The sequence below is a fragment of the Brevibacterium sp. W7.2 genome (assembly GCF_018137945.1).
Classification (GTDB): domain Bacteria; phylum Actinomycetota; class Actinomycetes; order Actinomycetales; family Brevibacteriaceae; genus Brevibacterium; species Brevibacterium sanguinis.
In genome coordinates this window covers 346,030-576,715 of the sequence record NZ_CP073089.1, presented here as the reverse complement: position 1 = coordinate 576,715, position 230,686 = coordinate 346,030, and the positions used below count along the sequence as shown (strand labels likewise).

At 69.0% G+C, this 230,686-nt stretch carries 183 protein-coding genes, 3 tRNA genes, 1 pseudogene and 1 riboswitch (2 of these 188 running past the window's edge); of the genes and pseudogenes, 76 read left to right on the top strand and 111 right to left on the bottom strand.

Annotation, left to right across the window (positions count from 1 at the left end; genetic code table 11):
- The 5 genes from J9315_RS02455 to J9315_RS02435 form a co-directional block, all read right to left on the bottom strand.
- Positions 1–1,049, bottom strand: partial view of an MMPL family transporter gene (locus J9315_RS02455; protein ID WP_198499713.1) — the 5' portion only. It extends 1,225 nt beyond the left edge of the window; only the first 1,049 of its 2,274 coding nucleotides appear in the window; its start codon is at positions 1,047–1,049; the stop codon falls past the left edge of the window.
- Positions 1,050–1,145: 96 nt separating this feature from the next.
- Positions 1,146–1,712 carry an isochorismatase family protein gene (locus J9315_RS02450; protein ID WP_198499714.1) on the bottom strand — a complete coding sequence of 189 codons (567 nt, stop codon included), beginning with the start codon at positions 1,710–1,712 and terminating at the stop codon, positions 1,146–1,148.
- 113 nt (positions 1,713–1,825) lie between these two features.
- Complete coding sequence (locus J9315_RS02445; protein ID WP_232623714.1) at positions 1,826–2,473, bottom strand: GrpB family protein; 648 nt, start codon at positions 2,471–2,473, stop codon at positions 1,826–1,828.
- Positions 2,470–2,967: a DoxX family protein gene (locus J9315_RS02440; protein WP_198499715.1), complete on the bottom strand. Its 498-nt coding sequence runs from the start codon at positions 2,965–2,967 to the stop codon at positions 2,470–2,472. Before J9315_RS02440 ends, J9315_RS02445 begins: the two co-directional genes overlap by 4 nt.
- Before the next feature lie 86 nt (positions 2,968–3,053).
- Positions 3,054–4,409, bottom strand: coding sequence for a CPBP family intramembrane glutamic endopeptidase (locus tag J9315_RS02435; protein WP_232623715.1), 1,356 nt, complete (start codon positions 4,407–4,409; stop codon positions 3,054–3,056).
- Between the two features lie 263 nt (positions 4,410–4,672).
- Between J9315_RS02435 and J9315_RS02430 the strand changes: the two genes are divergently transcribed.
- Positions 4,673–6,226 (top strand): amino acid permease, encoded by a 1,554-nt coding sequence (locus tag J9315_RS02430; protein WP_232623716.1) that lies wholly within the window; start codon positions 4,673–4,675, stop codon positions 6,224–6,226.
- An 803-nt stretch (positions 6,227–7,029) separates the two neighbouring features.
- Positions 7,030–8,451, top strand: a complete 1,422-nt coding sequence (argG, locus tag J9315_RS02425; protein WP_198499716.1) for an argininosuccinate synthase — start codon at positions 7,030–7,032, stop codon at positions 8,449–8,451.
- 195 nt (positions 8,452–8,646) lie between these two features.
- Here the strand turns inward: argG and J9315_RS02420 are convergent, their stop codons facing one another.
- A complete protein-coding gene (locus tag J9315_RS02420) occupies positions 8,647–9,342 on the bottom strand; it encodes an alpha/beta hydrolase (RefSeq protein WP_198499717.1) in 696 nt (231 codons plus the stop codon).
- A 261-nt stretch (positions 9,343–9,603) separates the two neighbouring features.
- Here J9315_RS02420 and J9315_RS02415 point away from each other — a divergent pair, with 261 nt between their 5' ends.
- The 12 genes from J9315_RS02415 (at position 9,604) to J9315_RS02360 (ending at position 23,014) form a co-directional block, all read left to right on the top strand.
- Complete coding sequence (locus J9315_RS02415; protein WP_211978721.1) at positions 9,604–10,779, top strand: Gfo/Idh/MocA family oxidoreductase; 1,176 nt, start codon at positions 9,604–9,606, stop codon at positions 10,777–10,779.
- Positions 10,776–11,768 carry a sugar phosphate isomerase/epimerase gene (locus J9315_RS02410; RefSeq protein WP_211978720.1) on the top strand — a complete coding sequence of 331 codons (993 nt, stop codon included), beginning with the start codon at positions 10,776–10,778 and terminating at the stop codon, positions 11,766–11,768. The genes J9315_RS02415 and J9315_RS02410 overlap by 4 nt, the downstream gene beginning before the upstream one ends.
- Before the next feature lie 82 nt (positions 11,769–11,850).
- Entirely contained in the window at positions 11,851–12,618 is a 768-nt protein-coding gene (locus J9315_RS02405) for a GntR family transcriptional regulator (RefSeq protein WP_198499720.1), read from the top strand.
- Positions 12,619–12,944: 326 nt separating this feature from the next.
- On the top strand, positions 12,945–13,988 hold the full coding sequence (gene iolC / locus J9315_RS02400) for a 5-dehydro-2-deoxygluconokinase (protein WP_249120999.1): 1,044 nt from the start codon (positions 12,945–12,947) through the stop codon (positions 13,986–13,988).
- On the top strand, positions 13,988–14,899 hold the full coding sequence (locus J9315_RS02395; protein ID WP_211978719.1) for a deoxyribose-phosphate aldolase: 912 nt from the start codon (positions 13,988–13,990) through the stop codon (positions 14,897–14,899). The genes iolC and J9315_RS02395 overlap by 1 nt, the downstream gene beginning before the upstream one ends.
- A complete protein-coding gene (iolB, locus tag J9315_RS02390) occupies positions 14,896–15,855 on the top strand; it encodes a 5-deoxy-glucuronate isomerase (protein WP_211978718.1) in 960 nt (319 codons plus the stop codon). The genes J9315_RS02395 and iolB overlap by 4 nt, the downstream gene beginning before the upstream one ends.
- A gap of 1 nt (position 15,856) precedes the next feature.
- Positions 15,857–17,827, top strand: coding sequence for a thiamine pyrophosphate-dependent enzyme (locus tag J9315_RS02385; RefSeq protein ID WP_249120998.1), 1,971 nt, complete (start codon positions 15,857–15,859; stop codon positions 17,825–17,827).
- A gap of 89 nt (positions 17,828–17,916) precedes the next feature.
- Complete coding sequence (locus J9315_RS02380; RefSeq protein WP_211978717.1) at positions 17,917–18,867, top strand: sugar phosphate isomerase/epimerase; 951 nt, start codon at positions 17,917–17,919, stop codon at positions 18,865–18,867.
- Positions 18,868–18,937: 70 nt separating this feature from the next.
- Positions 18,938–19,966: a Gfo/Idh/MocA family oxidoreductase gene (locus J9315_RS02375; RefSeq protein WP_198499724.1), complete on the top strand. Its 1,029-nt coding sequence runs from the start codon at positions 18,938–18,940 to the stop codon at positions 19,964–19,966.
- A 10-nt stretch (positions 19,967–19,976) separates the two neighbouring features.
- The gene (locus tag J9315_RS02370; RefSeq protein ID WP_198499725.1) at positions 19,977–20,861 is read left to right on the top strand and encodes a sugar phosphate isomerase/epimerase family protein; all 885 of its coding nucleotides are present in this window, start codon (positions 19,977–19,979) and stop codon (positions 20,859–20,861) included.
- A 199-nt stretch (positions 20,862–21,060) separates the two neighbouring features.
- Positions 21,061–22,476, top strand: coding sequence for a sugar porter family MFS transporter (locus tag J9315_RS02365; protein ID WP_198499726.1), 1,416 nt, complete (start codon positions 21,061–21,063; stop codon positions 22,474–22,476).
- Positions 22,477–22,642: 166 nt separating this feature from the next.
- A complete protein-coding gene (locus tag J9315_RS02360; RefSeq protein ID WP_198499727.1) occupies positions 22,643–23,014 on the top strand; it encodes a universal stress protein in 372 nt (123 codons plus the stop codon).
- A 16-nt stretch (positions 23,015–23,030) separates the two neighbouring features.
- Here the strand turns inward: J9315_RS02360 and J9315_RS02355 are convergent, their stop codons facing one another.
- Both J9315_RS02355 and J9315_RS02350 read right to left on the bottom strand, forming a co-directional pair.
- Complete coding sequence (locus J9315_RS02355; protein ID WP_198499728.1) at positions 23,031–23,816, bottom strand: aminoglycoside 3'-phosphotransferase; 786 nt, start codon at positions 23,814–23,816, stop codon at positions 23,031–23,033.
- A gap of 202 nt (positions 23,817–24,018) precedes the next feature.
- Positions 24,019–24,094 (bottom strand) — tRNA-Arg (locus J9315_RS02350).
- 509 nt (positions 24,095–24,603) lie between these two features.
- On the opposite strand from J9315_RS02350, the gene J9315_RS02345 reads away from it, so the two are divergent.
- Positions 24,604–26,436: a phosphoenolpyruvate carboxykinase (GTP) gene (locus J9315_RS02345; protein ID WP_198499729.1), complete on the top strand. Its 1,833-nt coding sequence runs from the start codon at positions 24,604–24,606 to the stop codon at positions 26,434–26,436.
- A gap of 683 nt (positions 26,437–27,119) precedes the next feature.
- Here the strand turns inward: J9315_RS02345 and J9315_RS02340 are convergent.
- The 4 genes from J9315_RS02340 to J9315_RS02325 form a co-directional block, all read right to left on the bottom strand.
- Positions 27,120–27,353, bottom strand: coding sequence for a hypothetical protein (locus J9315_RS02340; protein WP_198499730.1), 234 nt, complete (start codon positions 27,351–27,353; stop codon positions 27,120–27,122).
- Entirely contained in the window at positions 27,350–28,825 is a 1,476-nt protein-coding gene (locus tag J9315_RS02335; RefSeq protein WP_198499731.1) for an inorganic phosphate transporter, read from the bottom strand. Before J9315_RS02335 ends, J9315_RS02340 begins: the two co-directional genes overlap by 4 nt.
- 273 nt (positions 28,826–29,098) lie before the next feature.
- Positions 29,099–30,508: an aspartate aminotransferase family protein gene (locus J9315_RS02330; RefSeq protein ID WP_198499732.1), complete on the bottom strand. Its 1,410-nt coding sequence runs from the start codon at positions 30,506–30,508 to the stop codon at positions 29,099–29,101.
- Between the two features lie 13 nt (positions 30,509–30,521).
- Positions 30,522–32,006 (bottom strand): CoA-acylating methylmalonate-semialdehyde dehydrogenase, encoded by a 1,485-nt coding sequence (locus J9315_RS02325; protein ID WP_198499733.1) that lies wholly within the window; start codon positions 32,004–32,006, stop codon positions 30,522–30,524.
- A gap of 116 nt (positions 32,007–32,122) precedes the next feature.
- Here J9315_RS02325 and J9315_RS02320 point away from each other — a divergent pair, with 116 nt between their 5' ends.
- A complete protein-coding gene (locus tag J9315_RS02320; RefSeq protein ID WP_198499734.1) occupies positions 32,123–33,847 on the top strand; it encodes a PucR family transcriptional regulator in 1,725 nt (574 codons plus the stop codon).
- A gap of 37 nt (positions 33,848–33,884) precedes the next feature.
- Here J9315_RS02320 and J9315_RS02315 read toward each other — a convergent pair whose 3' ends face one another.
- Positions 33,885–34,478 carry a short chain dehydrogenase gene (locus J9315_RS02315; RefSeq protein ID WP_198499735.1) on the bottom strand — a complete coding sequence of 198 codons (594 nt, stop codon included), beginning with the start codon at positions 34,476–34,478 and terminating at the stop codon, positions 33,885–33,887.
- Positions 34,479–34,532: 54 nt separating this feature from the next.
- On the bottom strand, positions 34,533–35,300 hold the full coding sequence (locus J9315_RS02310) for a TetR/AcrR family transcriptional regulator C-terminal domain-containing protein (RefSeq protein WP_198499736.1): 768 nt from the start codon (positions 35,298–35,300) through the stop codon (positions 34,533–34,535).
- 45 nt (positions 35,301–35,345) lie between these two features.
- Between J9315_RS02310 and J9315_RS02305 the strand changes: the two genes are divergently transcribed.
- Positions 35,346–36,938 carry an MFS transporter gene (locus tag J9315_RS02305; protein WP_198499737.1) on the top strand — a complete coding sequence of 531 codons (1,593 nt, stop codon included), beginning with the start codon at positions 35,346–35,348 and terminating at the stop codon, positions 36,936–36,938.
- Positions 36,939–37,070: 132 nt separating this feature from the next.
- Here the strand turns inward: J9315_RS02305 and J9315_RS02300 are convergent.
- Positions 37,071–37,159 (bottom strand) — tRNA-Ser (locus J9315_RS02300).
- A 787-nt stretch (positions 37,160–37,946) separates the two neighbouring features.
- Here J9315_RS02300 and J9315_RS02295 point away from each other — a divergent pair.
- Positions 37,947–39,905: an LCP family protein gene (locus tag J9315_RS02295; protein ID WP_198499738.1), complete on the top strand. Its 1,959-nt coding sequence runs from the start codon at positions 37,947–37,949 to the stop codon at positions 39,903–39,905.
- Positions 39,902–42,100, top strand: coding sequence for an FAD/NAD(P)-binding domain-containing protein (locus tag J9315_RS02290; protein WP_198499739.1), 2,199 nt, complete (start codon positions 39,902–39,904; stop codon positions 42,098–42,100). The genes J9315_RS02295 and J9315_RS02290 overlap by 4 nt, the downstream gene beginning before the upstream one ends.
- Before the next feature lie 190 nt (positions 42,101–42,290).
- Here J9315_RS02290 and J9315_RS02285 read toward each other — a convergent pair whose 3' ends face one another.
- A complete protein-coding gene (locus J9315_RS02285; protein ID WP_211978716.1) occupies positions 42,291–44,777 on the bottom strand; it encodes a YhgE/Pip domain-containing protein in 2,487 nt (828 codons plus the stop codon).
- A complete protein-coding gene (locus tag J9315_RS02280; protein WP_211978715.1) occupies positions 44,774–47,641 on the bottom strand; it encodes an MMPL family transporter in 2,868 nt (955 codons plus the stop codon). The genes J9315_RS02285 and J9315_RS02280 overlap by 4 nt, the downstream gene beginning before the upstream one ends.
- A 181-nt stretch (positions 47,642–47,822) precedes the next feature.
- On the opposite strand from J9315_RS02280, the gene J9315_RS02275 reads away from it, so the two are divergent.
- Together J9315_RS02275 and J9315_RS02270 are read left to right on the top strand one after the other, a co-directional pair.
- A complete protein-coding gene (locus tag J9315_RS02275; RefSeq protein ID WP_211978714.1) occupies positions 47,823–48,482 on the top strand; it encodes a TetR/AcrR family transcriptional regulator in 660 nt (219 codons plus the stop codon).
- Between the two features lie 24 nt (positions 48,483–48,506).
- Positions 48,507–49,478, top strand: a complete 972-nt coding sequence (locus J9315_RS02270; RefSeq protein WP_211978713.1) for a hypothetical protein — start codon at positions 48,507–48,509, stop codon at positions 49,476–49,478.
- 153 nt (positions 49,479–49,631) lie between these two features.
- On the opposite strand, the gene J9315_RS02265 is transcribed toward J9315_RS02270, so the two are convergent.
- Positions 49,632–50,876 (bottom strand): C45 family peptidase, encoded by a 1,245-nt coding sequence (locus tag J9315_RS02265; protein WP_249120997.1) that lies wholly within the window; start codon positions 50,874–50,876, stop codon positions 49,632–49,634.
- Between the two features lie 169 nt (positions 50,877–51,045).
- Entirely contained in the window at positions 51,046–52,131 is a 1,086-nt protein-coding gene (locus J9315_RS02260) for an MBL fold metallo-hydrolase (protein ID WP_211978712.1), read from the bottom strand.
- Between the two features lie 317 nt (positions 52,132–52,448).
- Between J9315_RS02260 and J9315_RS02255 the strand changes: the two genes are divergently transcribed.
- Together J9315_RS02255 and J9315_RS02250 are read left to right on the top strand one after the other, a co-directional pair.
- Positions 52,449–53,894, top strand: a complete 1,446-nt coding sequence (locus J9315_RS02255) for an APC family permease (RefSeq protein WP_249120996.1) — start codon at positions 52,449–52,451, stop codon at positions 53,892–53,894.
- Positions 53,895–54,314: 420 nt separating this feature from the next.
- On the top strand, positions 54,315–55,481 hold the full coding sequence (locus J9315_RS02250) for an IS1249 family transposase (protein ID WP_211978711.1): 1,167 nt from the start codon (positions 54,315–54,317) through the stop codon (positions 55,479–55,481).
- 99 nt (positions 55,482–55,580) lie between these two features.
- On the opposite strand, the gene J9315_RS02245 is transcribed toward J9315_RS02250, so the two are convergent.
- Both J9315_RS02245 and J9315_RS02240 read right to left on the bottom strand, forming a co-directional pair.
- A tRNA-Ser gene (locus J9315_RS02245) sits at positions 55,581–55,668 on the bottom strand.
- A gap of 137 nt (positions 55,669–55,805) precedes the next feature.
- Positions 55,806–59,192, bottom strand: a complete 3,387-nt coding sequence (locus J9315_RS02240) for a hypothetical protein (protein ID WP_211978710.1) — start codon at positions 59,190–59,192, stop codon at positions 55,806–55,808.
- A 196-nt stretch (positions 59,193–59,388) separates the two neighbouring features.
- On the opposite strand from J9315_RS02240, the gene ilvA reads away from it, so the two are divergent.
- Positions 59,389–60,672, top strand: coding sequence for a threonine ammonia-lyase IlvA (ilvA, locus tag J9315_RS02235; protein WP_211978709.1), 1,284 nt, complete (start codon positions 59,389–59,391; stop codon positions 60,670–60,672).
- A 59-nt stretch (positions 60,673–60,731) separates the two neighbouring features.
- Here ilvA and J9315_RS02230 read toward each other — a convergent pair whose 3' ends face one another.
- Positions 60,732–61,904, bottom strand: a complete 1,173-nt coding sequence (locus tag J9315_RS02230; protein WP_211978708.1) for an epoxide hydrolase — start codon at positions 61,902–61,904, stop codon at positions 60,732–60,734.
- A gap of 184 nt (positions 61,905–62,088) precedes the next feature.
- Here J9315_RS02230 and J9315_RS02225 point away from each other — a divergent pair, with 184 nt between their 5' ends.
- The 5 genes from J9315_RS02225 to J9315_RS02205 all read left to right on the top strand — a co-directional run bounded on the left by J9315_RS02225 (position 62,089) and on the right by J9315_RS02205 (position 65,925).
- Positions 62,089–62,646: a CGNR zinc finger domain-containing protein gene (locus J9315_RS02225; RefSeq protein ID WP_198499748.1), complete on the top strand. Its 558-nt coding sequence runs from the start codon at positions 62,089–62,091 to the stop codon at positions 62,644–62,646.
- Between the two features lie 75 nt (positions 62,647–62,721).
- Positions 62,722–63,765, top strand: coding sequence for an NAD(P)H-quinone oxidoreductase (locus J9315_RS02220; protein WP_198499749.1), 1,044 nt, complete (start codon positions 62,722–62,724; stop codon positions 63,763–63,765).
- Positions 63,762–64,529, top strand: coding sequence for a proteasome activator (locus tag J9315_RS02215; RefSeq protein WP_198499750.1), 768 nt, complete (start codon positions 63,762–63,764; stop codon positions 64,527–64,529). The genes J9315_RS02220 and J9315_RS02215 overlap by 4 nt, the downstream gene beginning before the upstream one ends.
- Positions 64,526–65,095 carry a hypothetical protein gene (locus J9315_RS02210; RefSeq protein WP_198499751.1) on the top strand — a complete coding sequence of 190 codons (570 nt, stop codon included), beginning with the start codon at positions 64,526–64,528 and terminating at the stop codon, positions 65,093–65,095. Before J9315_RS02215 ends, J9315_RS02210 begins: the two co-directional genes overlap by 4 nt.
- Entirely contained in the window at positions 65,092–65,925 is an 834-nt protein-coding gene (locus J9315_RS02205) for a Cof-type HAD-IIB family hydrolase (protein ID WP_198499752.1), read from the top strand. Before J9315_RS02210 ends, J9315_RS02205 begins: the two co-directional genes overlap by 4 nt.
- A gap of 68 nt (positions 65,926–65,993) precedes the next feature.
- On the opposite strand, the gene J9315_RS02200 is transcribed toward J9315_RS02205, so the two are convergent.
- Both J9315_RS02200 and serS read right to left on the bottom strand, forming a co-directional pair.
- On the bottom strand, positions 65,994–66,842 hold the full coding sequence (locus J9315_RS02200) for an HAD family hydrolase (protein WP_198499753.1): 849 nt from the start codon (positions 66,840–66,842) through the stop codon (positions 65,994–65,996).
- A gap of 29 nt (positions 66,843–66,871) precedes the next feature.
- Positions 66,872–68,152 carry a serine--tRNA ligase gene (serS, locus tag J9315_RS02195; RefSeq protein ID WP_198499754.1) on the bottom strand — a complete coding sequence of 427 codons (1,281 nt, stop codon included), beginning with the start codon at positions 68,150–68,152 and terminating at the stop codon, positions 66,872–66,874.
- A gap of 83 nt (positions 68,153–68,235) precedes the next feature.
- Between serS and J9315_RS02190 the strand changes: the two genes are divergently transcribed.
- The 3 genes from J9315_RS02190 to J9315_RS02180 all read left to right on the top strand — a co-directional run bounded on the left by J9315_RS02190 (position 68,236) and on the right by J9315_RS02180 (position 73,400).
- Positions 68,236–69,357, top strand: a complete 1,122-nt coding sequence (locus tag J9315_RS02190) for a diacylglycerol kinase family protein (protein ID WP_232623722.1) — start codon at positions 68,236–68,238, stop codon at positions 69,355–69,357.
- A gap of 232 nt (positions 69,358–69,589) precedes the next feature.
- A complete protein-coding gene (locus J9315_RS02185; protein WP_211978707.1) occupies positions 69,590–71,737 on the top strand; it encodes a hypothetical protein in 2,148 nt (715 codons plus the stop codon).
- A gap of 250 nt (positions 71,738–71,987) precedes the next feature.
- The gene (locus J9315_RS02180) at positions 71,988–73,400 is read left to right on the top strand and encodes a hypothetical protein (RefSeq protein ID WP_211978706.1); all 1,413 of its coding nucleotides are present in this window, start codon (positions 71,988–71,990) and stop codon (positions 73,398–73,400) included.
- A 157-nt stretch (positions 73,401–73,557) separates the two neighbouring features.
- Here the strand turns inward: J9315_RS02180 and J9315_RS02175 are convergent, their stop codons facing one another.
- Together J9315_RS02175 and J9315_RS02170 are read right to left on the bottom strand one after the other, a co-directional pair.
- A complete protein-coding gene (locus J9315_RS02175) occupies positions 73,558–74,490 on the bottom strand; it encodes a diacylglycerol kinase family protein (RefSeq protein WP_211978705.1) in 933 nt (310 codons plus the stop codon).
- A 141-nt stretch (positions 74,491–74,631) separates the two neighbouring features.
- Positions 74,632–75,504 (bottom strand): DUF1206 domain-containing protein, encoded by an 873-nt coding sequence (locus J9315_RS02170; RefSeq protein WP_198499758.1) that lies wholly within the window; start codon positions 75,502–75,504, stop codon positions 74,632–74,634.
- Between the two features lie 401 nt (positions 75,505–75,905).
- On the opposite strand from J9315_RS02170, the gene J9315_RS02165 reads away from it, so the two are divergent.
- On the top strand, positions 75,906–77,225 hold the full coding sequence (locus tag J9315_RS02165; RefSeq protein ID WP_211978704.1) for an LPXTG cell wall anchor domain-containing protein: 1,320 nt from the start codon (positions 75,906–75,908) through the stop codon (positions 77,223–77,225).
- A 235-nt stretch (positions 77,226–77,460) separates the two neighbouring features.
- Here J9315_RS02165 and J9315_RS02160 read toward each other — a convergent pair whose 3' ends face one another.
- Positions 77,461–77,805, bottom strand: coding sequence for a helix-turn-helix domain-containing protein (locus J9315_RS02160; RefSeq protein WP_211978703.1), 345 nt, complete (start codon positions 77,803–77,805; stop codon positions 77,461–77,463).
- A gap of 146 nt (positions 77,806–77,951) precedes the next feature.
- Between J9315_RS02160 and J9315_RS02155 the strand changes: the two genes are divergently transcribed.
- Positions 77,952–78,770 carry an NAD(P)H-dependent oxidoreductase gene (locus J9315_RS02155; RefSeq protein WP_211978702.1) on the top strand — a complete coding sequence of 273 codons (819 nt, stop codon included), beginning with the start codon at positions 77,952–77,954 and terminating at the stop codon, positions 78,768–78,770.
- Between the two features lie 520 nt (positions 78,771–79,290).
- On the opposite strand, the gene J9315_RS02150 is transcribed toward J9315_RS02155, so the two are convergent.
- The 12 genes from J9315_RS02150 to dnaK all read right to left on the bottom strand — a co-directional run bounded on the left by J9315_RS02150 (position 79,291) and on the right by dnaK (position 91,841).
- Positions 79,291–80,409: a HoxN/HupN/NixA family nickel/cobalt transporter gene (locus tag J9315_RS02150; RefSeq protein WP_211978701.1), complete on the bottom strand. Its 1,119-nt coding sequence runs from the start codon at positions 80,407–80,409 to the stop codon at positions 79,291–79,293.
- 162 nt (positions 80,410–80,571) lie between these two features.
- Positions 80,572–81,291, bottom strand: a complete 720-nt coding sequence (locus J9315_RS02145) for an urease accessory protein UreD (RefSeq protein ID WP_211978700.1) — start codon at positions 81,289–81,291, stop codon at positions 80,572–80,574.
- On the bottom strand, positions 81,288–82,139 hold the full coding sequence (ureG, locus tag J9315_RS02140) for an urease accessory protein UreG (RefSeq protein WP_249120995.1): 852 nt from the start codon (positions 82,137–82,139) through the stop codon (positions 81,288–81,290). The genes J9315_RS02145 and ureG overlap by 4 nt, the downstream gene beginning before the upstream one ends.
- Positions 82,132–82,875 (bottom strand): urease accessory UreF family protein, encoded by a 744-nt coding sequence (locus J9315_RS02135; protein ID WP_211978699.1) that lies wholly within the window; start codon positions 82,873–82,875, stop codon positions 82,132–82,134. The genes ureG and J9315_RS02135 overlap by 8 nt, the downstream gene beginning before the upstream one ends.
- Positions 82,875–84,578 carry an urease subunit alpha gene (locus tag J9315_RS02130; RefSeq protein ID WP_211978698.1) on the bottom strand — a complete coding sequence of 568 codons (1,704 nt, stop codon included), beginning with the start codon at positions 84,576–84,578 and terminating at the stop codon, positions 82,875–82,877. The genes J9315_RS02135 and J9315_RS02130 overlap by 1 nt, the downstream gene beginning before the upstream one ends.
- Positions 84,571–84,906, bottom strand: coding sequence for an urease subunit beta (ureB, locus tag J9315_RS02125; protein ID WP_211978697.1), 336 nt, complete (start codon positions 84,904–84,906; stop codon positions 84,571–84,573). Before ureB ends, J9315_RS02130 begins: the two co-directional genes overlap by 8 nt.
- A gap of 12 nt (positions 84,907–84,918) precedes the next feature.
- Positions 84,919–85,221, bottom strand: a complete 303-nt coding sequence (locus tag J9315_RS02120; RefSeq protein WP_137824520.1) for an urease subunit gamma — start codon at positions 85,219–85,221, stop codon at positions 84,919–84,921.
- Positions 85,221–86,894: a hypothetical protein gene (locus J9315_RS02115; RefSeq protein WP_249121065.1), complete on the bottom strand. Its 1,674-nt coding sequence runs from the start codon at positions 86,892–86,894 to the stop codon at positions 85,221–85,223. Before J9315_RS02115 ends, J9315_RS02120 begins: the two co-directional genes overlap by 1 nt.
- Positions 86,895–87,545: 651 nt before the next feature.
- The gene (locus J9315_RS02110; RefSeq protein ID WP_137824518.1) at positions 87,546–88,013 is read right to left on the bottom strand and encodes a helix-turn-helix transcriptional regulator; all 468 of its coding nucleotides are present in this window, start codon (positions 88,011–88,013) and stop codon (positions 87,546–87,548) included.
- Between the two features lie 14 nt (positions 88,014–88,027).
- Positions 88,028–89,086 carry a DnaJ C-terminal domain-containing protein gene (locus tag J9315_RS02105; RefSeq protein WP_198499768.1) on the bottom strand — a complete coding sequence of 353 codons (1,059 nt, stop codon included), beginning with the start codon at positions 89,084–89,086 and terminating at the stop codon, positions 88,028–88,030.
- Between the two features lie 212 nt (positions 89,087–89,298).
- Complete coding sequence (locus tag J9315_RS02100) at positions 89,299–89,961, bottom strand: nucleotide exchange factor GrpE (protein WP_137824516.1); 663 nt, start codon at positions 89,959–89,961, stop codon at positions 89,299–89,301.
- Positions 89,961–91,841, bottom strand: coding sequence for a molecular chaperone DnaK (gene dnaK, locus J9315_RS02095; RefSeq protein ID WP_198499769.1), 1,881 nt, complete (start codon positions 91,839–91,841; stop codon positions 89,961–89,963). Before dnaK ends, J9315_RS02100 begins: the two co-directional genes overlap by 1 nt.
- 84 nt (positions 91,842–91,925) lie before the next feature.
- Here dnaK and J9315_RS02090 point away from each other — a divergent pair, with 84 nt between their 5' ends.
- Entirely contained in the window at positions 91,926–92,309 is a 384-nt protein-coding gene (locus J9315_RS02090) for a hypothetical protein (protein WP_198499770.1), read from the top strand.
- Here J9315_RS02090 and J9315_RS02085 read toward each other — a convergent pair.
- The gene (locus J9315_RS02085) at positions 92,302–92,763 is read right to left on the bottom strand and encodes a universal stress protein (protein WP_198499771.1); all 462 of its coding nucleotides are present in this window, start codon (positions 92,761–92,763) and stop codon (positions 92,302–92,304) included. The two genes, J9315_RS02090 and J9315_RS02085, sit on opposite strands and share 8 nt — an antisense overlap.
- Before the next feature lie 13 nt (positions 92,764–92,776).
- A complete protein-coding gene (locus J9315_RS02080; RefSeq protein ID WP_198499772.1) occupies positions 92,777–94,273 on the bottom strand; it encodes an SLC13 family permease in 1,497 nt (498 codons plus the stop codon).
- A gap of 163 nt (positions 94,274–94,436) precedes the next feature.
- Here J9315_RS02080 and J9315_RS02075 point away from each other — a divergent pair, with 163 nt between their 5' ends.
- Entirely contained in the window at positions 94,437–96,302 is a 1,866-nt protein-coding gene (locus J9315_RS02075; protein WP_198499773.1) for a sensor histidine kinase, read from the top strand.
- A complete protein-coding gene (locus tag J9315_RS02070; protein WP_198499774.1) occupies positions 96,302–96,958 on the top strand; it encodes a response regulator in 657 nt (218 codons plus the stop codon). The genes J9315_RS02075 and J9315_RS02070 overlap by 1 nt, the downstream gene beginning before the upstream one ends.
- Positions 96,959–97,075: 117 nt before the next feature.
- On the opposite strand, the gene J9315_RS02065 is transcribed toward J9315_RS02070, so the two are convergent.
- The gene (locus tag J9315_RS02065) at positions 97,076–98,341 is read right to left on the bottom strand and encodes an alpha-hydroxy acid oxidase (RefSeq protein WP_198499775.1); all 1,266 of its coding nucleotides are present in this window, start codon (positions 98,339–98,341) and stop codon (positions 97,076–97,078) included.
- A 286-nt stretch (positions 98,342–98,627) separates the two neighbouring features.
- Between J9315_RS02065 and J9315_RS02060 the strand changes: the two genes are divergently transcribed.
- Positions 98,628–99,347, top strand: coding sequence for an FCD domain-containing protein (locus J9315_RS02060; protein ID WP_232623725.1), 720 nt, complete (start codon positions 98,628–98,630; stop codon positions 99,345–99,347).
- 23 nt (positions 99,348–99,370) lie between these two features.
- On the opposite strand, the gene J9315_RS02055 is transcribed toward J9315_RS02060, so the two are convergent.
- Positions 99,371–103,051 (bottom strand): efflux RND transporter permease subunit, encoded by a 3,681-nt coding sequence (locus tag J9315_RS02055; RefSeq protein ID WP_232623726.1) that lies wholly within the window; start codon positions 103,049–103,051, stop codon positions 99,371–99,373.
- A 322-nt stretch (positions 103,052–103,373) separates the two neighbouring features.
- Here J9315_RS02055 and J9315_RS02050 point away from each other — a divergent pair, with 322 nt between their 5' ends.
- Positions 103,374–104,783: a PLP-dependent aminotransferase family protein gene (locus J9315_RS02050; protein WP_198499776.1), complete on the top strand. Its 1,410-nt coding sequence runs from the start codon at positions 103,374–103,376 to the stop codon at positions 104,781–104,783.
- Here the strand turns inward: J9315_RS02050 and J9315_RS02045 are convergent.
- Positions 104,770–105,471, bottom strand: a complete 702-nt coding sequence (locus J9315_RS02045) for a LysE family translocator (RefSeq protein WP_211978695.1) — start codon at positions 105,469–105,471, stop codon at positions 104,770–104,772. The two genes, J9315_RS02050 and J9315_RS02045, sit on opposite strands and share 14 nt — an antisense overlap.
- 188 nt (positions 105,472–105,659) lie before the next feature.
- Positions 105,660–106,256: a molybdenum cofactor guanylyltransferase gene (locus J9315_RS02040; RefSeq protein ID WP_198499778.1), complete on the bottom strand. Its 597-nt coding sequence runs from the start codon at positions 106,254–106,256 to the stop codon at positions 105,660–105,662.
- A 162-nt stretch (positions 106,257–106,418) separates the two neighbouring features.
- Between J9315_RS02040 and J9315_RS02035 the strand changes: the two genes are divergently transcribed.
- The 3 genes from J9315_RS02035 (at position 106,419) to J9315_RS02025 (ending at position 109,969) form a co-directional block, all read left to right on the top strand.
- Positions 106,419–108,143, top strand: coding sequence for an amidase (locus tag J9315_RS02035; RefSeq protein WP_198499779.1), 1,725 nt, complete (start codon positions 106,419–106,421; stop codon positions 108,141–108,143).
- A gap of 129 nt (positions 108,144–108,272) precedes the next feature.
- Entirely contained in the window at positions 108,273–109,046 is a 774-nt protein-coding gene (locus tag J9315_RS02030; RefSeq protein ID WP_211978694.1) for an isocitrate lyase/phosphoenolpyruvate mutase family protein, read from the top strand.
- Between the two features lie 155 nt (positions 109,047–109,201).
- Positions 109,202–109,969 carry a VOC family protein gene (locus J9315_RS02025; RefSeq protein ID WP_198499781.1) on the top strand — a complete coding sequence of 256 codons (768 nt, stop codon included), beginning with the start codon at positions 109,202–109,204 and terminating at the stop codon, positions 109,967–109,969.
- A 15-nt stretch (positions 109,970–109,984) separates the two neighbouring features.
- Here J9315_RS02025 and J9315_RS02020 read toward each other — a convergent pair whose 3' ends face one another.
- The 4 genes from J9315_RS02020 to J9315_RS02005 all read right to left on the bottom strand — a co-directional run bounded on the left by J9315_RS02020 (position 109,985) and on the right by J9315_RS02005 (position 113,457).
- Positions 109,985–112,090 carry a RecQ family ATP-dependent DNA helicase gene (locus tag J9315_RS02020; RefSeq protein WP_211978693.1) on the bottom strand — a complete coding sequence of 702 codons (2,106 nt, stop codon included), beginning with the start codon at positions 112,088–112,090 and terminating at the stop codon, positions 109,985–109,987.
- 163 nt (positions 112,091–112,253) lie between these two features.
- Positions 112,254–112,649, bottom strand: coding sequence for a type II toxin-antitoxin system VapC family toxin (locus tag J9315_RS02015; protein ID WP_198499783.1), 396 nt, complete (start codon positions 112,647–112,649; stop codon positions 112,254–112,256).
- On the bottom strand, positions 112,646–112,927 hold the full coding sequence (locus J9315_RS02010) for a type II toxin-antitoxin system prevent-host-death family antitoxin (protein WP_198499784.1): 282 nt from the start codon (positions 112,925–112,927) through the stop codon (positions 112,646–112,648). The genes J9315_RS02015 and J9315_RS02010 overlap by 4 nt, the downstream gene beginning before the upstream one ends.
- A 56-nt stretch (positions 112,928–112,983) precedes the next feature.
- Complete coding sequence (locus J9315_RS02005; RefSeq protein ID WP_198499785.1) at positions 112,984–113,457, bottom strand: hypothetical protein; 474 nt, start codon at positions 113,455–113,457, stop codon at positions 112,984–112,986.
- Positions 113,458–113,558: 101 nt separating this feature from the next.
- Between J9315_RS02005 and J9315_RS02000 the strand changes: the two genes are divergently transcribed.
- Entirely contained in the window at positions 113,559–114,140 is a 582-nt protein-coding gene (locus J9315_RS02000; RefSeq protein ID WP_198500807.1) for a TetR/AcrR family transcriptional regulator, read from the top strand.
- A 64-nt stretch (positions 114,141–114,204) separates the two neighbouring features.
- Here the strand turns inward: J9315_RS02000 and J9315_RS01995 are convergent, their stop codons facing one another.
- The gene (locus tag J9315_RS01995) at positions 114,205–115,200 is read right to left on the bottom strand and encodes an ArgP/LysG family DNA-binding transcriptional regulator (RefSeq protein ID WP_198499786.1); all 996 of its coding nucleotides are present in this window, start codon (positions 115,198–115,200) and stop codon (positions 114,205–114,207) included.
- A gap of 69 nt (positions 115,201–115,269) precedes the next feature.
- On the opposite strand from J9315_RS01995, the gene J9315_RS01990 reads away from it, so the two are divergent.
- Together J9315_RS01990 and J9315_RS01985 are read left to right on the top strand one after the other, a co-directional pair.
- A complete protein-coding gene (locus tag J9315_RS01990) occupies positions 115,270–115,869 on the top strand; it encodes a LysE/ArgO family amino acid transporter (protein ID WP_198499787.1) in 600 nt (199 codons plus the stop codon).
- 47 nt (positions 115,870–115,916) lie between these two features.
- Positions 115,917–116,639 (top strand): AAA family ATPase, encoded by a 723-nt coding sequence (locus tag J9315_RS01985; RefSeq protein ID WP_198499788.1) that lies wholly within the window; start codon positions 115,917–115,919, stop codon positions 116,637–116,639.
- A 188-nt stretch (positions 116,640–116,827) separates the two neighbouring features.
- Here the strand turns inward: J9315_RS01985 and J9315_RS01980 are convergent, their stop codons facing one another.
- The 5 genes from J9315_RS01980 to J9315_RS01960 form a co-directional block, all read right to left on the bottom strand.
- Positions 116,828–119,005: a YhgE/Pip domain-containing protein gene (locus J9315_RS01980; RefSeq protein WP_198499789.1), complete on the bottom strand. Its 2,178-nt coding sequence runs from the start codon at positions 119,003–119,005 to the stop codon at positions 116,828–116,830.
- Between the two features lie 79 nt (positions 119,006–119,084).
- A complete protein-coding gene (locus J9315_RS01975) occupies positions 119,085–119,924 on the bottom strand; it encodes an ATP-binding cassette domain-containing protein (RefSeq protein WP_198499790.1) in 840 nt (279 codons plus the stop codon).
- A gap of 305 nt (positions 119,925–120,229) precedes the next feature.
- On the bottom strand, positions 120,230–120,802 hold the full coding sequence (locus J9315_RS01970; protein ID WP_198499791.1) for a DUF805 domain-containing protein: 573 nt from the start codon (positions 120,800–120,802) through the stop codon (positions 120,230–120,232).
- Between the two features lie 203 nt (positions 120,803–121,005).
- Positions 121,006–122,310 carry an MFS transporter gene (locus tag J9315_RS01965; protein WP_198499792.1) on the bottom strand — a complete coding sequence of 435 codons (1,305 nt, stop codon included), beginning with the start codon at positions 122,308–122,310 and terminating at the stop codon, positions 121,006–121,008.
- Positions 122,307–122,822 (bottom strand): MarR family transcriptional regulator, encoded by a 516-nt coding sequence (locus J9315_RS01960; RefSeq protein WP_198499793.1) that lies wholly within the window; start codon positions 122,820–122,822, stop codon positions 122,307–122,309. Before J9315_RS01960 ends, J9315_RS01965 begins: the two co-directional genes overlap by 4 nt.
- Positions 122,823–122,958: 136 nt before the next feature.
- Positions 122,959–123,088, top strand: a riboswitch (FMN riboswitch).
- 111 nt (positions 123,089–123,199) lie between these two features.
- Between J9315_RS01960 and ribD the strand changes: the two genes are divergently transcribed.
- The 4 genes from ribD (at position 123,200) to ribH (ending at position 127,061) form a co-directional block, all read left to right on the top strand.
- Positions 123,200–124,234, top strand: coding sequence for a bifunctional diaminohydroxyphosphoribosylaminopyrimidine deaminase/5-amino-6-(5-phosphoribosylamino)uracil reductase RibD (gene ribD, locus J9315_RS01955; RefSeq protein WP_232623728.1), 1,035 nt, complete (start codon positions 123,200–123,202; stop codon positions 124,232–124,234).
- Positions 124,231–125,109 (top strand): riboflavin synthase, encoded by an 879-nt coding sequence (locus J9315_RS01950; protein WP_232623729.1) that lies wholly within the window; start codon positions 124,231–124,233, stop codon positions 125,107–125,109. Before ribD ends, J9315_RS01950 begins: the two co-directional genes overlap by 4 nt.
- Entirely contained in the window at positions 125,102–126,427 is a 1,326-nt protein-coding gene (ribB, locus tag J9315_RS01945; RefSeq protein WP_198499794.1) for a 3,4-dihydroxy-2-butanone-4-phosphate synthase, read from the top strand. Before J9315_RS01950 ends, ribB begins: the two co-directional genes overlap by 8 nt.
- A gap of 166 nt (positions 126,428–126,593) precedes the next feature.
- The gene (ribH, locus tag J9315_RS01940; protein WP_198499795.1) at positions 126,594–127,061 is read left to right on the top strand and encodes a 6,7-dimethyl-8-ribityllumazine synthase; all 468 of its coding nucleotides are present in this window, start codon (positions 126,594–126,596) and stop codon (positions 127,059–127,061) included.
- Between the two features lie 271 nt (positions 127,062–127,332).
- On the opposite strand, the gene poxB is transcribed toward ribH, so the two are convergent.
- The 8 genes from poxB to J9315_RS01900 all read right to left on the bottom strand — a co-directional run bounded on the left by poxB (position 127,333) and on the right by J9315_RS01900 (position 140,009).
- Positions 127,333–129,048 carry a ubiquinone-dependent pyruvate dehydrogenase gene (gene poxB / locus J9315_RS01935; protein WP_198499796.1) on the bottom strand — a complete coding sequence of 572 codons (1,716 nt, stop codon included), beginning with the start codon at positions 129,046–129,048 and terminating at the stop codon, positions 127,333–127,335.
- Positions 129,049–129,432: 384 nt separating this feature from the next.
- Positions 129,433–130,596: an MFS transporter gene (locus tag J9315_RS01930; protein WP_198499797.1), complete on the bottom strand. Its 1,164-nt coding sequence runs from the start codon at positions 130,594–130,596 to the stop codon at positions 129,433–129,435.
- A gap of 7 nt (positions 130,597–130,603) precedes the next feature.
- The gene (locus J9315_RS01925) at positions 130,604–131,032 is read right to left on the bottom strand and encodes an MmcQ/YjbR family DNA-binding protein (protein ID WP_198499798.1); all 429 of its coding nucleotides are present in this window, start codon (positions 131,030–131,032) and stop codon (positions 130,604–130,606) included.
- Positions 131,033–131,142: 110 nt separating this feature from the next.
- On the bottom strand, positions 131,143–132,540 hold the full coding sequence (locus J9315_RS01920) for an MFS transporter (protein ID WP_198499799.1): 1,398 nt from the start codon (positions 132,538–132,540) through the stop codon (positions 131,143–131,145).
- 161 nt (positions 132,541–132,701) lie between these two features.
- On the bottom strand, positions 132,702–134,069 hold the full coding sequence (locus J9315_RS01915) for a DUF3322 and DUF2220 domain-containing protein (RefSeq protein ID WP_198499800.1): 1,368 nt from the start codon (positions 134,067–134,069) through the stop codon (positions 132,702–132,704).
- A 50-nt stretch (positions 134,070–134,119) separates the two neighbouring features.
- Complete coding sequence (locus J9315_RS01910; protein WP_198499801.1) at positions 134,120–137,752, bottom strand: ATP-binding protein; 3,633 nt, start codon at positions 137,750–137,752, stop codon at positions 134,120–134,122.
- Positions 137,749–138,549: a DUF4194 domain-containing protein gene (locus J9315_RS01905; protein WP_232623730.1), complete on the bottom strand. Its 801-nt coding sequence runs from the start codon at positions 138,547–138,549 to the stop codon at positions 137,749–137,751. The genes J9315_RS01910 and J9315_RS01905 overlap by 4 nt, the downstream gene beginning before the upstream one ends.
- Positions 138,546–140,009, bottom strand: a complete 1,464-nt coding sequence (locus J9315_RS01900) for a DUF3375 domain-containing protein (protein ID WP_198499802.1) — start codon at positions 140,007–140,009, stop codon at positions 138,546–138,548. The genes J9315_RS01905 and J9315_RS01900 overlap by 4 nt, the downstream gene beginning before the upstream one ends.
- Positions 140,010–140,164: 155 nt before the next feature.
- Here J9315_RS01900 and J9315_RS01895 point away from each other — a divergent pair, with 155 nt between their 5' ends.
- Positions 140,165–141,151 carry an asparaginase gene (locus tag J9315_RS01895; RefSeq protein WP_198499803.1) on the top strand — a complete coding sequence of 329 codons (987 nt, stop codon included), beginning with the start codon at positions 140,165–140,167 and terminating at the stop codon, positions 141,149–141,151.
- A 37-nt stretch (positions 141,152–141,188) separates the two neighbouring features.
- On the opposite strand, the gene J9315_RS01890 is transcribed toward J9315_RS01895, so the two are convergent.
- Both J9315_RS01890 and J9315_RS01885 read right to left on the bottom strand, forming a co-directional pair.
- Complete coding sequence (locus J9315_RS01890; RefSeq protein ID WP_198499804.1) at positions 141,189–142,211, bottom strand: NADP-dependent oxidoreductase; 1,023 nt, start codon at positions 142,209–142,211, stop codon at positions 141,189–141,191.
- Positions 142,212–142,226: 15 nt separating this feature from the next.
- Entirely contained in the window at positions 142,227–143,174 is a 948-nt protein-coding gene (locus tag J9315_RS01885; protein WP_198499805.1) for a DUF402 domain-containing protein, read from the bottom strand.
- A gap of 173 nt (positions 143,175–143,347) precedes the next feature.
- On the opposite strand from J9315_RS01885, the gene J9315_RS01880 reads away from it, so the two are divergent.
- A complete protein-coding gene (locus J9315_RS01880; protein ID WP_198499806.1) occupies positions 143,348–144,256 on the top strand; it encodes an amidohydrolase family protein in 909 nt (302 codons plus the stop codon).
- Positions 144,257–144,343: 87 nt separating this feature from the next.
- Here the strand turns inward: J9315_RS01880 and J9315_RS01875 are convergent, their stop codons facing one another.
- The 6 genes from J9315_RS01875 to J9315_RS01850 form a co-directional block, all read right to left on the bottom strand.
- The gene (locus J9315_RS01875; RefSeq protein ID WP_198499807.1) at positions 144,344–145,087 is read right to left on the bottom strand and encodes an SDR family oxidoreductase; all 744 of its coding nucleotides are present in this window, start codon (positions 145,085–145,087) and stop codon (positions 144,344–144,346) included.
- Between the two features lie 90 nt (positions 145,088–145,177).
- A complete protein-coding gene (locus tag J9315_RS01870; RefSeq protein WP_198499808.1) occupies positions 145,178–146,158 on the bottom strand; it encodes a DUF4097 family beta strand repeat-containing protein in 981 nt (326 codons plus the stop codon).
- 1 nt (position 146,159) lies between these two features.
- Positions 146,160–146,804, bottom strand: a complete 645-nt coding sequence (locus J9315_RS01865) for a response regulator transcription factor (RefSeq protein WP_137824472.1) — start codon at positions 146,802–146,804, stop codon at positions 146,160–146,162.
- A complete protein-coding gene (locus tag J9315_RS01860; RefSeq protein WP_198499809.1) occupies positions 146,792–148,756 on the bottom strand; it encodes a sensor histidine kinase in 1,965 nt (654 codons plus the stop codon). Before J9315_RS01860 ends, J9315_RS01865 begins: the two co-directional genes overlap by 13 nt.
- 628 nt (positions 148,757–149,384) lie before the next feature.
- A complete protein-coding gene (locus J9315_RS01855) occupies positions 149,385–150,734 on the bottom strand; it encodes a haloacid dehalogenase-like hydrolase (RefSeq protein ID WP_198499810.1) in 1,350 nt (449 codons plus the stop codon).
- A gap of 306 nt (positions 150,735–151,040) precedes the next feature.
- Entirely contained in the window at positions 151,041–152,384 is a 1,344-nt protein-coding gene (locus J9315_RS01850; protein WP_232623731.1) for a PLP-dependent transferase, read from the bottom strand.
- A 236-nt stretch (positions 152,385–152,620) separates the two neighbouring features.
- Between J9315_RS01850 and J9315_RS01845 the strand changes: the two genes are divergently transcribed.
- The gene (locus J9315_RS01845) at positions 152,621–153,127 is read left to right on the top strand and encodes an SRPBCC domain-containing protein (RefSeq protein ID WP_198499811.1); all 507 of its coding nucleotides are present in this window, start codon (positions 152,621–152,623) and stop codon (positions 153,125–153,127) included.
- Here J9315_RS01845 and J9315_RS01840 read toward each other — a convergent pair.
- Positions 153,093–154,526: an acyltransferase gene (locus J9315_RS01840; protein WP_198499812.1), complete on the bottom strand. Its 1,434-nt coding sequence runs from the start codon at positions 154,524–154,526 to the stop codon at positions 153,093–153,095. The two genes, J9315_RS01845 and J9315_RS01840, sit on opposite strands and share 35 nt — an antisense overlap.
- Positions 154,527–154,722: 196 nt before the next feature.
- On the opposite strand from J9315_RS01840, the gene J9315_RS01835 reads away from it, so the two are divergent.
- Positions 154,723–155,754: a nitronate monooxygenase gene (locus J9315_RS01835; RefSeq protein WP_211978692.1), complete on the top strand. Its 1,032-nt coding sequence runs from the start codon at positions 154,723–154,725 to the stop codon at positions 155,752–155,754.
- Positions 155,755–155,768: 14 nt separating this feature from the next.
- Here J9315_RS01835 and J9315_RS01830 read toward each other — a convergent pair whose 3' ends face one another.
- Positions 155,769–156,446 (bottom strand): response regulator transcription factor, encoded by a 678-nt coding sequence (locus J9315_RS01830; protein ID WP_198499814.1) that lies wholly within the window; start codon positions 156,444–156,446, stop codon positions 155,769–155,771.
- 192 nt (positions 156,447–156,638) lie between these two features.
- Here J9315_RS01830 and J9315_RS01825 point away from each other — a divergent pair, with 192 nt between their 5' ends.
- The 3 genes from J9315_RS01825 to J9315_RS01815 all read left to right on the top strand — a co-directional run bounded on the left by J9315_RS01825 (position 156,639) and on the right by J9315_RS01815 (position 160,407).
- Entirely contained in the window at positions 156,639–157,520 is an 882-nt protein-coding gene (locus J9315_RS01825) for a sensor domain-containing protein (RefSeq protein WP_198499815.1), read from the top strand.
- Between the two features lie 68 nt (positions 157,521–157,588).
- Positions 157,589–158,845, top strand: a complete 1,257-nt coding sequence (locus J9315_RS01820; protein ID WP_198499816.1) for a sensor histidine kinase — start codon at positions 157,589–157,591, stop codon at positions 158,843–158,845.
- Positions 158,846–159,009: 164 nt separating this feature from the next.
- On the top strand, positions 159,010–160,407 hold the full coding sequence (locus J9315_RS01815) for a beta-eliminating lyase-related protein (RefSeq protein ID WP_198499817.1): 1,398 nt from the start codon (positions 159,010–159,012) through the stop codon (positions 160,405–160,407).
- Here the strand turns inward: J9315_RS01815 and J9315_RS01810 are convergent.
- Complete coding sequence (locus tag J9315_RS01810; protein ID WP_198499818.1) at positions 160,315–161,574, bottom strand: CPBP family intramembrane glutamic endopeptidase; 1,260 nt, start codon at positions 161,572–161,574, stop codon at positions 160,315–160,317. The genes J9315_RS01815 and J9315_RS01810 overlap by 93 nt on opposite strands.
- A 109-nt stretch (positions 161,575–161,683) precedes the next feature.
- Here J9315_RS01810 and J9315_RS01805 point away from each other — a divergent pair, with 109 nt between their 5' ends.
- The gene (locus J9315_RS01805) at positions 161,684–163,204 is read left to right on the top strand and encodes a histidine kinase (RefSeq protein ID WP_232623732.1); all 1,521 of its coding nucleotides are present in this window, start codon (positions 161,684–161,686) and stop codon (positions 163,202–163,204) included.
- A complete protein-coding gene (locus tag J9315_RS01800; protein WP_198499820.1) occupies positions 163,201–163,929 on the top strand; it encodes a response regulator transcription factor in 729 nt (242 codons plus the stop codon). The genes J9315_RS01805 and J9315_RS01800 overlap by 4 nt, the downstream gene beginning before the upstream one ends.
- Before the next feature lie 7 nt (positions 163,930–163,936).
- Here J9315_RS01800 and J9315_RS01795 read toward each other — a convergent pair whose 3' ends face one another.
- Positions 163,937–164,698, bottom strand: coding sequence for a 3-hydroxyacyl-CoA dehydrogenase (locus J9315_RS01795; RefSeq protein WP_198499821.1), 762 nt, complete (start codon positions 164,696–164,698; stop codon positions 163,937–163,939).
- 244 nt (positions 164,699–164,942) lie between these two features.
- The gene (locus J9315_RS01790) at positions 164,943–165,623 is read right to left on the bottom strand and encodes an NAD(P)H-dependent oxidoreductase (RefSeq protein WP_232623733.1); all 681 of its coding nucleotides are present in this window, start codon (positions 165,621–165,623) and stop codon (positions 164,943–164,945) included.
- Positions 165,624–165,753: 130 nt separating this feature from the next.
- Between J9315_RS01790 and J9315_RS01785 the strand changes: the two genes are divergently transcribed.
- Positions 165,754–166,413: a TetR/AcrR family transcriptional regulator gene (locus tag J9315_RS01785; RefSeq protein ID WP_198499822.1), complete on the top strand. Its 660-nt coding sequence runs from the start codon at positions 165,754–165,756 to the stop codon at positions 166,411–166,413.
- Positions 166,414–166,491: 78 nt separating this feature from the next.
- On the opposite strand, the gene J9315_RS01780 is transcribed toward J9315_RS01785, so the two are convergent.
- From J9315_RS01780 to J9315_RS01765, 4 genes are all read right to left on the bottom strand, one after another.
- On the bottom strand, positions 166,492–168,249 hold the full coding sequence (locus J9315_RS01780) for an ABC transporter ATP-binding protein (protein ID WP_198499823.1): 1,758 nt from the start codon (positions 168,247–168,249) through the stop codon (positions 166,492–166,494).
- Positions 168,246–169,328 (bottom strand): ABC transporter permease, encoded by a 1,083-nt coding sequence (locus tag J9315_RS01775; protein WP_232623734.1) that lies wholly within the window; start codon positions 169,326–169,328, stop codon positions 168,246–168,248. Before J9315_RS01775 ends, J9315_RS01780 begins: the two co-directional genes overlap by 4 nt.
- Positions 169,328–170,413: an ABC transporter permease gene (locus tag J9315_RS01770; protein WP_198499824.1), complete on the bottom strand. Its 1,086-nt coding sequence runs from the start codon at positions 170,411–170,413 to the stop codon at positions 169,328–169,330. The genes J9315_RS01775 and J9315_RS01770 overlap by 1 nt, the downstream gene beginning before the upstream one ends.
- Positions 170,414–170,613: 200 nt before the next feature.
- On the bottom strand, positions 170,614–172,245 hold the full coding sequence (locus J9315_RS01765) for an ABC transporter substrate-binding protein (RefSeq protein ID WP_198499825.1): 1,632 nt from the start codon (positions 172,243–172,245) through the stop codon (positions 170,614–170,616).
- A 315-nt stretch (positions 172,246–172,560) separates the two neighbouring features.
- Between J9315_RS01765 and J9315_RS01760 the strand changes: the two genes are divergently transcribed.
- Positions 172,561–174,099, top strand: a complete 1,539-nt coding sequence (locus J9315_RS01760; RefSeq protein WP_198499826.1) for an alanine/glycine:cation symporter family protein — start codon at positions 172,561–172,563, stop codon at positions 174,097–174,099.
- Positions 174,100–174,274: 175 nt separating this feature from the next.
- Here the strand turns inward: J9315_RS01760 and J9315_RS01755 are convergent, their stop codons facing one another.
- The 3 genes from J9315_RS01755 to J9315_RS01745 are packed head-to-tail and all read right to left on the bottom strand — an operon-like array spanning position 174,275 to position 177,499.
- On the bottom strand, positions 174,275–175,336 hold the full coding sequence (locus J9315_RS01755) for an agmatine deiminase family protein (protein ID WP_232623735.1): 1,062 nt from the start codon (positions 175,334–175,336) through the stop codon (positions 174,275–174,277).
- A 4-nt stretch (positions 175,337–175,340) separates the two neighbouring features.
- On the bottom strand, positions 175,341–175,976 hold the full coding sequence (locus tag J9315_RS01750) for a TetR/AcrR family transcriptional regulator (protein ID WP_198499827.1): 636 nt from the start codon (positions 175,974–175,976) through the stop codon (positions 175,341–175,343).
- 17 nt (positions 175,977–175,993) lie between these two features.
- Positions 175,994–177,499, bottom strand: a complete 1,506-nt coding sequence (locus tag J9315_RS01745) for a cytosine permease (RefSeq protein ID WP_198499828.1) — start codon at positions 177,497–177,499, stop codon at positions 175,994–175,996.
- 103 nt (positions 177,500–177,602) lie between these two features.
- Between J9315_RS01745 and J9315_RS01740 the strand changes: the two genes are divergently transcribed.
- Entirely contained in the window at positions 177,603–179,270 is a 1,668-nt protein-coding gene (locus tag J9315_RS01740) for an amidase (RefSeq protein ID WP_232623736.1), read from the top strand.
- Positions 179,271–179,381: 111 nt separating this feature from the next.
- Positions 179,382–180,131, top strand: coding sequence for a molybdate ABC transporter substrate-binding protein (gene modA / locus J9315_RS01735; RefSeq protein WP_249120994.1), 750 nt, complete (start codon positions 179,382–179,384; stop codon positions 180,129–180,131).
- Positions 180,132–180,399: 268 nt separating this feature from the next.
- Here the strand turns inward: modA and fbaA are convergent, their stop codons facing one another.
- Both fbaA and J9315_RS01725 read right to left on the bottom strand, forming a co-directional pair.
- Positions 180,400–181,422, bottom strand: a complete 1,023-nt coding sequence (gene fbaA, locus J9315_RS01730; protein ID WP_198499831.1) for a class II fructose-bisphosphate aldolase — start codon at positions 181,420–181,422, stop codon at positions 180,400–180,402.
- Between the two features lie 753 nt (positions 181,423–182,175).
- Positions 182,176–184,302 carry a BCCT family transporter gene (locus J9315_RS01725; RefSeq protein WP_232623737.1) on the bottom strand — a complete coding sequence of 709 codons (2,127 nt, stop codon included), beginning with the start codon at positions 184,300–184,302 and terminating at the stop codon, positions 182,176–182,178.
- A gap of 121 nt (positions 184,303–184,423) precedes the next feature.
- Here J9315_RS01725 and J9315_RS01720 point away from each other — a divergent pair, with 121 nt between their 5' ends.
- Positions 184,424–185,743, top strand: coding sequence for an MFS transporter (locus tag J9315_RS01720; RefSeq protein WP_198499832.1), 1,320 nt, complete (start codon positions 184,424–184,426; stop codon positions 185,741–185,743).
- 88 nt (positions 185,744–185,831) lie between these two features.
- Here J9315_RS01720 and J9315_RS01715 read toward each other — a convergent pair whose 3' ends face one another.
- Positions 185,832–186,320, bottom strand: a complete 489-nt coding sequence (locus J9315_RS01715) for an SRPBCC domain-containing protein (RefSeq protein ID WP_198499833.1) — start codon at positions 186,318–186,320, stop codon at positions 185,832–185,834.
- A 26-nt stretch (positions 186,321–186,346) separates the two neighbouring features.
- Positions 186,347–186,715 carry a metalloregulator ArsR/SmtB family transcription factor gene (locus tag J9315_RS01710; protein WP_198499834.1) on the bottom strand — a complete coding sequence of 123 codons (369 nt, stop codon included), beginning with the start codon at positions 186,713–186,715 and terminating at the stop codon, positions 186,347–186,349.
- 296 nt (positions 186,716–187,011) lie between these two features.
- Here J9315_RS01710 and J9315_RS01705 point away from each other — a divergent pair, with 296 nt between their 5' ends.
- The 3 genes from J9315_RS01705 to J9315_RS01695 are packed head-to-tail and all read left to right on the top strand — an operon-like array spanning position 187,012 to position 190,510.
- The gene (locus tag J9315_RS01705; RefSeq protein WP_198499835.1) at positions 187,012–187,812 is read left to right on the top strand and encodes a TetR/AcrR family transcriptional regulator; all 801 of its coding nucleotides are present in this window, start codon (positions 187,012–187,014) and stop codon (positions 187,810–187,812) included.
- Positions 187,809–188,759: an ABC transporter ATP-binding protein gene (locus J9315_RS01700; RefSeq protein ID WP_198499836.1), complete on the top strand. Its 951-nt coding sequence runs from the start codon at positions 187,809–187,811 to the stop codon at positions 188,757–188,759. The genes J9315_RS01705 and J9315_RS01700 overlap by 4 nt, the downstream gene beginning before the upstream one ends.
- Entirely contained in the window at positions 188,759–190,510 is a 1,752-nt protein-coding gene (locus tag J9315_RS01695; protein ID WP_232623738.1) for an ABC transporter permease, read from the top strand. The genes J9315_RS01700 and J9315_RS01695 overlap by 1 nt, the downstream gene beginning before the upstream one ends.
- Before the next feature lie 101 nt (positions 190,511–190,611).
- Here J9315_RS01695 and J9315_RS01690 read toward each other — a convergent pair whose 3' ends face one another.
- A complete protein-coding gene (locus tag J9315_RS01690; protein ID WP_211978691.1) occupies positions 190,612–192,924 on the bottom strand; it encodes a helix-turn-helix transcriptional regulator in 2,313 nt (770 codons plus the stop codon).
- 206 nt (positions 192,925–193,130) lie between these two features.
- Between J9315_RS01690 and J9315_RS01685 the strand changes: the two genes are divergently transcribed.
- Both J9315_RS01685 and J9315_RS01680 read left to right on the top strand, forming a co-directional pair.
- Positions 193,131–194,369, top strand: a complete 1,239-nt coding sequence (locus J9315_RS01685) for a peptidoglycan bridge formation glycyltransferase FemA/FemB family protein (protein ID WP_211978690.1) — start codon at positions 193,131–193,133, stop codon at positions 194,367–194,369.
- A gap of 45 nt (positions 194,370–194,414) precedes the next feature.
- Positions 194,415–195,701, top strand: a complete 1,287-nt coding sequence (locus J9315_RS01680) for a hypothetical protein (RefSeq protein ID WP_211978689.1) — start codon at positions 194,415–194,417, stop codon at positions 195,699–195,701.
- 3 nt (positions 195,702–195,704) lie between these two features.
- Here the strand turns inward: J9315_RS01680 and J9315_RS01675 are convergent, their stop codons facing one another.
- From J9315_RS01675 to J9315_RS01620, 12 genes are all read right to left on the bottom strand, one after another.
- On the bottom strand, positions 195,705–196,799 hold the full coding sequence (locus J9315_RS01675; protein ID WP_211978688.1) for an EpsG family protein: 1,095 nt from the start codon (positions 196,797–196,799) through the stop codon (positions 195,705–195,707).
- A 3-nt stretch (positions 196,800–196,802) separates the two neighbouring features.
- On the bottom strand, positions 196,803–197,405 hold the full coding sequence (locus tag J9315_RS01670) for a low molecular weight phosphatase family protein (RefSeq protein ID WP_211978687.1): 603 nt from the start codon (positions 197,403–197,405) through the stop codon (positions 196,803–196,805).
- Entirely contained in the window at positions 197,402–198,418 is a 1,017-nt protein-coding gene (locus J9315_RS01665) for a glycosyltransferase family A protein (protein ID WP_211978686.1), read from the bottom strand. The genes J9315_RS01670 and J9315_RS01665 overlap by 4 nt, the downstream gene beginning before the upstream one ends.
- A complete protein-coding gene (locus J9315_RS01660) occupies positions 198,415–199,497 on the bottom strand; it encodes a glycosyltransferase (protein WP_211978685.1) in 1,083 nt (360 codons plus the stop codon). The genes J9315_RS01665 and J9315_RS01660 overlap by 4 nt, the downstream gene beginning before the upstream one ends.
- The gene (locus tag J9315_RS01655; RefSeq protein ID WP_211978684.1) at positions 199,494–201,089 is read right to left on the bottom strand and encodes a polysaccharide biosynthesis tyrosine autokinase; all 1,596 of its coding nucleotides are present in this window, start codon (positions 201,087–201,089) and stop codon (positions 199,494–199,496) included. Before J9315_RS01655 ends, J9315_RS01660 begins: the two co-directional genes overlap by 4 nt.
- 136 nt (positions 201,090–201,225) lie before the next feature.
- Positions 201,226–202,410, bottom strand: a complete 1,185-nt coding sequence (locus tag J9315_RS01650; RefSeq protein ID WP_211978683.1) for an aminotransferase class I/II-fold pyridoxal phosphate-dependent enzyme — start codon at positions 202,408–202,410, stop codon at positions 201,226–201,228.
- Positions 202,407–203,444: a sugar transferase gene (locus tag J9315_RS01645; RefSeq protein ID WP_198499846.1), complete on the bottom strand. Its 1,038-nt coding sequence runs from the start codon at positions 203,442–203,444 to the stop codon at positions 202,407–202,409. The genes J9315_RS01650 and J9315_RS01645 overlap by 4 nt, the downstream gene beginning before the upstream one ends.
- A 1-nt stretch (position 203,445) precedes the next feature.
- Complete coding sequence (locus J9315_RS01640) at positions 203,446–204,645, bottom strand: GNAT family N-acetyltransferase (protein ID WP_211978682.1); 1,200 nt, start codon at positions 204,643–204,645, stop codon at positions 203,446–203,448.
- The gene (locus tag J9315_RS01635; RefSeq protein WP_211978681.1) at positions 204,642–206,684 is read right to left on the bottom strand and encodes a nucleoside-diphosphate sugar epimerase/dehydratase; all 2,043 of its coding nucleotides are present in this window, start codon (positions 206,682–206,684) and stop codon (positions 204,642–204,644) included. The genes J9315_RS01640 and J9315_RS01635 overlap by 4 nt, the downstream gene beginning before the upstream one ends.
- A gap of 241 nt (positions 206,685–206,925) precedes the next feature.
- Positions 206,926–209,559, bottom strand: coding sequence for a LuxR family transcriptional regulator (locus tag J9315_RS01630; protein WP_211978680.1), 2,634 nt, complete (start codon positions 209,557–209,559; stop codon positions 206,926–206,928).
- A gap of 253 nt (positions 209,560–209,812) precedes the next feature.
- The gene (locus tag J9315_RS01625; protein ID WP_211978679.1) at positions 209,813–212,377 is read right to left on the bottom strand and encodes a LuxR C-terminal-related transcriptional regulator; all 2,565 of its coding nucleotides are present in this window, start codon (positions 212,375–212,377) and stop codon (positions 209,813–209,815) included.
- Positions 212,374–214,941 carry a LuxR C-terminal-related transcriptional regulator gene (locus tag J9315_RS01620; protein WP_211978678.1) on the bottom strand — a complete coding sequence of 856 codons (2,568 nt, stop codon included), beginning with the start codon at positions 214,939–214,941 and terminating at the stop codon, positions 212,374–212,376. The genes J9315_RS01625 and J9315_RS01620 overlap by 4 nt, the downstream gene beginning before the upstream one ends.
- 316 nt (positions 214,942–215,257) lie before the next feature.
- Between J9315_RS01620 and J9315_RS01615 the strand changes: the two genes are divergently transcribed.
- Together J9315_RS01615 and J9315_RS01610 are read left to right on the top strand one after the other, a co-directional pair.
- On the top strand, positions 215,258–216,451 hold the full coding sequence (locus J9315_RS01615; protein WP_211978677.1) for an acyl-CoA dehydrogenase family protein: 1,194 nt from the start codon (positions 215,258–215,260) through the stop codon (positions 216,449–216,451).
- A 27-nt stretch (positions 216,452–216,478) separates the two neighbouring features.
- On the top strand, positions 216,479–217,624 hold the full coding sequence (locus J9315_RS01610) for an acyl-CoA dehydrogenase family protein (RefSeq protein WP_211978676.1): 1,146 nt from the start codon (positions 216,479–216,481) through the stop codon (positions 217,622–217,624).
- A gap of 466 nt (positions 217,625–218,090) precedes the next feature.
- On the opposite strand, the gene J9315_RS01605 is transcribed toward J9315_RS01610, so the two are convergent.
- From J9315_RS01605 to J9315_RS01575, 7 genes are all read right to left on the bottom strand, one after another.
- Positions 218,091–218,723, bottom strand: coding sequence for a TrmH family RNA methyltransferase (locus J9315_RS01605; protein ID WP_211978675.1), 633 nt, complete (start codon positions 218,721–218,723; stop codon positions 218,091–218,093).
- Positions 218,720–220,516, bottom strand: a complete 1,797-nt coding sequence (locus J9315_RS01600; RefSeq protein ID WP_249120993.1) for a sodium ABC transporter permease — start codon at positions 220,514–220,516, stop codon at positions 218,720–218,722. The genes J9315_RS01605 and J9315_RS01600 overlap by 4 nt, the downstream gene beginning before the upstream one ends.
- The gene (locus J9315_RS01595) at positions 220,516–221,388 is read right to left on the bottom strand and encodes an ATP-binding cassette domain-containing protein (protein WP_211978674.1); all 873 of its coding nucleotides are present in this window, start codon (positions 221,386–221,388) and stop codon (positions 220,516–220,518) included. Before J9315_RS01595 ends, J9315_RS01600 begins: the two co-directional genes overlap by 1 nt.
- Before the next feature lie 150 nt (positions 221,389–221,538).
- Positions 221,539–222,105 carry an orotate phosphoribosyltransferase gene (gene pyrE, locus J9315_RS01590; RefSeq protein WP_198499856.1) on the bottom strand — a complete coding sequence of 189 codons (567 nt, stop codon included), beginning with the start codon at positions 222,103–222,105 and terminating at the stop codon, positions 221,539–221,541.
- Between the two features lie 112 nt (positions 222,106–222,217).
- Positions 222,218–222,910: a hypothetical protein gene (locus J9315_RS01585; RefSeq protein WP_211978673.1), complete on the bottom strand. Its 693-nt coding sequence runs from the start codon at positions 222,908–222,910 to the stop codon at positions 222,218–222,220.
- A gap of 4 nt (positions 222,911–222,914) precedes the next feature.
- The gene (locus J9315_RS01580; RefSeq protein WP_232623739.1) at positions 222,915–223,394 is read right to left on the bottom strand and encodes an alkaline shock response membrane anchor protein AmaP; all 480 of its coding nucleotides are present in this window, start codon (positions 223,392–223,394) and stop codon (positions 222,915–222,917) included.
- A complete protein-coding gene (locus J9315_RS01575) occupies positions 223,391–223,924 on the bottom strand; it encodes an RNA polymerase sigma factor (protein ID WP_232623872.1) in 534 nt (177 codons plus the stop codon). Before J9315_RS01575 ends, J9315_RS01580 begins: the two co-directional genes overlap by 4 nt.
- Positions 223,925–224,228: 304 nt before the next feature.
- Here J9315_RS01575 and J9315_RS01570 point away from each other — a divergent pair, with 304 nt between their 5' ends.
- The 5 genes from J9315_RS01570 to amaP all read left to right on the top strand — a co-directional run bounded on the left by J9315_RS01570 (position 224,229) and on the right by amaP (position 226,516).
- Positions 224,229–224,717, top strand: coding sequence for an Asp23/Gls24 family envelope stress response protein (locus tag J9315_RS01570; RefSeq protein WP_211978672.1), 489 nt, complete (start codon positions 224,229–224,231; stop codon positions 224,715–224,717).
- An 86-nt stretch (positions 224,718–224,803) separates the two neighbouring features.
- Positions 224,804–224,986, top strand: a complete 183-nt coding sequence (locus J9315_RS01565) for a hypothetical protein (protein ID WP_137824419.1) — start codon at positions 224,804–224,806, stop codon at positions 224,984–224,986.
- A 5-nt stretch (positions 224,987–224,991) separates the two neighbouring features.
- Positions 224,992–225,360, top strand: a complete 369-nt coding sequence (locus J9315_RS01560; protein ID WP_232623740.1) for an Asp23/Gls24 family envelope stress response protein — start codon at positions 224,992–224,994, stop codon at positions 225,358–225,360.
- Complete coding sequence (locus J9315_RS01555; protein ID WP_198499859.1) at positions 225,357–225,920, top strand: DUF6286 domain-containing protein; 564 nt, start codon at positions 225,357–225,359, stop codon at positions 225,918–225,920. Before J9315_RS01560 ends, J9315_RS01555 begins: the two co-directional genes overlap by 4 nt.
- A complete protein-coding gene (gene amaP, locus J9315_RS01550; RefSeq protein ID WP_211978671.1) occupies positions 225,920–226,516 on the top strand; it encodes an alkaline shock response membrane anchor protein AmaP in 597 nt (198 codons plus the stop codon). Before J9315_RS01555 ends, amaP begins: the two co-directional genes overlap by 1 nt.
- 217 nt (positions 226,517–226,733) lie before the next feature.
- Here the strand turns inward: amaP and J9315_RS01545 are convergent.
- The 4 genes and pseudogenes from J9315_RS01545 to J9315_RS01530 all read right to left on the bottom strand — a co-directional run.
- Positions 226,734–227,198 (bottom strand): annotated as a pseudogene (locus J9315_RS01545) (zinc-binding dehydrogenase); the annotation flags it as partial.
- Positions 227,199–227,210: 12 nt separating this feature from the next.
- Positions 227,211–227,720, bottom strand: a complete 510-nt coding sequence (locus J9315_RS01540; protein ID WP_211978669.1) for an alcohol dehydrogenase catalytic domain-containing protein — start codon at positions 227,718–227,720, stop codon at positions 227,211–227,213.
- Positions 227,717–228,703, bottom strand: coding sequence for an LLM class flavin-dependent oxidoreductase (locus tag J9315_RS01535; protein ID WP_198499862.1), 987 nt, complete (start codon positions 228,701–228,703; stop codon positions 227,717–227,719). Before J9315_RS01535 ends, J9315_RS01540 begins: the two co-directional genes overlap by 4 nt.
- A complete protein-coding gene (locus tag J9315_RS01530) occupies positions 228,700–229,887 on the bottom strand; it encodes an MFS transporter (RefSeq protein WP_249121098.1) in 1,188 nt (395 codons plus the stop codon). Before J9315_RS01530 ends, J9315_RS01535 begins: the two co-directional genes overlap by 4 nt.
- Before the next feature lie 103 nt (positions 229,888–229,990).
- Between J9315_RS01530 and J9315_RS01525 the strand changes: the two genes are divergently transcribed.
- Positions 229,991–230,686 carry the 5' portion of an NAD-dependent formate dehydrogenase gene (locus J9315_RS01525; protein ID WP_211978667.1) on the top strand. Its footprint extends 465 nt past the window's final position, so the window shows 696 of its 1,161 coding nt (coding positions 1–696); it begins with the start codon at positions 229,991–229,993; its stop codon lies off the right edge, out of view.

Below are 230,686 nucleotides of genomic sequence, written 5' to 3'. Positions count from 1 at the left end.
ACACTGCCGTCGACCGTGGGCACGAACGGCCAGAACACGCGTGTGCCGCAGATCGCGAGCACCGGGGGCAGGGCGATGAGCACGGCGGCAGCGGCGATGAGGAGGCCGGCGGCTGCGGTGATGCCGAGCCCGCGGGTGCCGGGGATGACGGCGACGACGAGGCTTGCCAGGGAGAGGACGACGGTGAGGTTCGAGGCGAGGATCGTGCCGACGGTGTGCCGCCAGGCCGCGGCGAGCGCGACCCGGTGGTCGGCGACGAGGGCGAGCTCCTCGCGGTACCGGGAGATGAGGAGGAGGGCGTAGTTGGCGCCGGCCCCGAAGACGAGGACGCTGATGATGCCGGCATCGAACTGGAGGTCGAAGGCATCGCCGAGTGCTGCGGTCACCGTCGAGGCGAGCCCGTCGGCGGTGCCGATGACGACGAGCGGAAGCAGCCAGAGGATCGGTGAGCGGTAGGTGATGATGAGGAGGAGGGCGACGATGACGACCGTGACGATGAGCAGGGTGAAGTCGGCCCCGTTGAACGCCGAGGCGATGTCCGCCCCGATCGCCGGGCCGCCGGTGACGAGGAGGGAGACACCGGCATCCTCGAGCTGTTGGGCCCCGGAGTCGCCGGCGATCGTCTCCCGCAGCGCGTCGACGGTGTCGGCGGTCTCCGAGTTCGTCAGCCCCACGGTGATCGGCACCATGAGCAGTGCCGCCTCCCCGTCGTCGCTCGTCACCGGACCGCTGACCTCGGCATCCGGCTGGCTGAGGCTGCCGCCCAGGTTCGTCAGGCCCGACTCGTCGGCTGGGCTCAGGGCCTGCCCGTCGGTGCGGGAGGCGACGACCATGACGGTCTGCTCATCGGCCTCGGGGAACTTCGCGAGGGTGTCGGCGACCTGACTCGCCTCCGAATCCGGCGGGGCCGACTCCATGGGGCGGTCCTCCCCGGCCCCGGAGAGGAGCCCGAAGAGGAGGGTGACGAGGACGAGGACGGCGCCGAGGACGATCCACGCGCCGCGTTTCGACACGAGGGCCGTGCCGATGTTCGCAAGGGAATTCTTCATGCATTCAGCACATCAATTTCCCCGTCAGGGCACATCGGAAGAGAGTTGAGACTTCGTCTGCAACTTTCGATGGGGAGGGGAGCGAGGAGCGGCGGTTCAGTCGATGGTCGCCCCGGCGGCCCTCATCTCCGCGAGTGCCGCCGCACTCGACTCGGCGCCGACGCCGGCGATGAGATCGTCGAGCACGCGGACGCGCAGTCCCGCGGCGAGACCGTCGAGGACGGTGGCGCGCACGCAGTGATCGGTGGCGATGCCGACGACGTCGACCTCGGCGACAGCGAGGCGGGTGAGAAGCTCGCCGAGGCTGTCCCCGGTCTCCGTCGTCCCCTCGAAGGCGGAATAGGCGGGCACACCCTGGCCCTTGCGAACGGAGTGGGTGACCGCGCTCGTGTCGAGGAGGGGATCGAACTCGGCACCCGCGGTGCCGGCTACGCAGTGGACGGGCCACGAGTCGACGAAGTCGGGGGTTGAGGCGAAGTGGCCGCCGTTGTCGCCGTCGCCGTCATGCCAGTCCCGGGAGGCGACGACGGCGTCGTAGTCGCCGGCATGCTCGCCGAGGTAGTCGGAGATTCCGGACGCGACGGCATCCCCGCCGGTCACGGCGAGCGCTCCGCCCTCGGTGAAGTCGTTCTGCACGTCGACGATGAGAAGTGCCTTCGCCATGCTTCGAGCATAGGCGCTCTGCGTGAGAATGCCAGGGGTCGGCTCGCACGCGATTCGACGGTCTGGCGTGCGAGCCGGCAGACTCGAGTCGAGGCCGACCGCGGGTGAGAGCCTCAGGTGAGGCCGGCGGCGGCGAACGCTCGGGCGTAGATGTCGCGGATGACCGCCTGTTTGCGGGCGTTGTAGTCCATCATCGTCTCCCCTGCCGCGTTCGCCTCGGCGGCGGCACCGCGTTTGGCCTCGGCATAGAGCTGCCGGTCGGCGGCATCGCGGGTGAGGTGGTCGCGGAAGATCCGGTGCCGGGCGAACTCCGGGCAGTGCGGCCCGAAGACGTGGAGGTTCGAGTGCGGCAGACGCGGTGTGCCGTCGGCGTCCTCGTGGCGGAAGGCCCGGTGCTCGTACCAGCCAGGCTCGCGGACGGCGAGGTCGTAGCCGACGGCGGTGAGCGCCGGGCGGTAGGAGTCCTCGTCGCTCGGGTCGGCGACGAGGATGTCGATGTCGATGACCGGTTTGGCGGCGAGTCCCGGCACCGAGGTCGACCCGACATGCTGAAGCGCGAGCACCCGTTCCCCGAGGGCCTCCCGGATCATCGCCGCCAGACGCTCGAAGTCGTCCGCCCAGGCCTCGTCGTGGTCGACGACGGCGATGTCGGTCCGCAGACTCGGCTTCATCCACAGCTGCGGGTCGTCGATGTCGTTGAAGGTGACGACCGCAGCGGGTGGGACGAAGGCGGGATCAGAGCTGGTCGGCTCTGAGGTCACTTCTGCTTCAGCGCCTCTTTGGCCTCGCGATATCCGCGCTTCTCGCCCTTGCGACCGGCTTTGTCGGCGGCCTTCTCGATCGCCTTGTGCGGATCGTCGGTGCCGGCGATGAGCAGGAGCCCTCCGAGGGCAGCGAGGTTCTTCGCGAACTGCATCTTCTGGGCGGTCGCCTGCGGCTCCTCGTCCTCCCAGAAGGCGTGCCCGGCGATCGTCGTCGGGATGAGGGAGCCGGCGAGGGCGAGCGCGGACAGGCGCGGCTTGATGCCGAGCAGCAGCGTCGTGCCGGCGGCGAGCTGGATGCCGCCGTTGATGCGCACGAGGAGTTCGTTGTCATCGGGCAGGGCGGGGACGTACTCGCGGATCTTATCGAGCGTCGGCGCCGCCATCTCGACCCGACCTCCCGGGTTCGTCAGCGCGGAGTAACCGCCGATGATGAAGATCGGTGCGGTCGCCATGCGTCCCACGGTGCGCAGCAGCGATGATCCAAGTGCCATGGGCTTCTCCCTCTCGTCAGCGGTGATCGGATTCCGAGCCTATAGGAACCCCGGCCCCCGCTCAACGCTGACCGCACCCGGGAGCGTCAGGGGTCGACCACCTCGGCGACCTGGGACTTCACGGGATCATTCCGGCGAGGCGGCTTGATGCCGGGGAACCGCGACTCACGGAACTGCCCGGTGGCGAGGAGGACGATGATGATGACGGCGATGCCGATCCACCCGGCGACCCCGAGGGTCGTGACGAGCGCCGGGTCGGGAGTCGGTGAGTTCGCGTCGATGACGAGACCGAGGAGCATGCCCGCCGAGGCGTTGAGGGCGGCGTGGGCGGTGACCGCGGGCCAGACCGATCCGGTGCGCAGCCGCAGCCAGCCGAGCAGGATGCCGACCATGACGCACCCGACGACCATGAGTCCGAGGCCGAGGAGGTCGGGGCGGGCGAAGTTGTAGCCGAGCAGGATGAGCGGGGCGTGCCACAGCCCCCACACGACGCCGATGATGACGAGCGCCGGCCACGTGCCGAGCGGGCGGAGACTCGTGATGAGCCAGCCGCGCCAGCCGACCTCCTCCCCGAAGGCGAAGAGTGCGGTCGCGCCGGTGTTGACGACGATGATGAGGAGGTAGACGGCCACGGACACGGCGATCGGCAGCGTGCTGATCCCCGGGATCGCCTGCTGCGCCAGCCGGTAGCCCGAGAGCCCGAGCAGGTCGATGTCCATCCAGCCGAATGCCGCGGAGACGAGGTAGCCGGCCATGACGATCGCGTAGATGCCGAGCACGGCGAGACCGCTCATGCCGAGCACCCGACCGACCGGGTAGAGCGGCCAGAGACCAAGGTAGCGCGGGATGCTCGCGAGGCGACCGACTCCGGCTGCGAGGGTGTCGGGGTCCGCGGCTTCGGGGTCCGTTTCGGCGGGGTCCGTGGCTTCGGGGTCCATGCCAGCGGGCGCCTCGGGGTGTGCGCCGGGTGCGGGATGGCGTTCGGCGTTGGGATTGAGTTCGGCGCTCGGGCGAACCAGGGTCTTGGGGTGACGCCGGCGTTGGACGATCAGCGCGGCGATGGTGGCGAGGAGCGGCGTGAACATCATCGCCATCGCACACAGCTGCACAAGGACGGGATCGCTCAGCCCTTTGCCGGAGACCCACAGCGGCAGGCAGACGATCCATGCCAGGACCCCGGCGACGAAAACGAAGACTCCGACGGCCGGCCACGGGACGCGTTGCGGCACGACGTCGAGCGGTCGCCCCCGGTCATCGAGCCGGCGCCCGTCGTCATGCGGGTGTGCATGGTCGTGCGGGTGGGTGTGGTCGTGCGGGTGTCCGTCGTCGTGCGCGGGCCCGTTCTCGCCCGGGGTCGTGGCCTCGGATGTCGATGACTCGTGATGCTCGATCGCTCGACCCATGATCTCCTCCGCTCCGGTGCTCTCGGTGCCGGTTCTCACCGCTCCGGTTCTCTCCAGCACTCTCGGTGCCGTGTAACTCTCGCCGGCGCTCACCGCTCCGGCACTCTGCGTGCTCGTCCCCCCAATGTACGACCGCCCGGACCGCCGGGCCTCCCGCGCGCGGATGATCTCCCCCTCCGTCCCGCGGCCGAGCCGCCTCTCGAATCCACGGCCGACACGTCAGCCCTACCGGTTCGGCTTCGTCCCTGGTCAGCTACGATGAGCTGGTTGAATCACCGTCGATTCGTGCAAAGGTGCACCCCATGTCCGATAGTCCCCAGCAATCCGCCCAACCCGGCCCTGCCGACGGCCCCGGCACCCCCGCCTCGGCGAGCCCCGGCCGACACCTCTCCGATGGCGACCATCTCTCCGTCCTCGGCTACAGCGACTCCTTCGACCGGTCGATGAGCCTGTGGGCGAACTTCGCCCTCGGATTCACGTACCTCTCCCCGCTCGTCGGCGTCTACTCGCTGCTCGCCGTCGCCCTGGCCGCCGGCGGTCCGCCCTCGATCTGGTGGATCGTCATCGTCGCCGCCGGTCAGCTCCTCGTCGCCCTCGTCTTCGGCGAGGTCGTCTCCCAGTTCCCCATCGCCGGCGGCATTTACCCGTGGACCCGTCGGCTCTGGGGCAAGCGGTACGCGTGGATGGCCGCATGGGTCTACATCTGCGCGATGATCGTGACGATCACCTCGGTGGCGGAGTTCGGGGCGGGCTTCGTCGCGAGCCTCTTCGGACTCGAACTCACCCGCAACGTCACCCTCATCCTCGCTCTCGTCCTTCTCGTGCTGGCGCTGGCGATCAACTTCAGCGGCACGAAATGGCTCGCCCGGATCGCCCGCATCGGCCTCTTCGCCGAGCTCATCGGCGTCATCGGGCTCGGCCTCTTCCTCCTCATCTTCGAGCGCAAGCACCCGTTCTCCGTGTTCTTCGACGCAATGGGAGTCGCCGGTGAGGGCAGCTACCTCGCCGCCTTCATGGGTGCTGCCGTCGCCGGTCTCTTCCTCTTCTACGGCTTCGAGGCGTGCGCCGACGTCGCCGAGGAGGTCTCGGACCCCGCCCGCCGCATCCCCAAGGCGATGATCATGACGATCATCGTCGGGGCGGTCTCCGCGCTCTTCTCCTTCGGCGGCTATGTCCTCGCCGCCCCGAACCTCGACGCGATCGTCGCCGGCGAGGTCGCCGACCCGATCCCCTCGATCCTCGAGGGCAGCCTCGGACCGGTCGGCGCGAAGCTCTTCCTCCTCATCGCGATCCTCGCGTTCATCTCCTGCGTGCTCAGCCTCCAGGCCGCCGCCTCGCGCCTCATCTTCAGCTTCGCCCGCGACGGGATGATGCCCGGCCACCGGTGGCTCTCGAAGGTCACCGAGGGCACGAAGGTCCCCCGCAACGCCCTGATCGTCGCGTGCACCGCGCCGGCGCTGATCTGCGTGCTCATCTGGTTCAACGACGGCATCCTCGTCGCCGTCACCTCGTTCGCGATCCTCGGCATCTACCTCGCGTTCCAGATGGTCGTCCTCGCCTCCCTGCGGCAGCGGGCCAAGGGGTGGAAGCCGGCCGGGCCGTGGTCGCTGGGGGCGTGGGGCGCCGTCGTCAACGTCGCCGCCCTCGCGTACGGCGTCTTCGCGATGATCCTCCTCGCGATGCCCGGCGATACGGGCGCGTTCTTCTCCGACTACATCGTCCTCATCGGGCTCGTCGTCGTCCTCGCCGCCGGGTTCCTCTACCTGTTCATCGCGCGACCGGATCGGAAGTCCGATGCGCCGCAGGACGATGCCATCGCCGTCGCCGAGGCGATCCGATCCCACCAGCGCCCCTGACCCGGCCGCGCCGAGCCTTGGCGGCGAAAAGTACGGGTGCGTGGGAATCGCACTTCTGCGGGCGAAAAGTACGGGTGTGTGCGAAACGCACTTCCGTGGGCGAGAAGTCGAGCTGCCAGCGTCAATGCGGGCCAAAAGTCGAATTGCCCCACAACTAGGCGCCGGCGAAACTACTTTTCGCCGACACGAGGAGTGTGTCGCCCGCGCTGCACCGGCCGGAAGGGCGCCGCGCGGAACCTCGGCGGCGAAAAGTGCGGGTGTGTGCGAAACGCACTCCTGCGGGCAAGAAGTCAAACGGCCGGCGACACGAACTTCCGCGGGCAAGAAGTTGAGCCGCCAGCGACAGTGCGGGCCAAAAGTCGAATTGCCCCACAACTAGTCGCCGGCGAAACTACTTTTCGCCGACACGTAGGGCGTGTCGCCCCGCGGTGCACCAGTCGGAGGGGCATCGCAAGCCGTCGCGGCGGCGAAAAGTACGGGTGTGTGCGAAACGTACTTCCGCGGGCAAGAAGACGAACAACCAGCGACATCGCGGGCCAAAAGTGAAATTGCCCCACAACTAGACGCCGGCGAGAGTACTTTTGGCCGACACGAGGGGTGTGTCGCGCCCACCAGCACCGATCGGACGGGTGTCGCACGGCACGGCGTCGGGTTGCACGGCGCCCCGCCCCGACCGCCCTGTGGGGCGAAACGGCAGGCCACGGGCAGCGGAACGGCGGGCCGCCTCGGCGCTGGCACATAAAAATACATAGCTCTGCATAACAATTCGACACGGACGGCGTCGGAGAGATACAGTGATGACCATGTCGAAAGTTCTCTCAACTCTGCCCGTCGGCGAATACGTCGGCATCGCCTTCTCCGGTGGCCTGGACACCTCGTGCGCGGTCGCCTGGATGCGCGACAAGGGCGCGATCCCGTGCACGTACACCGCGGACATCGGCCAGTACGACGAGCCCGACCTCGACGGCGTGACCGCGCGGGCGAAGGAGTACGGGGCGGAGATCGCACGCTTCGTCGACGCCAAGCGCCTCCTCGTCGAAGAGGGCTTCGTCGCCCTCCAGTGCGGTGCGTTCAACGTCCGCTCGGGCGGGAAGACCTACTTCAACACGACGCCGCTGGGGCGGGCCGTGACCGGCACGATGCTCGTGCGCGCCATGAAGGAGGACGGTGTCGACATCTGGGGCGACGGCTCGACCTACAAGGGCAACGACATCGAGCGGTTCTACCGCTACGGCCTCATGGCCAACCCGAAGCTGCGCATCTACAAGCCGTGGCTCGACTCGACGTTCGTCGAGGAGCTCGGCGGGCGGCAGGAGATGAGCGAATGGCTCGTCGCCCACGGCTACCCGTACCGCGACTCCGCGGAGAAGGCATATTCGACGGACGCGAACATCTGGGGCGCGACGCATGAGGCGAAGAGCCTCGAGTTCCTCGACAACGGACTCGACATCGTCGAACCGATCATGGGCGTCGCCGCCTGGCGCGACGACGTCGAGGTCGAGACCGAAGAGGTCTCCGTCCGCTTCGAAGCCGGACGGCCCGTGGCGATCAACGGCGAAGTCTTCGACGACCCGGTCGCCCTGGTCTACAAGGCCAACGAGATCGGCGGCCGGCACGGCCTCGGCGTCTCCGATCAGATCGAGAACCGGATCATCGAGGCGAAGTCACGCGGCATCTACGAAGCCCCGGGCATGGCGCTGCTCCACATCACGTACGAGCGCCTGCTCAACGCGATCCACAACGAGGACACCATCGCCCTCTACCACGAAGAGGGACGCCGTCTCGGCCGCCGGATGTACGAGGGCCGGTGGCTCGACCCGCAGTCGCTCATGCTCCGCGAGTCCATGCAGCGGTGGGTCGCCTCGGCGATCACCGGTGAGGTCACCCTGCGCCTGCGCCGCGGTGACGACTACACGATCGTCAACACCGAGGGCCCCAACCTGTCCTACCACCCGGAGAAGCTGTCGATGGAGCGCGTCGGCGACGCCGCGTTCGGCCCCGAGGACCGGATCGGGCAGATGACGATGCGCAACCTCGACATCGCCGACTCCCGTGCCCGCCTCGAGCAGTACGCGGCGATGGGCATCGTCTCCGGCCCGACCTCGGAGCTCGTCGGCTCGCTCGAAGCCGGAGGCGCCGAGGAGATCGCAAGCTCCCCGGTCGACGTCGATGCCGCGACCGACCGTTCAGGTCTCTCCGCCGCGTTCGACGCCGGCACGGACTGAGGTCACCACGGACTGAGGTCACCGGGCGAGGGCGCCCACACTGACACAGCGACGCCCCCGAGTCGGATCCGACTCGACATCATGACGATTCTCGAGCTCGATTCCCCTCGGGGGCGTCGTGTCAGGCGGCAGATCCCCGCATGCAGGCCGCCGACCTCAGCCGATCACCCGGCGCCAGCGGTGTCTGGAGCGGCCTCACGCCATCATCGTCGTCGCGGCCTCGTCGATGAGGTCGGCGACGGCCTTCGGCTGCGAGGCGAGCGAGGCGTGACTGGCGTCGAGGTCGATCGTCTTCTGCGGCTGCATCCGCTCGGCCATCCGGCGCTCGTTGTCCGGGGCGATCATCCGGTCCTGCGTCGAGACCTGGTACCACGTCGGCTTCGCCTTCCACGCCGGAGCCGTGATCATGTCCTCGAACGTCGAGCCCAGCGGCGCCTTCTGCGTCACCGCCATGACGAGGGCCTGCTCGTCGCCGAGGTCCTGGCAGAAGTTCTCGTGGTACTTGTCCTGGGCGATCCAGAGGTAGCCGTCGGAATCAGGCGCGATGCTCGCGGCACCCTCGGGCGGCATCTCCTGGGTGATCCCGCCGGGGCTCTCCCCGGCGTCGGGGGCGAACGCCGCGATGTAGACGAGGCCGAGGACGTTCGGCTGGTCGCCCATCTCGGTGATGACGGCACCGCCGTAGGAGTGGCCGACGAGGATGACCGGGCCGTCGATCTGGGCGACCATCTTGCGCGTGCGCTCGGCATCGTCGCCGAGCGAGGTGAGGGGGTTCTCGACCGCGTGGAGGTCGGTGTAGCCCATCTTGCTCAGCTCGACGATGACATCGGCCCAGTGGGCGGCACCTCCCCAGAATCCGTGGACCAGGACGACAGCAGGCTTCTCTGACATGTGTACTCCTCGGTTCGGGATAGGCGCTGCTGATCAGCGTCTTCCCACCATTGACGGGACGTGCCGGGCCGACGGCCCACTGTGAGAATACAACGGGACTTGATGCTGTTACCGGGGAGTCTCCTGGGAACCCGAGGCCCGATCGCGTCTCAATCGACCCTCGATTAAATGTCTGGACAAATTAACCGTCCGAAACTCTTTTGACCGGACAAATATCTCGCTATGGTGGAGGTGCCCACCTCGATCTTCGAAGGAGAAGTCATGGTCAACACTCTCGGCGTCGCCGTCATCGGCGCAGGCATGGCCGGTCGCGCACACGCCGCCGCCTGGCGCGCAGCCCCCAGCGAATCCACTCCCCCGGTCCGGCTCGTCTCCGTGTGCGACATGGTCCCCGAGGTCGCCGAGGCGGCCGCCGCCCACTTCGGCTACGAGCGCTACGACACCGATTGGCGCACCATCGTCGACGCCGAGGACATCGACATCGTCAGCGTCGTCGTCGCGAACTCCCTCCACCGCGAGCTCGTCGAGGCCCTGCTCGCCGCCGGCAAGAACGTCCTGTGCGAGAAGCCGCTGACCGACACCATCCCCGACGCCGAGGCGATGGTCGCCGCGGCCGAGGCCGCACCGACGATTGCGCGACTCGGCTTCACCTTCCGCCGCGCACCCGGGATCGCCGCGATCGCCGAACTCGTCGCCGACGGCACCCTGGGCCCCGTCCACCACATCGACGCCCACTATTGGACCGACTACGCGTGCTCACCGCTGGCCCCGATGAGCTGGCGCTACACCGGCGACATGGGCACCGGGGCCCTTGCCGACCTCGGCAGCCACCTCACCGACACCGTCGAATTCATCGCCGGCCCGATCCTCGCGGTCTCCGGCGGCCGGTTCCACACCGCGATCACCGAACGCCCGCTGCCGCTCGGTCACGTCATCGGCCACGACCACGTCGAGGTCAGCGATGAGTACGAGCCGGTGACCAACGACGACTACGCCGGCTTCGGCGTCGAATTCCCCACCGGATCGGGCACGATCCAGGTCTCGCGCATCTCGGCCGGCCACCCGAACACGCTGGCCGTCGAGGTCTTCTGCGAGAACGGCTCGGCCCGCTTCGACATGCGCTCGCCCGGCTCGATCGACCTCGGCACGACGAGCGGCGACCCGCTGCGCGACGGGCTGACGACGGTCCAGCTCGGCCCCGCCCACCCCTACATCGCCGATGGCCTGCCGATGGCGGCCCCCGGCATCGGCATCGGCCAGAACGACGGCTTCGTCTTCCAGGCCCGCTCCTTCCTCCAGGAGGTCGGCGGTCGCCCCGCCGCCGACTCCCTCCCCCGCTGCGCGTCCTTCGGCGAGGGCCTTCACGCCCTGGCGGTGCGCGACGCCGTCATCGCCTCGGCGGCACACGCCGGTGCCCGCGAGGAGGTGACGGCGTGAAGTTCGGCGTCTACACGGCGATCCTCCACGATCGCCCGCTGCCCGAGGCGCTCGCCGTGATCCGCGACCTCGGCCTCGACGCGGCGGAGATCAACGTCGGCGGCTTCCTCCCACCCGTCCACATGCCGACGATCGATGAGATCCTGACCTCCGACACCGCCCGCGACGACTACCTCGGCCTCTTCGCCGAGGCGGGCGTCGAACTCGCGGGCCTCAACGCCAACGGCAATCCCCTCCACCCGGATCCGCGCATCGGCCCGCCCACTCTCGCCGACATCGACCGCGCGATCCGCGTCGCGCACCGACTCGGCCAGACCCGGGTCGTGACGATGTCCGGTCTTCCCGGGGCCGGCGCCGAGGCGGCCGTTCCCACCTGGATCGTCAATCCCTGGGAGTCCTCCCTCCTCGACATCCTCGACGACCAGTGGGCCCGCGCGGTCCCCGTGTGGCGCGACCTCGACCGACTCGCCGCCGACCACGGGGTGAGGATCGCCATCGAGATGCACCCGCACAACCTCGTCTTCAATCCCGCGACCCTCGAACGCCTCATCGATGCCGCGGACGCGGAGAGCATCGGCGCGGAGATGGACCCCTCCCACCTCTTCTGGCAGGGGATCGATCCGATCGCCGCGATCGACCACCTCGGCGAGCGGGTCTATCATGCCGCCGCCAAGGACGTGCGGATCAATCCGGCCGCCGCGATCCACGGCGTCCTCGATGACCGCCACACCCGCTTCACCGGCGACCGGATCACGCGGATCCGCGGGGATGCGGCGATCAGCCGGTGGCCTGCGGAGTCGGCGTGGGATTTCGTCGCCCTCGGCCGCGGCCACGACCAGGCGTTCTGGGACCGGTTCGTCGCGGCCCTCCACGCCGTCGACCCGGACATGGCCGTCCACATCGAACACGAGGACGAGGATCTCGGCCGGATCGAAGGACTCGAAACCGCCGCCGAGGTGCTCCTCACCGCCCGTGGTCACGTGGCGTGAGAACGTCGGAAGGTCCAGTGCGCCGAGGCGGTCGGGCGGGCGTCCGCGCCCGGTAAGCTCGGGGAGAGAACAAGGAGAGAACATGGCGCGTGCACCCGAGATCGAGCTCACCGAGGAGTTCTTCGGTCCCCTCGACCGCGCGAGCGGTGCGACGCCTCTCTACGTCCAGATCGCCCGCCGGCTCGAAGCCGCGATCGCCGCGGGCGATCTCGCCGCCGGCACGAGGCTGGAGAACGAGGTGTCGATGGCCAAGCGCCTCGGCCTGTCCCGGCCGACGATCCGCCAGGCGATCCAGGACCTCGTCGACAAGGGGATGCTCGTGCGCCGCCGCGGCGTCGGCACGCAGGTGCTCCAGCGACCCGTCGCCCGGGCCGTCGATCTCACGAGCCTCAACGAGGACCTCGAGAAGTCGGGCAACAAGCCGGCGACGACGGTGCTCTCCCACCAGGTCATGGCCGCTGACCGCGACACCGCCGACCACCTCGGCGTCGCCGAGGGAGCACCGACGCTGCATCTGCGCCGACTGCGGCTCATCGGGGCGACTCCGCTCGCCCTCCTTCACAACATCCTGCCGGAGCCGTTCACCGACATCACGGCGGGCGAACTCGTCACTACCGGGCTCTACGAGACGCTGCGGGCGCGCGGGGTCGTCTTCTCCGTCGCCCACCAGCGCATCGGCGCACGCGCTGCCGCCTCCGACGAAGCCGATCTCCTCGACACCCCCGCCGAGGCACCGCTGCTGACGATGCAGCGGACCGCACTCGACAACTCCGGCGCGATCGTCGAATGGGGAGACCACTGCTACCGGCCCGATCTCTACTCGTTCGAGACGACCCTCGTCGCCCGGTGACGCGCGGGCGCAGCGATCGGCGGGGTGACCCCGCGGGCAGCTGCGCCGGATCGCCGACTCCGTCGTCGCCCCAGCGATCTGCCACGCCGGGTTCTGGCATGCAGCGATCTGCCCCGCCGGGCCCTCGGCGCGCCGGCCAGATACGCGCCCCCATCCTCAGCATCGCCGAGACGATCCCCGAGACGAAAAAAGGGGGTGACGCAGGCCTCCAAGAGTGATATTGTCATGACAAATAGTTTGTCCTGACAAAGATTGAGCATCCGCTCGGACTGCGTCAGACCACGGACTCACGGCAACGCCGCCGCACGGAAGGAACGGAAACGCCCATGCCCCAGGCACCCTCCTCGGAGCCGCAGACCACCACCGGCTCGACTGCGCCCTTCGACCTCGTCAGCATGGGTCGGATCGGCGTCGACATCTACCCGCTCCAGGACGGTGTCGGCCTCGCCGAGGTTGCGACCTTCGGCAAATACCTCGGCGGTTCGGCCTCGAACGTCGCCGTCGCCGCGGCACGGTACGGGCTCGACTCGGCCGTCATCACCGCGACCGGCGACGATCCCTTCGGGCGCTACCTCAAGGCAGAGCTCACCCGCCTCGGCGTCGACAACCGCTTCGTCGGCACCGATTCCGAGCACAACACGCCGGTGACGTTCTGCGAGATCTTTCCGCCCGATGACTTCCCGCTCTACTTCTACCGCGATCCGATCGCCCCCGACCTCACGATCACTGAGGCCGACCTCGACCTCGCGGCGATCGCGCAGGCGCGGATCTTCTGGGCCACCGTCACCGGGCTGAGCCGCGAACCGAGCCGGACGGCCCACCACGCCGCGTGGCGGGCGCGGGGCCGCGCCGAGCACACGATCCTCGACCTCGACTACCGCCCGATGTTCTGGTCCGATCCGGCCACCGCCACCGCCGAGGTGGGCCGTGCCCTCGAGCATGTCACCGTGGCCGTGGGCAACCGCGAGGAGTGCGAGATCGCCGTCGGCGAGACCGACCCCGACCGTGCCGCCGACGCCCTGCTGGAACGCGGCATCGAACTCGCGATCGTCAAGCAGGGACCCAAGGGGGTGCTCGCGAAGACCGCGACCGAGCGCGTCGAAGTCCCGCCCTACCCCGTCGACGTCGTCAACGGCCTCGGCGCCGGCGACGGCTTCGGCGGTGCGCTGTGTTTCGGGCTGCTCGCCGGCTGGGACCTCGACTACCTCCTGCGCTTCGCCAACGTCGCCGGCGCCATCGTCGCGACCCGCCGCGAATGCTCGACCGCCATGCCCACGACCGCCGAGGTCACCGACGTCGTCGGAACCACCCCGACCGCCTCGGCGAATGACACCACGACCCCCGCCGCCGCGACATCGAAGGACCGCTGATGCCGACCTCCACCCTCTCCCCCGCCGCGCTCGCCCGCCTCCGCGATGCCCGCTTCGACGACCCGGGCGCGATCTCCGCCGCCTGGTCGGCCCGGACGCGGCGTTCGATCGGCGGCAGCGACTCCCGCCTCTTCATCGTCGCCGCCGACCATCCCGCCCGCGGCGCGAACAAGGTCGGCGACGACCCGCTCGCGATGGCCGACCGCGCAGACCTCCTCGAGCGGCTCGCGACCGCACTGGCCCGCCCCGGCGTCGACGGAGTCCTCGCCACCCCCGACATCCTCGACGACCTCGCGTTCCTCGGCTGCCTCGAGAACCGGCTCGCCGTCGGCTCGATGAACCGCGGCGGGCTCGCCGGCTCCGGTTTCGAGATCGACGACCGCTTCACCGGCCACACCGCCGCCGGCATGGCCCGCGACGGCATCGACCTCGCGAAGACCCTCCTGCGCATCAGCCTCGGCGACCCGGCGACCGCCTCGGCGCTCGAGGCCAACGCCCACGCCATCAACGCGTGCGCCGAGCACGACATCCCCGTCATGCTCGAGCCCTTCCTCAGCGAATGGGTCGACGGGAAGGTCCGCAACCTCCTCACCCCCGAGGCCGTCATCACCTCGATCGGCATCGCCCAGGGACTCGGCACCACCTCGGCGCACACGTGGCTGAAGATCCCCGTCGTCGACGACATGGAGCGCGTCCTCGCCGCGACGACCCTGCCGACCCTCCTCCTCGGCGGCGAGCGCTCGAACGACCCGGAGGCGACGTTCCGCAGCTGGGAGGCAGCGCTGGCACTGCCGGGAGTGCGCGGTCTCGTCATCGGCCGCTCGATCGTCTACCCCGCCGACGGCGACGTCGCCGGGGCCGTCGACCGCGCCGCCGCGCTCGTCCACGGATCCGAGAGGGCCACAGCATGACCAACGAATGGTTCCACCCCCGCGGAACGCTCGCCCGTGACGGCTTCGAATCGAACGTCGACGCGACGTTCGAGGGCTGGGCGCACACGGGGCTGAAGATCGCCGACCTCGGCGGTCCGGTCCCCACGGAGACTGACGGCAGCGGGGACCGCGACGGCAGCATCGATCTGCCCGCCGAGGCGGTCGAACGGGTCATCGTTCCGCTGAGCGGGGAGGCGTTCACCGTCGACTACGCCCTGGCCGACGGCACGACCGGAACGCAGGCGCTGACCGGCCGGCCCTCGGTCTTCCACGGTCCCGCGGACTGCCTCTACCTGCCCACGGGCGCCTCGGCGAGCCTGCGCGGGGTCGGTCGCCTTGCGGTCTGCGAGGCCCCGACGACGGAGACCCGCCCGGTCCAGTTCCTCACCGCCGCCGAAGTCCCCGTCGAACTCCGCGGTGCGGGCCGCTCGAGCCGCCAGGTCCACAACTTCGCGACCCCCGCGGGACTCGACTGCGTGAAGATCATCGCGTGCGAGGTCATCACGCCCGCGGAGAACTGGTCGTCCTTCCCGCCCCACAAGCACGACGAGGCGATCGCCGGAGAGGAGTCCCGCCTCGAGGAGATCTACTACTTCGAGACGGCCGTCTCCCGCGGTGTCGACGCCCCCGCGTCCGCCGACCCGTTCGCCCTCTTCACGACGTATTCGTCCCCGGCCGGGGAGATCGAGACCTCGGCGATCGTGCGCACCGGCGACGTCGCCCTCGTCCCCTTCGGCTATCACGGGCCGCTCGCGGCCGCCCCGGGCTATGACAACTACTACCTCAACGTCATGGCCGGCCCCGACCCCGAGCGCGTGTGGCTCATCTCCGATGATCCGGCGCACGGCTGGGTGCGGGAGCAGTGGGAGGGCCAGGAGTTCGACGACCGGCTGCCCTACGGGCGTGAGACTGCAGATGCGACGGAGGAGAACTGAGATGACCACGACGATGACGGTCGCCCAAGCGCTGATGACCTTCCTCTCCCGCCAGTACACCGTCGACGGGGACATCCGGCAGCGGACGATCGCGGGCACCTTCGGGATCTTCGGCCACGGCAATGTCGCCGGCATCGGGCAGGCGCTGCGCCAGCTCGCGCACGACGACCCGGGGGCGATGCCCTACCACCAGGCCCGCAACGAACAGGCGATGGTCCACGAGTCCGTCGGCTTCGCGCGGATGAATCGGCGCCGGTCGACGTTCGCCTCGGCGGCCTCGGTCGGACCGGGGGCGGCGAACATGCTCACGGGCGCGGCTCTGGCGACCGCGAACCGGATGCCCGCCCTCCTCCTGCCCTCCGACACGTTCGCCACTCGGGTGGCCGATCCCGTGCTCCAGCAGCTCGAACACCCCCACGACACATCACTGCAGGTCACCGACGCGTTCCGGCCGTTGTCGCGGTTCTTCGACCGGGTCGACCGGCCCGAGCAGCTCTTCTCGATCGCCCTGGCCGCGATGCGTGTGCTCACCGACCCGGCCGAGACCGGTGCGGTGACGATCGCCCTGCCCGAGGACGTCCAGGCCGAGACCCTCGAGGTCCCCGAGGAGTTCCTCGCCGAACGCGACTGGCATCTGCGCCGGCCGCTGCCGGAGTGGGGGCCGCTCACCCGCGCGGTCGCGGCGATCGAGGAGGCGCAGACCCCGCTCATCATCGCCGGTGGCGGCGTCCTCTACTCCGGTGCCGAGGACGAGCTGCGCACCTTCGCCGAGGCGACGGGCATCCCCGTCGCCACGACCCAGGCCGGCGGCGGGGTGCTCGACTGGAATCATCCCCTCAACCTCGGCGGGATCGGGGCGACGGGGTCGACGGCCGCCAATCGGATCGCCGCCGACGCCGATGTCGTCATCGGCATCGGCACCCGCTACAGCGACTTCACGACGGCCAGCCGCACGGTGTTCGGCCACCCGGACGTCCGCTTCGTCAACCTCAACGTCGCCGGCTTCGACGCGTTCAAGCACGGCAGCCGCTTCCCCATCGTCGCCGATGCCAGGGAGGGCATCCGCGGTCTCCGCGAGCACCTCGGCGATCATCGGGTGAGCACCGAGCTGCGGCGTCGGGTCGAGACCGAACGCGATGCGTGGACGGCGACGGTCGATGCCGCGGTGGCGCCGACGCCGGCCGCGCTGCCGGGCCAGGCGGAGATCATCGGCGCGGTGAATCGCGCCGCCGGCCCTCGCGACGTCGTCATCCAGGCCGCCGGTTCCCTGCCCGGTGACCTGCAGAAACTCTGGCGCACCCGCGATCCCCTCGGCTACCACGTCGAGTACGCCTTCTCATGCATGGGCTACGAGATCGCCGGAGGGCTCGGCGTGCGACGCGCGATCGACGCCGCCGATGCGCTCGTCGCCGCAGAGGGTGACGACGGTTCGACCGTGCCACCCGACGGCAGCGCCGTCGAGGCCGCGGATCGGAACGCGATCGTCATGGTCGGCGACGGCTCCTACCTCATGCTCCACACCGAGCTCGTCACCGCCGTCGCCGAGGGCCTCAAGCTCATCGTCGTCCTCGTCCAGAACCACGGGTACGCGTCGATCGGGCACCTCTCCGAGACCGTGGGCGCGCCCCGGTTCGGGACGTGGTACCGGAAGTACGACGCCGAGGCGACCGATTTCCGCACCGACGAGGTCCTCCCCGTCGATCTCGCCGCCAACGCCCGTTCCTACGGGATCGACGTCGTCGAGATCGCGCCGGGCCCGGACGCGAGCACCCGACTCGCCGAGGCGGTCGCCGCCGCCCGTGAGGCACCGACCTCGACGCTCATCCACATCGACTCCGACCCGCTCGTCTACGCCCCCGACGGCGAGGGCTGGTGGGACGTCCCCGTCGCCGAGACCTCAACGATGTCGGACACGCAGGCCGCCCGCGAGGAGTACGAGATCGCCGTGAAGAAGCAGAGGCCGCTGCTGTGACCGCGCCCGCTGCTGTGACCGCGACCACCGCTGCTGCGGCGATGAGCACGCCGACCACCGACCCGAACCGCACCCGAAGGATCACTGACATGACCACGACGACGCCGACACCGGCCGACACCGCGCCCCGCCCCCAGACCCTGCGCATCGGCACGGCCCCGGACTCGTGGGGCGTGTGGTTCCCCGACCATCCCGGACAGGTGCCGTGGCAGCGCTTCCTCGACGAGGTCGCCGCTGCCGGCTACACGTGGATCGAGCTCGGACCCTACGGCTATCTGCCCACCGACCCCGCCCAGCTGCGCGAGGAACTCGACTCCCGCGGCCTCAAGCTCTCCGGCGGCACCGTCTTCACCGGCTTCCACAAGACCGATGACCAGTGGGGTCGCGCGTGGGCGCAGGTCGAGAAGATCGCGGCGCTGACGCAGGAGCTCGGCGGCGAGCACATCGTCGTCATCCCCGACCTGTGGCGCTCCGACGCCACGAGCGAGGTCCTCGAACCGCGCACCCTCGACGCCGAGGGCTGGACGCGCCTGGCGGCCGGCCACGACCGTCTCGGTCGGGCCCTCGAGGAGGAGTTCGGCCTCCACCAGCAGTTCCACTCCCACGCGGACTCCCACGTCGGCACCCATTCGGAGGTCGAGCGGTTCCTCGAGCTCACCGATGAGGCGTACACGAACCTCTGCCTCGACACCGGGCACTTCTCCTACTACGGCGGGGACAACCTCAAGCTCATCGCCGACCATCCCTCGCGGATCGGCTACCTCCACCTCAAACAGGTCGACCCGGTGAAGATCTTCGATGTCCTCAAGTCCGACACCCCCTTCGCCGAGGCTGTCGCCGACGGGATCATGGTCGAACCGAACCAGGGCATCCCACCGCTCGATCCGATCATCGAGGCGATCGCCGCGCTGGCCCCGGACACCTTCGCCATCGTCGAACAGGACATGTTCGGCTGCAGCGTCGACGCGCCCTTCCCGATCGCCGAGCGCACGCTCTCGACGATCCTCACCTCCACCCCGGCCGCAGTCACCGACCGCTGAGCCGACCCGACCGCCTCGGCGACTCTGCACCGCCGCAGACGACCCGACCGAACTCAAGGAGAACCCCACCATGGCACAGCTGAACCCCACTGCCGACTTCCGCGTCGGAGTCGTCGGCGCCGGAATGATGGGCGCCGACCACATCAAGCGCATCGCCTCGTCGATCAGCGGAGCGACGGTCTCGGCCGTCATCGAACCCGATGAGGGGCGAGCGCAGGCCGCACTCGCCAACGCCCCCGGGGCGCAGGCCTTCTCCCGCGTCGAGGATGCGATCGCCGCCGGTGCCGTCGACGGACTCCTCGTCGCCACCCCCGGGTTCCTCCACGAGGCCGTCCTCCTGCCCGCGATCGAGGCGGGGCTGCCCACCCTGTGCGAGAAGCCGCTGACGCCGGACCCGGAATCCTCGTGGCGCGTCCTCGAAGCCGAGCAGGCGGGCGGAAGGAAGCTCATCCAGGTCGGTTTCATGCGCCGCTTCGATCCCGAGTACCGGCAGCTGCGCGAACTCATCGAGTCCGGCGACGACGGAGAGCTGCTCATGCTCCACTGCGCACACCGGAATGCGAGCGTGCCCGACGACTACGATCAGAACACGCTCATCGACGGGTCCGTGGTCCACGAGTTCGACATCGTGCCGTGGCTTGCGGGCTCACCGATCACGTCGATCGAAGTCAAGGAGACCAGGCGGAATCCGCTCACCCCCGATCGGCTGAGCGAACCGCTGCTCGTGCTCATCGGACTCGAGAACGGTGTCCTCGTCGATGTCGAGATCAATGTGAGCATCCAGTTCGGCTACCAAGTGACGACAGAAGCCGTCTTCTCCGAAGGCATCGCGCGCATCGGCGATCCCACGGGTCTGCAGAACTGGCACAGAGGCCGGTCGTCGATCACCGAGCACGCTGACTTCACCACTCGCTTCGCGACCGCCTACGACGCCCAGGTCCAAGCCTGGGTCGATGCAGCTCGCAACGGGGAGATCGCCGGGCCTTCCGCCTGGGACGGCTACCGTGTCGCCGTGGCCTGCGGCGCGGGAGTCGCCGCAATGCGCGACGGCCAGCTCCACACCGTCGACGTCCCGGAAACGCCCGCGTTCTACGCGTGAGGAGCCGATCATGAAGCTCGCCTACGACCCCACCCCGCTGCACCACACGCACCGGCTGCTCGACTTCGCGGCCGCAACTGCCGACCTCGGCTTCGAGCACATGCAGCTGACCCCGCATCCGGACTTCGCGACGCACTTCCGCTACCCGAAGATGGACCGCGACCTCATCGCCCGGTTCGCCCGCAGCGTCGACGCCGCCGGCATCACCGTGCCCGCCCTGCTGCCGGTGCAGCGGATCGCCTGGCCGGATGAGGCGAAGAGGGAAGCGGCGGTGAGGAACTTCCTCCGGGTCATCGAGATCGCCGTCGACCTCGGAGTGGAGACGATCAACACCGAGTTCAGCGGTCGCCCCGAGTCCTTCGAGGAGTCCGAGGAGTCGTTCTACCGGTCGATGGATGAGATCCTGCCCGTCATCGAGCGGGAGAGGCTCAGGCTCAACTTCGACCCGCATCCCGACGACTTCGTCGAGGACGGGCATGAGGCGTGGCGGGTGCTGCGCGGCCTCGACTCGGAGGCGATCGGCTTCGTCTACGTCGCCCCGCACACCTTCCACTACGGCGACTGCCTCGACACCCTCGTGCCCGAACTCGGCGATCGCCTGCGGGCCGTCTACATCTCCGACGCCTTCGACCACCGGGCCTCGCACGGGCTGCGGTACATCGCGAACCCGCCGACCACCTCGGCGCGGGTGCACCAGCACCTCAAGGTCGGTGACGGGGACGTCGATTTCGATGCCCTCTTCGGCCGCCTCGGCGAGGCGGGGTTCCTCGACCGACCCGATGCGCTCATCGTCTCCAACGTCTTCGGGGAGAACGAGAACAACGACGCGGTCAGCCGGTACCAGAAGACGACGATCGACGACCTCGTCGCCCGGCACGGAGGCGATGCCGACTGACGACTGCACGCACGACCTGATCGCTTCGGGCCGCCTACCGCAGCCTCGGCGCTGACCATCCGACCGCGCACCACCTGACCCCATCAGCCCAGTTCCCTGCGGGACCGCTTCCGCGGTTCCGTCCCCAACCATTGCTCGAATCCAGGCACGGCGCCGCACCGGCGCCGGGACGCACGTCATTCGAAGGAGAGTGATCGCCATGAGCGGACAACAGAAATCCCTGGTGGACCTGCCCCCGGACACGAAGGGGCCGCACACCTCGCGACTGGGCATCATCGCCGTCGTCGCGACGTTCGGCGGCCTGCTCTTCGGCTACGACACGGGCGTCGTCAACGGCGCCCTCGAGCCGCTCACCCAGGATTTCGGACTGACCCCGCGCACCGAGGGACTCGTCGTCAGCTTCCTCACGATCGGCGCGGCCTTCGGCGCGGTCATCGGCGGCAGGCTCTCGGACGCCTACGGACGCCGCTCGAACATCCTCGGACTCTCGCTGTTCTTCATCGTCGGGACGCTGGCGTGCGCGCTCGCACCGAACTGGCAGTTCCTCGCCGGTGCCCGCTTCGTCCTCGGTCTCGCGGTCGGGGCGGCCTCGACGACGGTGCCCGTCTACCTCGCCGAGCTCTCGCCGTTCGAGAAGCGCGGTTCGCTCGTCACCCGCAATGAGGTGATGATCGTGTCGGGTCAGTTCGCGGCCTTCGTCATCAACGCGATCATCTTCAATCTCTGGGGTGAACACGACGGAGTCTGGCGCTACATGCTCGCTGTCGCCGTGCTGCCGGCGATCGCCCTGCTCATCGGCATCCTCTTCCTCCCGGAGAGCCCGCGCTGGCTGATCTCGAAGCACCGCGACGATCAGGCCTTCGACGTCCTCAAGCAGGTGCGGTCGACCGAACGCGCCGAGGCGGAGATGAAGGAGGTCGAACTCCTCGCCGAACAGGAGGAGAAGTCGAAGACCGGTGGCCTCTCCGATCTCGCCTCGAAGTGGGTGCTGCGACTAGTCGTCATCGGCATCGGCATCGGCATCGCCTCACAGCTCTCCGGCATCAACGCGGTCATGTACTACGGCACCCAGCTGCTCACCGATGCCGGCTTCTCCGCCGACGCGGCGATCGTGGCGAACACGCTCAATGGGCTCGCGTCGGTTCTCGGCATCACTGTGGGCATCATGCTCATCAACCGACTGCCGCGGCGGAGAATGCTCATCGGCGGATTCATGCTCACCACGTTCTTCCACATCCTCATCGGTCTCTCCGCCGCTTTCCTCCCGGAAGGCCAGTTCAAGGCCTACGCGATTCTCGTCTTCGTCATTCTCTTCGTCTTCTCGATGCAGGGCACGATCGGTCCGCTGACCTGGCTCATGCTCTCGGAGATCTTCCCGCTGAAGATCCGGTCGTTCGCAATGGGCATCTGCGTCTTCGCACTGTGGATGGCCAACGCGGCCGTCGCACAGTTCTTCCCACCGGTCGTCGCATCGCTGGGCATCTCTGCGACGTTCTTCCTGCTGGCCGGCTGCGGCGTGCTCGCACTCATCTTCCTCATCGCGATGCTGCCGGAGACCCGGGACAAGACACTCGAGGATCTCGAGGAGGAGTTCCGCACGAAGTACGGGCAGTGAGCCGGACCGCCGAAGCCCACAGAGGTATTCGCATCCTCCGCGCGGACGGTTGACCAGGTGCTGTTCCACACCCCATCGGCGAGAATGAACGGTGACCTCCGTTGCCGGCACTCCCCACCCGGCGCACCTACCCCGATCAGACCCACTCCGATCAGAAGGAGAAGCCATGGCCATCATGGTGGCAGTTCCCGACAACCAGACCGCCGAGGCGGCGCTGACGGCAGCGATCAGCGAAGCCCGGCATTTCGACACCGGCCTCATCGTCATCCCGCTCGGCATCCAGTCGACGTTCGACACGACGACGCTCGACGCCTCCGAGGTGCCGTATGAACTCGTCGACCGACGTGGGCGCGGTGACCGCGATCCCGCCGAGGCGGTCCTCGACGAACTCGATGCCCGCTCGGATGTCTCGCGCCTCGTCATCGGCATGAAGCGCCGGTCCCGCGTCGGCAAGGCCCTCATGGGGTCGGTGAGTCAGCGTCTGCTGCTCGACTCCCCGGTGCCGGTGCTCGCCGTGAAGATCGGGGAGGAGAACTGACGGGGATACGACACCCCTACTCCGCGTCCCACAGCTCGCGGTAGTACCGGATCCTCTTCTCGTCAGGGGCGATGCCGTAGGCGTCCCAGAAGACCGCCTCGTCGAAGGAGTCGTAGTTCCAGCCGAACGACATCGTCGCCACCGCGAGGTCGGCCCAGCGGTCGGCGACACCGAGGCGCTGCATGTCGACGTGCCCGACGAAGCGGCCGGCCGCATCGAGCAGGGTGTTCGGGGCACACGGGTCGCCGTGGCAGACGACGAGGCGGTCGATCTCCGGAGTCGGGCTGAGAGTGCTCGCCTGTTCGCTCGTCGCGGCCCGCAGTCGGTCCGCGACGGACCACGTCCACGGGCAGTCGTCGACGGGAAGATCGTGAAGGCGGCGCAGCCCTTCGCCGATGGCGGCGATGGCGGTGTTCGCTCGCGCTCTGTTCTCGGCGGCGACCGCGTTGGCGCCGGGGATCGCTTCGGTGATGAGGAATTCGGCGTCGCCTCGGCGGACATAGTCGATGACGCGCGGGACGGGATGCCGGAGGGTCAGCCACTCGAGCTTCTCCTTTTCGAGTGCGAGATCCTCACTGCTCGGCAGCGGGTTGCGCTTGAGGTACCGGAGACGGGTGCCGTCTCCCGCCGCGTCACCGTCGAAGCGCACCGTCACTCCTCCGGCCTCATTGAGCCAGATCGGTTCGGGGTCCGGGCCGGTGAACTCGAGGATATCGGTCGGCAGCGCGAAGTCGGCGGGGACCGTCGAGGCAAGCGTCACCGGCACGTCCCGCATGGGTTCGCGGTTGTCGGCGTCATCCATGCGGCTCCCGTGAACACATCAAACGTGCCTCCCGACCCGTGCCTGTCAGGTCCCATCTTCGCCTCTCAGGACTCGCCATGACCGCCGAGCGGGCTTCGGCGCTTCCGCCGATCGGGACTCGGAACCACCACTGATCGGGCTTCGGCCGATGCAATCGACGAAGGCCCCTCACCGGATGTTTCACCTGGTGAGAGGCCTTCTGTGGTGCGCCATGAGGGATTCGAACCCCCAACCTTCTGATCCGTAGTCAGATGCTCTATCCGTTGAGCTAATGGCGCATGTCGACCGGGCGTCCGCCCTGCAACTCGAACAACTATACACAGGATGTTCACCCGACCTCAAATCCCCGGCAGTGCCCTTCGCCACAGTTTTCGCGAGGCTCGGGATGCGCAGCCGCGGCAACCCTCAATCCGCGACGCCTGCGTCGAACGCCCCGTGATCATCAGTCGTTCTCCGCGAACCACCCCTGCGGACAATCGTGACCCTCGGGTGACCCGGCCGGCGGGAAACGCCGGACAAACGGGTGGGCGAACAACCTCGGCGAGGTGAACGGTGATGCAATTTTCAACGAAAGTCAGGATCTGCAACTATCCGTCATTGCTGTGAAAAAATACGTCACTCAAATGACGCATTTGCGTCAGCGACCTCGTCTTTGTGGCCCAATGCACATCTTCGGTTGCCGAAAACCGGTGAACTCCGCCTCTGCCGCCACCCTACCGTGGTTGTGTAACCACCGCTCGACATCCTCCCCAATGTCGTCAAACCCCGATCGACCAGGAGACCACTCATGACAGTCCTCGACCATGACGTCGTCGCTGACCAGCTGAAGAACGCACCGACGAAGAACGAGAAGGTGCTCTCGTTCGTCAGCCGGATCGCCCACCTCACGACCCCCGACGACATCGTCTGGATCGACGGCTCCGAAGGCCAGAAGGCCCTCATCACGCAGCAGCTCGTCGACGCCGGGACGCTCGTGGCCCTCACCGGCACGAAGGACTCCTACTACGCAGCGTCGGACCCCGAGGACGTCGCCCGCGTCGAGGACCGCACCTACATCTGCTCGGTCGATGAGAAGGATGCCGGCGCACTCAACAACTGGGTCGCCCCCGCTGAGATGAAGCAGACCCTCAACGGTCTCTTCGAGGGCTCGATGCGCGGACGCACGATGTACGTCATCCCGTTCGTCATGGGCCTCGCCGAGGCGGACCAGCCGATGTTCGGCATCGAGGTCACCGACTCGCCCTACGTCGTGCTCTCCATGCTCATCATGGCTCGCTCGGGCAAGTACGCCCTCGATGCGATCGACGCGCAGAACGCGGACTTCGTCGAGTGCGTCCACTCCGTCGGCGCCCCGCTCGCCGAAGGCGAAGAGGACGTCGCCTGGCCGAACAACTCGACGAAGTACATCACCCACTTCCCGGAGGAGCGCTCGATCTGGTCGTTCGGCTCCGGCTACGGCGGCAACGCGCTGCTCGGCAAGAAGTGCTACGCGCTGCGCATCGCCTCGGCGATCGCCCATGACGAGGGCTGGCTGGCCGAGCACATGCTCATCCTCAAGCTGACGAACCCGCAAGGGCAGGTCAAGTACATCGCCGCGGCGTTCCCGTCGGCCTGCGGCAAGACGAACCTCGCGATGATCGAGCCGACGATTCCCGGCTGGAAGGCCGAGACCCTCGGCGACGACATCGCCTGGATGCGCTTCGGCGACGACGGCCAGCTCTACGCCGTCAACCCCGAGTTCGGCCTCTTCGGCGTGGCGCCGGGCACCGGCTACTCGACGAACCCGACCGCGATGCACGCGATCGAGGCCGGTGGCAACATCTTCACGAACGTGGCGCTCACCGATGACGGCGACGTGTGGTGGGAGGGCAAGACCGACGAGAAGCCCGCGCACCTCACCGACTGGCGCGGCAACGACTGGACTCCGGACTCGGAGACCCCGGCCGCCCACCCGAACTCGCGCTTCTGCACCCCGATCTCGAATGTGCCCACGCTCGCTCCCGAGTGGCAGAACCCCAACGGAGTGCCGATCTCGGCGATCCTCTTCGGCGGACGCCGCAAGACGACGATGCCGCTCGTCACCGAGACGCGCGACTGGAACCACGGTGTGTTCATGGGCTCGGTGCTCTCCTCGGAGACCACCGCCGCCGCCACCGGCGCTGTCGGCGTCGTCCGCCGCGATCCCATGGCGATGCGGCCGTTCATCGGCTACAACGTCGGCGACTACCTCCAGCACTGGCTCAACATCGGCCAGACCGACGGTGCGAAGCTGCCGAAGATCTTCTACGTCAACTGGTTCCGTCGCGACGACGACAACTCGTTCCTGTGGCCCGGATTCTCGGAGAACTCGCGCGTGCTCAAGTGGGTCTTCGAACGCGTCAACGGCACCGTCGACGCCGCTGAGTCCCCGCTCGGCTTCACCCCGACCGAAGACGGCCTCGACACCGAGGGCCTCGACTTCACCGAGGAGCAGCTGCGCAAGGCGCTCGCGATCAAGCCCGAGGAGTGGGAGACCGAGCTCGCCTCGATCGAGGAATGGTACGCCGAACTCGGCGATTCGGTTCCCGCCGAACTCCGCGCCGAGGTCGACAAGCTCCGCACGCACCTGGGCCTCGCCTGAGGCTGAGCGCCTGACGACGTCGGCCGAGCGCTTCGGCCGCACCGTCGGCTGAGGGCTTCGAGCTCGTCGTCTGAGACGACCGATCCCCCGATCACCGCCGAGGTGGTCGGGGGATCGTCGCATTCACCCCGAAGTGCGCTGCGGCGGCGGCGAATGGCCGGGACGGCGACCGGAGCGGGCGCGCACAGTGGCGCAGTGCAGGCCGGATCAGAGTATTGCCGTTCAGAGCGGTTCGGGCGGGGTGTCTGCGGCTCGAAGCTGTCCCGCACCCGGAGCTCGACAAACACCGCCTGCACGGGGAGGATTCAGCGCTCCACCGATGACGTGGCGAGCCACGGGTAGTGCGTGCGGCTCAGGGTAGTGCTTGGGACTGCGCGGTGGAGTTGCGGCTGAGGGTGCGGGATGCCTCCAGCCCGAAACTATCCCGCACCCGGAGCTCGACAAACACCGCGTGCACGGGGAGGTTTCAGCACTCCACCGATGACGTAGCGAGCCACGGGTAGTGCGCGTGGCTGCGGGGTGTGCGTGCGGCCGCGGGTTGTGCGTGGGGCTGCGCGTTGTTTGTGCTGTTGCGAGGCGTGCGAAGGCGAACTGAGCGCAGCTGGCGTCCGGGCGCCCGCTGCCCGCCTACTGTCCGGCGCTGGCGCTGGCGGTCCGGCAGCTGCGCTTCGGCGGCGGTGCGCTCAGCCTCCGTTGAGTGCCGGGACGATGAGGTAGACGCCGTAGAGGACGAGGAGGCCGCAGACCCCGAAGACCGCGCAGTAGCCGAGCTTGAGCAGCGGATTGGGATGGCCCTCCGCGATCTGGTCGATGTGCACGGCGCGCATGCGCACGGCAGTCGAGAACAGCCCGATGACGACGAGCGAGGACACCCACGTCGCGATGGCGACAACGGCGAAGGAGCTCCATTCGATCATTTCGCGTCTCCCTTGTCCTTCGGAGCGTCCGGGCCGACTGCATCAGCCCCGGTCAGATCGGCGGCGTCAGCGCCGTCGGTTCGATCTGAGCCGCGCGCACCGGCATCAGCCACGCCGACACCGGCCCGGTCAGCAGCGGCACCGTCAGCACCAGCGCCCGGACCGACACCAGCACCAGATCCGGCACCGCCACCGTTCCCCGCGGATCCGCGGCGTGCCTGCGCCTTGCGCGCCTGCTTCGCGGCGGTCTTCTGCTCCATCGCCTCGGTGCGGGCCTCACGCTTGGCCGCGGCGCGCTTGCGGTTGCGGTCCTGGCGGAGCTTGCGCTTGCGACCGCGGACGTTGACCGCCTCGCCGACGGTGTCGAAGTTCGAGATCTCGGTCTCCTTCGCCCGCCGCGAGCTGAGGTAGATCCACAGCACGACGGCGACGGCGACGGCCGTGTCGACGAGGACGCCGAAGAGACCGAAGTACGCGACGCCCGCAGCGGCGGCACCGACGATGCCGGCGGCCGGGATCGTCAGCAGCCAGCCCGAGGCGATCCGTCCGGCCGTCGACCAGCGGACGTCGGCGCCCTTGCGTCCGAGCCCGGACCCGAGCACCGACCCGGAGGCGACCTGCGTCGTCGACAGGGCGAAGCCGAGGTGCGAGGAGGCGAGGATCGCTGCGGCCGTCGAGGTCTCGGCGGACAGACCCTGCGCGGGCTTGACGGTGGTGAGCTTCGTGCCGAGCGTGTCGATGATGCGCCAGCCGCCGACGTACGTGCCGAAGGCGATCGCGAACGCACACGTGACGATGACCCAGAACTGCGGGCCGGTGCCGCCCTCCTGCAGGTTCGCGGAGATGAGGACGAGGGTGATGACGCCCATCGTCTTCTGCGCGTCGTTCGTGCCGTGGGCGAGCGCGACGAGCGAAGAGCTGAAGATCTGCCCGTACTTGAACGGCGCCCGGTGCGCAGTCTGGCCGTCACCGTTGCGCCGCGTGATGTAGTAGGCCAGGCGCGTGCACATGTAGGCGCTGGTGCCCGCGATGAGCGGGGCGGCGATCGCCGGGATGACGACCTTGGAGAGGAAGACGCCGAAGTCGACGGAGTTCACGCCCGCGCCGACGATGGCCGCACCGATGAGACCTCCGAAGAGCGCATGCGACGACGAGGACGGCAGACCGAAGCGCCAGGTCGCCATGTTCCAGATGATCGCGCCGATGAGGCCGGCGAGGATGAACTCGGGAGTGATCTGGACTCCCCCATCGCCCTCTTTGATGATCCCGCCGGAGATCGTCTTCGCCACCTCGGTGGAGAGGAAGGCGCCGATGAGGTTGAGGATCGCGGCGAGGGTGACAGCGGCCTTCGGCTTGATCGCACCGGTGGCGATCGGCGTCGCCATCGCATTGGCCGTGTCGTGGAAGCCATTGGTGAAGTCGAAGAAGAGCGCCAGTGCCACGACGAGCACGACAACGAAGAAGATTTCCACTCAGCGACCTTGGACGTAGACACAATGAGGACGGGGAACGGCCGAGCGACAGACTGCGACCTCAACCAGGTGCGAGTCTACAGCGTCCGAAGTCTGAACTTCACCCACTTTTCAGCGCCCGGTCACCCTGTTCACCCTGCGTTCATCTCCCAACTGGACAAACAGCGGGGCAAACGGTCCGACTGTATCAGCTTTCACATCCAGGGAGGTTGTCGCCAGGACCTCGCCGAGGCGGCCGACCGGTGATCTGGTCGGCCGCCTTCCAGCGGCGGCTCAGTCGACGTACCGGTCGGCGATGCTGAGCGCCTCGTCGAGCACCGCGAGGCCCGCGCGCACCTCGGCGTCCGGGGTGTTGAGCGGTGGCACGATGTGGATGCGGTTGAAGTTCGCGAACGGGAGGACCCCGCCGGCCTTGAGCGCGGCGATGACCTCGTTCATCTCCGGCGAGCTGCCGCCGTACGCGGCCAGCGGCTCCTTCGTCTCCCGGTTGCGGACGAGCTCGACCGCCCAGAAGCAGCCCATGCCGCGGACATCGCCGACCGAGGGATGCCGGGACGCGAGTTCCTGCAGGGTCGGTCCGATCACCTCGGCGCCGAGGCGGTCGGCATTCTCCACCATCCCCTCCTCCCGCATCGCTCCGATGGTCGCGACGGCCGCCGCGCACGCGAGCGGATGCCCCGAGTACGTCAGCCCGCCGGGGTAGGCGCGGTCGCGGAAGGTCTCGGCGATCGCGGCGGAGATCGCGACCCCGCCGAGCGGCACATACCCGGAGTTGACCCCCTTCGCGAAGGTGATGAGGTCAGGGGTGACACCCCAGCGGTCGACGGCGAACCAGCGGCCCGTGCGGCCGAATCCGGCCATCACCTCGTCGGCGATGTAGACGATCCCGTGCTTCGCGGTGAGCTCGCGGACTCCCTCGAGGTACCCGGCGGGCGGTCCGTAGATGCCGGCGGTGCCGGGCACGGTCTCGAGGACGAGAGCGGCGATGTTGGCCGGTCCCTCGAGGACGATGAGGTCCTCGAGATGGCGCAGGGCCCGCTCCGTCTCCTCCTCCTCGGTGGTCGCCCCGAAGTACGAACGGTACTGGTAGGCGGGCATGAAGTGGACCACGCCCTCGGCCGAGTAGTCGTTGGGGAACCTCCGCGGGTCGCCGGTGACGTTGACGGCGAGCTGCGTGCCGCCGTGGTAGCTGCGATAGGCCGAGAGCACCTTCGTCCGACCGGTGTGCAGGCGGGCCATGCGGATCGCATGCTCGTTCGCGTCGGCCCCGCCGTTGGTGAAGAACACGTGGTCGAGGTCGCCGGGGGTGAGCTCGGCGATGAGTCGCGCCGCCTCGGAGCGGGCGTCGTTGACGTGCTGCGGGGCGATCGTGCACAGCCGCGCCGCCTGCTCCTGGACGGCGGCGACGACCTTCGGGTGCTGGTGCCCGATGTTCGTGTTGACCAGCTGCGAGGAGAAGTCGAGGAGCTTCCGCCCCTCCCCGTCCCAGACGTGCGAGCCCTCCGCCGCAACGACGGTCATCGGGTCGAAGGCGCCCTGCGCCTGCCACGAGTGGAAGACGTGCCGGCGATCGAGTTCGTACGCGCGGCGTCCGGCGGCGAGCTGATCGGCGGTGACCGCCGAGGTGGGGGCCGCCTCGGCGGGGGTGGCCGGGGTGTCTGCGCTGTCGATGGTCGTCGTCATCGTCGTGTCCTTGTCAGTCGTGGGTCGGGAAGCCGAGGTTGAGTCCGCCGTGGCTGGGATCGAGCCAGCGGGAGGTGACGACCTTGCCGCGGGTGAAGAAGTGGACGCCCTCGTCGCCGTAGGCGTGGGTGTCGCCGAAGAGGGAGTTCTTCCAGCCCCCGAACGAGTAGTAGCCGACGGGGACGGGGATCGGGACGTTGACGCCGACCATCCCGACCTCGACCTCCCGCTCGTAGCGGCGAGCGGCGCCGCCGTCGTTGGTGAAGATCGCGGTGCCGTTGCCGTAGGGGTTGGCGTTGATGAGGTCGAGGCCCTCGTCGTAGCCGGGGACCCGGACGACGGAGAGCACCGGCCCGAAGATCTCGTCGGTGTAGATCGTCATGTCGGCGGTGACGTTGTCGAAGAGAGTCGGATTGAGGAAGAACCCGTCCGCGGGCACGTCATCGCGTCCGTCGAGGACGACGGTGGCCCCCGCCGCGGCGCCGGCATCGATGTACCCGGACACCTTGTCGCGGTGGGCGGCGGTGATGAGCGGGCCCATGTCCGGCTCGTCCCGACCGTCGCCGATGCGCAGGGTGCGGGTGCGTTCGGCGATCTTCGCCACGAGCTCTTCGGCGATCGAGTCGACGGCGACGACGACGGAGATCGCCATGCACCGCTCCCCGGCAGCGCCGTACCCGGCGTTGACGGCGGCGTCGGCGGCGAGGTCGAGGTCGGCGTCGGGGAGGACGAGCATGTGGTTCTTCGCACCGCCGAGCGCCTGCACCCGCTTGCCGGACGCGGTGCCCGTCTCGTAGACGTAGCGCGCGATCGGGGTCGACCCGACGAAGGACACCGAGGCGACGTCCGGGCTGGTCAGGAGCGTGTCCACGGCTTCCTTGTCGCCGTGGAGGACGTTGAACACACCGTCGGGGAGGCCTGCTTCCTGCCAGAGCTCGGCGAGCCAGTTCGCCGCGCTCGGGTCCTTCTCGCTGGGCTTGAGGACGACGGTGTTGCCGGCGGCGATGGCGATGGGGAAGAACCACATCGGCACCATGGCCGGGAAGTTGAACGGCGAGATGATCGCGGCGACGCCGAGCGGCTGACGCAGCGAGTGGACGTCGACGGTCGAGGAGACGTTCTCCGAGAAGCCGCCCTTGAGGAGGCCTGCGATGCCGCACGCGAATTCGACGACCTCCTGGCCGCGGGCGATCTCGCCCATGGCGTCGGAGAGCACCTTCCCGTGTTCGGCGGTGATGATCTCGGCGAGTTCGGCCTTGCGGGAGTTGAGCAGCTCCCGGAAGGCGAAGAGGATCGCGGTGCGCTTCGCCAGAGAGGTGTCGCGCCACGCGGGGAAGGCGGCCGCGGCCGCAGCGATCGCGGCGTCCGCGGTGGCCTTGTCGGCGAGTGCGACCTCACCGGTGACCTGTCCGGTCGCCGGGTTCGTCACCTCGCCGAGGCGGGTGTCCGCCCCGAGGGTCTCGGGGCGGCCGTTGATCCAATGGGCGATGGCGGGCATGAGGGGGTTCCTTCGACGTCGACAGCAGAGGTGCGTCCTCTCATCATCGTCGCCGAGGCGGTGCGCCGTCAGTGTCAGAGTGTCAGCTTCAGTGTGCTTAGATTTACACTGTGTCAATGACGATCGATGACGAGCTGGGCGCGGGGCACACCGCGGTGACGGCTGAGCCCGACCGAGCCGGTGGCCTCGTCGTCGCCGATGTGCTCGGCTTCGGTGAGATCCGTTCCGGCGGCCCCGAGATCCTGTCCGGCAACGAGCGTCTCGACCGCCCGGTCCGGTGGATCCACATCGCCGATGCGCCCGAGGTCGAACGGTTCCTCGAAGGCGGGGAGCTCGTGCTCACCACGGCACAGACGTTCCGTCGGTCGGCACCGGCGATGGCGCAGTTCCTCGATCAGCTCGAGCACGCCGGCGCCGCCGGAGTCGTCGTCGAGCTCGTCAACGACGACTCGACCTCCGATGACGCCGCCGCCACGGTGCTCCGCGCCGCCGCTGCGGACCGGAGCCTGCCCGTCATCTGCCTGCGCCGTCGGGTCAAGTTCGTCCGCATCACCGAGCTCGCGCATCGGGCGTTGCTCGGCCAGCAGCTCGGTCGACTCGAACGCGCCCGGGAGATCCACGAGACGTACACCCAGCTCAGTCTCGAGCGGGCCGAGGTCGGGGTGATCGTCGCGCGCACGGCCGCCCTCCTCGGTGCTCCCGTCATCCTCGAGGACGTCGGTCACCGGGTCCTCGCCCATGCCGGGGACGGGTCGGAGACCCTCGCCGCCCAGTGGAGGGATCTCGTCGTCGAGACCGGCGCCGGACGCGCGGAGACCGGTGACCGCGCGGAGTCCGGTGACCGCCTCGGTGCGAGCTCGTCGGCGCTCGCTGGTCACCTCGGTGTCGACAGGCGATGGCATTCGGTGCCCGTGGGCCTGCGCGCCCGCCGTTGGGGCCGCCTCGTCGTGCCGGGAATCACGCACGCCGCTGTGCCGGATGTCGAACAGATCGTCGAGCGCGCGGCGCAGGCGCTCACGCTCACCAGGATGGCCGAACGCGATGAGCGTGACCTCGTGCTGCAGGCGCAGAGCGGTTTCGTCCGGGAGATCCTCGATGCGCGCCACGTCGACGAGGACGAGGTGCGGGTCCGCGCGCGGTCGCTCGGCTTCGATCCGCCCGCGAGAGCCCGTCTCGTTCCGGTCGTCGTGCGCATCGACCATGACCCGGCGGCCGATCCGACGCGGATTCAGCTGTGGGAGCGCGCTGTCATCGCGGAGGTCACTGAGGCGACCGCTCAGGCCGACATTGCCGCCGTCTCCGCCCAGCTGCAGTCCGGTTCGTTCGGCCTCATCCTCGCGCTGCCCGGCCGTCGTGACGAGACGAAGGTCCTCGACCGCGTGTTCTCCGCGATGCCCGACCTCGATGTCATGTGGACCGTGGGCGTCGGACGCAGCGACGTGTCGCTCATCGCGGCCATCGGCAGGCTGCCCACCGCCGCGCAGGTCGCCGAGGTGGCCTCGACGCTCGAGGTCCGCGAGCAGCTCTTCTACCGTTCTGCCGATGTGCGGCTGCGCGGTCTGCTCGCCGTGCTCGGTGAGGACTCGCGCCTGCGGGCCTTCGCCGAGGGCGAGCTCGGGCCGCTGCTCGACGGGGATGACGAGATGCTCGATTTCCTCGACCTCGTCCTCACCCACGGAGGGAACAAGTCGGCGCTCGCGCGGGCAGGGTTCCTCTCCCGCCCCGCCCTCTACGCGCGGTTGGCGAAACTCGAGGAGCGCCTCGGCGTCTCCCTCGACGATGCCGAGTCACGGACCGCGCTCCACGTCGCCCTGCTGTGGTGGCGGATGCACGCACGGTGAAGCGCGGACGCTCGTTGACGACTCATCTCAGCGAAGCTCAGACCGTGAGGACGCGTCCGGTGATGTTGCCTTCGACGGACCTCACGAACGCGGTAGCGACCTCTTCGTCGGACACCGGCGTCATCCCGGCGAACGCATCGTGGAAGTGCGGAGAGTTGGCCAGGACGTTGGGGCTCACAGCGTTGATCCGGATGCCGCGCGGCAGCTCGGGGGCTGCTGCCATGACGAAGGACTCGATTGCCCCGTTGGCCATCGCCGCCGCAGCGGCCGTCGGGACGGACTCGCGGGACAGGACTCCGGTCGTCAGGGTGATCGATCCCCCGTCGCGCACCGTGTCGACGCCTTGGGTGACGAATTCTAGCTGCCCGAGGACCTTCGAGGTGAAGGCACTGGCGTAGTCGTCTCGCGTGAGTTCGGTGACCGGCTTGAAGGGCACGGATCCGGCTGCCACGACGATGGCGTCGACCGGTCCCACCTCGGCGAGGAACGAACGGATCGATTCCGGATCGGCTGTATCGACTCCGGGGTCAGTGGAGCGGGACGCGGCAATGACCTCATGCCCACGGGCCGCGAGTCCGGCCGCGGCGACCCCGCCGACGTGACCTCCGGCTCCGATGACGATGATCTTCACGATTGACTCTCTCTCAGTTCACGTGCGTGTCCCTCGGTCGCCGGGACCGTCGCCTCACTGGGGCGCCGGCCGACTCCCGTTGGCTGATCGCTCCAGACTAGACCCCGGCACTGACGCGACGATCCCGGCAAGCAGCAGGTCGAGGCCGGCGATGAACTGCTCACGATCATCGTGGTCGCGAAAGTCTGCGGACACGCGGTGGAGGAAGGGATGCGTCCGGTCATCCATCTGCTCCCATTCCGCGGCGCGCTTCTCCAGCCATTCGGCCTGCGACTTCCCTCCGGCCGCGGACCGTGCGTTGCGTGCCATCTGGGCAGCGACCCCGAGGACGTAGTTGAGGATCGCCGTCGCCTGGTAGAACTGCGCGTCTCGGGCCACCCCCGCCTCGTCGAGGAGGGTGCCGATGCGATCGAGGGCCGTGAGCAGACTCGGCGCCGAGGCGGCTCCGGCCAGGATCACCCCGGCCCACGGATGCGCGTCGAGCGCGTCGAAGAGGCTCACCGCGATCCCTCGAACGGCGGCGATAGGCTCCGGGGTCGGTGCCGAGCCGCCCTCGCCTGCCACTCCGGACTCGCCTGCCGAACCGGCCTCCTCCGCGGCGGCGGCGAGCACGGCATCGCACGCGAGCGCGAGCAGACCGCTGCGATCCCCGACGTGCCAGTAGATGGATCCGGGTCCCGTGTGCAGGCGCGCCGCGAGCGCCCGCACGGTCAATCCGGGCTCCCCCGCTTCATCGAGCAGGTCGATGGCGGCGGCGACGATCGCCGAGCGGGTCAGCGAATCGCTCTTCGGACGACGTCCGGACGGTCGAGAGGAATTCATACTCACCATCTTGACACAAATGGATCACCGTTCCACTGTTAGAGAATGGAACAACGATCCAATAAGCAGCGTCCACTCACCCCGCCGCCGACCTCACCGACCTCAGCTCCCAACCAGACCGCAGATCCCGATACGACTGCACATCCACGCCCGCACTCCCTGCGCGGCGCTTGGCTCGCCCTCCTCGGGCTCTCTGCCGTCTTCCTCATCGAAATGCTCGACACCTCGGTACTCAATGTTGCCCTGCCGACGATCGCGACCGACCTCTCCGCGAACGCCTCGCAGCTGCAGTGGGCGTCGGGGGCCTATGCGCTCGTCTTCGGCGGACTCATGCTCGCCTTCGGGGCCATCGCCGACCGGTTCGGTCGCCGCCGCGTCATGCTCATCGGTCTGAGCCTCTTCGGGCTCGCGAGCGCAGCGGTCGTCCTCGTCACCACCCCGATCGGGCTCATCGTCGTGCGCGTGCTCATCGGAGTCGCCGCCGCAATGACGGCCCCCGGCGCGATGGCACTGTCGTTCCGGCTCTTCGACGAGGATGCCTTGCGTGTGCGCGCCACCGCACTGATCTCCACGGTCGGCCTCGTCGGACTCGCCATCGGCCCGACGCTGGGCGGCCTTCTCCTGGCAGTCGCACCGTGGCCGGCCCTGCTGCTCATCAATGTGCCGATCGCCGTGCTCGCGCTCGTCGGGGTCCGCTTCGGCATCGCCGCCGACGATCCCACCGAACTCCATCGCGTCCCCATCGACATCCTCGGCGCGCTTCTTGGCACTGTCGCCGTCATTGCGACCCTGCTCTCGCCCACCCTGTTCGTCGACCTCGGGGCGCAGGATCCGCGGCCGTGGATCATCGCGATCGCAGCACTGCTCGGGATCGGCGCGTTCATCGTCCGCGAACGACACACCAGCCACCCACTCGTCGATCCAGCGCTCATCCGCCGACCCGCGGTCTCGCTGGGCCTGACCTATCAGGCAGCACTCGGGCTGGCCACGGCAGGACTCGGCTACACCGTGACCCTGCAGCTGCAGCTCGCGTGGGGATGGCCGCCGGCCCTGGCCGCGCTCGGCTCACTCCCCCAGGTGCTCACGATGATCCTCATCGGCCCGTTCGTCGACAAGGTCATCCGCCGCGTGGGCATGGAACGGGCCGGGCACCTCGGCGCCGGTGCTGTCGTCATGGGCCTTGTTCTCTACGCGGCCGTCGGGCACGTCCACTACGTGTGGATCGCCGTATCCCTCGTCCTCGTCGCCGCCGGCATGCGGGTGGTGATGATCGCCGCGACGATCAGCGTCATGCGGGGTCTGCCGAAGGACAGGACGTCGATCGGTGCCGCGCTCAACGACACTGCGCAGGAGATCGCCTCGGGCATCGGCATCGCCGTGACCGGCACGGTCATCGCCGCTGCCGTCGCCGGATCGCTCACCGCTTCACGGTGGACCGCGTCTCAGGCGAGCGCTTTCGAGGGCGCAGTGACGATCGGCACTTTTGCGCTCGCAGTCGGCGCAGCCGCCCTCATCGTTTGTGCGAATCTCCGTGTCGCGCGAACAGCGCAGACGAGCACCCCCGAGCACGATACCCCTGAGCAGGAGACCGACAGGGCCCGTGCGGGTTCGCAGCCTGAGGAGCCAGCGGAACGATGACGTGAGACATCGACTGAACGATGACGTGAGACATCAGGTGAAGAACCGGAACGATGTCGTGAGACATACCCGGGTCAGAAAAGAGAAATGTGCCGCGACATCGAGTGAACGATGTCGCGACACATCACAGCGCGGAGCCGGTGGGATTTGAACCCACGGTCCCCAGTTCAAGGGACTTCACCTTAGCAGGGTGACGCTTTCGGCCGCTCAGCCACGACTCCAGATTTCGGCCCGAGATCTCGCGCATTCCGCGAACCTCGGCACCACAGTTCAGACTGCGAGCACCAGCCTATGCGAAAGGAAGCTCCGAGAGCAAAGTTCGCGCGCACGGAGTGGCCTTGATCATACGAGCTGACCTCAGATCGCCCGAGATGCCGCACGTTGAGGCAGTTTCCCAGGTCATCGCTGATCCGAATACCAGCATTCATCAATGTACCGGCGTAAAATCATAGTGATGTGACCCGTGATCTGCGCTTCGACACGCCCCATTCGTTCGCACATCGCTGGGTACGTCTGCGCCGCTGACCAGGCGTCAAGGGCCCGAGATGCGACGTACGAGAAGAGCAACAAGGAGTAGAGAACTTGCCAGAGTTTCCCCCTGACAAGAGAGGACCTCAGGGGAGCGACCCTGATTCCTCCTCCGCCGGTCGCCGTCTCCGTGCCTCGTCCCGTCCCCGTTTCCGCGGTGAAGCCGCCGCCAGCTCGACCGAGAATTCCGGTTCCGCTCCGTCGCCGAACACCCCAGCCTCTCCCCCACAGCCTCCGTCCGCTGCGCACAAGGACGCTCCGAACCTCTCGCTCAATCAGTCGCGACGCAGCAACTCCCCCGCAGATGTCCCCTCCTCCGGCCGCGCCGACGACTCCCGCGGCCGCAGCTCCGAGACACGCGGCAACAATCGCGGGACCGACCGCCACAGCTCAGAATCCCCGCGGAACTCCGACCATCGCGGCGACTCGAAGGCGCCGACCCCGCGCCCCGTCGCCCCTCGCACACGGCGTGAAGCACGGATGCTGCGCGCCGCCGCGGCAAGCGGCGCCAGCGCCGCCGGTGTCGCCGCAGCCGCCCAGCAGACTCCCACCGACCAGCAGTCCCCCGCAGCACACCAGCCGCCTGCCGGTCAGGAGCACTCTTCCGCGCAAGATCAGGCGCACCGCGCCGCCGGCGACGATGACCGTCGCCGCACGGACAGCGACCGCCGCCGCACCGGCGCTGGCGCTGCCGCAGCCGCAGCAGCCGGATCAGTCGGCAGTCCTCGATCACACGCCGCCACCGCCTCGGCGTCGGCACCGAACGCGAACGCCGCGGCCGACGACGCCCAGTCAGGGGACGCGTCCCCGGCCACCCGCGGACCGGCACGGGCCCGCCGTCATTCCTCCCGCCTCGGCGAGGGATTCCCCTCACTCGTCGGATGGACCTCGCTGAGCACGCTCCTGCCCGGTGTCGGCCTGCTGCGGACGAAGTTCCGGCCGCTCGGCCTCATCGTCTTCGGCGGTTTCGTCCTCACGATCCTCGTCGCGATCGGCTACCTCCTCATCAAGGGACCCGTCCACGCGGTCGCCACGATCATCGCCACCCCGACGCTGCTCAACGTCCTCGCGATCGGCGCGGTCCTCGTCGGTCTCATCTGGATCGTCGTCATCGTCATCTCCCACCTCGGCCTGCGCAAGGGCCACCGGTATGCGCCGTGGCAGAACCGGATGTCCGGCCTCCTCGTCGTCTCCCTCGTCCTCATCATCGGCATTCCCTTCGGCATCGGCTCCGTCTACGCCCGCGTCCAGGCCGACACGATCGCCAGCCTCTTCGGCGCGAGCACCGGCAGGACCCTCGACGCGCAGGAGCTGTGGAAGGACAAGCCGTTCATCAACGTCTTCCTCATCGGCCGCGACAACGGCGACGACCGCACCGGCACCCGCCCGGACACGATGCTCGTCGCCTCGATCGACACGAAGACCGGCAACGCCGCGCTCATCTCCGTGCCCCGCAACCTCGCGTTCCCGATCTTCCCCGCGGACAGCCCCGAAGCCCAGGCCTGGCCCGACGGGTTCCGCCCCACCGGCGACTCCTCCGTCGACCTCATCAACGCCGTCTGGCAGTGGGGCGAGGAGAACCCCGACGCTGTCGGCGAGACGAACGGCCTCGAACCCGGCATGACGGCGACGATGGCCGCCGTCGAAGGCTCGCTGGGCCTCAACCTCGACTACTGGGCCTCGGTCGACATGGCCGGCTTCGAAGACGTCGTCGACGCGATCGGCGGAGTCAACATCGACGTCGAACGCCCCATCCCGATGGGCGGCGGCAAATCGATGTCGGGCGTGCCGAACAAGGTCTTCGGCTGGATCGATCCGGGCCCGCAGAACCTCAAGGGCAAGAAGGCCCTCTGGTACGTCCGCTCCCGCGAAGGCAGCGACAACTACGACCGCATGTGCCGTCAGCAGCGGATGCTCAAGACGACCCTCGAGCAGATCGACCCGCAGGAACTCGCCGCGGCCTACCCGAAGCTCGCCGGGTCGGCGACGAAGAACATCGCGACGTCGATCCCGCAGAACGAGATCCCCGCGTTCATCGAACTCGCCGTCGCGATGCAGAAGGGCGACGTCACCACCGTCCAGATCAACAACGACGTCACCCCCACCTACGACCCGGACTTCGACGTCCTCCACCAGTGGATCCAGGGCGAGATCCAGGGTGCCTCCGACGGCGCCGAGACCCCGCAGCCGACGAACGATCCCTCCCAGAACAACGGCTCCGACGCCGGCGAGGACACCACCGATTCCGGGACCACCGACGACTCCCAGGACACGGAGACCGGCACCGAGGCGCCCGCCGGCGACGGCGCGACCGCCGAGCCCACCCCGGAGACCGTGCCGGGCGAACCGAACGCGGCCGGCATGTGCTACCCGCAGGACTACCAGCCGGGCGACCCGTGGCCCGGCTACCCCGGCCCCGGCGCCGGCACGCAGGAGTGACCGCCGACAGCACGGTCGCGATCATCGGAGTCGGCCCCCGCGGGCTGAGCGTCCTCGAGCGGATCGTCGCCCTCGCCGCAGCCCGCTGGCCCGACTCCCGCGACCCCATCGCCGTCCACCTCATCGACCCGTACCCGCCCGGTGCGGGCATCGTCTGGCGCACCGACCAGCCGGCGAGCCTGCTGATGAACACGACGATCGGTGAGCAGACGATCTTTCCCGATGCCAGCTGCTCCTTCCTCGCCGAGGTGGAGGCCGGGTCCGCTGACGACGTCCCCGATCTCGCCGAGGTGGGGGCCACGTCCGCTGCCAGCGCCCCCGATCCCGCCGAGGTGGAGGCCTCGTCCGCGACGGACGACGCTGCCGAGTCCTTCCCGATCGGCCCGACGATGGCGCAGTGGTACCGGGCCCGCGGGGGCACTGAGCCCGTCGACTCGACTTTCCCGAGCCGCACCCTCTACGGCGAGTACCTGCGCGACGCCTACGAGCGGATCCGCGCCGCTGCCCCCGACTTCATCGAGATCATCGAGCACCGCACCACGGTCGAGTCCGTCATCGACCTGCCCGCGGTCGACCTCCCCGGCGACGACTCGGCGGCGGCCGCTCCCCCGCAGCTCGTGCGCTGCGAGGACGGGACGACGATCATCGCCTCGGCGGTCGTCCTCGCCGTCGGCCACATCCCGAGCGCCCAAGCCGACGAACGCGCCCGCCTCGCCGCCTTCGCCCAGCGCAACGGGGGACTCTACATCCCCCAGAGCCTGCCTGCCGAGGCGCCGCTGACCGAGGTGCCCGCCGGCGCCCGCGTCATCGTCCGCGGCATGGGACTCAACTACTTCGACGTCCAGACCCTGCTGACGATCGAGCGGGGCGGACGGTTCACCGCCGACGAGGACGGTGCCGGCGCGCTCAGCTACACCCCGAGCGGGGAGGAACCCCTGCTCTTCCTCGGCTCCCGCCGCGGCATCCCCTACCGCAGCAAGCCGATCAGCCCCGACCATCCGCGCACCACGTGGCCGCTGCGCTACTTCACACGGGACAACGTCGCCCAGCTCGCCGGCCTCGACGACCTCGGGGGCGAGGCCAGGGCCGCCGCGCGCTTCAACGATCAGCTGTGGCCGCTCATCCTCGCCGACCTCCGCTTCGCGTACTACCGGACGCTGGCGCGCACCGCTCCCGACGCCTTCGCCGACGACCCCGGGCGTCTGCGCGAAGCGATCGCCGAGGCGGTCTCCCGCCACCTCACGCGCCGCACCTGGCAGGAGACCCACCCCGATGCCGATGACTCCGCCGAGTCCTCCCGCTCCGGACGCGTCACCCGCGAGGCCTTCGCGTGGGCCGAGATCGAAGAGGAGCTCGTCCCCGACCCGGCGCACCGGCTCTCCCTCCACGACCTCCTCGACCCCCTCGAGGACAAGGAGTTCGCCGGCCGCGAACCGGGCACCGAATCCTCGCTCCACGACTGGATGCTCGACTTCCTCCGCACCGACCTCCGGGATTCCCTCGCCGGTCCCCACGGCAGCCCCGTCAAGTCGCTCTTCATGGTGCTCTGGCAGGCGCGGCTCCTCCTCAAGGAGCTCATCGCCGAGGGCCACATCGACCCGGTGAGCACGGACATGGAGATCCGCGGCTGGTTCGAGAACTTCGTGTCCGGGATCTGCGACGGTCCCCCGCCGAGGCGGATCGCCGAACTCATCGCCCTCGCCGACGCCGGCATCGTCCGCTTCATCGGCCCCGACATGCACATCGCCGAGAACGATCAAACCGCCGAGGCTGGGGCCCTGGCCGGACCGGACCCCGCGGTCACCGATCCGCTGCCGCAGATCTTCACCGTCACCTCGGCGCGGGTGGCGGGCGCGCTCACCGGCAGCGTCGTCATCGATGCGGCCTCACCGACGAACTCCGTGGCCCTGGCCTCCGACGTCCTCATCCACGGCATGGTCGACCGCGGTCAGCTCACCTCGGCGCGTCTGACCTTGGACGACGGCCGCGAGAAGCGGTTGAGCGGGCTCGCGGTGACGCCGCGTCCCTACCGCACGATCGACGCATTCGGCACGGTCCACCCGCGTCGCTTCGCCCTGTCGATCCAGCTCTCGGCGGTGCAGTGGGGCCTGGCGATCGCCGCGAACCCGGACACGGACGCCGCGACCCTGTGCGACTCGCACGCCGCCGCCGAGGCGATCCTCGACCTCATCTGAGACTGGGCCGCGCGCATGGCCGGCCGACGCCGCAGGCAGAGCTGCGCTGGGCTTGTGCGCCCGTTGCCGCGCGCCCGGTCCGCTCTCGATCAAGCGGCAGTGCGGATCCGGTCGCGTGCACGCCCCGCTATCCGGGCTACCCCTTGATCGAGGACCGACTTGATCGAGGCGACCAGCGACCGACGCCGCGCTACGCCATCGCCAGGGCTTCCTCCGGCTTCGTCGTCCGGGCCCGGACGATCGCGAGCAGCGACATGACGAGTCCGATGACCGCCCACGCGAGCAGTCCGCCGTAGGCGGCGCCGAGGCCGCTCGTGCCCGCCGCGATGGCTGAGAACCCGTTCATCGCCGGGGTCAGCGGCAGCAGCGGGGCGACGAACTGGAAGAACTCGGGCACAGCCCCGATCGTGCGCCCGGCGACGGCGAGGACGACGGCGATGACCGAGAGGAATCTCCCGACCCCGCCGAACCACGCGACGAGCGCGAAGTTGAGCACCATGAACACGAGCGCGGAGACGAACGTGAGCACGGCGATGTCGAAGCCCTGGATCGCGTCGATGTCCATGACGGTGACGGCGAGGATCGCGAGGACGAGCGCCTGGACGAGTCCGACGGCGAGCCCCGGCACGAGACCGCGCAGCCACACCGACACCGACGACCGGGTCGAGAGCAGGGTCGAGGAGGGGATCGGCTTGAGCACCGTGTACGTGACGAGTCCCCCGACCCAGAGCGCGAGCATGATGAGCAGGGCGATCGTCGATCCGGTGAGGAGGTTCGTCACCGAATCCGTGTTCGGGGCCTCGATGTTCGCCGAGGCGACCCGGGAGAGCTTGTCCCGGTCCGGTGCCGAGTACGACGGCACTTCGTCCGCACCGTCCTGCACGCCGTCGGCGAACTGTCCGACGCCGTCGGTGTACTCCTCGGATCCGTCGGCGAGCTGGCCGAGCCCGTCGGCGAGGTCGGTCGAACCCGTCGCGGCCTGTGAGACCCCTGTCGTGTACTGGTCGAGGCCGGTCGACAGCTGACCGGCGCCGTCGGAGAGCTGGCTCGCGCCGTCGGAGAGCTGGCTGGCACCGTCGGCGGACTGCGCGATGCCGTCGGTGAGCGCCGGCATGCCGTCGGCGAGCTGCTGGCTGCCGTCAGCGACCTGGGAGGCACCGTCGGACAACTGTGAGCTGCCGTCGGCGAGTTCCGAGGCGCCGTCGCGCAGGCCCTGCGAGGCTTCGAGCAGCTGCGGGGCGTTGTCGGCGATGTCCTGCATGCCGTCGGCGAGGTCGCCGAGACCGTCTTCGAGTCCCTTGACGAACTCGCTCATCCCGGAACTGAGATCATCAGCCCCCGTCGCCAGCGTCTCTGCCCCGCCGAGGAGCGACTGCTCGTCATCGGTCGAACCGAGTCCCTCGATGGCCGAGTTCAGCCCACCCGAGGTGCCGGCGAGCAGACCCTGGGCATACGCCTGCTCCGCGCCCTGGCACGCAGGCTCCGGGGTGCCGGCCGGGCACAGCTGGGCGCGGATCTGGTCGGCCTGACCGCTCGTGAGCAGGCCTGCGCTGACGAGTGAGTCGAGACCGGTGACCGTACCACTCTGGGCGAGCCGGTCCGCGTCGTCGGCGCCGGACTGCAGACCGTCCCGATATTCGCCGAGGCCGTCGGACAGGCCGTTGGCCCCTTCGGCGACGCCCTGCGCTCCCTTGTCGAGCTCCTGCCCGCCGGAGATGAGGTCGTCGAGTCCGCCCTGGCCCGAACCGCTGCCCGAGTCCCCCGACAGGCCCCTGATGATCTCGTCGATCGACGTCGTGTACTCGTCGACGCCGCTCGACAGGTCACCGGCTCCGGTCGAGAGATCGCTCGCTCCGGACGAGAGGTCGCCCGCGCCGTCGGCGAGCTGCTGGGTGTCATCGGGCAGGCTCGCCGTCTCGTCGCGCATCGTGCCGAGCCCGGTCGAGAGCTCCCCGGCACCGGTGGCGAGCTCACCCGCACCCGTGGCGAGGTCGCCGGCTCCCGTGCTCAGCTCCCCGCCGGCGCTGTCGAGCTCTTGCATGCCGCCGGCGAGCTCACCGGCACCGTCGGCGGACTGCCGGGTGCCTTCGGAGAGCTGCTGGGCGCCGTCGTCGAGTTCGCCGGCGGCGTCGCCGAGCTTGCGCATCTGCGTGCCCATGTCGTTGAACCCGACGTAGATGTTGTCGAGGTAGGTCTCCGTCATCTCCGTGTTGAACGTCGTGCGCGCCACCTCGGCGACGGAGCGGGAGAGGAGCTGGTCCGAGGCCGGTGCGACGCCGGAGACGTCGATGTCGAGCTGCGTCTGCGTCGCGGTGTCGGCGTCGGAGACCGAGGTCACGGCCCGCGAGAAGCCGGCGGGGATCGTCAGCCGCGCCGCGTACGTCCCGTCGGCGAGCCCCTTCTCCGCGTCCTCCTCGTCGGTGATGACCCAGTCGACGTTGTTGTCCTTCTCCCCGACGAGCCCACTGGTGAGCTCCCGTCCGATGGGCACGGTCTGACCGTCCACCTCGGCGCCCTCATCGTTGTTGACGATGGCGGCCTCGATCGTGTCGAGCCGGTCCCCGCTCTTCCAGGTGGCGAGGATGAAGCCGGCGGCCACGATGATGGGGATGAGGACGAGACCTGCGAAGGACACCCAGGTCACGGGCTTCTTGGAGTTCGCTCGCTCGAGTCTCACGACTGTACGCCTTCCGTGTGGTTCGTCGCGGCGGCGCCGGTGCGCGCGCCGATGCTGTCGGTGCCCTCGGGTTCTCCCGCGGCGGGACTTCCCGCGGCGGGGTCGATCGTCGCCTGGTCGAGGTCGAGGTGGAGGTAGTCGGCGTGGGGCGGGAGGATCCCGCGCACATCCCCGCTCGGCAGGGCGAGGACGACGGCCGTGCCCTCGGCGGTGAGCTCGGGCAGCGCATCGGCGAGGTACCGGCCCTCGCTGCGGGTCAGCGCCTCGGCGCCGTCGATGACGAGCAGGGCGGGGGCATCCCGGCGGAGGCGGGCGATCTCCGGCACTCCCGGGGGCGGGGTCCCTCCCTCGCCGAGGTCGTAGAACGGGACCGTGCGCCTGACCTTGCCCGCGTGCTCGGGCAGGACCATTGCGCCGATCTTCATCTCCCCGGCCGTGAGCGGGACGCGACCGGTCATCGCGAGCAGGAGCGCGGTGCGGTCGGTGCCGCTGACGACGAGCGTCTGGCCCGGCAGAAGGGAGACGTCGACGTGGGAGAAGCCGCGCCCGTGGGCGCTCACTCCGACGCCGCGGCCGAAGACGCGGTAGGGCGAGTTCGGTTCGGGCCAGTCGCGCAGGGCCACCTCGTGGGCTAGTCCCTCCCCTTCGACGTCGAGGCGGGGCAGGATCGCATCGAGCCATTTCGGCAGCCACCACGCCTTGTCGCCGAGGAGCTGCATGATCGCCGGCACGAGCGACATCCGGACGAGGAACGCGTCGACGAAGATGCCGGCGGCCAGCGCCAGCGCGATCGATTTGATGATCGGCTCCCCGGCGGGCACGAACGCCGCGAACACGGAGAACATGATGACCGCGGCCGCGGAGACGACGCGGGCGGAGGAGAGGAACCCGGCGCGGATCGCCTGCCGGGCGCTCGCCCCGTGGACGTAGGCCTCCCGCATCCCGGAGACGAGGAAGACCTCGTAGTCCATCGCGAGCCCGAAGAGGATGCCCATGAGGATGATCGGGAGGAAGCTGATGACCGGTCCGGTCTGGTCGATGCCGAGGGGCTGGGCGAACAGTCCGTCGTGGAAGACGAGGACGACGGAGCCGAACGACGCGAAGACGGACAGGAGGAAGCCGCCTGTGGCCTTGAGCGGCACGGCGATCGAGCGGAAGACGATCGTGAGGAGGATGATCGAGAGGCCGACGACGAAGATCCCGAAGGGCACGAGCGCCTTGCCGAGCTGATCGGAGACGTCGATCTGGATGGCCGTGGCACCGGTGACGGCGGTGTCGAAGCCGTAGTCGTCCTCGATCTGCGTGCTCAGCTCGCGCAGCCGGTTGACGGTGTCGAGGGTGGCCGGGTCATCCGAGCTCGTCGTCGGGATGATCTGGAAGAGCGCGGTCGTCGCATCCCGGTTCGGGGTCGCGAGCACGACCTGCTCGACGCCGGGGACGTCGGCGATGCGGGCCTCGATGTCGTCGACGTCGCCGAGCGGATCATCGGAAGTGACGATCTCGCTCGTCATGACGAGCGGACCGTTGTACCCGGGACCGAAGTGCTCGTCGATGAGGTCGTACGTCGTCCGGGCCGGTGTCCCCTCCTCCTGCTGACCGGCCGTCGGCAGGGACAGCTGCAGCTGGGTGGCGGGGATCGCGAAGAGGCTCAGACCGCCGACGATGACGACGATCGTGAGGATCGGGAGCTTCGTCACCGCGGTCAGCCAGCCGGAGTAGAAGCGGTCCATGAACGTCTGCGGATAGGGTTCGCCCGCCTCGGCGAGGACGGTCTTGTCCGTGGACGCATCGCGTCCCTCGGCCTCCGCCCGGGCCATGGCCCGGCGGTAGCGGCGGGAGGGCTTCGGGGTGATCTTCGCCTTCGCGAACCCGAGCAGGGCGGGCACCATCGTCAGGGAGATCATCACGGCGACCGCGACGGACCCCGAGGCGCCGATGCCCATGACGGTGAGGAACGGGATGCCTGCCAGCGAGAGGCCGAGCAGGGCGATCATCACGGTGATGCCGGCGAAGACGACGGCAGATCCCGCCGTCGCCACCGCCCGCCCGGCGGCCTCGATGGGTTCGTGGCCCTCGGCCAGCAGCGCTCTGGCGCGGGAGACGATGAAGAGCGCGTAGTCGATGCCGACGGCGAGGCCGAGCATGAGGGCGAGCATGATCGACGAGGAGTTGATCGCCCCGAACGCCGTCGCCCCGACGACGAGGAGGACGGAGATCGCCACGCCGATGAGCGCCGTGATGAGCGGCATGCCGGCGGCGCGGAACGATCCGAGGGTGAGGAGGAGGACGACGAAGGCGATGATGACGCCGATCCCCTCGACCCAGGAGACGTGGACGCCGGTGATCTGGAAGAGCTCACCGCCGGCGTCGACCTCGGCGCCGGGCAGGTCCGCGCGGATTCCGTCGAGCGCGGCGACGAGTTCATCGGCGGCCGCGGGTCCTCCGACCTCCTGGAGGCTGCCGTCGTACTGGACGGAGATCATCGCCGCCTGCGCGTCGTCGCTGATCGCGCCTTCGACCATGTCGTCGAACGGTGAGGTCACGGCGTCGACGTTGGGCAGCTCGCCGAGGTCGTCGACGGCCTGCTCGATCCCGTCCCGGTAGTCGGGGTCGGTGACGGACTGTCCGTCGGGGGCGACGACGATGACCGACGCCGAGGTGCCGGCCGCCTCGGGGAAGGTCGCCTTCATCGCGTCGAGGGCGACCTGTGCCTCGGAGCCCGGGAGCGTGAAGTCGTCATCGAAGTCCTCGGCGAAGGCGGCGACGCCGGCGGCGACGAGGCCGAGGATGACCAGCCAGAGAGCGATGAAGCGCACCGGCTGGCGGAAGGCCCGGCGCCCGAGGGCGTAGAGAAAAGTCGACACGAAGACCTCGATACAAAAGTGTATTGGATACAGTCATGTATTCTTGTGGACAACGCCTCTCGAGCGCAAATCAGTATGAGAGAATCGTGTGATTTCCCATGGGATGCCCAGTTTCGGCCGGGACGTCCCGGCCGGGAGGCGGACCAGCCGGGTGACGAGAGACGGGCGAGACTGACACGCGATGAACACCGAGAACCTCAGCGACCGCAGGCGACGGACCCGGTCCACCCTCGTCGAGGCCGGCGTCTCCGTGTTCGCGGTCAAGGGCATCGAAGGAGCGTCGATCGAGGAGATCTGCGAAGCCGGCGGCCTGACCCGCGGCGCGTTCTACTCGAACTTCTCCAGCCGCGACGACCTCGTCCTCGCGACCCTCGAGATCCGTGCCGCCGAGACCCTCGACCGCCTCGATGCGACGATCCAGCGGTGGAAGGAGCAGCTCGACGACACCGACGCCGCGGAGATCAGACCGCTGCTCACGCAGTTCGTCGAGGAGATCTTCACCGAGAAGCTCCACACCGTCGCCGATGCGATCGCCGAACAGGAGGTCGAACTCTACTGCCTGCGGGTCCCGGAGCTCTACGCGCGCTACCAGGAGCTCGACGCCGGTCGCCGGGAGAGGCTCGCCCGGCTCGTGCGCACGGCGATCGAGAACGTCGGCGCAGTGCCGACGATCCCGCTCGACAGCCTGCTGACGATCCTCATCTCCCTCTTCACCCACCTTTCGCTGCAGTCCGCCGCCGGACGCGACCTGAGCGACCCCGTCGACATCGACCCGGACCTCATCGTCGAGGTTCTCCTCCGGTTCCTCGATTTCACCGACTGCGCGACCCCTGAGGCCTGAGCTCCAGCGGCTAAGGTGGAGGGCGTGACTGAACTTCAGCGTGAATACACGGCCTTCATCAACAACATGGACGTCCGCCTCGGCGCGTTCGTGCTCGCGGACCTCCCCCAGTCCGTCGAACAGGAGGACGGCACCCAGGCGCCCTTCCGCAAGGACATGAGCCCGGAGTCCCTGCCGCTCATCGAGCATTTCGTGCTCTCCCGGTTCGCGAACCCCGACGAGGTCGTCTCTCCCGACAACCACCGCTTCGTCGAGGGGCTCATCCGCTACCTCGGCGAGACGTACCTGCGCGCCGTCGGCGGCGCGTGGGACCACGACGAGACGACGGGCAACGGGATGCCGTTCATCCGCCCCGACAATGCCGACGGTCCGACCAAGGGCGAGCCGATCCCCCTCGTCGCCGTCGTCCTCACCGCCGTCGACCAGCGCACCGGCGGGATCTTCACCGCCGTGCTCGACCGGGCCCGCCAGGAGCTCGGCGGCGACGGCAGCCCGCGGCGGACGTCGACGGGTCTGTCGATCGGGATGCTCACGTCCGAGAACTCCTCCGAAGAGGAGGTCGAGTTCCTCTCCCGCTTCCTCGGCACCGTCGAGCCGGGCATCGCCTCGTGGACGAAGGAGCAGGCCGACCCGCAGTCGTGGGCCCTCGACCGTGACAGTCTCGTCCGGCTCGGCAAGCAGCTGAACGTCCGATACGACTCCCGCGACGAGATGATGGCCGACGACGAGATCGCCTTCGTCGGCGGGGCGATGCGCTTCATCGGCGAGACGATCCGACGCATCGGACTCGGGCAGTGGCGCTACGGGGCCGAGCTCGAAGCCGACGACCCCCGCAGCCAGCAGCCATTCATCCGCTTCGTCATCGGCGACCAGAACCTCGACATCGTCCCGTGGAAGCTCGCACAGGCCGCCCTGGATGACCCCGAGGCGATCGCGAAGGGCCTCGACACGATCATCGAGATGCGCACCGAGGAGGCGGAGAAGTCCGCCGAATGAGGTGACGGCCCGCGCCCGCGAGGCCACGGAGCGGGTTTGCGCGTGTTGAACGCGGATTTGCGCCAGTTGAACCTGAGATGGCCACGACCGGTACTGGCCATCTCAGATTCAGCTGGCGCAAACTCGTCAGGCCCCGGAGCGGCCGGCGCTGGGTCAGAGCTGGAAGCGGCGGTTGCCGTGGAGTCCGTCGGCCGGTGACCCGGGTGCGAGGTCGATCGTCTTTGCGCCCGGGTCGATCTGCACCGTGACGAGGGTCGCCGGCCGGTCTCCGTAGGCGGCGCCGGGCTCCGGCGTGCAGCTCACCGGCGGGTCGCCCGGCCCCGAGGTGAGGAGGGCGACGAGGTCGGCCGTCGTCTCCGGCGGATCCCCGGCGGTGATCGCGGCGGCGGTGCGGGCGGCGAGGAAGTCATAGCGGGGTCGTGAGCTCGAGTCCGCGCGCAGCTCCATCGCTCCGGCCTGCAGATCGGGGTGGAGGAAGTGGTTCGTGTGGAGGAGGACGTCGGCCTCGGCGAGCACCGCCTCGGTGTCGGCAGCTCCCACGTCGCCGTTCGCAACGGGATCCCCGGGGCGGAGTTCGCGCTTGGCCTCCCCGGCGATCTCGACCTGGACGGCCGCCTCGGCGGTGACGACGGTGATGACCGACGACGATGAGGTCGGGGCGGAGCGGATGATCTCCACCGCCTCGGTGAGGGTGTGCGCGGTCGAGAGCACCCGGTCGAGGACGGCGTGGACGGGCACTCCCCCGGCCCGGTCGTCCGCGTGCTTGAGGATGTTGAGGTGGACGCCGACCCCGGCTTCGTTGAGGCCGATCTTGCCGAGCATCCCGTACTCGGCGATGCCGACGTGGCGCAGCTGGCCGGGCACGGCCCCGACGTCGCCGACGTGCCACAGCGTCGAGAAGTCGGCGAGCCAGTCCCAGGTCTGCGCCGAGACCGTCGCCCCCGGCACGACCCGGGTCACCGTCGAGCACTCGGTGGGGGCGGCCTTGGCAAGCGTCATGATCTCGGTGCGGGCGATGACCTCCATGATCTCGGTGACGGTGCGCCCGGAGCCCTCGGCGACCGCGGAGATCTCAGCGGCGGCCTCCGGCGCCCACGCCTGCAGGCGCGCATAGCTGTCGTCGGCGGCATGGCGGGCTTCGACCTCGGTGATGCCGAGGTGGGCGAAGTACCGCTGGTAGCCGGCGATCGCCGCGCCGATCCCGGTGCGCAGTTCGCGGCCGCGCTGCAGCCCGCGCTGGATGTGGTCTCCGGCGCGGGAGACGAAGACCTCCGGACGCACCGCGGCGGCGGACACGAAGTCCGCCGTCATCCTCGCATCGGGCTGTCCTGCATGCTCCGGGGCATCGTGGGACTCGGTCGCCGACGGCGCGGCATGGGCGGGTCGCTGTGTCGTCACGGGAGGCTCCTCCGTTCGGGTTGCCGGTCATCTTCGCGCATCGCGGGAGCAGGTGACCCACGTGCCCACATCGCGGTCTGTTCGCGCTCACGCCGAGGCAGTGGGCAGTGCGGCGCTGCGGTGCCGGTCCGCACGGTCACCGGGGAAAACGATGCCGGCGGGTCCTTCCTCACCGATTCCCGACGAGGGAGCCCGTGCCGACGTCGAGGTCGAGGTAGTGCATGTGCGCGGCGGTCTCGGCGAGCGCGGCGAAGAGGTTGAAGTGGTGGAGCTGGTCGAATCCGCGGGCCCAGTGCAGGCCCTGGGCGATCGAGTAGACGGAATGGTCGTCGGTCTCGCTCATCCGCGCGTCGATCTCGGCGAGGCGCTCGCGGTGATGCTCGACGAGCTCCCGTTGGCGCTCGTGGAGACCGCGGAACCGGAAGCCGTGCGCGGGCAGGACGGCGATGTCGGCAGCGAGCGTGCCCATCTTCTCGAGCGATCCGAGATAGTCGCCGAGGCTGTGCGTGATCGAGCCGCTGTCGAGGCCGATGTTCGGCGTGATCGTCGGCAGGACGTGGTCGCCGGAAAAGAGGAGTTCGCCCTCGCGGACGAAGGCCGTGTGCCCGTAGGTGTGGCCAGGGGTCCACAGAGCGTCGAGGCGTCCGGTCTCGAGCGGCAGGGTCGCCCCGTCCTCGAGGATGCGCAGCGTGTCCGGCAGCTGCGCGAGTTGGAGGGCGAAGGGATCGCGCTCGCGTCCGGGTCCGTCCTCGCGCTTCGCCGGCCGGCTGACCTGCAGCGATTCGACCTCGTGCCAGCGCTCCTCGGGCACCCCGTAGGCGCGGGCGATGTTGAGGTTCGGATCGGTGCCTGTGCCGAGGTCGACGGCCCGTGAGGCGAAGCGCTTGACCGCGCGCAGGTCCTCGCCGTGGAGTGCCACCCACATCGCCGGGTTCTCCTTGATGAGCGCGGGGACGAGTCCGATGTGGTCGCGGTGGTAGTGGGTGATCGCGACACCGTGGATGTCGCGCACGGCGAAGCCGAGGTCGGCCAGCGCCGAGGTGAGCGCGAGGTACTGGTCCCGTCCGTCCCAGCCGGGGTCGATGAGGACGACGCCGTCGCCGTCGGCGAGCGCGTAGCAGTAGGTGTAGACGAGCGGGTTGTTCGGAATCGGCACCGGGATCGCCCACACTCCGTCGGCGGTCTGCTCGACCGGTGGGAGGACCCTGTCCTGCCACGCGCGGGACTGCTGGGGGCTGAGCGTTTCGATCGGCATCGGTGCGGGTCTCTCCTCGTCGAGCAACGGTGATGGCGGTGAGTTCCTCCGCCCAACCTACTCCCAATCCCGGAAAACTGAAAGATCGTTCGACAATTGATTGCACCACTGACCTTGTGACCACTCAAGCCGAATCAGACGCAACGGATTTCGCACCCCTCAAGCGCCGCCTCGGCGATATGAGCTTCTCTATCCGTGGTCACGATTTCGCTTTTCGTTGAAGTGCATTACCATCGGCATGGCGCAGGTCACATCTGCGCCCGCGTGGGGACGCTGCTCAGCGCCGCTCACGGCAAGACTCATCGGGGAGGATTGATATGGCGGCATCAGGATCGCTCAAACGGAACCTGGGACTGTGGTCCATCGTCGGGCTCGGGCTCGGGTACATGACGCCGACGGTCGTCTTCGACACGTTCGGGATCGTCTCGGACGAGACGAACGGGGCGGTGCCGGCGGCCTATCTCACCGCGCTCGTCGTCATGGTGTTCACGGCGTTCAGCTACGGGAAGATGGTCCGGGTCTTCCCCACTGCGGGCTCGGCGTACACGTACACGCGCGAGACGATGACACCGGGGCTCGGGTTCCTCGTCGGGTGGACGTCGCTCATGGACTATCTGCTGCTGCCGATGGTCAACTGCCTCATCATCCGCCTCTACATGGAATCGATGGTGCCCGACGCACCGCCGTGGATCTGGGTCGTCGCCTACACGGTCATCATGACCGGCATCGTCCTGTCGTCGATGCGGGGCACGGCGAACATCAACGCGATCCTCCTCATCTTCTCCCTCGTCCTTATGGTCACCTACTGCGCGCTCGCGATCGCCCAGCTCAATGCCGGTGAGGGAGCGGGCACGGTCTTCAGCCCCGAGCCGTTCATCCACGACGGGGTCGAGTTCACCGCGGTGCTCACCGGGGCGACGGTCGTCTGCTTCTCCTTCATCGGGTTCGATGCGGTGACGATGTATACGAACGAAGCCAAGCACGTCAATCTCATGCCCAAGGCGATCCTCATCACCGTGCTCGCCGGCGGCGGCATCTTCCTCGTCGCGAGCTACATCACGCAGCTGCTCTACCCGGACAACTCGCAGTTCACGATCGTCGACGATCCGCTGCCGGAGATCGGGCTGCTCACCGGCGGGCCGCTGTTCCAGCTCTTCTTCGTCGCCGCCGCGTTCGCGGCGACCGTGGCCTCGGGGCTCGCGTCGCACGCCTCGGTCTCGCGCATGCTGCTCGTCATGGGACGCAACGGGGTGCTGCCGCGCAAGGCGTTCGGCTACATCAACCCGAAGACGCACACGCCGGTGTTCAACATCGTCCTCGTCGGCCTCGTGTGCCTCTTCGCGATGTCGTTCAGCCTCGAGTTCATCTCCGCGCTCATCAACTTCGGGGCGCTCATCGCGTTCACCTTCGTCAATCTCACGGTCATCGCCCACTACGCGTTCCGCACCCGTCAGGTCGTCGACGCCAAGTCGGCGTTCAGCTACGTCGTCATGCCCGCCATCGGGGCGATCCTCACGGGAGTGCTCTGGGTGAGCCTGCATGAGACGGCGCTCATCGGCGGGCTCGTGTGGTTGGCCGTCGGCGTCGTCTACCTCGCGGTCCTCACGCGCGGCTTCAAGCGCACGGTCCGCAGCTTCGACGATCCCGAGGCCGACGCCGACATGTCGGAGCCCGAGGTTCCGGAGGACAGTGCGGCAGCGGAGGCGGGACCTGGCGCAGGGCCCGGTTCGGGATCTGCTCAACCGGGGAAGCCGGTCGACTGACCGGGGCGTCGGACCGCGGACACGCTGGTCCATCGGTCCACGGACGCAGGGGCGTCGGACCGCGGACGCGGGGCGATCGCGCAGGCTCGGAGCGTCGTTGCGCCGCCTCGCGGTGGGGATTGCGCCGGGTCGACGCGGGGGTGCTGCACAGCCTCTGCGCGGGGGCGCAGCGACCAGACCTTCGTAAGGTACCAACGTTCTCGACCGGCCGCCTCACACAAAAGTATGAATTCGGTCCGGTTTCACGTCACATTATGTCGCCGAGGCGGCCGGCCGTGACAGGGCACCGTCCGGTCCCGTGTCGGACCGGTCCGGAACGCAGAAATGGGGTTAATGGTCAAAATGTGTGTACAGGATAGGCCCCTTGCCCAGTAACCAGTAGACCAAGACGGGGTCGAACATGCTCTGGAAGCATGTTCAGTGTCCAATCCCAGAAATCATCCCGTCTGTGGTGTATGTGCCACCAAGCTCGTCAAGAACGGCACAACCAGTGCCGGACGCACCCGGTGGCGATGCAAACACTGCGGGGCCTCCACCACTCGGGCCCGGGACGACATCACCAGGAAATCAGTCTTCGACAAGTTCCTTACCTGGCTACTCGGCACGAGCAGCCTCGCTGACCAGGACCAGTCGATCGCGACGTTTCGTCGCCGCACCCAATGGTGCTGGAACGTGGCACCGACCATCGTTGCAACCGGCGTGGTCTATGACCAGATCATGCTCGATGGCACCTACTTCAACGGATGGTGCGTCCTCATCGCCCACACCGGTACCCACGTCATCGACTGGCAATGGTGCGACCGGGAGAAAACCGCGTCCTGGACGGCACTGCTCGAACGGATCCCGGCCCCGACAGTCGCGATCATCGATGGCAACGCGCCCCTCATCGCGACAGTGAAGAAGCACTGGCCTGACACGCGGATCCAACGCTGCTATTTCCATATTCGTCAGGCCGGCAACAAGCACCTGACCAGGCGTCCACGCCTACCCGCGAACCGGGCCTTGCTCCATCTGTACACAGCTCTGCCGAAGATTCGCACACTCGGCGAGGCCGCTGCCTGGACAGCTGCTTTCGCATCATGGGAAGCGGAATGGGAATCGTTGCTCAAACACCGCACCTATGCGACGTCCGGGGCACCCCGACCGAACTATGTGCGACCGGGGCAGAAATGGTGGTACACCCATATCCGGACCCGGCGGGCGTGGAAGCTCCTGGCTGAACTCATCACTGACGGGCATCTGTTCACGTGGCTGGAGCTGGCTGAGACAGGGTTGGTCGTGGCGCGGGCAACGAGCGCGTTGGAAGGAGGTCCGAATAAGGCGATCAAGGACTTCCTCCGGGCCCACCGCGGCCTGGCGATCGAGCATGCCCGTCGTGGGATCGATTGGCTGCTGTACCTGCGGACCGAGGCGCCGCAGGATCCCTGGGCCTTCGTCACTGCCGACGACTGGGTGCTCGATCGTCAGCGGGCGGTCGTCGTCAAGCCCGAGACGGGCAGGGAAGAGACGAATCGCTTGTATGGGACCGGGTTCAGTGTCGAGGACGGCAACGGTATCCAGAAGGGATGGGGAGGCCGGTCTCGATGACTTCAGTGAGTGTGACACGCCCCTGCTGTACACACATTTTGATCATTAACCCCAGAAATGCGCTGCGACATCCGTCGATGTCGCAGCGCATTTCGTCAGCGGAAGCGGTGGGATTCGAACCCACGGTACGGGGTTGCCGCACAACGGTTTTCAAGACCGTCTCCTTCGGCCGCTCGGACACGCTTCCAGTGATCAACCCGGCCTGCTCAGCGCGGAGCTGAGCCAGAACAGTTTCTCACAGTCGCGCGAACAACTGCCAATCGCCGAGGCTTCCTGTTGATCGGCACCATCCCGCGATCGGTCGGGTCCTGCAATCGAATCCGATCAGTGCTTGTTCTTGCCGTTCTTCGGCTTATTCTCCCCGGGCACCTCACGTGCCGGTCCCCCATCGTGCTTGTGCCGCTCGGTCGGGGCGCGGCCAGTCGAATCCGCATCGGCCGAGGTGGCACCGCGGGCAGCGAACGTCGCAGGAACACGGGAGACGACGAACTCGGACTCTTCCTCGTCGTCGAACTCGTCCTCGTCGGTGGTCACACCGCCCGGCGCGGGACGGCCGGGGCGCTGAGCAGGTCGAACCGGCGCTTCGGCGACACCGGAGTCCTCCGACGAGGCATCCGCGTCAACGGAGTCGGTGACCTCGTCCGCAGTGTCGGTGTCACGGGCCGAAGCCGGAACACTGTCGGCGCTATCCACGCTGTCGGCACCGTCGAAATGGTCGGCAGAGTCTGCGCTGTCGGCGATCGGCTCGTCGTCGGCGGCGGCGACCGCTGACGCAGTCTCGTCTTCGGCCACGCGTGGGGCGTCGGGCAGCATGTCCGGAGCGTACTCCGGCGGTTCGGGCGGCAGCGGCGGGGCATCGGGCATCGGCGCGGTCCGCTCGACCGGCGGCTCTTCGGCCAACGGCGGGGCATCGGCGTCGACGCTCGATTCGGACTCAGAGGCAGGCCGCGATTCGGAATCGGTGTCGGTCGTCGATTCGGACTCAGCGACAGGCCGCGTTTCGTCCGAATCTGCCGGCTCGTCGATCGCTTCGACGTCCGCCTCGACGAGGCCATTGACCTCCGAGTCCCCCGACGCCATTTCGCTGACGATGGGATCGACCTCGGGCACGCGTTCGTCGACCGGTTCGACCGCCTCGGTGGTCACCCCGTCGACGTACGAGCCCTCGGTGGTGAGGTCCGGGCCGGAGGAGCTGCCCTTGGTCGATTCGTGCTGGATGAAGAGCGTCCGCGTCACCGTGGTTCCGCGCACCGAGGTGGTCACCGCCTCGTCTGCAGACGCACTCTCCGCCGTCACCGCGGGGTACGGGTCGGAGGTGCGGCCGCCGGAGCGCTCGGTGCCGGCCTGGGCGTCGGTGGGTGCTTCGACGCTCGGCTCGGTGAAGCCGCCGCCGTCGGCGACCATGTCGGCGATCGATTCGTCTGTGGTCGACACTGCCTCCGCCGACACGGCGTCGACCGGGGTGTCATGAAGACCGACATCGCGCGGGGTCGCGGTCGCGGATTCGGAGCTCGCCGAGGCGGTCGCAACCTCATCCGTGTCCGAGTCATCGGCACCGCCCAAGCCAGTCGCAGCGTCGACGTCGCTCACAGAGCCGGTCTGTCCCGCAGCGTCGACGTCGCTCGCACGATCATTCTGTCCCGCAGAGCTGGTGCCGTCGGCAGAGTCGGCAGCGCGTGATTCCGTGCGCTCGGTGTCGGGCGCATCAGCGTCGGAGCGCTCATCAGCGGATTCCTCCGAGGAGGCCGTCGCTGCGCCGGCGATGCCGGCCGCCCCGACGACTCCTGCGGCACCGGCGACGAAGGCCGCACCGGATCCCGAGGGTCGATCATCATCGCGGGCCGCACCATCACGCACTTCGGCGTCGTCGCGCGGTGCAACGTTGTCACCCGGTGCAACGTCATCACGCAGCTCAGCGTCGTCGGCCTCAGCGTCATTCGTCGTCTCAGGTCGAGCCGTAGCCGATTCGGGCGAGGCCGATCGTTCATCGCCGCTTTCGCCCGTCGCATCACCCGCGCCACCATCACCGGCACTCGCGCCGCTCGCGGGCACACTGAGCTCCGCCTCGGTGGGGTCGCCGGCACCGCGGGCGGGCTTGCCCTTGAGGATGAGCGTGAGGGTCGCCAGCGGCACCGACAGCCAGTTCGGGCGGTTGCGCAGTTCCGTGACGGTCTCGACGAGGAGCCTGTCGATGAGGGCCGCGCGCAGCACCGGATCGCTGAGGCCGATGCTTTCACCGCGCGCCCGCGAGTACCCGCTGAGAAGCGAGTTCTGCACCTGCGAAGCCCACAGGTACTCGGGAGAATCGTAGATCGCCCGCAGCGCTGCGGGCTTGTCGCCGAAGCCGTTGACAACGAGGCTGCCGTCCTCGGCGCTCAGCGCATCCGTGCGCTGGAGCCGGGCGAATCCGGCGGCGTAGTCGACGCTGCGGAGCAGGGCGACGAGGTCGAGGGCGACCGGCCTGGGCTCCGAGTTCGACGCATCGCTGAACTTGACGACTGCGTAGCCGTCGCTCGGCGAGCTGACGACGTGGTCGAGCGTGAGCTCACCGTGGATCTTCTGCAGCTGCCCGATCGTGTCGAGCGAACGCAGCTTGGCCTTATGCTGCTTGAGCTCGGGCACGAGCGCATCGAGCGCCAGCGGTGCCCGGCCGAGAGCCCAGTCGATGCGCTCGACCCACTTGTCGACGAACTCCTTCGTCGGCGCACCCCGGCCCTCGACGATGCCGAACTCAGCGGCCATGTCCGCATGGAGTTCGCCGATCCGCCGGCCCATCTCCGCGGCCTGCGCGTTGTATCCGCCGATCGATCCCGAATCGACGGCGCACACGATGTCGACGGCTTCGCGCCACGCGGGCTCGGCCTCGACATCGGCGCGGGAGAGCAGCGCCATCGGCGCCTCCATCTCCGTGACCTCGAACATGTCGTACCAGCGACCCGAACTCCAGCCGATGACCTCGGGCACGCTGCGCGATCCCGCTTCCGTCAGCAGCACGGGGATCGTCAGCGATGACGGCATCCCGTTCTCGAGCACGCGGAAGAAGATCAGCTCGATCGGCTCGTAGGCGTCGTGGATGACGACGGTCGACTTGTTCGCCCCCGAGTCGGCGACCTCGATCGGGCGGATCTCGACGTCGATCTCGTCCTTGACCTCGGTGAGCGGGGGTGCCGTTTCCGGCTTCGGGGGGACCGCCTCGGCGCTGGAATCCGACGTCGATGCCCCTGCGCTCGCCGAGGCGGCCGACCCCGACGTCGACCCGGTCCGTCCCGCGGTCGGCAGGCTCCCCCGCTCGCGGCTGTGCCGGAGGGATTCGGTGCTCAGCTGGCCGCCGTCGAAGACCTTGCGCTTCGTGATCGCGTCGGCGAGGAGGTTGACGAACACGGGATCGGCGGCCCCGTCGTAGACGAAGACGCGACCGAGGGCGAGGTCGTCGACGGTGCCGATGAGGGCGTGGCGGAGGTGGATGTCCTCGGCCCCGCGCAGGGAGAGGGGGATGTTGAGTCGGCGCAGGGTGGGGCCGTCGCCGACGGAGATCACGGTGACGAGGCCGGAGAATCCGCCGAGCTCCTCGGCGGTGAAGGTGAAGGCGCGAGCGACCGACATCGGCGTGATGTCGGGGTCGGTGCCGAAGTCAGCGGCGAGCTTCGGGAACCACGACTGCCGGGGAATCCAGCTGGCTAACAGTTGTTCCAGCTCACTGCTGATGGCCATGTCGCCTCCTTGAAGGGATTACGGGCATCTACCATCCAACCACGATATCGGCCTCCCGCGACCGAGGGCGCACCCGAAAACCCTGAAGTCAGCGGGGTCGCGAAGCCGCGAAGAGAGGCGCAACAGGCGGACAGCGCGTTTGCCATGCGGGACGGTTTGCCGAATAGCAAGACACAGGGCGCACAATGGAGGAGTGTTGAAACAAGACGAATCACCCCAGAAGCAATCACTCGCGCACGAGGTCGATGCGGCCGCTGCGCGAATTGCCGACTCCGTGATCACGTCACCGCTCCAGATTTCGGAGCGGCTGTCCGCCGCGACCGGTGCCACCGTCTACCTCAAGCGCGAAGACCTCCAGCCGGTGCGCTCGTACAAGATCCGCGGCGCGTTCAACTTCATGCTCCAGCTCGACGACGATGAGCGCGCCCGCGGCGTCGTCTGCGCCTCGGCGGGCAATCATGCGCAGGGCTTCGCACTCGCGTGCCGGCAGCTGGGCATCCAGGGCACGATCTTCGTCCCGAAGACGACGCCGCGGCAGAAGGTCGACCGCATCCGCCACTTCGGCGGTGACCGGGTGACGATCGAGATCTCCGGGTCGACGTACGACGACGCCTCGGCGCTCGCGCACCGCTTCGCCGACCGGAACGCGGCCCTCCTCGTCTCCGCCTTCGACGACCCCCGCACGATCGCCGGGCAGGGCACCGTCGCCGTCGAGATCGCCGAGCAGCTCAACCCGCACCCCGATTACATCATCGTGCCCGTCGGCGGCGGCGGGGTCCTCGCCGGCATCGCCGCCTACGCGGCCGAGCACATGCCGAACACCACGGTCATCGGCGCCGAACCCTCAGGCGCTGCCTCGATGATCGCCGCGCTCAAGGCCGGCCACCCGGTGACGCTGGAGAACATCGACCGGTTCGCCGACGGCACCGCGGTCAAGCGCGCCGGCAACATCACGTACGAGATCATCTCCGACCTCGGCGTCGATGTCCGCCCCGTCCACGAAGGGGCGGTGGCCACGGAGATGCTCGCGATGTACCAGGTCGACGGCATCATCGCCGAACCCTCCGGGGCGCTGGCCTCGGCGGCGATCGGGGCGGCCGGCAGCGGCAAACCCGTCATCGTCGAACCGGGCCCGAGCGTCGTCTGCCTCGTCTCCGGCGGCAACAACGACATCTCCCGCTACCCGGAGATCCTCGAGCGCTCCCTCGTTCACGAGGGCCTCAAGCACTACTTCATCGTCGACTTCCCGCAGGAGCCCGGCGCCCTGCGCCGCTTCCTCAATGAGATCCTCGGCCCCGACGACGACATCGCGATGTTCGAGTACGTCAAGCGCTCCGACCGCGAGACCGGGCCGGCGTTCGTCGGCATCCAGCTCGGCGCCGCGGAGGACCTGCCCAATCTCCTCGAGCGCATGGAGTCCTCCCAGATCGAGATCGAACGCGTGCACCAGAACTCCCCGATGTTCCGGCTCTTCGCGTAGTCAATCGGTCCTCCTTTCGCCGAGGTGGTCGTCCGTGGCCGTGCCGCACGGCCAGCCGGTCACCCGGCGGCGAGCACCGCGGTGAGAGCTGCCCGCAGGTCGTCGACGAAGTGCTCGGGCATCTCGAGGGACGGGAAGTGCCCTCCGCGCACGGGTTCGCGCCAGCGCACGATCCGCCGGTACCGCTGCTCGGCCCACGGTCGGGGACATTTCGACGAGACGTCGGCCGGGTACATCGTGATCGCCGCCGGCACGTCGATCCGCAGAGCCGGATCGAGGGAGTTGTGGCTCTCGGCGTAGATGCGGGCCGCTGAGGCCCCGGTGCCCGTCAGCCAATAGAGGGTGATGTTGTCGAGCACACGGTCCCGCGACATCGTCTCGAACGGACCGTTGTCGGTGTCCGACCATTCGGCGAACTTGTCGAGGATCCACGCCATCTGACCGACCGGGGAGTCGACGAGGGCATACCCGACCGTCTGCGGACTCAACGCCTGCGCCTTCGCATACCCGGCGCGGTTCTGCCAGAAGTCGCGGTGGTCATCGACCCATGCCCGCTCTGCCGCGGTGAGGGTGTCCGGATCCAACCCGGGAGGCGCCTCGGCGAACGTCGAATGGATGCCGAGGACATGGTCCGGGAACCGGCCGCCGAGGATCGTCGTGATCACACCGCCCCAGTCGCCGCCGTGGGCGAGGAAGCGGTCGTAGCCGAGCCGGGCCATCAGCTCGACCCACGCCGCCGCGGTCCTCTCCGTGCCCCAGCCCGTCTCCGCCGGCCGGTCGCTGAAGCCGAAGCCGGGCAGGGAGGGGATGACGACATGGAACGCAGGAGCATCGGGATCCGCCGGGTCGGCGATCTCGTCGACGACGTCGATGAACTCGGCGATGCTGCCGGGCCATCCGTGGGTCATGATGAGCGGCACGGCATCCGGCCGGGAGGACCGGCGGTGGAGGAAGTGGATGACGAGGCCGTCGATCGTCGTGCGGAACTGCCCGATCTCGTCAAGGCGGGTCTCGAACGCCCGCCAGTCGTAGTCGGCGCCCCAGACTTTCGCGAGCGCGACGAGGTCGGCGAGCGGAACGCCCTGCCGCCAGCGATCGGCTCCGACCGCGGTCGGAGGCAGCGGCTCGGGTTCGGGCCATCGGGTCGCGGCCAGCCGGGCGCTGAGGTCACGCAGCTCCGCCTCCGGCACGGTGCTGTGGAACGGGCGGATGGCGCTGTCGTGCAGTGGCATGGGTCCTCCTCGACCGGATGCTCGCCTCGTGCTCCGAGACGTCGAACTCTCTGTCACCGGACGTCGACCGCGCCGGCAGGGGACGGCGACGACAGTTGATGAACCAGCTATGACGGTTCTACCATCGGACACCGGCCCCGCACAAGGGTCCCGCGTACGGGTCGACGGCGTTTAAGGTGAGTCCATGGGTGATGCATTTCCGGAGTTCCGGCTCGGCGCGGTGCTCGCGACGAGCTTCACGGGAACGCTCACCGAACGGCAGGGCGAACGCCGCGAGCGGATCCCCACCCCGGCACGACTCGTCGACTGGCTGGCGGTCGTCGGCCTCGACGTCGCCGGGTGCACGGAGGAAGAACTCGTCCTCGCCCGGCAGCTGCGTGAGGCCATCCACCACGCGGCCACCGCAGCAGCGCTCGGTGAGCCGCTGCCCGCCTCGGCGCTCGACATCATCAACGACGCCAGCCGGCAGGGGTGGGCGGCACCCGTGCTCACCGGCGACGGCGAGCGCCGGTGGCAGCTGAGCAGTCCCGCCGCTGTCGCCGATGCGCTCAGCGTCATCGCCGCCGACGCGATCGACATCATCGCCGGCACCCGCGACGGACGCTTGGCCCTGTGCGCCTCCCCGACGTGCCACGCGGCGTTCTTCGACACCAGCCGCAGCCGTTCCCGGCGCTGGTGCGACATGAACACGTGCGGCAACCGGGAGAAGAAGGCCCGGTTCAACGCGAAGCATCGGTCGTGACCGCTCACCGGTTTCGGATCGGATTCACCGCCGGGCACCCCTGCCGGCCACTGCCCCACGGTCTACAGTGGTCACATGCGCGCTATCACGATTCCCACCCCCGGAGATCCCGAGGCACTGCAGCTCACCGACGTCCCCACCCCTGAGATCGGGCCGGACGAGGTCCTCGTCAGAGTCCACGCCGCCGGAGTGAATCGCGCCGACCTCCTGCAGCGGCAGGGCTTCTACAACCCGCCGCCGGGTGCGACGGAGATCCCCGGCCTCGAGGTCTCGGGCACGATCGTCAAGCTCGGCGCCGATGTGAAGAACTGGAGCGTCGGCGATCGCGTCGCCGCTCTGCTCTCCGGCGGCGGCTACGCCGAGGAGGTCGCCGTGCCCGCCGGTCAGCTCCTCGCGGTGCCCGACACCTTCGACCTCACCGCTGCCGCTGCCCTGCCGGAGGTGCTCGCGACCGTCTACTCGAACGTCGTCGGCCGCGGTCGCGTCCGCATCGGCGAATGGCTGCTCGTCCACGGCGGCGGATCGGGAATCGGCACCGCCGCGATCCAGGTCGCGAACCTCCTCGGGGTGAAGATCGTCGTCACCGTCGGCTCCGCGGAGAAGGCGGAGTTCTGCCGCGAACTCGGCGCCGACGCCGTCATCAACTACCGCGAGGAGGACTTCGTCGCCCGCGTCCACGAGATCTGCACCCACCCGGACGGGGCGACCGGCGCCGATGTCATCCTCGACATCATCGGAGCCAAATACCTCGAGCGCAACATCGCCGCACTCGCCACCGACGGCCGTCTCGTCGTCATCGGCATGCAGGGCGGCACGACCGCCGAACTCGACCTCAGCACGCTCATGCAGGGACGCAAGACGATCACCGCGACGACCCTGCGCGCCCGACCGCCGTCGCAGAAGGCGGAGATCATCTCCGACGTCGGCGAACAGCTGTGGCCGGCGGTGATCTCCGGGGACATCCGCCCGATCATCGACACGACGGTGCCGCTCGCGGACGCCGCGAAGGCGCACCGGATCCTCGAGGACGGAAAGACCATCGGCAAGGTGCTCCTCCGCGTCGACGACGATGACTCAGCCCACGACGACTCAGCACACGACGAAGGAGCGCGCTCATGACCGCAGACGCCACGCCTACCGCGTCCGGTGCCGCTGATCCGCAGAGAGCCCAGGACGGCCTGCAGAATGTCCAGCCCGATGAGCAGGGTGCCCAGCAGAACACCGGCACCGAGGCGACCGGCAGTTCCGCAGACCGCACCGGAGTGCCGGTGTCGTCCGACTCCGAAGCGGACCAGGCCGGTCTCGCCCGCGGCGAGACGCTCACCGATGCCGCCTCGCATCCGGACCCCGCGACCGCGGCGGGCACCGGTGACACGCGCACGGCCGACGCGGCATCTGCATCCGCGTCCGAGTCCGATTCCGAGCCCGAGGCCGAGGCCGATGCCGCGTCCGAGGCCGCCGAGGAAGGCGACATCGCCTCGCCGGGCAAGGTGATGCGCATCGGCACGATGGTCAAGCAGCTGCTCGAGGAGGTCCGCAGCGCCGACCTCGACGAGAAGGGCCGACAGCGGCTCGCAGAGATCCATCGCCGGGCGATCGCCGAACTCGAGGACGGCCTCTCCGCCGAACTCGTCGCCGAGCTCGGCCGCCTCGACCTCCCGTTCGACTCCACCGACGAACCCCCATCGACCTCCGAGCTGCGCATCGCCCAATCGCAGCTCGTCGGCTGGCTCGAAGGCCTCTTCCACGGCATCCAGACGGCGATCATGGCCCAGCAGGCGATGGCGAAGCAGGAGACTCCCCCACCCGGCGGGCTCGTCCCCCAGGGTGGACCGGCGGCCGAGGGCGCCGATGACAAACGCAGGACCGGCAACTATCTGTGAAGAAGCTCTTCTCGTTCCGCAGGCGGCGCGCTGACGGCCCCGACGAACAGTTCGGCACGGGACTGTGGCGCCACAACCACGACCGGTTCCTCCGCGCCGTCGACCGCTACTACACGACCGCGCTCGCGATCCACACCGCCGCCCCGGCTGACGCCGAAGGTGAGGGCTCGTCCCCGACCGACGACGCCGAACACCCGACCGACGAACCCGGCACCACCGCACCCGAGCCGGCGGCCGCCTCGGCGCGGGATGCGATCATGGCCGGCACCCACCGCCTCAACGACCTGGCGACGGAGATCGACGCGATCACCGCGTGGCTGCACACCCACTGCCCCGTCGACGGCCAGGTCGTCCCCGGCCCCGTGCGCCAGGTCGTCGGGGACACCCCCGAACTGCTCACGCGGGCATCGTCGAAGGTCGCCGAGGCGGTCCTCGCGGCCTCGATGGCGCGCGCGGGGACCGCGACGCTGACCTCGACGGCCACCGCCACGGAGCGCTACATCACCGATGCTGCCGAGCTGCTCGCCCAGGTCAAGCGCATCCTCGCGGAGGCGGATGCCCGATGAGCGCGCTCACCTCACCGCCGCCGGATTTCGACCTCGGGCTCGTCGCCAGCGACATCGACGGCACCCTGCTCCTCGACTGGCAGCCGATCTCGCAGGTGACGATCGATGCGATCCACCGCTGCCAGCGGATGGGGATCCCGTTCGTCCTCGTCACCGGGCGCCCGATCCGCTGGCTGGCCGCGATCGCCGAGCAGATCCCCGACCTCGGTCGCGTCGTCTGCCTCAACGGCGCCGTCGTCTACGACATCGCCACGGACACCGTCGTCGATGCGCACCCGCTCGAGCAGGCCGGGGTCGAGGAGATCGTCGCGGCCATCGGCGCCGCCCACCCCGAGGCGCGCTTCGCGTTCGAAACGCTCACCGGGCTCTATGTTCAGGACGGTTTCGCCTCACGCTCCCCGCACGAGGCCACCGTCATCGGCGACCTCGGGGAGCTCGCCGACACCGACGTCGTCAAGATCCTCGTCAGCCTCGGCACGACCGACTCGGAGGCCCTCCACGACCTGCTCGGGCCGATCGTCACCCGCTCGTGCCACGCCTCGTTCTCCGACCCGGACAACGGCCTCGTCGAACTCGCCCCCGCCGGGATCACGAAGGCGAAGACGCTCGAGTCGGTGTGCGACCACCTCGGCGTCGGTCGGGACCGGGTGATGGCGTTCGGCGACATGCCCAACGATCTCGAGATGCTCACGTGGGCGGGCCTGGGGGTCGCGATGGGCAATGCGCTCGATGTCGTCAAGGACACCGCCGACGCCGTCACGGACCCGGTCGACGACGACGGGGTGGCGCACTTCCTCAATGCGGCCCTCGACGCCGTCCCCTCCCGCTGAGGGCGGTCACGCTCGGTCCCACCCGGTGTCGCCGCCTCCGCGACCCGAAGTGTGCTGAGTGCTGAGCGCTACGGGCCGGTGGGCCGGGAGCCTGCGACGTCGAGCACCGCGGGGTCGAGGTCGAAATGGTCGACGAGGGCGACGGCGAGCCCGTCGTCCTCGACGGGGTCGGTGACGACGCTGCCGAGGACCTTGAGCTCGTCCTTCGCCTGGCCCATGACGATCGAGTGGTCAGCCCATTCGATCATCTCGAGGTCGTTGAGGCCGTCACCGGCGGCGACGGTCCGCTCGTGGTCGATGCCGAGCTCCGACTCGACGAGTGCGAGCCCACTGGCCTTCGACACCCCGTCGGGGGCGATGTCGAGCCAGTTGCTCCATCCCACGGAATAGCTGACTTCGTGGAGCCCGAGCCGGTCGACCGCCTCGGCGAACTCCTCCGCCGTGCCGTTGACGTCGCGCATGACGATGCGGGTGGCCTGCTTCGTCAGCAGCTCGTCGAAGCCGACGATGTCGAGGGTGTCGGATTCGGAGAGCTCCCCGGGCGGGAACGCCCCGGACGCCCACCGGTGGAGGTCCGGGTCCTCGACGAGGAAGAGGGCCGTCGGCAGCACAGCGCGCATGCGCTCGAGCGCGGGCCGCGGGTCGAAGGAGACGACGTGGTGCATCTCCCACCCCAGCGGCAGCGCGGGATCGAGCTTGACGACGACAGAGCCGTTCGAGCACACGACGAAACCCTCGGTGAGTCCGAGCGCCCGGACGATCTCGAGGGCTCCCGGCAGCGCGCGACCGGTCGAGATGACGATGTGGTGCCCCGCCTCGGCGAGCTCGATGAGCACCTGCCTCACCGTCTCCGACAGCGTCCCGTCATAGTCGATGATCGTGCCGTCGATGTCGAGGGCGATGAGGTGTGCGGGCACTGCTTCTCCTTGGCCGGCGGTGGGGCTGCTCAGAATCGCGGACCCTCCGGTCCCTGGGCCACCATGCCGCCGAGGTAGGGGCGCAGGGCCACGGGCACCGTGACGGAGCCGTCGGCCTGCTGATGGTTCTCGAGGATGGCGACGAGCCAGCGCGTGTTCGCCATCGTGCCGTTGAGCGTCGCCACCGGACGGGTCGCGCCGTCATGGCGTTCGCGGATCTGCAGGCGCCTGGCCTGGAACGTCGTGCAGTTCGAGGTCGAGGTCAGCTCGCGGTAGGTCTCCTGCGTGGGCACCCAGGCCTCGTTGTCGAACTTCCGCGCCGCGGAGTCGCCGAGGTCGCCGGCGGCGACGTCGATGACCCGGTAGGGCAGTTCGCACAGCTGGAGCATCTTCTCCTGGAGCTCGAGCATGCGGGCGTGCTCGGCCTCGGCGTCCTCGATCGCGACGTAGGAGAACATCTCGACCTTCTGGAACTGGTGGACGCGGATGATGCCGCGGGTGTCCTTGCCGTACGACCCGGCCTCACGGCGGTAGCACGAGGAGATGCCCGCGTACCGCAGCGGTCCGTCGCTGAGGTCGATGATCTCGTCCATGTGGTAGCCGGCCAGCGGCACCTCGGAGGTGCCGACGAGGAAGAGGTCGTCGGCTTCGAGGCGGTAGACCTCGTCGGCGTGCTCGCCGAGGAAGCCCGTGCCCCGCATCACCTCGGGCTTGACGAGGGTCGGGGTGATCGTCGGACTGAACCCGGCCTCCTCGGCGACGTCGCGGGCGAGGTTGAGCAGCGCCATCTCGAGCTTCGCGCCGAACCCGGTGAGGTAGTGGAAGCGCGCTCCCGAGACCTTCGTGCCGCGCGTCGTGTCGATGGCGCCCAGCGTCTCGCCGATCTCGAGGTGGTCACGCGGGGTGAAGCCCTCGGCGGCGAAGTCACGGGGCTGGCCGACGGTCTTGAGCGTCACGAAGTTCTCCTCGCCACCGGCGGGGATGCCGTCGATGATGAGGTTGGGCAGCTTCGAGGCGAGGCTGTCGAACGCGAACGCGGCCTCGTCGGACTCCGCCTGCAGAGCCTTGACCTTGGCGGACTTCTCCTTGCCCTCCGCGATGAGGGCGGGCTTCTCGTCCTTGGGAGCCTTGGCGATCTGGGAGGAGAAGGACTTCTGGTCAGCGCGGGCGTCTTCGAACGCGGTGATGGCCGCCCGCCTCGCGGTGTCGGCTGCGAGCACCTCGTCGACGAGTTCGACGGAGGCTCCGCGAGCCCGCTGCGATGCTCTGAACAGGTCCGGGTTGTCTCTCAACTGCGCTAGATCGATCACCTCCTCAGCTTAACGGGGCGACCTGGGTTTGCGATATTCGGCCGCTGGGCACGCGCTCAGGTGCGTCAGAGTAGATTTGTGCCATGACCTTCGACCTCGATCCCGCCATGATGTGGCTCGTCATCGTCGGTCTCGTCGTCATCGTCTGCGGTGCGTTCCTCCTCGGCAACCGCATCGGCTCGCGCCGCATCCTCAAACGGCTGCGTCGGTACTCCCGTCGTCCCGAACTCGACGACGACGGAGTCGAGGAGTACGCCCCCAACCGCTACCGCGCCGCCCTCATCGTCAATCCGACGAAGGCGAGCGCCGGGCGGATCGCGTCGACCGCCGAGGCGATCTGCCGTTTCGAGGGCTGGAACCCTCCGCTCATCCTCGAGACCACCCCCGAGGACGCCGGGGAGGGACTGGCACGACTCGCCCTCGAGGAAGGGGTCGACGTCGTCATCGCCGCCGGTGGGGACGGCACCATCCGCGCGGTCGCCTCGGCGCTGGCCGGCACGTCGACGCCGATGGGGATCGTCCCGCTGGGCACGGGCAACCTGCTCGCCCGCAACCTCGACCTCGTCCTCGACAAGCCCGAATGGGCGCTGCGGATCGCCCTGTGGGGGCGCAACCGCGCCGTCGACGTCGGCACCGCGCAGATCAGCCGGGGCGGGCCGACGCTCGTCTTCATGGTGATGACCGGGCTCGGCTTCGACGCCGAGGTGATGGCGAAGACGACGGCGAACGCGAAGAGCCGACTCGGCTGGCTGGCGTACCTCGAGGCCGGGTCCCGCACGCTCGTCGGCCGTCCCAGCCACGTGAAGATCACGTACGACGACGACTACCGGGTGACGGCGCGCGTGCGCTCGGTCATCGGCGGCAACTGCGGCAAGCTCCAGGGCGGGATCCAGCTGCTGCCCGAGGCGATCATCGACGACGGGCTCCTCGACGTCCTCGTCGTCAGCCCGAAGAATCTCGGCCAGTGGGTCGGTGTCGTCGCCTCGATCATCGGGCGCCGGACGACGAAGGGCCTGCACACCGACATCCGCAAGTGCCACAACGTCGTCATCGAGTCCAAGGATCCGCTCGAGGTCCAGCTCGACGGTGATCCCCTCGGCACAACCGGGTATCTCGCGATGGCGGTGGACCCCGGTGCGATCACCGTGCGCGTGCCGACGACCGAACAGCGCCGGGAGATCCGCGCCGAGGCGTGGCCGGTGTGAGGCCGGGACGCTGAGCACGGCCGGATTCCGGCGCCGAGGTGGGGCCTATGACCAGGAACAACGTCGCTTCGATGGGGCAAGGTCACGAACAGGTCGCGAAAGCACCCTTGTGTTCACCAAAGCGTTACCGTAATTCCGCTCGACCAAAACGTACAAAAATAGTTCTGAGAATTGCCTGTACCTAGGATGACTTCCAGATGTGCACCCCCTCACACAGATAGAAGGCACTCCAATGAAGAAGCTCATCCTCGCGCCGGCTGTGGCCCTCGCGTTCACCGGACTCGTCGCCGCCCCTGTCGCCGCGGCCGAAACCCCCTCCACCCAGTCGGCTCCGACGAAGGCCGAGAAGGAACAGGCGGAGAAGGAGAAGGCCGAAAAGGAAGCGGCTGAGAAGAAGGCTGCGGAGAAGAAGGCCGCCGAGAAGAAAGCCGCGGAAAAGAAGGCTGCGGACAAGAAGGCTGCGGAAAAGAAAGCGGCCGAGAAGAAAGCAGCGGACAAGAAGGCTGCGGAGAAGAAGGCCGCCGACAAGAAGGCGGCTGAAGACAAGGCCGCGAAGGACAAAGCAGCCAAGGACGCGAAGTCGACACCCAGCCCCTCCCCCAGCGACAAGGGCGCTGAGCAGCCGAAGGATGAGGAGAAGCCCGAGGAGATCAACGCCGATCTCAGCGTCTCCGCCGGCGAGGTGTCGGCCGAGGACCTCGCGAATTCCTCGAAGGGCGTGACGGTCACCGTCACCGGCCTGGAGAAGGGCGACAAGCTCAGCGTCTCCGGCCTCACGGCTCAGGCGGCGACCGCAACGGGCAGCTCGAAGTCGCTCCGCGTCTACTACGCCGGCGATGCCGAGGACCTCAAGTCCGGGGCGAAGTCGTTCTCCGTCAAGGTGCAGCGCGCCGGAGTCTCGAGCGCCACGCTCCAGGAGTCGGTCGACGTGCAGGCGGCGAACGAGAAGGCATCCAACGCGTCGATCGTGGTTCCCTCGGGCGACATTCCCGCCGAGGATCTCGCTGACCCGGCCAAAGGTGTGACGGTCACGGTCACCGGCCTCGAGGAAGGCGACCTGCTCACTCCGCTGAACGGTCTCACGGGAGATCCCGTCACAGCGACCGGCACCTCGGCGACGATGAAGCTCTACTACGACGGAGACCCCGCAGATCTCAAGGACGGTCCGCTTCCGTTCTCGATCGATCTCCAAGGGGCGAGCGGGCTCGACACACTCGAAGCCTCGGTCAATGTGGCCGCAGCCGACGACGGCGAGGTCGAACCGATCGAGTCCGAACTCACGGTCGATCCGAAGGAGATCACCCCTGAGGATCTCTCCGACTCCACCCGGGGCGTCATGGTCACAGTCACCAACCTCAAGGAAGGCGACAAGGTCACCGACTCCCTCACCGGCCGGGAGAGGACCGTTCCCAGCGACGGTGAATTCACCTTCCAGATCTACTACAAGGGCGATCCGGAGGATCTCCAGCCCGGCAAGATTCCGTTCACGGTGGACATCGACCGCGAGGGGACCGAATCAGAAACGCTCAACGGCGACATCACCGTCGTCGAAGATGAGCCGCTCAACCCGATCGAAACCACCCTCAAGGTCGATCCCAAGGAGATCACCGCTGAGGATCTGGCAGATGCGGACAAGGGCGTGGCCGTCACGCTGACCAATCTCGAAGAGAACGACGTCGTCACGGACTCGCTGACCGGTATGGAGAAGACGGTGGGTGCCGACGGTGACTTCACCTTCACCGTGTACTACAAGGGAGATCCAGAGGACCTTGAGCTGGGCAAACTCCCCTTCACCGTGACTGTCCAGCGCGAGAACGCCAATGACGAAACCCTCGACGGCGAGATCACGATCATCGGCGACGAAACGGAAGCCCCGGCCGAGGCCTCGCTCACCGTCTCACCGAAGTCGATCGAAGCCGACGACTTCATCAACGAGAAGAAGGGCGTGACGCTCTCCGTCAAGGACTGCAAGCCCGGTTCGGACGTGCGCTTCATGGTCATGGCGGACGGCAACTCGCGCATCACCGCCTATGACCGCACTGTCCAGGCGGACAAGGACGGCAAGGCCTCGGTGAGCGTCTTCGGCACCTCGTCAGACGCCTCGGCGTACGTCGGCGGGTACTCCGTGACCGCGACCTGCGGCGACGACACGATGAAGGACTCCTTCAAGGTCACCGCCGGAGCGAACGCCGGCGGTGGCGGTGACCACGGCAACGGCGGCGGTGACAACACCGGCGGCGGCAGCGGCAGCGAACTGCCCCGCACCGGTGCTGAACTCGACGGCCTCGCCGCAGGCGCCCTGCTCCTGCTCGTCGGTGGAGCCGCAGTGACGATCACGATGCGCCGCCGGAAGGGCGACTTCTCACCGTCATACGTCTGACACGACTGCACTGAGTCGCTCCCTGCCCCGCCGAGGCGGGACCGGGCAACCAGCCTGAGCTGAGTGAAATGGGCCGGGAATCTCTCCCGGCCCATTTCGCGTGCCCGGACGTCCACGCGTGCGCAGGACCGGACGACCATGCGTGCTAAAAACTGTGATCGGGCCGTGATCAAAACGGGTGGACTCCGCCTATATGCTTCTGTAGTTGCCGATTTCCGGCATCTACCCCTCGAGAGGACCTCATAGCCCCATGCCCAAGAAACTTGCGCTCATTCCCGCGCTGGCTCTGGCCATCGCCGGTCTCGGAGCGACCCCGGCAGTCGCGGCACCCGCCGACGTCGACACCTCGCTCTCCGCGCCCGCTGCGGCGACGACCCCCGACACCGCAGCCGACGAGACCCCCTCGTCCGAAGACGCGGCTCCGGCTGCTCCGGCACCCGAGACCCCCGACGCCGGCGACGCGGACGACTCCGACACCCCGGCACCGGAGACCCCCGAAGCACCGGCACCGGACGATTCCGCGACCGGATCGGACGAACTCGACGACGAGGTCACCGACGATGCGGAACCCACTGAGGCCGCCTCGGCGCCCATCGCGGCCACGGTCGACGTCGAGCCGGGGACGATGACGGAATCGGAGTTCTACTTCGACGGCGTCGTCATCACGGTCTCCGGCCTCGAACCGGGCGACATCGTGACGAACTCGCTCACCGATGACGTGAAGAAGGCCAAGGGCAGCTCGGTCGAGTTCGAGTACTACGACGAGGAGGGCACGATCGAGGGCCCGCAGACCGTTGATTTCACGGTCACCGTCGAGCGCAAGGATCAGGATCCCAGGGATATCCCGGGAAGCTTCGAGATCACCGAGGATGAGGAGATCGAGGAAGGCTCCCTCACTCTCGGCACCGACTCGATGAGCGTCTCCGAGTTCATGAAGAAGGGCATCCCCTTCACCGGTGAGGGCTTCCTCCCCGGTGAGCAGGCGTTCGCCGTGGCCGCGAAGTTCGGAACCGACGAGATCATCTACCTCGACGAGAACGTCGAGGTCTCCGATGAGGGCGTGGTCTCCGGCGTCATCCGCCCGACGGAGACCGACGACGTCAAGCCCGGTGACTACATCGTCTACGCCGGCGGCGAAGAGTTCGGCGCCACCGCCGAGTTCACCCTGACCGCCGACGCCGCACAGTCCGCGTCGCTGACGGTCTCCCCGAAGTCGATCGAAGCCGCTGACTTCGTGAAGAAGGACAAGGGCGTGGTGCTCACAGTCACCGACTGCACCCCCGGCAGCGACGTCCGCTTCGTCGTCAACCCCAAGGGCAACTCGAACGTCACCGCCTTCGACAGCACGGTGACCGTGGACGAGACCGGCACCGCCTCGGTGAACGTGTACGGCACCTCGTCGAACGCCTCTGCCTACGTCGGCGCCTACTCGGTGTCGGCGACCTGCGGCGATGACGTCCTCAAGGGATCCTTCGAGGTCACCTCGGGTGCCGCGGCCGGCGGCTCGGGCGGCAGCGACAGCGGATCCGGCAGCAAGGGTGGCCAGCTCCCGCGCACCGGCGCTGAGCTCAGCGCCCTGGCCGGCGGAGCCGCGCTGCTCCTCGTCGGCGGCGCCGTCGTCGCCCTGACGGTGCGTCGCCGGAAGTCAGCCGAATCGCTCTGATGCGACGCTGAACGTGAAAACGCCTGTGGCCCCGACTTCGGTCGGGGCCACGGGCGTTTTCGGTCATCGCGAGGGAAACGACCGCCTCGGCGGGGTCATCGCACGGGAAGCGCTGCATCGCCGTGGTCGACGCACGCGCGCGACCGCCTCGGCGGGGTCACCGCACGCGCAGCGCCGCGGGTTCGATCGTCACGTCGATCTTCTCGGTCTCGCCGACCTCGTCGCCGTCGACCTCGACGACGCGCGGCTGCTCGAGTTCGATCGTCAGCGACGAGACCCGCTGGTGGATCGCGCTCTCGCTGCTCTGCGCCGAGTCGTCCTTCGACATCATCCGGCGCAGACCGTTGTCCCACACCATGTTCTTCATCGTGTCGAGCCAGCCGGTGACGCCCTCGGCCTTGAGGATGAGGACGTCGAGCTCACCGTCGGAGGGATCGGCGTCGGGAAGCAGGGTGATCCCGCCCTGCAGGGTGCCGCAGTTGCCGACGATGAGGGTGTGCGCCGCCTCGTGGCCGATCCGCTCGCCCTCGCGCGACAGGTTGATCTCCATGACATCGCTGGCCGAGACCGCGCGACCGAGCGATTCGACGTAGGCCAGCCATCCCGCCTTGTCCTTGAGATCGTCGTTGGTCTCGGTGATCATGTGCGCATCGATCCCGAAGCCGGCCATGACGACGAAGGGCTCACGGTTCGTGCCCTGTTCAAGGGTGACCTCGACCCAGCCCATGTCGATGTCGCGGGCCGTGCCGTTGAGTGCGCGATCCATCGCCTCGCCGAGGTTGTTGAGCGGAACGTCGAGGTTGCGGGCCAGGAGGTTGCCCGTTCCCAGCGGCACGATGCCGAGCTCGGCCTCGGAGTCGATCTCCGCGAGGTGACCGGCGACAGCACGGACCGTGCCGTCCCCGCCTGCGGCGATGACCACCTCGGCGCCGGCGTCGAGAGCGGCCTGGGTCGCGGACTTGCCGGGATCGTCCTCCTCGGTCTCATGCCAGGTGATGGTGAAGTCAGGGTTCTCCGGGAGCGCTGCCTCGAGGTCCTCCCTCTCGGTCTTCGACGGATTCCACACGATGCCGACGTGATTGGCTCTCATTTCAGGTCCTTTCGCAGACGGTACTGCTTGGTGGTGCTGCTCGTTCATCGGCCGCAGCGGGCGACCCCAGACCTCACACTAACGCAGTCCTCTGAAGGCCTTCGTGAAGCGCGCCTGTCGGGCGCCTGCGGTACGACGGGATCAATCCATCTTGTCGTATCGAGCGCGGAGGAAGAGGAACACGCCGTAGAGGACGAGTCCGACCCCGACGCCGAGGAGGAGGTAGGTGCCGAAGGGCTGTTCGCGCATGGCCTTGAGGGCGCCGTCGACGCCGGTCGACTTCTCCGGGTCGCCGGTGACGCCGGAGACGATGACGAGGATGCCGACGGCGATGAGCGTGGCGCCCTTGCCGAGGTAGCCGAGGACGCCGGTGATCGTCATCAGCTTCGCCACGGCGCTCGAGCGCGGGGTGCGCACATCGTCCTTCCAGTTGCGCCGGATGCCGTTGACGCAGAACACGATGCCGATGATCGTCACGACCCCGCCGATGACGACGAGGAGAAGGATGCCGCCGGGGGCCTGCGCGAGGGTCGACGAGGCCTGCTGCGACGACTGACCGGAGTCCGAACCCTGGCCGAAGACGAATTTGCCGAAGAGCACCGCCACTGCCGCGTAGGTGATGCCCTGCGCGATCGCGAGGATGAAGTCCTTCCAGCGGTCGCGACCGTGCTCGTCGCGCGGATCGTTCGAGCCGTGTCCGCGCAGGGTGGCCGTGCCGAAGAACGCGTTGGCGAGGTTCCACAGCGCGAGCAGCGCGCAGCCGAGCATGCACAGCCACAGCAGTACCATGCCGAAGGGCTGGGAGGCCATCTGCTGCATCGCGCCGGACTGTTCGGCTTCTCCGCTCTTGCCGAGCGCGAGACCGGCGGCGGTGGCGCCGAGGATGATGTGGACGAGTCCGTTGGCCACGAAGCCGACTCGGGCGACCCGTTCGAACCACTTGCTGTCAGCGGCGTTGACTGCCGCGTCGTCGGCCTTGCTGGCCGCCTTCTTCATCGTTGAGTCTCCAGTCACAGGACATATTGTGGCACTGATTCGCCCAAGTGTCATTGGCTCCAAAGGCACTTTTCAGAGCCGGTGCGAGCGGGGGTGGGGTGGTGGTTGGGGCGGTGGCTCAGCTGGTGGGTGGCGTCGTTAGTGGTGTGGAGAAGCGAGCGGTGTGAGGGGCGGCGGGCACGCTGCCGCAACGGAGATCACGGGACGGCCAAGGTTTCGCAACGACCAGGCGACGGTGAGGGTCTCTGCGTTGTTTCCATGGCGGCATCGCATGCTCGCGCGAGCGCCCCAGCACTGCTCTCCCCAGTGCTGTTCCGAAGAATTCACGTGACCAAAACGTTCTAAACTATGTGCGTCGTGAATGTGTCATTACTGTTACTTTCGGAAGCTCTCCTCCCTCAGCCTCTCGAAGGACAGAAATGAAGAAACTCGCCCTCGCCCCCGTGGTGGCCCTCGCCATCACCGGCCTGGCAGCATCCCCGGTCATCGCCGCCCCGAGCACCGACGCTTTCGGCCAGACGAACGTCCAGGCCCCGAAGAGCGCCGGCCAGCCCGACGCGACCGACGCTCCGACCGCGCCCGCTAAGCTCGCCGCGTCGGTCTCGGTTTCGCCCGAGACGATCTCGCAGACGGATCTCGTCGAGAAGGGCGTCACCGTCACCGTGACGAACCTCCAAGCCGGGGACACCGTCACCGACGACCTCACCGACGAGACAGTCACTGCCGAAGGCGACACAGTCTCATTCGACCTCATCGTCGATGTTGAGAATCCTGCTGATATCCCGACCGGCGACGTGCCGTTCACCGTCACCGTGAAACGTGGCGAACAGTCTCAGACTATCGACGCGAAGTTCACCGTCACCGCAGACGAGACCGAAGAGCCCACCGCTCCAGCCGTCGACCCGAGGGCGAGCCTCGTCGCTGACGAGATCACCGTCTCGGAGTTCGAAGGCGAAGGCCTGAAGTTCTCGGGCGAAGGCTTCACCCCCAACGGCACCGTGAGCGTCGAGGGCCAGGCTCTCCCGGCGCAGGTCGCCAAGCAGGCTGAAGAGCAGCTCAAGGCGGACGAGAACGGCAAGGTCACCGGCACGGTCGTGGCCCCGAAGGACAGCGTCAAGCCCGGCAAGTACACGGTCACGTTCATCGACGACGAGTCGGGTGAGAAGACCGAGCCGCAGGAGTTCACCGTCGTCGAGGATGCCACCGAGACGCCGACCACCCCGGCCGCCGAGGCGAAGCTGACCGTCTCTCCCGAGTCCGTCACCCCGAAGGACTTCGTCCAGAAGGACAAGGGTGTCAAGCTCGTCGTCGAGAACTGCGAGCCCGGCGAAGACGTGCGCTTCGTGGTCAACCCGAAGGGCAACTCCTCGGTGACGGCGTTCGATGAAACGGAGAAGGCCGACGATGAGGGCAACGCCTCCGTCACGGTCTACGGCACCTCGGCGTCGAACCCGAGCGCGTACATCGGCGACTACGACGTGACCGTGACCTGCGGTGACGACGAGCTCACCGGCAAGTTCTCGGTGGAAGAGGACCCGAACGCCGGCGGCAGCGACGGCAATGACGACGGTGGCTCCGATGGCGGCAACGGCGGCGGAAACGGTGGAGGCGACCTGCCCCGCACCGGTATGGAGCTCACCGGCCTCGCAGCCGGTGCCGGCCTCCTCCTCGTCGGCGGCACGGCGATCTTCCTGACGAAGCGCCGCAAGAAGGGTGTTCCCTCGCCCTCGGACATCTGATCCGACCGGCCGGCTCACCTCGCTGAGCTGAGTCCCCGGAAGCCCTGAGGCGCCTGGTCCGACAGTGTCGGACCAGGCGCCTCAGTCAGTTCCAGAACGCGTGCGACTGGGCATGAACGAAGAGACGACGGTCGGAACCCGCTGCGGCTCAGGTTATTTTGAGCGGCTCTGTTCGAAATATGAGCCGCCCATAACAGGCTGAGCCAACCGGGTTCCTGCGGCTGAGGTTGAGCGTTCAGCCTGAGCCCACAGTGATTGCGGCGGCGTAGTCACTTCCCCAACCCTCCATCGCGACGATGACGGGTTGAAGGGCCGCGCCCAATTCGGTCAACCGGTAGTCGACTCGAAGCGGCAGCTCACCGTGATCGGTGCGGATGACGATTCCGTCGGCTTCCAGCTCCGTGAGCTGCCTCGTCAAGGTCTTCCGATTGACCTCCGGCACCCGCCGCTGCAGGTCGCCGAAGCGGATCGGACCGTCCAACATCGCCTTGACCACAGTGATCTTCCACGTGCCGCCGAGGACTGCCACGACAACCTCGGCGGGGCAGGTCTGCAGCGCCACCGCCACTTTCTCACGCATCGCCACCACTCATCTCTCTTGTTGCGCTGAGGACCTCGACGCGTCCCCGGTCGCGGAATCAGAGGTGCCCTCGACATCGCCGCGGTCGGCCAGGGACACGAATGTCCGTACTGTTGCGGGCCGTCACCTGCCTCCACGATAGAGGCATGGATGATTCCGCGTCGGTCCTGTGGGTGAGCGCCCACCCGGAACCGCTGTCTCTCAATGGCTCTCTTCGCCGGTTCGGCATCGAAGCCCTCGAACAACGGGGCCACTCCGTCGAGCTGTCCGACCTCTATGCCATGGATTGGGACCCCGTACTCCGGCGCGAGCAGTTCCTCGGGCCGGAACCGGGCGCCTGCGAGAAGCACTCTGGTCGGGACGGTGCCTGCGGCGCGCGATTCGATGCCACCGGCGATGTTCGCCACGCGTTCATCTCAGGCCGATTGCCTGCAGACGTCGCCCAGGAGCAGGACCGACTTCAGCGCGCGGATGCGCTCATCGTTCAGTTTCCGCTGTGGTGGTACGGCATGCCGGCGATGCTCAAGGGATGGTTCGATCGGGTGTTCACGAGCGGTTTCGCGTTCGGCAAGGAGCCCGAGACCGGGAGGAGGCTCCGGTTCGAGAACGGACCGTTCCGCGGCCGCCGCGCGCTGGTCATCGTCACCGCCGGGGATCGCCCTGGAGCTCTCGGGCCGCGCGGCATCAGCGGCGATCCGGTCGACCTCATGTTCGGGCTTCTCCACGGGACTCTGGCCTACACCGGCTTCGATCCGCTTGCGCCTTTCGTCGTGCCCTCGGCGGACTTCCTCGCCGGAGCTGATTCCGCGGGCATCAAGGCGCAACTGGGCGATCGGCTGTCCCGGCTGTTCACTGACGAACCACTGAGAGCCCGACCGCAGTTCACCGGCGACTACACCGACGACTGGGTTCTCCGCAGTGATGTCGCGCCCGATGCTCACGGCTTCGCCGCCCATTGGCTGTGATGTCGGGGCCCTGTTCGGTGTGGCCACGAGCTTTCTTCGAGGCAGCACCCACCTCAGTCGATCCACCTTGGTCGTGACACTGTATTCCGGGCCCAGGCTCTCGTTCCGCGAGTATCGGATCCTGCGCTCCGCAGGAGTCAGAGTCTCGATCGCCGCTGCGGCTCAGGTTGGTTCGAGCGGCTCTGTTCGAAATGTGAGCCGCCGAAAACAGGCTGAGCCGAAACGGCGTTCGGGCGGCTGGGCGGGGTTACACAAGTCGAGCGGGCCGGCGGCGCCCACGAGACACACGTCCTTCCCACGCGCGGCGCTCACGGAATCCGAGTCGGGGCCCGGTTTGCGCCAGTTGAGACTGAGATGGCCAAGGCCGCCTTGGCCATCTCAGAGCAAACTGGCCCAAACCTGAACTGGCCACAACTCGATCCGGCCGCGACGGCGAGACCGGTCTGACGGCGTGCTCCCATGATCCGAAGGCGAGGCCGACCAGAACATTGAGGCGACCACCGCCGCCGAGCATCACCCGTCACTCGCCGCGGGACCCGTCAGCCACCTCGGCGCCCAGATCTTGCCCCTCGTCCCTGCGTTCAGCGGTTGCCGTCCGTCGACGCGCTGTGAGAAGTGCCGCGACGGCGATGAGCACGAACAAGCCGGTGGCGACGAACCCGGCATACTCCGTATCCGGGGCGGGAAGGGTGAACGTCGCGGTCTCCGCCCCCGCCTCGGCGACACCGGCGATGACGACGATGGCCGCGATGAGCACTGAGAGTCCGGTGACGATGAGGTTGTAGCGGTGGAACCGCCCGCCGTCACCGGCGGCCCAGCGATAGAGTCTTGCCATCATCACGCTGTCCCCGGTGTCGCACGCCGCCATACCTGCGGCGAAGAGCAGCGGAAGCGACAGAGCGAGCAGCGGCGACGTGCTCGCGGCCGTTGCACCGGCCGCGATCATCAGTCCGATCGTCGCCGCGGTGTCGAACCCGAGCCCGAAGAGGAGCCCGATGGGATACATCCGCGCCGGTCGATCGACGGTGCCGATGAGCCGGGAGAAGACTGTCGTGAGAGGTCCACGGGGCGCAGCACCGGCTCCGCTGTCACCATTCTGATCCGTCGCGGGTGCACCATCGGTGCGACGGTCGCGCAGAAGGCGGATGAACGCGACGAGGTTGACGATCCCGACGACCCCCACGACGCAGGTCGCGAACAGCAGTCCCCACATCCCGAGACCGGCACGCAGATCGGAGTCCTCACTCACGACGAGGCTGCGAGCCGCGGCGGCACCGGCGGTGACGAGGGCGGCGGTGATGATGACGACGCTCGAGTGCCCGAGCGCGAACCAGAATCCGACGGCACCGCCGCGAAGCCGGGACTGGTCAGCGGTCGCAAGTCGCCGGGTGACGTTGTCGATGACGGCGACGTGGTCGGCGTCGAAGGCATGGCGAGCGCCGAGGAGCACCGCTGTTGCCGCCAGACCCCAGGCCGCGGCGTGGCCGATCTCGTTCGTCGAGGCGAGGACCAGGCTGAACCCTGCGATCGCGAGCCCCGCGATGACGATCAGCGGGGTCCGCATCCGCCACCAGTCCGCATCGAATCGGGTGCCGTCCACCCGTCCCGTTCCCGGCCGTCCCGCTGTCGTGGTATCCATTGTCGGTATCCTCGTTTCCATCTTCGGTGTGCCTGTATGCATTGCGTCCCTCACTTGTTCACCTTCCCGGTCAGGTGTGACACCCCGGGGTCCGGGGATCGTTTGCCGCGCCTCCGCAGCTCACCGTGAGCAGTCGCCGCATGCTCACTCGGCCGGTCGGGTCTACCGCTGCCACACGGAGTCGACATGTGATTCGTGAGCAGCGGCACCGATCGCTCTCGCGATCGTCCCGGGCCGTGAGAGCTCGAGCATTCGCACTGTCGTGGAGTCGCCCACGTCGTCACCCGCCGTCGGACCGGCGGCGTCGTCTCTCCTGCCGAAGAGCATCGCCGTATCGAGCACCGAGGCGGATCCGAGGACTCCCGGCAGCGGATCGGTCCCGTCGACATCGAGGTCCTCGACGAAATACGGCCTCCCCGCGCAGTCGCGCACATCGGTGCGGCTCCGCAGAGCCCCGCCGACCTCGCCCGAGCGCCCGAGCACGATCGTCTCCCGGAGACGCACCGTCACCTCGGCGCCGACGCGCACCCGCGTCGACCGGCGCACCCGCGCCCCCGACGCGACGACGAACGGGAACGTCTCCCAGATGAGACTGCCGGCCGCGCCCACCTCGATGTCGACGTCCCACCGTGACTCCGCCCCATCGGTCGGGTAGGCGACCGTGCCGCCGACGTCTTCGATGACGAGGCGGCATCCCTGCCCGACCCGGATGCCGATCGTCACCGCATCCCCGCCGAGGAGCGCCGCACCTCCGGCGACGATCGCCACATGCGCGCGCCCTCCGGCCGCGCGGGAGATCAGCCGCGGCTGCATGAGACCGGGAGTCAGACGCACCTGCGGAAGCTCGCGCCCGGCGACCAGGTCGACGGCGATGTGCGTCATCCCCGGCCATCTGCGGACACTCGATCCGCTGGGGTCCGGATGCTGGCGTCTGCGTGATCGAGAGGACCGGGGCCGGCACCGTCGCGGCCGGCACCGTCGTGGCCGGGGTCGTCTGCGTGCCCGTGGCCCTCGCCGTCGGCGTGCGAGTGCATGTATCCCCCGTCCTCATCGGCGTGGAAATGCGGTGCCATCGGACCCGGATCCTGCGGTTCGTGCGCCCCGGACCGATGCGTCTCGAGCAGGGCGAGCAGCCATGACCGCAGGCGCGCGACGGACTCCTCGTCGGTGCGGGAGAGCCCGAGCACCGGGCCCTGTTCGCGTGCCGCCTCGGCGTCGGAGATCATCTGCTCGACGTCGACGCCCACGTACGGCGCGAGATCGGTCTTGTTGACGACGAGGAGATCCGCGCGCCCGATGCCGGGCCCGCCCTTGCGCGCCACATCGCCACCGCCGGCGACGTCGAGGACGAAGATCTGGGCGTCGATGAGCGCCGGCGAGAACGTCGCAGTGAGATTGTCCCCGCCGGACTCGACGAGCACGAGATCGAGCGGATCGAAATCGGCTTCGAGCTCCTCGACTCCCGCGAGGTTGGCCGTGACGTCGTCGCGGATCGCCGTGTGAGGGCAGGCCCCGGTCTCGATGGCGCGGATCCGGTCGGGGTCGAGGACCCCGGCGGCCCTGAGCAGCCGGGCATCCTCGTCGGTGTAGATGTCGTTGGTGATCACCCCGATGCGGATCTCGTTCGCCAGGGTGCGGCAGATCATCGCGATGAGCGAACTCTTGCCGGTGCCCACGGGGCCGGCGACTCCGAGTCGCAGGGAACGGTGCGGGGTGGGGATCTCAGGCACGGAACAGCCTCCTCGGCAGTGCGGACTGGGCCTCTGCCCAGTCCTCGATGAGCGGTGCCCCGGCAGCGGGAATCGCTGCGGGGTCGGTGAGCGTCGCCAGATCGGCGACACAGGGCTCGAAGGCGGTGCACGCCTCGAGCACCCAACCGGTGGCCGCAAGCGGATCCATCGGTTCGAGTTTGAGCATCGCAGCGGCGACCGTCTGCGCATCGTCGTAGGCGACGAGGCGCACGAGGTCGGTCGCTGGAATCCCGGCGGCTGCGGCGATGGCGCCGAGCACCACGGGACGCGGAAGTCCACGCCGCGGCAGCACCGGGTCCAATTGGGGCCACAGCGTGACCGCCACGCGACGCAGTCCCGCACCGAGCACCTCGGCGATCTCCCGCAGTGCCAGGCTGGGAGTGCGCGCTGCCCATTCGTCGCCGATGTCGGCGAGGATCACGCCGGGCTCCCGGTCATTCCCGCCGCCGCGGTCGACCTCATCGTCGTCGACGACGCGAGCGCCGATCAGGGCATGGCGGGTGACGACGGCGGTGCCGGCCTCCACACGGACGACGGTGCGCATCCGCGCGCGCATGTAGGCTGCGACCTCCCTCGGCGCGAGCCCGCGGCGCAGTCCGGCTTCGACGCCGTTCGAGGTCACGTGCGCCCCCGCGGGCAGGCGGGCGTCGGCGAGGAGCATGATGATCGCCGAGGCGGCCCCCGGCCCCAGCGCGTCGAGCGTCACCGTGACCATCAGAACATCTGGTAGAGCTGGGCGAGCGGCAGCGCATGTGCGGGTGCCGCGGTGACGAGGTCGCCGTCGATGGCGATCTGGAACGTGTCCGGGTCGATGTCGATGGCGGGACGGACGTCGTTGTTGCGCATGTCCGCCTTCCCGATCCCCCGCGTCGGCGCGACGGCACGCAGCTCCCGGTGCAGGCCCAAGCGCTCCCGCAGCCCGCTGTCGACGGCGGCCGGAGCGACGAACGACACCGAGGTCGTCGCCCCGAGGGCATCCCCGAACGCCGGCCGCATGAGCACCGGCTGCGGCGTCGGGATCGACGCGTTCGGATCGCCGAGGCCGGCCCAGGCGATCGTCCCGCCCTTGATGACGAGGTCGGGGCGGACACCGAAGAAGCGCGGATCCCACAGCACGAGATCGGCCATCTTCCCGACTTCGACGGAACCGAGGTGCGCATCGACCCCATGGGCGATCGCCGGATTGATCGTGTACTTCGCCACGTACCGGCGTGCCCGCTCATTGTCTGCCGGCATCGTCTCGCCGAGGCGCCCCCGCCGCAGCTTCATCGTGTGGGCAACCTGCCAGGTCCGGGTGATGACCTCGCCGATGCGGCCCATCGCCTGAGCGTCCGAGGAGGTGATCGACAGGGCGCCGAGGTCGTGGAGGACGTCCTCGGCGGCGATCGTCGTCGCCCGGATGCGCGATTCGGCGAAGGCGAGGTCCTCGGGCACGCTGGGGTTGAGGTGGTGGCAGACCATGAGCATGTCGAGGTGCTCGGCGACGGTGTTGACGGTGTGGGGAAGAGTCGGATTGGTCGAACCGGGGATGATGTTCTCCAGCGCGGCGATCGAGAGGATGTCGGGGGCATGGCCGCCGCCGGCACCTTCGACGTGGAAGGCGTGGATGCTGCGCCCGGCGATCGCGGCGATCGTCGACTCGACGAAGCCCGACTCGTTGAGCGAGTCCGAGTGGAGTGCGACCTGCAGACCGTGATCGTCGGCGGCGCGGAGCGCAGCGTCGATCGCGGCCGGTGTCGCGCCCCAGTCCTCATGGATCTTGTACCCTGCCGCCCCGCCGAGGGCCTGTTCGGCCAGCCCCGCGGCGGAGACGGTGTTGCCCTTGCCGAGGAGCAGGACGTTGACCGGCAGTGCGTCGAGTGCCCGCAGCATCATCCCCAGATGCCACGCCCCGGGCGTCACCGTCGTCGCCTTGCTCCCCTCCGACGGACCCGTTCCGCCACCGACCACGGTGGTGATTCCGGTGGCGAGCGCCTCATGGATCTGCGACGGCGACAGCAGGTGGACGTGCGAGTCGATCCCACCGGCGGTGAGGATCCGGCCCTCGCCGGAGATGACGTCGGTCGACGGGCCGATCTGCAGACCCGGATCGACCCCGTCGGCGACGTCGCGGTTGCCCGCCCGGCCCAGAGCCGTGATCACGCCGTCGCGGATGCCGACATCGGCACGGATGATCCCCCACCAATCGACGACGATGACATTCGTGATCACGGTGTCCGGTGCACCGTCGACGCGCGTCGTCGTGCCCTGGAGCATCGATTCGCGAATCGACTTGCCCCCGCCGAAGACCGCTTCGTCACCGCCGAATGTCCGATCGCCCTCGATCTCGATCCACAGGTCGGTGTCGCCGAGGCGGACCTGGTCCCCTGTCGTCGGTCCGTAGAGGGAGGCGTAGCGCTGAGCGGAGATCTCAGCCATCAGAGCCGCCCGTGGGAATCTGCAGTCCGGGCACCCGGGCACGACCGCCGAGGCGGACGATCGGCACGGTCCGCGACGCCCCCGGTTCGAACCGGATCGAGGTCCCTGCCGGAATGTCGAGCCGGCAGCCCTCGGCCCGAGCCCGGTCGAACGCCAATGCGGCGTTGACATCGGGCAGGTGGAAGTGCGATCCGATCTGCACCGGACGATCTCCCGTGTTCTCGATGGTGATGCTGCCGGTGTCCGCCTCGGCGGCGCGTGCGTTGAGGAGGCGGGTGCCCTCGCGCACCCGCACGGCTCCCGGCCCGTGGTCTCTCGTGCCTGCCATGACGCGGTCCTGTCAGTCGATGGGATTGTGGATGGTGACGAGCTTGCGCCCGTCGGGGAACGTGGCCTCGACCTGGACGTCGTGGAGCATCGGCGCCACATCGTCCATGACATCGTCGCGACTGAGGACCTCCCGCCCGGTGACCATGAGCTCCTCGACCGCGGCCCCCTCACGCGCCCGCTCGATCACCCACGTGCTCAGCAGCGCAACGGATTCGGGATAGTTGAGCGGAACCCCCCGCGACAGGCGATCGCGGGCGACCATGCCGGCGACGGAGAGCAGCAGCTTCTCCGTGTCCCCCGGTGTGAAATGCATCAGCGCTCCCGGACAGGGTCGGCCGGCAGGACATGTTCGCCGAGGCGGTCGGTCGACAGTGCCAGCGAGCTGAGATAGAGCGTCTCCCCGTTCGGTCCGGTCTTCGCCGAGGCGATCATGTCGGGACGCTCGAACTCCATCTCCGTGACGTGGCACCACAGGGTCGCATCCGTGGGGTTGCCGTGGTCGTCATACATCGGCACGTCGATGCCGTCGTCCTGTCGACGCAGGTAGAAGCGCCCCCGGGTGATGATCGCCATGAGCGGTGTGGCGACGATGGCGATGCCGACGGCGAAGAGCGGGGAGAACGGCTGGACCGCGGCCCCGAAGGCACCGAAGTAGATGGCGATGGACACCCCACCGGAGAGCACGAGGGAGACGACGCCGACCGGGTTCCAGTCGTAGAGCATGCCGCGCCTGAACTCCGGGGTCTTCGGTGAGAGTCCCAGCACGTACTTGTTGATGGCGATGTCCGCGGCGACGACGCAGATCCACGGCATCGCGAGGTTGGCGTAGAAGCTGAGGATCGCGTTGAGGAAGTCGAACATGTTGAGCTCCATGAGCGCCAGAGCGAAGAGCAGGTTGACGACGAGGAAGGTGATCCGCCCGGGGTAGCGCTTGGTGATCCGGGTGTATGCGTTCGTCCACGCCAGTGACCCGGAGTAGGCGTTCGTCACGTTGATCTTCACCTGGGAGATGACGACGAGGACGACGGCGAGCAGCAGGGCGAGCCATTGCGGCATCATCTGCTCGTAGGTGGCGAGCAGCTGCTGGACCGGCTCGGTCGCGAATCCGGTGGCCCCGGGCACGTTGGCGATGAGGTAGACGGCGAGGAACATGCCGATGATCTGCTTGATCGCACCGAAGATCACCCAGCCCGGACCGGCGAGGATCACCGCCGTCCACCAGCTGCGACGGTTGGCCGGAGTGCGCGGGGGCATGAATCGCAGGTAGTCGATCTGCTCGGCGATCTGGGCAATGAGCGAGAGGCAGACTCCGGCGGCGAGCATGGCCGAGGCGAAGTTCGCGCTCTCGCCGCTCTCGCCCTGGTACGCGAAGAAGGTGCTCACGGATTCCGGTTGGAAGGCGATGAGGTAGCCGACGGGGACGACCATGAGGACGAGCCAGAGCGGTGTCGTCGAGACCTGCAGTCGGGCCAGCGCCTTCATGCCGAAGATGACGAGCGGGAAGATGATGACGGTGGAGAGGAGGTAGCCGAGCGGGCGCGGGATGCCGAGTCCCAAATAGAGCCCTTGGGCCATGATCGATCCCTCGAGGGCGAAGAAGATGAACGTGAAGGTGGCGAAGATGATGTTCGTGATCACAGAGCCGTAGTACCCGAACCCTGCGCCGCGGGTGATGAGATCGAGGTCGAGGTTGTAGCGCGCGGCGTAGAAGGCCAGGGGCCAGCCGGTGAGGAAGATGATGATGGCCGCCGTGAGGATGCCGAGGATGCCGTTGGCTGTGCCGTGAGCCAGGCCGATGCTCGCGCCGATCGAGAAGTCAGCGAGATACGCGATGCCGCCCAGTGCACTCGTCGCCACCACGGCCGGTGCCCACGTGCGGTAGGAGCGCGGCGCGAATCTCAGAGTGTAGTCCTCGAGACTCTCGCGCGCTGCGGCCTTCGCCTCGCGGCTCGTCCCCGGTGGCGCCGTCGACTTGTCTGCAGACATCGTCATGGTGGTCTCCTCGGTCGCTCGTCGATCTCAACAGCGCCCATCCTGACAGTCGATTGTTTCGTCCCGTGGCGAGCAACGTTTCGCCTGTGTTTCGACAGCGGACAGTGCCGCGCACCAGGTGCCCTGGTAGGCGCAGTGCGCTCACACGACTCTGGCCGCCGGACGGTTGCCTGTCGTGAGTTCTCGCAACCCATGACTCGCGCCCTCTGAGGCTCCCACCCTCGCAGCCTCACGTTGCGGCTCATCCTGGTTCGAGCGGCTCTGTTCAAAACGTGAGCCGCCCAAAACAGGATGAGCCAAAGCGACGTTCGGGTGGTTCGGCGGGGTTACACAGGTCGAGCGATGTCGGCGAAACGGGCGTGTGCCGGACATGCCGCGCAGTCGGTTCCCTGTCGCGGACGTGCGACCCGCAATCGACCACGGTCGCGCCGAGACCAGCGCTCTCCCGAGTAGCGGCGCCCGTGGAATCCGGGTCCAGCGACCCGGTTTGCGCCAGTTCGCTCTGAGATGGCCAAGGCTGCCTTGGCCATCTCAGAGCGAACTGGCCACAACCCGATCCGGGCATGAGAAAGGGGCGGATCGCTCCGCCCCTGGAAATGATGTTCCGCCCCTGGTCACAGCCACCCGGTACCGCTCGGATTGCCCTCACGCCTTCGCCGGGCCGCGCACCCTTCGAGTGGTGAAATCGTCGTAGAGCACGACGGCACCGGCCTCCGATTCGGCGGTGACCTTCGGTCGTCGGCCGCGCGCGATCGAGACGACGTCGCCGCCGGAACCGGCAGCGAAGACACGCGAATCGCGTTCGCGTGCCGCCGCCTCGGCGAGGACCTCCTCCTCGAGCTCCCGGTTCCGGCTGCGCAGGGCGTCGATCTGGTTCTGCATCTCCATGATCTTCTTGATCCCGACGAGGTTGACCCCCTCGTCCTTCGAGAGATGCTGGATCAGGCGCAGCTTGGCGATGTCCCGCCCCGAGTAACGTCGGCCCTTGCCGGCCGTGCGCTGCGGGGTGACGAGACCCATCCGGTCATACTGCCGCAGGGTCTGCGGGTGCATCCCCGCCAATTCCGCCGCCACCGAGATGACGTAGAGCGCTGCGCTCTGAGAGAACTGCATCCTGCCTCACTGCCTCAGCTTGCCTTGGCCCGATCGAGCAGGCCGGCACGCGGGTCGTCGGATTCCGTCGCCGCCTTGTAGGCTTCGACGGCTTCCTTCGCTTCCTTCGAGAGGTTCTTCGGGGCGACGATCTCGACGGTGACGAGCAGATCGCCCGTGCCCTTCTTCGTCTTCACACCCTTGCCGCGCACCCGCAGGGTCCGACCCGAGGGCGTGCCCGCGGGAATCTTCACCTTGACCGGCTGCCCGCCGAGCGTGGGCACCTTGACCTCGGCGCCGAGCGCCGCCTCGTCGAAGCTCACCGGCAGGTCCATCCGCAGGTTGTCGCCGTCGCGGGTGAACACCGGGTGGGGCTTGACGTGGACGGTGAGGATGACGTCACCGGGATCGCCGCCGTTCGGGCTCTGCTTGCCCTTGCCGGCCAGCCGGATCTTCTGTCCGTCCTTGACCCCGATCGGGGTGCGCACGGTCAGCGGCTTGCCGCCGGGCATCTGCAGCTTCACGGATGCGCCGTTGGCCGCCTCGGTGAAGCTGAGGTTCGTCGAGGACTTGATGTCCCCGCCCTTGACCGGTGGCGAATATCCGCCGCCGAAGCCCGTGTCATAACCGCCGCCGTAGCTGCCGTACGACCCGCCGCCGAAGCCGTTGAGCAAGTCGGCGAGATCCGGGGGCACGTCGCCGTAGCCGCTGCCGCCGCCGAACCCGCCGCCGCTGTATGTCGTCCGGGTCCGGGTGCGCCCGCCGCCTCCGAAGAGGTCGGAGAACACGTCGTCGAAGCCGCCGCCGGCTCCCCCGGCACCACCGGCGCCGGCGCTGAACCTGGCACCGCTGCCCATGGCGCGGACCTGGTCGTACTGTTCGCGCGATTCCTTGTTCGACAGCACCTGGTGGGCCTGTCCGATCTCCTTGAACTTGGCCTCCGCCTCGGCGTTCCCCGGATTCGCGTCCGGATGGTACTTCCGCGCGAGCTTGCGGTAGGCCTTCTTGATCTCGGAGTCCGACGCGTCCTTGGAGACGCCGAGGGTCTTGTAGAAGTCCTTCTCGAACCAGTCGTTCTGCGGTCCGGTACTCATCTGGCACCTCCCTTCTTCTCAGTCCTGTTGTGCCTGCCGGTGCGTGTCCGCCCCGGCTCTGTCATTCGTCCGTTCATCTGTCTGCTCACAATCCGCAATCCCCGCGAAGGCTTCCCTCCCGGTGATTCCGGACCGTCGCCGAGGCGGTCCCCGCTCCCAGCGTCCGTGGCCGGACGCTGGGGTGGCGGGTCACCTCGGCGAAGGTGGAACGGTCAGTCCTCTGGCTGCTGCACGCCGACGCGGGCCGCGCGGATGATGCGATCACCCATGCGGTAGCCCGGCTGCATGACCATGAACACCGTCGGCACCTCGACTTCGTCCGACGGCTGCTGCATGAGAGCCTCATGCAGGTGCGGATCGAACTCGTCGCCGACTGCGCCGTACTGCTCGACGCCGACCTTGGCCAGCGCGTCAATCAGCTTGTTGACGTGGGCCTCGAAGGGCCCGGAGACGTCGCCGTTCTCCTGCGCCAGACGCACCTCGTCGAGGACGGGAACCAAGGCCTCGACGACCTTGACGGTTCCGCCCACCGACGCCCGCTCGCGTTCGCGATCGGCGCGCATCCGGTAGGCCGCGTACTCGGCGTTGATGCGCTTGAGGTCGGCGAGGTGGGCCGCGGCCTCGGAGCCGGGAGCGGGTTCGCTGCCGGCCGCCTCGGTGTCGTTGAGCGATGAGGCGTCGGCCGGGATCTCGACACCGAGGTCGCTGGCGTCGGCCAGCACCTCCTCGGTGTCGGCTCCCTCACCGGACTCCCCCGAAGCCGACTGCGGGTCGGCTTCGGGACGGAGCTCACCGGTCTCGGGATCGACCCGACGCTTGTCATGGAAGGTGAAGCCTGGCTCCTCGGACGACGGATCGTTGCCCTCGGTCGTCATTACTTCTTCCCCTCGTCCTCATCATCATCCACGACCTCGGCGTCGACGACATCGTCGTCGGCACCGGTGCCTGCGTCGCTGCTGCCCTGCTCGGCACCACCGGCAGCGCCACCGGCCGCGCCGGACTCCTGCTGCTGGTAGATGGCCTCGCCGATCTTCTGCTGCTTCTCGGTGAGCGTGTCGAACGCCTTCTTCACGGCGTCGTCGTCTTCGCCCTTGAGAGCTTCCTTGACAGCATCGACGTCGCCCTGGAGCTCGGTCTTGATGTCCTCGGGCAGCTTGTCGGCGTTGTCGTCGAGCAGCTTCTGCGTCTGGTAGGCGAGGTTCTCCGCGTTGTTGCGGACGTCAGCGGCCTCACGGCGCTTCTTGTCCTCTTCCGCGTGCTCCTCGGCCTCACGCACCATGCGCTCGATGTCCTCCTTGGGGAGGGCCGAGCCGCCGGTGATCGTCATCGACTGCTCCTTGCCGGTTCCCTTGTCGGTGGCCGATACATGGACGATGCCGTTGGCGTCGATGTCGAACGCGACCTCGATCTGCGGCACACCGCGCGGAGCCGGCGCGATGCCGGTCAGCTCGAAGGTGCCGAGGTTCTTGTTGTCGCGCGTGAACTCGCGCTCACCCTGGAAGACCTGGATCGACACCGACGGCTGGTTGTCCTCAGCCGTGGTGAACGTCTCCGAGCGCTTCGTCGGGATCGGGGTGTTGCGCTCGATGAGCTTCGTCATCACGCCGCCCTTGGTCTCGAGTCCGAGCGAGAGCGGGGTGACGTCGATGAGCAGGACGTCCTTGCGTTCGCCCATGAGCACACCGGCCTGGACGGCAGCGCCGATCGCGACGACCTCATCGGGGTTGACGCCCTTGTTGGGCTCCTTGCCTCCGGTGAGCTCGGTGACGACCTGGGTGACGCCGGGCATGCGGGTCGAACCGCCGACGAGGACGACGTGGTCGATGTCCTTGACGGACACGCCGGCATCCTTCATCACCGCGTGGAACGGCGCCTTCGTGCGCTCGAGGAGGTCCTTGGTCAGATCCTCGAACTTCGCCCGGGTGAGGGTTTCGTCGAGGTGGATCGGACCGTTCTCGCTCATCGAGAGGTACTGCAGGGAGATGTTGGTGCTCGTCGCGGACGAGAGCTCCTTCTTCGCCTGCTCAGCGGCTTCCTTGAGGCGCTGCATCGCCGTCGAGTCCTTCGTCAGGTCGACGCCGTAGTTGTTCTTGACCTGCTCGACCAGCCAATCGACGATCCGCTGATCCCAGTCGTCACCGCCGAGGCGGTTGTCACCGGAGGTCGCACGGACCTGAATGGTCGAGAAGCCGTCATCGTCCTTGCCGACTTCGAGCAGCGAGACGTCGAACGTACCGCCACCGAGGTCGAAGACGAGGATGAGCTCGTCTTCCTTGCCGCGCTCGAGGCCGTAGGCCAGAGCAGCAGCGGTGGGCTCGTTGATGATGCGCAGGACGTTGAGGCCGGCGATCTCACCGGCGTCCTTCGTGGCCTGGCGCTCTGCGTCGTTGAAGTAGGCCGGCACGGTGATGACCGCGTCGGTGACCTTCTCCTGCAGGTACTCCTCAGCGTCGTGCTTGAGCTTCTGGAGGATGCGGGCGGAGACCTCGGGAGCGGTCAGCGTCTTGCCGCCGATCTCGGTGTTCCAGTCGGTGCCCATGTGGCGCTTGACGGACGCCACGGTGTTCTTCACGTTGGTGACAGCCTGGCGCTTGGCGATCTCGCCGACCAGGGAGTCTCCGTTCTTGTTGACTGCGACAACGGACGGGGTCGTGCGACCGCCTTCCATGTTCGCGATGACCTTGGGGTCGCCGCCCTCGAGGACAGCGACGACGGAGTTCGTGGTTCCGAGGTCGATTCCAACTGCACGTGCCATATCGTTTCTCCTTAACTCTCAGAGTCGTCTCGGGCTGAATGCGAGCGGCCGAACCGGAGGGTCCGATCGCGCACATTGAGTCTGATGGACTCAAGTATTCTCTTCCCGGCTGAGATCGTCAATCCCCGCCTCATCAAAGTTGCGTACACTAGACTCAACTTTGTGGAGCGCTGGGTTATTCCACATGTGGAGAATTTTTCTCAGATTTTCTTCGCCGAGGCGGCTGAGGCGCGTTCGGGCCAGCCAGCACTGGGCAGAGGGCAGGATTCGCGGAAGGTTCATGGCGAAATCGGCTCCGAAATCGCCATCAAGCTGGCGCAGAAGCACCGCGAATATGGCGCAGAAGCACATCGCGCCCGCCTGCGTGGGCCGAGTGGCCTCTCGCAGACGAGCGCGATGGAGTGGAGCGGGTCGGACAACAGGGTCAAACAGCCTGGGCGGCGAAACCCCTGCTCGATCCCTACTTGACGACGAGCACCGGGCAGTCGGCCTCGAGGATGACGCGCTGGATGCTCGACCCGAGCAGCAGCTTCATCATCGTCGACCGCCGCCGGGTGGAGAGGACGATGAGCTCGGCCGCCCACTCCTCGGCGAGGTCGAGGATCTGGGAAGCGACGTCGGAGTCCGCGCGCTGGATCTCGAAGGGCACGGCCGCCTCGGCGAGGATCCCGGCCAGCTCCTCCGTCTCCGCGGGATCGTTGTCCATCGGACCGGCGGGACTGTCGGTGGAGAAGACGACGATCCGCAGCGCCGCCTCCTCCCGTCGCGCCGCGGCGATCGCCTGCGTGAGCACGGCCGCGGGAGCATCGCTGCGGTAGGCGACGACAACGGTCCTGGCGATGTCGTCGACGTCGGCCGAGCCGGCGATGCGCAGCGACGGCACGGGCCGGTGCCCGGTCGGAGTCGAGTAGAAGTCGGTCATGAGCAGCGGTCCCCTATCCGATCGCGATGACGCCGATGAGCACGCCGACGGCGAGCATGACGAGCGAGACGACGAGCGCCCTCCACAGCACCTTCTTGTGGTGATCGCCGAGGTCGACGCCGGCGAGCGAGACGAGCAGGAGGATCGCGGGCACGAGCGGCGACTGCATGTGCACCGGCTGACCGGTGATCGAGGCACGGGCCATGTCCGCGGCCGAGATCCCGTAGTGCGCGGCGGTCTCGGTGAGGACGGGCAGGATGCCGAAGTAGAACGCGTCATTGCTCATGAAGAACGTCGCCGGGATCGACAGGAGACCGGTGATGACGGCCATGTACGGTCCCATCGCCTCCGGGATGACGTCGACGAGCCACGCGGCCATCGCATCGACCATGCCCGTGCCGCTCATGATTCCGGTGAGCACACCGGCGGCCATGACCATCGCGACGACGGCGATGATCGCCGAGGCGTGCGAGGCGAGCTCCTCCTGCTGATCCTTGATCTTCGGGAAGTTGACCATGAGCGCGATGACCATGGCAATCATGAACAGGTACGGCAGCGGCAGGATGTCGAGGACGAGGGTGACCATGACGGCCACCGTGAGCGCGAGGTTGAACCAGAAGAGATGCGGGCGCAGGGTCGCGCGGTTGGGATCGAGTGCGGTGTTGGCGAGGGAGGAGTTCCCACTCGCCGAGGCGGTCGCATCGGTCGCATCGGTCGCATCGGCCCCATCGTCGGGTCCGCCGACCGAGGCGCCCGTGCCGGTCGTGGTGGCGCTTCCCGAACCGGTGCCGGCCGAACCGGAGCCCGCGGCGGCGCGGGCCGCGGCGCCGACGAGCTCGGACTTCCGCGACGCGGGACGACCGGGGCCGAGTCCGGTGATCCAGGTGACGCCGTTCTTCGCGAGGCGGCGGCGCTCGGAGAGTCCGAGGAAGTAGGCGAAGACGAAGCAGACGAGAAGACCGACGAGGAGCGAGGGCACCATCGGGGTGAAGATCTCGTTGGCGTCGATCTGCAGCGCCGAGGCGGCACGCGCCGTCGGTCCGCCCCACGGCACGATGTTGAGCGTGCCGTTGATGAGACCGGCCACACACGTGAGGACGACCGGCGACATCTCGAGCCGCTGGTAGATCGGCAGCATCGCGGCGGTGACGACGATGAACGTCGTCGACCCGTCGCCGTCGAGGGAGACGGCACCGGTGAGCAGCGCCGTGCCGAGGACGACCTTGACCGGGTCGTTGCCGGCGATCTTGAGGATGAACTCGACGAGCTTGTCGAAGAGCCCGACATCGATCATGATGCCGAAGTAGATGATGGCGAACAGCAGCAGCGCCGCCGTCGACGACATCGATGCGATCGCTTCCATGACCATCTCGCCGATTCCCAGACCGGCGCCGGCGAAGAGACCGAAGATGGTCGGGACGATGATGAGCGCCAGGATCGGCGAGAGGCGTTTGGTCATGATCAGCGTCATGAAGACGATGATCATGGCGAAGCCGAGGATGACGAGCACGGACTTCTCCTTCGAAGACGTTTGTGAACCGCCTGTGGATTTTGTGAGGCGCGATACACGCTAGGGCCGACCGACCGGACGGCGCGCGTTTAAGTGCACTGATCGCGTTCTGCCCGTTCTGTCCCTTTTGCGCATTCTGCTCAGCACTGGCTACTGTGGAGGAGTGCCACGCTCCTCCCGAGCCTTCTCGCGCCGTGTCCTGCTCAGCCAGCTCGCGGTCATCATCGCGACCCTCGCGCTGGTCACCGGTGTGTTCTCCTGGATGGCCGCCCAGGCGGTGACCGATGTCAGCGAGACCGAGGCACTCGCCACCGCCCGCACGCTGGCCTCGGCGACGGCAGTCCGGGAGGGCGCGACCCGCGCCTCGGCGACGGAGGAACCGGCGTCGGCGGAGATCACGGACCCGCTCGGCGAGATCGCCCGCGACGTCCGCACCCGGTCGGGCATCGAATTCGTCGTCATCACCGACGACCACGGCCTGCGCCTGACTCACCCCAACCAGGACCTCATCGGCCAGCGCGTCTCGACCTCGCCCGAGGAGGCGCTGGCCGGACGCGAAGAGGTCACGCAGGAGGCGGGCACGCTCGGCAGCACGGTGCGGGCCAAGGTCCCGATCTACTCGAGCACCGAGGACGGCACCGTCGTCGGCGAGGTGTCGGTGGGCATCCACACCTCCGTCCTCAACGCCGACCTGCGCCGGGAGTTCATCGCCCTCGGCTCGGTCACCGTGCTGGCGCTGGGCATCGGCATCTTCGCCTCCTTCGCCCTCGGCCGCCGACTGCGCCGGGAGACCCTCGGCGTCGGCCCCGAGGAGCTCGCCGAGATGGCCCGCGATCAGGGTGCGGTCCTGCGCGGCCTCGATGACGGTGTGCTCGGCTTCGACTCCGACAACGAGCTCACCCTGAGCAATGCCGCGGCCCGTGACCTCCTCGCCGGCGACGCCGCCATCGACGACGAGCGCCGCCGCACGATCGACGACGTCCCCCAGGCGATCCGGACGATGATGGCCGAGGCTCCCGAACGCGGAGCGCTGCGCCGGCGGGTCAGCGTCGGGGACAAGATCCTGCTGGCCACCGCCGTGCGCGTGCGCCGCGACGGCGTCGAGGTCGGCGGTGTCGTCACCCTCCGCGATGAGACGACGATGCTGACGATGGCCCGGCAGCTCGAATCGGTCACCGCGATGGCCGAGGCGCTGCGCGCCCAGCGCCACGAGTTCGCCAACAGGCTCCACACCGTCCTCGGCCTCGTCGACACCGGCGCCACCGACGAGGCCCGCAGCTACCTCGAGTCGATCCTCGGCACCGGCCCCCTGACCACCCCGGTCGAGGGGATCGAGACGATCACCGACCCGTACCTGCGCGCCGTGCTCGAGGCGAAGGGCACGACCGCCGCCGAGGCGGGGGTGAGTGTGCGCGTGGCCCCCGACTCCCTCGTCGTCGGGCAGGTCACCGACCCCGAGGATGTCACCCTCGTCCTCGGCAACCTCATCGACAACGCGGTGCGCGCGGTCGTGCGCAGCCGGTCCGCCGACCCGGTGCGCGACGCCGCGGCCGCCGCCGACCCAGCCAGCGGAACCGCCGCCCCAACCGCCGACACGACCGCCGACACGACGGAGCCGGGAACCGCCTCGGCGCGGGGGCCCTTCGAGGGCAGGGACCCGGCCACGGCGAAGCTGCCGACCGGCAACGGCGACCAGGTCGTCGAGGTCCAGCTGCTCAGCGCCGACGGGGAGCTGCACGGTCTCGTCACCGACACCGGGATCGGCATCGACCCAGCCGACGCCGAGCGCATCTTCGACGAGGGCGTCAGCGGTGACCGCGAATCCCAGCAGGCCGCCGGCGGTGACGGCGTCGAGGCCGCGCACGGGCACGGACTCGGACTGGCGCTGTGCCGCCGGGTGGCGAAACGACATGGAGGGCGGGTGTGGCTCGTCGACGGCCACGACCCGGTGATGGGCGGCGCGAGCTTCGGCGTCATCCTGCCCGACGTCCTCGTCGGCGATGCGGACGATGTGCAAGGAGTGAGCTGATGGTCAATGTTCTCGTGCTCGACGACGACTTCTACGTGGGGAAGATCCACTGCCAGTACGTCAACGACGTCGCGGGCTTCCGCGCGCTCGATCCGGTCCAGGATCTGCGCACGGCGCGCAAGGTCCTCGCCGAGGAGGAGGTCGGCCTGCTCCTCGTCGACTACGTCCTGCCCGAGGGCACCGGCGTCGACCTCATCCGCGAGACCGACGTCGACGCGGCCGTGCTCTCCGCCGTCGCCGACCCGCAGATCGTCCGCGCGGCCCTGCGCGCGGGTGCCCTGACCTACATCGTCAAGCCGTTCGCCGCCGATCATCTCCACGGCTTCCTCCGCCGCTACGCCCGTTACCAGCGGTTCTGGGAGCGGGAGAAGGTCGCGCAGTCCGACCTCGACCGGCTGCTTCGCAGTCTCCACGACACCTCGGCGCCGGGGTCGACGTCGTCACCGGGCACGAAGTCGTCGACGACGGGGCGGATCCTCGATGCCCTCGAGGCGACGAAGCGGCCGATGACGGCCATGGAGATCGCCGAGGCGGTCGGCGCGTCCCGCGCGACTGCGCAGCGGCATCTCGCGAAGCTCGCCGAATCCCGGGCGGTCACCGTCACCCTGCAGTACGGCAGCACCGGCCGCCCGGAGCATCTCTACCAGACGGGCTGAGTCGCGGCCCCGCGGTCGTGGCGGATGGCACTGAGCGCTCCCGCGGTGGATCCAGCTCGATGATTCCGCGAATTTCGAGCTGGATCCACCTCGCTGAGGCCGGAGGCGACCCCGCGGTCAGCCGAGGTCGCGCTCGACCTCGTCGATGGCCTGCCGGTCGTCGCGGCTGAAGCGCTTGAGCTGCGTGACGTGGCGCGGTTCGAGTTCGGCGATCGTCGAGACCTGGAGGAGCTTCATCGTCCGCTCGATCTGCTCGCGGAGGATCGCGATCGTGCGGTCGACGCCCTGCCGGCCACCGGCCATGAGCCCGTAGAGGTACGCGCGGCCGATGAGCGTGAAGTCCGCGCCGAGGGCGAGCGAGGCGACGATGTCGGCGCCGTTGCGGATGCCTGTGTCGAGCATGATCTCGATGTCGTCGCCGACCTCGCGCACGACCTCGGGGAGGAGTTCGAAGGGCACCGGTGCGCGGTCGAGCTGCCGGCCTCCGTGGTTGGACAGGACGATCGCGTCGACGCCGAGGTCGGCGAGCTTCTTCGCATCGGCGAGCGTCTGGACGCCCTTGACGGCGAACCGGCCCGGCCACATCTCACGGATCGTGGCGAGGTCGTCGAAGTCGATCGTCGGGTCCATCGCGGAGTTGATGAGTTCGCCGACGGTGCCCCCGGTCTCCGACAGGGACGCGAATTCGAGCTTCTCCGTCGTCAGGAAGTCCCACCACCACCAGGGGCGGGGAATCGCGTTGAGGACGACCTGCGGGGTCAGCTGCGGCGGGATCGAGAACCCGTTGCGGCTGTCGCGCAGACGGGCCCCGCCGACGGGGGTGTCGACGGTGAAGAAGAGGGTGTCGAAGCCGGCTGCGGCGGCGCGTTCGACGAGGCCGTAGGAGATCTCGCGCTCGCGCATGACGTAGAGCTGGAACCAGTTGCGGCCGTACGGGTTGGCGGCCCTGACGTTCTCGATCGAGGTCGTGCCGAGCGTCGAGAGCGTGAACGGGATGCCCGCGGCACCGGCGGCCGAGGCTCCCGCGATCTCCCCCTCGGTCTGCATGAGCCGCGTGAATCCGGTGGGAGCGATCCCGAACGGCATCGCCGAGCTGCCGCCGAGGATCTGGGTCGTCGTGTCGACGTGGGAGACGTCGTTGAGGATCGCGGGATGGAACTCGATGTCCTCGAAGGCCTGCATCGAGCGCTGCATCGAGATCTCGCCCTCGGCGGCCCCGTCGGTGTAGTCGAACGCCGCGGCAGGGGTGCGTCGCTTCGCGATCTTCCGCAGATCCTCGATCGTCAGTGCCGCATCGAGCCGACGCTTCCGACCGTCGAGTTCGAACTTCTTGAACTTCATCAGTTCGAAGATCTCCGCGGGCTTGGGGATCTGCCGCTTCATGGGTGGGCTCCTTCGCGTCGTCGAATGCGTATGACATTTATGAGGTCAGACCATTAATCTGAGCATAGGACCGTGGTCGGGAACGCGTCAAGAGCGTCCCGGCACCGAGGTGGTGGCCGACGAAGGGAAGGGACGCGGAGTGAGCACGTCGAGCGAGAGCATTAACGGCAGGTCGTCTGCGTCCGGCGATCCCGCGGCCGGGCCGGCTTCTGACCGGACGCCTGAGCCAGCGCCCGAGCCGACACCGGACAGCGTTGCGGGTCCGTCACCGGCGTGGAGGCCGGTCGTGCGCCCGAGCACGCATGAGCTCGTCATCGATGCGATCGAGGAGCAGATCATGGCCGGGTCCCTCTCCGTCGGGGACCCGCTTCCGGCCGAACGCGAGCTCGCCTCCCAGCTCGGGGTGAGCCGGGCGAGCGTCCGCGAGGCCCTGCGCGTGCTCGAGAGCCTCGGGGTGGTGCGCTCGAGCGGAGGATCCGGACGCGGGGCGGGCACGTTCATCGCCTCGCTGCCCCGGGAGGCCCTCACCCGGTTCCTCCGCCTCCACGTCGCGCTGACGAACTTCAGCGTCGACGAGGTCATCGAGACCCGGATCCAGCTCGAGCGCTCGAGCGCCGCACTCGCCTCGGCGGCCGCCGACGACGACGCGCTGGCCCGGATGAACGCACCGCTGGCGATCATGGACACCCCGGGGGTCAGCCTCGAGGTGTTCAACGACGCCGACACCGCCTTCCACGTCGCGATCGCCCAGGCCACCGGCAATCAGCTCTTCTCCGACCTCACCGGCGCGATCCGCAGCTCGCTGCGGCGACCGATCCTCGCGGCGTTCCAGGCGGTCGATGACCCGGCCGCGCTCATGGACTCACTCCAGGAGCAGCACCACGCGATCATGGCGGCGATCGTCGCCCACGACGCCGAGCGCGCGGCGCAGCTGACCGAGGAGCACATCCTCACCGCGGCCGCCGCTCTGCCGGCCCTCGCGGACCCCCGCGGCTCCGGCACCTGATCACCGGAGCCGCGCATCGGAGGTCACTCGGCTGCGTGACGGCCGGTCACCTCGGCGGTCTCCTCCTCGACCCGCAGCCGTTCGGCAGCGCGCTTCGCCTCGTCCTTCTCCGCCCTGCGCGCCGCTCGGCGCTCCTTGCGCCTCTCGACGAGGAGATAAAGGGCGGGGACGAGGATGAGCGTGAGGACCGTCGACGAGGTGAGCCCGCCGATGACGACGATCGCCAGCGGCTGGGAGATGAACACTCCCCCGCCGGTCAGCCCCAGTGACATCGGCACGAGCGCGAACACCGTGGCCGCCGCCGTCATGAGGATCGGGCGCAGGCGCAGACGGGTGCCGTGGACGATCGCATCCTCGAGCCCCATGCCGTGCTCGCGGAGCTTGTTGATGAGGTCGATGAGCACGATCGCATTGGTCACGACGATGCCGATGAGCATGAGCAGGCCGATGAGCGAGGGGATGCCCAGCGGCGTGCCCGTGAGCAGCAGGAGGAGCACGGCACCGGTCGCGGCGAACGGGATCGACACGAGAAGGATGAGCGGCTGGATGAAGCTGCGGAACGTCGCGATCATGACGAGGAAGACGAGCGCGATCGCCACGAGCATCGCGAAGCCGAGCTGACTGAACGACTCCGCCTGCTCCTGGCTGGCACCGCCGACGTCGAAGCTCACTCCGGCGGGCAGGTCCATCGTCGTCGACACCTGCCCGGCTGCGGCGGTGACGGCGTTGAGCTGACCGTCGGCGGGCGTGGCGAACACCGTGACCTGGCGGTCGCCGTCCTCGCGGGCGATCGTCGCCGGCGTCGTCGTCTCCGTCACCTCGGCGATGTCGTCGACGGTGATGGGATCGCCCTTGATGTCGGGGATCGCCTCCTGTTCGTCGGCGAGGCGCTCGTCGGCGGCCTGGGACTCGCGGGCCTCGGCCTGGCCGTCGATGATGTCGTCGATCGCCTGGTTGGCATCGCGCAGACCCTGCTCCGCCTGATCGACGCCCTTCTGCGCCTGGTCGATCTGGTCCTGGCGCATCTCGTCCGGGCTCTGCGGCGGCGGTGGATTCTGCACGTCGCGCAGCGCCTGCCGGGCCTCTTCGAGGGCGTCGGCGGCGTTGTCGCGGGCTTCGCGGGCGGACTCGAGCTGCTCGGCCGAATCGTCCTCGGCCTTGCGCTGGGCCTCATCGGCCCGCCGGTCGGTCTCCTCCTTGACGCGGTCGGTCGCATCCTCCTGGGCGTTCTTCGTCTGCACCTCGGTGACGGGCAGCTCGAGGGCGCGGATCTCATCCGGTGAGGCATCGGGATGCGTGGGCGCGATGACGATGTCGCGCTCCTTGCCCTCGAGGGTGAGCGTTCCGGCCTGCGCTCCCTGGAGTGCTGCGGACACGGCCTGCCCGACCTCGGCCTGGCTGAAGCCGAAGTCCGCCGCCTTCTCCCGGTCGACATCGACTGAGATGATCGGCTGATCGGCGGCGAGGTCGTTGCGGGCGTTCGACACACCCGGCGTCTCGGCCATCCGCTTGGTCACGGCGTCCGCGGCCTCGCCGAGGGCACCGAGGTCGGAGCCGGAGAGCTTGATCTCGACGTCCTCGTTCGCCCCGCCGCCGGCGCTCTGGACGTTGATGTCCCCGGCGTCCTCGCCGAGGCCCTCGAGCTGGCTGCGGATCCGGTCGGTCGCCGCCTGCGCGTCGGAGTCCTCGGCGAGCGTGATGTTGAAGGTGTTCTCGGCGCCGGTCTCGGGCCCGTTGATCGTCGTCGAGTACGCCTCGACGTCGCCGTCTCCGGCGAGGACGTCCTCGACCTGCTTCGCAGCGGTGTCGCTGGCCTCGAGGGAGGCGCCGGCGGGCAGGGTCTGGGTGACGGCGAGGGAGTTCTGTCCGGCCGAGCCGAGCAGGTCGGTCTTGAGGAAGGAGGCGAGGACCATCGTGACGAGGAAGATGACGACGGAGAAGGCGATCGTCCGACCCGGGTGGCGGAGGGCGGCGAGGATCGCCGGCAGGCCCCGCTGCTGGAGCCGGTCGATCCGGTCGGAAGCCTCCCCGTCGCCGGGGACGGGACGGACCGTGGCCACGGGCACGGCGGCCGGCAGCGGCTCCCGGCCCTTGGCGGCGCGCTTCTCGTTCCGCTTGTCGATCTTCGCCTGCCGGCGCTCGGCGCGCTTGAGCGACTTCTCGTCCTGGCGCTGCGCCCATTTCTCATAGCGCTCGTCGGCAGCGGCCTGGCGCTGCGGCGAGAGCGGTTTGGGGCTGCGACGCAGCACCCAGTAGCTGAAGACGGGCACGATCGTCAGGGCCACGAGCAGGGAGGCGAGCAGCGCGAGGGTGACGGTGACGGAGAACGGGCGGAAGAGCTGGCCGGCGATCCCGTCGACGAAGGCGATGGGCAGGAACACGGCGACCGTCGTCAGGGTCGAGGCGGTGATGGCCCCGGCGACCTGTTTGACGGAGGCGACGATGTCCGCGATCGTCAGGTCGGACGTGCCCTGGCGCCGCCGGATGTTCTCGATGACGACGATCGAGTCGTCGACGACGCGACCGACGGCGATCGTCAGGGCGCCGAGGGTGAGGATGTTGAGCGTGTAGTCGCCGACCATGAGCCCGATCATCGCGATGAGCAGCGACATCGGGATGGAGATCGCGGCGACGATCGTCGACCGGAACGATCCGAGGAACGCGAGGATGACGAGGATCGCGAAGAGGAGGCCGAGGCCGCCCTCGACGGAGAGGTCCTTGATCGACTTCTCGATCTCGGGGGCCTGGTCGAAGATCGTCGTGAATTCGACGTCGGAGCCGAGCTTCGGCCCGACGGTCTCCAGGACCTCGCCGACCCGGTTCGAGACCTCGACGACGTTGTCGTCCTGCCCCTTCGTCACGGCGACGGTGACGGCATCCTTGCCGCCGGCGCGGGAGAGCGAGGTCTTCTCGACCGAGTCGAGGGTGACATCGGCGACGTCCCCCAGCAGCACTGTGCCATCGGCCGTGCGGATGGGGGTGTTGCCGATCTGGTCGACGGCGTCCATCTGGGTGCCGACCTCGACGGCGAGCGATCGGTCGCCCTGCCCGCTCTGACCGGCGGGCACGACGGTGCTCGCCCCGGTGAGCTCATCGGGCACCGAGGCGGTGACGACGCCCTTGTCGTTGACGTCGTCCGGGCGGAAGGTGATGTCGACCCGCTGTTCGGCCTGGCCGGTGACCTCGACGCCGGCGACGCCGGCGACGGCCTGCAGCTCGGGGACGAGGTCCGTCTCGAGGCGGTCCCCCAGGGCCTGCGCGTCCCCACCGCCGGAGACGGCGAACATCACGACGGGGAAATCGTCGATCTGCTGGGACAGGACCTCGACCTCGGCGTCGTCGGGGAGATTCGACTTCGCCGCATCGACGGCGGAGCGGACGGAATCCGTCATCTTCTCGGAGTCCTTGCCGAAGGGCCAGGTCACCGAGGCGGTCATCATTCCCGACGATGACGTCGTCTGCACGGAGTCGAGGTCGCCGACGGCCTCGAGTGCCGTCTCCAGCGGCTTCGTCACGGTCTCCTCGACCACCTCGGGAGAGGCGCCGGGGACCGTGGCCTGCACTGTGGTGCCGGGCAGGTCGATCGAGGGCATCGTCTCCTGGTTGAGCGAGGTCGTCGCGACGACGCCGAATACGGCGATGACGAGGGTGAGCAGTCCGATGATGAGGCGATTCTTCAGGCTCATCCTGGTCAGCTGGGACACGGGTTCCTCCGGGTCGTAACGGTTTTCGGGCGCGCGGCAGCGCCGAGCGTCAGGCGGGAAGTGCGCGGCGGCGGGCGGTGGCCCGGCTCGCCGTCAATCAGTCTTTCATTCGGGTGGGGACGTGCGCGTCACCCGAAAGTTGCCAATCGCCTCCACCCATCGGGGGATATTCGACGCAGCGTTCAGCAGTCTCACGGGGGATGCTCATGATTCGAGCATAGGGTCGCGCCGATCACGCCACAGGGGTGTTATCCCCCGTCTTCGACCTGCGGAAACGCCCATCCCATCGCCGCCCACCGGACCTGTCTGCGATGATGCGGTCATGGGCGGTTCGGATTTCCTCAGCCTCGATCCCACCTCGGCGCCGGAGCGCGGGCGGACGGGATGGCTCACGGACCGGCTCCGGGAGGCGATTGCCGAGGCGACTCTGCGGCCGGGGACCCGTCTGCCGGCCACCCGTGAGCTCGCTGCCGAACTCGGGTTCTCCCGGGGAACCGTCGTCGAATCCTATCGACGGCTGACCGAGGAGGGTCTCCTCGAGACGAACCGCGGCGCCGGCACCGTCGTCGCCAGTCGGCCGGGTCCGCCTCCGGCCGCCCCAGGTTCCCGCGTCGACGAGAGGGGCCGGAGCCGTGCGGTCGACGAGACCCGGCCCGCAGTCGTCGACATCTCCAAAGGCGCACCCGACCTCAGCGCGTTCCCGCGTGCGGCGTGGTTGCGGGCCGAACGCGAAGTGCTCGCCACCGCCTCGAGCGACGACCTCGGCTACGCGGATCCGCAGGGCGTGCCCGCCCTGCGGGAGGCACTCGCCGCGTGGCTGGCCCGCAGCCGCGGCATGACCGTGGGCGCCGAGCGCATCATCGTCACCTCCGGGGTCACCGGGGCGATCAGCTTGCTCTGCCAGGTGCTCAGGGACCGCGGGCTCACCGAATGCGCCCTGGAGGACCCCGGCGCCGACGGCAACCGCCGCATCCTCGACTACTGGCTCGACCGCCTCCACCCGATCCGCGTCGACGGCGAGGGCATCGACGTCGACGCCCTCGCCCGGTCCGGTGCGCGGGCGGTGCTCGTCACCCCCGCCCACCAGTTCCCCACCGGGGTCGTCCTGTCGCCGAGGCGGCGGCGGGAACTCACCGCCTGGGCGGAGGAGTCGGACGGGCTGATCGTCGAAGACGACTACGACTCCGAGTATCGGTACGACCGGTCGCCGGTGCGCGCGCTGCACCCTGCAGCGGCCGAGCGGATCGTCCACGTCTCCAGTCTGTCCAAGGTCATCGCTCCCGCTCTCCGGCTCGGCTGGATGGTCGCGCCGACCCACCTGCACGAGGACCTCGTCCGCCGGCGCTGGGCGACCGACCTCGGCTCGCCGGTGCTCCCCCAGCTCGTCCTCGCCAACCTCATCTCCTCCGGTGTCCTCGAGCGTCAGCTTCGCAGCCTGCGCCGCCGGCACCGGGAGCGCCGGGACACCGCAGTCGCTGCGATCGAGGAGCACTTGCCCGGATGTCCGATCGAGGGCATCGCCGCGGAACTGCACCTCGTCGTCACCCTGCCCGAGGGCATCGATGATGCGGCGGTGGCCGCTCACGCTCGGCAGGAGGGGATCGCGGTCCAGGCGATGTCGGGCCTGCGCGTCGCCGCGGGACCGCCCGGCCTGATCATCGGCTACGGTCCGCATTCGCCTGCCCGCCTCGGCGAGTCGATCAGAACCCTGGGTCGTCTCATCGCTGAGTGAGCGCGAGCATGACGGCGAGCCCGACGAAGGTCAGGGCGAATCCGATGTCAAGGGCCCGCATCACGGCGGTACGCCCGATGACGAAGCGACGCAGCCATGCCGCGACGAAGCCGTACAAGGCGAAGATCCCGAACGTCAGCGCCATGAAGATGAGCCCGAGACCCGCCATGGCTCCCAGAGCATCTGGGGGCGTGGGGTCGACGAAGATGGGCAGGAATACGAAGAAGAAGAGCGTGAGCTTCGGGTTGAGAAGATTGACTAGGATGGCGCTGCGGATCACCCGCCCCGGCGACGGTGAGGCCGGGGCGCGGACCGGTCCCGCGGGGCCGGTGTCGGGTGCGACCGTGTCGCTGTCGGGTGCGGTTGCGCCGCTGCTGGGTGCGGCCGTGTCGCTGTCGGGTGGAGAAGCGAGCACCCCGGAGCCGCGCCACATCCCCACCGCGATGTAGACGAGGTAGGCGACGCCGAGCCATTTGAGGACCTGAAAGGCCACCGGGCTCGCCGCGAGCACGGCCGCGGCACCGGTGAGCGCGAGCACGAGGTGCGGCACGATGCCGAGCGCGCATCCGAAGGCGGCGATGACTCCTGCGCGCGATCCACGGGAGAGCGCTGCGGCGATGGTGAAGAGGGCTCCGGTTCCCGGTGTTGCGGTGACGATCACTGACGTCACCCAGAATTCCATGCTCATATGCCCAGCGTGGATGCCTCTTGGACTCGGCATAAGAGCCAAGTCGGGTGCGAATACGTGGACCAAGTATCGTGACTCCGGATCCGGTCGGCGGCGTCCGGGTCGCCGGGAGGCCGACGGCACACACCTAGGCGACGCGCGGGCCGCTGCACCGAACGCGCACCGTCGGCCGTTCAGCCGTGCCCAACTCAGCCGCGGTCGATCTGACTGCGGATCCGCGCGAGTTCGTCTGCCGTGTCGAAGTCGACGACGACCTCGGGGTCGACGTCGATGACGCGCGGTTCGCCGTCGTCGAAGAGCAGCCGGACGGCCTTGTCCTCTGGGTCGCCGATCCGCGCGAGGCGCTGCCGCAGCAGGGAGTGCGGCCACGCCGCGCAGAGGAACTGCGCCTTCCCGCGGTCGTCGGTGCCGGTCACCGGACCGCCCGAGGACTCACTGAGGGAGACGATCTCGCCGAGGTGGGCCGCCGTGACCAGCGGCATGTCTCCGGCGATGATGAGGGTCGTGCCCTCGCTCGCACCCATCTGCTGCGCGGCTGCGGCGATTCCGGCGAGCGGACCTGCGAATTCCGGATCCTCGCGCACGGCGCTCACCGTCTCCGCCTCGGCGTCGCTCAGTCCCGCGGTCGGACCGGCCACCCACACCTCGGCGTCGGCGTCGAGCGCGCGCACCGCTGCGAGGATGCGGGAGATCACGGTCCGTCCGCCGAGGTCGACGCCCGGTTTGTGGACGCCGCCGAACCGACTCGACCGGCCGCCGCTGAGGATGATCGCGCTCACTGCCATGGCTCGATCCTACGGTGCGCGACCACCCGGCGACCCCGCCAGGCGGCAATCGATCTTGTCCTCGCAGCGCCGTCTCCGACGGAAATCGAAGCCCTGCCTCGGCGAGTCTGGGCGATACTGGTGGGGCACCCCCAGCACTGACCCACCGAAGGAGCAGCGAGAATGACGAAGTTCGACGTGGTCGAGGCCTCCATTGCGACTCTGCGCGCGGCGCTCGAGTCCGGGGAGACCACCTCGGCGGACCTGGTCGATGCCTACCTCGAGCGCATCGCCGCGTTCGACGGCCCGGACACCGAGACCAAGCTCAACTCCGTCATCGTCGCCAACCCCGAGGCCCGCGCCGAGGCGGTCGCCGCCGATGAGCGCCGCGCTCGGGGTGAGACGCTCGGTCCGCTCGACGGTATTCCCTATACGGCGAAGGACAGCTACATGGTCGCCGGGCTCACCGTCGCCTCGGGGTCGCCGGCCTTCGCCGATCTCATCGCCCAGAAGGACGCCTTCACGATCGAGCGCCTGCGGGCGGGCGGGGCGATCTGCCTGGGCCTGACGAACATGCCGCCGATGGCCAACGGCGGCATGCAGCGCGGGCTCTACGGCCGTGCCGAGAGCCCCTACAACGAGGAGTGGCTGACCAGCGCGTTCGCCTCGGGGTCGTCGAACGGCTCGGGAACGGCGACGACGGCGAGCTTCGCGGCGTTCGGCCTCGGCGAGGAGACCTGGTCATCGGGCCGCGCCCCGGCCTCGCACAACGCGCTCATCGCCTACACCCCCTCGCGCGGTGTCATCTCCGTGCGCGGGAACTGGCCGCTCGTGCCGACGATGGACGTCGTCGTCCCCCACACCCGGTCGATGGCCGACCTCGCCGAGGTCCTCGATGTCATCGTCGCCGACGACGCCGAGACCCGCGGTGACTTCTGGCGCGTCCAGCCGTGGGTCGAGATCCCCGCCGCCTCCGAGGTCAGGCCCGACTCGTATGCCGCCCTGCTGCCGGCCGACCGCGCCGCCGCGCAGGACGTGCTCGCGGGCAAGCGCCTCGGCGTGCCGCGGATGTACATCAACGCCGATGATGAGGCCGGCACCAACCCCGACGGCGGGATCGGCGGCCCCACCGGTCAGCGCGTCGAGACCCGCGCCTCGGTCATCGACCTGTGGGAGGCCGCCCGCCGCGACCTCGAGGCCGCCGGGGCCGAGGTCGTCGAGACCGACTTCCCCGTCGTGAGCAACTACGAGGGCGACCGTCCCGGTGCGCCGACGATCCGGACCCGTGGCTTCGTCTCACCCGAGTACCTCGATCGGGAGATCGTCGACCTCTCCGCGTGGGCGTGGGACGACTTCCTCCGCGGCAACGGCGATCCGCACCTCAGCACGCTGACCGAGGTCGACGGTGCCGACATCTTCCCGCACCCGGCCGGTGCCCTGCCCGACCGCTACACGGGCTTCGACGACGACATCGCCGAATACCCGGAGCACGTGCGGACGCATCCCTATGCTGCGATGACCGACATTCCGCTGCTCGAAGAGGGCGTGCACGGCCTCGAGCTCACGCGCCGCATCGATCTTGAGGCGTGGATGGACGAGAACGACCTCGACGCCGTGATCTTCCCGGCGATGGCCGACGTCGGCCCCGCCGACATGGACGTCAACGAGGCCTCGGCCGATCTCGGCTGGCGCAACGGCACGTGGGTCGCCAACGGCAACCTCGTGCCCCGCCACCTCGGGATCCCCTCGGTGACGGTGCCGATGGGCACGATGGCCGACACCGGGATCCCGGTGGGCCTGACGATCGCCGGACGCGGCTGGGATGACTCGGCGCTCATCGAGCTCGCCGCCGCCTTCGAGGCCACCGGCGACCGCCGCGACGCACCTCCGCGGACCCCGCGCCTCTGAGGTCGCGCCGCAGTCTCGCCCGCGCCCGCCCGAGTCAGCGCTCGTGCGCGGGAGCGCCGCCGCGGCGGTTTCTGAGACCTTCGGGGGAACACTGGCGCGGCAGGCCGATGTGATGGAACAGTGGGCACCATGACTGACTTCACTGTGCTCGCCGAACGCGCCTCCGCCCTCCTCGACGCCCATCACCAGGCCAAACCCGTCGTCCTGCCGACCGTCTGGGATGCCTGGTCGGCGGGGGCGATAGTCGAGGCCGGGTTCACCGCCCTGACGATCGGGTCGCACCCGCTCGCCGACTCCCTCGGCTACGCCGATGGGGAGAACATGCCCCTCGAGGAGGCTCTCGACGGCATCGCACGGATCACCTCGTCTGTCGACGTGCCCGTCAGCGCCGACCTCGAATCCGGCTACGACACCGATGCCCCCGATCTCATCGCCGGTCTCCTCGAAGCCGGTGCCGTGGGCCTCAACATCGAGGACACCGTCCACAGCGCCGGCCGGCTGCGCAGTGCCGAGGAGCATGCCGAGTACATCGGCGACCTGCGCCGCGCCGCCGACGCCCAGCGCGTCCACGTCGTCATCAACGCCCGCACCGACGTCTTCAAATCGCCCGAGGGTTTCCCCGATCCGACCGCCGAGGTGATCCGTCGTCTCAATCTCTGCGCCGAGGCGGGCGCCGACTCCGTCTACCCCGTGGCGATGCCTGACACGGAGACCCTCAAGCGGGTCGTGTCCGAGGTGCCGCTGCCGCTCAACGTCACCGCGCGTCCCCTCGAGGGCGCGATTCCCGATGGGCTCGGCCTCGTGCAGCTCACCGAGATCGGCGTCAAGCGCGTGTCCTTCGGTCCTCTCCTTCAGGCGACCCTGCGTCCGCAGTTCGCCGAGGTGACCCGCGCCTGGCGCTGACGATACCGGGTCGCGACCGCATCGGCCGGCCGCGCTGCCGGACCGCGACCGCTTCCCCGGATCGTGCCCGCAGACCTCTCCCACCAGCTACGATCATTCCAACAGACGACCCCCGTCTGCACAGCCACCAGGAAGCATCACGAAGAGGAGTTGCCATGCCTGATAATCCCCGTCAAGGACAGCCCGTCTGGATCGACTACGTCTGCCAGGACTTCGATGCCATGAAGAACTTCTACTCCGAGGTCTTCGGGTGGGAGATCGTCGATCAGGGACCCGATTTCGGTCACTACCACCAGGCGTACAAGGACGGTGCGCCCGTCGGCGGGTTCATGCGGGCGATGACGATGGACGGGAACCCGGATCCGACGATGCCGACCGCGTGGTCGACGTACCTCTACACCAGCGACATCGACGGCACGTTTGCGAAAGCCACCAAAGACGGCGCCGCTCCCGTCGTCGGTCCGATGGCGGTCGGCCCGCTGGGCTCGATGGCCGTCGTCGTCGATCCCACCGGCGCCCCGATCGGCATGTGGCAGTCCGACGAGTTCACCGGGTTCGAGCTGCCGCTCGTCCCGGGCACCCCGGTGTGGTTCGAGCTGATGACGACGAACTACGACACTGCGTGCGAGTTCTACGTCGACGCCTTCGACTTCCAACTCGTCGAGGTCGAGGGCCAGGAGATCAAGTACGCGACCTACGGGGCCAACGAGACGGCGGTCGCCGGCATCTGCGATGCGAGCCAGTGGACCCCGAACTCGTACTGGCGCACCTATTTCAACGTCGCCGATGTCGACGCCGCTGCGGCGAAGGTCGTCGAACTCGGCGGCTCCGTGCTCGACGGTCCCATGGATTCGGAGTTCGGCCGCGTTGCCACGGTCGCCGACCCCGAGGGAGCGACGTTCCAGCTGCACCAGGATCTCTGAGTCGGCTGCTCCCGTTCACGCCCGCAGCGCGAGCGCGAACGGGAGCACCGCGGTCGCTCCGGCCTGCCGCAGCGCGCGGGCGGCGATCGCCATCGTCCACCGGGAGACGATCTCGTCGTCGACGAGGAGGACGGACTTTCCGGCAACCGCCTCGGCGACCTCCGGAGGAACGACGAACGCATCGTGGAGGTCCTTGACGCGGAAGGCGCTGTTGACGTCGGGCGTCCCGTGGTCGTGGACCTGGAGCAGCTCACCGCCGTCGATGAGGCGTCCCGCTGAGGCGAGGTTCGCCGCAAGCGAGCGGATCGTCACCGGCCGGCGGGCGCTCGGCAGCGACACGACGACCTCGGGCCGGTCCTCCCAATCCCACTGCCCGAGCACGTCGAGGCACCATCTGCCGATCTGGGCGGGGACCTCGGCGTCGGGCGCATCGGGGGCGAGGAACTCCCGCAGGACCTGCCCCTGACCGAGGTCGGAGAGTCGGGCGATGACGCGTCCTTCGGCGGCAAGCTCCTCGGCGGGGATCCTGCCCTTGAGGGAGACGCCGATGTTCGCCATCCCCGATGGCCACGTGCTCCGCGAATCGATCGGCAGGCCGATCCGGTGGAGGGTTCCCGCGGTCTCGCGCTGCGTCTCCGCGGAGATCTCCGTCGACCACCACACGCCCGCGCAGTTGTCGCAGCGTCCGCAGCGTTGCGGGTCGGGATCGTCGAGCTGCCGGATGAGGAACTCCATCCGGCACTCCCCCGTCGCCTCGTAGTCGAGCATCGCCTGGGCTTCGGCGGTGCGCACCTCGGCGACCTTCTCGTAGCGCTCCCGGTCATACGTCCACCCGCGACCGGTCGAGACGTACCCGCCGCGGACCTTCTCCACGGCCTCCTCGACCTCGAGGGTCTTGAGCAGCAGCTGCAGGCGGGTGCGCTTCGTCCCGACGAGTGTCTCCAGGCGGGCCACGGACAGGGGGCCGTCCGCCTCGGCGAGCGCGGTGAGGACGGCATCGGCATCGGCCTGACTCGGCATCGACGCGGTCGCGAAGTACTCCCAGATCTCGGCGTCCTCGGTCCCCGGAAGGAGGAGGACGTCGGCGGAGTCCGTCGCGCGACCGGCGCGACCGACCTGCTGGTAGTAGGCGACGGCCGAGGACGGCGCCCCGACGTGGACGACGAAGCCGAGGTCCGGCTTGTCGAATCCCATCCCCAGTGCCGAGGTCGCGACCAGCGCCTTGAGCCTGTTGTCCTTGAGCTGCTGCTCGAGGTCGGCGCGCTCCTCGGCGTCGGTGCGGCCGGTGTACGCGCGCACCTCATGCCCCTGGTCGCGGAGGATGCGGGTGATGTCCTCGGCGGCGCTGACCGTGAGCGTGTAGATGATGCCCGATCCCGTGAAGTCGCCGAGGTGGGAGCTCAGCCACGCGATCCGCGCACTGGGATCGAGGCCGGGTTGGACGCCGAGGCGCAGCGAATCGCGGGCGAGTTCGCCGCGCACGACGGTGGTGTCGTCGCCGAGCTGTTCGGCGACGTCGGTGACGACGCGGGAGTTCGCCGTCGCCGTCGTCGCGAGCACCGGGGTATCGGTCGTGAGGTCGGAGAGGATGTGGCCGATCCGACGGTAGTCGGGGCGGAAGTCATGCCCCCAGTCGGAGATGCAGTGGGCCTCGTCGACGACGATGAGTCCGAGGATCTGGAGGAGCTGAGGGAGCACCTCGTCGCGGAACTGCGGGTTGTTGAGCCGTTCCGGGGAGACGAGGAGGACGTCGACGCTCCCGGCGCGCAGATCGGCGAGGACGCCGTCCCATTCGGTGACGTTCGAGGAGTTGAGGGTCGCCGCTCGGACCCCGGCTCGTCCGGCCGCGGCGATCTGATCGCGCATAAGGGCGAGCAGCGGGGAGATGATGAGGCTCGGCCCCGCACCCTGGGCGCGCAGCAGCCGGGTGGCGACGAAGTAGACCGCGGACTTGCCCCACCCGGTGCGCTGGACGACGAGGACGCGTTTGCGACCCTCGACGAGGTCGCTGATCGCTTCGAGCTGACCGTCGCGGAACCGGGCGTCGGGGTTGTTCGTCAGCTCCGCGAGGACGGACTGCGCGCGGGCGTCGAAGTCGGTGAGCTGCGTGGTTTCCGTCATGGGGTCAGTCTAGGTGCCGGCACTGACACGGCCCGCCCGGAGCGGAATCCAGAACTCAGCAGACACCGCTCGCCCTGCCGCACTGGGTCGGCGAAACGGTCAGGTGGGTATAAGGAATTCTCTGACCGTTCTGCCGACCTGAGGGCGTCGCGGAATCATCCCGTCAGCGGGGCGAAATGACCTCGAGGCCCACCGACCGCGCCGCCTCCTCAAGGCGCTTGTCATAGGTCAGAAGGGCATCGACATCCAATCGGAGCGCGGCCTCCAGGTGCAGCGCATCGAGGGTCCGCAGATACGGCATGGGCAGAAGTCCGGCGGAGCGAAACACCGCCCGATCGAGAGCGGCGATGGAGACTCCGTCGAGGAGCACAGAGACTTCTGTCGGCTCGCGCTCCTCTCGCACGGCCATTCGACGCAGTTCGGTTTCGAGCAGGTCGCTCGACACGAGTTCTGCTGAGGTTCCATTCAGCCAGCCGACCAGAGCGTCCGACTCCGGCTGAGCCACCAGAAGAGCCCCGAGTGCAGAGGTGTCAACGTAAACGATCGACGGGTCGCTCACAGACGCTCCTCACGGAGCTCGTCAATGATCTCCGTCATGACGCGGTTGTCGCTCGACGGCCGGCGATCACGCGCAGTCCAGCCACCCACTCTTTTAGCCGGTCGAGCGATCGTCAGCCGAGGAGCAGGAGCGTCCAACGGAACGATGCGCCCAACCGGCACACCCCGATTGGTCAGCACGAACGAATGCCCTTCACTGACCGCGCGAAGGACCCTCCCGGACTCATTGCGCAACTCACGCTGCGAAAGGCTTTCAGCCTGCACTCCCTCTGCATTCATCAGCAAATTGTAGCACCAGTGCTACAGGCTCAGTGAAGGTCCGCCTCGGCGGCCCATCACCGCAGCGCGGCGTTGACGCCGAGGGTCGCGAGCACACCGAAGAGGACGCCCCAGAGGATGATCGAGATGATCTGCCAGAACGCGACGACGTTGCGGTCGGCACCGAAGCTCACCATCGCCATCGACGTGATCTGCGAGGGCAGGACGGTCTGGCCGAGCAGGGAGACGCCGGGGACGCCGAACTTGTCGAACATGCGCTTGAGCCGCTGCCGCCTCGGCGAGGTGGCCTTCTCCCTGTTCTTCGTCGCCCTGTCGCGGATCGCGCCCGCGCCGTAGACGAACGCGAGCATCGAGATGACGTTGCCGATGACGGCGACGAGGATCGCGACGACCGGGCCCAGACCGATGGCGACCCCGATGACCGAGCCGAAGTACGACTCGACGAACGGGATCGCGGAGACGAGCATGACCCCCAGCCATTGCAGCCAGTCGGGGAAGGAATCGGCGAAATTCTGCAGGTTCTCGATCATGGTGCGCTCCGATCTCGGGAGTTCTCAGCTTTCTAGTACAGCGTACTAGTACACTGTACTATATCTGCTGAGTAGAGTGATGCGGGAAGAGAGGAGGGATGGTGTCCCGACGCGATGAGATCATCGAGGCAGCGATCCGTCTCGCGGAGTCCGGCGAATCGCGCAGGACGCCACTGAGTGTGCGCGCGGTCGCGAAGGAGGCGGGGATCGGCGCGTCGACGCTGCGCCACTACTTCCCGACCCAGGCCGATCTCTACATCGAAGTCGCCCGCCGGTCGATGCAGATGCAGATCAGCGATTTCCGGATCGACGACGCGAGCATCCCGCCCCGCGAGCGTCTCTACGAGGTGCTCTCGCAGTTCCTCACGACGCACGAGCACCGCGACGCTCAGCTCGAGCTGTGGCTGGCGATGCACTTCAACGCGCTCGGGCCGAATCCGCGCGAAGGCTCGCAGGCGCTGCTCGAGTACGCCCACGAGATCACGTACGACTGCCTCCACCGCTGGCTCGGAGTCCTCGCCGACGAAGGGCATCTCGATCCCGCCGGGGTGGGGCGCGCCGCGACGATCCTCTTCACCGCGATCGACGGCATGGGCCTCCATTCGATCATCTCCCCGGACCGGATGACCGTCGACGAGATGCACGCGAACATCAAATGGCTCATCGACCGGATCCTCGCCTGAGGCGCTAGCTCCTCCCGAGGAACTGACTTTGCCCGAGGGGCCGACCTTCCCCGAAACGCCGGCGTCAGCGCATCTGCGCGGCGGCGCGGGTGAGCGCCGAGGTGAGGCGGGAGAGCCGATCCGAGGCGAGCTTCCAGTGCTGCCAGTAGAGCGGAACGTCGACGTTCGGGGCGGCGGTGATCGGCACGAGTTCCGTGTCGATCTCGCTCAGCTGCATGACCGGGATCATCCCCCAGCCCACCCCGGAGGCCACGGCGACGGCGAACTCCGCCGAGCTCGGCACCACCGACATCGGCGGCATCGTCGTCACTCCGTGCCGGCGGAGGAAGTCGAGCTGAAGGTCGTCGTCCTTGCCGAAGTTGACCATTGGCAGGGTCGCGAGGTCCACCTCGGCGAAGGAACCGCCGCCTGCGCGCGCCGACGACGGCTTCTTCCCCTGCTTCGCCGCGGGGCTCGTCCCCTGCTTCGACGCGGGACTCGCACCCGTCCACCCGTGCCGTGCGAGCAGGCCGGGGGCCGCCACGGCGAGGTAGCGCATGGTGCCGAGCCGTTCGACGCGGGTGCCGTACGGACTCGACGCCGCCGAGGTGATCGTCCCGAGCACCTCCCCCGACGTCAGCAGCGGCAGGAGTTTGTCCTGGTCGGCGACGACGAGCCGAAGGACGGCATCGTCCCAGGCGGCCGCCTCGGCGAAGAGCGGACGGAACCACGTGGCGAGCGAATCGGCGTTGACTCCGATGCGCAGCACAGTCGGTTCTCGCCGCGCCCCGGCCTCGCCCGTGCCGATGCCGTCAGGAGCGTCGACGGCGATGCCGTGGAGGCGGTCCATCGCCTCGGATTCGAGGAGCTCGACCTGCCGGGCATAGCGGAGGACCGCAGCGCCCGCCTCGGTGACGGTGACGGGGTTGGACCGCCGGAGGAGGACCTGGCCGAGTCGGGATTCGAGGGCGCGGATGCGCTGACTCGCCGCCGAGGCGGTGATGCCGAGGACATACGCGCCGCCTTCGACGGTGCCTTCGTCGACGGCGGCGGCGAGGGCTCTGACGTGCTCGAGGTTCATGAAGCTATTCTGCATCAGATGTAGATTCTTTTGTTTTTCTTCACTCGCCGATCATCCTACTCTGGCGCTATGGTCACTCACGCACTCAGCGGTCTCCTCGCAGGCTGGTCACTCATCATCGCCGTCGGGCCGCAGAACGCACTCGTGCTGCGGCAGGGGATCCGCCGCGAGCACCTCGGCGTCGTCCTGACGATCTGCATCCTCGCCGACATCCTCCTCATCGGGGCGGGGTCGGTGGGGATCGGCGCGATCGTCCTCCTGGCACCGTGGGCGCTCGAGATCCTCCGCTGGCTCGGGGTGGCCTACCTCCTGTGGTTCGCGTGGACGAGCCTGCGATCGGCCCGCGAGGCGACAGGGCTGCGGGCCGATACCGAGCAGCGCGGCCTGCGCTCGATCATCGCGACGACGCTCGCCCTGACGTTCCTCAATCCCGGCGTCTACCTCGACACCGTCGTCATGCTCGGCAACCTCGCCAACCAGCAGGGTCCCGGCGGTGTGCTGCCGTTCGCGCTCGGGGCGATGGTCGGATCGCTCACGTGGTTCCTCGGCATCGGCCTCGGTGCCCGGGCGCTGTCGGGGTGGCTTGCGCGCCCGCGGGTGTGGCAGGTCCTCGACGTCATCATCGCCGTCGTCCTCGTCATCCTCGCCGTGCGGCTCGCGCTCGGCTGATCCTCGCCGAGGCGGTCGTGTCAGGTGTCCGCGCTACCCTCGGTGCCATGGATCCCCGAGTCTCCCTTCCGCTGCGGTCGGTCGCCGCGCACGCGCACTCCCCACCGCAGCTGCCCGACTGGCTGGCCGACATCCCGGCGGTCGGCGATCTGCTCGCGGGGTTCGAGTTCGAGGCGACGACGATCTTCGTCGGCGAGAACGGTGCGGGGAAGTCGACGATCATCGAGGCGATCGCCACCGCGCTCGATCTTCCCCACGGCGGCGGCTCGGCGTGGGAGGTGCGCGAGCACGCCGAGGAGGCACCTGTGCTCACGGAGCACCTGCAGATCATCAAGGGCGCGACGACGAATCGGCAGGGCTTCTTCCTCCGCGCCGAGACGATGCACGAGAGCATGGCGCACCTCATGGAGATCGGCGCGCTGCGCGGCTTCGAACTCTCCCAGCGGTCGCACGGCGAGATGTTCGTCGACACGCTCACGGGCAGATTCCTCGACTTCGGTCTGTGGATCCTCGATGAGCCCGAGAGCGCGTTGTCATTCACGTCCTCGCTCACGCTGCTCCAGCTCATCCGGCAGCGTGAACGGGCCGGACTGCAGACGGTCATGGCCACCCACTCCCCCATCCTCGCGAGCGCCGAGGGCGCCCGACTCGTCGAACTCGGCGAGTGGGGCATACGAGACTCGACCTGGGACGACCTTGAGATGGTCGCGCACTGGCGGCGGTTCCTGGACGACCCGCGCCGGTACACGCGCTACCTCGACGAGGAGTGAGACGCGGCGCGGGGAGGCAGACACGGTTCGAGCGGACGGATGCCGCTCGACGCGCTGGTCGCCGCAGGCCGCGGCCTAGGTTGCCGCGGTCCGGCACACCGCTGTCTGGCGCAAGGCCGTCTAGCGCAGCCCGGTCTGGCGCACTGCGGTCCGGCTCACTGCTGACTGCCTCTCCGTGGTCTGCCGCCTCAGAGCGACAGGCTCGGGTGGAGCTGCGTGAGGGTGACCATCCGCTTGCGGCTGCACACGAGCACGGTCGCGAGCAGGCAGATCCCCGTCATGAGCAGGAGCACGGCGGCTGACTGCACGGCGATGATCATGTCTCCGCCGGCGATGAGGGTGCGCAGACCCGTCACGGCGTAGGTCATCGGCAGGAACGGCGAGATGATCTGGAAGATCTCCGGCGCCGTCTGCACCGGGTAGGTGCCTCCCGCCGAGGCGATCTGGATCATCAGCAGGACGAGCGCGATGAGCCTGCCGACACCGCCGAGCGCTGCCACGCAGAGCTGATGGACGGCGTGGAAGCTCGCCGCGATGAGGATCGAGAACACCAGGGTGCCCAGCCACGCGCCGGCCGAGAAGTCGAGGGCGAACCACAGCACGCCGTAGAGCACGGCGACCTGCGCGATGCCGAAGAGGAGACCCGGGACGTAGCCGGCCCACGCGATGCGGTTCGACTTCGCCGTCGAGGCGAGCGCACGGTACGGAATCGCGTTGAGCACCATGTAGGTGATCATGCCGCCGATCCACAGGGCCAGTGAGATGAAGAACGCGGCCAGTCCCTCGCCGTATGTGCCCACGGCATTGTTCTTCACCTTCTCGGCGTCGACGGGCACAGCGACGACATCGGAGCGCTTCTCGCGATCCTCCTTGTCATACGTCGGGATCTGTTCGGCGCCCTTCGTCAGCTGGTCGGCAAGCTCACCCGAACCGTCGTCGAGCTTGCCCGCGCCCTCATCGAGATCGGTCGCGCCCTTCGCGAGCTGGGACGACCCATCCTTGAGCTGGCCGACGCCGTCCTTCGCCTTCGCCGTCCCGTCCTTGAGTGCGACGGCGCCGTCATGGAGGTCGCCGGCGCCCTTGGCGAGGTCATTGGCACCCTTGTCGAGCTTGACGAGACCGGAATGGAGATCGTCGGCACCGTCGGAGACCTGCTGCGCCCCGTCGTCGAGTTCGCCGATCTTCTTGTCAGCGTCCCGGATCTTCTGCATCACCCCGTCGACGGCATCCTTGACCGGCTTCTCCAGCCCGCGTGCGTCATCGGCGGCCTGCGAGGCCCGCTCATGTGCGGAGTCGAGGTCGTCACCCAAGGTGCCGACCTCCTCGGCGAGCTTCTGGACGTTCGGATCGTCCGGGTAGTCCTTCTCCAGCTGATCGATGCGATCGGCGACGTCACCGCGGACCGAGGTCCGCGCGGTTTCGAAGTCCTTCTCCGCATCGTCGAGCTTCGGTCGAGCGCTCTCGACGAGGTCGTCGGCCTTGCCCTTGAGATCCTCCGCCTTGTCGGTCGCATCGTCGGCGACGCCGCGCAGCTGACTCGTGCCGTCGGCGACCTGACCGGCGCCCTTGGCGAGCTTCTTCGCCCCGGTCTCGGCATCTCCCGTGCCCGTGGCGAGAGTGTCGGCACCGTTCTCGAGGTCCCCGGCACCCTTCGCGAGCTTGCCCGCACCGTCGTCGAGGTCCCCGATCCCCTTCTGGAGATCGCCGACGCCCTTGTCGAGATCGTGCGCGCCCTTCGCGAGCTTTCCCGACCCGTCATGGAGTTCGACGGCGCCGTCATGGAGGTCGGAGGCGCCATCGGCGGCCTTGACCATGGAGGACTGGATGTCGTTGAAGCCGACGTAGACCTGGGAGACGTACTCGGCTGTCGTCGTCTCGTTGAGTCCCGCCTTGATCTGGGAGAGCACCGTGCCCGCGAGCTGCCCGACGATGAAGTTGTGCGCATCATCGGTGCGCAGCTCGAGTCCTGCCTGCTCGGGGTCGTCACCGCCGGTGGAGACGAGGCGCTGCGAGAAGTTCGAGGGGATCTCGAGGATCGCGAAGTACGTGCCGTCGGCGAGGCCCTCATTGGCCTCCTGGAGCGAGGTCTCCTGCCAGTCGAAACCGCCTTCGCCCTTCGGGGTGATCTTGTCGACGAGTTCATCGCCGGCGTTGAGCCTCTCGCCGTCGGAGTCCGGCTTCTCCGCACCGGTGTCCTCGTTGACGACAGCGGCCTGGAGTCGGTCGATGTTGTCCGTCGGCGACCAGTTCGAGGCCAGGTAGAGCCCGCCGTAGATCGCGGGAATGACGGCGACGACGATCATCGCCAGACGCGTGATCGTGTGCCGCTTGAACCGAGTGAGTTCGAGCCAGGGGAGGGAGAACATCGAAGAATCACCTTCACAAGAATCTGTGGTGCCGAAGGTCGAGCGCAGACCGGGATCTGCCAGGCCTGTGGAGCGGAGGTCAGGAGGATTGCGGGGTCAGATTGAGTTCCGTCACCGAGGCGGGATGCACCTGGGTGGAGAGCTGGTCGAAGGCGAGATCGATGTCCGAGGAGTCCTCGCACGTGACGATGAGCGTCAGCGGCTTCTCAGGGTCCCGCTCCCGACGCAGCTCCTGGTAGATGAGCAGAGCGGCCCACGCGCGGGCCCGGTCCTCGCGCTCCCGGAGGAAGTCGATGTTGTCGATGACGATGACGGGCTTCTGCGCCAGGGATGCGAGACCGAACTCGAGGAGGAACTTCTGCAGCTCGCTGAGTTCGGAGACGAAGGTATCGCCGTCGGCGTCGACGAGGAAGTCAGCGCTCTTGGCGTCGCTCGAGGTGAAGGTGTCCTTCGGGAGGCGGCCGATCACCTCGGTGGCGGAGTCGAAGGTCTCCTTGATGACGTCGATGACCTCACGCAGGGACTTCTTCGACACCCACGGCTTGTACCAGGGCTGGAGCATGATGAGGCGTTCGGCGATGTGCTGGGCGACCGTGAAGTCGTTCTCGAGGTCCGTCAGTCCGGCGACGTGCCCGATCGACACGGTTTCGCGGACCGCGCGGGCCTGTCTGCGGATGTTGAGGTCGAAGACGTGGCCTTCGCCCGTGTCGACGCGCATCCGCCCGGCGATCGACAGCAGCAGGGAGGTCTTGCCGGAGCCCGCCGCTCCGCGGATGATCGCCAGCGACCCACTGGCGACGGTGAGATCGATGTCGGAGAACACCGGGCCCTGCTTGCCCGACATCCCCCAGTCGCGCAGGGTCACTGCCGCGCTGTCGACCTCGGTCGGGGCCGCGAGCGTGTGCGAATCGCTCTGCATTGTCCTGCTCCCTCACATGTCTCGCAAGCGTCGTTCGATCATGCCGATGCCAGCGGACCGCGTTGCCTGCTTGTCAGCACACTACGGCAAACATGCGGCCTTGGTTCTATGGCGATTGGTGCGGCGGATGCTGCCGCGGAATGTTACCAGTAAGTAACTATACGACTCGAAGCTGGGAATCGGCCAGATCATGCCGGCAGATGTCTCCAAGGACACACTATGACCGAGACCCGCACAGCGAAGCGGCCGGTCTGCGCAGGAGGGAATCCTGCGCAGACCGGCCGCTCGGCGAAACCGGGTCCGGCTCAGGTGTCGAAGCGTCGACCTTCCGGCTTCGACGGCAGAATCATCAGCACGAGGACGATGAGGCTGCCGACGCTGGGAATCAAGTTGAGGAACCAGAACGGTCCGGCGAGGTTGGCGTCGTGGAGTCGCCGCCAGCTGATCGCCAGGTTGGGGACGAGGAACGCCAGGGCGATGATGAAGAGGAGAATGCCGCCGATCAGGGCCAGCGTGGCGCCCGCCGGATTCGGCTCGGCCGTCGGCGTGCCGTAGGGCGAGTACGAACTGCTCGCCGCCGTCGCAGCCGTCATCGACAGGCCGACGATCCACAGGATTGCCGGAATGAGCATGACGAGAGCCTGGAACAGGTAGGCGAACCAGTACTCGCTGCGGGAGGCTCGGCCCGAGAAGACCGAGAACTTCTTCCAGAAGCGACGGACGGCCTGGCCGAAGGTCGCTCCGTAGAGGGGGCGGGACAGATCGTCGGGGCTCTTGGCGCCATCGAGGTCGGCTCCGAAGGCAGCTCCCGTTCCGTATCCGGCGCCGGGAGCATTCTCCGCACCGGACCCGTAGGCGTTGTTCGCGTCGTCAGTCATGATGGCTTCCTGGTCGAGGGGTGAAGCGCCGCCGCGGTGACGGGCGCCTTGTTCTCACCATTCTTACACCCGGCTGCGATGAATGACGGAGAAATCGTGTTTCGGATCTGCCACAGACAAGCGTCGCCCATCGCCGGAGAGGCGGCGGTGGCCTCTCAGGCGATGGGCGACGACGGCGTGGACCGTCCGGGAACTGCGAGGGGTCAGGCGTCTCCGCCGGTGATGGCGTAGGCCTCATCGACCGGGGATTCGTCGATGTGGCCGTCGATCCGGCGCAGAGCCTTCCATCCGAAGGCGAGGACGAGGATCGAGAGCACGACCGCCGCAGCACCGAAGAGGTAGGGGGCGCCGGCCCCCACCGACTCGGAGACCGCACCGGCGACGATCGGGGCGACCGCACCGCCGAGGAAGCGCACACCCGAGTACGAGCCAGAGGCGACGGGTCGCGGCAGATCACTGACCTCCATCGCCGATTCCGTGAACACCGTGTTGAGCACACCGAGGATGAGCCCGGCGACGATGACGCAGATGATCAGCCCGATGAACGACTCGGCGAGGAACGACATGACGACGAGGAGGACGGCGAGCACGACGAGAGCGGTGATGAGGCTCTTGCGCCTCCGCAGGCGGTGCGTGAGCAGGGGTGCGCCGAACACCGAGGTGATCGCCAGGCAGATGCCCCACCCGAAGAACACGTAGCCGAGGCCCATCGCCCCGAAGTTCTCGATGCCGGCCGCCGCCGCGGCGGCTTCGACCGGGAACGGGCTGTAGGCGAGCAGGATGAAGAAGCCGAAGTTGTAGAGCAGGGCGGCGACGGCGACGACGCCGACACCGGGGTGGGCGAGCGCACGGAAGGTCGCACTCAGGCTGACCGGTTCGGCCGAGGTCCGCAGCGCCTGTCCGCCGGTCTTCGAGTTCGGCAGCAGGACGAGGATGGCGATGAAGCCGATGGCCATGAGCACTGCGGTGCCGAAGAACGGTCCGCGCCAGGAGATTCCGCCGAGGACGCCGCCGAGCAGCGGACCGGTGGCGATGCCGACGCCGAGCGCGGCCTCGTAGAGGATGATCGCCTTGTCCGCACCGCCCGCGGCGGCCCCGACGACGGTGGCCAGGGCGGTGGAGATGAAGAGCGCGTTGCCCAGACCCCATCCGGCGCGGAAGCCGATGATCTGGTCGACGCTGCCGGAGAGCCCGGCGAGCGCGGAGAACGCGACGATGAGGACGAGTCCGATGAGCAGCGTCGTCTTCGCACCGATGCGCGAGGAGATGAAGCTCGTGAAGAACATCATGCCGCCGGTGATGAAGAGGTAGCTCGTGAAGAGCAGCATCGACTGCGCCGGGCTGGCATCGAGTTCACGTGAGATGGCGGGAAGGATCGGGTCGACGAGGCCGATGCCCATGAACGCGATGATGCACGCGAACACCACCGCCCATACTGCTTTCGGTTGGCGCAGGATGGATCCCTGCTTCGCTTCGTCCTGTGTGGTGTCTCCGTCTGCTGCTCTCATCTCTGCGACCGTGTGTCCTTTCCGTTGGTGCTGCCGGTATCGGTTGATGGGGATCCGTCGGGGGCATCGTCGGTGTCGACGGGGTGCTCGTTGTGCAGGTAGTCGCCGACGAGCAGGAGTGCCCGGTGCACGCTGAGCCGGTCCTCCGGAGTCAGGGCCTGGAAGTAGGGCACCATCTGGTCGATCATGATCTCGCGGTTGACCGCGAGTCGGGACCGACCGGCATCCGTGAGCGAGAACTGCGACGCCCGGCGATCGGTGGGACTCGCCTCTCTGACGACGAGCCCGTCGTCCTCGAGCCGAGCGAGGAGCTTCGTCGCCGCCGGCTGCGAGCTGAGGTAGCCCTGCGCGAAGTGACCGACGCGCACCGGCTGATACTGCTCGACGACGGCGAGCGCGCGCAGGGTGACGAGCTCACTCTCATTGCCGATGAGTCTCCTGAACGCCCTGGTCAGGCGCAGGGAGACGACGACGAGACCTTTGACGAGCTCGTCCGGATCCACATCTTCCATAACTCATGTATATACCTAGGTTATATATCTGCGCAAACGCGTCCCGTGCTTGCGGTCCCTCCTGCCGCCCCGCAGGGCCGGGTCCACGTGACGGACGCCATAGGACCACCGGTCGGCGGCGTGCTAGCCTGATCCCAACATGTTCCGGGGACGGTGAAATTCCGTGCCGGCGGTGACAGTCCGCGACCCGAACGCGTCGAACGCGATCGGCTGACTCGGTGAGATTCCGAGACCGACAGTAAGAGTCTGGATGGGAGGAACATGGCGGCCGCGGTCGTCGTGTCAGCGCCGGCAGGCGCACCAGGCAGACGCCCGTGAACCGCGATGGCTGCACCCGCACGCTCCTCCCTCCCGGCATCGGCTCGGGAGGTTTTCTCATGGGCGCACCTGCCCACGATCACGCGGCGATGTCCGCCGCGCTCACCGCTGCCCGCGACGGTCGCCGAGGCGCGAACCCCCTGGTGGGAGCCGCCATCCGCGCCGCTGACGGACAGATCGTCACCGGCCGCCACCTCGGCGCCGGCACCCCGCACGCCGAAGTCGACGCGATCACCGCGGCCCACCGTCACGGCATCGATCTCACCACCTCGACGCTGTTCGTCACGCTCGAACCGTGCGCGCACACCGGTCGGACGGGACCGTGCACGCAGGCGATCCTCGACGCCGGCATCCCCGACGTCGTCTTCGCCCTCTCCGATACGACCGAACCCGCCGGGGGCGGCGGGGCCCTCCTCGCCGAGGCGGGGGTCCGGGTCCGCTCGGGCCTCGGCAGCGAGGAATCGGCCGACCTCAACGCCCGCTGGCGAGCGGCGACGGCGCAGGGGCGTCCGTTCATCACGGCGAAGCTCGCCCAGAGCCTCGACGGGAAGGCCGCCGCCGCGGATCGCACGAGCCGGTGGATCACCTCGGCGGCCTCCCGCATCCATTCGCACAGTCTGCGCACCGAGGTCGACGCGATCCTCGTCGGCACCGGCACGGCGGCCGACGACGATCCGCGGCTGAGCGCCCGCGACGAGGACGGGGAGCTCCTCGACCCGCAGCCGATCCCCGTCGTCATGGGCCTGCGCGACCTCGCATCCGACTCAGCGCTGGCGACCAACCCCGCCACCATCCACGTGCGCACCCGCGAGGTCGACGTCGTGCTCGCCGAGCTCGCCGCCCGCGGGATCCGGCACCTCCTCATCGAGGGCGGGCCGCAGGTGCTCGGTGCATTCTTCTCCGCCGGCGTCGTCGACGAGGTGTACTGCTATCAGGCCCCGCTCATCCTCGGTGAGGGCCTTCCGAGCATCCGCGGTCTCGACATCCCCACCCTCGCCGAGGCGGTCGGCCTCATCCCCGACGACACCGCGGTCCCGGCGGTGTCCGTGCTCGGGCCCGACGTCCTTCTCCACTTCACGACGAGCAGCCCATGAGCGCCCCGCTCGCCGTCCACCACCCGCTGCGACCACAGGAGGAACCCGTGTTCACCGGAATCATCGAGGGCATCGGCACCGTCGTCGACCTCACCACGCACGAGGACTCGGCCGTCCTCACCATCGCCGCCGGTGACGTCGTCGCCGATCTGCCGCCGGGCGGATCGCTCGCCGTCAACGGCGTGTGCCTGACCTCGGTCGTCGAGCCGGCCACCGGGAGCGGGGTCGCCTCCGCCGGGGGCGGCATCGGCTCAGCCGGGGGCGACAACGTGTCCGGGGAGCCCCCCGCCGCAGAACCCTCTGCCTCAGGACAGGGCACCTTCGTCGCCGAGGTGATGGGTGAGACCCTGCGACTGACCGGGCTCGGGTCGCTGACTCCCGGCGACCCGGTCAACCTGGAGCGCTGCACCCCGGCGGCCGGTCGCTTCGACGGGCACATCGTCCAGGGCCACGTCGACGGCCTCGGCGAAGTCATCGCCCGCACCGACCACGCCGAGTGGACGACCCTGCGCATCGGCATCCCCGCCCACCTCGCACCGCTGACGGCGGTCAAGGGCTCGATCGCGCTCAACGGCGTCTCCCTCACTCTCACGGCAGTCTCCGAGGCCGTCCCGCCGCCGGCCGCAGCCCCTGAGGGAATGGTCGCCGAGGGCACCTCGCTCGCCTGGGTCGAGGTCGGTCTCATCCCGGCGACGCTGTCGCACACGACGTTCGGCGGCCTCCGCGTCGGCGACCCTGTCAACGTCGAGGTCGACGTCATCGCGAAGTACACCGCGCGACTCCTCGCCTTCGCCGCCCCTGCCGCCTCGGCGTCGTCAAAGACCATTCCCACCCCTGTCACCACCCCTGCACCACAAGGAGCCGATCATGACTGAGTCCGTTGCACCGCTCGGCGAGTCCCCCGCCGGACTCGACACGATCTCCCGCGCGATCGCCGAGATCGCCGCGGGCCGCCCGATCGTCGTCGTCGATGACGAGGACCGCGAGAACGAAGGCGACCTCATCATCGCCGCGGAGTTCGCCGACGCCGCGACGATGGGCTTCATCGTCCGGCACAGCTCGGGCGTCGTGTGCGCTCCGATGTCGGCCGCGCGGGCGGCCGCGCTCGACCTGCCGCCGATGGTCGCCGCAAACGAGGACCCCAAGGGCACGGCGTACACGATCAGCTGCGACGCCGTCGGAGTGACGACGGGCATCAGCGCGGCCGAACGTGCGCTGACCGGCCGGGTGCTCGCCGCCGAGACCCCCGACCCGGCCGCGATCACCCGCCCCGGTCATGTCTTCCCGCTCGTGGCGAAGGACGGCGGAGTGCGCGAGCGGCCCGGCCACACCGAGGCCGGCGTCGAGTTCGCGCGCCTCGCCGGGGCCCGTCCGGTGTCGATGATCGCCGAGGTGGTCCACGACGACGGCTCGATGATGCGCTTCGACGCCCTGCGCGAGTTCGCCGATGCGCACGGGCTCGTCATGGTCTCGATCGAACAGCTCATCGCCTACCTCGACGAGGATGGTGAGGGCACCGACGGTCCTGCTGCCGCGGCGGCCGAGGTCGGAACTGTGGGGCTCGGGCCGGTCGGACCCGAAACGACAGCGGAGGCCTCCCGAGAGGTTCCGCTGCCGACGCGCTACGGCCGTTTCACGGCACGGGCGTTCACCGTCGATGGGCTCGACCACCTCGGCGTCTACACCGGACTCGACAACGACGACCCTGCAGGTGCGCCGGAGAGCCCCGCTCCCCTCGTGCGCGTCCATTCGGAGTGCCTGACCGGGGATGTCTTCGGATCGCATCGCTGCGACTGCGGTGAGCAGCTCGATCGGGCGCTGCAGACGATCGCCGAGGACGGCGGGGCGGTCATCTACCTCACCGGGCACGAGGGCCGCGGGATCGGACTGCGCAACAAGATCCGCGCCTACGCTCTCCAGGACTCCGGATTCGACACCGTCGATGCGAACCTCGAACTGGGGCTCAGCGACGACGCCCGGGACTACCGGGCGGCTGCGGCGATCCTCACCGAGATGGGGCTGACGCGGATCCGTCTGCTGACGAACAATCCGGCGAAGACGCAGGCGCTGGCCGACCTCGGAATCACCGTCGAGGCGGTCGTGCCGCTCGAGATCCCGGCACGGCCGGAGAACTCGAAGTACCTCGAGACGAAGCGCACCCGCATGCACCACACGCTCCACCTCGCGTGCTGAGCGCCCCCGCATCGGCACCGCACCATCGTCGGCACGGCAGCCGACCGCCGAACGACCACTGACCCGGCTCACGACCAGCCGAGTCATCACCGGCCCGACTCACGACTTTTCGACTCACCACCAGCCGATTCACCACATCGAGACCCACCACTGAGGAGCATCACCCATGGCACATCACGGAGCACCCGACATCACCCTCGGCGCCACCGGCCTCAACGTCGCGATCGTCGCAGCGTCCTGGCACACGGAGGTCATGGACGGGCTCGTCGCCGGCGCCGAGCGCGCGGCCGCGGAGGCACACGCGACGACGACGCTCATCCGCGTCCCCGGCAGCTTCGAACTGCCCGTCGCCGCCGCACGCGTCATCGAGAGCTTCGATGCCGTCGTCGCCCTCGGCGTCGTCATCCGCGGCGGCACCCCGCACTTCGACTACGTGTGCTCGGCGGCGACCGATGGGTTGAACCGGGTCGCCCTCGACTCCCGCAAGCCCGTCGGCTTCGGAGTGCTCACCTGCGACAACGACGAGCAGGCCAGGGACCGCGCGGGCCTCGAGGGCTCTCGCGAGGACAAAGGCCACGAAGCGATGACCGCGGCCCTGGCAACCGCCTCGGCGCTGGCAGCCTACCCGGTCTGACCCGGCGCACCCCGCGGCACACCGCACCTCTGTCGCACCATCCGCGGGGCGGCACACCACCCGCGGAGCGGCACACCACCCCTCGCAGGTCGCGAAAGGCACCCTCAGCGAGAAATCGAGGACGCAGAGTGTCGAAATCCGAATCGGAAATCGACACTCTGCGTCCTCGACTCTGCAGGTCCGCCGCCGGAACGCCGTCGCCGCCGCAACGTCGTCGCCGCCGCTGCTGCCGGCACCGCGCGGTCTCACCGACCTGCGGCGCCTCCGGTCCTCAGAACAGCTGCCGGACGTTCGTGCGTGCGAGGTCGATGAGTTCGTCGCCCTTGCCCGAGAGCACCGTGCGGATGGCGTAGAGCGCGAAGCCCTTCGCCTGCTCGGCGGTGATCGACGGCGGCATCGAGAGCTCCTGGCGCTCGGTCGTGACGTCGAGGACCGCAGCCCCGTCGTGGTTGAGGAACTCGGTGACGACCGAGGGGAGGTCCTTCGACTTCTCGACGCGGAATCCCTTGATGCCGACCGCCTCGGCGATGGTGGCGAAGTTGGGATTCTCCAGGTCGGTGCCGAAGGTGACGAACCCGGCCGCCTTCATCTCGAGTTCGACGAAGTTGAGCGAGGAGTTGTTGTAGACGACGACCTTGACGGGCAGGTCGTTCTGCGTGAGGGTGATGAGCTCGCCGAGCAGCATCGCCAGGCCGCCGTCGCCGGCCAGCGCGATGACCTGACGCCCCGGGTAGGCGGCCTGCGCACCGACGCTCTGGGACAAGGCGTTGGCCATCGACCCGTGGCTGAAGGAGCCGATGAGGCGGCGCTTGCCGTTCATCGTCAGGTACCGGGCCGCCCACACGACGGGTGAGCCGACGTCGGGGATGAACACCGCGTCGTCGGTGGCCGCCTCGTCGAGGAGCTTCGTCAGATATTGCGGATGGATGGTCCGCTTCGACGGCGTGGCGAGTTCGTCGAGATCCTTGCGGGTCTTCGCGTAGTGCTTCGTCGCCGTCTTGAGGAACGAGCTGCTGCGGCCCGTCCTGATCAGCGGCAGCAGGGCATTGACGGTGTCGGCGACAGTGCCCGTGAGCGCGATGTCGACCTTCGTCCGCTTGCCGATCTGCGACCCGCGCACATCGACCTGGATGACGGTCGCCTCGTCGGGGTAGAACTGCTGGTAGGGCAGGTCGGTGCCGAGCATGAGCAGCGTGTCACACGACTTCAGGGCATGGTAGCCGGAGGAGAAGCCGAGCAGACCGGTCATCCCGACGTCGTAGGGATTGTCGTACTCGACGAACTCCTTGCCGCGCATCGTGTGGACGATCGGCGCTTGGAGGGCGTCGGCGATCGCGAGGAGCTCGGGGTGGGCGCCTTCGGTGCCGGCACCGGCGAGGATCGCCACCTTCTTGCTCTGGTTGAGGGCGGCGGCCGCGTCCTCGATGAGCGGTTCGGCCGGAGTGACGTGCGAGGGGAAGAACCTGATCTCCTCGGCTGCGGCGTCGATGTCGGCGAGGCCGACGTCGCCGGGGATGACGAGCACGGCGACGCCGCGCTTCTCGACGGCCTCACGCATCGCGATGCGCAGCAGGCGCGGCATCTGCGAGGGGTGGGCGACGTGTTCGGCGTAGACGCTGCACTCGCGGAAGATCTCCGTCGGGTGGGTCTCCTGGAAGTAGTTCGAGCCGATCTCCTCGCTCGGGATGTGCGCGGCGATCGCGAGGACCGGGACGCGGGAGCGCTGAGCGTCGTAGAGACCGTTGATGAGGTGGAGGTTGCCGGGACCGCAGCTGCCGGCGCACACGGCGAGCTCACCGGTCAGGGCGGCTTCGCCGCTGGCGGCGAACGCCGCGCCCTCCTCGTGGCGGACATGGACCCATTCGAGCTCGGGATTGACGCGCAGAGCGTCGGTGAATCCGTTGAGCGAGTCACCGGGGATTCCGTAGACGCGCTTGACCCCACTCGCGACGAGCGTGTCGACGATGTTTCTGGCGACGGTGGGCATGGTGCTCCTTCCGTGGAAACACGAGCACCGGAGCTCTGGCATCTGCCCCGGTGCGAGGCGTGGACTGCTGGTGTCAGTCTAGACCGGAGCCACAGTCGCGGAACTGTGAGTGTGGCGACAGGAGCGGTTGTGCGTCACACGCGGTGAGGAGGCTTGTCGGCCGCATGCGATCGTCGACCGAGTCACTGGGCTGCTGCCGCCCTGCGTGCCTCCGGCTATGTGTCAAGCGAGTTTCCATGTCAGTGGAACGTGTAAAGATTTCGGCAGTTTTTTTACACGTTTCACGTACGTGGTCGCTGGCTGGTCCGGCACCTCACATATCGCTCCTGCCCCCTCCGTCGTAGGAGCACCGCTTGTTCCGGGGCATGGCACCGCGACGCACGCTCACGTCCGCGCCGACAGGGCGGTGGCGGCGGTGAGGAGTGCCGCCATGGCGATGGCCATGAGCGAATATCCGCCGAGGAGGTCGGCCAGAGCCGGGCCCGCAACGGGGGCGAGCGCCGTGCCCACGGTGATCGGGGCGACGAAGACGCCGTTGACGGCCCCGAAGTTCGCGGTGCCCCACCGGTCGGAGACCGCCGTCGCCTGGAAGAGCGTCATGCAGCCGCGGATGCCGCCGGTGATCATCGCGATGCCGATGATGAGCCAGAGCGGTCCTGGCACGAGTGCGAGCAGCCACAGGCCCACTGCTCCGGCGGCGAAGAGGAGCACGGTGCGGGAGCGTGCGCTCGTGTGCCGTTCGATGCTCGGGTATCCGAAGCGGCCGGCGACCTGTCCGAAGCCGACGAGGCCGAGCGCGATCGCCGCGAGACCGTAGGCGGCGCCGCGTTCGATGAGGACGGGGATGATGTTGATCGTCACCGCGAAGAGGGTGAACGTCGCAAGCGCCACGGCTGTCTGCAGGATGATGAAGCGCGGGCTGCGGGTGACCGTGCGGATCTCGGAACGGGAGGGGCGCTGGTACCGCGCGGCCGCGTCGTCGGTCCACCGTGCGTTGAGGAAGATGAGCTGGACGGGCAGGGCGATGACGACGAGGATGCCCGCGAGGACGACGTAGGTCGGCCGCCATCCGACGGCGCCGATGAGCCACGCGATGATCGGCGCGAACACGGTCGAGGCGAGACCGCCGACGAGCGTGAGCATCGTCAGCGGTTTGACGCGCTGCGCGCCGTACCAGCGGGTGACGACTGCGAACGCCGGCGGGTAGAGCGTCGTCGCCTGAGCGAAGCCCGCGAGCGCCCACGCCAGGTAGAACACCGGCAGGTTCGGTGACACCGCGACGAGCAGGAGTGCCGCGACGCCGATGCCGGTGCCGGTCGCCATGATCGTCCGCGGTCCGTGCGCGTCGAGGAGTCGTCCCACGCGCACCCCGGCGACCGCCGAGACGATGAGGCCGATCGTCAGCGCACCCGTCACCGTCGTCTCGCTCCACCCGGTGTCCGCGGCGATCGGGGTGACCGCAACGGGCAGCGAGTAGTAGAGGAGTCCCCAGCAGACGAGTTCGGCGATGCAGAGCCCGACGAGGCCGCCTCGAGGTCTGTCCGTCACACCTCCCTCACGCTTCTCTGCCGCCGAAGGTCGCCGGGTCGACCGGGCGATCCCTGCGCGGCATCTTGGCGACGACGAGGCAGTACGACTCGAGGACGAGATCGTGGAGGAGGTCCTCATCGAGAGCGGCCCGCGCCGAGGTGGTCCCCGGGTCGGTCCCGGCTCCCCCGTCGGCGCCGCAGACGGTGATCCAATGCCGTTTGTTCATGTGATAACCGGGCGTGATCTCGGCGTAGGCGTCGCGCAGCACCTCACCGTCGAGCGGGTCGATCTTGAGATTCATGCTCGGCACTCCGCGCAGCTCGTACTGCATCATGAACATCCTGCCGCGGACCTTGAACACCGCGTATTCGGGTCCGAAGGGGTGCTCGATGACGACGGACGGATACTGCACCGCCTGGTCGTGGGCGAGTCGAAGCACGGTCACCGAGTCCATGCGTGGATGCTAGCAAAGGGCGATGACACGGGCTCCGTCCTGTCCCGCGAACGAAGACGTGAGAACGACGACGTGGGAACACAGGCACAACCGCGAGGCGACCCGCACGGTCAGCGGCGCTGATGCTCCCGGATCGTGCGCCGTTCGTCCTTGTTGATGATGGCGAGGAAGACCACGGCAATGAGACACAGCGCGATGAGCAGAGCGAAGGTGACATCCCAGCCGAAGTGGTGGACGACGAGGCCGACTCCGCTCGAGGCCATCGTCGCTCCGAGCACGTACCCGAACAGACCCGTGAACCCGGCAGCGGTCCCCGCCACCTGACGCGGAGACAGGTCAAGCGCCTGGAGTCCGATGAGCATGACCGGCCCGTAGATGAGTCCGCCGATGACCGTCACCGTCACCAGCGGAATCCACAGCGGTACACCAGCCGGAGCCAGCCAGTACACAGCGGTCGCGGCAGCCACTCCGATCATGAACACGATGCCGGTGACCGATCTGTTCCCGCGGAACACCCTGTCGGAGAGCCAACCGCACAGAAGCGTTCCGACGATCCCCGCGAGTTCGAAGAGCGAGAACCCGGCAATGCCACCGGTCAGGCTGGCATGTCTGACTTCAGACAGGTAGACGGGGGTCCAGGTGAGAATGCCGTAGCGCAGCGCATAGACGCAGACGTTCGCCAGGGCCAGCAGCACCATCGTGCGGTTGCGGAGCACGTACTTCTCGATCGCCTTCCACGTGCTCAGCGACTCCTGTTCGACGTCGCCCGCGTCCACCTTCGCCGGGTCGTCACGGTACTCCTCGATCGGCGGGAGACCCTGCGACTCAGGAGTGTCGCGGATGAGCAGATAAGCGATGAAGGCGATGATAAGAGCGACGATCGCCGGCAGCCAGAAGACCGAGCGCCAGTCGTCTCCGGTCAGCTGAAGTCCGAGCGCGGCGAGGACTCCGACGAAGAAGCCGCCCACGTTGTGCGCGACGTTCCAGATCGATGTCTTGGTTCCCCGTTCACTGGTGGAGAACCAATGGACGAGGACGCGGCCGCTGGGCGGCCACCCCATGCCCTGCACCCAGCCGTTGACGAACATGACGGTCGCGAACATCGCGATCGAGGACGACAGCACCGGCACACCGGCCAGCAGCAGATTCGCGACAGCCGAGAGTGCCAGCCCGATCGGCAGGAACAGACGCGCGTTCGAACGGTCGGAGACGATCCCGGAGAAGAACTTCGAGAAGCCGTACGCGATGAGGGCGACATTCGCGATGATGCCCAATCCGACGGCGTTCATGCGGCCCTCATCGATGAGCAGGCTGCCCACCAGCGGAACATTGTTGCGAATCAGGTAGAAGCCTGCGTAGCCCACGAAGATTCCGACGAAGACCTGGCCTCGCAGTCGCGGATAGCGTCGGGTGATCGTCTCCTCCGGCAGCCGCGGTGCGGGACCCGGCGCCGCGAGCCACTTCCACCCGGACTTCCGCCGCTCCTGCACTGCCTTGACGTCGCTCATGCCGCTTCTCGTCACCTATCCCAAGTTCACCGACTGTTCTGCTGTGGTTCACCTTGCATTCAGTGAACCCCGGGATACGGTACACGACCTCGCGACGTCAGAATCATTCAGGCAGGGGCCAAGTGAACAACGACCACGGCAGGCAGCACCTCAGCGCCGACTCAGCGCAGCGCCGCGTCGACTGCGGCGAGCGCCGTGTCCCAGGGGATCCGCTCCTGCTCGAGTCGCACATCCCCTTCGCTGCGCAGCCGGTCGAGCGCCCGCCGCTCCGACCCGGTGAGGCCGGACAGACGCCCGCGATGCGGCGTCGGCTCCCGCACCCACAGATCGCGGTAGGCCAGCAGCGTGCCCTCGTCCATGAGCAGCGATTCCACCGCGGGCAGATGCGCCCGCAGGCGGTTGAGGATCGCGAATCCGTGCGAGTCGAGATCGCCCCAGTAGATGACCCTCGCCGAGGCGGCCCATCCCAACCGCGCCACGACTCCGACCGTGTAGCCGGATCCGTGGATCGCGACTGTGCCCGGGCGATCGGGCAGTGCGAGCACCGATTCGAGGTTCTCGACGATGAGCACGGTCCGGGGCCGCAGGTTCAGCTGGGCCAGCTGGTCGACCGGTGCGGCGAGGTCGCGCAGCGGTCCGAGCGCCATCGCCGGGTCGAGGAGGCGCAGGCGCACATTCGCCTCGGCGTCGAGGATGTCGAGCCCACCCGGGGCACCGGCCAGCGAGAGCAGCGCGCGGACGAGCCCCCGGTGCGTGCCGAACCATTTCGAGTCGACGCCGCGGATCGGCAGCTGTCGGGGGCGCATCGTGCCGAGCGGATTCTCCGCAAGCCAGCTGACGACATCGATGACCTGGGCGAACTCGCCGTCACCGAGGTCGAGGAGCCGCTTGGCCAGCGATCTCACGACCGCCGTGAACTCTCCCGCAGACACCGTGAACCCAGACGGATCCCCCGCGCCTCGGTCCGCCACCACACCCGCAGCCGCGACCCGGTCCCGCCCCGCCGTCACCCCGGCGCCCCCGGACGCAGGGTCGCCGTCGCCGCCCGGAACAGTGGAGTGCGCGGTCGCCCTCGGCCACCGCTGTCGGATCTCGCGCACCCGCGCCGAGAGCCGCCGCCAGTCACGCTCTGCACTTCCGCTGACGAACGCCGCGACATCGTCCGGCGTCGGGAACCGCACCCGCACCGGCACGTCCTGTCTGCCCACGGACTTCCACGCGCGGGACTGCCAGTCGAGGTCGAGAGGGAGATCGGCCGCGGCGGCCCGCCACGACCGCACCCACGCTTCGGCGCCGGCGAGGTCGCGCAAGACCTGATTCTCGGTCGGCGGCTTGAGCCCGAGCTCGAACGCCGGTGAGCCGACCTCCGCCTCGGCGGGGCGTCCGCTATGGGCATGGTCGACCTCGGCGGGGCGGACACCAAGGGCACCGTCGGCCTCGGCGAGCATCGCCTGCTCCCCCGCCCACTGGCCCATCCGGGTGCGCAGGCGCTTCTCGGCGAGCCGGCGCGCCTCGGCGACATCGATCATGGCCTCACCCTACCGAGCGCTGTCCGCACCTCACCGCGCGCGGCTCTCCCCTATCGACTGCCGTCCCCGTCGTCTCCGGTCGGGACGGCCTCGGCTGTCGTCATCGCCTCCGCCGTCGAGAGGGCCTCCGCTGCCGCGACAGTCTCCGCAGACTCGCCGGCCTCCGAGCTGCCACCCGATCCCACCGTCGCACCGGACTCGACGAGGACAGGGGCGCCCGCCCCCGCCTCGGCGCCGGAATCAGCACCACCAGAAACATCCGTCCCGGCAGCCCCGTCACCAGCGGCTTTCCCACCAGCACCGTCCCCATCGGTCTCCCACACCATGTTCGCGACGACGGACTTCGCGCGGGTGGGATTGTCGATCGCCGCGGCGGCGCCGACGTAGGGCTCGATCGTCTGGAGGAGCTTCTGCGGGGTGGCGAGCACCATGTGGAAGCCGAACTCGACGAAGATGTTGAGCGCCATCCGCGTGTAGCGCGAATCCGCCTTGTCGAAGGCCTCGTCGAGGATGATCGTGCCGTACTTCGCGACCGGTTCGTCGGGGTCGGCGAGCTGGTAGCGCAGGGCCGCGGCGAGGCAGAAGACGACGAGCTTCTGCTGCTGCCCACCCGACATCGCCGCCCCGGAATCGTACGTCGCCTGCGGGGTGCCGTCGCGGTCGAGCTCCTCGGCGAGGAACGTCACGTGCAGACGCGTGTCGAGGCACTGGGTGCGCCACACGCGGTCGATGTGCTCGCTCGAGGCGAACCGGCGCATGATGTCGGCGAGCAGCTCGTACTTCATCTCCGCCGTCTCGAGGTCCTCATCGCCCCAGCTGCCCTCGGAGATCGTCGCGAGATCGCGCATGAACGCCTTGACCGTCTCGCTCCGCCGGGTCTTGACGCGCAGGTGGAGGAAGCGGTCCGTGTCGAACTCCGACCGCTGCAGCGAGGCGTTGACCGGGTCGACGCGGTCCTGGATCTCCCGCGGCGCCCCGAGGATCTCCCCGCGCAGCTCGCCGATGAGATCCCGCGAGCGCTTCCGCAGCAGGTCGAGGAACCGTCCTTCGTGTTCGGGCAGACCGTGGGCCTGGATCTCGGCGAGCATGTCGAGGAAGCCCTGCCGGTCCTCGACGTCGGAGGTGAGGTTCGCCGAGGCGGACGGCCAGGCCGCTTGGAACTGCGCGGCCAGCCGGGTGACGTCCTGCCCGGCCCCGGTCGCACGGTCCGCGGCGGCGTCCCGTTCGTCCTGCAGCCGGGTCATGACGGCCTGTCCGACGTCGCCGAGGATGTCGCGGGTGATCTTGCGCCTGACCGCGCGGAACCGCTCCTCGAGCGCCGTGCTCACGGCCGCTGACACCTCCGGGTACTCGCCGGCCGCGATCGCCTCCCGCAGGGCCTCGGCCGCAGCGGCGAGACCGTCGCGGGTGGCGCGGGCAGTGCGCAGCCGGAAGCTCACGTCGTCGGCGCGGGCGCGCGCGTCGTCGAGGGCGGTCTCCGCCTCGTCGCGGGCGCGGTTGGCGGCCTGGAGGTCGCTATCGCCGGCCATGAGCTCGTCGAGGCGCGCCTGGAGGGTGTCGATCTCCTTCTGCACTCCGTCGGCGTCGACGTCGCGCCACGTCTGCCGGCGGACTCCGGCGAGGAGGCCCCGGCGTTCGTTCGCCTTCGCGACGTCCGCCTCGGCGGTCTCGACGATCGTGCGCACGGCCTGCAGGTCCGCCTCGGCGGCCTTGAGTTCGTCGATGAGGGCTTCGAGCTTCGCATCCCGGTCCCCGAGCACCCACTGCGAGCGGTCGTCGATGCGGCGCCGGTCGTCCTTCTCGTACCGGGTCCGGGAGGTCTTGATCTGCCCGTTGATCGTCACGGCCTTGACGTGGTCGTCCATTTCGGACAGGTGGTCGACGCATGCGTAGTCGTAGCGCTCCGACAGTGCCCAGCTCACCCACTCGCCAACCCCGGTCTCTGCCACTCGCACCCGGTTGACCAGGGAGATCGCGCTCTTCGCGGGGCGCGGGGAGGCAGCGGTCTGCGGCACTACCTCGAACACGAGGCGGGTCGTGATCCGGTGGGAGTCGACCCAGGACCGGACCGTTCCGAGGTGGTCGGAGCGGACGAGGAGCGTGAGCGCGAGCGGTCGGAGCACGCGTTCGATCGCCCCCGTCCACGCGGCGTGTTCGGGTCTGACCTCGATGAGCTCGGCACCGAAGGGCAGGGCGGATTCGGGCAGGCCGACCGCCTCGGCGAGCATCGTGCGCACCTCGAGGAGATGTCCGGGCACGGTGGTGCCGCTGCGGCGCAGGGCGGTGATCGCGGCTTCGGCGGCGGCGACGCGGGCGCGGGCCTTCGAGAACCGGTCGTGGTCGGCGTGGCTCGGGCCCGCCGGGGCCTCTGATCCGTCGAGGATGCGTGCGATCTCAGCCTGGAGTTCGGCGAACTCGGCCGCGGTCGTCGGGGCGTCGTCGATGCCCGCCTCGCTCAGCTGCGTGCGCAGGGACGCCCAGCGGTTCTTCGCGGTCCGGCGGGTCTCCTCCCCGGCGCGGATCTTCTCGTGGAGGAACGCGGTCTCCGACCCGCCGAGTTCGAGGGCGGCGCGTTCGGCGCGCTTGAGGTCGTCGGCGGCGGCGCGCAGGGTGCGGTCGGCGTCGTCGGCCTCGGCGTCGAGGGTGGCGATGCGCTCGTCGAGGGTCGAGCGCTCGGCGTCGAGGAGGTCGAGCTCCCGTCGCTTCTGGAAGGGGATGACGCTCGCGGCGAGTTCGCGCACCTCGGCGACGGCGGCGTGCGCGGTGTCGTACCTCGTCGCCGCGTCCCGCAGGTCGAGGAGGTGATCGCGCTGGTGGCGGAGCTGGACGACGTGTTCGTGGGCGTCCTTGAGGTCGCCGAACTCGTCGACGGCGGTGTCGGCGAGGGCGAAGGTCGCCGGGGGTTCGAGCATGTGCTCGCGGAAGAGCTGGTCGAGGCTGTCGAGGTGCTTGGCCGACTGCGTCTTGTGGAGGAGCTGGAGCGCGGATTCGTGTTCGATGTCGAAGAGTGAGCGCATCCGGGCGTAGAACCGGCCGTGGGCGCCGTTCGAGGTGATGACGGCATCGGGGTGGGCGGCCTTGAGCGCCCGGGTCTGGATCCCGCCGAGCGCGTATTCCTGCAGGTCAGCCAGGTCGATGCCGGAGCGGTCGAGGAGGCAGAGGTCGGAGACGTCGGAGTTCTTCGTCCCGCTGCCCTTGACGAAGAACAGGCGGGCGAGCGTCACCGGCGGGTCGATCTCGTTCTCGAAGCGCAGGACGATGCCGCTCCACGTCGCATGCGGGCGCAGATAGCGGCTGACGACGCGGTCCTCCTCGGCGTCGGTCATCCGCGTCCACGCCCCGCGGACGTAGCTGATGATGCTCCGCTGCTCGGTCCGGGCGCCCGCGGTCTGGGCGGCGACGTTGAAGCGCAGCCATTTGTCGGGTGTGAGCACCGAGGCGATCGCATCGAGCAGCGACGACTTCCCCGAACCGGAGGGTCCGGTGATGAGCTGGCCCTGCCGGGAGACGGGGATCGTGTGGATCTCCCCGTCGAAGGTGCCCCAGTTCGCGAGCTGGATCCGGCTGAGCCGCCACTGCCCCGACAGCGCGGCGGTGACCTCGGCGTCGGGTTCGGGGACGCCGTCGAAGACGGAGCCGCGGGCGTCCTCGGGCAGGATCGAGAGGAGGTCGGTCTCGTTCATTCCGCATCCTCCTCGGTGGTGGTATCGGTGGGTGTGCGGTCGGGATCCGGCACGTCGCTGTCGGAGTCGGGCCCATCCTCGCCGAGGTTGTCCCCGGTTCCCGTGTCACCGACAAGATCGTCGACCTCGGCATTGTCACCGTCGTCTCCGGCGGCGATGCGCCGGTACGTGGCGGTGAGTTCGCGGACGCGGTCCTCGTCGATGAGGAAGCGGACCATCGGGGAGATCTCGAAGCGCTCGTCACCGACCTTGTGGAGGACGCGCAAACGGTTCGACATCCGCGCCCAGGCGCCGTTGAGGTTGCGGAGGAACGTCGACTCGTCGCCGGTGCGGTAGATCATCAGGGAGTCGTAGACCTCGTCCTTGCCGACGATGACGCGGCGTTCGCCGGGGGCGGCGAGGAGGAGTTGGCGGAGGACGAGGAGCATCGCGGTGTCGATGAAGGTGAGCCGTTCGCTGCGGACCGCGCTGGGGACGTCGATCTCCTCGGTGACGACCTTGCGGGTGAACGCGAATTCGTCGACGGGGTCGATGACGAGGTCGAGGAAGAGTTCGTGGAGGCGTGAGCGCACGCTCGTCTCGTCGGCGATGAGGGCGGCCCACAGGCCGGGGTTCTGGGCGCCGGAGACGTAGGGGCCTTTGAGGAGTTCGAGGAGGACGCGGCGGGTGCGTTCGTGGAGGACACCGGTGTCACCGGACCACAGACCGGTGCCGGCGGACCGGTCATCGAGCGGCTGCTCGTCGGGGTCGAGATCGGCACGAGGCAGATCGTCCTGACGCAGATCGTCCTGGCTCAAACGGGGATCTCCTTCGTGAAGAGGCAGCGGTGGGTGGCCGCGCGGCGGGGCACACCGTCGGTGCCGGTCCAGGTGAGGACGTCGGCGGTGGTGGGGTCGACGGTGCCGTGGGTGGTGGCGAGCGAGAGCAGCCCGACGACGCTCGCCAGACCCTGGCTGGCGGGGAAGCGGTCGAGCACCTCGGCGACGGTGATGTCGGTGGCACCGGCCAGGGCGGTGTTGACGTTGTCGGTGAGTTCGGTGAAGTCGATCTCGGATTCGCGGGCGACGCGGATGAGCTCGCCGAGGTCGACGGTCGATTCGCCGGCGGCGCTCAGGGCGACGCCGGCGTCGAATTCGTCGGGGTCGTGCAGCGTGACCTCGCCGAGCGAGGCGATCGGCACGGTCGAGAGGTCGAGGGCGACCCCGGAGTCCGCATAGGGTTTGCGCTGCTGGGCGGCGGGCACCGCCTCGGCGAGGGCGTCCTGGAGGAGGGTGCGCATGACGCGGTCGCGCTGGAACTCGTGGGAGTGGACGTAGCGGCGCAGGCCGCGGGCGAAGTCGGACAGTGCGCTGTGAACTTCGCGGCTGCCGTCCTTCATATCGCGCATGAGTCCGCGCAGGGTGCGTCGGGTGGCCAGCGGCAGGGCGCGGGCGAAGTCGCGGTCGAGGATCGCCGAGACGTCGTCGTCGAAGGCCGAGGACTGTTCGGGGTCGCGGACGAGCCCGGAGAACGCGGTGAAGGTGCGGCCCTCGTCGGAGGATTCGATGAGGTCGACGCCGCGGAAGATGTCGTCGAGGACGTGGGTCTGGGCGTCCTCGGAGCTGAGGATGCTCGTGCGCAGGTCGTGGTTGAGCTCTTCGAAGCGGGCGCGGACGCGGGCGAAGTCGGCGGGCAGGCCCTGGGCTTGGCCGAGGATGTCGCTGACCCTCTCACCTGCGCGTCTGCGGTCGAGCGTGGTCGACATCGCGTCGCCGCGGCGGACGCGGGCGATCTCGGCGTCGATGCGGTCGCGTTGGGCTTCGAGGGAGCGCAGGCGCCGTGAGGTGTCGGGATCGGTGTCGATGGCGAGCTGTCGGACGGCCTGGGCGAGGGCGACGAGGCGGGATTCGGTGGCCGTGCGGGGCGGGGTGCGCAGCTGTTCGAGGATGCGGATCGCGTCGAACCCGGCCGCGGAGAGTTCGTAGGTCTCACCGCGGGCACCGGTCGCGGGGCGGCGGATGATGATGTCGGCCCGGCGCCAGTCGTCGCAGTAGGCCTTCGCCGTGCGGGTGCCGAGGTCGAAGTGATCGCGCAGCTCCTCGAGGTCGGCGTCGATCGCCTCGTGGACGTCGTCGGTGGACAGACGGCTGCCCGGGCTGCCGAGGAGTCCGCCTAAGGTCGCGGCCATGATCGCGAGGTTGTCGGCCCGCAGCATGCGCAGGGTCGCGTTGTCGTCGATGAGGCGACGGAACGCGAGCGCGGAGGACAGAGCGGACATGGCCTCCATTGTCCCGCGCGGCGCCGAGGCGGGGAAATCGGGGCAGGGTCGCGGTCGCCCTCCCCAGCGCTTCCCCGAGGTGGATCGCGCTCGAGTTTCGCCTCGACATCGAGCGCGATCCACCTCGGGGCGCGTGCCTCGTTAGACTCGGGGGCATGCCTGAGTCTCCTCATCTGCTCGTCGCCGCGCTCGGCGGCACCATCGCCTCGACCGCTGACGGCAGCGGCGGAGTGGCCCCCGCACTCAGCGGTGCGGAGATCGCCGCGGCCGCGGGTCTCGATGAGATCTGGCCGGATCTGCGCACGGATTTCACGCAGGTCGCGCAGGTCTCGAGCGCGAACGTCACCCTGGAGATGCTCCTCGACGTTGCGCACCTCGCCCGGGAGACCGAGGCGCACGGCATCGTCCTCACGCAGGGCACGGACACCCTCGAGGAGAGTGCCTTCGCGCTGTCGCTGCTCAATGACTCAGGGGTGCCGATCGCCGTCACCGGGGCGATGCGCAATCCGACCCTGCCCGGTGCCGATGGTCCCGCGAATGTCCGGTCCGCGGCGCTGACGGCGCTGTCCCCGCAGGCGCGGCACCTGCCGGTGACGCTCGTGTTCAACGACGAGATCCACGATCCCCGGCATGTCCGCAAGGCGCATGTGTCGTCAACGGCGGCGTTCTCGTCCGGTCCGGTGCTCGGCGCGATCGGGTGGATCAGTGAGGACGTCGTCCGCGTCCCCCATGCCCCAGCCGTGCTCACCTCGCCGTTCGCCCGGCGGGAGCGCCCCGAGGCGATCGCCCCGGTCGCGCTCGTCGAGGTGGGGATGGGTGAGCCCGCGGAGACTTTTGCCCACCTCGCCGAGGCGGGGTTCGCCGGCGCGGTCATCGCCGGGGTCGGCGGTGGTCACGTGGCCGAGCATCTCGTGCCCGCGGTCACCCGCCTCGGCGCGCAGATGCCCGTCGTCCTCGCCTCCCGACCGGGGGCGGGGGCGAGCCTCACCCGCACGTACGGCTACGTCGGCGGGGAGATCGGTCTGCTCGAGGCCGGTCTCCTGCCGGCGGGCGTCCTCGATGCGAGGAAGGCCCGGATCGCGCTGACCTTGGCGCTGAGCTTCGGCCTCGATCCCGCCGAGGTGTTCGCGCAGTTCCGGTGAGGTGTTCGCCCGAGCCTGGGCCTCCGACGACGAACCCTTACTCCCGCTCCCCCACCGCGACGACCATCTTGCCGAAGTTGCCGCCGGTGAGGAGTTCGTTGAAGTACTCGGGTGCGCGGTCGAGGCCGGACCGGATGTCCTCGCGGTAGCGGATCCTGCCCTCCTGGATCCACGTGCTCATGTCGTGGAGGAACTGCTCGCCGAGGCGGTCGACGAACTCCGACTGGATGAATCCGCGGAACGTCAGCGACTTCCGGAGGATCGCTCCCATGAGCAGACCCGTGCGGTCGGGGCCCGGCGGGAGCTCGGTGAGGTTGTACGAGGAGACGAGACCGCACACGGGCACACGCGCGAACGGGTTGAGCAGTGGCACGACCGCTTCGAGGACCTTGCCGCCGACGTTCTCGAAGTAGACGTCGATGCCCTGGGGCACCGCCTCGGCGAGCTCCTCCTTGAAGTTCGGGGAACGGTGGTCGAGGACGATGTCGAAGCCGAGCTCCTTGAGGTGGTTGACCTTCGCGGGTCCGCCGGCGATGCCCACCGAGGTGGCCCCGACGATCTTCGCGATCTGCCCGACGACCGACCCGACGGGTCCGGTCGCGGCGGCCACGGCCACGGTCTCGCCGGGTTTCGGCATGCCGATCTCGAGCAGACCCGCATAGGCGGTGAACCCGGGCATGCCGAGCACCCCGAGGGCGGTGCTGATCGGCGCGATCTCAGGGTCGATCCGGCGCAACTGCGACGCCGGTTCGATCGAGTACTCCTGCCATCCACCGTAGCCGAGGACGATGTCACCGGGTTCGAAGTCCGGCGACTGCGACTCGACGACCTCGGAGACCGTCGCCCCGACCATCACCTCGCCGAGCTCGACGGGCTTCGCGTACGACTTCGCATCCGACATCCGTCCGCGCATGTACGGGTCGAGCGAGAGATAGAGGGTCCGCAGCAGCACCTGGCCCTCGCCGGGGGACTCGACCGGCACCTCGTCGTGGAGGAAGTTCTCGGCCGTCGGGGCGCCCACGGGGCGCGAGTTGAGGCGGATGCGGTGGTTCGTCGCCATGTCAGTTCAGTCCTCTCATCGGCTGTTCGGTCTCCTGTAACAACCGCTCGGTATCCGCTGATGTTCCCGCTGACCAGGAGAAATTGTGCTCGCCGAGGCGGTCGACTCCCCAGTTGAGGCAGCTGACTCCCCCGCCTGTTCAGCCGGGTCCACCGCCGAGGCGGTCGGCGCCGGCCCGAGCCGAAGCGTCGCCGGGTGCTCGGTCGGTCCGAATCCGGCGAGGTCGAGCGCGAGATCGGCCCACCGCGGGTCGAAGGCCCACCGGAACTCCTCGAGACGGTCGAGGACGAGTGCGCCGTTGGCCCGGACGATGTCCGACCACTGCGGCGGCCAGTACCCGTAGGCGCCCGCCGCGGCGATCTCGTGGACGTCCTTGAACACCGCGCCCCGCGGGTTGAGGCTGCCGTCGGGCAGGTGGAGCGGTTCGCTCGCGACGGGGAACGTGATGTCGAGGATGAGATCGCACGTATAGACCGCCTCGGCGGTGCGGCGATGCGTCGTCTCGAGGTTGACGTACCACTCGACGCGCGGCGGATTCGGGGCCGATGGCATCGCGGCGGTCGCCTCGGCGGGTTTGACGAGCATCCACACGGAGAAGGGAACGTTCGGCGGCGCGAGCTTGAGCACGCCGTGACCCTGCCAGCGGGCGGGGATCATGATGCGTTCGGGGGCCTGTCCGCGGGGGCGGAAGCGGACGTCGAGCGGGACGTCGTGGGCGCTCATGCCCTCCCAGCCGACGAGACCGGTGTCGACGACCTCGGTGCCGCCGGGCATCCACAGAATCGCACCGTTCGGGCCGTCGTCGATGACGCGCATCGGGCGGCGCACCTCGACATGGTCGAGGTCGTAATCGAAGCGCCGGTACGTCCAGGTCACAGCCTGACCGGGCGTCCAGAACGGAGGTTCGCCGAGGCGCGCGGCCGTGCCGGGGACCGTGATCTCGAACGGGTCGGTGAACTCCATAGCCGCAGTCTAGGGTCGCTCACTGCGCGCATCCTGGGGATGGGATTCGGCCGCCCCCCGCATCGCATCGGTCCCGCCCAGTGTCGGTACCGCACAGTGTCGTCCTCGCATCGTGTCAGTACCGCACAGTGTCGGTCCCGCGCCGTGTCGGTACCGCACAGTAGGGTGGGGGCATGATCGCACCACCCCGCAGCGACGCGGAGATCCCGACCTACGTCGAGGCGCTCGGGCTGCCCGGGCTCGCCGACATCCATGTGCACTTCCTCCCGCAGAACGTCCTCGACAAGGTGTGGTCGTACTTCGACGACGCCGAGGCGAACTACGGCCGGCCGTGGCCGATCCACTACCGCTTCGACTCGGACACCCGCCTGCGGATCCTCCGCGACCTCGGCCTCCACGCGATTCCCGCGCTCACCTACCCGCACCGGCCGGGCATGGCCGCGTGGCTCAACGACTGGAACCGCGACTTCGCCGCCGCCCACCACGACGTCATCCACTGTGCGACTCTCTTCGCCGAGCCCGAATCCGCCGACTACGTCCCCGCCGCGCTCGCATCCGGGGCGCGGCTGTTCAAGGTCCACGTCCAGGTCGGCGGGTTCGCCCCCGATGATCGAGTCCTCGATCCCGCGTGGGCGGCGCTGTCCGAGGCGCAGGTGCCCATCGTCATCCACGCCGGGTCCGAACCGCTGCCGGGAGCCTTCACCGGCCCCGAGGCGATCGCGCGGGTGCTCGAGCGCTTCCCCGCGCTCAACTTCGTCATCGCCCACATGGGCATGCCCGAATACGAGGCGTTCGCGGATCTCGCCGAGGCCTACAGCGGCGTCCACCTCGACACGACGATGTACGTCTCCGGGTTCTTCTCCTCTCCCGCCGAGGTGACCCCCTCCTTCCGGGAGCGCCTGATCTCCCTGCAGGACAAGGTCGTCCTCGGCTCGGACTTCCCGAACATCCCGTATCCGTACGCGGATCAGGTCTCAGGGCTGGCCGGGCTCGACCTCGGCGACGAGTGGATGCGCGCGGTGCTCTGGGACAACGGCGCGCGCCTCCTCGGGCTCACGCAGCGGGTGCCCGGCGAGCGCTGACTCAGCCGTCGCGGGGCACACGGTCGGCGCCGACGACGCCGTGCGGGCCGGGTCAGGCCCGGGATCGCCTCGGCGGGCCGGACGAGTTCACCGCATCGTCAGCCACTCGTCGACGGTCACGGCCGACAGCCTCGGTGCGGGCGGGATGAGTCCGTCACCGGAGCTCGCCCCGGGCACGGGAACGGGGACGACCCGCCGCGGGCGGCGACCGGAGGCGTCGGCGCGGGCGATCTTCGCGGCGATCGCGGCGAGATCGCTGATCTCGGGGCCGGCGACCTCGACCGTGCCGCGCTCTCCGGCCTCGATCGCCTCGGCCATCAGCCGGGCGGCTTCGTCGGCGGCCAGCGCCCGCACCCGCATCTTCGGGGTGAAGATGACGCGACCGACGCTCACCGAGGTCGTCTCCGCGAGCTCGTACCACTGGGCGGAGCGGAACATGAGGAGCTGGTCGGCGGGCACGAGCCGGCGGTACACGCGTTCCTGCAGGTCCTTGCCCTGGTAGTAGGCGAAGAGCTTCGACTCGGCGATCTCGGGGCGGAACGCGATCGACAGGCACACCATCGCCGCGCCGGGGTTCTCGGCGGCGGCCAACGCGATCGAGCGGGCGCTGCGGGAGAAGAAGTCGAGGGCTCGGTGCCGGTTGTTCGTCATGAGGTTGACGGCATCGACGAGGACGTCGCTGCCGACGGCCGCCTCGGTGACGCCCTCACCGGTGTACGTGTCGACGCCGATCCCGCGATGGGCCGCGATCACCGAGTGCCCCTGAGCCCGCAGGCGTGAGACGAGCCGCGACCCGAATGTGCCGGTGGCTCCGTAGACCGTGACCTGCATGTGCCCGTCCTTCCGCCCGAGGCGCTCCCGGCCTCGGGCTTCCTCAGCCCAGTTCCGACAGCCCGGTTCCGGTTGCCCGGTTCCGGCTGTCTAGTTCTGCTCGATCGAGATCGCTCCGGTGTCCGCGGACACCGTGACCGGGATGATCGCCTTGCCCTCGGCATCCGGCGAGTTCTTCGCGGCCTCGTACTTCTCGAGGTCCTTCGCGATGTCGACGCTGCCGTTGTTCGACTTCGCATTGATCCGGTAGAAGAGGTCCTTGACCTCCTCGCCGCCGGATCCCTCGCCGCCGTTCGCAGCCTCGGCGGTCATGTTCTCCTTGACGAGGTCGAGGCGGGGCAGCTGCAGGTCGATCTTGCCCTCTTCCGCATTGAGGCTGATGCCGGCGGTCGGCACCGTCTCGGCGGCGAGCTCAACGTCGATCGCGCCGGTCGTCGTCGTGGCGTCGAGGCGGTCGCGGACCCGCAGGTCGGAGCCGTCGACGGTGCCGACCTCGGACTTCGCCTCGATCGTGCCGTACGTGCCCTTGAACTCCGTCTGACCCCACTCGGTCGACGTCTGCACGCGGTCGAAGGTGCCGTTGAGCTCGATCGATCCGGCGTCGGTGTTCGCCGTGACTTCGTTGAACTCACCGGTGACAGCGACGGTGCCGAGGCCGCCGGCGAAGTCGAGGTTCGTCTCCGGGGACGTCGCGGTCGGCACGGTGAGCACGAGGCGGGCGTTCTCGAACGTCGGCTTGTCGTCGATCGAGATGACGGACTTGCCGTTGATCTCATCGACCTGCAGCTGGGGGACGTTGTCGCGGGGGCCGGTGCCGGTCAGTGCGACCGTCGGCGCTGCCACGTCCTCGGTGCGCACGACGACGGCGGCCCCGGTGTCGAGGTCGAAGCGGACATCGGTGGTCCCGACGGGCAGGTCCTCGCTCGACTCGACCTTCGTGTAGTTGAGCCGGGATGCCCCGTAGGCGACGCTCGCGACGACGGGGATGAGGAGGGCGATGACGGCCGCGATGATGAGGACGGCGCGCAGACCTGTGCGGGCCGAGGGGCTGACGAGGACGGTGGCTGGCATTCTAGGCTCCGAGGAATGTGAGGACGGCGAGGACGCGACGGTTGTCCGAGGTGTCCGCGGTGAGGCCGAACTTGGTGAAGATCGAGCTGATGTGCTTCTCGACGGCGCCGGCGCTGAGGAAGAGGGTGCCGGCGATCGCGGCGTTGGACTTGCCCTCGGCCATGAGCTGGAGGACTTCGAGTTCGCGGGGGCTCAGGGTCGAGAGCCCGTCGGTCTTGCGGGTGCGCACGAGGATCTGGGAGACGACCTCCGGATCGAGGACGGTGCCGCCGGAGGCGACCTCGTCGACGGCGCCGAGGAAGTCCTCGACATCGGCGACCCGGTCCTTGAGCAGGTAGCCGAACCCGCCGGTGTTCTCGGCGATGAGCTCGGAGGCGTACTGCTCTTCGACGTACTGGCTGAAGACGAGGACCTTGACGTCGGGGTTCTGCTTGCGGATGAGCACCGCGGCGCGGATGCCCTCATCGGTGAACGTCGGAGGCATGCGCACGTCGATGACAGCGAGGTCGGGCGGCGTCGTGTTGACGGCGGCGAGGAGTTCGTTCGCATCGGCGACGGCCGCGATGACGTCGTGTCCGGCGTCGACGAGGAGTCGTTCGAGTCCGGCCCTGAGGATGGCTGAGTCTTCGGCGATCACGATGCGCATGGCACCTCCACAACGATGGTAGTCGGCCCACCTGCGGGGCTGGTCAGGTTCAGTGTCCCACGGGCGGCCTCGACCCGGTCGACGAGACCGGCGATGCCCGTGTGCCGACCCGAGCGGTCGACTCGGGCCCCGCCGTGACCGTTGTCGGTGACGACGATCTGGACTCCCGCCTCGGTGGGGGTGATGAGGACCTTCGCCGAGGTGGCTCCCGAGTGCTTGGCGATGTTCGTCAGGCATTCGGCGACGACGAAGTAGGCGACGGCCTCGGCTTCGCGTTCGATCCGCCCGCCCAGCCGGACGTCGACGTCGACGGGGATCGGCGAGCGGCCGGCGAGCGCGGAGACGGCGGCGTCGAGACCGCGGTCGGTGAGCACGGCGGGGTGGATGCCGCGGGCGAGCTGGCGGAGTTCGCCGACGATGCCCTTCGCCTCGGCGTGGGCTTCGGAGATGAGCTCCTTGGCGCGTTCGGGGTCGGAGTCGATCTTCGACTTCGCCAGGCCCAGGGTCATCGTCAGGGCGACGAGGCGGGGCTGCGCGCCGTCGTGGAGGTCGCGTTCGATGCGGAGGCGTTCGGCCGAGGCGGCATCGATCCCGGCCATGCGCGCCCGGTCGAGTTCGGTGACCTCCGCCTGGAGGGCGGCGGTGCGGGCCGGCGGCAGCAGACTGCGGTCGAGCGCCCGGTCGAGGTAGGGGGTGAACCAGAGGATCGCGAGCGAGGAGGCGAGGACGATGAGCGCCCCGATCGTCAGACCGATGCGGCCGAGGCCGCCGGTGGGACCGCCGAGGAAGAAGGTCTCGACTCCGTCGGGGTTGATCGCGGCGAAGACCGCGGTGATCGAGGCGGAGATGCCGGCGAAGGTGCCGCCGATGACGACGAGTCCGAGCAGCATCTTGACGTAGTGGTGGGCGGTCGAGCGCCAGAAGGATCCGGAGGAGACGAGCAGCCAGCGGTTGTGGAGGAAGCGCGTGAACCCGGAGTCGCGGTCGCTGCGGGGGATCTTCGGCACGGGGATGCGGTCCCCGTAGACGAGTTCGGCGCGGTAGCGTTCGAAGACGTTGGCGACCTGTTGGACGAGGACCCATACGACGAGGGCGAGCACACCGAGGCCGAGGGCGAAGATGCCGCCGATGCCGGTGAAGAGGAGGCCGAGCGGGATCCAGGCCCAGATGATCGCCATGACCGCTGACAGGATGACGTTGGCGACTCCGACGACCCCGACGGGGCGCTTGGGCCATTCGACGGGTCCGTCTGCGGGGATCTCCGTGACGTCGGTGCGGGTCAGCGGCATCGAACCGGTGACCGGCACGTACTCGAGCGGCGCGGTGCGGGTCCGCTTCCGCCGAGGCGGCCTCTGGGGCTGCATCGGCTGTTGGGACTGCATCGGCGGCTGTCCTCCCGGCAGCGGCTGCGCATGGTGCGGGTAGCGCACGGCCTGGCGGGGTTCGCGCGGCTGTGGCTGCGGGGTCTGCGACGTTTGGCCCTGCGGATGGTGCGGGGGCTGGGGGCCGACGGCGTGGAGCGGGCTCCCGGAGGCCATCGGCTCGTGGTACGTCTGCGCGGGGGTGCCGTAGACCTGCGTCTGCGGGTACTGGGCCGTCGGCTCCGGAATCGGTCCGGCTGCGCCACCGAGAACCTGTCCCTGCGGGTAGGCACGAGTGTGCGGGTATTCCTGAGTGTGACCGTCCGTCCACCCGTATTGCGCGGTCGGCGCCGCGAAGGGAACGTCGAGGTCGAGCGGGGTGGTGCGGAACTGTCCGGCCTCGGTGGCCAACGGCGCTGCGGTCTGCGCCTCCGCCGGAGGTGCAGTCGGTGCCGGCGGCGGGCCGCTGGCAGGTGTGTGCACCTGTGCGTCATGCGCCGAGGCGCCGTCGCCGCGGGTGCGCTGGTCCTCAGCGCGGTCGGGGCCGGTCGGCTCCGAGTCCTGCGGATGCTCGGGGGTCTTCTCACTCATACCGAATACGCTACGCGTCGCCGATGTCGGGCAACAGCACGTTGACCACCCACCGCACCTCGGGTTTTCCCCCGGGCTCGACCTCACCGTCGGCCGCGGACCCGAGCATCTCCTCCGACCCGCACGGCTCTTATTCTCCCGTCACCAGAGGAATCCCCAGGACGTTCTGGACAGAATCCCGGCGCGAAAATCTGTCCAGAACGACCTGAACTCGGTCGCGGCCAGCCCAGCACGCCCGGCCGCCCCGCGCACTGACGCAGTGGAGCGACAAATACGCGCTGAACCGACACCTACGCGCCGAACCGACGCTTCCGGTGCCCCGCGCCGCCGTTCTCCGGACGCAGAGTGTCGATCATCGAGTCCGAAATCGACACTCTGCGTCCGCGACTCCGGCAGAGGCACTGGGAGACATGTTTCTTGCGGGCGCATCCTGAAGGCATCCAATCGTGCGCTGGAAACCTCAACCCGCCACGGTGATCCTGACCAGAACGACCCGAAGTTCGCCAGCCGGGGCGCGACGGGAGACTCAGACGTTCTCGAGGACCGTCACCGAGGCGCGCGGTGTGCTGAGGTCACCGAGAACACTGCGCAGGGCCCGGATCACCGCAGGGATATCGACCGAGCGCCGTCAGTACACCGAGTCCTTCTGATCCGGTATGACGTTGCCGTCGGCGTCTTTCAGCGGGCCCTGAGTGCCGTCGGTTTCGATGCGCCCCGACGTCGAGCACGGGTAGACGTCCTTCTGCTGCGGCTCGGGAGCGATGAACATCGGATTGACGATCCATTTGCCGTCGACGTTGGCGTACGCGTTGCACATCAGCTCCGTCTTGTTGCGGTTGATCGCCAGACGCAGGCCGGTGGCGTCGCCGACGAAGGTGACGTCGGTGTCCGAGTCTCCGGCGGCGAAGACCTGACGCTGCGCCTCGGGGGCGGGCTCGAATGCCTGGGCTGAGGGGATGCCCAACAGCTGCTCGTTGATGAAGCAGCGCTTGCCCTCGATGTAGGGCATCGCGGCCGCATCACCGCCGCACGAGGCGAGCGTGCTCGTGAGCTTGCCGCCCTCCTCGAGGGTCTGCACCCCGGTGACCTGATCGGCGTCGACCCCGACCTCGGAGGCCCAGATCCTCACGGCCGGCTGCGATGACGCCGAGACGATGCGCACGTCGAAACCGGCGTCCTGCAGGGTGGTGATGAGGTCCTTGATCTGCGGGTAGATGCGCACCCATCCGGTCACCTCGGTGCCGCCGACCTCGTTCATCGTGCCCTCGGCGGCATCGAGGTTCTCCTTCTTCGCCGCGGTGACGTACTCGGTCACCTGCTGCGGCGTCAGGCCTTCGAGCAGCTGCGCGGCGAAGGCGTAGGCCGGTTCGATCCGGCGGGCGTCGAACCCCTCATAGGCAGCGGCCTTGTCCGTCGTCTCTCCCTCGGAGTACACCGAGAGGATCTCCGCGGCGCAGTCCTCGCCGGCCTTCTCGCCGGTCGGCAGCGGGGCGCCCGGGTCGGCGAGGTCACCGCAGACCTCGTTGAGCCTGCCTGTCGCCTCGTCCGTGAGGTAGTCGCTCATCGTCGCCCAGTCCCGGCCCGCAGGCTGGAGCACCTTGCTGTTGCGCAGCATCCAGAACGTCGTCGCATCGCCGATGTCGTTCTTGACCACGGTGTTGTCCCAGTCGAACACCGCCATCGGCCGCACCCCTCCCTCCGGGGTGGCTCCGTCGCACGTGGCGTTCGCGTCGATCATCTCCTGGAGCCGCTGCGCATTGTCCCCGTACCACCCGTCGGCGACCCCCAGCTGCGCGCAGCTGCCGTCGCCGGACTCCTCCGGCGCGCTCCCTGCATCGCCGGCGGCACATGCCGAGGCGCCGAGGAGGAGCGCAGCGAGAAGGACGCCTGCGGCCGCACCCCGCTTCGGTCGGACCGTCCTGCGGTGGCTGTCTCTGACTCCGAGGTGCTTGATCGTCGTGCCCATGTTCATCCCCATCGATTCATTGGATCACTTTCAGACCTTTGGCCGGGGATCAATCTAATGGGGCCGCGACGACAGCGTCAAGGGTGTCGTCGGTCCTCGGGCCGCCCCGCGAAGACCGCACAGCACCGACGAGAGCGCGCCCCGGACTGCCGGAGCCCTGCGACTGCGAGCAGCGGACGCGCTGGTGAGGAGGTGCGTTTCGTCCAGCACGTGTTCGGTTCCGCCCGCAGCTGCACCGGACGGCGGGACTGCCGAGGACTGCGCAATCTCGTCGCTCGCTGTCTCAGCTGGCGGTCATCGTGTCGAGTGCCGGGAGCCTCAGACGTTCTCGAGGACCGTCACCGAGGCGACTCCCGCCTGCGCGTCGGGCGCCGACTTGGACTCGGGGGCCGACTCGATCCCACTCGCTGCCTCCGGGACTGTCTCGTCGACCGCCTCGTCCGCCTCAGTCTCGGCTGCACCGACCACAGAGTTCGTCGCCGCGAGCGCCGCGTCGAGATCGGCGAGGATGTCCGCGATGTCTTCGATGCCGACGGAGAGGCGGATGAAGCGGCCGGAGATGCTCAGCTCGCAGTCGGCGACGGCGAGGTGCGTCATCGTCGCGGGATGGTCGATGAGGGATTCGACGCCGCCGAGCGATTCCGCGAGGGTGATGAGCTTCGTGCTCCGCACCAGGGCCAGCGCTCGCTCCTCGGTGTCGGTGGAGAACGAGACGACTCCCCCGAACCCGCTCATCTGCCGCTTCGCGATCTCGTGCCCGGGATGTGAGGGCAGACCCGGGTAGTAGACCTCGGCGATCTCCGGTCTTGCCTCGAGCCATTCGGCCACGGCCTGCGCATTCGCGCAGTGGGCGGCCATGCGCACCGGCAGCGTCTTGATGCCGCGCCTGGTCAGCCACGCGTCGAACGGGGAGATGCCCAACCCCACGGACGCGAAGTGACTGGTCAGACGGTCGATCACCTCGGCGGCGCGAGGACAGGTCTGCCCATCGCCGGCGAGCACGGCCCCGCCGATGACATCGGAATGGCCGTTGATGAATTTCGTCGTCGAGTGGATGACGAGGTCGGCGCCGAACTCGATCGGACGCTGGAGGTACGGGGTCGCGAACGTCGAATCGACGGCGAGCAGCGCGTTCGCGGAATGGGCGATCCGCGCGGTCTCGGCGATGTCGATGACGTCGAGGCCGGGGTTGCTCGGGGTCTCCGCCCACACGATCGCCGTGCGGTCGGTGATCGCCGCCGCCAGCGCCTGCGAGTCGGTGAGGTCGACGGTGCGGATGACGACACCCCAGCGCGCGTACTCGTTGACGAGCAGACGATACGTCCCGCCGTAGACGTCGCGGGGGATGATGATCTCATCGCCGGGTCCGAGCAGCGCGGAGAACACCGCCACCTCGGCGGAGGTGCCGGAATTGACGGCCGCCGCATAGGACGCGCCCTCGAGATCGCAGAGCACCTCCTCGAGATCGCTGCGGTTCGGGGTGCCCGTGCGGGCGTAGTCGAAGCCGGCCCGAGTCTCACCCGGGACGTCCATCTGGAAGGTCGAGGTCTGGAAGATCGGGGCGACGACGGAACCGGTGTGCGATTCCGGGGCGGCGCCAGCGTGCACCGAGCGGGTCGAGACTCCGCTGCGGCCGGTCGAGCTGCGGTCTGATGCGCTCACGGCGTTTCCTTCCTTCTCATGAGACCCTCGACGTCGATGCCGAAGTCCCACCAGTCTGGGGTCGGATCGCGGCTGCGACGGAGCCGCGCGTCCCGTGGAGTCACCGAGCGTCATCGGACCGTCACGGGGTGTCATGTTTCGTCATCCGGGGCGTCGGGGACGCACCCCAGGCACTTCCCTTCCGCCGCCGGGCATGCGATGTTTGGCATACGCCCGACCACTCATCAGGAGACCCCATGGCCCTCAGCTCCGACTCCGCCCGCGAACCCGATCGCGCCATCGATCCCGACCGGGATCTCCTCATCGAACGCGTCATCCGCGCGCCCCGGGAGGCGATCTGGGAGGCATGGACGAATCCCGCCCAACTCGTCCAGTGGTGGATCCCCAAGCCGCTCGTCCTGCGCGTCGACGCCCTCGACCTGCGTCCCGGCGGCGCGTTCGTCACCCGGATGAGCGAGGACGGCCAGACGTTCGTCCCGCACGTCGACGCCGTCTTCCTCCGCATCGAGGAGAACGACCGACTCGTCTTCACCAATGCCGTCGACAGCACGTGGCATCCGGCGCTGCCCGCTCCCGTCGCGATGACCACGGAGATCATCCTCGGCGACGGGGAGGCCGGCACCGACTACCGCGCGATCGTCCGCCATGCCGATCCGCAGCAGCGGGCCGCCCATGAGGAGCTCGGCTTCTTCGAGGGCTGGGGCACCGTCACCGAGGCGCTCGCGAGGCTCGTCGAAGACTGACGTCTGCGGCCGGAGTGCGATCCGGGTCCGGAGCGACGTCCGCGGCCGGTCGGCCAAGGCCCGCCGCGAGAACGAGCCCGGCGGAGAGCAGTCCTGCCGAGAGGAGCGTCCAGACGAACGGCGCGAGTCCGACGAGCAGGGCGATGCCGATTCCCGCAATGGCGCACCCGATCGCGGACATTGCCCGGACGCGCTCGGAGAGTCTCAGTCCCAGGGCCGATTCGAGCCCTCGCCCGAGTCGTTCCAACCGTGCCGGTGAGGGCAACGAGATCTTCGCAATCCCTGCCGCGAGCCCCGCGGACAGTCCGCCGACGATGAGCACCCACGGCACCCGTGTCAGCCACCACCACGGGGATTCGACGTCGGGCAGCACCGCACTGCCCATCCATGCCCCGGCGCCGGTGCCTGTCCCGGTGAGTGCTCCGGCGACCGCACCGAGGAGGCCGATGAGAACGATGATGACGCTCATGTGCCAAAGGTAGACGTGCATGCCGTTGGCGTTGCCCCACGCGATCACCCGATCCCAGGCCGGGACGCGCTCGAGGGCGGCGGCGAAACGGTCGTGGACCAGCCGCAGCAGACACAGCTGCACGACGCCGAGGAGGACGAGGGCTCCTGTGGGCGGGTTGAGGTTGACGAGCATGTTCGGGCTGTAGGCGCCGCCGGAGACGAGCAGGACGAGAGCGCCGAGCGCCATCGCTGCGATCGCGACGAGCCCGGTCGGTGCCACCGTGCGCCGGCGCAGGTCGTCGTAGACGAACCCCAACTGCTGGATGAGCGGCCAGACGAAGAGAAGATTGAGATATCCCAGCCCGGTCAGCCCTGTCACACCGGCGAGGACGTCGACCATCGCGACGGCACCGGCGAGCCCGACGAGGGTCCGCCTCGGCGCGCGCTCATGGAACCGCGCCATGACCGGCACGAGCGCGGTGAGCCCCACGTAGACGGCGAGGAACCACAGGGGCTGGCCGATGCGCAGGCTCGCCTCGGCGAGGAGGTCGCCTGGCGCGCCGGATTCGGAGGCCAGCGCGAGCCCGGAGCCGGCACCGAGGACGAGCACGAAGACCGGGGCGACGAGCCTGCGGACGCGCACCCGCAGGTAACCGGACCAGGTTCCTCCCCTCGCGGCGGTGCGCCGCCACTGCTGGAGAGCCGCGAAACCGCCGATGACGAAGAAGAGGGGCATGATCTGAAACGCCCATGAGGCGAGCGCGAACCCGGTCGTGCCCGACAGCGCCACCGTCGGGACGATCGCACCGTCGGTGCCGAGCTCGACTCCGCTCATCATCGTGTGGAGGACGACCACGACGATGAGGCAGCCGAGCCGCACGAGATCGAGAACCCGATCGCGGGTGAATGGTCGATCCTCTGTGATGGGCGCGGTTGTGCTGAGGGACATCGTGACTCCTTCTTCGGCGGCGGGTGCCTGGCGGGAGCGACGTTAGGGAACGGGTCCGGGAGTCCGCATCACCTCACAGGTGCGAGCTGGCGATCCGGTGTCATACCTGCGAGGGAGGCGGCGCTGACGGACAGCGTCTCGCGCCACGGTCCCGAGTGCGAGAATGGCACCAGACCCGACGTCAGGAGTGCCGGATATGACCATCGCCTTCGCGACCACCGCCCTGCCGATCATCGGCGCCCCCATGGCCGGTGGGACCACGACCCCAGAGCTCGTCGCCGCCGTCGCCCGCGCGGGCGGGTTCCCCTTCGTCGCCGCCGGCTACCTCACCGCCGAGGCGATGGCCCCGCTCGTCGAGCGCGCGCGGGAGGAGACGGAGACGTTCGGAGTCAACCTCTTCGCTCCCAATGCCGTCGAGCTCGACCGCGAATCCTTCGACGGTTTCGTCACCGCCCTCGAACCGCGGGCCGCCGACCTGGGAGTCGACCTCGATCGCGACCCGGTCAGCGACGACGACCACTACCCGTCGAAGATCGACTGGCTGATCGCGCACCCCGTGCCCCTCGTGTCGATGACCTTCAACCTCCCCACCGCCGAGGTGGTCGACCGCCTCCACGGAGTCGGCACCCAGGTCGCCGCCACGGTGACATCGGTCGACGAAGCCCGCGAGGCAGCCGCTCGCGGCGTCGACGCTCTCATCGTCCAGGGACCGAGCGCCGGCGGCCACACGGGCACCGCCGATCCGACCCGTGAGATCGAGGACCGTCCCACTGTCGATCTCGTCCGGGAGATTCGCGGCGAGGTGGACCTCCCCCTCGCCGCCGGTGGCGGAGTCGACGGTGAGGACGCCGTGGCCGCTCTCCTCGATGCCGGGGCGAGCGCGGTCGTCGTCGGGACGCTCCTGCTCCTCGCCGATGAAGCGGGCACGTCAGCACCGCATCGGGCCGCCCTTCAGGATCCGGCCGTCTATTCGGAGACCCGCCTGACAAGGGCGTTCACCGGTCGACCGGCGCGGGCCCTCGTCAACGACTTCGTCCGCGAGTTCGATCCGGTCGCCCTCGATGCCTATCCGGCGCTGCACCATCTGACGAAAGGACTGCGCGCCGCGGCGAAGCAGGCCGGCGACCCCGACAATCTCCACCTGTGGGCCGGCACCGGCTACCGGGCGGCGGCACCGGGGCCGGCTGAGACGATCGTCAAGGAGCTCGGCAACCGGTTCGCGCGGTAGGGTGCCGGGGCGCGCTACCCTCCTGCGACGACGAGACCGGACTCATAGGCGGCGACGACGATCTGCGTCCGGTCCCGCAGTCCGAGTTTCGCCAGGATCCGTGACACATGGGTCTTCACCGTCTGCTCGGCGAGGAAGAGGTCGGCGGCCACCTCGGCGTTCGTCCTGCCCTTCGCGACCAAGGTCATGACGTCGATCTCGCGTTCGGTGAGCTGACCGAGGACCGCGGTGTCCTTCGCCACCGTCGGGCCGCTGACGTATTCGGCGATGAGGCGGCGCGTCACCGACGGAGCGAGCAGCGACTCACCGGCCGCGACGACGCGGACCGCGGCGACGAGATCATCGGCGGTCGCATCCTTGAGGAGGAACCCGCTGGCCCCGGCGCGCAGGGCGGCGAAGACGTACTCATCGGCGTCGAACGTCGTGAGCATGATGACCTTCGGGTGATCACCGGGCATCGCGAACACCGCCCGGGTGGCGTCGAGCCCGTTGAGCTGGGGCATGCGGATGTCCATGAGGATGACGTCGGGAGCGGTGCGCCGCACGAGGTCGACGACCTGCGCGCCGTCCTCGGCGCTGCCGACGACGCTGACATCGGGCTGTGCGTCGAGGAGCGCTCCGAACCCCTGACGGACCATCGCCTGGTCGTCGACGATCGCGACGCGGATGGGGGTGGGCTGAGAGTCCGGCATGGTCTCACGCTACCCGACTGCAGGCATCCGACGTCACGCACACGGACATCGCCTGACAATGTCGACCGCGAGGTCCACCTCAGCGGATGCCAGGTTCACCCCTGAGTATGATGTGCGACCGCAGACCGCCTCCCTAAAGTGCCTCTCGTCGGCGAGCCCCTCGTCGATCCGAGAGCACACAGGAGCAGCCTGATGAACACCTTCGCCGCGCAGCCACCGCACACTGATGCCGCACCCACATCCGCCGACCGACCACCGAACGCACCGGCAGCGCCACCCCGCAACCACGGTTCAGGGTGGTCGCGCCTGTTCCGCACCCTCGGCGGCGACGCGCGACTCGTCGCTCCGGGCCTGGCCGTCTCGGTCGCGGCCGTCATCATCCTCATCCCTCTCTTCGCCCTGGCCCTCGGCACAGCGGTCATCTGGGTCGGCGTCCTCCTCCTTCCCGTCGTCCTCGTCGTCGCCTCGAGCTTCGCTGATCTCTCCCGCGCTCGTGTCAGGCGGTGGGGTGCCCCGCTCGCCGCAGTGCCTCACCGTCTTCGTGGGCGCGGACTGTCCGGGTGGCTGAGCATCATCGGGGACGGGAGGAGATGGCTCGACCTCCTCTTCGAATCGCTCTTCGCCCTGCCCGTGCGCATCGTCACCTTCAGCGTCGCGGTGTCCTGGTTCTTCGGGGCGTTCGGCGGCCTCACCTACGTGGTGTGGGGCCGCTTCCTCCCCGACGACGGGTCGGGCCTCATCGACCTCATCGTCGCCGGATGGAATCAGACGCCCGTCGTCGATCTCGGCTTCGCTGCCGAGGCAACCTTCCAGTTCGCCGCCGGTCTCGTCCTTCTCCTCACCTTCCCCTTCGTCCTCCACGCCATGGCCCTGCTCGAGGTCGCCGCCGTCACCGCCGGGCTCAACCCGGCCGCGACACCCTCGACCCCGGCGCATGCGCCCGGCACTGCGCCACGGGATGCATCGACTCCTGCGTCTTCATCAAGCGGTGCCCGCTCGACCCCCACTGCCTCGACTGTGTCACACGCCACTGACACGATGGTCGTGGACACCGCCTGGGCGGTGTCACGATGACCACGCTCGTCCGACCGCCGCACCACCCCACACCACAGCGATCACCCGAATCGCAGGAGACCACTGACATGCACACGCCTGCCGCACCGCCTCAGCCCGCTGACACGCAGGAGCCCACCCAACTGCAGGCCTTCATCGGCTCCGACGGCTGGTACTGGCTGACGACGGTCTTCGCCGGCGTCGTGCTCGTGGCCGTCGGCTGGCCCGTCTACGCCTCGGCGTACGGGATGTGGGTCGTCGTCGCCATGCTCATCGCCGTCGGCCAGGCGATCGCCCCCGTCCTCGCGATCCGCCTGCCCACCCTCGCCGTCGTCGTCAGCGCGGTGTCCTCGACCGCCGGCATCGCCGCCACCGCGCACACCTCCGGCCTCGTCTGGCCGTGGGCGGTGACGGCGACGATCGCCCTCGGGCTCACCTGCATCGTCCTCGGTCTCCGTCACCGCTGGCCCCACCTCGTGACTCTCTGGGCGGTGAGCGCGGCGATCGGTGCGGGCAGTCTGCTCCTCCCGCACGCCGGGGACTTCCAGGGAGCGTTCGCGAACGCGATCACGACCGCGGCGGTCACCGCGGGGGTCGGGGGCATCGCCGTCCTGCTGCGCCTGTGGCTGACGGGGCGCCGGCAGTTGGCCGTCGAACGTCGGCTCGGCGCCGAGGAGACCGCCAGGCGCACCGAGCTCGACAACCGCAATCGCATCGCCCAGGAGCTCCACGACGTCGTCGCACACAGCATGTCCGTCATCAGTGTGCAGGCGACGACGGCGCAGTATCGGCTGCCCGACCTCGACGACCGCAGTCGTGAGGAGTTCGACTCGATCGCCGAGGCGGCCCGACAGGCACTCACCGAGATGCGCGGACTCCTCACGATTCTCCGTGGTGGACGCGACGCCGACCTGGCACCGCAGCCGACCGTCGATGACATTCCGGGTCTCGTCTCGGCGACGCGGAGTTCGGGAGCGCACGTCGACATCGAGTTCGCCGTCGACTCCGCCCGAACCGCTCCGACAACCGGACTCACCGCCTTCCGGGTTGTTCAGGAGGGCCTGTCGAACGCGCTCCGTCATGCCTCGGGAGCGCCGATCCGGGTGGACGTCGCACCCGTCGATGACGGGATCGTCGTCTCCGTCCTCAATGGCGCACCGGGCGCGGGGAACCGAACAGCACCCGACGCGGTGAACGGGACCGCACCCGACCCGAAGCCGATGGCCGGTGCGGGTTTCGGTCTCACTGGCATGCGCGAGCGGGTCGAGGCACTCGGCGGCACTCTCACTGTGGGGCCGACGCCGGACGGCGGCTTCGCCATCACCGCGGTCCTGCCGACAACGTGAGCCGGACTGCACCGACGGACCCGCCGCCGATCATTCGATTTCGTGCACAGATACGTTATCGGCATGCTTGTCGATTCCGGAGTCCGCTGCGGGCTGAGGCTCACTAGGATCGAGGACGAACGGTCGCGGCTCACTCGCCCGGCCGAGGACGAAGGAGTCGCACCGTGCACCAGACACCCCACCCGTGGATCCCCGCCGAGAGCCGAGCGCGCATCGAAGAGATCGCCAGCGACCGCCTCGGCGGAGACATGGCCGCCGTCGCATCGACGATCGAGGACCTGCTGGCCGCCTCCGACCGACTCCACGACGAGGAGGCCTTCAACCTCAACCCCGCGTCGAACGTCCTCAACCCGCGGGCAGCGGCGCTCCTGGCGGGCGGTTCGGCGTCGCGGACCTCGCTCGGGTATCCAGGCGCGAAGTACGAGATGGGGCTCGAACACATCGAGCAGGTCGAGGTCATCACCGCCGAGCTCGCCGCGTCTCTCTTCCACGCCGACTTCGCCGAGGTGCGCGTGCCCAGCGGGGCGATGGCCAACCTCTACGCGTTCATGGCCACATGCGCTCCCGGGGACACGATCATCGCCTCACCTGCGACGATCGGCGGTCACGTCACCCACCACGCCGCCGGTGCCGCCGGCCTCTACGGGCTGACCACGGTGGGCGCCCCCGTCGACGCCGCCACGTACTCCTACGACCTCGACGCCCTGGCATCGCTCGCGCGGGAGGTCAGGCCCGCGCTCATCACGATGGGCGGTTCGCTCAACCTCTTCCCGCACCCGGTCGCCGCGGTCCGTGAGATCGCCGACGAGGTCGGCGCCCACCTCCTCTTCGACGCCGCGCACCTGTGCGGGATGATCGCCGGCGGGCAGTGGGCCAACCCGCTCGACGAGGGCGCCCACCTCATGTCGATGAGCACGTACAAGAGCCTCGGCGGCCCGACCCACGGACTGCTGCTGAGCACCGACGACGACCTCTCCGAGCGCATCGACGCGATCGCCTTCCCCGGCATGACGGCGAACTTCAACGCCGCCGCGGTCGCGGCCCTCGGGGTCACCCTGGCCGACTGGATCGAGACCGGCGCCGACTACGCCGCGCAGATGCGCGCATGCGCCGCGGCCCTGGCCGAATCCCTCGCCGAGGCGGGGGTCGAGCCCTTCCGCTGCGCACAGGGGTTCACCGACTCCCACCAGTTCGCCCTGCTCGCCGCCCCGTTCGGCGGCGGCACCGCGGCCGCCCGGGTGCTCGAGCGGGCCGGGTTCCTCACCTCGGGGATCGGCCTGCCCGTCGCGGAGGTCCCCGGCGACCAGAACGGCGTGCGAATCGGCACCCCGGAGATCGTGCGCCGCGGCATGACCGTCGACGACATGCCGCGGCTGGCCGGACTCATCGCCCGGGCGCTCGAGACGGCACGGGTGCCCGGTGGATCAGTGCCCGGTGTGTCTGTCTCGCGCGAAGGATCGGCCTCGTCGTCAGATCCATCCGCCGAGGCTGTCCTCGACGACATCGCGACCGAGGTCGCCGCGTGGCGGAGGGAGTTCACGGGGGTGCGCTTCACGGTGTGAGCGCAGCTCGGGCGCAGGCACTCCCGAGGGGGATCCCGGGCCGAGGTCGCGATGGGCGCGGGCAGGACTCCGCGCACCTGCCGCACCGGCGGCGCTCGCGCCGTCCGTGACCGCCGACCGCGGCACCCGCAGTTCGGGACCGCGACGACGAGCGTCGAGGATGACGACGAGGGCGAAGACGATCGGTGCGGCGGTGCCGACCGCGAGCACCGCCGGAGCCGTGTCCGTCGCATTGAGATCGGTGCCGGTGATGATGCCGAGGCCGAAGGCGAACAGGTTGTTGACCGTGTGGAAGGCGATCGCCGCCTCGAGCCCGTTCGTCAGCAGTGTGATCACCCCCATGACGACGGCGAAGACCCCGACGCTGATGAGACCGGGCACATCAGAGATGTGTCCGGCCACGAAGAGCGGGACGGGAAGGAGGAGTGCCCACGCCGGATGACGCAGCCAGCTGCCGATGACGGTCATCGCAAGCCCGCGGAACACGAGCTCCTCGCTCATCGCCTGGAGAGGGACGAGCAACAGGACGAGGACCAGCAGCAGCGCGAGCCGGTGTCCCCAGGCGGCGCCGTGTTCGATGGCGACCGTTTCGGGCGCGATGATCCCGAGGACGACGAGACCGACCGCCCACACCACCAACGACAGCAGAAGATACCGCCCCAGCAGCCGCCACCGCATTCCACCGGGAACCGAGGCCGGCCGGGCGGGAGCCTGCTGAGCCCTTGGGGCAGCCGCTCCGTCGGCCCTTGCACCAGCCGGGTCCGCCGCCGCACCAGCCCCCGCATCTTCCGGGTCCGTCGCCGCATCGGCCCCAGCGTTGACCCTTGCGTCGGCTGCCGCGCCGCTCTTCCGCACGGAGATGAGCGGGAAGAACCAGCGCTGGTAGACGGTGAGCATCGCCAGTTCGAGGGCCGGCCACATGAGGATGACGGACAGCAGGGTCGTGAGGAGACCCGTCGCCGTGTTCAGATCGTCGATGCCAGCGACGGCAGTGTCGACATCGTCGGCACTCAGCCCCAACCAGACGGCGACAACGACGAGGAGTCCAACGACGAAGACGAGGTAGTAGAGCGCAGCAAGTCCGCCGAGGAGAGCGGGCTTGAACCAGCGGTTGCCCGGCAGGTCGCGGAGCAGACGAAGATACGCGGTGGGGAGTCGGGGCGTCATGCTCTCCACCCTGCTGCCGGATGTCGACGACCGCCATCGACCAGGGGCATGGACATTCTCATCCTTTCGGCTGACCTCGCCGAGGCGACCGCCCGGGTATCGTCGAAGGGTGCCCTTTCGCGCCCGCCACCACCGTTTCTTCCGCGCCGCCCTGTGGACGACGATCAGCTTCGTCATCGGCGCGCTCATCGTTGCCGGTCTCATTGCCGCCAACTGGTCGAACCCGAACGATCCCGCCGTCGACGAATTCAGCCGGAACGCCGAGATCACCATCCACATCGTCTTCGGGGCGATCTCCCTGGCCTGCCTGCCCATCGTCCTCTGGCTCGACGGGCGGACCGTTCCCCGCTCGACGCTGAGGCCCAAAGTCCTGGCGGCCGAGAAGCTCCGGGAATTCCTGTCGACGAGCGGCCGCGGAGGCGAGACGTTCCTCGACCGGGACGGATCGGTCGAATCCCTGCAGCGGCACACCGGAGGGTGGATTCCCGTCACCCTCGGTCTCATCGGCGTCGCCTTCGGAACGATTGGAGTCCTCGGAATCGCGTCGTCGGGGCTGCTGATGATCACGCTGTGCGCGCGGCGGAACTGGCTCCTCACCATCGCGACGCTCCTCGTCTCGATCGCCGCGCTGACCTTCGCCTACGTCATCACCCCCACGGCCCTCGGCGGCTTCCAGCTGCCCGTCTACCTCTTCAATCTCTCGTCCCTGTCGATCATCGTCGTCATCGGCGTCATCCGCGGTGCCCGTGAGCAGGGCTTCATCGACTCCGCCGCCCAGACCCTCCTGCGCGGGCAGTCCCGGCAGGAACGGGCGATCGCCGAGGTGCGCCGGAGCATCGCCCGCGACATGCACGACTCCCTGTCACACCACCTCAGCGTCATCGCGATGTACTCCGGTGCGCTCTCCGTCCGCGAGGACCTCGACCCGGCGTCGGTGCGCGAGAGTGCCCGCCTCATCGCCGACAGCGCCCGCCGCTCCGGCGTCGAACTGCGCGAAGTGCTGACGATGCTGCGCGGTGACGACCAGGGCACCGTCGTCGATCCCGACCTCGAACCCCTCGTCCGCGGCCGCGCCGACAGCGTCGACCTCGTCTACGAACCGCCGCTCACCGCCGCATCGCTCCACAGCCTAGGCGCCCTTGAGCGCACGACGATCTACCGCTTCGTCCAGGAGGCGATGACGAACGCCGTCAAGCACGCGCCCGGCGCGCGGCTGACGATCACAGTCGCCGTCGACGACACCCCGCACTCCCTGCTGCTCACCGCGAGCAACCCGCTGGGACGCGCCAGCGCAAGCGGTGCCGGACGCAGCACCGCGGTGCCGCCGCAGATGTCGCCGATCGCCGGCTCCGGGCTCGGGCTGCTCGGCCTGCGCGAGCGGATGGAGGCGATGGGCGGCGATCTCACGGTGACCGCCGGACCCGATTTCGTCCTCCGTGCGCGGATTCCCGCGCCCGGACTCCGTGCCGAACCGGATTCCGTACCCGCTGACCACAGCGCGGGGCAGACCAGTGACAGCGCGCGCCCGGAGACCGAGGTGCACGGACGGTCGAGTCTCGAACGCGCGGTGCCCGACCGATTGCCCAACGACCGACCCGCCTCTGCCCCGCCGACCGAGGAGACCGCATGAGCCTGAGGATCATCATCGCCGACGACGAGTCGCTCATGCGCTCGGGACTCAGGCTCCTCCTCGGCGTCGCGAAGGACATCGAGATCGTCGCCGAGGCGACCAACGGCGAGGAGGCCGTCGCCCTCTCCCGTGAGCTCTCCCCCGATCTCATCCTCATGGATCTGCGGATGCCGGTCATGGACGGCCTCGCGGCGACCCGCACGCTCATGGCGCAGGCCGAGCGCCCCGAGGTGCTCGTCCTCACCGCGTTCGGCACCGACGAGTTCGTCCACGAGGCGCTGCGCGCCGGGGCAGCCGGCTACATCCTCAAGGACACCCCACCCGATGAGCTCATCAACGCGGTGCGCGCCGCCGCCGGCGGCACTCGCACGCTCTCACCAGGAGTGATGGATTCCCTCCTCGATCAGGCGCGATCGGCTGACGGCCGTGCACCGCAGCGGCAGGACGGGTTCCCGAGCGCAGGCGGTGGCGATGCGTTCCTCGCCGGTGCGCTCGACGGCATGCGAGGTCCTGCTCAGCCGAGTCGCCCCGATCCGCTCGCGACGCTGACCGCGAGGGAGCGCGAAATCGCCGAGGCGGTCGCGAGCGGCATGACGAACGCGCAGGTGGCGCGGTCGCTCTTCGTCTCGACGGCGACCGTGAAGACCCATCTCGCGCGGATCTTCGACAAACTCGAGGTGAGCACTCGCGTCCAGCTCGCCCTGCTCGTCAACGAGTCACGCTGAGCTCAGATCACTTCGGCGCCATGCGGATCGCGCCGTCGAGGCGGATCGTCTCTCCGTTGAGCATCGGGTTCGCAACGATCGACTCGACGAGCTGCGCGTATTCGGCGGGCTTGCCCAGCCGCGCGGGGTGAGGCACGGACTTCCCCAGCGATTCCTGCGCCTCGGCGGGCAGTCCCGCCATCATCGGGGTCTCGAAGATGCCGGGGGCGATCGTCACGACGCGGATGAGGGAGGCGGCGAGTTCGCGCGCCATCGGCAGGGTCACCGCGGCCACGGCGCCCTTCGACGCGGAGTAGGCGATCTGTCCGATCTGGCCGTCGAACGCCGCGACCGAGGCGGTGTTGACGATGACGCCGCGCTCTTCGCCGACCGGCTCCTCCTGCTGCATCGCAGCGGCGGCGAGACGGCAGACGTTGACGGTGCCGACGACGTTGATGGCGAGGACCTTGGTGAACGCGTCGAGGGGCAGCGGGCCCTTCTTCGACACGAGCTTGCCCGGGGTCGCGACACCCGCGCAGTTGACGACGATGCGCAGGGAGCCGAGTCCGGTGGCCGTGTCGACGGCCGCCTGCACCTGAGCTTCGTCGGTGACGTCAGCGGCGACGAAGTGGGCGCGGTCGCCGAGTTCGCGGGCCACCTGCTCCCCCACCTCGGCGTTGAGGTCGACCATGACGACCTGCGCCCCGCCGGCGAGCAGCGCCTCCGTGGTGGCGCGGCCGAGCCCCGAGGCTCCGCCGGTGACCAGGGCGACTGTGTCTGTGATGTCCATGGGATTCCTTCGCGTCGGGGACGGCGGGGATCGCGGCGCCGGGTCCGGCGCTGAGCGATCGTTCACTGATCCGACCCTACCCCAGCGGTGTCGTCCAGATCACAGGGGGTCACTCGCCGAGGCGGTGCCCGGCCTCCGCGGCCACCGGAGTTCCCGGCGCCGAGGTCCGACCGCCTCGGCGAGGTTGCCCGGACACGACACAGCCCGCCTGCCGCGGACATGGCAGGCGGGCTGGGTCATTCGCTCAGACGGCGACGGAGGCGGCGTCCTCGCGGACGCCCTTGAGCGCGCCGCCCCAGGCGACAAGGTCATCGACCATCGAGGTGAACGGTGCGGCGGACACCTCGGTGGGGGTGAAGGTGCCGTCGGTGACATCGGTGAAGATGCTGAAGGAGGCCTGGTCGCGGACGACGGCGACCTTGTAGTTGGCGAGGATGTGGCGCAGGTGCTCGGCCGCGCGCACGCCCTTGTCGGCTCCGTAGTTGACGATGCCGGCGACCTTGTGGTTGAACTCGGCGGCGACGAAGTCGAGTGCGTTCTTCAGCGAGCCGGAGATCGAGTGGTTGTACTCAGGCGTGACGAAGATGAAGGCGTCGAACTCGTCGAGCTTCGCCGCCCAGGCCTTGGTGTGGGCGTTCGCGTACATCTGGGCACCTGCGGGAATGACCTCGTCGAGGAGCGGGAGGTCGAAGTCGGCGAAGTGGACGACCTCGGCGCTGACATCGTCGCGGACGTCGAGCTGGTCCTTGACCCAGGCGACGACCTGCGGATTGAGGGCCTGGGGACGGTTGGTGCCGGGAATGATCGCGACTTTGAGCATGAATGTCCTTCGCTGTCTGTCGATGGTGAGCGGTGGACCGGCGACGTCCGCCGCCGGAACCGGGCCGACGCCGGAGATGACGACGGCTCCAACGACTGGCAACATGCTTGAAACTTTAATCATTCCGAAGTTGCAGGGTGACGGTCCTCACAGTGGGGTTCTGCGGTATTGTCGAGGGGCGAGTGAACCCACTTGAAAGAATGTTCGATCCCCAATGACCGAGGAGCGTGGTCACGTGAGAGCAACGAACGGCCGCAACAACATCCTCCGGTCGGCCCGCGACACCTTCGCGACGAAGGGCTTCGACGGTGCGTCGATCCGCGACATCGCCCAGGCGGCGGGGCTGAGCCTCTCCGCCCTCTACTACTACTTCCCGTCGAAGCAGGAAGCCCTCTACGAACTCGTCCACACCGCGTACACGTGGTACATCGAGCACAGCAGGGCCGTCATCGCCGAGGTGGACGACGATCCCGTCGACCAGCTCGCCGTCTCCGTTCGCTACCTCTCCCGCTACCGCATGGCGAACGTGTCGGTGTCGACGGTGCTGCTGCGCGACACCGAGCGCCTGGGCGGGGAGAACGCCGCCCGGATCAAGACGCTGCAGCGGGAGGCGAGGGACATCCTCGGCGACATCATCCAAGCGGGCATCGACTCGGGTGCGTTCCGGGTCAGCCACGCGCAGCTCGCGACCCGGGCGATCCTCTCGATCTGCAATTCGCTCTCGATCTGGTTCCGGCCCGGCGGTGAGCTCGACTCCGAGCAGATCGAGCGCGAGTTCACGCTCTACGCGCTGCGCATCGTCGGCATCGACGCCGACGAGGCCGAACTCGACCGTCTCCTTGCGCTGCCCGTCAACGAGGCGGGCATGCTCGACTTCATCTCCGACGGCAAGTAGGAGAGTCCGCACGGCCGCCTTCCAGGCGCTGCGTCACCCTGCGCAGGGTGACGCAGCGCCCGGAAGGCAGCTGCTGCGTTACGCCCCGGCGGCGACCCGCAGCTGCCGCGCGAGTTCGCGCCGCTCCTTCTGCTCGACCGGGTCGGGCACCGGCAGGGAGGCGATGAGCCGCTTCGTGTAGTCGTTGCTCGGCGCCCCGAGCACCTTCTCGCCAGTGCCCTCCTCGAGCAGCCGGCCGTGGTAGAGCACGCCGATGCGATCCGAGAGCATGTCGACGACGGCGAGGTCGTGGCTGATGAAGAGCGCCGCGAAGTCGAACCGGTTCTGCAGATCGACGAAGAGCTCGAGCACCTTCGCCTGCACCGACACATCGAGGGCCGAGGTCGGCTCGTCGGCGATGAGCAGCTCGGGGTCGAGGGCGAGGCCGCGTGCCAGCGACGCCCGCTGCCGCTGTCCGCCGGAGAGCTCGTGCGGGTAGCGCCCCGCATACTCCGCCGGCAGCTGCACGGAGTCGAGGAGCTCGAGCACCCGGGACTGCCGGTCGCGTGCGGTCATCTCGCGACGGTGGATCGCGAACGGCTCGGCGATGCACTCCCCGATCGTCAGGTGCGGGTTGAACGACGCCGCCGGGTCCTGGAAGACGAACCCGATGCGCTTGCGGATCGGCCGGAAGCCGCCCTCTCTGAACCCGACCATCTCATGTCCGAGGACGCTGAGGCTCCCGCCGCTGGCCCGCGTCAGACCCGCGATCGCCCGGCCGATCGTCGTCTTGCCCGACCCCGACTCGCCGACGAGGCCGTAGACCTCGCCCGCCCTGATGTCGAAGCTCACCGAGCTCACGGCGTGGAAGTCCGGGCGCCCGATGCCGCCGGGGTAGACGATGTCGAGGTCCTTGGCGACGACGACGGAGTCCCTCGCCGAGGCGGTCGCCCGGTCCCGCTCCTCCCCCGCGGCGGGCGCGGTCGCCGGGTCCCGCTCCTCGACGACGGCAGCTTTCCGACTGCCGGCGGCGGCCTTCCGACTGCCGGCGACGGTCGAGCCGAGCTTCGGCACGGCGGCGAGCAGGTCGCGGGTGTACTGCTCCTTCGGCTCGCTGAAGAGCGTGCCCACCGGGGAGACTTCGATGAGGTCGCCGCGGTACATCACGGCCACCCGGTCGGCGAGGTCGGCGACGACGCCCATGTTGTGGGTGATGAGGACGATCGCGGTGCCCGTGGTGTCCCGCAGGTCGCGGAGCAGATCGAGGATCTCGGCCTGCACCGTGACGTCGAGGGCGGTCGTCGGCTCGTCGGCGACGATGAGCTTGGCCCCGAGCGCCAGCGCCATCGCGATGACGATGCGCTGCTTCTGACCGCCGGAGAACTGGTGCGGGTAGTAGTCGAAGCGGTTGGCGGCATCGGGGATCCCGACCTGCTCCATCGCCGCGATCGCCTTGGCCCTGAGCTCGGAGCGGCTCGCCCGCCGATGGTGGGCCCGCAGCCCCTCGGCGATCTGCCAGCCCACCGTGAACACGGGGTTGAGCGCCGTCGAGGGCTCCTGGAAGACCATGGCGACATCGGAGCCGCGCATCTGCCGCAGCTGTTCGGGCGCGACGCTGAGCACGTTGCTGCCCGAGAGCACGACGGCGCCCGTGCGCTGCGCGGTCTCCGGCAGCAGTCCGAGGATCGACCGGGCGGTCACGGTCTTGCCCGAGCCGGATTCGCCGACGATCGCGAGCACTTCGCCGGGACGCACCTCGAGTGAGAGGTCCTTGACCGCGTGGACCTCACCGGCGTCGGTGGAGAAGGTGACGTCGAGGTGGTCGACGTCGAGGATCGGATTGTCGTTCGCACTCATGCTTCGGCCTTTCGATCGCGTGCACCGGCGGCGCCGGCCTTCGTCTTCGCCTTCCGCCGCACCCGCAGGCGCGGGTCGTTGAGGTCGTTCATCGACTCCCCGACGAGCGTGATGCCGAGCACCGTGAGCACGATCGCCAGACCCGGGTAGACCGAGGTCCACCACACGCCGCTCGTGACGTCGGGCAGCGCCTTGTTGAGGTCGTAGCCCCATTCCGCCGCCGAGGTGGGTTCGATGCCGAATCCGAGGAACCCGAGTCCGGCGAGGGTGAGGATCGCCTCGGACGAGTTGAGGGTGAAGATCAGCGGCAGCGTGCGCGTCGCGTTGCGGAAGATGTGCTTGCCGATGATCCGCGTCTTCGACGCCCCGAGGACGATCGCCGATTCGACGAAGGGCTCGGCTTTGAGCCGCAGGGTCTCGGCGCGGACGACGCGGAAGTACTGCGGGATGAAGACGACGGTGATGGACAGCGCCGCCGCGGCGATGCCGCCCCACGCGCTCGACTGCCCGCCGGAGATCGCGATCGCCATGACGAGCGCGAGCAGCAGGGTCGGGAACGCGTAGACGGCGTCGGCGATGACGACGAGGATCCGGTCGAGCCACCCACCGAGGTAGCCGGAGATCAGGCCGAGGGCGACGCCGAGGAAGAGGGAGGCGACGACGGCGACGACGATGACGGCGACCGCGGTCTGGGCTCCCCAGATGACCCGGGAGAACACGTCGTAGCCGCCGACGGTCGTGCCCCAGATGTGCTCGGCGCTCGGCGGCAGCGTGGCCCCGAAGTTCCCCTCGGAGGTGCCGAGCTGGTTGTACCCGTAGGGGGCGATGAGCGGCGCGAAGACCGCGCAGATGAGGACGAGCCCGCAGAGCACGAGACCCGTGACGAGCATGCCCCGCTGCAGACCGACGGACTGGCGCAGATGGGAGACGATGGGCAGCCGGTTGAACCACGACTTCTTCGCCTTCTCATCGAGGACGACGGCGGGGACACCGGTGCCGGGGGCCGCCTCGGCGAAGGACTCCTGGGCGCTCTCCGGCGCTTCGGTGATCCCGGTCTTCTCCGGGTGGGATGTGGACATCAGTACCTCACTCGGGGGTCGATGAAGGCGGCGATGACGTCGACGAGGAAGTTCGTGAACGCCACGATGACGGCGAGGAACACGACGATGCCCTGGACGGCGACGAAGTCGCGGGCGGTGAGGTACTCGGCGAGCTTGAAGCCGAGGCCCTTCCATTCGAACGTCGTCTCGGTGAGCACGGCGCCGGCGAGCATGAGCGCGATCTGCATGCCCATGACGGTGATGATCGGGATCAGCGCGGGCCGGTAGGCGTGCTTCGTGACGAGGCGGAACTCGGAGATCCCGCGGGAGCGGCCGGAGTCGATGTACTGCTGGCCGAGCGTGCCGATGAGGTTCGTGCGCACGAGGCGGAGGAAGACGCCGGCGGTGAGGATGCCGAGCGCCACGGCCGGGAGGACCGCGTGGGCGAGGACGTCGCCGAGGACCTCGAAGTTGCCGATGCGGATCGCGTCGATGATGTAGAAGCGGGTGGGATCGACGACCCCGGACATGATGTATTCGGTCTCCGTCGTGCCGCGCCCCGCCACCGGGAGGATCGGCCAGAAGACGCCGAAGATGAGCTTGAGGATCATGCCGGCGAAGAACACCGGGGTCGCATAGCCGAGGATCGCGAGGATGCGCAGCACCGCATCGGGGGTCTTGTCGCGCTTGTACGCGGCGATCATGCCGAAGGGGATGCCGATGATGAACGCGACGATGAGCGCGTAGAAGACGAGTTCGACGGTCGCCGCCCCGTACGTGAGGAGCACCTCGGTGACGGGCTGGCCGTCGGAGACGGTGGTCCCGAAGTCACCGCGGAGCAGATTGCCCATGTACTCGAAGTACTGGACGAGGATCGGCCGGTCGTAGCCGGCGGCGGCGACGCGTTCGGCCAGCTGCTCCCGGGTCAGGCGCCCGCCGAGTGCCGCGGTGATCGGGTCGCCGGTGATCCGCATGAGGAAGAACACCAGGGTGGTGAGGATGAAGATGGTCGGGATGATGAGGAGGAAGCGGATGAGGACGTAGCGTCCCAGGCCGCTTCCCGGGGCCTTCTTGACCGCGGCGGTCGGCTCGGCCGCCTCGGGTTGGCTGATGGCTGCAGACATGGTTCCTTCGATGTGTCGTCGTGACAGGATCGCCGTCGTGAACGAGCGGAGTCGCGGATGCGCCGCCGGGCGCACGCGCTACCGAGGTGCAGGCAAGCGGTCGGCTCACCTGCACCTCGGTGGCGACGGTCAGGGATGTGACCGTCGCTGCTCGGTGCCGCCTCGGCGCGGGCCGGGACGGGTCACGAGTCGCGTGGTGCTCACTTGCTCAGCAGCGCCAAGCGGAACTGGAACGCGGGGTCGAGGGTCTCCTCGACGCCCTTGACGTCCTTGCCAGACACGGCGATCTGGTTGCCCTGGAGCAGCGGCAGCGTCGGCAGCTGCTCGGAGAGCTGGTCCTGGATCGTGCCCAGCTCCTTCTCGCGTTCGGCCTTGTCGGCGGTCGACGCCTGATCCGTGAGCTCCTTGTTGATCTGGTCGTCACGGAAGTGGTTGGCGAGGAAGCTCGGCGTCTCATCCGTGTCGTAGAAGAACGGCACGAGGTAGTTGTCGGCGTCCGAGTAGTCGGGGAACCACCCGAGCTGGTACATCGGGTAGACGTCGGAGGTGCGGTCCTCGGAGTACTGGACCCATTCCGTCGACTGGAGGTTGACGTTGAACAGCCCGGTCTTGTCGAGCTGATCCTTGATGAGCGCGTACTCATCGCCCGAGGACGGACCGTAGTGGTCAGGGTTGTACTGGAGGTTGAGGTCGACGGGCGTCTGCACTCCCGCGTCCTCGAGAGCCTTCTTCGCCTTCTCGACGTCCGCTCCGCCCTGGCCGTCGCCGTACGCGGACTTGAGCGCCTCGTTCGCCCCCGGCAGCCCGTCGGGGACGAAGGAGTAGAGCGGGGTGTAGGTGTCCTTGTAGACCTGGCTCGCGATCGCCTGGCGGTCGATCGAGTCGGCCATCGCCTGGCGCACGGCCAGCGCCTTCTTCTCGTCGGGGTCGTCGGTCTTCGCACCGAAGGGCATCGTGTCCATGTTGTAGACGATGTAGCGGATCTCGCCGCCGGGGCCCTTGTGGACGGTGAGGTTCTCGTCCTTGCCGAGGTCCTCGATGTCGGTCGCCGACAGCGAGCGCCAGGCGACGTCGATCGTGCCCTTCTGGACGTCGAGCTTCATGTTGTTCGCGTCCGAGTAGTACCGCATCTGCACGCTGTCGGTCTTCGCCGGCTCGACGTAGCCCTGATAGTCCGGGTACGCCTTGTACGTGATGAGCTCGTTGAACTTGAAGCTGTCGATCGTGTAGGGACCCGAGAACGCCTCGGCGTCGACGATCTCCTGGTCCGGGGTGAGCGCGTCGGGCGAGAAGACGTCCTCGTCGACGATCGGTCCCGCCGCCGAGGCGAGCACGCCCGGCCAGGTCTGGTCGTTCTCCCGCTTGAGGTTGAACACGACCGTCTTGTCGTCGGGGGTCTCCACCGATTCGAGCCCGCCGAGGAGGGACGACGGTCCGTTGGGATCCTGGATCTTGAGCTGGCGGTCGAAGGAGAACTTCACATCAGAGGAGGTGAGGTCGTTGCCGTTGGCGTATTTGAGACCGTCCTTGAGCTTGACCTCGTACTTCGTCGGCTCGGTGAAGTCGGCCGATTCGGCGATCGAGGGGTTGAGCTCGGCGGTGCCGGGCTTGTAGGCGAGGATGAACGGATAGATCTGCTGCTCGACGAGCGAGGAGCCGTTGTCGTACGCTCCGGCCGGGTCGAGTGCGACCACTTTGTCAGTGGTGCCGACTGTCAGCGCGCTGCCGTCGCCGCCGGCGTCGCTGCCGGTGGTCGAGGTCGAGCATGCCGAGAGAAGCAGGGCGCCGGCGGCAGCGAGCGCTGCGGCCTTCACACCAGTTCGACGATTCATTGTGTTCCTGTCTTCCACGTGTGCTCTCCGTGTCGTCTTTGCTCGGAGAGATCCGGGTCACATCTTACGGATACCGTCCCAAATAGTGAACTGCCCCACAGAAAATGGTTGATGTCGAAACCATTTCGCAACCTCGCGATCCGCGGATCGACGGGCCTCACCGGCGAATTTGCGTCCCAGCTCACAATCGGCTTCACTTATGAGGTGGCTCACAGCCTAGCCACATCATTCTCTTGGGTAGGGTCCCTTGCGACGTGGCGCACCTGCTGCCCCCGCCGCCCCGGCACCCTCCGACGAAACAACGATTGGAAGAACGTGTCCGCAGTCATCGAATGGCTCAATGGGATCATCTGGTCATCCGCACTCGTGTACCTCTGCCTCGGTGCCGGTGTCTACTTCACCATCCGGTCCCGCGCCGTCCAGATCCGCAAGATCAAGTCGATCTTCACGCAGATGTTCCGGGGCAGGAGCTCCGAGGACGGCGTCTCGTCGTTCCAGGCGCTGTCGATGTCGCTGGCCGGACGCGTCGGCGTCGGCAACATCGCCGGCGTCGCCACGGCGATCGGCTTCGGCGGACCCGGTGCCGTCGTGTGGATGTGGATCTCCGCCCTCCTCGGCGCCTCGACCTCCTACGTCGAATCGACGCTGGGTCAGACATACAAGGAGAAGGACCCCAAGACCGGCGAGTACCGCGGCGGTCCGGCCTTCTACCTCGAGAAGGCCTACGAGTACACGCGCTTCGGGAAGTTCTTCAAGGTCTACGGCTTCGTCTTCGCCGCCGTCACGGTCCTCGCGATGTCGTTCCTCCTGCCCGGCGTCCAGTCGCGGGCCATCGGCGGTGCGGTGACGAACGCATGGAACCTGCCGACCTGGGTCACGGCGCTCGCCCTCGTCGTCATCATGGCCTTCATCGTCATCGGCGGCGTCAAGCGCATCGCGCACTTCGCGTCACTGGCCGTGCCGTTCATGGCCGTCATCTACATCCTCGCCGCGATCGCGGTGACCTTCCTCAACGCCGACCAGATCGTGCCCGTCATCGAGCTGATCTTCAAGTCCGCGTTCGGCATCGACACGAGCACGCAGGCGGCCTTCGGCGGCATCATGGGCCTCGCCGTCCAGTGGGGTGTCCAGCGCGGCATCTACTCCAACGAGGCCGGTCAGGGCACCGGTCCCCACGCCGCGGCCGCCGCCGAGGTGTCCCACCCGACCAAGCAGGGCCTCGTCCAGGCCGGTTCGGTCTACATCGACACCCTCTTCGTCTGCTCGGCCACGGCCTTCATGATCCTGTCGACCGGCATGTACCGCGTGCTCAGCCCCGAAGGCGAGATCATCGGCTCGGGTCGCGGGCAGCTCGTCGAGTCCCTCGAGACGACACCGGGCGAGGGCTGGCCGCAGTCGGGTCTCGACTCGATCTTCCCGGGCATCGGCGCGAGCTTCATCGCGATCTCGATCTTCCTCTTCGCGCTCACCACGATCGTCGCCTACTACTACATGGCGGAGACGAACCTCGTCTACCTGCTCGGCAAGTTCAAGAACCCCGTGTTCCTCACGATCGGCACCCGCGCCCTGCAGGTGCTCATCCTCATCGCCGTCGCGATCGGCGTGATGAACGACAACCCCGGTGATGCGTGGGCGCTCGGCGACATCGGCGTCGGCGCCATGGCGTGGCTCAACATCGTCGGCATCCTCATCCTCCAGCAGCCGGCCTTCAAGCTGCTGCGGGACTTCGAGCGGCAGCAGAAGCTCGGCCTCGACCCCGAGTTCGACCCCCAGGCCGTCGGCATCAGGAATGCGACGTTCTGGGAGGAGCGCTGGGCGCGGATGAAGGCCGGCGAGCAGGTGCCGCAGGGCTGAGTGCCGCGCGGTTCGGGGCACTGCACCGGCTGAATGCCCTGAACCGTGCGCACCGGCTGCCGGCACGAGACCGTGCGCTCCGGCTGCCGGCGCGAGACAGCCCACCTGTTGCAGGCGCGGCACTGAGACGACGAGGCCCGGGACAATGGCGTCCCGGGCCTCGTGCCGTCTCGACTCAGACGGCGGGCAGGTGCTGGGTGATGCAGTGGATCCCGCCGCCGTAGGCGAAGATGTCCCGCGCATCGACGCCGACGATCTCGCGCCCCGGGTACGCCTCGGCGAGCCGGTCGAGCGCGAGGGCATCGTTGGGGTCGTCGAAGGTGCACGCGATGACCGCCCCGTTGGTGACGAGGTGATTGACGTAGCTGTAGTCGGTCCACCCCTCCTCGTCGCGGACCCGCTCGGGAGCGTCGAGCTCGATCACCCTCCACGGCTGACCGTCACGCGCCGAGGCGGCGGCGAGGACCTCGTCGTAGACAGGACCGAGGTGGTGGTCGGGGTGACGGGGGTCCCGCTGCCGGTGGATGAGCACCGTGTGCTCGTCGGGCAGGGTCGCGACGATGTCGATGTGACCGCGGGTGCCGAAGCGCTGGGAGTCCCGGTGCAGCCCGCGCGGGAACCAGATCGTGCGGTCGACGCCGAGGGTGCGCCGCAGCTCCGCCTCGATCTCATCCCGTGACCAGCTCGGGTTGCGGAAGCGGTCGAGCTGGACGGTGTCGGTGACGAGCACGGTCCCGGCTCCGTCGACGTGGATCCCGCCGCCCTCGTTGACGAGCTCGGAGTCGACCACCTCGGCGCCGGCATGTGCGGCGACGATGCGACCGATCTCCCTGTCCTTGCCCCACCGCGCCCATTCCTGCTGACCCCACCCGTTGAACGTCCAGTCCACCGCGCCGAGGCGGCCGCCGTCGCCGATGACGAAGGTCGGTCCGATGTCACGCATCCACGCGTCGTCGAGCGGTGCGGTGAGCAGCTCGATGTCCGCGGTCAGCATCGCCTCGGCGGCGGCGCGGTCGTCAGGGTCGACGACCATCGTCACGGGCACGAAGTCCTGGGTCGCGTGGGCGACGGCCGTCCACGCCCGGCGGGCGTCCTCGGCATCGCCGAAGGACAGTCCGCGGGACGGGAACGCCATGTAGACGCGGTCGTGCGGGGCGGTCTCGCTCGGCATCCGCCAGCGCGGGCTCGAGTCGGCCGCGGGAGTTCCGGTCGCTGTCGTGGTCTCGGTGTTCGTCATCTCGTCATCCTTGGGGTGTCTGTGGGGTCGCCGTGCTGGTCGGCGGTGGGGTGGTCTCGCGGGTGGTTTTGCGTGCGGTCGCCGCGTCGAGGATGGAGGCGGCGCCGAGGCGGATGAGCCGCTGCGCCTCCGCGGTGTCGAGCTGGTCGCTCAGCCACCGTCCCGAGATCCCCTCGACGAGCACGGTGAGGAGGGTCGCGGTTTCGGCCACGACCGCCTCGGTGAGGCCGAGGGAGCGCAGGAGCGGGCCGAAGCGCTTCTCCCATTCCTCCGTCGTCGCGGCCAGCGGGCCGCGGAGTTCGGCTTCGAAGACGGCGATCGCGCGGATCTCGTTCCAGACGACGGAGTCCCCGCGGAGGCCGGCGGCGTCACCGACCTCGCCGACGAGCTGGTCGATGATGATGTCGACGTCGTCGCCACCGGTCGCCGGGTGGAGCACGCGCTCTTCGACGGCCTGGTTGACGGAGTCGATCGTGGCCGTGAGCAGGCCTGCGCGGTCCTCGAAGTGGTAGTAGACGAGTCCGAGGGAGACGCCGGCCCGTTTCGCGACGTTCTGCACCCGCAGCCCGCGCACTCCGTTCTCAGCGATCTCCTCGCGGGTGGCTTCGAGGATCCGCGCGCTTGCATCCGGTTTCGCCATGGTCGGCCCCGCCTCTCTCATCGGCGCGCCTCCTCGGCGAGCGCCGGTACGTCGTCGTCGACACCAGTCTCCGGCCACACCCGCAGCGCACACAAATAGAGTCCCCCGCCGACGATCATCGAGACCGGCAGGCTGATGTCCACGCCCCCGGCGACGTCGGCCAGCGGTGCCGCATAGAGCTCGTTCTGCACGGTGAGGAGGCCGGCGCTCGCGCCGACGAGGAACGGGATGACCGCCCGCAGGTTCCAGCCGCGGGAGAACCAGTACCGTCCGCCGCTCAGCCCGAACCCGAACCGCTGGAGGGCGACCGGGTCGTAGCGGCCCCGGCGGGCGACGAGGAAGCCGATGCCGTTGATGACGACCCACGTTCCGGCGAACGCGTTGAGCACGACGGTCATCGCGGTGATCGAGGAGATCGCGTCGGCGGCGATGACGCCGAGGTACATGACGACGACGGCGATGCCCGAGGTGATGAGCGTCGTCTGGGTCCGCGTGAGGCGGGGAATGATCGATTCGAGGTCGAGTCCGCTGGCGTAGATGTTGATGACGCCCTGACCGAAGCCGCCGAAGACGGCGAGCACGAGCAGCGGGACGAGGTACCAGGTCGGGGCCGCGGCGACGAGATCGGCGACATAGGACTCCGAGAGCACCGGGAACGTCGAGGCGGTGAACGCGCCGAAGACCGCGGTTGCGAAGAGGCCGGTGAAGATCCCCGCCGAGGCGGCCAGAGCCACCTGCCGGTCGCTGAATCTCCGCGGAGAGATCCGCCGCGTGTAGTCGCCGACCGACGGCGCATAGGAGAGGGGACCGCCGATCGAGATCGTCACCGCGAAGAGCCACGTCGGCCAGAAGTCGCCGAGGAGGTAGTCGGCGGCCGGCGCCGCGGGGTCGAATCCGGGAGCGTAGGCGAGGACACCGAGGCAGAGCAGGATCCCGGCGACGGGGATGATGACCTTCTGCAGGGCGACGATCGTCCCATGTCCGAAGAGGGCGATGAGCACGACCTCGACGGCGATGATCGCGTAGCCGATGAGGAACGCCGTGTCGTTCTGCGCGGTCCCGAAGAGGCGGTGCGCTCCGGCGACGAGCGCCTCCCCGGAGGTCCACACGGCGATCGCCGCATAGGCGATGGCGAAGAGGAGCGTCAGCGTCGACCCGAGCAGGCGCCCGCGCATCCCGAAGTGGGCGCCGCTCGAGACGGGATTGTTCGTGCCCGTACGGGTGCCCAGCAGCGTCATCGGCACCATGAGTCCGAGCCCGATGACGAGACCGACGGCGCTCGAGGCGACCGCCTGCCAGAAGCTGAGCCCGAAGGAGATCGGCAGCCACCCGAAGATCACCACGGACAGGGCGAGGTTGCCGCCGACGAAGACGCGGAAGAGGTTTCCCGGCGTCGATCGGCGCGCCGCGATCGGCACGAAGTCGACGCCTGCGCGTTCGACGCGACCGAACCGGTCCGCCTTCCCTCCCACGTCGCGGGCTGCGCCCGGGGTCTGCGCACGTCGTTGTGCTGAGTTCGCCATCTCACTCCTTTGGAAACGTCGTCGTGTCGGCTATCGTAATACTGACTGAATTTTCAGTCAATGAATAACATCGCCATTGAGACCGGGAGCAATGATGACCCCAGTGCCGCCGACCATCACGATCGCCGAACTCCGCGCACAGCTGACTGCGGGCGCGATCTCCGCCGCAGAGCTGCTGGATGTCCACCTCGCCCGCATCGCGGCCGATCCCGCCCTCAATGCCGTCGTCGTCGACAACCCGGCGGCCCATGCCGCGGCCGCGGAGTCCGACCGCAGGCTCGCCGACGGCACAGCCCGCCCTCTCGAGGGAATCCCCTTCACCGTCAAGGACTCGTTCATGGTCGCCGGCCTCACGGTCGCCGCAGGATCCCCGGCGTTCGCCGACCTCGAAGCCCGGTGGGATGCGTTCTCAGTCGCGCGCCTCCGCGCGGCGGGCGCGGTGCTCATCGGCAAGACGACGATGCCGCCGCTCGCCGACGGGGGCATGCAGCGCGGTCTCTACGGGCGTGCGGAGAGCCCCTTCAACCGGGACTTCCTCGCCGCCGCCTACGCCTCAGGGTCGTCGAACGGCTCGGGCGTCGCCGTGGCCGCCTCACTCTGCCAGTTCGGCCTCGGGGAGGAGACCGTGTCGTCGGGCCGCAGCCCCGCCTCGAACAACGGCATCGTCGCCTACACCCCCTCGCGCGGACTCATCTCCCTGCGCGGGAACTGGCCGCTGTTCCCCACTCGCGACGTCGTCGTCCCGCACACGAAGTCCGTCACCGACCTCCTCGAGGTGCTCAACGTCCTCGTCGCCGACGATCCCGAGACGCGCGGGGACTTCTGGCGACTCCAGACCGCCGTCCCGCTGCCGCGACCGAGCGAGTGGCGCCCCGCGGACTTCCGGGCCATCGGCCGGCCCGGCATGCTCGCCGGGGCGCGGCTCGCGGCCCCTCGCCGCTACCTCGGCGCGGATTCCCTCATCGAGGTCCACCCCGACGTGCGCGCCCTGTGGGAGGACACGCGGGCGCGTCTCGAAGCGGCAGGGGCGACGGTCGTCGAGACCGATTTCCCACTCATCGACGAGTACGAGGGCACGAGTCCGACCCATGAGAGGCTCGCCGAGGCGGCCGACCTCCCCCGCGGCTGGATGGAGCACGAATTCACCACCCTGCCCGCCTTCGGCTGGGACGACTTCCTCCGCGCGAACGGGGATCCGGCACTGGACAGCCTCGTCAAGGCCGACCCCGCCCTGCTCTTCCCGCTGCCGGCCGGTACGCTGCCCGATCGCTATCCGGAGGTCGCCGACAACCTCAATCGCTACGACGACATCGTCGCCGTCGCCCGCGCCCACCCCTCCGGCATCGACGTCACTGCGATCCCCGGGTTCGCCGAGGCGCTCGGGGAGCTCGAGGACCTCCGCGTCCGGCTGCTCGAGGACTGGCTCGACGATGAGGGCTTCGACGCCGTCGTCTTCCCCGCGAACGCGGACGTCGGAGGTGCCGACGCCGATCGCGATCCCGCCTCGGCTGACCTCGCGTGGCGCAACGGAACGCACTACTCGAACGGCAACCTCGCGCTGCGCCATCTCGGGGTGCCCACGGTGACGACGTCGATGGGAACGATGGCGTCGACGGGGATGCCGGTTGGCGTCACGTTCGCCGGCGCCGCCTACACGGATGCGACGCTGCTCGGCCTGGCATGGGACTTCGAGCGGGTGCGGGGTCCGCGCCCGCTGCCGCCGATCGACGAGCACTGGGAGTTCGCCGCCGGAACCGAGCCGACCGCCTGAGTTCCGGAGTTTCGGAAAACCTTTTCCATTTCTATCTCAAATGCTGACGTGTCTGTGTGTTTTCTCCGCATGTGCGGATAGATTGACCCAATGAAGAAGAGACTGATTGCCATGTGCACTGCCGCACTGCTCACCCTCAGCGCCTGCTCGACCGGGGCCTCCGGGTCCGACTCGCAGACCGACTCCGCAGAGCCGACGACGCTCACCGTCTTCGCCGCCGCCTCGCTGACCGAGGTCTTCGACGAGATCGCCGCCGAGTACAAGAAGGCGGAGCCCAACGTCGATGTGACGTTCTCCTTCGCCGGCTCCTCCGATCTCGTCTCGCAGATCACCGAAGGTGCGCCCGCCGATGTCATCGCCACCGCGGATGAGAAGACGATGAACGATCTCGAGAGCGCCGAGCTCCTCGCCGGGACGCCGGAGATCTTCGCGTCGAACACGCTCACGCTCGCCGTGGCCCCCGGCAATCCGAAGAACATCGCGAGCTCGCAGGACTTCGCCGGCAACGACCTCGTCGTCTGCGCACCCCAGGTCCCCTGCGGTGCGGCCACGCAGAAGTGGGCGGATCAGAACGGCGTGACGCTCGATCCCGCCAGTGAGGAGAACTCGGTCACCGACGTCCTCGGCAAGGTGAGCGCGGGTCAGGCCGACGCCGGCATCGTCTACGTCACCGATGTCGCCCGCTCCGACGGTTCGGTCGACCAGGTCGACCTCGACGGTGCGGACAAGGTCGTCAACCAGTACCCCGCGGCCACGGTGAAGGCGAGTGAGAACCAGGAGCAGGCCGACGCCTTCGTCAGGTTCCTCACGTCGGACACGGCTGTCGCGATGCTCAAGGATGCCGGCTTCTCGACCCCGTAGGCCGGTGGCACCCCGGGCCACGCGCACCGCTCGCCTCCCGGCGCGCCGGCTCCCGGCACGCCACCTCCAGCACACCGCTCCCCCAGCACACCGAAGGGCCCCGCTTCGCACAATGACGAAGCGAGGCCCTTCGGTCTGTTGCGGCTAGCGCGTGTGCCGCGGCTGGCGCAGCAGGCGGTCACTCGCGCGATCACTCGACCGCTGAATCGCCGTTGCCCGGCTCCAGCGCCCGGCGCTCAGCGCCGCGCGGGCCCGGCGCCGGGTGTCATCACTTGGCGCTCGTGCCCGCCGAGCCGAGGTTCTCGCACGCTTCGACGACGCGCGCGGCCATGCCCGCCTCGGCGGCCTTGCCGTACGACCGGGGATCGTATTCCTTCTTGTTGCCGACCTCGCCGTCGATCTTGAGCACGCCGTCGTAGTGGCGGAACATGTGATCGGCGACGGGACGGGTGAACGCGTACTGGGTGTCGGTGTCGACGTTCATCTTCACGACTCCGTGGCGGACCGCCTCGGCGATCTCCTCTGCACTCGATCCCGAGCCGCCGTGGAAGACGAGGTCGAAGGGCTTGTCCTTGCCGACCTCCTTGCCGACGGCGGCCTGGATCTCGCCGAGGAGCTCGGGACGGAGCTTGACGTTGCCGGGCTTGTAGACGCCGTGGACGTTGCCGAAGGTGAGCGCCGTGAGGTAGCGGCCCTTCTCCCCCGAGCCGAGCGCGCGCACCGTGGCCAGACCGTCCTCGACGGTGGTGTAGAGCTGCTCGTTGATCTCGTTCTCGACGCCGTCCTCTTCGCCGCCGACGACGCCGACCTCGATCTCGAGGATGACATTGGCGGCCGCCGCCAGGCCGAGCAGCTCCTCGGCGAGGGTGAGGTTCTCATCGAGCGGCACGGCCGATCCGTCCCACATGTGCGACTGGAAGTAGGGCTGGCCACCCGACTTGACGCGTTCGGTCGAGGCTTCGAGGAGGGGCTTGACCCAGGCTTCGACGGCGTCCTTGGGGGCGTGGTCGGTGTGGAGGGCGATGTTGACGTCGTAGCTCTTGGCGACTTCGTTGGCGAACGCGGAGAACGCTATCGCCCCGCGCACGCGGTCCTTGATCGTCGGGCCGGAGATGTACTCCGCACCGCCGGTCGAGAGCTGGATGATGCCGTCGGATCCCGCCTCGGCGAATCCGCGGATCGCCGCGTTGATCGTCTGCGAGGACGTGCAGTTGATCGCCGGATAGGCGAATCCCTGGGCCTTCGCCCGGTCGATCATCTCGGCGTACACATCGGGGCTGGCAATGGGCATGTGGGCTCCTTGGTCGGTCCGGTGGCGGTCGTGTGCCTCCACCCTACTCGGTTCTCCCCAGGCGACTGAAGCACATCCGCCGACCTGCTCGCCGTAGGTCGTGCCCGCCCCCGACCGCCCGATCGCGTCGAGTGGCTCGCCGCCGTGTGGCGCCGGGCGGCTCGCCCCGCATTCGCGCCGGGCGACCGGCCCCCGCAGTGTGCCGAGCACGTTTGCGCCAGTTGAAGCTGAGATGGCCAGTTCCCGTATTGGCCATCTCAGGCTCAACTGGCGCAAACCGGAGTGGAGGCCGGCATCGTGGTCGAGCTCCGCGGGTTACCGGCGCCCGCGGGCCGACGCGGGACGCCTCCTGGCGGTCGGGCGCCCGTCGTCGGCAGACCGTCGTCTCCGCGGAAGCTTCCGCTGCAGCTCACCCTGGTTTCCAGGGCTCACGTCATGACATGAGCCGCCGAAACCAGGGTGAGCCCCACCAGGACCCTCGCCGAGGCGGTCGCCGGGTCGTCCGACTCCTGCCGGTTTCGGATCGTTCGCGCAGACGAGAACGGCGGCCATGTGAGGAATCCACATGGCCGCCGCTGCGGTCCGGTGACCGGGCCGAGGCATCTCGGCAGAACACCGTGTCCGGTGGAGGGCCGAGCCGTTTCGCGCCGGAAGCCCAGCCACTCAACCGGACGCCGAACCCGATGACAGGCCCCGACCACTCAGTCGAGTGCCGGGCCCCGCCGCTCGGGGGTCGGTTCCCGAAACCGGGTTCTACTCGAGGCCGTCGCGTCCGGACTGGTCGCGTTCGGAGCCGTCCCGACCAGGACTGTCCTTGCGCAGGCTGAACTTCCGCCCGGTGTCCTTGCCGGACCCGCCGTCACGTGCCCCACCAGAGCGTGCCCCGCCGTCACGTGCCCCACCAGAGCGCGCCCCACCGGAGCGCGGGTCGTCCTTGCGGACGACCTTCTCGTCCTTGCGCACGACCTTCTCGCGCTGACGCTCGATGAGCCCCTTGCTGCGGGTGATCTGGTAGTCGATGCGCTCATCGACGATGTCGCCGAGGTACTCGTCGAAGTCATCGGCGAGGTGCTCGCCGACGGCCCGGTAGGCCGCCGCGCGCTCGATCGCCGCGGTGCGCTTCGCTTCCTTCCCGAACGCCTTGAGCGTCGAGATGCACACGAGGATGAGGATGATGCTGAACGGCAGCGCTGTGATCAGCGACCCCGCTTGCAGCGCGGTGAGTCCACCGGCGGTGAGCAGCGCGATCGCGAGCGCACCCTCGAGCAGCGCCCAGAGCACACGCGACCAGATCGGCGGGTTCGGGTGACCGCCGGAGGCGAGCATGTCGACGACGAGCGAACCGGAGTCCGAGGACGTGATGAAGAAGATCGCCACGAGGATGATCGCGATGACCGAGAGGATCGAGCCCAGCGGCAGATCGCCGAGGACGTCGAAGAGCACACGCTCGGCGACAACGCCCTCCTCCGGGTCGACGAGGTCACCGGCACCGAAGAGCTGGCGGAAGATGCCGGTGCCGCCCATGACGGAGAACCAGAAGAACCCGACGAGCGAGGGCACGAGGAGGACGCCGGCGATGAACTCGCGCACGGTGCGACCACGCGAGATGCGGGCGATGAAGACACCGACGAACGGCGCCCACGAGATCCACCAGCCCCAGTAGAAGAGGGTCCACGACGCGTTCCACTCGGCACCCTCCTCACCGGTGTAGGCGCCGATGTCGAAGGTCATGCCGAGCACGTTGGCGAGGTAGACGCCGAGGGATTCGACGAAGTTCTGGAAGAGGAAGAGCGTGGGTCCGAACACGAGCACGGTGACGAGCAGGACGCCCGCCATCGTCAGGTTGATGTTCGACAGCCACTTGATGCCCGCGCCCACACCGGAGACCACCGAGGTGGTGGCGAGCAGCGTGATGATGACGATGAGGATGATGAGGAAGAGGTTGTCGTACTCACCGACGACGCCGATGTGCGCGAGTCCCGCCGAGATCTGCTGCACGCCGAGGCCGAGCGAGGTCGCGATGCCGAAGACGGTGCCGAAGATCGCGATGACGTCGATCGTGTCACCGGCCCAGCCCTTGACGTAGCGGCCGAGCAGCGGTTCGAGCGCCCAGCGGATCGACAGCGGGCGACCGCGGCGGTGGATCGCGTAGGCGAGCGCCATGCCGAGCACGGCGTAGAGCGCCCACGGGTGCAGACCCCAGTGGACGAAGGTCTGAGCCATGCCCAGCTGGGCGTTCTCGACCTCGTTGCCGCCCCATCCGGGCTTCGGTCCGGTCGTGGCGTAGGTGAGCGGTTCGGCGACACCGTAGAAGACGAGGCCGATGCCCATGCCGGCGGCGAAGAGCATGGCGAACCAGGAGAGGACGCCGAATTCGGGTTCGTCCTCATCCTTGCCGAGCTTGATCCGGCCGTACTTCGAGACGCCGACGAAGATCGCGAAGGCGACGAAGGCGCCGACGACGAGCATGTAGTACCAGCCGAGGTCGGCGACGATCCAGGCCTGGATGTCGAGGATGACCTGCCCCGCGCTGTCGGGGAAGAGCACCGAGAGCCCGGCGACGGCGACGATGACGATGAGGGCGGGCCAGAAGACGCGCGGGGCGATCATGCCCCGGCCGATCTTCACGCCCTGGCGGCGCAGCTTCTCCGTGATCGCGTCGTCGGAGTCGTCCTCGCCGATGTGGAGTCGATCGGGCAGGTGGAGCCGCACCGGATCGGGGGCTCCGAAGAGGTAGTGAGCCTGCTCTTCGGGCGGGATCGCGGTGCCCTGGGAGTCCGCGCCGGGCGCCGCCTCCGCGTCGTGACGGGCGGTTTCGGCACCGTCTCCGCCTGGCGGATCCCCCGCCGCTGTGGCTTTGTCCGCTTGAGAATCAGTCATGATTTCCTTCGCATCGAGTGCACTTAACCGACTTTCTACCTTGCCGGAATCCTGAGGGAACATCAACCGAACTCTCACCCAATGAACAATCTCGGACCTGGGAATTCAGTACAGTGACGTCATGCACTCACCTCCGCGAACCCCTGTCAGCTCGCGCATCGGCGTCTTCAGCTGGGCGCTGTGGGACTGGGGTTCGGCGTCGTTCAATGCCGTCATCATCACATTCGTCTTCACCCCGTACCTGACGAAGGCGGTGGCGAGCAGCGAGGAGTCCGGCTCCGCGGCGCTCGGCTGGTCGATGGCCGCCGCCGGACTCGTCATCGCCCTCGTCGCCCCGGCCGTCGGCACCCGCGCCGATGCCGGCGGGCGGCACAAGCTCTGGCTCGGCGTCCACACGGGAATCGTCATCGTGACGATGGCCGGTCTCTTCTTCGTCCGCGACTCCCCCGCCTATCTGTGGCTGGGTCTGCTCCTCATCGCCGTGGGCAGCGTCTTCTTCGAATTCGCCGAGGTGGCCTACAACGGCATCATGGTCCGCATCACGACCCCCGACAACGTCGGCAAGGTCTCCGGCTTCGGCTGGGGCATGGGCTATGCGGGAGGGCTCGTGCTCCTCGTCCTCCTCCTCGTCCTCGTCATCCAGCCCGAGGTCGGCCTCTTCGGCGCCACCGACGAGGACGGCCTGCGCTTCCGCATCGTCGCAGTGCTCTCGGCCGTGTGGTTCGCGGTCTTCGCGATCCCGGTCCTCGTCACCGCCCCGGGCGCGAAGGTCACGGGCACCTCGGGCGGCCATCCGATCAGGGCGTTCATCGCCGACTACGCATCCCTCGTCCGCCGCCTCGTGCGGATGTGGAAGCACGAGCATCAGACGCTGCGCTTCTTCATCGCCTCGGCGATCTTCCGCGACGGGCTCGCCGCGATCTTCGCGTTCGCCGGGGTGCTCGCGGCCGGCAGCTACGGCTTCTCGGCCACGCAGATCATCATCCTCGGCGTCGCGGCGAACATTGCGGCCGGCGCCGGAGCGATGATCGCCGGGCTCTTCGACGACCGCTTCGGCCCCAAACCCGTGATCATCACCGGGCTCATCGTCATCATCGCCGGCGGAGTGCCGATCCTTCTCACCGACGACCCGGCCGTGTTCTGGGTGTGCGCGCTCGTCCTCAGCTTCTGCGTCGGCCCCGTCCAGGCCTCGTCGCGGTCGTTCCTCGCCCGCCTCACCCCGCCCGAGCGCGCCGGCGAGAACTTCGGCCTCTACGCGACGACCGGCCGGGCCGTGAGCTTCCTCGGCCCGGCGATGTTCGCGCTCTTCATCTCCCTGCTCGGATATCAGCGTGCGGGCACGCTCGGCATCATCATCGTCCTCATCATCGGCCTCGCCCTCATCATCGCGGTGAAGTCGGACGCGCCGCAGCGGTCGATGGCGGCGATGGCGAAGGAGTGAGTCCCGCCGAGGCGGCTGCCCGTTCCGCACCCGACCGCACCGAGGCGGCTGCCCGTTCCGTACCCGTCCCCGCCGAGGCGGGAGGTCGTCAGCGTTCGGCGAGGAGGTCGTCGATCTGCCCGATCGCCGCCGTGGCACCCTCGACGACACCCATCTCGAGGACCGTCTTCAGGCCTTCGGCGGTGTCGAAGACCGAGGTGTAGACGGCCTTCGTGCCGTCGCCGTCGGCGGTGAACGTGTAGGTGTTCGCGCTGCCGGGCAGGGACTGCGCGATGTCGAAGTTCTCATCGGCGAAGTAGTCGCGGAAGGAGAAGCTCACGGGCGCGTCGACGGCGGTGACCTCCCAGAGGCCGTAGTACTTCTCCCCCTCGGGTCCGGTCATGTAGTAGGTGACCCGACCGCCGGGGACGAGGTCGTGGTCGACGACGGTGGCCGGATGCGTCGGCGGTCCCCACACCTTCTCGAGCTGCCGGGGATCGGCGTAGACTTCCCAGACCCTCTCTGGCGGGGCGGCGAACTGCGCGACCATCGTCAGGGTCTTCGTGTCCTCGTTGTGGCTGGTCTCCGTCACCGGCATGACTGCTCCTTCGTCATTGAATCCGTTTATCCCTCCGCGCCCGGGCGGGGCAGAGGCGTCGTGTCCGCGTCGTCGGCGGCGAGCAGGGCATCGATGCGCTCGACGCGGTCCCGCCATTGGAGTTCGAGATCGCCGAGGAGGTCGCGCACGGTGCGGATCGCGCCGACATCGGCCCGGGTGACCTGGCGACGTCCGCTGCGCTCCTTCGTCACGAGACCCGCCCGCTCGAGCACGGCGACGTGCTTCTGCACGGCGGCGAAGCTCATGTCGTAGTCCTCGGCGAGTTCGGACACGGACAGTCCGTCGACGAGGACACGGCGGACGATGTCGCGCCGCGTCCGATCCGCCAACGCCTGGAACATCGCGTCGACATCGTCGTCGAGTCGGGCTGTCATGCCCACATCCTACAACCGAACGGTTGTACGTCAAGGGGTGTGCGCGCACCGCATCGCTCGATCACCCCGCAAACGATGCCCCCGAGGTGGATCCGGCTCGATTTCAGCGGAATCATCGAGCCGGATCCACCTCGCGGAGGGCGGCGCGGCTGCCCGGCGACCAGGCGCAGCCCGTCGACAGCGGCCCGCCGACGCCCCTCTCCGGAGGCGGACCCGACCGCCGGGCTCACCGCGCTGCAGAAAAATTCACCGTCACCCTGTTGACGCCTCGATTGAACACGCGTTTAATATTAAACATGCGTTCAACCACTCCGCGGGACGAGCCCTCCCGCTCCCCCAACTCCTCACCCGAGACGGCTGAGAGGATCCTCGACGCCGCGGTCGGCGAGTTCGCCGCCCACGGCTTCGCGAAGGCGACCGTGCGCGGCATCGCCGCCGCCGCCGGCGTCTCCCCGGGCCTCGTCATCCACCATTTCGGGTCGAAGGAGGGACTGCGCACCGCGTGCGACGACCACGTCTTCGATCTCATCACCGAGAAGAAGGTCGAGAACGCCGGGTACGCGGTCATGGCCGTGCAGATGATGTTCGACGATCCGGCGATGTCGACGGCCGTCGACTACCTGCTCAAGTCGCTGCTCGATCCGAGTGAGCACGGGCAGCGGTACTTCGACCACTACGTCGACCTCGTCGAGTCCTACATCGTCGAGGGCTTCGCCGGCTACGAATTCCGGCAGAGCGAGGACACCCGCGGGCAGGCCGCGATGCTCGCCGTCATGGCTCTGGCCCCGGCGATGCTCAGCCGGCGCCTCGAGGCGAACCTCGGCACCGCGGACGTCGCCTCGACGATGACGCGGCTCGCCCCGCACCTGCTCGACCTCTACTGGAACGGGGTGCTCGCCTCGGCGCCGGAGCAGAGTCCCGCCCCACCGGGCACCGCACAGGCAGGCACCGACGCGGCGCACGACGGGGCACCGGAAACCCCGCCGGGCACCGCCCCACCGACCGGCACCGCCCCACCGACCGACGACACGCCACCTGAGGCCCCACCCCATACCAGCACCACTTCATCACGCACCCAGGGAGATGACGCATCATGACCGCTGACACGAGCACCGTAGACACGAGCACTGCACACGAGACCACGACCTCGACCGCCTCGGCGGCCATCGAGATGACCGACGTCGTCAAGACCTACGGTCGCGTCCGCGCCCTCGACGGGCTCACCCTCTCCGTCGCCCGCGGGGAGGTCCACGGCTTCCTCGGACCCAACGGCGCGGGCAAGTCGACGACGATCCGGATCCTCCTGGGGATCCTGCGCTCGGATGCGGGACGGATCAGCCTCCTCGGCGACAATCCGTGGTCGCATGCGGTGTCCCTGCACCGGCGGCTCGCCTACGTTCCCGGCGACGTCGAACTGTGGCCGGGGCTGACCGGAGGCGAGGCGATCGACCTGTTCTCCCGGCTGCGCGGCGGGGTCGACACGGCCAAGCGCGACGAGCTCATCGAGCGCTTCGACCTAGACCCGCGGAAGAAGGGACGGACGTACTCGAAGGGCAACCGGCAGAAGGTCGCGCTCATCTCCGCACTCGCCTCGAACGTCGAGCTGCTCCTCCTCGACGAGCCGACGGCCGGGCTCGATCCGCTCATGGAAGCCGTCTTCCAGGAGTGCATCCGCGAGGCGAAGGACCAGGGGCGCACGGTGCTGCTCTCGAGCCACATCCTCGCGCAGGTCGAAGCGCTCGCCGATCGGGTCTCGATCATCCGCGCCGGCAGGATCGTCGAGACCGGGGCGCTCGCCGACCTGCGCCACCTCTCACGGACGACGGTGACCGTCCAGGTCGAAAAGGACATCCCCGAGCTCACGACGATGACCGGGGTCCACGACCTCGTCCGCGAAGGACCGCAGCTGCACTTCAGCGCCGACACCGCGCAGCTGCCGGGGATCATGCGGGCCCTGGGCGACCACGACATCCGGTCGCTGACGGCCACGCCGCCCACCCTCGAACAGCTCCTGCTGCGCCACTACGGATCGGAGAACCGGTGATGAACACGCACACGGCGACAACGGCCCGGACCCGCGACGGCGACACCCGCCTGCTCACCTCGGCGCCTCCCGGCACCCACGGCAGGCATGCGGCAGCAGAGGGACACCGGGACCACCCGGCCCACCGGGCCGAGCGGGGCACGAATCTCACCGGGCTCGGCACCCTGTTGCGCTTCATGCTCCGCCGTGACCGCTGGCGCCTGCCGCTGTGGGTGCTCGGCCTCTCGGCGATGGCCGCGTACTTCTCGAACGCGATCGCCCTCGTCCTCGACGGCAGCTCGCTCGAGGCGATGACGGTCTTCGCGAAGAACCCCGTCATGGGCCTCATCACGGGACCCGGTTACGGCTTCGACGACATCACCGTGCCCCGCTTCATCGTCGGGATGTACGGCGTCTTCCTCATGCTCGGGGCCGCGCTCATGTCGATCCTCACGATCTCCCGCCACACCCGCAGCGAGGAGCAGACCGGCCGGGCCGAACTCGTCCGCGCCGACGTCACCGGACGCCACACGCAGCTCATCGCCGCGCTTGTCCTCACGCTGGGGATGAACGTCCTCGTCGCCCTCGGCACGACGCTCGCATTCTTCTACTCCGAGGCCGCACCCCGCCCGTTCTCCTCCGCCCTGCTCTTCGGGGCGAGCATCGGCGCGGTCGGCTGGGTGTTCGCCGGGGTCGCCGCGGTGACCGCGCAGCTCTCCGCGTTCGCACGCGCCTGCTCGGGCATCGCCGGGGCGATCCTCGCGGTGTTCTTCATCGTCCGCGGGCTCGGCGACATGTCCGCCGTCCAGGGCGGGGACCTCGACTGGCTGTCGTGGCTGTCCCCGCTGGGCTGGGCGCAGCAGACGGCGCCGTTCACGCTCGACCGCTGGTGGCCGCTGCTGCTCGGCGTCGGCCTGCTCTTCGTCCTCGTCCCGGTCGCCCTCGTCCTCCAGTCGCAGCGCGACCTCGCCGCAGGCATCCTGCCCGATCGACTCGGTCGCCCGACCGCCTCGGCGGCCCTGTCCTCCCCGTTCGCCCTCGCCCTGCGCCTCCAGCGCTCGAGCCTGCTCTGGTGGTCGCTCGGCGTCCTCATCATGGGCGTCGTCTTCGGCTCGTTCACCTCGGCGATGGCCGACGGCGCGGACGGCATGCCGCCGGAGATCCTGGCAATCATGGGCGGAGCCGACGGCATCGTCGACGGCTACCTCGGGTTCATGGGCCTCTACTTCGCGATCATCGTCGCCGTCTTCGCGCTCATCTCCGCCGGCGGCCTGCGGGCCGAGGAGCAGGGGTTCCGCACCGAGCCCGTGCTCGCCACCGGGGTCAGCCGGCCGGGCTGGATGCTCGCGTGGGCGAGCGTGTCGTTTCTCGGCGCGCTCCTGCTCATGGCGCTCGGCGGCTTCGGCGAGGGCTTCGGGGCCGCGGCCTCGACCGGCGACTGGGATCTGCTCGGTCCCACCTTCGTCGGCCACCTCGCGCAGACCCCGGCGATCTGGGCGCTGCTCGGCATCGCCTTCCTGACCTACGGCATCGTCCCGCGGGCCATGGGCATCGGGTGGATCGTCTTCGCCGCCTCCGCGGTCCTCGCGTTCTTCGGCACGATGCTCCAGCTCGACGAGGCGATCCTCGACCTGTCCGTGTTCGTCCACATCGGGCAGTACCCGTCGGTCGACCTCGAACCGGCGGCGATCGCGTGGCTGACCGCGGGAGGTGTCGTCCTCACCCTCATCGGTGCGCTGGGCTTCCGCCGCCGCAACCTCATCACCGCATGATTCCCCTCGCCGAGGCGGGACGTCGTCACAGCCTGACGACGTCCCGCCTCGGCGGGCTGTCTCCGCGCGACCTTGGTGCGCGACCGCGGCGCGCGCGGCGGTCACGGCGGGAGGAAGCCGAGCGCCCCAGCCCGGGTGATCGCCTCGGCGCGGCCGGAGACGCCGAACTTGCGGTAGAGGGCCGAGAGCCGGTTCTTCACCGTCCCCGGCACCTGGTGGAGCTCCGCGGAGATCTGGGCGATCGAGCGGTCGGTGGCGAGGAGATCGAGCAGGTGGGCTTCGGCCTTGCTCAGCTGCGGCATCGACACCTCGGACACCGACACGGCACCGACCTCGCGCAGCCGCGTGAGGAGCTGGGCGCGCCCGGTGTCGGCGAACGCTCGGAACACCGGCTCCCACGCCGGGTCGCCGGCGCTGAGGTCGAGGAGTCGGGCGCGGTCGGTCCGGGGCAGCCAGGCCAACGGCAGCAGGGAGCTGACGAGCGCGGTGAGCCCGAGGGCCGTGCGGAACTCGTCGCGCGCCTCGGCGTCGCGGCCCAGCCGAGCCTGCGCCGCCGCGCGGATCGCGGCGAGCTCGGCTCGCCCGGTGGGGGTGAGCATCGGGTGGTAGAACCACGCCTCGACCTGGGCGATCGCGGATTCGCTGCGCCCGGCGACGAGTTCGACGCGCACGCTGCCGACGACGCGGGCGGCGGAGTCCGGCGACATCTGCTCGAGTTCGACCTCGGCCCACCGCAGCTGACCGAGCGCGGTGAAGACGGCGCTGCGACTGCCGGACACGAGGTCGCGGCTGAGCCGGGGCAGCGTGGCGGCGCGGTCGTCGAGGTCGTCGTGGGCGACGTCGTCGTTGGCGATGATGAGGTCGGCTGGGGTGCGGGCGGCGAGCACGGCCAGGCGCCGACCGATGACGGGGATCCAGATCCGCAGGCCCATCCCGTCCGGTGCCCGGTCGACGTCGGCGAGGCAGTCCGCGGCGAGGTCGAGGTCGAGGCGGTCGAGGGCGCGCAGGGCCGTGGCGATGCGCCACGGCGAGCGCACGACGTCGTCGACGAGGGTCGGCCGCGGCGCCGTCCGGGCCAGTCGCGCCAGCAGCGCGTCGGTGCGCTCGTGGTCCCCGGCGACCGCTGAGGCCAGCGCCGACCACGCGACGGCGGCGGGCACGAGGTAGTCGCCGTCGACGTGGCGCGGGGCGGCCTGGACCTCGACGTCGTGGAGGATCGCCCGGGCGCGGGCGACGTCCCCGTCGTGGAAGGCGCAGATCGCGGCCACGAGACGGATGGTCAGCTGGGCGCGTCTGGCACCGGGCCGGATGCGCGCCGACAGGCCGAGGTCGGCGGCCTCGCTGTGGCGTCCGGCGGCGACGAGGGCCGACATGTCCCGCAGCACGGACCCCGGCCCCACCTCGGTGGCGATCGCCGCAGGCTGCGGCGGCGGGGCGGTATCGGGCACGGCGAGGAAGCAGAGCTCGCGGAGTCGGCCGGTCCGCGTCTCCCCGATGAGCGCCTCCTGCAGTCGCTGCCGGTCGAAGTCTCCGCCGAGGAGGTCGATGATGTCCTCGGCGATGCGGGCCATGAGGGCGAGGTCGGGTTCGACCGTCATCGCCTCGGGCGGGAGTCCGCCGTAGGCGGCGCAGGCGGCCTGCGGGGCGAGGAGGAACATCGGCAGTCCGACGGAATCGGCGAGCCGGACGAGCACGTCCCAGTGCCGGGCGCGGCGGGCGAGGTCGAGGACGTCGGCGAGCACCTGCGCATCGATCGCCTCGGCGGTCTCGAGATGGTCGACGAGAGCGGGGACGAGATAGGTGAGGAGGCCGGACGCCTCGCTCCCGGCATCTGCGGCGGCCGCGCTGCGGCGCAGGCTCGCGGCGAGGAGGACGGGCACCCGCAGGAGTCGCCGGCCGCCGTCGGCTCCGGCATCGGCGACGACACCCGACATGCGCAGGCGCATGAGCACGCCCTCGGGGTCAGGGGGACCGGATCCCAAGTCGGCCGGCGGGGGCACGGAGGCGAGCGCGAAGAGGGCAGTCCGTTCGGTGAATGCGCCGAGGTGGGACAGCACCGTCGCGACCCAGAGGTCCTCGGCGGAGAGGCCGAGGTCGAGCGGCGGCGCCTGAGCAGCGACGTAGTCGGCGAAGCTGCGGGAGGTGGGATCGACGGAGTGGTCGACGCGGGCGGCGGCAGCGGCCGCGATCCGCCCGAGCGCGAGGCACCCGGCGCTCGCGGCGAACAGCTCGGCCGCGAACTCGTCAGGATCGAGACCGAGTTCGCGGGCGAAGCCGGCGATCTCGGCCGCCCGGCCCGTCGGCGCGGGCCCGCCGGCCGGGCCGCCGGCCTCGGCGGGGTCGGTACCGGGGACCATCTTCTCCAGACCTCCACCTCGGCGGGGAACCACCGCGCTGAGTTGATCGATGAACATCTCGCAGCCTCTCCTCGATCTGCGTCGCCAGCGGGGAGCTCACCCGTGGGCGGAACCGCTGCTGTGGAACCAGTCTGGGGGACGCGCCCGCCTGAGGCCGCCGTCGCGGGGCCGGCCTGCGGGAAGCCGTCAGGGTTGTGCGGGTCGGCGAAAGAGTCCGCGGGAGCCATGGAGTCGGGCAGCGGGCCTCCCTACGCTTGAGGATCATGCACACGGTTCGCACGATCGCGACAGATGACTACTGGAGATTCCTCGAGCGCACGGGGGACGCCAGCTATCAGCAGACCCCCGAATGGAGTCGCGCCCGCAGCACCGACTGGGAGCACGAGCCCGTGGGCTGGTTCGCCGGCGGTCACAAGCCGGTCGCGGCGGCGGTCATCAGGTACCGGCGGATGCCCGGCAGCCGCCTGCGGTTCGCCTACATCCCCCAGGGCCCGCTCATCGACTGGGCCTCCCCGGAGGTCGACGAGCAGCTCTCCGCGCTGACGACGCACCTGCGCGCCCGCCGCGTCTTCGGTGTGCGCATCACTCCCCCGCTCACCGTGCGGCGGTGGGATTCGGCGACCGTGCGCGCGGGCCTCGCCGATGCCGCGGTCCGCCGCTTCTCCGACCTCCCGCCCGATGCCGTCGACGCGTCGGCCCTGGAGGTGACCGAGCTGCTGGCCCGGCGCGGGTGGCGGCCGATCGTCGGCGACCCCGACACCGAGGCGAGTCAGCCGCGGCTGAACTTCCACCTGCGCTTCGACGACGGCACCGAGGAGACGGCGCTGAAGAAGATGTCGAAGACGTGGCGGAAGAACATCCGCAAGGCCGCGCGCGCCGAGGTGGACGTCCGTCCGGGAGGTCGCGACGACCTCGGCGAGGTCCATCGTCTCTTCGTCGAGACGGCCGAGCGCAACGGCTTCGACCCGCAGCCGCGCGAGTATTTCGAGGCGATCTGGGAGACGATGGGCGAGGCCTTCCCCGGGGAGTTCGCCCTCCATATCGCCCGTCACGACGGGGACGCGGTCGCGGCGAACGCCACCGCGCGGATCGGCGGCCGGGTCCAGGGGGTCCTCGCCGCGACGAGTGCGGTGCGCCCGGAGGCCCGAGGGTCGAACGCGGTGTACTGGGCGATCATCCGCCGGGCCGTGGCTGACGGCGCGCAGCTTCTCGACCTCGGCGGAGTCGAGGACACCCTCGACGCCGGGGACCATGCGTCCGGTCTCATCCGCTTCAAGGCGGAGATGGGCGCCGATGCCCACGAGTACATCGGCGCATGGGACCTGCCGCTGCGGTCCGCCGTCTACCGCGCCTTCACGACGGTGCTGCCGCTGCGCGCCCGCCTGCGGGCGCTCCGGCCGACGACCGCACGCGCACTGACGACCGCACGCGCACTGCGGAGTCCCGCAAAGCCGCTCCGGAGCGAGACCGAGAGGCGGGCATCGCCAGTAGCATCCCGATAAGCGGGGTATGCACCGCCTCCGCCTTCCACCGACAGGACACCCGATATGCCGAAAGCCTCGCTGCTGTTCGTGACTGTCGGCAACATCGCGACGGCCGCCGCGCAGTGGTACCTCGTGTGGCTCTTCGCCCGCCAGGACGGACCCGCCGCGGTCGGCCAGTATTCGACCCTCATCGCCGCCCTCACGCCGGTGTTCATCCTCTCCCAGCTGGGCCTGCGCAACCTCTATCTCACCCTGCAGGCACGGGTGCGCTGGGGCGTCTACCTCGGTGTGCGGATCTGCAGCGCCGCCCTGGCCGCCGGGATCGGCCTCCTCGTGCTCGGACTCGTCGTCTCCGAACTCTCCTGGCCGATGGCGGCCGCCGTGCTCGTCATCAAACTGTGCGACACGATCGCCGACCTCTTCTTCGCCCGCCTGCAGAGGGCCGAACGACTCCGGGCCTTCGGGCTCATCCTCATCGGCAGCGCCGTCGTCACCGCCGTCACCGTCACACTCGTCATGGCTGTCACGGGGTCCGTGGTCAGTGCCCTGTGGGGTGTTGCCGGAACCGCGCTGCTCGTCGCCGTCGTCACCGCCGTCCTCGGGCAGCGCGCCCCGGCCCCCGAACGCGCCGCGGACTCCGGCCCGCCGGCGGACGCCGCATCCACCGGCACCGAGGTGCGCACCCTCCTCACCGCGGGACTGCCGCTGTCGCTCATGCAGGGGATCTACTCGCTGACGTCCTACGCCCCGCTCGGCGTCGTCGCGCTCTTCGGGGCCGCCGACGACGTCGGACGGTACGCCTCGGCGGCGTATCTCGTCGTCTTCGCGAACCTCGTCGGAGCGTCCGTCGAGACCGTGATGCTGCCCGTCTACCGCCGTCTCCACGAGGACCCCGCGGCACCGCCCCTGGTACGGACGTCCCTGGTGCGGGGCGGGATCATCATGGCAGCGCTCAGTCCTCTCATCATCGTCGCCCTCGTCCTCGGCAGTCCGCTGCTCGTTGCCGTCTACGGTGAGGCGTTCGCCCTGTCGGCACCGGCGATCGGCATGCTCGCCCTCGCCGCGGTCATCACCGTGCCCACGTACCTGCTGTCGGCGACGCTGCTCGTGCTCAACCGGTACTGGGCGACGACCTTCGTCGGTGCGTTCTCGGTCGCCGTCGCACTGCTCAGCGGCGGGATCGCCGGAGCCGCCGGAATGCCGGCGGTGGAAGCCGGGTGCCTCGCGCTGCTGTGCGGTTCGGTCGGCCGCTATGCCGGTGAGCTGGTCCTCGCGTGGCGGCCCGCGCGCCCTGCCCGCCGCCTCGACCCGGTCGCGGACCCGGTGCCGAGCCAGGGCGGCAGCCGCTGAGGGTCACCGGTCGACGAGGACGTCGAACGACCCGAAGTACACCGCCCACAGGGTGAACGCGACGAGCAGGCCGAGTCGGACGACGGGGGCGGCCGTCCCGCGGTAGGCGAGGAAGGGGATCGACACGACGGCGGGCACGAGCGACCACGAGTACGCGGCGAGGCGGTCGCTGAAGAAGACGAATCCCATGAGCAGGAAGTACCCGTTGAGGAGGATGAAGGCGTTGAGCAGCTTCGGATACCACTCGGGCAGCACCGTGAGCTTCTTGAAGGCGACATAGGACACGGCCAGCGGGCCCGCGCTGAAGAGCCAGAAGCTCGGACGGTTCGTGCCGCCGGTGTATTCCGCGGCCAGTGAGGGATCGGAGTAGACGTCGACCTGCTCGACGCTCGCGCCGAGCGGCCCGGCCAGGCGCTCGTTCATCCCCGTGAAGTAGGCGGCGGAGAGGATCACCCACGCGCCGAGGAGGATGTCGGTGCGCATGCGGATGAGTCGGATGAGGACGATGATGAGCGCCGCGGGAATGGCCGACCAGTGGAAGAGGAGACCGACCCCGACGAGGAGGATGATCCACACGGCCCTGGCGCCGCGCAGCACGAGGGCCAGGGCGAGGAAGAGGAACGAGATCGACAGCCCCTGCCGGAGCAGGAAGCTCGAATAGTCCATGAAGAAGCCGAAGCAGAAGGTCACGTAGAGTACGACGGCCGTCTGCCACCCGGAGCCGAGGACGAGCCACAGGGTCGCGGCGAGCATGATCCCGCAGAAGGCCGCCGCGACGACGAAGTAGACGCGGGCATCATGGGTGAAGAGACCGACGATCCAGTTGAACAGCAGGTACGCCGGCTCCCTGCCGTCGGCGACGGTGTCAGCGAAGATCTCGTCCGGAGACGCGAAGCTCATCGACTCGAACTCGAGGGCGTACCGGTTCTTGTCGACGACGTCGTAGTTCGCCGCCGAGGCGGCCAGCACCGTGATCGTCACGAGCGAGAGGATCGGGAACAGAGCGTTGCTCCAGTGCCGGAACTTCGAGGCCTCCCCGACGACGCAGAAGCCGACGATCCACAGGGTGGCGAGCACGAACCACGAGACGAGGAACATCGCTCACGCCTCGATTCGGTCGAACTGCTGCTCCCATTTGAGAAGCGTCCGGATCGCCGGCATCATCTCATCGAGCATCGTCTGGTGGACCTCGTCGGTGCCGCCGATCGGGTCGACGACGTCATCGTTGCCCCCGTCGCCGGGAGCCGCGTGGCGGTACCGCTGGGCCAGCGCCGCGAGCGACTGCCACCGCTCCGTCGGCGACGAGCCGTCCTCGGGCGGCACGAGGGGCAGGATGCGGGCGAACTCGCGCAGCGTGAACGTGCGCTTGAGGGCCGCCGGGAGCATCTGCACGACGGCTGCGCGCTGCGCCCGCTCCATCGTGAGGACGAGGTCGGCGGTGCGGATGTGGCCGGGTTCGAGCCGCCGCGAGGCGAACCCGTCGAAGGTGAGCCCGTAGCGTCCGGCGATCTGGGCGATCTCCGGGGTCACCGTGTCGTCGGGGAGTCCCTGCGTCCCGGCGCTGGAGACCGCGAACTGCATGGGCGCCAGCTCATCGAGCCCGTCCTGGAGCACCCGTTCGGCGAGCGGGGACCGGCAGACGTTGCCGGTGCACACGACGAGGATGGCGAACGGTCCCAGGTCGACGTCCCATCCCCCGTTCATCGGCGGCCTCCGACGAGACCGGTGAGGCGGAAGAGCGAGCGGTACCCGAGGAGGTTGTAAGCGGAGCCGAGCATCCGCCGCCCCGGTCCGAGACCGTCCATCCGCACCGAGGGCACCTCGATCCGGTACTCCCTCGCCCGTGCCAGCCGCTGCTCCCTGGGCACGTCGCAGTCGGGGCGGTGGAGGTCGCGCACGCAGGAGAAGACGTTCTTCGCCCTGATGAAGTCGACGGCCGCGACGACTTCGGGCGATCCTGTGCTCTGCGCCCAGTCCGCGAGCCGCGTCCCGACGATCGTGAGATCCGCGAACTTGTCGGGGAGGTAGCGTCCGGTCGCCGAGGCGGTCCCGCCCCGCCGATAGAAGTGACCGCGGATCGGCACCGTGCGCACCACCTCGGCGCGGGAGATGCAGTCGAGGTTGAAGAGAAGGTCCTCACCCATCCGGATGCCCTCGAGGAAGCGGGTGCCCCCCGCGTCGATCAGGGTGCGCCGGTAGGCCTTGTCCCACACCGCGTTCGCGGTCTCGGCGGCGATCATCGTCGCGATCTCCCGGTGGTCGAGGACGACGTCGACCGCCTCGGCGAGCGCCGCCTGCAGCCGCCGGTCGCCATCGCCTCCGGAGTTGCCGATGGCACCCGGGTCGTCGGTGGAGGCGAAGCCGACGATGTCCGCGTCGTCCCCGCCGGCCCGGACGAGCGCCGTGAGGAGCAGCGGGTCGATGAGCAGGTCATCGGCGTCGAGGAAGAGGATCCACTCGCCGTGCGCGGCATCGAGGCCGCGGTTCCGGGCGGCGGAGACACCGCGATTCGGCTGGCGGAGGACGCGGACCCTGGTGTCCGCCGCGGCGAGGTCAGCGAGGAGCGCGGGCGTGGCATCGGTCGAGCCGTCGTCGACGACGATGAGTTCGAGGGCTCGGTGGCGCTGGGCGAGCACCGAGTCGAGCGTCGCCTGCAGGTGCGCCTCGCCGTTGCAGACGGGGACGATGACGGAGACGAGGACCTCGGTGCCGCTCATCGCTCTCCCCGACCGACCGCAGTGCTCGACGCAGGTCGGGACGCGCTGTCGACGAGCGTCTCGAGGAAGACCCTCACCGACTCTGCGGTCTCCGTCGAGTCGAGGCGGGAGCGGTCGTAGGCCAGGGGTGCCGTCATCCTCCCTGTCGACCAGTCCTCGGCGAGCGCGGTGACGAGGGCCGCACTGTCGCGATCGGCCACGAGCCGGGCCTCGGGGATGTCGCGCACGCCTTTGACGTCGAAGGCGTACGAGCGCCGCCCCACGGCGACGGCTTCGAGCATCACCCGCGGCAGTCCCTCCCACGCCGCCGTGTGGAGGAGACCGTGACTGCCGCTCAGGGCATCGACGACCGTGCCGAACCCATGGGCGGTGACGGCATCGGCGAGGTCGAGGCGGCGCACCCGGTCGGTGATCCGGGCTCGCAGCGGCCCGTCGCCGAGCATCCGCAGGCGGACGTCGACTCCCTCCGCCCGGAGACCGGCGACGACGTCGACGGCGAGATCGGGCCGTTTGCGGGGGCTGAACTCGCCGATCCAGACGAGTTCGAGCCGGTTCCCGGCCACCGGGAGCGCCGGTGCCGCAGCGTAGCGCTCGAGGTCGAGTCCGACCCCGGTCTCGAGACGGAGCAGCCGGTCGGCCTCCACGTGGGGCGCGAACCACGCATGGTCGTCGGAGTTGATGGTGATGATCCCGCTCGTGCGTCGCAGCAGCGAGCGCTCCACGGTCTGCCACATCCGGTCGGCCGGCCGGGTGCCGGTGTTCCAGTGCAGTCCGTGGCAGAAGTAGACGACGGGAACGTCGAGCGAGGCAGAGCGCACGAGCCCCGACGCCGTCGCGGAGTTCGTGACGACGACATCGATCCCGGCGTCCCGGACCCAGGACCGCAGCCCGGCCCGGGCCGCGACCATGCCCGGTCCCGGGCGTCGACCGAGGCCGGCGATGACGACGCCGTGACCGTCGGCGGTCGGGGTCCCGGCCGCGGTCGACACCGCGTGCCCCGCAGCCGTCCACGACGCGATGATCTCGGGGAAGAACGAATCGATCATGTGCCCGACGCTGGCGAGCAGGCCGATCCTCATGGCAGTCGTCCCATGCTCTCCCGCCGCGTCTGCCCTCCGGTGCGGGCCAGCCTCCGCGGGCGCAGGTGACGTCCTGCGGTGGCGTCGTCGCTCGTCGTCCAGGTCGGGCTCGCCGCCTCGGCGGTCTGCTCGCTGCCGCGACCGGACCAGGCGTCCTCGGTGCTGCCCGGCCAGGTCCGCGGCACATCGGACGGGGGCACGTCGGAGGGGATCTCGGGTCCCGGCCCCGCGGTCTGCTTCTGCGCCCGGCTCGAGTAGCACTGGTAGTAGCCGTTGGTCTCCGCCGAGGTGCGCGGCACCCGGTTGAGGACGACGTCGACGGGAACATCGAGGACGTCGAGGCTGCGCACCGCCTCCTGGAGGTCGTTCGTGCGCACCTGCCCGACGCTGGCGACGAGGAGGACCCGGCCGACCTGCTTCGACAGCACGAGGCTGTCGGCGACCGGCAGCAGCGGCGGACCGTCGAGGATGACGATGTCGAACTCCCCGGTCAGGCGCTTGATGAGTGTTCCCATCGCTCGCGAGTCGAGCAGTTCGGTGGGATTCGGCGGCATCATCCCGGCGGTGAGGACGTAGAGCTCGTCCTGCCCCCAGGGCTGCATGAGCTCGGAGAGGTCGGCGGACCCGACGAGGGCGGTCGTCAGTCCCACGGAGTTCTCGAGGCCGAGCTTCTCCGCGACCGTCGGCTGCCGGAGATCGACGTCGACGAGGGCGACCCGGCTGCCGGCCTGGGCGAGCGCGATCGCGAGATTGATGCTCGTCGTCGACTTGCCCTCCTGCGCTCCCGCCGAGGTGATGAGGACGGCGGAGTTCGTGTCGTCGACCTGGGCGAAGCCGAGGTTCGTCCGGAGCCGGCGGTAGGCCTCGCCGCGGACGTTGTCGAGCCCCATCTGGGTGAGCAGCGGCTGGTCGGTGATCTTCGGGTCCGTAGGGATCGAGGCGAGCACCGTCGCCGAGGTGATCGCCTCGACGTCCTCCTTCGTCCGCAGCCGGCTGTCGAGGTTCGAGCGCAGCAGGGCGATGCCGAGTCCGATCGCCAGACCGACGGGCAGTCCGAGGCCGATGCACATCCACAGCGGCAGACCGTCCGGGACCGTCGCCGGGACGGCGGGGTTGGCGACCTTGAGTTCGATCTGCCCGGTGTCGGCGCTGCCCGAGTTCTCCATCTCGCCGATGACCGTGACGAGGCTGCCGGCGATGGCGTCGGAGAGCTGCGCGGCCTCGTCGGGGGTGGCCGCCGTGGCTTCGACGGTGATGAGCACCGTGCGCGGGTCGCTGTACGAGTTGACCTGTCCGGCCAGCTCCTCCGGCGTCTCGTCGAGGTTGAGGCGGTCGATGACGGGTTCGAGCACGGGCCGGCTGCTCGCCATGTCGACGTAGGTCTGGATCCGCTCCTGCATGAAGCTCGAGGCCATCTGCAGCTGGTAGGGATCGCCCGAGGTCGACACCGAGGCGAAGAGCTCCGTGCGCGAGGAGTACGTCGTCGGCAGCAGCGCCCAGATCCCGAATCCTGCGGCGCCGCCGAGCACGGTGGCGATGACGAGGAGGGCGACGTTGCGCCGGATGAGGCGCAGATATTCTTTGAGTTTCATGGCTCGTTCCGCTCCGGTGGGCGAGTGCGGGCGATCGGCGCCGCCGCTCGTCGACGAGGTGTTCGTCCTGGTCCCAGGCTATGGGGGTGCCTGAGTGGTCTGATATGCCCCGTGCTCCGGGGTACGGGCGCCCGCATCACCGGTGCGGCCCTCCGCATCGGAACGCCGCGATGGCGGTGAGCACCCGGTCGAGCTGTGCGCTGCTCAGGGCTGACCCGCTCGGCAGCGTCAGCCCGGTCGCGAAGAGCGACTCGGACATCCGCCCGCCGTGCATCGTGCGCCCGCGGTGGACGGGCTGGAGGTGCATCGGCTTCCACAGCGGGCGCGTCTCGATGCTGTGCGCGGCCAGCCACTCGCCGAGCTCACCGGCGGTGAAGCCCGCCGTCTCGGGGTCGACGAGCACCGCGCTCAGCCACGCATTGTCCGCGTGGGGGTTCTCGCGACCGAAGAGCTCGACACCGGCCCAGTCCCCGAAGAGCTCGCAGTAGCGGGCCCGGTTCGCCCGGCGGGCCGCGATCATCGAGTCGAGGCGGAGAAGCTGAGCCCGGCCGAGCGCCGCGAGCAGATTGCTCAGACGGTAGTTGAAGCCGATGTCCGTGTGCTCGTAGTGGGCCACCGGTCGCCGGGCCTGTGTCGAGAGGTAGGCCGCGCGAGCGGCGAGGTCGGAGTCGTCGGTGAGCAGCACCCCACCGCCCGAGGTCGTCATGATCTTGTTGCCGTTGAAGGACACCGCTGCCGCGTGTCCCATGCTCGCGGTGGCCCGGCCGCCGCAGTGCGAGCCCAGGGATTCCGCGGCGTCGACGAGCACCGGCACCCCGAACTCGGCGGCGATCGGCAGGATCCGATCGTAGTCGGCGGGCCTCCCGAGCAGGTCGACGGGGACGACGGCAGCCGGCAGGCGTCCGGCCCGCGCTCCCGCACGCAGCGCCTCGTGGAGGAGCCCGGGATCCATGTTGCCGTCGGCAGTGCAGTCGACGAAGACGGGTTCGGCCCCGCAGTAGATGATCGCGTTCGCGGTCGCCGCGAAGGTCATCGTCGACGTCACCACGGTGTCACCGGCGCCGACGCCGAGACCGAGGAGACCGAGGTGGAGGGCGGCGGTTCCCGAGGCGAGACCGACGGCGTGCCGGACGCCGACCCGCGCGGCGAGTTCGGCTTCGAACGCGGTGAGGTCGGGGCCCGTCGGGGCGATCCATCCGGAGCGGAACGCGCGGATGAGGTACTCCTCCTCGAGCGCTCCGACGTCGGGAGTCGACACCGGGATCGGCTCGAGCTCGGTCGGTGTCGCCGAGGTGGTCGGCTGGGCGTTTGAGATCGTCATGACGCCATCCTCAGGTCGGGGTTCGGTGCAGTCTCGGGCCACAGTGCGCAGCAGAGGAGCTCCCCTCCGGCGGCGACCGCGGCCGGCTGGGGCAGGGCGGTCAGCGGCGGCGCCTCGGTGACCGGGCGGAAGCCGTACGAGAGGTAGAGATCCGCCGCCGCGCCGGCCGTGGCGACGGGGCAGAAGGCGAAGTCCGCATCGGTGCCGCGCGCCCGGTTGAGCAGCAGCCGCAGGACCTCGCGGGTGAGCACCTCGTGCTCGTCGGGGGCGAAGGCGGCATCGACCGGGTGCGGCAGGAACCGGATCAGCCGGGCCGATTCGCCGAGGCTGACCATCTCGCACAGCCCCACCCGCTGACCCGCACGGGTCCTCGCCATCCACTGCGTGAGGTCGCGGGTGCGGGCGATCTGCTCGAACTCGATGAGGTCGGAGCGCAGACTGCCGCCGTAGCTGAACGTCGTCGCCGCACCCGGGTGGCTGACCCCGGTGCGCCGGACGACCGTGCCCACGGTCCGGGCGAGGATGCGCAGATCGGTGCGCAGGCTCATGGTCTTCACGTACTCGAGGTCGAGGTCGAAGCGCTCGTCCCACGACAGCGCGTTGCGGCCGCTGACCTGGGCCAGTCCGCTCAGGCCGCCGCGCACTGCGTGACGACGGGACTGCTCGGGGGTGTAGAGCGCGAGGTAGTCGGTCGTCAGGGGACGCGGGCCGATGAGGCTCATGTCGCCGACGAGGACGTTCCACAGGCTCGGCAGCTCGTCGATGCTCGTCGCCCGCAGGAGGCGGCCGAAGGCGGTGAGCCGCGTGGCATCGCTCGTCCAGCCGCGCGCGGGGTCGAGCGGTCGCATGCTCCGGAACTTCCGCAGCCGGAAGATCCGCCCGCCCTGGGTCACCCGCTCCTGCGCGAAGATCACCGGAGCACCGTGGAAGGCGAGGACGAGGCCGGCGGTGAGCAGCAGGAGCGGGGCGCACACGAGCAGTCCGAGTCCTGCCCCGAGGCAGTCGAACGCACGTTTGATGCGGGAGTAGGGCATCTCAGGACCTCGCCGGCTCTGCCTGCCGGGCAGGTGTCGACTCCTCTGACAGTGCGGCCGGTGCCGACCCGCCGGTCGACGGCGACCCGCCGGCTGACGGCGCTGTCTCGGCGGCCTCCGGTGTCAGGAGTTCGGCGCCGCGGCGGTAGGCCGGGAAGAAGTCGCTGCTCTCGTCGAAGTCGAGACCGCGCGCGGCCAGCCGCTGCCGGTGCGCGGCGAGGAGTGCGTCGTAGGCCGGGGCGGAGATGATGCGCTCCCCGGTGAGGTAGTCGACTCGGCCGTGCGGGGCGAACCCCCGCTTGTACCGGTCGAGGCTGTCATCGGGTGCGGCGGTGACGCCGCCGCCGAGCACATAGCTGCGGCACCCCCGTGCCTTGAGCCAGGTCATCGACTCCATCTTCACGAGGTCGTTGGGGCGCGCGCGGAACGCGGCCGCCTCGGTGCCGCCGAGGAAGTAGTAGCTGGTGTCGGTGCCGAAGAGGAGGAGGTCGGCGGAGACCAGCCGCCCGTCGAGCTCGGCGTAGACATAGGCGAACTGGCCGGCGAGCGCCGCGTGGAGGCCTTCGAAGAACGGGCGTTCGAAGCGGTACCAGTCCGCGCTGTCGCGGCGCTGCATCGTCTCGGTGTAGATCCGGACGAAGTCGTCGACGAACTCCCCGTCGGTGTCGATGACGATGGTCACGCCCTCGCGCCGGGCGCGGCGGACGTTGCTGCGCACCTTCGGTGCGACCTCCCAGCCGAGCTCCTCGACGGAGACGCTGAGGTCCCGCACGTAGTTGTTCTGACGCTTGCGGGTCGCGCCCCGGTACGGCAGCAGCGTCTCCCCGAAGAGGGACAGGCGGGAGAACTCGCTGACCACGGAGTGCTCCAGCGCCCACGCATCGAAGCGGTGCCAGAACACCTCCGCAGTCGCCTCGACGTCGGTGAGCCCCCAGTGCATCGGTCCGCCGTAGCCGTAGGGGGAGACGATGTCCCGCCAGCCGTCGCTGCCGCTGATCTCGCGGAGGAAGAAGGGGTAGAGGACGTGTCCGCCGCCGTGGGACAGGGCGACCGCCATGAGTCGACCCTCGGCCGGACGCAGGAGGGAGCACACATCCGGGTGGGCGAAGGGCTGGCGTTCGTCCGACGCCGCCCACAGGGCGATCCACGCGTCGCGGTCGGCGGGCACCTCGGCGTCCCAGACCTGCCACTGTTCACTCATGCTGACACCTCTGATTTCACGTGCTTGCGCAGACGGGCGATGGTCAGTCCGGAGGCGGCTGCCGCCTCGGCGACGCGCTGCTGGCGCGCCGCCGCCGGCTCGGCCGGGGTGGTGTCGGCGTCGACGGTGTCAGGTCGCGCAGCCTCGGCGCGCACGACCTCGGCGGCCGCCTCGGTCACGGCCCTGGCCTCGGACGACGGAGACGGGACCGCCCGCTTCCGGGCGGGTGCCTCCGGGGTGCAGATCTGCGTGCAGAAGAGGTCGATGACCTCGCGGGAGGCCGACCGGCTCGGCAGCACCCGCGGATCGAGCTCCGGCGCCTCGACCCGGCTGATCTTCTCGTGGATGCGCATCACGGTGCCCTCATCGACGCCGAAGAGCTCCTCGTCGAGCTTCTCGCCCTCGCGCAGGCCCGTGTAGATGATCTCCATCTGCCGGTCCGACATCGCGACGAGGCTGCGCGCGATGTCGTCGATGCGCACGGGCTCTCCCATGTCGAGGACCATGACGTTGCCGTCCTGCCCGATCGCCGCGGCTTCGAGCACGAGCTGGCAGGCCTCGGGGATCGTCATGAAGAAGCGCCGGACCTCGGGATCGGTGACCGTGACCGGACCGCCGCGCCGGATCTGCTCCTGGAACGACAGCAGCACCGAACCGCGGGAGCCGAGGACGTTGCCGAACCTCACCGAGAGATAGGTGCCCGGCGAGCGCGAGGCGAAGCCGCTGACGAGCTGTTCGGCGATGCGCTTGCTGCGGCCCAGTTCGCTCGTCGGCGCCGCCGCCTTGTCGGTGGAGATGTTGACGAACGTGTCGACACCGGCAGCGGCTGCGGCCTCGAGGACGTTGAGCGTGCCGTGGACATTGGTCTTCCACGCCTCCTCGGGGAACCGTTGGAGCATCGGCAGGTGCTTGAGCGCTGCGGCGTGGAAGACGATCTGCGGTCGCGTGGCCGCGAAGATCCGCTCGAGCGCCTCGGGGTCGCGGATATCGGCGAGCACCGTGTTCGGCGAGGTCAGCAGGGCGGAGCCGAAGAGCGTGAGCTCGACGCCGTGGAGGGCTGACTCGTCCCGGTCGAGGAGGATGAGGGACTCCGGTCCGAGCGCTGAGAGCTGGCGGCACAGTTCGCTGCCGATCGACCCGCCGGCCCCGGTGACGAGGACGCGGCTGCCGGCGATGGTCGCGGCGATCTCCGTGAGATCGGTGTGGATGGGACTGCGGCCGATGAGGTCTTCGACCCTGAGGTCGCGGATGTCGGCGATCTCGACCCGGCGGTCGACGAGTTCGGCCAGCGGCGGGATCGTCCGCAGCCAGCGCCCGGTCATCTGCAGGCTGCTGCGGCAGGCCTGCAGGAACTGCGCGTCGGAGTCGGCGATCGCGACGATGACACCGGCGACGTTGAGCGCTTCGACCACCTCGGCGATGTCCTCGCTCGTGCCGCGCACGCGCACGCCCTGGATGCTCAGGTGCCGCTTGCGCGGATCGTCGTCGATGAGTCCGACGGGCAGGTAGGCGCCCGCCGGATCCGAGAGCATCTGGCGGATGAGGGAATCGGCGGCGTCTCCGGCACCGACGACGAGGACCCGCTCACCCTGTGTGGGCCGCGTCGTCATCTGGTGGATGTAGCGGATGACGTACCGGCTGCCCGACATGAGGATGAGGGCGGAGAAGACGAGGAGCAGGACGAACGGGGAGTCACCCGCGGTGACGAGCAGCAGGACCACGGTGACGGCGAGGCTGAGGAGGACGAGACCTCCGTACTCGGAGAAGCTGCCGTAGTGGTAGCGGCTGCGGTAGAGGCCGAGGCTGAGGCCCCCGAGCAGCTGGAGGGCGAGGGCGACGGCAAGCACGAGTCCGATCGTCCACCCGTCGATCCAGCCGAATCCGAGGACGAACCAGGTGAGGCCCGCGGCGAGGACCCACGCGGCGGCGTCGAGCACGATCTGGAGGCGCGCCCGGCGCTCCCAGACCGCCAGCGCCAGTCGTGACGACCGGCTGCCTGCGGTTCCTGGTTCGGCCTCCGGTTGTGCCGATGCTGTCATTGCGATCTCCAATGCTTCAGTGAGACCGGCAGCGCCGTTCTCGGTTCTGCAGACGCCCGGGCCGCCGAGGGGACGGCAGTGACCTGACCGCTGAGGGGGAACGGCAGGGCCGGGCGATTCGCGATTGCTTCCCAAGCTATTTCCGAAGCGGGGGTGTCAGACCCGTGTGCGCCGGTGATCTGCGGTCATCCGCGATCAGTGTGCGGACTGCCGCCACACCGGGCGCACCGGCAGACGAGGCTCAGACGACCGCGAGGCTCGGGTTGCCGGCCAGGCGGGAGATCAGCTCGGTGCGGGACCCGACGCCGAGCTTCCGGTAGGCGGCGGTGAGGCGCAGCTCGACGGTGCGCAGGGACACGAAGACCCGCCGGGCGATCTCCTTGTTCTTCAGCCCCGCCCGCACGAGTTCGACGACCTTGAGCTCCTCGTCGCTGAGCTCGCGCAGCTGCGGCAGCTCGGGCGCGGCGGTCTCGACCGGCGCGGGCGGTGCCGTGTGATGCCGGGCCAGGCCGTCGGCCCCGAGTTCGAGGAAGGTCGCCGAGGCGACGCTCAGCTGCTCCCGGGCGCGAGCCTGGGCGCCGATCCCGCTCAGCCGCCGGCTGAAGGCGAGCTGCGTGAGCGCCTTCTCGTAGAGCGAGTCCTCGGACCGGAACGCCCCCAGGGCGAGCGTGAAGAGCTCGAGGCTCTTCTCTCCGGTGGCGAGCAGCGCCTCGCAGCGACGCAGCGCATGTGCGGCCCAGCGCGAGGGGCAGCGGTCGACGCGGCGGCGCAGCTGCGCGACGAGCATCCCGGCGTGTTCGCGCCGTCCGATCTCGATGAGCGCCTCGATGAGGTCGGCTTCGTGGCGCCGCACGTTCGGGTTGAGCTCATGGGCGGAGAGCTCGTCGCAGCGCCGCAGATGGCGGACGGCCTCGGCCGGGTAGCCCAGACGCAGCAGGCAGCTGCCCTGGAGGGCGTTGAGTTCGGCGAGGAGGCGTCGGTTGTCCGTCGTCGTCGCGAGTGCCGCGAGCTCTGCCTCAACGGGTTCGGCGGCGCAGGCCTCACCGCGCATGAGCAGCTGCCAGCAGCGCAGCTGCAGGATCCGGTCGGGCCTGACCTGGCCCGCGCCGGCGGGCGCGTGGCCGATGTCGTCGATGAGCTCGCTGGCCGCCCGGAGGCTTCCGGCCCGCAGGGCGATCTCCGCCTGCAGCCCCAGCGCCCGCGTGCGCCAGATCGTCGCCCCGTCGACCTCCCCGCGCAGCAGGGCGAGCGCGGCCTGCGCGGACTCGTAGTGCTCGGTGAGCATGAGGCCCGTGGCGACCGCGAGGACGAAATGGGGCTCGCACTCCTCGATCTCACCGGTCCGCAGCGCGGTGAAGCACCGCAGCGCCGTCTCGTCGCGACCGCGGGCGGCCTCGAGCCTGATCGTCGCGGCGTCGAGCAGCTGGTCTTCGGCGTCGCCGAGGTGGTCGCCGGCGTCGCGGGCGGCGGTGAGCAGCTCCTCGGCCTCGGCGTACTCGCCGCGATCGCAGCGGCCGATGCTGAGGAGGAGCTGGAGCCGGGCGACGTCGGCCGGGGCATCGCGGAGCTCCTGCTTCGACCAGCTGTTGACGAGGTGGGGCGGAAGCGTCTGGCGGCGGGTGAACGTGATCTCGACGTCGAGGGTCCGCGCCCGCACGGCGAGCGAGGGCTGCCGGGACCGCGCCGCGAGGTGCCCGTAGCGGGAGGCGAAGACGAACTCGCCGCGGTCGTAGAGATCGCGGGCGACGGCGAGGAGGTCGGCGGCGAGGGCTTCGTCATCGGTGCTCACGCGGATCGCGCGTTCGACGAATTCGATGCCGTCGGCGGTCATCCCCTCGCGGATGAGGAGACGCGCGTCGGCGATGAGGGTCGGCGCCGAGTCCTCCGTCGGCCGCGAGAAGGACGCGTGCCAGTGAGCCAGCCGCGGATCGACGCCCGCGCAGTCCTCGGCGAGCCGGACGTGGCCGGCGATCCGCTCGGTCGCGCTCATCGTCTGGTGGGTCCACGCCCGCACCAGGCCGTTGGTCAGTCGCAGGTGCGCGTCGCGTCGCTCGACGAGGTCGCGCATCTCGAGGTCGTCGACGATCTCCCAGAAGCCGTCGACCCGTGCCGCGAGCGGGCCGCAGGGCGTCGACGGAGCCAGCGCCAGCAGCCTGAGCAGGCTCTGCGTGTCAGCGTCGGGGGTCCCGACGATGTCGCGCACGAGCGCGTCGGCCTGCGCGCCCGGGCGCGGCGGGATCGTCAGCGGGAGTTCGCCGAGGCGTTCACGGCGATTCATCGCATCGAGGATGTGGCGCAGCGCCAGGGGCAGCCCGGACGACGCCGCTGCGGCGACGTGGGCCGCCGCCTCGGAGAGTCCGCCGCCGCATTCCTCCTGGGCGAGCGCGACGAGTTCGCCGTGGTCGAGCTCGCGCAGCTCGACGGTGGGCAGAGGCGCCAGCGGACTGTCGGTGGGCAGGGCGTTGACGGAGATGACCATCCGGGTCCGCCCGGACTGCGATCGTCGCAGCCACTGTCCGAGGACGTCCTGGGAGGGGCGGTCCATCTTGTCGGCGCCGAGGATGACGATGAGGCCGTCGTCGGGCAGCTCGGCCGCCCGCAGTGCGCTCAGCACCGCATCGGGGACGGCGGCCGCGTCCTCGATGCTCGGGGCGCCGAGGGAGGCGAGCAGGACGTCGATGCCGGAATAGTCGGTGCCGGCCTCGGCGCGGTTGTAGTGCACGCGGAAGACCGGGCCCTCCCAGCGCGCTTCGAGGGCTCTGAGGAGTCCGGTCTTGCCGAGGCCGACGCGACCGACGACGGCCGCGGCCGTATGGCGATCGAGCAGGGTCTGGAGATGGTCGGGGTCTGGGGTGGGGATTGTGGGGATGTGCATGAGGTCCATCCTCGTGACCTGCGAGATCGGTCACTAGGTGGTCATTACGGGATGTTCTTCGGTCATTACTCGACTCGGGGCGCACGCGCACGGGCAGTCACTACTCGGTCATCGTGCGATGTCGATTGCGTGACCTTCGGCGACTACTCGAATCACGTGCCTGTCGTTCTCCGCTACTCGCTCGGCGCCGGTCGGCATGCGCGCTGAACTGGGATTTCACCGCGCCCGTCAGCGGCTCGTCGACGGCGGCCGCTCACGCGGGTGCGTCATTGCGCAGTCGTGTGATCGCCTCGGCGACCTCGGACCGGGAGGTGATGTCGAGCTTGCGGTACAGCCGGTAGGTGTGGCCTTCGACGGTGCGCACGGCGACTCCGAGCTCGTCGGCGATCTCGGCGTTCGTCAGGCCCGCGATGATGAGGCGGGAGATCTGCTGCTCGCGACTCGTCAGCTCGACGTCGTGCACGCGGTGGCGGTGGGGCGGCGGGCTCTCCGCCCAGGACTCGGCGAGGGTGAGGCAGCGGTCGACGAGCGCGGGCAGCTGCGGCGACAGCCGCTGAGCGAAGGCGACGAGCGCCTCGGCGTCCTCGGCGCACAGGGCGGCGCCGAGCTCGCCGAGGAGGCGCCCGTCGCGATCACCGCCGTCGAGGGACGCGGCCAGTCGGCACATCGCCTCGACGTCGTAGTCCCCGAAGTGGACGAAGATCTCGATCCGCGCGCAGGCGGCGGCCGCGAGCGCCCCGCGCTCCTCGACGGCCAGCAGCGCCGCATCGAGCTCCTCGCGATACCGCTGCCGGCCGGTGAGCTTGGCGCGGACGACGAGCCGGAGGATCTGCGCGCGACGGGACTCGACGTAGGCGGCACCCGGCGGCAGGTCGAGGTAGCGGGCGTCGAAGTCATCGGCGGCCTCGGCGTTGCCGACCATCATCGCGGCGTACTGGGCCTGGGCGAGGGCGAGCGCGGCGAACTCGTACTGCTGCCAGTACTCGATCGCCTCGGCGGCGGCGCAGGCCCGGCGGAACGCCCGGTCCCAGCGTCCCGCCTCGGCGTGGAGCCGGGTGACGATGAGGTCGCGCGCGCCGCTGCCCGCCGCCCGATACGCGAGGTCGGTGCTGCGGGGCACGGCGAGCACGGCGGCGGCAGCCTCCCGGTCCCCGCTCTGCAGGTGGGCCCACGAGCGCGCGAGGTCGAGGATGATCGTGCCCGAGCCGATGTTCTCCGAGACGCCCTCGATCCGGTCGAGGAGGTCGCCGACGACCTTCCCGTGGCCGCGTTCGAGCTCCTTGGCGGCGACGACCATGGTGATCGCCACCCGCAGGGTCTCGGGGATGCCCTCGGCGCCGAGCCAGGTGAGCACCGAGCCGTCGTCGCCGGGCAGACCCTCCCACGAGCTCTCGCTCACCCGCTCGAGGGTCGCGCGGGCGAGGTCGATGGCGTCGACGGCGTCGTCGAGGCGCCCCGCGGCGGCGGCCTCGGCCTGGATCCGGTCGAGGGCGGCGACGAAGTCGGCCCCCGACAGCGGCGGGGAGATCCGCTCGACATCCCGGAGCACCCAGACGACGAAGGCTTCGACGACGAGGAACGGGTCGTCGGTCTTCCGGATCGCCTGGGCGAGGACGTCGCAGCCGACGGGGATGAGGTTGACGTCGCAGTAGAGGGTGCCGAGGTCGAAGAGCGCGGGGGCGTCCATGACCTCGGAGGGCACCTCGGCGAGGATCCGCAGCGCCCGCTGCCACTCCCCCATGCCGGCGGCGACGCGGGCGGCCTCGACGGAATCTGCGACCGAGACCTTCGCCCCGCAGCTGAGCGCCCAGTCCGCCCGCAGCATCCGCGCGCGCTTCGACGGGGTGCCGGGGTGGGATTCGACGAGGGCGAACATCTGCCGGCTGCGTCCCACGGGGACCGTGTTCCGCACGGTCTCCGTCGAGTAGCTCTCGATGCACGTGTAGATCGGTCGGCCGCGACCGCCGAGGTCGAGGACACCGGCGGCGACGAGCGAGTCGGCGGCTTCCCCGAGTCCCGCGGCGAGCATGAGCTCGACCTCGACCTCACCGGCGAGGACGACGAGTTCGAGCGCTTCGCGCTGCTCGTCGGTGTACCGGGAGAGATCGCTGCTGACGAGGTCGCGGGCCCGCTGATCGTAGTCGATGTCGAGGCCGTCGAGCAGCCACACACCGCGCTGGAGGACCAGACGGCGGCGCCGGCGGGCGTAGCGGAGCAGTTCGATGATGAGGCCCGGGACTCCCGAGGACTGGAAGGCGGCGACGTCGAGGGCGCCGTGGGAGACGATCCCGCCGAGGTGGTGCTCGAGCATCGCGGAGACATCGTCGAGGGTGAGCGGTTCGAGGAGGATGTGGTGGACGACCCCGTCGGCGACGAGTTCGCCGAACGACCCGGTCCGGCCGTCGACGGTCGGGGTCATCGTCGCGACGACCTTGATCTCCCCGTCGCTGGCGAGCTGCCACAGTGCCGAGAGGCTGCTCTCATCGAGGCAGTGGGCGTCGTCGGCGAAGACGACGGGAGTGCCGGGACCCTCCGTCAGCGCTGCGACGACGCGGGCGAGGACCGTCTCGGGTTCGCCGTCGAGGTCGACGAGGAGCCCGAAGGCCCCGAACGGCACCGCCTCGAGCACCCGGTCCCCGCGGATCCAGGTCTCGTGCCCGCCGCGGTCGGCGTGCACCCGCGCCGCGATCCGGGACTTGCCCATTCCGTGCTCGCCCTCGATGACGACCCCGGAGACCTCAGTGCCGCGCAGGGCGGCGTCGATCTCGGCGAGTGCGCGATCACGGCCGAAGATCGCAGTGTCGACGACGTCGCTCACGGATCATCCCCCCACGCGGCGACGACGTCGCGCAGTTCACGGCGGTTGGCCACCTGCAGTCGGCGGTAGATGCGGGTGAGGTGCCATTCGATCGTCCGGGCGGAGAGATGGTGGAGCTCGCCGAGGTCGTGGCTGCTGCGTCCGCCCATGACGCCGTCGACGAGCTTGCGCTCGAACTCGGTGAGCACGGCGTGGAGCTTGGGGCCCGGAGTGGAGAAGCGCACGGTGCGGGTGCTGTTGCCGATGAGGATGCGCGCCTCCCGCGCCGCCGTGCGGTCGCCGTCCTCGACGGCCCGCTTCTGGGCGCGCTTGGCCAGTTCGGCGCACGCGACGACGGCGCCGAACTCAAGGGCGAGGCGGGCGGCGTCGAGCAGGGCGGAGGGATCGCTGCCGCCGATCCCCTCGGCCGTCGCCCGGGCGAGGTCGCCGATGCCGCCGTCGATGCGGTCGGCCACCTCGGCGAGCGCATGGGCGGCCGTCTCATGGCCGAGCCGGGCGGCCTCCATGAGCGCCCCGGCGGCCATCGTCGTCGCCCCGATCTCCGCGGCCTCGACCCCGAGGGCGTGCAGGCGGGCCGCGGCGGGGTCGGGGCGGGTGACGGCGAGGGCCTGAAGGTCGAAGAGCCGTGCCTCGAACTCCGACCACCACGAGTACTGGTCGGGACGGGTCTCGACCGAGGTCGACTCGAGGAGGGCGTCGGGGTTCGACAGGCGACCGAGCTGGGCGTCGACGTAGCGCTTCGCGGCGTGGCCGACCCGCGTGATGTCGATGAGGTCGGTCTCCTGGAAATGGCTGAGCAGCGTGTGCAGGGTCGACTGCGCGCGGGCGGGATGGCCGGTGCGCGCGTCGACGAGGGCGCCGGCGAAGTCGATCATCCGGTCCCCGGTCCGCGCCTGCCGCACCGAGCGGCGGGCACCGGCCCAATCCCCGGCGAGGTACCGCGCGACGAAGATCTGCGGGGCGGCGTCCTCGACCTCGTAGCTCGTCAGCCCGGCGAGGCCGAACATCAGCTCGGCCTGGTCGATGTAGCGCAGGCCGAGGTCGACCTGTCCCCGCGTGACCTGCCCGATGCCGATGATCGCGCAGGCCCGCAGGCGGTGTCGGGTCAGGCACGCGTGATCGCGGTAGACCGCCTCGGCGAGCCGCATCCCCTCCTCGAAGCGGCCGCCCCGCTGTTCGTACCGGGCCCGGGTGACGTCGAGGCGGCCGGTGTCGGCGGGACTCGTCAGCCTCTCCCTGGCCCACTGCACGACGAGGTCCTCCGGCGTCCGGGGATCGGTCAGTCGGATGTCCATGCAGGCCAGGCGCGACAGGTAGCTCGCGTCATCGGCGTCGGAGCCGGTGACGTCCTCCCCCCGCGTGCTCGCTCCGTCGGGACTGCCGTCGGCGAGCCGGGCGACGAGGCGGTCGAAGGTCCGACGCCCCTCGTCGACGTTGCCGCGCTCCTTGTCGGCGCGGACGAGTTCGAGGAGGATGCGGCTCGTCTGCCACCGGGAGGCGGTGATGAGCTCGGCGGCGTCGGAGTACCGGCCCTCCGTGTTCGCGGCACCGACCGCGGTGAAGACCGTGTCCTCGGCCTGGCCGAAGCCGAGGGAGAGCCCCCAGCGCAGGTAGCCGAAGAGCGCGCGGCCGGTCAGGGCGGCGACGTCGACGACGGACTCGTAGACCTTGTAGAGGCTGAGGCTGCGGGCGGGCATGACATGGGCTTTGAGCGTCTCGGCGATGACGCGCTCCGACAGGCGCACCCCGGACCCGCGTCCGCGGTCCATCGTCACGAGTCCCTTGTCGGCGAGATCGTCGAGCTCATCGGCCGAGCAGAGTTCGGCGAGGGCTTCGTAGGGGGCCGCGTCGACCATCGCGATGATCTCGAGGATCGGCCGCAGCTCGGTCGGGATGTTCCACAGGATGCGCTCGTGCGCCCGTGTCTGGTCGAGGCCGAAGACGAGCTGGTTGACCAGCCGCGGATTGCCGCCGGTGTCCCGCAGCACCTCGGTGGTCGACCGGTCGATCGCCCCGGGCGATTCGAGGAGGGCGGCGATCGCCCCCTCGTCGAGGCCGTCGAGGTCGATGCGCACCATCGACCCGCCCAGCCACAGTGTCGCGATGAGATCGACGGGCGGGCGGATCGACTCGGCACCGACGACGAGGCGGATGCGGTGGGCGTCGGCGAGCTGGCAGAGCACGGAGATCGACTCGACGTCGACGAGGTTGGCGTTGTCGAGCTGGACGATCGGCACCCCGGGGCTGCGGCCGACGACGCGGGCGACGACCGAGAGCGCGGCACCCGGTCCGATGTCCCGATTGACGCCCTCCTGCGACAGGAGGATCTCGAGGATGCCGAGCGCGCGGTCGCGCAGCAGCTCGGATCCGCGCAGGCGGAAGATCGCGGCGTCCCGGTCGAGCTGGTCGAGAGCGCGATTCATCACGGTCGTCCGTCCGCTGCCGGCGGGTCCGATGATGAGGCACCCGCTGCGGTCGGGATCGGCCAGGGTCTGGCGAAGTGCGGAGACTTCGTCGGCGTACCCGAATGCACGGCCCTGGGGTGAGGGGACGGTTACCGACATTCGCGCTTCTTTCGATGTCACCGATCCGCTGGTCCGACGAGTTCTCGCTCGCCCGACGCAGCTCTCGGCCGGGTACCTCGCGATCGACTCGGCATCGGCGGCATGGGTGGCCGTGATTCCAGGTCAGGTGTCTGCGGTGGGGTGGACCGTCGACGACCGCGAAGCTGGGGATGTGGGGACACAATAACCGCATATGCCATGGCACGCAATGAGCTTCCCGCATCCCGGGCATCGGGGCGGGCCGCTCCACTTGTGAGTGACCTCACGCGACCGTACTATGGGAGCTAACTTACTGAACGATCTATCAGGAGCTTTCATGGACACCCTTCTGAGCGCAGAAGAGCGCGAATTCGCGCAGCAGATGCGTCAGTTCTACCGCACGGAGATCCCCGAAGAGCTGCGCTTCAAGGTCGCCACCGGGCAGGAGCTGACCAAGGACGACATGGTCACCTCGCAGCGCATCCTCAATGCGAACGGCTATGCGGTGCCCCACTGGCCCGTCGAGTGGGGCGGCCAGGACTGGACCCCCGTGCAGCGCCACATCTGGCTCGAGGAGATGCAGCTGGCGAGCGTGCCCGCGCCCCTGCCGTTCAACGTCTCGATGGTCGGTCCGGTCATCGCGACCTTCGGGTCGCAGGAGGTCAAGGAGCGGTTCCTCCCCGCCACGGCGAACCTCGACATCTGGTGGTCGCAGGGCTTCTCCGAGCCCAACGCCGGGTCCGACCTCGCCTCCCTGACCACCTCGGCGGTGAAGTCGGGTGACAAGTACATCGTCAACGGTCAGAAGACGTGGACGACCCTGGGCCAGTACGGTGACTGGATCTTCATGCTCGTGCGCACCGACCCCGACGTCAAGAAGCAGGCGGGCATCTCGTTCCTCCTCATCGACATGAAGTCCCCCGGCGTGACCGTGCGCCCGATCCAGCTCATCGACGGCGGCCACGAGGTCAATGAGGTCTTCTTCGACAACGTCGAGGTGCCCGTGGAGAACCTCGTCGGCGAGGAGAACAAGGGCTGGACGTACGCGAAGTTCCTCCTCGGCAACGAGCGCACCGGCATCGCGCGCATCGGCGCCTCGAAGGTCAACCTCGCCCGTGCCAAGACCTACGCCGCGGTGACGAAGACGGCGACCGGCACGCTGCTCGACGATCCCCTGTTCTCGGCGCGCCTGACGAGGCTGGAGGCCGAGCTCACGGCACTGGAGATGACGCAGCTGCGCATCCTGTCGACGCAGGCCGCCGGATCCGAGAAGCCGGATCCGCGCTCCTCGGTCCTCAAGCTCAAGGGCTCGCAGCTCCAGGAGGACATCAGTGAGATCCTCGTCGACGTGCTCGGTCCGCAGGGGCTCGACTTCGTCACCGACCGCGTCCAGGGCGACGGTCTGACCGACCTGCCGCTCGGCGCCGTCGACGCGCTGCCCGCCTACTTCAACACCCGCAAGGTCACCATCTACGGCGGTTCGTCCGAGGTGCAGCGGGGAATCATCTCGAAGGCCCTGCTCGGTCTCTGACTCGGTCACTGAAAGGTACGAACACAGATGGATCTTGAACTCAACGACATTCAGCAGGAACTCGCCAGCACGCTGGGGAAGTATCTGCGCACCGAGTACGACACGGCCGCCCGCGAAGCCATCCTTGCCAGCGACGAGGGCATCTCGCGTGAGAAGTGGCAGCAGTTCGCGGAGATGGGCCTGACCGGTCTGACGATCCCCGAATCCTACGGCGGAGCGGAGATGACCTTCGCCGAGGTGGCTGTCGTCCTCGAGGCGTTCGGCCGGGCGCTCGTGCTCGAGCCCTTCGTCGCCACTGCCGTCCTCGGCGCGAACGCCGTGCTGCTCGCCGGCAGCGAGGAGCAGAAGCAGGCGATCCTGCCCGGCGTCGCCGAAGGGCAGACCTTCCTCGCCGTCGCGGCCCTCGAACCGGGACAGCGCTACGCTCTGGCGCAGCCGACGACGACGGCGACAGCGGCCGGTGACGGCGTCACCCTCTCGGGTGAGAAGAACGGCGTGCTCGGCGGCGACGTCGCCGACCACTTCATCGTCACCGCCGTCGAGAACGGGGAGCTCGGGCTCTTCCTCGTCGCCGCCGACGCCGCGGGGCTCACGCGGGTCGCCCACCGCCAGGCCGATGGCCTCGGCAGTGCGAGCGTGCGCTTCGCCGACACTCCGACGCAGCGCCTCAACGCGGCCGATGCCCGTGCCGTGCTCGACGAGGTCTTCGACCTCGGCAACGCCGCGATCATGGCTGAGGCCGTCGGCGCGATGGAGGCCTCGCTGACCATGACGGCCGAATACCTCAAGACGCGCGAGCAGTTCGGGGCGCCGATCGGCGCGAACCAGGCCCTCCAGCACCGGGCCGCCGACCTCTACGCGGATCTCGAGTACGCCCGCAGCATGGCGCTCTTCGCCCGCCTCGCGGTCACCGCCGAGGGCGAGGGCGCGGAGAAGGATCGGCACCGCGACGTCATCGCGGCGAAGATCGTCATCGATTCGACCTCGCGGCACGTCGCGCAGGAGTCGATCCAGATGCACGGCGGCATCGGCATGACGATGGAGTACCCGATCGGGCACTACGCGAAGCGCCTCACGGTGATCTCGCGGACGTTCGACGACGCGGATTCGCTCACCGCCGAGCTCGCACAGATCGGCGGGCTCATCGAACCCCACGCCGCAGACCTGGCCTGAATGGGCGAGGCTGGGCGGGCGGGCGAGCCGCTCGGTCCGGTCGTCCGGCCCGGCCCGCAGAGGTTCGACAGCACGACGGCGCCGGGAGACCAATTGAGTCCCCCGGTGCCTTTGTGTGTCCCGGCCAGGACCGGGCCTGAGCGACGGCGTCGAGTCCCGGACTCGTCTGGGTCTGAGTGACGAGTCAGATACCGGCCGGGGCCGGCTCTGAGAGACGGGGTTGTCGGCCCGGCGTTCGAACGGGAGCCTCGCCGTGTTCGTGTGAGGGCCACGGCGGTCCGGCGAGTCGGGGCTGATCGCTCACCGCCTCCGCCGACTCTGCGCCGCCTCCGAGGTGAATGTGCGCCGCGCCCATGGCGAATCCGGCGCTGATTCCGCCCTCAACCTTCCGCACAATCCGGGCGGTCAGCCTCAACCTACCGCACAACGGCGAGGAGGGCACGCGCCCGGCACGCCCTGCAACTCCCTACCCGACGGGCTGGTCGAAGACGTGGCGGCGCACCCATGCGTGCATCGTGATCGCTGCCGCTGCGGCGGCGTTCATCGACCGGGTCGAGCCGTACTGCGCGATCGAGAGCACCGCCGAGCTCGCCCGGTGCGCCTCCTCGCTCAGCCCCGGCCCTTCCTGACCGAAGAGGAGGAGGCAGCGCTCCGGGAGGTCGTAGGTCTCCAGCGGCACCGAGTCCGGGAAGTTGTCGACCCCGATGAGCGGCACGTCGTTGTCGCTGCACCACTGGAGCAGGTCGTCGACGCTCGGATGGTGGATGACGTGCTGGTATTTGTCGGTGACCATCGCTCCGCGCCGATTCCAGCGCCGACGCCCGACGATGTGGACGGCGGCGGCGTTGAAGGCGTTCGCCGTGCGCACGACCGACCCGATATTGAGGTCGTGCTGCCAGTTCTCGACGCCGACGTGGAATCCGTGCCGCACCGTGTCGAGGTCGGCGACGATCGCGTCGTGCCGCCAGTAGCGGTACTTGTCGACGACGTTGCGCCGGTCACCCTCGGCGAGCAGCTCAGGATCGTAGTGCTCGCCGACAGGCCAGGGGCCGGTCCACGGACCGACCCCCACCTGCTGTGATTCGTGACCGTCGGTCACTTCGCGTCGTCGCTGTCGGCATCCTTCGCGGAGTTCCCTGCGCCTGTTTCCTTGGTCCCCTTCGCCGAGGTGGTCCCCTTGTCCGAGGTGGTCCCCTTCGCCGCGGCGGCGGACTTCGCAGACGCGGTCCCCTTAGACGTGGTGGTGGCGGTGACGGTCTCGGTCTCCTCGACCGTCACCTCGTCGGACGCATCCGCGTCACTGTCGTCAGCGTCCGACTTCTTCGAGACAGCGTCCTTCGAGTCAGACTTCTTAGAATCCGTGCCCTTCGCATCCGCGCCCTTCGCATCCGCGCCCTTCGCGTCGGCGTCCTTGGCCGCAGCGACCTTCTTGGCCCGCTTGCTCATCTTCACGGTCTTGCCGCCGCGTCCGCCGCCGGCGAGCACCGACCGGACGTAGGCGCCACCGGCGAGCGCGTGGATGATGAAGGCGAGCACCGCGGCGATGGCGGCGGCCACGAGACCTTCCCACCATTCCGGCTGGGCGGCGAAGTAGCGGTCGGCGATGCCGATCGGCGAGGTGAACGGAGCCCAGCCGAGCACCCGGCCGACCGTTCCCGAGGCGCCGACGATGACCGGGGCCATCGCACCGCCGACGGTGAGCACGCCGATGATCGCGACCATCGTCTTGCGCGCCTTGTCACCGGTGATCGTCGAGGCCCACACGAGGAGGGCGAAGATCGTCCAGGCGGTGAAGAACAGGGTGAGCGCGAACCAGCCGAGTCCCGGCAGCATCGCAAACGCGAGCGAGGTCTGACCCGAGATCGAGAGACCGAGCTCGAGGACGACGGCGGCCACGAGAAGGTGGATGACGACGAGCGTGAGCATGCCCGTGACCCGCCCCGAGGCGGCGGCGCGCGGCGGAATCGTCGCGGCGATGATCTCCGTGATCCGGTTGCGCTTCTCGAGCCGGAGGTTCTGGTAGAGCGCGGTGCCGAGCGTGGCGATGACGAGGAGTGAGAACACGACCATGCCCCACAGCAGCGGGACCGCCACGTCCTCGGGTACGGCCGGGGTCTGCAGCAGCGTCGCCTCGGTCTGCGGGGCAAGCCGCTCGAGGAGCGCCGTGGGCTGCTTGTCGAGAGCGATGATCGTCGGCTGCGACTGGCCCGAGGGGTCCTGGATGAACGCGGCGTCGACCGTGCCGTCGCGGACGAGCTGCTCGGCAGCCTGCGCATCGGGGGCATCGGTGATCGAGACGCCGAGCTGCTGCTCGTACATCGCGGCCTGCTCGCCGACGCCGACCATCGCCATGCTCGGGGTGCCCGAGTTCGCCTGTGCGTCGCGGACGATCCCGCTGACGATCACCGCGACGATGCCGAGGACGACGACGGCGACGGTGACGAGGAAGAACGGACTGCGCATCGTCGTCGAGCTCTCCCGGTTCGACACGAGCCATGAAGCCTGGCGCTTGCCGACGTCGACGAACTCCGAGACGAGTCCCGTCTCGGGCAGATCCTCGGGGTCGGGGGTGTCCTCGGCGAGTTCGTAGGGAACCTCGTCGAGACCGAGCGTCGAATCCGCGGAATCCTCGCCGAGGCGGTCGTCCGCGTCCGCCGAAGCGGCCTTCCCGTCACCGGCCTTCCCGGCTGCGGCCTTCCCGCCGGCAGCCTTTCCGGCGCCGGCCTTCGCGGCGCTGGCCTTCCCGGCACCCGGCTTCCCAGCCGCTGAGACGTCGCCGGTCACTCCGCCGAGGTCGTCGAGGCTCGTCGGGGCCGTGCCCTTCGACTTCGTCGTCTTCGTCGCGTCGTCGTCGGGCGTCTGCTCGTCCCGCGCATCGTCCTTGCGTGCCATCACAAAGTCTCCTTGAACTGCTCGGCCAACGTCGGGCGCACCCGCTCGAAGCGCTCCACCTTGCGCAGCGTCGCCACCGACGCGGCAGCGGAGCCGGGATCGTCGCTGCGGAAGCGGATGACGGTGTCGATGACCTCGATCTCCGTGATCCCCGCGCGTCCCCGCAACGACGTCGCGGCCGCCTCGGCGTCGGCGAGGGCGACCTCGTAGCGGTGCTCGCCGAGGAGGTCGTCGACGCTGCCGGCGGCGGTGACCTTGCCCTGGCTGAGCACGACGATGTCGTCGGCGAACTTCTCCGCGGCCTCCCAGTCGTCGGTGGCGAGGATGACGGGCACGCCTGAGGCGGCATGGGCCCGCAGCAGGGACATGACGAGTTCGGTCGACTTCGTGTCGAGGCCGTTGAACGCGTCGTCGATGACGACGACGTCGGGGTCGGCGGCCAGGGTCGCCGCGATGTCGACGCGGGCGATCTCGGCGCCGCTGAGGTTCTTCAGCGGGGCGTAGCCGCGGTCGGCGAGTTCGAGCCGGCCGAGCAGGGTCAGGGCATTGCGCTCGGCAGCGCCGAGGGTGATGCCGTGGAGGCGCGCGAGGTAGACGATCTGATCGATGACGCGCATGTTCGGGTAGCCGCCGCGCTCACCGGGCAGGTAGCCGAAGTTCTGCCGGTCGCCGAAGTCGAGTTCGTAGCCCTCGAGTTCGACAGTGCCCTCATCAGCGGTGATGAGGCCCATGATGACGCGCACGAGTTCGGTGCGGCCTGCCGATCGGGTTCCGACGACGGCGGTGATCCGACCCGGCTCGGCGGTGAAGCTCACCTCATCCAGATATGTCCGCTTCCCCTTGCGCAGGGAAATCCCTTTCAGTGTGAGCACACGCGATCCTTACGTTGTCCAACGGGCGCCGTTTGCAGCCACGGCCCTTGAGAGTTTCTCATCTATCGTGGTGAATCGCGCAGGGCGATTCAAACCAGGTCCGGGATTTCAACGGAATTGACAGTCGAGTCCCAGCTGGTGGTCGCGAGCTCAGTCGAGCCCGAGGTCCTTCGTCGTCAGCGCCGTGAGATAGGGGATCCCGGTGGCTTCGACCTTCTCCTTCGCCCCCGTGTCACGGTCCATGACGACGGCCACGGCGACCACCTCGGCGCCGGCCTCCTTGAGAGCGTCGACCGCGGTGAGCACGGAACCGCCCGTCGTCGAGGTGTCCTCGACGGCGATGACGCGCTTGCCGGCGACATCGGGACCCTCGACGCGGCGGGACATCCCGTGCTTCTTCGCCTCCTTGCGGACGACGAACGAGTCGACGGGGGTGCCGCGGACGACGGAGCGGTGCATGACGGCGGTGCCGACGGGATCGGCCCCCATCGTCAGTCCGCCCACGGCGTCGATGGAGTCGAGCAGGCCCTCAGCCTCGAGGAGGTCGAGGACGACGTCGCCGATGAGCGGGGCCGAGCGGTGGTCGAGGGTGACCCGGCGCAGATCGAGGTAGTAGTCGGCCTCGCGGCCCGAGGAGAGGGTGACCCGACCGCGGACGACGGCGAGTTCGTCGATGAGGTCGAGGAGTTGGCGGCGGGAGTCAGCGCTGTCGGTCATGCCCTCAGTCTAGGCGGTGATGGCACGCCGAGGCGGCGGCAGGGTGGGACCCTCCGCGGCGGTCAGGCTTCACCGAGGTGACTCAGTTCCCCGCGGCCGCTCAGCTAACCGCTCAGCTCGCAGCGCCCCGGCTGATGACGCGGAGGTCGATCTCGACCGGTTCCCCGACCTCACGGTCGACGGCGGCGAAGATGTCGTCGACGACGGCGGCCACGGACCGCGAGTCGTCGAAGTGAGCGTCGATGCGCACCCGGTACCCGTCGTCGGACTGCGTGAGGTCGATGCCGGTCGGCTCACCGCCGGCACGCCGCAGCACCTTCGCCGTCGCGCTGACGACGAGGTCCTTCATGCCCGGAGCGAGCGAGGCGACGCCGGGTATGTGGGAGACCGAACGTGACAGCTCCTGCGCGGTGTGGGTGAGCGGGCTGACCACCTGCACGGTGTCTTCGGACGGGGCACCGTCGACAGCCATGTCCCCGGTCAGGGCGGTGTCCCCGGCGACATCAGTGGTCCCGTGGCTGCCGGCCGCGCGGCCGGTGCCGGTCGGCGCGGTTGTCGCGTCCTTCTTCACACGCCCCGAGTCAGGGGCGCCTGACTTCGCCGAGGCATCAGTCGACTTCGCCGCGGCGCCGGTCGACCCAGCCGCGGCACCGGTCGACGTTGTCGCGGCAGACGAATGTGCGGCCGGCAGCGGGGCAGACGGCTGATCCTCGTGGACGAGTTCGGGTTCGAGGACCGACTCGTGGCTGACCTCGAGCGGCGTGGGGGCCTCGGCTTCGGTCTCGCGCTTGTTCTCGGGCGACATGGGCTCATTCGACATAGGCATCCTCGACTTCGATATCGATCCGGGAAGCGGGCACCCCGAGCTCGCGCACGAGCGCCTCGGAGACCGCGGTCCTGATCTCGTCTGCTGACGTGACGAAATGGATGTCCGCGCGCATCGTCACGGTCAGCGCCACCTCGGCGGCGCTGCCGTAGGGCTCCCCGGCGGACACGATCCTCACACTGCGGGAGCGGATGCCGTCGACCGTGTCGACGGCATCGCGGACGATCGCGCGCACAGCCGTCGACGCGATCGAGTACTCATGCCCCTCATCGGTGCGCAGCTTCGTCGACGGCCCCCGGTAGAGGTCGTTGCGGACGAGGTGGAGGATGCGCTCGCGGATGCCCGCGGTCTGTTCGGGGTCGGGAACGAAGTGACCCATGTAATCGTCGATGACGTCGCGCAGCTGCGCGTCGAGGTCAGGTGCGGCGCGCTCACCATCGGCGCGCCGGCGATCATCACTCATGTCCATCCCTTCATCCCTTCGACGATGGCGGCCCGGGCGCGGTGGATGCGACCGCGCACGCTGCCTTCCGTGATGCCCAAGGTGTCAGCGACCTCAGCGTAGCTCAGGCCCTCCATCTGGCAGAGCACCCACGTCACCCGCTGCTCCGACGACAGCGTCGAGAACACCTGGGCGAACCGCTCGAGCGCACTGCGGGCCTCGACGCGCTTCTCGACCGAGGCGCGATCGTCGGCGTGCGCGCCGAAGTCCTCGGGGTCGAACGGGTCGGACGGGCGGCTGACGCGCTTGCGGAGGACATCGGTGCACCGGTTCGAGGCCATGCGGTAGAGCCAGGTCCCGAAGGCTTCGGGCGAGGCGAGTGCGTTGAGCGACTTCCAGGCCTGGACGAACGTGTCCTGCACGACGTCCTCGGCGTCCTGCCGGTCACCGAGGGTGCGCATGCAGAACCGCAGCAGCTTCGTCTCATACCGATCGACGAGGGAGGCGAAGGCATCGACATCGCCTTCACGCGCCCGCACGACGAGTGTCACGATGTCCAATCGATCATCTCCTCTTGCCATGCTCCTGATGATAGGCGAGAGGAGCCGATGGGAACACTCCTTGTCGGATAGTTGCCGCGAAGTTCATCAGATCGAGACTTTCGGGCCGCGTCGGGCACACCCGCCGGCCCTCCTCCGACCCACCCCGCACCGGCCGGCGAAGAGATCCGACCCACCCCGCACCAGCCGGCGAAGAGATCCGGCGAAAGAAATTTCACCAACCTGCGTGAGGATCTCCGAACAGCCCCGTCTGTACCTATGTCAGCACATCCGACACGAAAGGGAATGAACGATCATGCCTGCCAACACCGATTCCTCCACTTCCTCCACCACCTCGGCGTCGACTGCGAACGCTGGCCAGGACATCAACAGCCCCCTCGTCACCGACAAGGGCAACACGACGATCGCTGAGAACGTCGTCGCCAAGCTTGCCGGCATCGCGGCTCGCGAGGTCCCCGGCGTCTTCGGCATGGGCAATGCCGCACGCCGCGCCTTCGACACCCTCACCGATCGGATCCCCGGCTCGCAGACGAACGTCTCCGGCGGAGTCTCCGTCGAGAAGGGCGAGAAGCAGACCGCGATCGACCTGACGATCGTCGTCGAGTACGGCACGTCGATCGTCGATGTCGCCGAGGCGATCCGTCGCAACGTCATCCGCGCCGTCGAGCAGGGCACCGGACTCCAGGTCGTCGAGGTCAACATCGACGTCACCGACGTCCACCTCCCCGATGAGGACAACGATGACGATCAGAAGAAGAGCGACAGCACCAACGAACTCTCCTGACACATCCATTCGTCGCTGATTCCCCGGGGCGCGGCCCCACCCGGCACTCGCCCCGGGGACATCACGACCGCAGCGGAAGGACTGCCATGTCGAAAACACTCATCGGACTGCTTGTCGGACTCACCCTCGGCATCGTCGCGTACTTCGGAGGATTCGTCGCATTCCTCGTCGTCGCGATCTGCGGCGGGCTCGGTCTCACGATCGGCTTGGTCCTCGACGGCCGACTCGACCTCGGAGCCCTGAGCTCTCGTTCGACGACGCGGAGGTGATCGCTGTGGCTGCATCACGCGGTAGCCTCACGATCGCCGACCGAGTCATCGAGAAGACCGCCTCGGAGATCCTCAAGGGCCTCCCCGGGGTCGGCGGGTCGACGTCGGGCTTCCTCGGCATCGGCGGGAACTCGAGTCTCGACACCCGACCGAGCGTCGACGTCACGCTCTCAGGCCGCAGCTGCACCCTCGATGTGAAGCTCGGCCTGGCCTACCCGCTGCCGATCTCGGCGACCACCGAAACCGTTCGGCAGCAGCTGAGCACCGAGGTGGAATCGCTCACGGGCGTGACCGTCCGGCAGGTCGACATCGACGTGACCTGGCTCAAGCCCGAATCGGCGAGCCATCCCAGCGAAGTGAGGAGTCTGGCATGAGCGCTCATCTCCTGCGCGCCCGTCCCGCACGGGTCGTGCCATCAGTCATCGTCGCCGTCGTCTTCCTGCTCGTCGCCGTCGGTCTCGGGTGGGCGGGCATCGCCGCCATCGCCCAGTCCGGCGCCGAGGCAGCGCTGACGACGACGCTGCCGGGTGTCTCCGGCGCCGAGTCCCTCCAATGGGGGATGCCGATCGTCATCGGCGCAGGCATCGTCCTCGGTGTCATCGGACTCATCCTCATCATCCTCGCGATCTCCCCGGGACCCCGACGCATCGTCGGCTTCCGGGCACCGACGAGCGAGTACATCGAACAGTTCGAAGTCGCCCTGCCGACCTCGGCGGTCTCGGACCTCGCGGCAGCCGCCGCGGACTCCGTCGACGGGGTCTCCCGCGTCCGCGCGGCCTCGAACGCGCGGTCGACGATCGTCACCGTCGCGACCCCGGTGCGCGACACCGCTGCGATCCGCAGCGATGTCGGCCAGGCCGTGACGGACCGTCTCTCGGCGATCGGCTTCGACAGGCAACCGAGCGTGCGCGTGCACGCCCAGAGGAGGCAGTGATGAGAAGAATGGCCGCAGGTGCCAATCGCACCCTGCTCTTCATCGTCGGACTCGTGTGCCTCATCGTCGGCGCCGGTGCCGCGGCCGCAGGCTTCGGCTTCCTGTCGGCGATCGTCGCCGGACTCGAACCGTCTGGCACCCTCGGCGTCCTCGCGGTGCCGTTCACGTGGTCGTTCTCGGCCCTCGTCGCGGTGCTCATCGCGGTCGTGCTCGCGATCATCGGGATCTGGTGGCTGTCGCTGCAGATCCCGCGCAAGGACGCGGCGAAGCCGCTGCGTCTGCAGCAGGATGCGCGCACCGGCCTGACCACGGTGACGGCCAATGTCATCGCCGAGGCGGTCTCCGACGACCTCGAGACCATCGAGGGCGTCGACTCCGCTCAGGTCATCGTCCGCGGCACCGCGCGTCGCCCCGAGCTCGTCATCCACATCGACGTCGACGATCGCGCCGACATCGATGCGATCGTCGCCGAGGTGGCCGACCGGGTCGCCCGCAACGCGAGCAGTGCGCTCGGGGAGCCGCTGGCGGCGGTCGGACTCGAGATCGGCATCGCCCGCACACCCAACCGCAAGCAGCGCAGCGTCACCCTCGCCTAGCGCAGTCAGCGGGTCTCACCGCCGGATCCCCGGCGGTGAGGCGGCGCTCAGTCGCCGGTCTGATTCCCGGGAGCAGTCCCGGACCCCCAGCCGGTCGTCGATTCGGCCGGCACTTCCACCGCCGCCGGCCGGATCGGCGGCCTCCGCCGTCCAGCCGACGGCACCATCACCCCGACCCGGGTCCCTGCACAGGACCTGGTGTCGGGGTGATGTCGTCTCAGCTGCCGAGTTCGGTGCTGCCGGAGTCAGTGCTGCCCGAGTCGACCTCGAGGACGACCTTGCCGACGGTGTGTCCGCTCTCGATGTCGGTCAGCGCCGCGGCGGCCTGCTCGAGCGGGTGCGTCGCTGAGATGTGCGGGGTCACCGTCCCGGCGGCGACGAGCCCGGCGATCTCGGCGAGCTCTGCGCCGTCGGCTTCGACGGTGAAGCGCAGCGCCCGCACGTCGTGGGCCCGAGCCTCCTCCTGCGAGGGCGCGTCGCGCGTGGTCACGAGCACACCGCCGGGGACGAGCACGGCCCATGATGCCGCCCTCGCCGCGCCCCCGACGAGATCGAGGACGACGTCGACCCCGGTCACCCCGGAGAGGTTCTGCGTCTCGTAGTCGATGACGACGTCGGCGCCGAGCTCCCTGGCGAACCCCACGTGCGGCGTCGACGTCGTCGTGATGACACGGGCGCCGGCCGCCTTCGCGAACTAGATCGCGAAGTGCCCGACCCCGCCGGTGCCGCCCTGGACGAGCACGGTCGAGCCCGTGCTGACCCGCCCGTAGCGGAAGAGGCCCTGCCACGCGGTGAGGCCCGCGGTCGGAATCGACCCGGCCCGGACGGCGTCGACGCCGGCGGGTGTCGTCGTCAGCGCATGCTGGTCGACGACGACCCGTTCGGCGTATCCGCCGCCGTGCATGTCGACCATCCCGAAGACCGCGTCGCCGACGGAGAACTTCTCCGCCTGCGCCCCGCACTCGACGACGACGCCGGCGACGTCGCGCCCGAGGGTGTACGGCAGCCGGTCCTCGCCGACACCGGGATATCGGCCGGACCGGATCCGGACGTCGACCGGATTCACCCCGGCCGCCGCGACGGCGACGCTGACCTGCAGAGCATCTGGGGCCGAGACTCCGAGCCGGCTGACGTGGAGGACGTCGTCGCCGCCGAAGCGGTCGAAGCGGACCATCCGCGCCGTCACCGGTTGATCCGCGCTCACAGCTCCCACGCCTCGGCGAGCAGTTCGAACGACCGTGCGCGCATCGCCGGGTCGAACGTGTACGTCGTGATGATGAGTTCGTCGACGCCGAGGTCGGCGATGATCTCCTGCAAGGCGGTGACCACGGTCTGCGGGGATCCGACGGCCCGCACCTGCTGGAAGTCCTCGATGAAGGCGAGCACGCCGGCATCGACGACCTCCCGGATGTCGCCGACCGGCGGGGCGAGCGGGGTGCGCCGGCCGGTGCCGATGCCGGCGGCCAGCTGCTGCGCGGTGGTGAAGAGGTGCTCGGCCTCTTCGTCGGTGGGGGCGACGAGGACGTTGACCCCGGCCATGACGTAGGGCGCGGAGAGCTCCGCGGTGACGTAGTCGGTGGAGAAGTTCTCCCGGTACCGCCGGATCGCCTCGTGACGGGCGGCCGGCGCGAAGTGCGAGGCGAAGACGTAGGGCAGGCCCATGGCCGCGGCGACCGTCGCCCCGTCGAGACTCGACCCGAGGATCCACAGCGGCACCCGGGTGCCCTGCCCGGGATGCGCCGTCGTCTCCCCCGTCCCGTCGCCGAGGTGGCGCTGGAGTTCGACGACGTCCTCGACGAAGGTGTCCGCCGAGGCCTGCCCTCGGCGCAGCGCCGCCGCCGTGCGCGGGTCCGTGCCCGGGGCGCGGCCGAGTCCGAGGTCGAAGCGGTCGCCGTACATCGCGGCGAGCGTGCCGTAGTATTCGGCGACCATGAGCGGGGAGTGGTTGGGCAGCATCACTCCCCCGGAGCCGAGCCGGATCCGACTCGTGTTCTCCGCGGCCCGTCCGATGAGCAGGGACGTCGCCGAGGAGGCGAACGTCGGCACGTTGTGGTGCTCGGCGTACCAGTACCGCCGGTAGCCGAGGCGGTCGGCGAGCTTCGCCAGGGCCAGTGATTCGTCGAGTGCGGTGCGGGTCTCCATTCCCTGGGAGACGGGGACGAGGTCGAGGATGGACAGCGGGGTCATGATGGTGCTCCTCTCTTCGGGGACGTCGCGGCGAGTGCGGCGGCGATGATGACGACTCCGACCTCGCAGAGGCCGTAGACGATGAAGGTCGGGACGAGGCCCCAGTGCTGGGCGGCGAGTCCGGCGAGCACGGCGGGGACGCTGAACGCGGTGTAGGCGACGATGAATGTCGTCGCGAAGGTGCGGGAACGGTCCGCGGCGGGAGCGGCCTGGCCGATCGTCCCCATGACCCGGGAGAAGCCCGCGCCGAAGCCGGCCCCGGCCAGTGCCGAGGCGAGGATGTAGAGGGCGAGCGAGTCGACGAGGACGGCGACGACGGTGCAGAGGACTCCGAGCCCGAGCAGCCCGAAGCTGAGCAGTCCGTGCCGCCGCGGGGTCATCCCCCGCATCCGCCACGTGGCCGCCGGCGCGGGGAGGAAGAAGACGGCCAGGGTGAGCCCGACGACGAAGGTGCTGTCGACTCCGAAGGTGGTGTGGACGAGCGAGGCCCCGAGGGACAGATAGAGTCCGGCCGGCGCCCAGATCGCGAGCAGCGCGGGGATCCGGCGGATGAAGATCGGGCGCACCGCCGCGGGAAGCCCGACCCGCGGGACGAGGGCCCGCAGGCGCACCGGCTGCCGCGGCACGGGATCGCGGGGCAGGAGGATGAGGGCGATCAGCAGAGCGGCATAGGTGCCGAGCAGCACCCAGTAGACGAGCTGGCGCGGCCACGGGGCGTACTCGACGAGGAGACCGGCGAGCGCGGCGCCGAGCGCGAGCCCGATCGGCGAGGAACCGCCGGAGACGAGGGCGCCCGCCGGCTGACTGGGCTGGTGGGCGACGATCATCGCCGACGCCGCCCCCGTGCACAGTCCCGTCGCCGCTCCCTGGACGAGGCGGGCGACGATGAGGGGACCGACGCCGTCGGCGAGGATGAAGAGGACCATCGCCGCGATCTGGACGAGGAGTCCGGCGACGAGGACGGAGCGGGTGCCGACGACGTCGGCGAGCGAGCCCAGCGCGATCATCGTCGCGAGCAGGGCGAGGACGTAGATCGCGAAGATCACCGTGAGAGTGAAGTCGGAGAACCCCCACAGCTGCTGGTAGACGGGATAGAGGGGAGAGGGGGCGGCCGCGGCGGCGAGGAGCGCGACCATGATGAGACCGGCCACGGCGAACCTCGCCGTCTGCGCCTCCCTGACCATGCTCACCGCCTCACCCTCCGCCGTGCGGTCAGAATATACCCAGGCCGGGGACTTAGACTCAGGGTTCCCTGACAATGCACCTTCACGCGATGGGCTGATCTCGATGGCGAGAATCCTCTGTGTGCTCTACCCTGATCCGCAGTCGGGCTACCCTCCGCCCTATGCCCGCGATGAGATCCCGGCGGTGACATGGGACGTCGACGGCGCACCGGCGCCGATGCCGCAGCCGCCGCTCGGCTTCGTCCCCGGCCAGCTCGTCGGCTGCGTCTCCGGAGAGCTCGGGCTGCGCGAGTACCTCGAGTCCCACGGCCACGAGTTCGTCGTCACGAGCGACAAGGAGGGCCCGGACTCCGAGTTCGCGCGCCTCCTGCCGAGCGCCGACATCGTCATCTCGCAGCCGTTCTGGCCCGCCTACCTCACCCGGGAGCGGATCGCCTCTGCCCCGCATCTGAGGCTCGCGCTCACCGCGGGCATCGGCTCCGATCACGTCGACCTCGAGGCCGCGGCGGAGGCGGGCATCACGGTCGCCGAGGTGACCGGGTCGAACTCCGACTCCGTGGCCGAGCACATCGTCATGATGGTCCTCGCCCTCGTGCGCAACTATCTGCCCTCGCATGAGACGGCGGCCAGCGGCGGCTGGAACATCGCCGAATGCGTCTCCCGCGGCTACGACGTCCAGGGGATGGCCTTCGGCGCCGTCGGCGCCGGACGGATCGGCCGTGGGGTGCTCAGGCGGCTCGCGCCCTTCGGACTTCAGCTCCACTACACGCAGCGGCACCGACTCGCGCCCGCACTCGAG

Bases quoted from the DNA above. Each gene is read 5' to 3' on its own strand.
- J9315_RS02450 (WP_198499714.1), bottom strand. From the start codon at position 1,712: ATGGCGAAGGCACTTCTCATCGTCGACGTGCAGAACGACTTCACCGAG.
- J9315_RS02440 (WP_198499715.1), bottom strand. From the start codon at position 2,967: ATGGCACTTGGATCATCGCTGCTGCGCACCGTGGGACGCATGGCGACC.
- J9315_RS02430 (WP_232623716.1), top strand. From the start codon at position 4,673: ATGTCCGATAGTCCCCAGCAATCCGCCCAACCCGGCCCTGCCGACGGC.
- argG (WP_198499716.1), top strand. From the start codon at position 7,030: ATGTCGAAAGTTCTCTCAACTCTGCCCGTCGGCGAATACGTCGGCATC.
- J9315_RS02420 (WP_198499717.1), bottom strand. From the start codon at position 9,342: ATGTCAGAGAAGCCTGCTGTCGTCCTGGTCCACGGATTCTGGGGAGGT.
- J9315_RS02415 (WP_211978721.1), top strand. From the start codon at position 9,604: ATGGTCAACACTCTCGGCGTCGCCGTCATCGGCGCAGGCATGGCCGGT.
- J9315_RS02405 (WP_198499720.1), top strand. From the start codon at position 11,851: ATGGCGCGTGCACCCGAGATCGAGCTCACCGAGGAGTTCTTCGGTCCC.
- iolC (WP_249120999.1), top strand. From the start codon at position 12,945: ATGCCCCAGGCACCCTCCTCGGAGCCGCAGACCACCACCGGCTCGACT.
- J9315_RS02395 (WP_211978719.1), top strand. From the start codon at position 13,988: ATGCCGACCTCCACCCTCTCCCCCGCCGCGCTCGCCCGCCTCCGCGAT.
- iolB (WP_211978718.1), top strand. From the start codon at position 14,896: ATGACCAACGAATGGTTCCACCCCCGCGGAACGCTCGCCCGTGACGGC.
- J9315_RS02385 (WP_249120998.1), top strand. From the start codon at position 15,857: ATGACCACGACGATGACGGTCGCCCAAGCGCTGATGACCTTCCTCTCC.
- J9315_RS02380 (WP_211978717.1), top strand. From the start codon at position 17,917: ATGACCACGACGACGCCGACACCGGCCGACACCGCGCCCCGCCCCCAG.
- J9315_RS02375 (WP_198499724.1), top strand. From the start codon at position 18,938: ATGGCACAGCTGAACCCCACTGCCGACTTCCGCGTCGGAGTCGTCGGC.
- J9315_RS02370 (WP_198499725.1), top strand. From the start codon at position 19,977: ATGAAGCTCGCCTACGACCCCACCCCGCTGCACCACACGCACCGGCTG.
- J9315_RS02365 (WP_198499726.1), top strand. From the start codon at position 21,061: ATGAGCGGACAACAGAAATCCCTGGTGGACCTGCCCCCGGACACGAAG.
- J9315_RS02360 (WP_198499727.1), top strand. From the start codon at position 22,643: ATGGCCATCATGGTGGCAGTTCCCGACAACCAGACCGCCGAGGCGGCG.
- J9315_RS02355 (WP_198499728.1), bottom strand. From the start codon at position 23,816: ATGGATGACGCCGACAACCGCGAACCCATGCGGGACGTGCCGGTGACG.
- J9315_RS02345 (WP_198499729.1), top strand. From the start codon at position 24,604: ATGACAGTCCTCGACCATGACGTCGTCGCTGACCAGCTGAAGAACGCA.
- J9315_RS02340 (WP_198499730.1), bottom strand. From the start codon at position 27,353: ATGATCGAATGGAGCTCCTTCGCCGTTGTCGCCATCGCGACGTGGGTG.
- J9315_RS02330 (WP_198499732.1), bottom strand. From the start codon at position 30,508: ATGACGACGACCATCGACAGCGCAGACACCCCGGCCACCCCCGCCGAG.
- J9315_RS02325 (WP_198499733.1), bottom strand. From the start codon at position 32,006: ATGCCCGCCATCGCCCATTGGATCAACGGCCGCCCCGAGACCCTCGGG.
- J9315_RS02320 (WP_198499734.1), top strand. From the start codon at position 32,123: ATGACGATCGATGACGAGCTGGGCGCGGGGCACACCGCGGTGACGGCT.
- J9315_RS02310 (WP_198499736.1), bottom strand. From the start codon at position 35,300: ATGAATTCCTCTCGACCGTCCGGACGTCGTCCGAAGAGCGATTCGCTG.
- J9315_RS02305 (WP_198499737.1), top strand. From the start codon at position 35,346: ATGGAACAACGATCCAATAAGCAGCGTCCACTCACCCCGCCGCCGACC.
- J9315_RS02295 (WP_198499738.1), top strand. From the start codon at position 37,947: ATGCTGCGCGCCGCCGCGGCAAGCGGCGCCAGCGCCGCCGGTGTCGCC.
- J9315_RS02275 (WP_211978714.1), top strand. From the start codon at position 47,823: ATGAACACCGAGAACCTCAGCGACCGCAGGCGACGGACCCGGTCCACC.
- J9315_RS02260 (WP_211978712.1), bottom strand. From the start codon at position 52,131: ATGCCGATCGAAACGCTCAGCCCCCAGCAGTCCCGCGCGTGGCAGGAC.
- J9315_RS02255 (WP_249120996.1), top strand. From the start codon at position 52,449: ATGGCGGCATCAGGATCGCTCAAACGGAACCTGGGACTGTGGTCCATC.
- J9315_RS02240 (WP_211978710.1), bottom strand. From the start codon at position 59,192: ATGGCCATCAGCAGTGAGCTGGAACAACTGTTAGCCAGCTGGATTCCC.
- J9315_RS02230 (WP_211978708.1), bottom strand. From the start codon at position 61,904: ATGCCACTGCACGACAGCGCCATCCGCCCGTTCCACAGCACCGTGCCG.
- J9315_RS02225 (WP_198499748.1), top strand. From the start codon at position 62,089: ATGGGTGATGCATTTCCGGAGTTCCGGCTCGGCGCGGTGCTCGCGACG.
- J9315_RS02220 (WP_198499749.1), top strand. From the start codon at position 62,722: ATGCGCGCTATCACGATTCCCACCCCCGGAGATCCCGAGGCACTGCAG.
- J9315_RS02215 (WP_198499750.1), top strand. From the start codon at position 63,762: ATGACCGCAGACGCCACGCCTACCGCGTCCGGTGCCGCTGATCCGCAG.
- J9315_RS02205 (WP_198499752.1), top strand. From the start codon at position 65,092: ATGAGCGCGCTCACCTCACCGCCGCCGGATTTCGACCTCGGGCTCGTC.
- J9315_RS02190 (WP_232623722.1), top strand. From the start codon at position 68,236: ATGACCTTCGACCTCGATCCCGCCATGATGTGGCTCGTCATCGTCGGT.
- J9315_RS02185 (WP_211978707.1), top strand. From the start codon at position 69,590: ATGAAGAAGCTCATCCTCGCGCCGGCTGTGGCCCTCGCGTTCACCGGA.
- J9315_RS02180 (WP_211978706.1), top strand. From the start codon at position 71,988: ATGCCCAAGAAACTTGCGCTCATTCCCGCGCTGGCTCTGGCCATCGCC.
- J9315_RS02175 (WP_211978705.1), bottom strand. From the start codon at position 74,490: ATGAGAGCCAATCACGTCGGCATCGTGTGGAATCCGTCGAAGACCGAG.
- J9315_RS02165 (WP_211978704.1), top strand. From the start codon at position 75,906: ATGAAGAAACTCGCCCTCGCCCCCGTGGTGGCCCTCGCCATCACCGGC.
- J9315_RS02160 (WP_211978703.1), bottom strand. From the start codon at position 77,805: ATGCGTGAGAAAGTGGCGGTGGCGCTGCAGACCTGCCCCGCCGAGGTT.
- J9315_RS02155 (WP_211978702.1), top strand. From the start codon at position 77,952: ATGGATGATTCCGCGTCGGTCCTGTGGGTGAGCGCCCACCCGGAACCG.
- J9315_RS02150 (WP_211978701.1), bottom strand. From the start codon at position 80,409: ATGGATACCACGACAGCGGGACGGCCGGGAACGGGACGGGTGGACGGC.
- J9315_RS02145 (WP_211978700.1), bottom strand. From the start codon at position 81,291: ATGACGCACATCGCCGTCGACCTGGTCGCCGGGCGCGAGCTTCCGCAG.
- J9315_RS02135 (WP_211978699.1), bottom strand. From the start codon at position 82,875: ATGGTCACGGTGACGCTCGACGCGCTGGGGCCGGGGGCCGCCTCGGCG.
- J9315_RS02130 (WP_211978698.1), bottom strand. From the start codon at position 84,578: ATGGCTGAGATCTCCGCTCAGCGCTACGCCTCCCTCTACGGACCGACG.
- ureB (WP_211978697.1), bottom strand. From the start codon at position 84,906: ATGGCAGGCACGAGAGACCACGGGCCGGGAGCCGTGCGGGTGCGCGAG.
- J9315_RS02120 (WP_137824520.1), bottom strand. From the start codon at position 85,221: ATGCATTTCACACCGGGGGACACGGAGAAGCTGCTGCTCTCCGTCGCC.
- J9315_RS02115 (WP_249121065.1), bottom strand. From the start codon at position 86,894: ATGTCTGCAGACAAGTCGACGGCGCCACCGGGGACGAGCCGCGAGGCG.
- J9315_RS02110 (WP_137824518.1), bottom strand. From the start codon at position 88,013: ATGCAGTTCTCTCAGAGCGCAGCGCTCTACGTCATCTCGGTGGCGGCG.
- J9315_RS02105 (WP_198499768.1), bottom strand. From the start codon at position 89,086: ATGAGTACCGGACCGCAGAACGACTGGTTCGAGAAGGACTTCTACAAG.
- J9315_RS02100 (WP_137824516.1), bottom strand. From the start codon at position 89,961: ATGACGACCGAGGGCAACGATCCGTCGTCCGAGGAGCCAGGCTTCACC.
- dnaK (WP_198499769.1), bottom strand. From the start codon at position 91,841: ATGGCACGTGCAGTTGGAATCGACCTCGGAACCACGAACTCCGTCGTC.
- J9315_RS02090 (WP_198499770.1), top strand. From the start codon at position 91,926: ATGGACTCAAGTATTCTCTTCCCGGCTGAGATCGTCAATCCCCGCCTC.
- J9315_RS02085 (WP_198499771.1), bottom strand. From the start codon at position 92,763: ATGACCGACTTCTACTCGACTCCGACCGGGCACCGGCCCGTGCCGTCG.
- J9315_RS02070 (WP_198499774.1), top strand. From the start codon at position 96,302: ATGGTCAATGTTCTCGTGCTCGACGACGACTTCTACGTGGGGAAGATC.
- J9315_RS02065 (WP_198499775.1), bottom strand. From the start codon at position 98,341: ATGAAGCGGCAGATCCCCAAGCCCGCGGAGATCTTCGAACTGATGAAG.
- J9315_RS02050 (WP_198499776.1), top strand. From the start codon at position 103,374: ATGGGCGGTTCGGATTTCCTCAGCCTCGATCCCACCTCGGCGCCGGAG.
- J9315_RS02045 (WP_211978695.1), bottom strand. From the start codon at position 105,471: ATGAGCATGGAATTCTGGGTGACGTCAGTGATCGTCACCGCAACACCG.
- J9315_RS02040 (WP_198499778.1), bottom strand. From the start codon at position 106,256: ATGGCAGTGAGCGCGATCATCCTCAGCGGCGGCCGGTCGAGTCGGTTC.
- J9315_RS02035 (WP_198499779.1), top strand. From the start codon at position 106,419: ATGACGAAGTTCGACGTGGTCGAGGCCTCCATTGCGACTCTGCGCGCG.
- J9315_RS02030 (WP_211978694.1), top strand. From the start codon at position 108,273: ATGACTGACTTCACTGTGCTCGCCGAACGCGCCTCCGCCCTCCTCGAC.
- J9315_RS02025 (WP_198499781.1), top strand. From the start codon at position 109,202: ATGCCTGATAATCCCCGTCAAGGACAGCCCGTCTGGATCGACTACGTC.
- J9315_RS02020 (WP_211978693.1), bottom strand. From the start codon at position 112,090: ATGACGGAAACCACGCAGCTCACCGACTTCGACGCCCGCGCGCAGTCC.
- J9315_RS02010 (WP_198499784.1), bottom strand. From the start codon at position 112,927: ATGAATGCAGAGGGAGTGCAGGCTGAAAGCCTTTCGCAGCGTGAGTTG.
- J9315_RS02005 (WP_198499785.1), bottom strand. From the start codon at position 113,457: ATGATCGAGAACCTGCAGAATTTCGCCGATTCCTTCCCCGACTGGCTG.
- J9315_RS01995 (WP_198499786.1), bottom strand. From the start codon at position 115,200: ATGAACCTCGAGCACGTCAGAGCCCTCGCCGCCGCCGTCGACGAAGGC.
- J9315_RS01990 (WP_198499787.1), top strand. From the start codon at position 115,270: ATGGTCACTCACGCACTCAGCGGTCTCCTCGCAGGCTGGTCACTCATC.
- J9315_RS01985 (WP_198499788.1), top strand. From the start codon at position 115,917: ATGGATCCCCGAGTCTCCCTTCCGCTGCGGTCGGTCGCCGCGCACGCG.
- J9315_RS01980 (WP_198499789.1), bottom strand. From the start codon at position 119,005: ATGTTCTCCCTCCCCTGGCTCGAACTCACTCGGTTCAAGCGGCACACG.
- J9315_RS01975 (WP_198499790.1), bottom strand. From the start codon at position 119,924: ATGCAGAGCGATTCGCACACGCTCGCGGCCCCGACCGAGGTCGACAGC.
- J9315_RS01970 (WP_198499791.1), bottom strand. From the start codon at position 120,802: ATGACTGACGACGCGAACAACGCCTACGGGTCCGGTGCGGAGAATGCT.
- J9315_RS01965 (WP_198499792.1), bottom strand. From the start codon at position 122,310: ATGAGAGCAGCAGACGGAGACACCACACAGGACGAAGCGAAGCAGGGA.
- J9315_RS01960 (WP_198499793.1), bottom strand. From the start codon at position 122,822: ATGGAAGATGTGGATCCGGACGAGCTCGTCAAAGGTCTCGTCGTCGTC.
- ribD (WP_232623728.1), top strand. From the start codon at position 123,200: ATGGGCGCACCTGCCCACGATCACGCGGCGATGTCCGCCGCGCTCACC.
- J9315_RS01950 (WP_232623729.1), top strand. From the start codon at position 124,231: ATGAGCGCCCCGCTCGCCGTCCACCACCCGCTGCGACCACAGGAGGAA.
- ribB (WP_198499794.1), top strand. From the start codon at position 125,102: ATGACTGAGTCCGTTGCACCGCTCGGCGAGTCCCCCGCCGGACTCGAC.
- ribH (WP_198499795.1), top strand. From the start codon at position 126,594: ATGGCACATCACGGAGCACCCGACATCACCCTCGGCGCCACCGGCCTC.
- poxB (WP_198499796.1), bottom strand. From the start codon at position 129,048: ATGCCCACCGTCGCCAGAAACATCGTCGACACGCTCGTCGCGAGTGGG.
- J9315_RS01925 (WP_198499798.1), bottom strand. From the start codon at position 131,032: ATGGACTCGGTGACCGTGCTTCGACTCGCCCACGACCAGGCGGTGCAG.
- J9315_RS01920 (WP_198499799.1), bottom strand. From the start codon at position 132,540: ATGAGCGACGTCAAGGCAGTGCAGGAGCGGCGGAAGTCCGGGTGGAAG.
- J9315_RS01915 (WP_198499800.1), bottom strand. From the start codon at position 134,069: ATGATCGATGTCGCCGAGGCGCGCCGGCTCGCCGAGAAGCGCCTGCGC.
- J9315_RS01910 (WP_198499801.1), bottom strand. From the start codon at position 137,752: ATGAACGAGACCGACCTCCTCTCGATCCTGCCCGAGGACGCCCGCGGC.
- J9315_RS01900 (WP_198499802.1), bottom strand. From the start codon at position 140,009: ATGTCCGCTCTGTCCTCCGCGCTCGCGTTCCGTCGCCTCATCGACGAC.
- J9315_RS01895 (WP_198499803.1), top strand. From the start codon at position 140,165: ATGCCTGAGTCTCCTCATCTGCTCGTCGCCGCGCTCGGCGGCACCATC.
- J9315_RS01890 (WP_198499804.1), bottom strand. From the start codon at position 142,211: ATGGCGACGAACCACCGCATCCGCCTCAACTCGCGCCCCGTGGGCGCC.
- J9315_RS01885 (WP_198499805.1), bottom strand. From the start codon at position 143,174: ATGGAGTTCACCGACCCGTTCGAGATCACGGTCCCCGGCACGGCCGCG.
- J9315_RS01880 (WP_198499806.1), top strand. From the start codon at position 143,348: ATGATCGCACCACCCCGCAGCGACGCGGAGATCCCGACCTACGTCGAG.
- J9315_RS01875 (WP_198499807.1), bottom strand. From the start codon at position 145,087: ATGCAGGTCACGGTCTACGGAGCCACCGGCACATTCGGGTCGCGGCTC.
- J9315_RS01870 (WP_198499808.1), bottom strand. From the start codon at position 146,158: ATGCCAGCCACCGTCCTCGTCAGCCCCTCGGCCCGCACAGGTCTGCGC.
- J9315_RS01865 (WP_137824472.1), bottom strand. From the start codon at position 146,804: ATGCGCATCGTGATCGCCGAAGACTCAGCCATCCTCAGGGCCGGACTC.
- J9315_RS01860 (WP_198499809.1), bottom strand. From the start codon at position 148,756: ATGAGTGAGAAGACCCCCGAGCATCCGCAGGACTCGGAGCCGACCGGC.
- J9315_RS01855 (WP_198499810.1), bottom strand. From the start codon at position 150,734: ATGGGGATGAACATGGGCACGACGATCAAGCACCTCGGAGTCAGAGAC.
- J9315_RS01845 (WP_198499811.1), top strand. From the start codon at position 152,621: ATGGCCCTCAGCTCCGACTCCGCCCGCGAACCCGATCGCGCCATCGAT.
- J9315_RS01840 (WP_198499812.1), bottom strand. From the start codon at position 154,526: ATGTCCCTCAGCACAACCGCGCCCATCACAGAGGATCGACCATTCACC.
- J9315_RS01835 (WP_211978692.1), top strand. From the start codon at position 154,723: ATGACCATCGCCTTCGCGACCACCGCCCTGCCGATCATCGGCGCCCCC.
- J9315_RS01830 (WP_198499814.1), bottom strand. From the start codon at position 156,446: ATGCCGGACTCTCAGCCCACCCCCATCCGCGTCGCGATCGTCGACGAC.
- J9315_RS01825 (WP_198499815.1), top strand. From the start codon at position 156,639: ATGAACACCTTCGCCGCGCAGCCACCGCACACTGATGCCGCACCCACA.
- J9315_RS01820 (WP_198499816.1), top strand. From the start codon at position 157,589: ATGCACACGCCTGCCGCACCGCCTCAGCCCGCTGACACGCAGGAGCCC.
- J9315_RS01810 (WP_198499818.1), bottom strand. From the start codon at position 161,574: ATGACGCCCCGACTCCCCACCGCGTATCTTCGTCTGCTCCGCGACCTG.
- J9315_RS01800 (WP_198499820.1), top strand. From the start codon at position 163,201: ATGAGCCTGAGGATCATCATCGCCGACGACGAGTCGCTCATGCGCTCG.
- J9315_RS01795 (WP_198499821.1), bottom strand. From the start codon at position 164,698: ATGGACATCACAGACACAGTCGCCCTGGTCACCGGCGGAGCCTCGGGG.
- J9315_RS01790 (WP_232623733.1), bottom strand. From the start codon at position 165,623: ATGTTGCCAGTCGTTGGAGCCGTCGTCATCTCCGGCGTCGGCCCGGTT.
- J9315_RS01780 (WP_198499823.1), bottom strand. From the start codon at position 168,249: ATGAGTGCGAACGACAATCCGATCCTCGACGTCGACCACCTCGACGTC.
- J9315_RS01775 (WP_232623734.1), bottom strand. From the start codon at position 169,328: ATGTCCACATCCCACCCGGAGAAGACCGGGATCACCGAAGCGCCGGAG.
- J9315_RS01770 (WP_198499824.1), bottom strand. From the start codon at position 170,413: ATGTCTGCAGCCATCAGCCAACCCGAGGCGGCCGAGCCGACCGCCGCG.
- J9315_RS01765 (WP_198499825.1), bottom strand. From the start codon at position 172,245: ATGAATCGTCGAACTGGTGTGAAGGCCGCAGCGCTCGCTGCCGCCGGC.
- J9315_RS01755 (WP_232623735.1), bottom strand. From the start codon at position 175,336: ATGACGAACACCGAGACCACGACAGCGACCGGAACTCCCGCGGCCGAC.
- J9315_RS01750 (WP_198499827.1), bottom strand. From the start codon at position 175,976: ATGGCGAAACCGGATGCAAGCGCGCGGATCCTCGAAGCCACCCGCGAG.
- J9315_RS01745 (WP_198499828.1), bottom strand. From the start codon at position 177,499: ATGGCGAACTCAGCACAACGACGTGCGCAGACCCCGGGCGCAGCCCGC.
- modA (WP_249120994.1), top strand. From the start codon at position 179,382: ATGTGCACTGCCGCACTGCTCACCCTCAGCGCCTGCTCGACCGGGGCC.
- fbaA (WP_198499831.1), bottom strand. From the start codon at position 181,422: ATGCCCATTGCCAGCCCCGATGTGTACGCCGAGATGATCGACCGGGCG.
- J9315_RS01725 (WP_232623737.1), bottom strand. From the start codon at position 184,302: ATGACTGATTCTCAAGCGGACAAAGCCACAGCGGCGGGGGATCCGCCA.
- J9315_RS01720 (WP_198499832.1), top strand. From the start codon at position 184,424: ATGCACTCACCTCCGCGAACCCCTGTCAGCTCGCGCATCGGCGTCTTC.
- J9315_RS01715 (WP_198499833.1), bottom strand. From the start codon at position 186,320: ATGCCGGTGACGGAGACCAGCCACAACGAGGACACGAAGACCCTGACG.
- J9315_RS01710 (WP_198499834.1), bottom strand. From the start codon at position 186,715: ATGACAGCCCGACTCGACGACGATGTCGACGCGATGTTCCAGGCGTTG.
- J9315_RS01705 (WP_198499835.1), top strand. From the start codon at position 187,012: ATGCGTTCAACCACTCCGCGGGACGAGCCCTCCCGCTCCCCCAACTCC.
- J9315_RS01700 (WP_198499836.1), top strand. From the start codon at position 187,809: ATGACCGCTGACACGAGCACCGTAGACACGAGCACTGCACACGAGACC.
- J9315_RS01695 (WP_232623738.1), top strand. From the start codon at position 188,759: ATGAACACGCACACGGCGACAACGGCCCGGACCCGCGACGGCGACACC.
- J9315_RS01690 (WP_211978691.1), bottom strand. From the start codon at position 192,924: ATGTTCATCGATCAACTCAGCGCGGTGGTTCCCCGCCGAGGTGGAGGT.
- J9315_RS01685 (WP_211978690.1), top strand. From the start codon at position 193,131: ATGCACACGGTTCGCACGATCGCGACAGATGACTACTGGAGATTCCTC.
- J9315_RS01680 (WP_211978689.1), top strand. From the start codon at position 194,415: ATGCCGAAAGCCTCGCTGCTGTTCGTGACTGTCGGCAACATCGCGACG.
- J9315_RS01675 (WP_211978688.1), bottom strand. From the start codon at position 196,799: ATGTTCCTCGTCTCGTGGTTCGTGCTCGCCACCCTGTGGATCGTCGGC.
- J9315_RS01670 (WP_211978687.1), bottom strand. From the start codon at position 197,405: ATGAACGGGGGATGGGACGTCGACCTGGGACCGTTCGCCATCCTCGTC.
- J9315_RS01665 (WP_211978686.1), bottom strand. From the start codon at position 198,418: ATGAGCGGCACCGAGGTCCTCGTCTCCGTCATCGTCCCCGTCTGCAAC.
- J9315_RS01660 (WP_211978685.1), bottom strand. From the start codon at position 199,497: ATGAGGATCGGCCTGCTCGCCAGCGTCGGGCACATGATCGATTCGTTC.
- J9315_RS01655 (WP_211978684.1), bottom strand. From the start codon at position 201,089: ATGAAACTCAAAGAATATCTGCGCCTCATCCGGCGCAACGTCGCCCTC.
- J9315_RS01650 (WP_211978683.1), bottom strand. From the start codon at position 202,410: ATGACGATCTCAAACGCCCAGCCGACCACCTCGGCGACACCGACCGAG.
- J9315_RS01645 (WP_198499846.1), bottom strand. From the start codon at position 203,444: ATGCCCTACTCCCGCATCAAACGTGCGTTCGACTGCCTCGGGGCAGGA.
- J9315_RS01640 (WP_211978682.1), bottom strand. From the start codon at position 204,645: ATGAGTGAACAGTGGCAGGTCTGGGACGCCGAGGTGCCCGCCGACCGC.
- J9315_RS01635 (WP_211978681.1), bottom strand. From the start codon at position 206,684: ATGACAGCATCGGCACAACCGGAGGCCGAACCAGGAACCGCAGGCAGC.
- J9315_RS01630 (WP_211978680.1), bottom strand. From the start codon at position 209,559: ATGCACATCCCCACAATCCCCACCCCAGACCCCGACCATCTCCAGACC.
- J9315_RS01620 (WP_211978678.1), bottom strand. From the start codon at position 214,941: ATGTCGGTAACCGTCCCCTCACCCCAGGGCCGTGCATTCGGGTACGCC.
- J9315_RS01615 (WP_211978677.1), top strand. From the start codon at position 215,258: ATGGACACCCTTCTGAGCGCAGAAGAGCGCGAATTCGCGCAGCAGATG.
- J9315_RS01610 (WP_211978676.1), top strand. From the start codon at position 216,479: ATGGATCTTGAACTCAACGACATTCAGCAGGAACTCGCCAGCACGCTG.
- J9315_RS01600 (WP_249120993.1), bottom strand. From the start codon at position 220,516: ATGGCACGCAAGGACGATGCGCGGGACGAGCAGACGCCCGACGACGAC.
- pyrE (WP_198499856.1), bottom strand. From the start codon at position 222,105: ATGACCGACAGCGCTGACTCCCGCCGCCAACTCCTCGACCTCATCGAC.
- J9315_RS01585 (WP_211978673.1), bottom strand. From the start codon at position 222,910: ATGTCGCCCGAGAACAAGCGCGAGACCGAAGCCGAGGCCCCCACGCCG.
- J9315_RS01580 (WP_232623739.1), bottom strand. From the start codon at position 223,394: ATGAGTGATGATCGCCGGCGCGCCGATGGTGAGCGCGCCGCACCTGAC.
- J9315_RS01570 (WP_211978672.1), top strand. From the start codon at position 224,229: ATGCCTGCCAACACCGATTCCTCCACTTCCTCCACCACCTCGGCGTCG.
- J9315_RS01565 (WP_137824419.1), top strand. From the start codon at position 224,804: ATGTCGAAAACACTCATCGGACTGCTTGTCGGACTCACCCTCGGCATC.
- J9315_RS01555 (WP_198499859.1), top strand. From the start codon at position 225,357: ATGAGCGCTCATCTCCTGCGCGCCCGTCCCGCACGGGTCGTGCCATCA.
- amaP (WP_211978671.1), top strand. From the start codon at position 225,920: ATGAGAAGAATGGCCGCAGGTGCCAATCGCACCCTGCTCTTCATCGTC.
- J9315_RS01535 (WP_198499862.1), bottom strand. From the start codon at position 228,703: ATGACCCCGCTGTCCATCCTCGACCTCGTCCCCGTCTCCCAGGGAATG.
- J9315_RS01530 (WP_249121098.1), bottom strand. From the start codon at position 229,887: ATGGTCAGGGAGGCGCAGACGGCGAGGTTCGCCGTGGCCGGTCTCATC.